The organism is Cyanobium sp. ULC082, from assembly GCF_977927535.1.
In genome coordinates, this window is sequence record NZ_OZ376398.1 from 1 (window position 1) to 216218 (window position 216218).

The following is a 216218-nucleotide window of genomic DNA, read 5'->3' on the forward strand; positions in this document are numbered from 1 at the left end:
GACACCGCGCGGTCCGCCCCCCGGGCCACGCCCCCCCCGGCCGCACCCCGCCCCCCGCCGCCCGGCGGCGCGCGGCGCCGGCGCGGCCCCGCCGGCGCCCGGGCCTCGCGGCGCCCGGGCGGCCGGGCGCGGGGGGGGAGGCGGCGGGGGCTGGCAGGACCGGCTCGACGCCGGCCGGCGGGGTGGCGGGCGCCGCAGCGGGGGGTGAAGCCTGGGGGGCGGCTTCGGTGGCGGCTGGAGCAGGCTGGGACTGGGCCAGCACCCGCTCAGGAGCGAGCAGGGCGAGCATCCCGAGCAGCGGCAGGCTCACCATCAGGCCGCGACTGCCGCGGCGAGCGAGCCGGTCAGGGAGGGAATGGCGCATCAGGGCGTTGCGGGTGCCACCCATGGTTCTCCGAGGCAACGCGGCTAAGCCGCAAATTGGCGTGACCTTACCGGTAGAGGTGGGGTTCAGGGCAAACACCTTGGACCCGTTTGAAGACCTCCCCATAGGCTTCGATCACCCCGCCGAGATCCTGGCGGAACCGATCCTTGTCCAGAATGCGGTCGGTTGGGTCCTCGATGCGGCCATCCCAGAGCCTGCAGGTGTCGGGACTGATCTCATCGGCGAGCACCAGATCACCATCAGTGGTGAAACCGAATTCCAGCTTGAAATCCACCAATTCCAGCTCCACCTGGGTGAACAACTCCCGCAGCTCGGCGTTCACCCAGCGCGCCAGCCGCTCCAGTTCACAGCGCTGTTCCGGGGTCACGAGCGCCAGTCGCTCCAGCCTGGCTTCGGTGAGCAGTGGATCGCCGAAGGCATCATGCTTGTAATAAAGATCCAGCAGCGGCGGCTCCAGAACGGTGCCTGGGGCGATCGGCAGTTGCCGGCAGAGCGAGCCGGCCGCCACGTTGCGGATCACCACTTCGAGCGGGATCACCCGGACCGGACGGACCAGCATCCAGCGATCGCCGTCGATGCCCAGGTAATGGGTGGGGATGCCCGCCAGCGCCAGCCGTTCGAGCAGCAGGGCCGAGATCCGGCAGTTGAGTGGCCCCTTGCCGGGCAGCTGGGCTTTCTTGAGGGCATTGAACGCCGTGGCGTCGTCCTTGAACTCCACCGCCAGCACGTCGTCCCGGTCTGTCTGGAACACCCGTTTGGCTTTGCCCTCGTAGAGCAGGGGACCGAGCTGATACGTCGTCATGGTGAGGGGAGGAGAGTCGGGCCATCGGCGGGGCTGGCGGCGTGCCCCCCGGCCGCCCGGGGCGAACGCAACTGCCGCTCCAGGTCATCGGCGCGGGCCGTCTGGCCGCTGTCCTGCTGGCGCAGCCGCCATTCGGCGTAGGCATCGTCGATCCGCTGACTCAGCCGCAACCGCCGCGCCGCCGCCGCCGCTCCATCTCCGCCGGCCCGCTGCTGCATGGCCCTCTGCAGATCAAGCAGTTCAGCCGCCATCCCCCAGGCGGCAGCGGCGGCGGCCTGATCCAGGGCCAGCTCCAGCAACCGATCGCGCTCCGCCTGCGGCACGGAATCCAGCAACTGGGCGGCCCGTTGCAGCCGTTCGGCGGCGACACGTCCAGGCAGCCGTCCCGCCAGCAGCAGGGCCGCGGCTTCCTCGTTCCGGCCCAGGGTCGTCAGGTGGTCCGCCAGCACGTCGAGGGCCGGGCGGGTATCGAGGCTGCCGTCCTCCCGGAGCCGCATCGGCAGAGGCATGGCCTCAAGGCTGGCCGGATTTCCTGCCGCCAGCCGCCGCAGGGCCGAAGCGGCGCGGCGGTGGTTCAGCCCGGCATTCGCCGCTCGCCACTGCTGAATCAGCCACTGCTGGCGCTGAACTCCTGGGCCGGGGCCGAAACGATCGAGCACCTCGAGAGCCGCTTCCGGTGCCAGGCAGCTGATCAGGGCATTGGCATTGGCGATCACGACGCCGAAGGGCTGGGGAGCCGGCCACAGGGCCACCAGCCGCTCCCGCAGCAGTCGCAACCGTTCGGTCCGATCAAAACGGGCTGAATCCTGACAGGCCCCTTCCAGCAGCACCAGATCAGCGGACGCCAGGCTCGCGGCGAAGACTGTCTCCTCCATGCCTGGCTCCACCAGACCCGGCTGCACCAGACCCGGCTCCACCTGACCCGACTCGATCACTGCCGGCTCGACGGGCAGGGGCAGCGGCTGGGCCAGCGAGGCCAGACCAGCGCCGAGCAGACCCGCCGGTGCCAGGGCCGACGCCCCGATCCAGGCGATCACCCGGCGCCAGGGGTCCGCTGAGTTGTAGAGAAGGAACGGCACGGCGGACGATCCAAGGGGCACAACCTAGGGAACCGCCTCCGCACTACCCGATCGATCCGATGACATCCCAGGCCTCTAGCCCGTCCTTCGCTCCATCCCGGCTGTTGGTGATCGGCTCCGGCGGCCGCGAGAATGCCCTGGCCTGGGCCCTGCGTCGCGCTCCCGCCGTCGAGCGGGTGTGGGTGGCGCCCGGGAATGGGGGAACGGCCAGCCAACCGGGCTGCGAGCCCCTGGCGATCGCCAGCAGCGATCAGGCCGGGCTGATCCGGTTCTGCCACGAGCAGGCGGTGGATCTGGTCGTGGTGGGTCCGGAGGGACCCCTGGCCGACGGCCTGGCCGACCGGCTGCGGGAGGCAGGCCTGGCGGTGTTCGGCCCCGGGGCCGACGGGGCCAGGCTGGAAGCCAGCAAGCAGTGGGCCAAGGCGTTGATGCAGGAGGCGGGAGTGCCGACGGCGGCCCACTGGGCCCCTGCAAGCCTGGAGGAAGCCCTGGCCATTCTGGCGGGTCGTTCCGAACCGCTGGTGGTCAAGCTGGATGGGCTCGCCGCCGGCAAGGGGGTCACCGTCGCCGATACGGTCGAAGCCTGCCGCAGCGCGATCGAGGCGATCTTCGCCGACCGATGCTCAAGCCAGGGCAACGACAACGACGCCAGCGCGCCCCTGGTGCTGGAGGAGCGGCTTTCAGGACCGGAGGTATCCGTCTTTGCCCTCACCGACGGGGCGACGATGGTGCTGCTGCCGCCCGCCCAGGACCACAAGCGCATCGGGGAGGGGGACACCGGACCGAACACCGGCGGGATGGGGGCCTACGCCCCGGCACCGCTGCTCGACGCCGCCGGCCTGGAGCAGGTGCGCCAACTTGTGCTTGAGCCCACGCTGCGGACACTGCAGAAGCGTGGAATCAACTACCGCGGCGTGATCTACGCCGGGTTGATGCTCACCGCCGATGGTCCCAAGGTGATCGAGTTCAACTGCCGCTTCGGGGATCCCGAATGCCAGACCCTGATGCCCCTGCTCGGCGAGGAGCTGGCGGCTGTGCTGCTGGCCTGCGCCACCGGCCAGCTCCACCAGGCTCCCGCCCTCTCGGTGGCGGCACGGTGCAGCGCCTGCGTGGTGGCCGCCGCGGCGGGCTACCCCGAGCAGCCACGGCTCGGCGATCGGATCGAGACCGAGCTTTCCTCGGAGGCCGATCGGCAGCTCTTCCATGCCGGCAGCCGGCTGGATTCCTCCGGCGTCTGCCGCACCGCCGGGGGCAGGGTGCTGGCCGTGGTGGCCCAGGCGGAGGATTTCAACGCCGCCTTCGCCGCCGCCTACGCCGGCCTGGAGCTGGTTCATTTCGAGGGAATCAACTTCCGCCGGGATATCGGCCATCAGGTCAGGAGCCTTTAGGGTGCATCCGAACGACGGTTCCGATCGTGACCGCCGCCACTCCAGCCGCTCCCCAATCCGCCGCCGGCACCGCCGTGATCCCTGAGGCGAACCCGACGACCGGAGCCCTTTCCTGGTGGCGGACGTTCCTGCTCTGGTGGGGTGAATTCAGCCTCCAGACCAAGCTGCTCGCCGTGGCCACCCTGGTGGTGAGCCTGATGATGACGGGCATCACATTCTTTGCCTTCCACAGCATCCAGCGGGATGCCCGCATGAGTGACACCCGCTTCGCCCGGGACCTCGGTCTGCTGCTTTCCGCCAACGTCACGCCGCTGGTGGCCGAAAGCAGGGACAGGGAACTGGCAGCGGTGGCCGAGCGCTTCTGGCGCTCCAGCCGCAGCCTTCGCTACATCTTTTTCGCGGATCCTGATGGGGTGATCTATCTGGGGATCCCGATCAGCGCCACCAACGGTGGCAGCGAGCTGCTGCTCAGCCGCCGCCTGGAGCTGCCCGCCGATCTGCAGCGGCGGCCCCAGAACCCCCTGATCCGTCAGCACCTCAGCCCCGATGGCCAGGTGACCGATGTGTTCGTGCCGATGGTGAGCGACGGTCGCTACCTCGGGGTGCTGGCACTCGGCATTAATCCCAATGAGGCGGTGCTGGCCAGTGCCGCCCTCACCCGCGAAGTCACGGTGGCGGTGTTCATCTCGATCTGGGTGCTGGTGATTCTCGGGGCGGTGTTCAACGCGCTGACGATCACCCGGCCGATCAAGGAGCTGCTCGAGGGGGTGCGCTCCATCGCCGGGGGCGACTTCGAGGCCCGCATTTCCCTGCCGGTGGGGGGCGAACTGGGCGAGCTGCTGCAGGGCTTCAACGACATGGCTTCCCGCCTGGAGGTGTACGACGCCGCCAACATCGAAGAACTCACCGCTGCCCAGGTGAAGCAGCAGACCCTGATCGCCACCATGGCGGATGGTGCCGCCCTGCTCGATGGGGAAGGGAACATCGTGCTGGTCAACCCCGCCGCACGCCGACTGTTTCGCTGGGAGGGCCGCAACCTGGAGGGGAACGAGCTCTGCGATGAGCTGCCCGAGATCCTGGCCATGGAGTTGCAGGAACCGCTGCACAGCCTGCTGGGTGGCGAGAGGGACACCGCCGATGTTCGCTGCAGCTTCGGGGAGCCGGCCCGCACGCTGCGGATCGTCCTGCAGAGCGTCAAGGATGTCAGCGGTGAAAGCCTCAAGGGCATTGCCATGACCGTCCAGGACCTGACCCGCGAGGTCGAGCTCAATGCGGCCCAGAGCCGGTTCATCAGCAACGTCTCCCACGAGCTGCGCACACCTCTGTTCAACATCAAGAGCTACGTGGAAACCCTCCACGACCTGCGCGATCAGCTCAGCGAGGAGGAAACCCAGGAGTTCCTGGCGATCGCCAATGCCGAAACCGATCGCCTCACCCGACTCGTCAATGACGTTCTGGATCTCTCCCGGCTGGAATCGGATCGGATCTGGAATCTGGAGCCGATCGAGTTACGGCCGGCGATCGAGCAGACCCTTCGCAACTACAGGCTCAATGCCATTGAGAAAGGAGTGTGCCTTGACCTGGAAGTGGACTCCGACCTGCCAAGGGTGATGGGCAACTGGGATCTGATCCTGCAGGTTCTCGACAACCTGGTCGGCAATGGCCTCAAGTTCACCGCCGCCGGCGGCCACCTCAAGCTCAGGGCCTACCCGTGGCCCGATGCCTGTCCGCTCGATCCGAGCACCGCCCCCTGCACAGCCCGGCCATCCTGCGACCTGTCATCGCCGATGCCCCGCCTTCGGCTGGAGATCGCCGATACCGGATCTGGAATTTCAAGGGAAGACCAGCAACGGATCTTCGAGCGGTTCTACCGGGTCGAAAATGCCGTTCACACCGAAGTGGGAACCGGGCTGGGCCTCTCGATCGTGCAGGGGATCCTTGACAAGCACGGCAGCCGGATCCGGATGGTCAGCGAACAGGGTGTCGGCACCACCTTCTGGTTCGACCTCGCCCTTGAGCATGCCGACCACGATGAACTGTGGGTCGACGGGGAGCGCCGTCAGCACGCTCTCTCAGCAGCCAGCCACTGAAGGGTTGCCAGGGAGCGCCTGCAGTGAGTCCAAACGACTGATTGAGTCAGAGCTCCTCGCCGGCGACCCCCCGCACGATCCTCGAGAGTTCGTTGCGCTCGTCGTTGGTGATGCGATGGGGAACGCCGCTGATGATCCGCTCGAAATTGGAGAAGGAATTCCGGATCTCCGGCCCGTCACTGGTGATCACGAATTCACGGATCCCCTTGTCGTGGGCCGAACCCCGCATCTTGAACACGTTGATCGCCCGGGCCATCTCGCCGCGAATCTCCACATACTGCAACAGCAGAATGGTGTCGGTGATTGTGGAGATATGGGAATCCGTGATTGAGTGGCTCCCCATGAACTCTTCCGATGTATTGGTGAAGAAACCAGCAATCTCCTCCTGCTTGGCATAGCCGGTAACGCCGATCACGAACTGGCGAAAGCTGTTGTGGCTCACCCCCCTGGAGAGGGCGGAGAGAGAGTCAATCGCCATTCTCGATGGCTTGAAATCACTGATCTGGGTTTTGATGATCTGGAGATGATCCTCAAGGCCCGTGGATTCCGGATAAGCGCAGATGATCCGCAACAATCCATCCTGCTCCATCTGCTCAAAATCCATGCCCCAGCTGGTGGCATTGCGCAGGAGCTGGGCGCGGGATTCCTCGAAGGCGAAGACGATCGCCCGCTCGTTGTTCTGGCAGGCATTCTCAACAAACTTACTGACCAGAAGCGTTTTGCCTGTTCCGGTGGCGCCGGTGGCCAGGATGATCGAATCCTTGAAGAAGCCCCCCCCACACATCTCGTCGAGCCGGGCCACCCCGGAGCTGACCCGCACATTGGATGAACGCTGGGTGAGACGCATGGCCCCCAGGGGAATGATGCTCACCCCATTCGCCCCCATCGTGAACGGGAACTCCCCTTTCATGTGGGTCGTTCCCCTCAGCTTGAGAATTTCCACTGTGCGTCTGCGGCGCTCACCCTCGAGCACATTGCGCAGAATGATCACATTGTCAGAAACGAACTCCTCAACCCCGTAGCGGGCAATCGCTCCATACTCCTCAATCCGCTCGGTTGTCATCACGGTGGTGACGCCGATCTCCTTGAGCCTGGCGATCATCCGGAAGATTTCTCGGCGCACCACCGAAAGTGCGTCGTACTGTTGAAAAACTGCCGTGATCGAATCAATCGCCACCCGGCGGGCCTTGTATTTGCGAATCGCATAATTAATTCGCTCAATTAATCCAGAAAGATCAAAATTGCCGGCCACATCCTGACCATCAGGATCCGGAGATGCATCCAGAATGAACAGTTTACCCTGGTCGATCAACGATTGAAGATCCCAACCAAAGCTGGACGCATTTCGGATCACATCTCGCGGCGACTCTTCAAAGGTGACGAAGATACCGGGCTCATCATATTTTTGAATTCCATTGTAAAGAAAATGAAGCGAAAAAATTGTTTTTCCGGTGCCAGAGGTGCCGCTGATCAGGGTTGAGCGCCCCGTCGGCAACCCACCCTGAAGAATATCGTCAAGACCCTCAACACCGGTAGGGAGTTTATGAACCTGAGCTGGAAAGTCAGGATTCGGCATGATGTTCTGCATGACAATCTCGAAAGATGAAATCCATCAAAGAAGGGGCGGCTTGGCCGTTTCTTCAGGAGAGTCCATGGAGCCATCGATCAGATCGGTCTCCGAGAGCTCGTCATAGAGAAGATCCAGGCCGATCAGCACGCGCTCACGGTCGGAGAGGTCACCGATGATCCGCCGGACGGGCGGTGGCAGAATTTTGGCCAGGGTGGGAGTGGCCAGGATTTTGTCCTCTTCGGCCAGCTGCGGATTCTTGAGGACATCAATCACCTTGAGCGCATAGACGCCTTTGAACTCCGATTCGAGGATGGTGCGCAATGTCTTGAGCGCTCGCATCGAGTTCGGAGTGTTTCCCGCAACATACAGTTTCAGAATGTAGGCCTTTGGTGGTGGCATCAACACATCTCCTGGCGAGCCGCCGTAAAACCAGAAACCGCTTCAATCTTCTCAAAAAAGGGTTCCGGAGGCAAGGACCGCCGATACATTTCACACAGATGGGCCAGCACATCCATCAAAGCAAGCCGATAATCCCTGAGGAAATCATTCTTCCGTCCCTTGAATTTCAGGAGATTCCAGAACTCATCGATCAAATCCATGTGAATCTCAACTGTCTTGGTAACCGGGATATCACTGAAGAAAACTGTGTTCACGAAACTTTCCAGGGCTTGGTTGGCTGCCGCCGGATCCCTGAAGTAGCTGATCAACAGGTCTCGGTAGGTTCGCTCCAAGGATTGCAGCAGAGTGCCACGCTCAGGAGCCGAGAGGTTCCGAAAGAAGCGGTTGGGATCTCGTTTATAGAACACACCAAGGTATCCGAGCCTTTCCTTGAGGCGGTCGGAGAACTTCCACTTCTGGGGTATTCCAGCCTCGCTGGCCGTTTCCGGCTCGGCAACCTGTCCCCGGCGCAGGAAGCGCGAAATGGCAGCGTCCAGGCTGTAGCTGAGCTGGGGGAGCTGGTCCTTGGCAAGGTGAACTTCGGCGGCATGAAAGTCAAGCTGTCCGGTCACCGGGCCGAGGATGACGGTCGGCAGCACCAGCCCCAGGCTCCAGAGGCGCCGCAGGGTTTCGCCGCTCAGCAGGCCCTGCTCGAGCAGAATGGCGTCAAAGCCATCCCATCTCTCCTCAAGAACCGCTCCCGGGTCGGCTTCTTCTCCGAGATCCATCAGCTCGTAGCGGCCTTCCCTCAGCCACTGGCCGCAGGCTTCCCTGAGCAGGGGATCCCTGAGCAGGGATGCGATGGTGAGGGCCGGCTGGACCATCTGCCACGTTCGGCTCTGAGCTGCTGACCTTAGGTGTTGACGACCGGGTGAGTGACGAGCAAGGATGGATCTTCCTTGATTTCGCTGGATGTGAGTCTGGCCTGAACAATTCCAAAGCACAGCAGGGGTGGCTTCACCCTCGATCGCTCTGGGATTTGCCTGACCACGCCACCTGTTTCCATGACCAACACCCCTGCCGGCGACGGCGTCCCGGCCAACGAGCTTCCGGCTAACGGAACTCTGGCCAACGGCATATCCCCGGCCGCACCGGGTCCCTACGCGATCGCCGAGGCTTCCGGTCAGCAGTTCTGGCTGCAGCCCAACCGTTACTACGACCTTGACCGGATCCATGCCGAGGTCGACGCCATCGTCACCCTGGATCAGATTCTCCTGGTGCGTGATTCCAGTGGCACCCGCCTGGGGCTTCCCCACGTGCCGGAAGCCACCGTCACCCTCAAGGTGATCGCCCATCGACGCGGACCCAAGATCCTCGTGTACAAGATGCGCCCCAAGAAGAAAACCCGCCGCAAAAACGGCCACCGCCAGGAACTCACCCGGGTGATGGTCGAGTCGATCACCGTGGGCGGCCAGCCCCTCAGCTGAACCCAAGGGCTCCTGCTCCTTACGTCTGTTTCCGCTCTCCTCTCTCCCTTCTCAGGTTTGATTCCATGGCCCACAAGAAAGGCACCGGCTCCACCCGCAACGGCCGGGATTCCAATTCCAAGCGCCTGGGCGTGAAGCGTTACGGCGGCGAAACCGTCAGTGCCGGCTCGATCCTGATCCGCCAGCGGGGTACCTCGGTGCTCCCCGGCCTGAATGTCGGTCGTGGATCCGATGACACCCTGTTCGCCCTGGTGGATGGCGTGGTGAACTTCGAGAGCATCAAGCGAAGCCTGCGCAACCGCAAGCGCATCAATGTGGCGGTTCCTGTCTGAGCCGATAGGCCCTGGCAGTGATCAGAAAGGGGTGGAACACCTCGAGATACCGGTCCTGGAGTGTCTGAAAAAAGCGCTCCACCAGGGCCGGTTCATCGAAATGGAAGGGATACTCCCCCTGAAACCCCTTGAAGAAATACCAGTTGAGCAGGGCTGTGGCGTCGGTCTCCATCCGTGCTGCGAATCCGAGCAACTGAGCCGCCGGGTCCGGCAGATGCTCCAGCACGTCAAGGCAGATGATCGTCTGGAACCGGTCTGGCAAGGCCGGATCGTCCAGGTCCCGGCAAACCCGTAACCGCCGGCTCAGCCCCAGCTCTTCGGCCCGCCGAGTCACAAAAGCGCGGTTGTGGGGATTGAGATCCACGAACCAGACGCACTCCACCGCCGGCAGGGCGGCTGCCGCCAAGGCGTGGCTACCGATTCCACCACCGAAATCGAGCACCTGCCCGCGGGCGAAACGGGCCTGCAGACGCAGGGTTTCGGCGATGTAGTCCGCACTGCCGAGGTGCCAGGCCGCTAACTCGAGGAGGTGTCCCGTACCGACCGTTTCCTCATAGAACGCACTGACCCGCTGCGGATCGAAATCCACCGCACCAGGATGAAGAGCCGCCAGATCGCTGCAACTGGCGGCCAGCCGCTGCTCCAACAACTCCGGAGCCAGCTCAAGAAAAGCAGCCAGTTGCTCCCTGAGGGCAAAGCCATCGAGCAGAAAGCGCTCCACTCCGATGGTGGTGGCACCCACGGCGGAGCTGGCGGATTCGGCCTGGATCAGCTCGGACACAACGGGGCAGCCACTGGCAACATCCCTCAAGTTAAGGCGAGCTGCTCTGCCCCTCCCGCTCAGGCACCCCAAGCTCCACGCCGTCGCCGGGCACTTCCAACCAGCGACGCAGCCAGGCGACCAGCAGATAGAAGGGAATGGTGTCCAGCAGGGCGGCCACGAACTTGAACAGATAGCCGCTGGCGATGAATGAGCCGAGCTGGGGCAGAACCGGCTCCTCCAGCCGCACCGGCAAGACGTGGGCGGCGTAATGGCTGATCAGCACCACCGCCGAGGTGTCCACCAGCTGGCTGACCATGGTGGAGCCGTTGTTGCGCAACCAGAGCGCCTTGCCGCCGCTGAACCGTTTCCAGAAATGAAACAGGCGGACATCGGTGAACTGAGCGGCAAGGTATGCCGCCATCGAGGCGCCCACCGCCCCGAAAGCCAGCCGCCGCACCTCGAAGAACACCGGCAAGCGTCCCCCTGTGTCGGCCAGGGGCATCCCCCCATCGCCGCCATAACCATCGAGGCCCGGCAACACTCCCCCCAGCCAGAGGATCAGCACGATCCAACCATTGAGCAGCAGGCCCACCCAGACCAGCTGGTTGGCCTTCTGCTCGCCCCAGATCTCGCTGACCAGGTCGGTGCACAGAAATGTGACCGGGTAGGGCAACGCCCCGACCGCCACGACGATCGGCCAACCACCGATGGAGCCGAGGCTGAGAAAACGGGTCAGTCCCAGGATGTTGAGCATGCCCATCGTGCCGAGAAAGAGTCCGGCCAGGACCATGAAGGCCAGATCGCGGCGGTTCTGCAGGGTCAAGGCACAACGGGGCGGGTGATCTGGCACCAGCCTGCTGGGGCGGGGCCCGGATGCAACAGTTCTCTCGTCCCTCCTCACCGCTGCGGCCCTGGACCAACTCTGCGGATTTCTGGTGCTCGACAAGCCGGCGGGACTCACCTCCCAGGCCTGTGTGGCCAAGGTGCGCCGGCGCTATGGCCTCAAGCGCGTCGGCCATGGCGGCACCCTCGATCCGGCCGTGACCGGGGTGCTGCCGATCGCCCTCGGCCCCGCCACCCGTCTGCTGCCCTACCTGCCCGGCGCCAAGACCTATCACGGCCTGGTGCAACTGGGCCTGCGCACCAGCACCGACGACCTCAGCGGCACGGTGCTGGAGAAAGGGGCGGTCCCGAACCTGGATTTCGAGCAGCTGGACAGCTGCCTTGAACACTTCCGCGGACCGATCCAGCAGCGCCCTCCCCAGGTGTCCGCCGTCCACGTCGCCGGAGAACGGGCCCATGTCCGGGTCCGCCGCGGAGAGGTCGTCGAGCTCGAAAGCCGTGCCGTGACGATTCACCGCCTGGATCTGCTCAACTGGGATCAGGGAAGCCAGCAGCTCGAGCTGGTGGTGCACTGCAGTGCCGGCACCTACATCCGGTCGCTGGCCCGGGATCTCGGCGATCAGCTCGGCTGCGGTGGCGCCCTTGCTCAGTTGCGTCGCACCGAAGCGCTTGGCTTCGACCTGGCTGGCAGCGTCAGCCTGGCGCTGCTGGAGGCCGGAGAGTTGCCGCCCCTCCAGGATCCGCTGCTGGCCCTGGCCGGGCTGCCCCGGCACCAGCTCGAAGCCAGCGACTGGACGGCCTGGCGCTGTGGCCGCAGCCTGAACACCGACCTGGATCTGGGCTTCGATCAGGCCGTGGTGGTGGTCAACCCGGATGGCAATCTGGCTGGTATGGCCCGATCGGCCCCGGACGGAAGGCTTCAGCCCCGCCTGGTGTTCGATCCTGCCGGTTGAGTTCTTCCCCCGGAGCCGATTGCGATGGCCGGCCACAGCAAGTGGTCCCAGATCAAGCGCCAGAAGGCGGTCGTTGATGCCAAACGTGGCGTCGTCTTCACCCGTCTGGGGCGTGAAATCACGGTGGCGGCCCGCAGCGGCGCCGATCCGGCCGGCAACTTCCAGTTGCGAACCGCGATCGAGAAAGCCAAGGCCGCCGGGATGCCGAACGGCAACATCGATCGGGCGATCGCCAAGGGCTCAGGCCTGGCGACCGGCGAAGCCGATCGCTTCGAGGCCGTTCGCTACGAAGGCTATGGGCCCGGCGGGGTGGCCGTGCTGGTGGAGGCCTTCACGGACAACCGCAACCGCACTGCGGCCGATCTGCGCCTGGCGTTTGGAAAAAACGGCGGCAACCTCGGCGAGACCGGCTGTGTCGGCTACCTGTTCGAACAACGGGGGGTGGTACGCATCGAGCAGACGCCACTGGCCGAGGAAACCCTCCTGGAGGACCTGCTCGAGCTGGAGGCCCTGGGATATGAGCTTGACGAGAGTGGCGCGGATGTGATCTGTGCCTTCAGCGGGCTCGAAGCCCTGCAGGACGGACTGCGGCGCCAGGGCTGGGCCGTGGCGGGCTGGGAGCACCGCTGGATCGCCAGCAGGGAGTGCCAGCTCGAAGCCGCCGATCAGCTCAGAACCTGCCTGGGCCTGCTCGACGCCCTGGACGATCTCGACGATGTGCGCAGCGTCACCTCCAACCTCGAAGCCGACGAGACCCTGCTGGAGGAGCCGCTCAGCTAGCCATCGAGCGCCGCCCGGTCCACCCACAGCTGCAGGTGCGGATGGGTCTGCAGCCAGCTGGCCGGAAGCGCAGGGTTCGCTGATTCCCGCAGCAGCCGGCGCAGGATCGGCGCCTTGCTGGAACCACTCACCACCAGCAGGATCCGCCTGGCCTGGAGGATCTCCGCCAGACCCAGGGTGATGGCCCGCGCGGGCACGGCGGCGGGATCCCCGCCGAACAAGCCGCCGTTCTGCAGGCGTGTGCTGGGGCTGAGCTCCACACAGCGGCCCATCGCCGAGGCCAGACAGGGGGGTTCGTTGAAGCCCACATGGCCGTTGTGGCCCAGGCCAAGCAATTGCAGCCCGATGCCTCCGGCGGCGGCGATCGCCTCGCGGTAACGGAGGGCTTCCGCGGCGGGATCGGCGCTCAGCCCCCTGGGCAGTTGCAGCCGCTCCGGGGGAATGGAGAGCGGATCACCCAGCTGGCGGCGCATCGTGGCGCCGAAGGAGCGGGGGTCCCCCGGAGCCAGATCCACGTATTCGTCGAGGTTGAAACTGCGCCAGTGGTCGCGGATCGTGTTCAGCTCCCCCGATGGCAGTGCCTGCAGCCGACGCACCAGGCCGGCGTGGACCGGCTCCATCGTGCGGCCGGTGGCGAGACCCAGGACCAGATCCGGATCGGCTCGCAAGGCCTTGGCCACCTCCGCCGCCACCAGTTCGCCGAGCTCGGCGGCCGCCTCGGCGACAACGATGCGGCCAGCCCAGCCGGGCAGGGCCTCAGCCAGCGGCTCGCGGGCGCTCAGGGGCGATACCGAGCCGTGAAGGTTCCTGACATCCATGGCGCTGAGCCTGGCTCGGCGGCAAGGGGGCCCGGGACCGCTTCCTGAAACGGACGCAGTTCGGCACCGCGGTAGTAGTGCCGGAGGATTTGATCGAACCGCTCGCCACGCTGGGCCAGCGCGAAGGCGCCCCACTGGCTCATCCCGACGCCATGGCCAAAGCCACGGCCGATCGCCACCAACCCGATCGGCTGCTGAGGCAGCTGGAAGCCAGGGGGCGGCGGTGGGCCGAGCAGGCCACCGAGGGGAGTGCTGAAGCGAACCGGTCCGCCTGGCTGGGCATCCCCTGCCAGGGAGAGGCCTGGCTCCCCACGGCTTTCGAAGCGGAAGGGGGCCGCCTCAAAGCGGACCATGGTGCTTCTCAGGCCCAGCCGACTGCGCAGCTGGGCTCCACTGAGCACCAGGGCACCGGAGGGCCCGATCACCCTGGCCTGGCGCACCCGACCACTGGCGGTGCTGGCGATCACATCAATCCGATTCACCCCGCCGATCTCGGCGAACGCCTCGGCGAGGAACTCGGGTGCCAGGTCTTTCTTCCATTGGCTCACCGGACCGGTCTCATCGAAGTCGCGGACACTGACCAGATAGGGGAGCTGCCGGGTCCAGAGGTCGCCGCTGTTCTCGGTGACGCCGCCGCCGCTGCTGTGAAAGACGGCGTTGATCAGACTGTTGCCGTACATCAACACCAGGCCGCGGGTTGTGGTGGTCGCCTGGCGGGTGGAAGCGGTTTCTGCCTCCAACCCCTTGTACACCTGGCTGCTGACGGTGGCTTTGAGATCGAAGGGAGCCTCGGGATTGCGCTGGCGAAGGGCATAGGTGCGTGCCGCCACCGCCTGGGCCCGCAGGGCTTCCAGAGGCCAGCTGGCGGGCATCTCGCTGCCGACGACGCTGGGGAGGTACGTTTCGACCCCGATCACATTGATGGCGCGCAGCAGGTCGTTGGCGGGGCGAACCAGGAGGCGACCGTGATATCTCCGCTGCTGGAGCTGGAAGGTCGCTGCAGCGGATCCGTGGGCGATGGGCACCAGCCACAGCTCGCCCACGGCAAGGGGCTGGGCCAGCAGCGGTGCCTGTCCTTCGCTTGCGCTGTCGACGACAACCCTTCCAGCGGAGGACCTGATGGCCACCATGCCGCCTGGCGGCAGGCGGAGCAGCTCCTTGCCGGTGCCATCCACCAGCCGCGCCCCGCCATCTCCGGCAATGCGGAAGCCGGCTGATTCCAGCAGCAGCACCCGCAGCTCCGGACTGGTTCCAGCCTTCGCCGCCTGCGCATCGGCCAGCCGGGCAGGGGATGCGGAGAGCAGCAGGGGGAAGGCCAGGGTTCCGCCCAAAACCCCGATCAGCCGCTTCAGGGTGCGACGGGAGGGCAGTGCCAGCGGTGCGGAGAAGGGCAAGGGATCAGCCACGGAAGGGCGTCGGAGCACGCCGAAAGCGAAACAATTGTGCCCAGTGCCGCTGACGACCGCCACCCCCCCCCCACCGGAGAGCAGCAGCACCGGGCAGGGGGGGCGTGGCAGCATGCCGAAAAGAAGCGGGCGGTGTGCAGGTCACCTTTCTTGGCACCAGTTCGGGGGTTCCCACCAGGGCCCGGAACGTATCGGCCGTGGCCCTGAGGCTGCCCCAGCGCGCTGAGATCTGGCTGTTCGACTGTGGCGAAGGCACCCAGCACCAATTCCTGCGCAGTGCGTTGCGGGTCTCGCAGCTTCGCCGCATCTTCGTGACCCACATGCATGGTGACCACGTGTTCGGGCTGCCGGGATTGCTGGCGAGCCTCGGCATGGCCGGCAGCTGCAGCAGTGGCATCGACCTCTACGGCCCCGACCCTCTGCCGGAGTACCTGGAGGGGGCTCTGCGCACCTCCTCCACCCGGATCGGCTATCCGCTGCGCACCCATCCCGTTGGTGAGGCGGCTCTCAAAGGCCTGGTCCTGCTCGACGACGACGACCTGCTGGTGCGTTGCGCTCCGCTGACCCATCGCATCCCCGCCTACGCCTACCGGGTGGAGCAGAAACCCCGACCCGGCCATTTCGATGTGGACAAGGCCCGCGAACTGGGCATCCAGCCCGGCCCGATCTATGCCGAGCTCAAGGCCGGTCGCAGCGTGACCCTCGCCGACGGCCGGATCATCCGCGGCGAAGCCCTTTGCGGACCCGTCCGCCCCGGTTGCAGCGTCGTGTACTGCACCGACACGGTGTTCTGCGAAGCGGCGGTCGAGCTGGCCCGAGGGGCCGACCTGCTCATCCATGAATCCACCTTCGCCCATGGGGAAGCGGCCATGGCCATCCAGCGTCAGCATTCCACCAGCACCATGGCCGCCCAGACGGCGGCCCTGGCCGGGGTGAAGCAGCTCGTGCTCACCCACCTCAGCCCGCGCTACGTGCAAGGCAATGCCTTCACCCCCGACGATCTGCTCGCCGAGGCCCGCTCGATCTTTGCCAACACCCTGGTGGCCAGGGATTTCCTCAGCCTGGATGTCAGCCCTTCGGACCCCTGAGCCAGGCCGGAGGGAAGGCGAGCCTGCAACAGTTCTTGATTCCCGCCCGGACGGCCATCCGCCCGTGATACAAGGTCTGAGGCGCGGTGCCCACCGCCAGTTCGCCGGATCCCTCCATGGTCTCCCTCCTCTTCTCCTGCCTTCGGACCCTCAGCCGAACCCTGCTGGTTCTATCCCTGGCGCTGCTCACCTGCCTGGCTCTGCCGACCCTGGCTGTTCAGGCGGCGCAATGGGACACCGAGACCCTCACGGTGGCCGGCTCACCCGATGGAACGACCGTCAGCTTCAGTGAGGCGGAGATCAAGTCGGGGCGCAAGATCTTCAACGAAAGCTGCGGCACCTGTCACGCCGGTGGGGTCACCAAGACCAACTACAACGTTGGACTCGACCTCGAAACCCTCGCCCTGGCAACCCCACCCAGGGATTCCGTGGATGCCCTGGTGGATTACATGAAGGATCCGACGTCCTATGACGGGGAATTCAGCATCTCCGACATCCATCCAAGCCTGCGCAGCAGCGATGTGTTCGTGAAGATGCGCGACCTCAGCGAGAATGATCTCCGCCTGATCGCCGGCTACATCCTGGTGGCACCGAAAGTCAGTGGAATCCAGTGGGGCGGCGGCAAAGTCTACTTCTGAAGAAGATTTACTTCTGAAGAAACGTGTACTTCTGAACAAAGATCTCCTTCTGAATCAAGCCAGCGGTGGCCTGATGTTGCAGGGATTCAGCGAAGCGGGTTGCTTGCTGTACCACCATTCCTGCAAAGGGGGGTTCAACCGCTGGGGGAACAGCGTGACCACCGTTCGGGTTGGCCTTGATCCCGGCTGAAGAATTTCCACGGCGTAGGACGGGCAGCGGCGAGAAGCGAGGTCGGCGACCAAACGCCGACCGATCCGTCGCCAGCTCGGCTCCTTGGTGCGCCAGGCCAACCTGCAGCAGGGCCAGGGCAACTCTTCGCGGTCGAACAACCGGCAACAGGGCCCCAGGATGCGATAGCTGTACTGCCCACCCAGGCTGGGATGCTCGCTGCCGGGCTCCAGAAGGGCATCGACCTGCAGGGCCATGAAAAAGCCACCCGATCGGGTGGCGGAAAGGGATCTGGAAAACAAAAATAAAACCAGGAGCAGAGCCGTGGGCTTCCGTCCTGGTTCAGGGGTTCAAAGGGTCCGGAAGCTCAGTAAAGCTCTTCTTCGGCGTGGGTGGTGATGGTCACGTCGGAGGTGGGGTAAGCCACGCAGGTGAGCACGAAACCGGCTTCGATCTGGTCGTCGTCGAGGAAGCTCTGATCGGACTGATCAACAGTTCCAGAAGTGAGTTTACCGGCGCAGGTGGAGCAGGCACCGGCACGGCAGGAATAGGGAAGATCGATTCCCTGCTCTTCAGCCGCATCAAGGATGTACTGATCGTCAGGAACCTCGATGGTCTTGTTGAGGCCCTCGCTCTCGTTGATGAGGGTGACCTTGTAGGAAGCCATGGAAGGGATTGGAGCTCACAGGCGCCTGGACAATCCGGGCCTGTAGGACCGCTCCTTCCTACATCGGACCAGGGCCATGCCGGTGCTCCCGGCGGCGGATCATCAGAAGCCCAATCAAAGGCTGGGCACAGATAAGCGTGATTTATGCGACAGCCGTCCGCTGACGGATCTCGAGCAGGCCCCAGCCACCCTGCTCAGCGAGCAGCCTCGATCGCCAGCCGGCGGCGGCCAAGGCCTTGTCAAGGCCGGGCTGCTGATCCACCAGCAGCCCGCTGAGCAGGCCCACCCCCCGGGACGAGAGCACGGATCGGAACCGGGGTGCCAGTGCCTCGATCACCGGCGCTAGGATGTTGCAGAGCAGAACGTCGGCGGGTTCCCCGGCGAGCAGGGTCGCCAGCTCCTCCACCGACCCCAGAGCCACCTGCAGCGGCCCTGCGGCATCCACACCGATCCCATTCAGGCTGGCGTTCTCCCCGGTGGCGCGAACAGCCAGGCTGTCGGTGTCCACGGCGGCGGCAGAGGTGGCTCCAAGCCGGAGGGCGGCAAGCGCCAGGATGCCGCTGCCGCAGCCCAGGTCGGCGACCCGCTGCCGGCTGAGATCCAGCGTCTCGATCGCTTCGAGGCAGAGGCGCGTCGTGGGATGGCTGCCGGTGCCGAAGGCGCTGCCGGGATCGAGGCGGATCACCAGCCGGTCGCGCAGCTCAGCGGGAGGCTCAAGCCAGGCCGGCAGGATCAGCAACCGCCGCCCGACCGGATCGGGCTGCCAATGCCGTTTCCAGCTCGAACTCCAGTCTTCGTCGTGTTGCTCGTGCCACTCCAGCGGAGGCAGCACAAGGCCGAAGGGCTCCCCCAGCCCTGACAGCGCCGCCGCCAGCCGCTGGCGCTCCTGCAGGGGCCAGTCGGCGGCCGGCAACCAGGCCACCAGGCGGGGGCACCGCGGCGTGAGGGGGGCATGCTGCAGGGCCAGCCTCGGAACACCGAGGGCTCCCAGCTTCCAGAGCAGCGATTCCTCCAGTTCGGGTGGCACGGCCAGCTCAAGCCGCCACCAGAGCGGGCTGGTGGCCGGCACACTCCCCTGCGGCGGCGGGCCTGCCATTCAGAGGGTGACGGGGTGAGCTTCCTGGATGCCGTTGATCGTGTGGATGTGGGCCAGCAGGCTGGGGGGAATCGGGTCGTCGAGGCTGAGCACCATCACCGCGTCCCCCCGCACAATCCGGCGACCGACCTGCATCGAGGCGATGTTGACGTTGTGTTCGCCAAGCAGGGAGCCCAGCTGGCCGATGATCCCGGGCATGTCGCGGTGGCGGGTGAAGAGCATGTGGCGGCTGGGCGCCACGTTGACGGGGAATTCATCGATCGTGGTGATGCGCAGCTCACCCTCAGCGAACACCGCACCGGTGACGCTGTGGCTGCCATGGGATCCCCGCGAGGTGAGCTGCAGCGATCCACCGGCGAAATCACGGCTGGCATCGTCTTTCACCTGCAGGACGTGGATGCCGCGGCTCTTCGCCTCCAGGGAAGCGTTCACATAGTTGATCCGCTCCCCGAGAGCGGCAGAGAGCAGACCCTTGAGGGCGGCCACGACAAGCGGCTGGGAGGGATGGTTGGCGAACTCGCCCTGGAGCCTCACTTCCAGCTCCTGCAACGAGCCACCAGCCATCTGACTGAGCAGCAATCCGAGGGTTTCGGCCAGCTGGAGGTGGGGCCGGAGCCTCTCCATCACCTCGGGAGTGAGTCCGGGGATGTTCACGGCGCTGCGGGCCGGCAGACCCAGCAACACATCACGGATCTGCTCGGCCACATCGATCGAAACGTTCTCCTGGGCTTCGGCCGTGGAAGCGCCGAGGTGTGGCGTGAGGATCAGACGCTCCTTGACCCCGCGCAGGGGGGAGTTCGCCTCCAGGGGCTCCTGGGCATACACATCGAGGGCGGCGCCGGCGATCGTGCCGGCGTTGAGTGCATCGGCCAGGGCCTGCTCATCGACGATGCCGCCCCGGGCACAGTTCACCAGGCGCGCCGTCGGCTTCATCGACTGGAGCAGCTCCGCGTTCACCAGATTTTCGGTTTCGGCGGTGCGGGGCAGGTGGAGGCTGATGAAATCAGCCTCGGCGAACAGGGGCTTGATCGCCAGCAGCCGCACCTGCAGCTGCTGGGCGCGTTCCGTCGAGATGAAAGGGTCGTAGGCGAGCACGTCCATGCCCATCGCCTTGGCGACCCGGGCCACGTGGGAGCCGATCTTGCCGAGGCCAACAACCCCGAGTTTCTTGTGGTAAAGCTCGTTGCCGACGTATTTCTTGCGATCCCAGCCACCGGCCATCGTGCTCTGGTGCGCCTGGGGCACGTGGCGGGAGAGGGCCAGCATCATCGCCAGAGCGTGCTCCGCGGCGGCGATCGTGTTCCCCTCCGGCGAGTTGACCACCAGAACGCCACGCTGGGTGGCGGCGGACACATCGACGTTGTCGACCCCGACCCCGGCCCGGCCGATGATCTTCAACCGTGGGGCCGCCTCGATCAAGGCTGCTGTCACCTGGGTGCCTGAGCGAATCATCAGGGCCTCGTAGTCGCCGATGATCTCGATGAGCTGCTCAGCAGAAAGGCCGGTGCGCACATCCACCTGAGCCACCTGGGAGAGGATGTCGATCCCCGTCTGATCAATCGGATCGGAAACCAGAACCTTTGTCATATCCGGGGATGAGATAGGCAGGAGCCGGAAGGGCTCAAGCGATGGCCGCCGGTGAAGTGTAGTGAGCAGTTCGCCACGCTCCCTCGCGGCAACGAGGAGAATCGGATCGATTGCGGCGTTCTGTCTTGGGTTTGTGTGTGGTGATGGTGCTGGAGGATCGCGACAAGCTTCACGGGCTGCGCGATCGGCTCAGCCAGCTCGATCCGGCACCGACCGCCCTGGTGGCGATCGGTGCCGGCGAAACGGCCATGGAATCGGTGGAACAGCTCAACCCGGGGATTGCCCGCCAGAGGCGCCAGCGGAGCATGGTGCGCTGGCTGATGCCCTTCGGCTTTTTTGCCGGCCTGATGTTCAGCCTGATCACCAACCTGGACACCTTCGCCTTCGCTGGCACCTACGGCGAACCCCTGATCGGCGGACTGCTGGGGATGGGTTCCGGCTGGATGGGCAGCTATGCCGCCGCCGCCAGCGTGAGCTCCGAGGCCGACGACCGGATCCGCAGCCTGCGCAACCGGATCGAGGAAGGCAACTGGCTGCTGCTGCTGGACGCAGCCGCCGGCACCGACATCCCCTGGAACCTGATTCAACAGTCCAGACCCAGGGCGGTGGTGCGCCTTGCCGAAAGCTGATTGTCCGCCCCGGGATGACCAACTGGTGAGCACTCCTGATTCCGGATCACGTCTTCCCCGCGAAGCCCTGCTGCTCGGCAGCCGTGATCCAGGCGCCCTCAGCCAGCTGATCCTGCTGGCTGAGCAGGCCCTGAAAACCTGGGAACCGGTCTGGAGCGACTTTCTTCCGGCCGCCGTGCTTGAGGAAGGGAGCGCCAGACTGGCGGCGCTGAGCGAACTGGAACTGGCTGCCGATTGCGGTTATCCCCAGGCCGAGCGCTGTCGCCTGCGGCTGCAACGCGTGGATCTGCCCAGCACCACAGGCGCTTTTGAAGACCATCCCCTCAGGGGCCTGCAGGTGAGCGGCAACTTTCTGTTCGACCCCGCCACACCAGCCGATTTTCGCCTTGGCCTGCAGGCCGCCGGCGCCAGCGAAGCGGATCTCGGTGACCTCTGGGTGCGCGGCGATCGGGGCGCCCAGCTGGTGATCACGCAACAGCTGGCCGACCGGTGGCACGGCCATCAGGCCCAGGTCCGCACAGTGCCGGTGGAGCTCGAAGCCATCCCCCTGCACGACCTTCAGCCACCGGCGCGTCCCCTCCCCCGCCAGTTGCAGACGGTGGAAGCCTCCCTGCGGCTGGATGCGGTGGCATCGGCCGGATTCGGCGTGTCCCGCAGCCGCATGGCCGGCTGGATCCGCCAGGGGCTGGTGCGGGTCAACTGGCGGGTGATCAGCAGCCCAAGCCGCGATCTCTCCGTTGGCGACAGGGTTCAACTCGACAATCGCGGCGAGCTCACCGTGCTGGAGGTGGAGGCCACCAAGCGCTCCCGCTGGCGCCTGACCCTGAGCAGGCATTGAAGAGCACTCCTGGGAAGCCCCATCCGAATCGCGCTGGCGTATCGCGCTGCCATATCGCGCTGGCGTAATGCGCCGTCATGTTGCGCTGCCGAATGAATCGGGAAAGGCTGGCTGCTAGGTTTCAATCCTGGGCGCCGGCCCGATCACCCGGGCGATTAGCTCAGAGGTAGAGCACTACCTTGACACGGTAGGAGTCACTGGTTCGATTCCAGTATCGCCCATAGTTCTTAGTTCACCAACCCAAGCAATGCCCTCGGCGGATCTACCTTTCACCGTCGTGATTGGCCTTGGACGCTCCGGCATCGGCGCCGCCCGTCTGCTGGCTGCGGCCGGTGAGCAGGTGCGCCTGATCGAATCCAAGGGGGGCAGTGAGCAGCAGGTGCTGGCAGCTGCGCTGGAAGCCGAAGGGATTGAGGTGCGATTGAACGCGCCCCTGGCGATCGAACAGTTCCACTGGCCGGGAGGACGGGCGGTCAAGGTGATCGTCAGCCCGGGGATCCGCTGGGATCACCCCACGCTGACAACACTGCGCCAGGACGGGATTGAGGTGATTGGCGAGATGGCCGTGGCCTGGGAGGCCCTGGGTTCGGTTCCCTGGATCGGCATCACCGGCACCAACGGCAAGACCACCGTCACCCACCTGATCAGCCATCTGCTGGAGAGCGCCGGCTTCGATGCACCGATGTGCGGCAACGTCGGCCTCTCCGCCGCCGAACTGGCCCTGCAGCGGCGCGCCCAGGGCCTGCCATTGCCCGACTGGCTGGTGGTGGAACTGAGCAGCTACCAGATCGAGGCCGCCGCCGCGATTCGTCCGCGCATCGGCGTCTGGACCACCCTCACCCCCGACCACCTGGAACGTCACGGCAGCCTCGAGGCCTACCGAGCCATCAAACACTCCCTGCTGGAGCGCTCAAAGCTGCGTCTGCTCAACGGCGATGATCCCGATCTGGCCGAGCGAGCCGCCAGCTGGGGCGATGCCAGCACCGTCCGGTGGGTCACGGCGGGGCCACGCCCAGCGGGGGCCAGGCCGATCGATCCCCAGCTCTGGATCGAGGCCGGCCAGGTCACAACCTGCGCAGGCCCGCTGTTTCCCGCCGATGCCCTGGCCATGCCCGGGGCCCACAATCGCCAGAACATGTTGCTCGCCGCCGCCGTCGGACTGGAGCTGGGGCTCGAAGCCGCGCAACTGGAGCAGGCCTTCCGCTCCTTTCACGGTGTGCCCCACCGCCTGGAACTGATCCGGAAATGGGATGGCATCGCCTACTACAACGACAGCAAGGCCACCAACTTCGATGCTGCCGCCGTAGCGGTCAGGGCCTTGGCCGAACCCGTGGTGGTGCTGGCCGGCGGCGAAGCGAAGCAGGGCGATGCCACGGGCTGGGTGAGCCAACTCAGCCGTCATGCCCCAGCCGTGGTGCTTTATGGAGCGGCAGCCGAACCCTTTGCCCAGCTGCTCGCCAGCCACGGCTATGGCGGGGAGATGGCGCTGCGTCCAGGACTCGACGACGCACTGCCCCTGGCCAGGGCGCTGGCCGAGCGGCATGGGGCTTCGGCAGTGCTGCTCTCACCGGCCTGTGCCAGCTTTGATCAGTACAGCGATTTCGAGGCCCGCGGAGAGCATTTCCGTGCTCTGGTTTCTGCCCTCGAAGCCTGAGCACCCCGATAGGATCAGCAGGTGTTGGCCTGGTCCGGCCTTGGCCTACTGGTTGATGAAGAGCGAGCCGGATGTCTACGGCATCGACCATCTGGAAGCTGAAACCACCACCCTCTGGGATGGCATTCGCAATTACCAGGCGCGCAACTTCATGCGGGCCATGCAGATCGGCGACCAGGCCTTCTTCTATCACTCCAACACCAAGCCGCCCGGCATCGTTGGGCTGATGGAGGTGATCGAAACCGGGCTCATCGACCCCAGCCAGTTCGATCCAGGCTCCAAGTACTTCGACCCTGCCGCCCGGCGCGAGGCTCCTCGCTGGGACTGCGCGCGGCTTCGGTTCGGACGAAGGTTTCCGCAGCTGCTCAGCCTCGACACCCTGCGACAGTCGTTCACTGCTGATCAGCTCCCGGTGGTGCGCAAGGGCAACCGGCTCTCGATCCTGCCGGTGCCGGAGCCCACGGCCCACCGGCTGCTTGAACTGCTGGCGGCCTGATCCGGCCAGGCCTGCTCCAGCTCGATGCTCCTAACGCAGGAACATGTTCGCCACATAGCAGCGGGTCACAGCCCGGCTCTGCACTCCGTTCTGGACAAGAAAGCCTGCCAGGGCCGCCTGAAACAGCCTGTACTGATCCCAGTTCGGATGGGCTTCGATGAAGCGGCGCATCGATCCCAGCAGGGCTTCCGGCACGTCGGCCCGCAGGCTCACCACCCCCAGGTCGCCCTGGTCGGAGCTGGGGGACGGCTGGGGGACGGAGCTGACGGCCAGCGGCTGGGCCGGGGCAGACAACTGGACTGGGACAGGCAGGGCCGGAGCTGCATCCATTCGGGGGGGGGTTCGCTGAGACACCAGTTCTCCACATCGCCGCGGTCTCGTCAAATCCGGCGGCAGTGGGCGGGGAGCGGCCATCCCAGCCTGAGACTTCCCCCACGAGGGAGCTGTGGCGCGAGCAGGCCAGAAGGCGCTCCTGATTGAATCGATTCACCGCCTTTGTCAAGGGGAGAGCCCTTCGGCGGGCGCTTCTCCACAGGCAGGAAGCGTGGAGAAGGGTCGAGCCCCTGAAGCTGTGGAAAAGCTGTGCAAAAACCGGGCTGAAGCCGGTCAGGGCCGGGGAAGGGCCAGCCGATCAGCAGTGCTGATCGCTGCCGATTCGAGCAACCAGTCTCATCCGCCGCCGAAGCTGGCCAGCGCGGTGGAAGCTCAGAGCGGCAACTGCTCCATGGCCCGCAGGCCGTGGGCGCCGGCCGCCAGCGTCCAGCTGCCCTCGATCCCCCGCTGGGAGGGACCGGTGCTGAGCACGAAGTGCAGGGCCCAAGTGGTTCGATCCCCCTCAAGACCCACCCACCAGGGTTGCCGCTCCAGTTCAAGGCTGATCAGCTCTTCGTCGAGCAGCTGGTCGGTGAGCTCGCCCCATTGCTTCACCAGATCACGGATCGCTTGCCGCAACGCAAGTGCTTCAGCCGTGGTGAGTTCCGCCGCCCAGCCGACTCCGCCGATCAGAACGGAAAAAGGCTGACGGGCCGGCTCCCAGGCCAGGCGCCATCCGTCGCCTTCCCTGGACCACGCTCCCGGATTCACCGCGGGCCGTGGTCAGCCAGGAAGAAGATCGGGCTGGTCCTGTTCGTCGCTGAGCTCGACGATCGCTCGCTGAACGGGCTTGACCATCGCATCCTCAAGCAGGCCATCGAAATCATCAAAGCGACGCTGCTTGGCCCGGAAGGCGATTTTCACAGTGGTGAGATAGCGGTTGCTGGACTCACGGATCAGGCTCTCGGCCCGATGGGCCAGTTCCTTGGGATTGACCACCGCACTGGTATACAAATCAGAATCCCAACTCTGAGAATCTTAGTCCAGCAGCCCGCCAGCCCCCCGGCCGTGGCCCTGATCCGGCAAGCTTGAGCTCCGCCGGACGCTCACCTCACCGTGGCAGCCTCGCCGTTCCAGCCCCGCCGTGATTGATGGGACCCTGGCTATCGACCTCGGCAGCAGCAACACCGTGGTGGCCTTTCAGGCAGCCGACGGAGGAGCGGTCGAGATGGTCACGGTCGCCCCGTTCAACGGCCTCCAGGCGGGCGTGATCCCCAGCCTGGTCTGGGTCGCCAGCAGCGCCTCCGAGCAGCCCCTACTCGGTCGCCAGGTGCAGGAGGCAGGCCTGGCCTGGAGTGAAAGTCCCCAGCTCTGCCGCAATTTCAAACGCTGGATCGGCTCCCCCGACTCCACGGGCTTCAGGCGGGAGTCCCTGCTCAGCCCGGAGCAGGCCGGCGCCCTCCTGCTGGAGCGCATCTGGCGCCACCTCCCCGCCGAACTGGCCCCCTCGCGGCTGGTGCTCACAGCGCCGATCGACAGCTATCGGGGCTACCGCCAGTGGTTGGAGCAGGCCAGCCAGAGCCTTGCCGTGGCGGAGCTGGCCCTGGTGGATGAACCCACCGCCGCAGCGATCGGAGCCGGCCTGCCCCCCGGCAGCCGGGTGCTGGTGGTGGATCTCGGTGGCGGCACGATCGATCTTTCGCTGGTGGCCCTGGAGGGCGGAGAGGGTCGGGCCGCACCGATCGCCCAGCTGCTTCGCTTTGCCGGCCGCGATCTGCGCGGCAGCCGTCAGGCGCTTCGCTGTGCGCGGGTGCTGGGCAAGGCAGGACTGGCTCTCGGCGGCAGGGACCTGGACCATTGGATCGCCGCCGCCCTCGCGGACACGCCACCGACAGGGGCTCTGCTGGACGCTGTGGAGCAGCTCAAGTGCACGCTGAGCACCGAGCAGGAGGCCAGGGCGGTCTGGTGCCCCCCCGGCCAGGCCAGCCGGGAACTGAGGCTGAGCCGCCGGGAACTGGAAGACCTGCTCAAGCGGCATGGGTTGCTCGATCTGCTCGACGAGCTGCTGGAGCGCGTGCTGGCCGGGGCCAGATCGGAGGGGCTGAACCTCTCGAAGATCGATGCCGTGCTCCCGGTGGGAGGCACCAGCCGCATGCCGCTGATCCGCCAGTGGCTGCGCGAGCGCTGCCCCGACATCCCGATTCTCGACCAGCGGCCGATCGAGGCGGTCGCGGTGGGGGCTCTTGCCCTGACACCTGGCGTTCAGATCAAGGATGTGCTCAGCCGGGGAGTGTCGCTGCGCCGCTGGGACCTCCGCAGCGACGGGCACCGCTGGCATCCCCTCTTCCTCCCCGGCCAGAGCTGGCCCACCGGAAATCCCCTGGAGCTGATCCTGGCCTGCAGCAGCGATGGTCAGCGCCAGCTGGATCTGGTGCTGGGTGAGCCATTGGATGAGCGGCGTGCCGAGGTGGTCTTTCGCGATGGCCTGCCAGCCCTGATCGCACCTCCCGCCGGCGAGAGGCGCGTGGAGCCCTGGGACCGGCAGCCGGCGGCCATCGACCTTGATCCCCCCGGAGCCCGCGGCGTGGACCGGCTCAAGCTGTGCTTCCGGGTCAATGATCAGGCCCAGCTGACCATGGGCAGCGAGGATCTGATCAGTGGTCGCTGCAGCGAACCGATCGCCCTTGGACCCGTCCGCTAGATCCCAGCCAGGACGTTCATAGCGGGGGGTGCTTGCATGGGAAAAGTTGATTTCGCATCCCGCTCGCCTTGGCTCTCCGTCGCCACAGGCTGCCGCGCTTCTGGTTGGCCGTCACATTGGGTCTGGTCGCCGCCGGCGTTGGTGCAGCCCACTGGTGGGAAGCGCAGCTTCCCTCACGCCTGGAGCAGGCGGCGGCCGACGGAAACTACGAGGCGTGCCTGAGCTACAGCGAACAGCTGGCCGCCCTGCGCTGGATGAGCGGGCGGGCGCCGAGGGAGCAGGGCCGCTGCCGGCGCCACCAGGCCGAAACCCTCTGGCAGGCTGAGAAATGGGCAGAGGCCCTCAAGCTGCAACTCCTGCTCAGCAACTCTCCCGCCGGCACGGTCGCCGACAGAAAACGCCTTCAGTCCTGGCAGCAGGAGCTCAAGTCCAGAGCCCTGGCTCGCTTCGAAGCGGGAGATCTGGAGGGGGCCATCACCCTGCTCAAGCCGATGGGGGAAGACCAGCATCCCGATGGCAATGCCTACGGCGACAATCTCAGGCAACTCTGGAGTCGCAACCGGCTGCAGCAGGAGCGGGCCCGCGGCCTGATCAGCCAGAAGCGCTGGTGGGAAGCCCTTGAAGCCCTGAACCGCATCGACCACCCATGGTGGAAAAGCCAGTCAGTCGGCCTGCAGCGCCAGGTGGAGAACGAGATCGCCGGCCTCAAGGCCAAGGAACAGGAGCACCACAGCCATGGTGACAACCGGTTGAGCAACGTGCCGATGGCCGATCTCGATGGCGCCGTTCAACGCAACATCGTCCTCGGACTCGACGACTGGACCGCCTTCACCACGGCCTGCCGACAGCTGGGGGGCAAGGTGGTGGAAGCAGGTCCCGAAACGGGTTGCCAGCGATGAGGACACCCCATGACAGGATTGGCGGATCCTGAGGAAACCCCATGCAGCCCGGTGAACAGGTCAGGGTCAGTCAGAGCGTCGTTGTGTTCACCCACCCCGAACATCGCGGCCAGCCCTTCGATCTCCTGGGCCAGCAAGGCGAAGTTCACCAGGTTCTCGACGACTGGAAAGGGCGGCCGATCAGTCCAACCCTGCCGGTGATCGTGGCGTTCGGACGCTTCCGTGCCCATTTCCGGGCCGATGAGCTCGAACCGATCGTCCCCACCGCCTGAGTCATTCCTTCAGCAGGAAGACACCCTCCACCCCGTCGATGTCTGCCAGGCAGAGCTGAATGCTCTCCAGACGGCTGGTGGGCACGACCCGCCCGCAGAAGTCCGGCTGGATCGGCAGCTCCCTGTGACCTCGATCGACCATCACCAGCAGGCGCACCGCCGCGGGGCGTCCCCAGGTCAGCAGCGCCTCCATCGCCGCCCGCACCGTTCGGCCCGTGAAGATCACGTCATCGACCAGCACCACCTGACGTCCTTCGATCCCGACCGGCAACCGGGTCGCCTCGACCAGCCTGGTTCCCACCCGGTCGAGATCATCACGATGGAAGGTGGGGTCGAGGCTGCCCCGATCAATCGGGTGGCCTGAATCGGCTTCGAGCTGCTGGGCCAGCACCGTGGCGAGGGCAACGCCGCGGGTGGGGATTCCCAGCAGGAGCAGCTGCCTGCTGTCGACAACACTCTCCAGCACCTGGGACGCGAGACGGTTCAGGGTGCGGCTCAGGTCCTGGGCGGAGAGGATTTCGAGTCGCCCGGCCTGATGCGGCGATGGCATGGCGTTCGCGAGTGGTGAACCAGCCTAGGAAGGCTGCCGGACGGCAAAGATGTGACCAAAAGCTGACCCGGCCGAGCAGCGGCAGCGGGAACGCCAGCAGGACGGGGTTAACTTGATTCGACATTTATCCTGCGCCGCTTCATTCGCCGGGGTGACACTGTTACTTCCATGCCGACCGGCCCCAACGCCAACCCTTCCCCTGACGTCGGTGCCTCCGCTTCTGCTGGCGGCAAAGCGCCGGTTTCCCCCGTGGTTCTGGCCATTCTCGATGGCTGGGGTTACGGCGAATCCTCAGGGACGAACGCCATCACGGAAGCCTCCACCCCGGTGATGGACGCGCTGTGGCAGGTGTACCCCCATGCCTTGATTCAGGCCAGCGGGGGCGACGTCGGATTGCCTGACGGTCAGATGGGCAATTCAGAGGTGGGCCATCTCACGATTGGCTCCGGCCGGATCATCCGCCAGGAACTGGTGCGGATCAGCAAAGCCGCCACCGATGGCAGCCTGGCGGAGAATCCAGCCCTCAACGATCTCGCCGACCATCTGCTCGCAACGGGAGGCAGCCTGCATCTGCTCGGCCTCTGCTCCAATGGCGGAGTTCACAGCCACATCGACCATCTCGGCAGCCTGTTGCAGTGGGCGGCCGACAGGGGCCTCAAGGAGGTCTTCATCCACGCGATCACCGACGGCCGTGACACCCCACCCCAGTCCGCCCTTCCCTTCCTCGACCAGATCGACGCCCAGATCGCCTCGGTCGGCGTCGGCCGGATCAGCACCCTCTGCGGCCGCTACTGGGCCATGGATCGGGACAACCGCTGGGATCGCACCGAGAAGGCCTTCCGGCTGCTCACCGAATCGGCACCGATCGCTGGCCTGACGGCCCAGCAGGCTGTCGAAGCAGCCTATGCATCAGGCATCAACGATGAATTCATTGAACCTCTGCGCCTGGACACAGGGGAGCTGGGCGATGGAGATGGGCTGATCTGCTTCAATTTCCGGCCGGATCGGGCGCGTCAGCTGCTGCGATCCCTGGCCCTCGAACGCTTCGATGGCTTTGTCCGCCAGCAGCTGCCTCGCCTTCGGCTGGTCACCTTCACCCAGTACGAGGCGGGCTTGCCGGTGGAGGTGGCCTTCCCGCCTGAATCACTCGATGGCCTGCTTGGCCAGGTGGTGTCTGAGCATGGCCTGCTCCAGTTGCGCACGGCCGAAACCGAGAAATATCCCCACGTCACCTATTTCATGAACGGAGGAATCGAGCAGCCTTTTCCTGGTGAAGACAGGCATCTTGTTCCTTCTCCACGGGTCGCCACCTACGACCAGTCACCGGAGATGTCGGCTGACGCTCTCACAGAATCCTGCATCGCCTCGATCAACAAAGGCATCTATTCCCTGATCGTGATCAACTACGCCAACCCCGACATGGTTGGCCATACCGGCATGATCGAGGCCACCAAGACCGCCATCAGCACCGTCGACCGCTGCATCGGACAACTGGTTGAGGCCACGAACCGCAAAGGCGGAACGTTGCTGATCACCGCCGACCATGGCAACGCCGAAATGATGCGCAGCAGCGATGGCAGGCCCTGGACAGCCCACACCACCAACCCCGTACCGGTGATTCTTGTGGAAGGGGAGAAGCGCAAGCTGCCTGGCCACGGAGCCCATGCCAGCCTGCGCAGCGGCGGAGGGCTGGCTGATATCGCCCCAACCCTGCTCGACATTCTCGATCTTCCCCAGCCCGCACGGATGACCGGCCGTTCCTTGATCGATTCAGCCGATGTTCGGCTGGAGCCCACTCCCGAGGCCCAGCAGACCCAGCTGTACCAGGCCCTGCAGGTGTGAGCGCCGGTTCGATAAACTGCCTGGATGCTCACTTCCGTTCTGTCCTGGATCTGGATCTCCACAGGCGTCCTGCTGATCATCAGCGTCTTGCTCCACAGCCCCAAGGGCGACGGCATGGGAGGGCTTGCCAGTAGCGGCGGCTCGATGTTCAGCAGTGCCCGCAGCGCTGAAGACACCCTGAACCGGATCAGCTGGACCCTGCTGGCCCTCTTTCTCGGTCTGGCCGTGCTCCTCAGTGCAGGCTGGTTGCGGTGAGTCCGATCCATCGCCGCAGCCTGCTGGCCGCCCTCGGTTCCCTGCTCAGCCCCTTGCTCGGCGGAACGGTTGCAGAAGCAGCCTCGAAGCCAGCTGATCCGAACTGGAAGCTGAGTGAATCGGAATGGAGAAAACGGCTCAGCCCCGAGGCCTTCCAGGTGTTGCGAAAGGAGGGCACTGAGCGCCCATTCAGCAGTCCTCTCGATCGGGAAAAGCGCAAAGGCACGTTCGTCTGTGCCGGCTGCCGCCTTCCTTTGTTCAGTTCGGCCGCAAAATTCGACAGCCGCACCGGTTGGCCCAGTTTCTGGCAGCCACTGCCGAATGCAGTGGTTACCAAGACGGATTTCAAGCTGATCGTGCCCCGCACCGAGTATCACTGCCGCCGCTGTGGAGGCCACCAGGGGCATGTGTTCAACGACGGGCCGAGACCCACCGGCAAACGCTATTGCAACAACGGCGTCGCCCTGGCCTTCGTGCCGGAGGGCTGATCGCGATCCAGCCTGGCTCTCCAGCCTCGCTTCTCCGGGCATCGTCGCAGCCGCCAAAAAAAAGCGCCCCCACAGGGGCGCTCTGAACGCAGATCGCAGGAGCGGCGATCAGTAGTCGAAGTCGCCGCCCATGCCGCCACCGCCGCCGGCGGGAGCCGCTTCCTTCTTCTCGGGAAGATCGGCCACGATGCACTCAGTGGTGAGCACCATGCCAGCGATCGAAGCGGCGTTCTGCAGCCCTGAACGGGTGACCTTGGCGGGATCCACGATGCCGGCAGCCAGCATGTCCACGTATTCGCCAGTGGCGGCGTTGTAGCCCTCGTTGAAGGGCATCCCCTTGACGTGCTCGGCCACGACAGCGCCGTTGACGCCGGCGTTCTGGGCGATCCGCATCAGCGGTGCGCTCAGGGCCGAGGCCACGATGCCAGCGCCGATCAACTCCTCACCGGAGAGGTTGGCGGCCGCCCACTCTTCCAGAGCAGGAGCCAGGTGAGCCAGGGTTGTTCCGCCACCGGGGACGATGCCTTCCTCAACGGCCGCCTTGGTGGCGTTGATGGCATCTTCCAGGCGCAGCTTCTTGTCCTTCATCTCGGTTTCGGTGGCAGCGCCCACCTTGACCACGGCGACACCGCCGGAGAGCTTGGCCAGGCGTTCCTGGAGCTTCTCCTTGTCGTAGGTGGAGTCGGTTTCGTCGATCTGCTTGCGGATCTGCTCGACCCTGGCCTTGACAGCCAGCTCGTTGCCATCGGCCACGATCGTGGTGGTGTCTTTGTTGATCGTGATGCGACGGGCGGTACCCAGCATCTCCAGCTTGGTGTTCTCCAGCTTGAGGCCAGCGTCCTCGGTGATCAGCTGACCGTTGGTGAGAACGGCGATGTCTTCGAGCATGGCCTTGCGGCGATCACCGAAGCCGGGCGCCTTGACGGCAGCCACGTTGAGCACACCGCGCAGACGGTTCACCACCAGGGTGGCGAGGGCTTCCTTCTCGATGTCCTCGGCGATGATCAGCAGGGGCTTGCCGGTGCGGGCGATCTGCTCGAGCACGGGCACCAGGTCCTGCACCAGGCCGATCTTCTTGTCGGTGAGCAGGATGTAGGGCTCCTCGAGGATGGCCTCCATCCGCTCGGTGTCGGTGGCGAAGTAGGGCGAGATGTAGCCCTTGTCGAAGCGCATGCCCTCGGTGACCTCCAGTTCGGTGGTCATCGATTTCCCTTCTTCCAGGGAGATCACGCCTTCCTTGCCCACCTTGTCCATCGCATCGGCGATCATGCGGCCCACCTCTTCGTCGTTGCCGGCGGAGATGGTGCCCACCTGGGCGATGGCGTTGGAATCGGAGATCGGCTTGGCGTGCTCCTCGATCTTCTTGACGAGGAAGTCGGAGGCCTTGTCGATGCCCTTCTTCAGGGTGATGGCATTGGCGCCGGCGGCCACGTTGCGCAGACCCGCCTTGACCATGGCATGGGCCAGGACCGTGGCGGTGGTGGTGCCGTCACCGGCGGCATCGTTGGTTTTGGAGGCGGCCTGACGGATCAGGGCGACACCGGTGTTCTCGATGTGATCTTCGAGTTCGATCTCCTTGGCGATGGTCACGCCGTCGTTGATGATCTGAGGAGCGCCGAATTTCTTCTCAAGCACCACATTGCGGCCCTTGGGTCCGAGGGTGACAGCAACGGCTTCGGCGAGGATGTCGATGCCCTTTTCGAGAGCCCTGCGGGCATTCTCGTTATAAATGATACGTTTGGCCATGGAAATCAGGTTCTAAGTGAGTGTGTGTGTGAGGGAACGATTGCCAACAAAGCAATTCGAATCAATGATTCAGTTGACGATCGCCAGAATATCCTTCTCCGAAAGCAGCACGAAATCGTTGCCGGCCAGCTTGATGTCGGTACCGGCGTACTTGCTGTAGAGAACCTGGTCACCCACGCTCACTTCAGGAGATTGGCGGGTGCCGTCGTCGTTCCGCTTGCCAGGACCGACCTGAACCACTTCACCCACCTGGGGCTTTTCCTGAGCGGTGTCGGGCAGGAGAATCCCGCCGGCGGTTTTTTCGTCGGAATCGGAAACTTTGACAAAAACGCGGTCCCCGAGCGGTTTGACCGTGGAGACGGTGAGAGAAACAGCAGCCATGGTTCGGTGCGAGAGCAACAGTCATGGCGCCGATGACGCCATGGAAACGGTCGAGTTAGCACTCGGGCCCGTCGAGTGCCAATTTATGGCAAGGGAGGGTTGTCCCGCAATCGTCGGCAGGGGCGGTTGACCGAACATCACCCCCCTTCAAGGCCCGTTCAAGGCCCCCTGACCCCGTTGCGGTGGTAAGTTGGCCGCGCTTTCGGCGGATGTGCGTCCCGCCGCGCGAACCCCTTTCTTTCCCTATGGCTGCTGCTGCTCCCGTCAACACCGGCACCAAGGGCGTGGTGCGCCAGGTGATCGGTCCCGTGCTGGATGTGGAGTTTCCGGCCGGCAAGCTGCCGCGGATCTTCAATGCACTGCGCATCGCGGGACGCAACTCCGCTGGCCAGGACATCGCCCTGACCGCCGAGGTTCAGCAACTGCTGGGCGATCACCGGGTGCGGGCGATCGCCATGAGCACCACCGATGGCCTGGTGCGGGGCATGGAAGCCCTCGACACCGGTGCCCCGATCAGCGTTCCGGTCGGAGAAGCCACGCTCGGTCGGATTTTCAACGTGCTCGGCGAGCCCGTTGATGAACTTGGCCCCGTCACCTCCAACCTCACCGCCTCGATCCACCGGGAGGCCCCCAAGCTCACGGAGCTGGAAACCAAGCCCAAGGTGTTTGAAACCGGCATCAAGGTGATCGACCTGCTCGCTCCTTACCGCCAGGGCGGCAAGGTGGGCCTGTTCGGCGGTGCCGGCGTCGGCAAAACGGTTCTGATCCAGGAGCTGATCAACAACATCGCCAAGGAGCATGGCGGCGTTTCGGTTTTCGGAGGTGTCGGAGAGCGCACCCGGGAAGGCAATGACCTCTATGAGGAGTTCAAGGAATCCGGGGTGATCAACTCCGAAGACCTCACCAAGTCGAAGGTGGCCCTCTGCTTCGGCCAGATGAACGAACCTCCCGGCGCCCGCATGCGGGTTGGCCTCTCCGCCCTCACCATGGCAGAGCACTTCCGCGATGTGAACAACCAGGATGTGCTGCTGTTCATCGACAACATCTTCCGCTTCGTGCAGGCCGGCTCGGAAGTGAGCGCCCTGCTGGGCCGGATGCCTTCGGCAGTGGGTTACCAACCAACCCTGGGCACCGATGTGGGTGAGCTGCAGGAAAGGATCACCTCCACCCTGGAGGGCTCGATCACTTCCATTCAGGCGGTTTACGTTCCCGCCGACGACCTGACCGACCCGGCACCGGCCACCACCTTCGCCCACCTCGATGCCACCACCGTGCTGAGCCGCGGCCTGGCCTCCAAGGGGATCTACCCGGCCGTGGATCCGCTCGACTCCACCAGCACCATGCTCCAGCCCGCCGTGGTCGGAGATGAGCACTACCGCACTGCCCGGGCCGTCCAGTCCACCCTCCAGCGCTACAAAGAGCTCCAGGACATCATCGCCATTCTCGGCCTGGATGAACTCTCCGAAGACGACCGCCGCACGGTCGATCGGGCCCGCAAGATTGAGAAATTCCTGTCCCAGCCTTTCTTTGTGGCCGAGATCTTCACCGGCATGTCCGGCAAATACGTGAAACTCGAGGAAACCATCAAGGGCTTCAACATGATCCTGGCAGGCGAGCTTGATGAGCTTCCCGAAGCCGCCTTCTATCTGGTCGGCTCCATTGATGAGGTCAAGGCAAAAGCCGAAAAACTCAGCGCCGAAGCCAAAGCCTGACCCCGTCCTGTTCTTTCTCGCTTTTGAGGATGCATGCCGATGACACTTACCCTGCGCGTTCTGGCCCCCGATCAGAGCGTTTTTGATGGCAGCGCCGACGAGGTGATTCTGCCGAGCACCACCGGACAGCTGGGCATCCTTCCCGGCCATGTCTCCCTGCTCACGGCCCTGGACATCGGCGTGATGCGTCTGCGCACAGGCAAGGACTGGGCTTCAATCGCACTGATGGGCGGCTTCGCCGAGGTGGAAGCCGACCAGGTCACCGTGCTGGTCAACACCGCCGAACTCGGCTCCAGCATCGAACCCGCCAAGGCCGAGCAGGCTGTCGAAGCAGCCCAGCTGGCCGCCTCAGGCTATGAGGGGCAGCCACCCAGCACTGAGAAGCTCAAGGCTCAGCAATCCCTGGCCAGGGCTCGCGCCCGTCTCCAGGCCAGTCAATCCAGCTGACTGACCTGGCCATCAGCCAAAAAAAAGCGTCCCCAGGGGACGCTTTTTTGATGGTCGGAGAAAATGCCACAGACCCTTCAGGCGGTACCGCAGAAGGTCACGTCAGGGAACTTGAGCTTGGCTTCATCCAACGACTTGCCTTTGCCTTCCTCCTGCCAATAATTGATCACCTCCGTGGCTTTGTTGAGAACCTCAACGCGTTCGTTGTCGGTGATCCAGGATTTCGCTTCCAGCTCGCCTTTCATGGTTTCCCAGGCGTCTTCGCGGGGCCAGAAGAAATAGGAGGTGAGGGGGCTCGGTCCACCCCCGACGATCTGATCGACGGCCAGGGCGACGTTATCGGGCAGCCAGAGAATCTTGAGCAGGAAGCGACCCTCGTCAGCCTTGGGGGTATGACCGGAGGGAACTCCGTCCTCATCGACGGTGGCTGTGGCCAGGGCGGCGCTGGCACCGCGGAGGGCAGGGCGACCTTTGGTGATGGGTTCGTCATCTTCCAGCGCCGCCCCAGGGACTTGGGCAGCCTGAACGGGAATGACCCTGCGGGTCAGGCCGCGGCCGGTTGATGGCGTCACTTCCGCCGAAGGACTGACCGCGAGGTCGAGTTCAGGAGCTGCGCTGTCGGTGGCCGTCATTGGGTTCGGCTTTCAAGGCATAAAATCAAGCAACAAACCTATCAGCCCCTCCAGCCCTCCCTGCTGAGCCCTCCTCCCCTCCCCAAGACCGGCCCGCTCCTGAAGGTCCCTTCGAGCCCCAGGGCCATCCTGCTCTTCGACATTGATGGCGTGATCAGGGATGTGGGTGGCAGCTATCGCCGCGCCCTTCGCGAAACAGTTGATCACTTCGGGGGCTGGCGCCCGCGCCCCGATCAGATCGATGCCCTCAAGGGCGAGGGTCGCTGGAACAACGACTGGGACGCTTCGATGGAGCTGCTGAGGCGGCGGGGACCAACCCCCCTGCCGACGTTCGACCATCTCGTGGAGGTGTTCAGCGGGTTCTATTTCGGCGGCGATCCAGACGGTGATCCAGCCAGCTGGTCTGGCTTCATCCGTGACGAACCCCTTCTGGTCGAGGCTGCTTTCTTTGACCGCCTGAGCGGTGCCGGGATCGCCTGGGGCTTCGTCAGCGGCGCCGAGCCCAGCTCGGCACGCTTTGTGCTCGGCCACCGGCTCGGCCTGATCGACCCGCCACTGATCGCCATGGGGGAGGCCCCCGAAAAGCCCGACCCCACCGGACTGATCCGACTGGCCGAAGCACTCGCCGGCATGGCCCTGGGCCCACAGGCTCCAGCGGTGGTGTACCTGGGTGACACTGTGGCGGATGTGCAGACCGTCGGCCGTGCCCGCCGTGATCGGCCCGGCCAGCAGCTGCTGAGCCTGGCGGTGGCTCCGCCCCACCTCCACGCAGCGGATCAGACGCAGCAGCGCTGCCTGTACGAAGCCGTTCTGCTGGAAGCGGGTGCGGATCGGCTGATCGGATGCACCAGGGATCTGGAGCCCGAGCTGCTGCTCAGCTGGCTGGACGACGGCTCCCCAGGCTGAATCCCGGCTCCCGGCTCCCGATCAGCGCTGGATCGCCGCCACCGACTTCTGGGCCGCGGCCGTGAGCACCTCATGGCCGCGCTCGCTGACCGCCACGTCATCTTCGATGCGGATGCCGATGCCTTTCCAGCGCTCGTCGATCGCCGGCTGGCCCTCCGGGGGTGGCAGCCGGTCGCTCACGTACAGACCAGGCTCCACGGTGAGCACCATGCCGGGCTCCAGGGGCACCGGGTGCTCACCGAGCCGATAGGCGCCGACATCGTGCACATCGAGCCCGAGCCAGTGGCCGGTGCGGTGCATGTAGAGATGGCGATAGGCCCCCTGCTCGATCAGGCCCTCCACCGCGCCCCGCAACAGGCCCAGGTCCACGAGCCCTTCCACCAGCACCCTCAGGGCAACCCCATGGACCTGCTCGGCGTCCGCGGCGGGGCGCACGGCGGCGATGGCCGCCTCCTGGGCGGCGAGCACCAGGTCGTAAAGGGCGCGCTGCTCGCCGCTGAAGCGACCGTTGACCGGGAAAGTGCGGGTGATGTCGCCGTTGTAGTAATCGCTCAGGCTGCAGCCGGCATCGATCAGCAGCAGATCGCCATCGGCGAGCGGAGCGTTGTTGCTGGTGTAATGGAGCACACAGGCGTTGTCCCCGCCGGCAACGATCGAGCCATAGGCCGGCCCCCGCGCCCCCTGTTCCATGAAGTGCTGCTCGATCACCGCCTGAACCTGGCGTTCGTTCAGGCCAGGCCGGGCCACCTGGCGGGCCAGTTCGTGGGCTTCCGCCGAGATCCGGGCGGCCAGACGCATCCGTTCGAGTTCGGCCTCGGATTTCCGCAGCCGCAGCTCGTGCAGCAGGGGACAGGGGGCCACCAGCCCAAGGGCAGCCTGGCCGTTGCGGGGGGCGCGATCGAGCTGGGCCGACCAGGCAGAGAGCACCAATGGCTCCACGGCCGGATGGCGGCCCACCCGGAAAGCGATGCCCTCGGCTCCCCTGAGGTAGTCCCCCAGCCGTCCGGCCAGGTCGGCCCGGGGGTGGGCCAGGTCGGCGCCAAACCGCTGCACCGCTCCCTCGCAGCCCCATCGGAAGCCGTTCCACACCTCGGCAGTGGGATCCTTCGGCTCCACGAACAGCACGAAGGGGTTGTCGGGTCGGTGCGGCAGGAAGAGCGCCACGGCGCCGGGCTCATCGAAACCGGTGAGGTACCAGAAATCGCTCTGCTGGCGGAAGGAGTGCTCCACATCGGCGTGGTGGGTGACCAGAGCTGCCGCAGGGATCACGGCCGCCACGCCGCCGAGCCTCTCCAGAAAGGTGGTGCGGCGACGGCTGAACTCGGCGGGAGAGATCGCCATGGAGAGATGGTCAGAACAGCGCGAAGATGGCACAACCGATGACATGAAGGGATTGGCGGTCAGAGTGGTGTGGTGGTGGATGCAGAAGCCTGCAGATTCGGCATTTCGAACATGAACGGGCTGCTTGGTCTGGCCGCGCTGGTGGTCTTCATTCTGGTCGGTTCCGCAGTCTGCTCCGGTGTCGAAGCCGCCATGCTGACGGTGAACCCGCTGCGGGTGCATGAGCTGGCCAGCCGGCCCAGGCCGGTGCGGGGTGCCCTGGCCCTGCTCTCCCTCAAGAACCGGATGGGCCGTGCCCTGGCGGTGCTCGTCATCCTCAACAACGGCTTCAACATCTTCGGCAGCCTGATGCTGGGCAGTTATGCCGGCTGGGTGTTCTCCTCCCAGGGCATCGACCGCATCGCCCTGCCGCTGTTCTCGGTCGGTCTCACCGTGCTGGTGATCTTGCTGGGCGAAATCCTGCCCAAGGCGATCGGCAGCCGCATGGCCCTGCCGATCGCCCTGGGCAGCGCCGCCACCGTCGGAATGGTGCTGAAACTGATGCTGCCGCTGGTGCTGGTGCTGGAGCGGCTGATGCCGGCGATCACCGCCGAGAGCGAGCTCACCACCGATGAGGAGGAGATTCGTCTGCTGGCCAGGCTCGGCTCCCGCACCGGCCAGATCGAGGCCGATGAGGCGGCGATGATCGGCAAGGTGTTCCAGCTCAACGACCTGACCGCCAGGGATCTGATGGTTCCGCGGGTCTCCGCGCCCACTCTCTCCGCCCAGGCCAGGCTTGAGAGCGTCAGCGACGAGCTGCTCGGCAACAGCGCTCCCTGGTGGGTGGTGCTGGGCGAGGAGGTGGATGAGGTGCTGGGGGTGGCGAGCCGGGAGAGCCTGCTCGGCGCCCTGGTCGAAGGGCGCGGCCAGGTCACCGCCCTCAGCCTGACCATTCCGGTGGAATATGTTCCGGAAATGATCCGGGCCGACCGGCTGCTCACCGCCTTCCGACGCAACAGCCATTCGGTTCGGGTCGTGGTCGATGAACACGGCGGCTTTGTCGGGGTGATCGGCGCCGATGCCGTGCTGGCCGTGCTCGCCGGCTGGTGGCGTCGTCCCCAGGCGGCTGGGGAGTCGATCCCATGAGCCGTTCCTCCAGCGTTGCCAGGCCCGACACCATCACCCGCAGCGAGCAGCTGCTGCAACGCTGGCGCTCGGAGCTGGCGATGAGCGCGCGGGAAAGGTCGGCCCTTGCCCCGGAGCTGGTCGCCCTCGACCGTCAGCTGAAGCGTCTGGTGCAGCGACGACTGCACCTGGCGGTGTTCGGCCGGGTGGGAGTGGGCAAGTCGAGCCTGCTCAACGCCCTGCTGGGCCAGCCACGCTTTGCCACCGACCTGGCCCACGGCAGCACCAGGCTCCAGCAGCATGAAGCCTGGGATCTCCCCTTCGCGGGCCTGGCCGGGGTCGATCTGATCGACACACCGGGCATCGATGAGGTGGCCGCACCAGCCCGGCACCGCCTGGCCGCCCGGGTGGCCCTGGGGGCCGATCTGGTGCTGTTCGTGGTCGAGGGCGACCTCACCTCCACCGAGCTCGAGGCACTGGAGCAGTTGTTGCGTCTTGGCAAGCCGATGCTGCTGGTCGTCAACCGGATCGACTGCTGGCCAGCCAGCGAGCGGGACGCTCTGCTGGCCAGCATCCGCAGCCGACTGCCCGCCGCAGCCCGGGACCTGGAGCTGCTGGCCGTCTCGGCGGCACCGCGACTGGCGACCCTTCTGGAGGATGGCCGTGTCCGCAGCGAAGCCGGGCCAGCAGCGATCGGCCCCCTCAAGGACCGACTGCTGGCGTTGGTGGCAAGCCATGGTCCGCTGCTGCTCGCCCTCAACAGCCTGCGGGCCGGGGATCGCTTCAGCCGACGACTCCAGGACTGGCGACTGCGCCACCATCGCCAGGCCGCCCACAGCCTGATCGGCCGCTTCGCCGCCCTCAAGGCCACCGGCGTGGCGGCCAACCCCCTGGTGCTCCTGGATCTGGCTGGCTCGATGGCCGTGGACACGGCCCTGGTGATGCAGCTTTGTCGGCTCTACGGACTGAGCCTCAACGGAGCCCAGGCCCGGCGGCTGCTGAGCCGCCTTTCCGGTCACGGTGCCCTGCTGGGTGGAGCCCAGCTCGGCATCCAGCTCCTGCTGGGAAGCCTTCGCCAGGTTCTCCTGCTCGCGGCACCGTTCAGCGGTGGCCTGTCCCTGGCCCCTGCCGCCCCCGTCGCCCTGGCCCAGGCGGCCCTGGCCGTGCACACCACGCGACGCACCGGTGAGCTGGCGGCGGCGGAACTGCAGGAAGGGGCCCGGAAGGGGCCGGGCGGCCCAGCCGGGCTGTTGCGGCGCCTGGCCGCCCAGGATCCCCAGGTGCGCCAGTGGTTGCTGCACTGGCCATGACCGAGCCTGAGAGCCAGGAACTGGCCCTGTTCGGCACCAGCGCCGACCCCCCGACCCTGGGCCATCGCGCCCTGCTGGAAGGCCTGGCCCGGCAGTATCCCCGCGTGCGCACCTGGGCCAGTGACAACCCCTTCAAGCAGCACGGGGCGTCGCTGCCCGATCGTGCCGCCCTGCTCCAGGCGCTGGTGGACGGCCTGGCCAACCCCAGGATCCAGATGGCCCAAAACCTGAGCAGCCCGCGGGCACTCGACACCCTGGAACGGGCCCGGCGGCTCTGGCCGGAAGCAACCCTGGTGTTCGCGGTCGGCAGTGATCTGCTGCCCCAGATTCACCGCTGGCATGCCGTGGAGGCCATCCTGGATCTGGCTCGGCTGGCGGTGGTGCCACGCCTGGGCTGGCCCGTACAGCCGGCCGATCTGGAAGTCCTGCGCCGGCTGGGCGGCCAGCTGGACCTCCTCCCTCTGCAGATTCCAGCCACCGCCAGCTCCGAGATCCGCCTTCAGCGCGAGCCTGAACTGGTGCCGAAGGAGCTCTGGCCCATGCTGCACAAGCGAAACCTGTACGGCTTCGACCCCCTGCCATCCCCCAGCCGCCGCCAGCCCTGATGCGTCTCGCCCTGGCCCAGACCAACCCGCTGGTCGGCGACCTTCACGGCAATGCGGCCATGCTGCTCGACTGTTGCCGGCAGGCGGCGGCGGCCGACCTGGTGATCAGTCCGGAGCTTTCCCTCTGGGGTTACCCGCCCCGGGATCTGCTGCTGCGGCCTGCCCTGCTGCTGGAGCAGGCCAGGGTTCTGGAGGAACTGGCCGCTGCGCTCCCCCCTGGCCTGGCCGTGCTGGTGGGGGTGGCCGAGCCCCTGCCCGGCGAGCAACAACCGTCGCTGCACAATGCGGTTGCCCTGCTGGAGCAGGGCACCTGGCGCATCGTTGCCCGCAAGCGGCTGCTGCCCAGCTACGACGTCTTCGATGAGCGGCGCTATTTCCGCCCCGCCGATCAACCCTGCCTCCTGGAGCTGGAGCGACGCGGCCGGTGCTGGCGGATCGGCCTCAGCATCTGCGAAGACCTCTGGGTGGAGGAGGAGGTGCTGGGACACCGTCTGGCCGGTCCGGATCCGATCGCCGCGCTGCTGCCGCATCAACCCGATCTGCTGCTGAACCTTTCCGCCTCGCCATTCGTGCAGGGGAAACCGACGCTGCGGCGCAGCCTGGCCGCCGCCGCCGCCGCGCGGCTGGGCTGTCCGGTGGTGTATGTGAATCAGGTGGGGGGAAACGACGAACTGGTCTTCGATGGCGCCAGCTTCGTCGTCGATGCCGCTGGTCAGATCCTGCTGCAGCTCCCCTGCGCCAGGGCGGGCCTGGCCTTCTGGTCGATGCCCTCCACGGCGGCCGACTGCCTTCAGCAAGCGGCCGCCGTGGCGCTGCAGGAACCGGAGCCCCTGGAGCAGTTGTTCCGGGTGCTGGTGCTGGGCCTGGGCGACTATGCCCGCAAATGCGGCTTCGAGCGGGCCCTGCTGGGACTGAGCGGTGGAATCGATTCCGCTCTGGTGGCGGTGATCGCCGCGGCGGCGCTGGGTGGGGAGCGGGTCGCGGCCCTGCTGATGCCCTCCCCCTACAGCTCGGCAGGATCCCGCCACGATGCGATCGCCCTGGCCGGCCGGCTCGGCATCCCCCATCACGTCGTGCCGATCAGCGGCCTGATGGAGAGCTTCGATCAGGCCCTGGAAAGCCCGTTCGGCAGCCCACCGGATGGCCTGACGGCCGAGAACCTCCAGTCGCGCATCCGTGGCACGTTGTTGATGGCGATGGCCAATCAGCAGGGCCAGTTGCTGCTCTCAACCGGCAACAAATCCGAGCTGGCGGTGGGGTACTGCACCCTCTACGGCGACATGAACGGCGGACTTGCCGTGATCGGAGACCTCTACAAAACCACGGTGTTCCGGCTCTGCACCTGGCTTGATTCAGAAGCATCGGCAGCCTGCCGCCGCAGCTACGGCCTGCCAGCCGCTGCCGAACTGATCGGCAGCGCCATCCGCGACAAGCCACCCAGCGCCGAACTGCGCCCCGGACAGCTCGATACGGATTCGCTGCCCGACTACAACCAGCTCGATCCACTGCTCAAGGCGTTGATCGAAGACCTGCGGGCGCCTGAGGAGCTGATTGCCGCCGGCATCGAGGCCAGCCTGGCCAGGCGTGTGCACAGAATGCTGCGCCTGGCCGAATTCAAGCGACGTCAGGCCGCCCCCCTGCTCAAGGTGAGCGGCCGCGCCTTCGGCAGTGGCTGGCGGATGCCGATCGCCTCCGGACCGATCTGAGGAAGGGATTCCAGATCAAATCCCTGCAGTTGGCCCCGATGTCCGCCAACCTGAATGCAGCTACTGAGTTGCATGGCAACCAAAGGCCCGGCGGCACCGATCGCGAGCATCGGCGTTCCGACCGAAATCAAGCGCGATGAGCAACGGGTGGCCCTCACTCCCGACGGGGTGAGGGAGCTGGTCTCGAATGGCCTGGAAGTGCTTGTCCAGGCTGGCGCGGGCACCGGGGCAGGCATCAGCGATGCGCACTACGCCACGGCCGGCGCCCGCCTGGTGAGCCGTGAGGAGGCCTGGTCCGCTCACCTGGTCGTCAAGGTGAAGGAACCGCAGCGGGAGGAGTTCGATCTGCTCCGCGACGACCTGGTGCTGTTCACCTACCTCCATCTGGCGGCCTACCCGGAGGTGGGCCGTGCCCTGCTCGAGGCCGGCACCACCGGGGTGGCCTACGAAACGGTGCAACTCGACAACGGCAACCTTCCCCTGCTCGCTCCGATGAGCGAAATCGCCGGTCGGCTGGCGGCGCAGGTGGGAGCCCATCTGCTCGAGAAACCCCATGGCGGCCGCGGGGTGCTGATCGGAGGCTGCACCGGCGTGCGTCCCGCCCGCGTCGTGGTGCTCGGAGCCGGCACGGTGGGATGGAACGCGGCCAGGCTGGCGGCGGCCATGGATGCCGAGGTGCTGCTGCTGGATCACACCCCGCAGCGACTGCGCAACCTCGAAACCGACCGCTGCGGCCGTCTGGTCAGCCTGGTGAGCAGCCGTGGCCTGATCGAGCGGCTGGTGCCGAGCGCCGATCTGCTGATCGGGGCCGTGCTCACCCCCGGCGGCCGGGCACCGACCCTGGTGGAGGAAGACCTGGTGCAGCAGATGAAGCCCGGTTCCGTGATCGTCGATGTGGCGATCGACCAGGGGGGCTGCATCGCCACCAGCCGCGAAACCACCCATACCGATCCTGTCGTCACGATCCACGGGGTGCAGCACTACGCCGTCGGCAACATGCCCGGAGCGGTGCCCTTCACCTCCACCGAAGCCCTGGTGAGCGTCACGCTTCCCTACATCGTCGGGATCGCCGGTCGGGGACTGCTGGAGGCGGTCACCGAACGACCCGAACTGCTCTCGGGGCTCAACACCGTCGACGGGGCGGTCTGCCACCCCGGCGTGGCCAAGGCCCTGGGGGTGCCGACCCGCCATCCCATGGCCTGCCTGCGCTGATGGTGCCCCCTCGCAACGTTCAACCAGCCTCCAGGGGCCGCAGGGGCACCAGGGGGCGGCTGAGCGATTCGGGCGCCAGCCCCTCCCGCAGGGCCAGCACCAGGCCGGCCGCCTCCGCGTAGCTGGCCACGGCGAGCGCCTCCAGGCCCAGGGCTTCCGCCGTGACGGACAGCAGAGAGGGATTGCCCTCAACGACGATCAGGGGGATCCCGCGCTCTGCGCAGCTGAGCACGGCCTCGCCGCCCAGGGCACCGGCCGGAGCCACCACCGCCCCGATCCGGCTGGGATGGAGAAGATCCGCCGAGTCAACCGGTGCAGCGGCGGCGGCGAAGGCTGATCCGAGCCGGATCAGGTTTGGTGCACGGCTCAGCCCCACCAGGACACAGGCCAGAAAGGTGTGGGCCAGTTCCTCAGCGGCAGCGCGTGGATCAAGCTCCGGCTCCGGGGGCAGCGGCGCCAGGGCAGGTGCGTGGGCACAGGGCAGGCCAAGCCGCCAGCCCAGCAGGTGACTGATCACCGCCTCGGCTCCCGCCAGGGCGTCCACGCCGCTCCCCTGCCGGTAAGCCTGCAGGGCCTCACTGCCGGCCTCGTCGGGGAAACGGGTGACCACCGCGATGGCTGTTGCCCCTTCCCGGCGGAGCCGCTCGGCACCGCGCAGCAACGTCTCGGGATGGCCCAGCTGTCCCCAGCTCGCCCCACTGCCCCCCCGGGTCAGAGCCACCTCAACCGGCTGATCGGTGATCACCACAGGGCCGATCGACAGGCCAAGGGTGGCCCTGCAGGCATCGGCGACCTGCAGATGGCGCAGCCGCAGGTCCGGCTCGATCCCCGCATCCAGCAGCAGACCCACCCGTTGACGACGCACCGGAGCCAGGGCCAGTTCGCCCCGGGCGAAGCGGTTGAGCGCCCAGCCTTCGACGTAGTGAAAGCGAGGGTCGCTCCAGTAGAGGGCGGCTCCGTTCAGCACGTTGGGATGGCTGATCAGGCAACCACTGGCAGCCGCCAGCAACCGGGCCGCCGGCAGCCCATCTCCGGCAAATCCACCGATGCGGCAACCGATCCCGGTCGGGATCACCAGCAGGGTGGGGAGTGGCGCCGCGGAAGCTAGGAACACAGCATGATCGCCTCGAGCCGGAGTCGCCGGCGGCCTGACTGGTGGCCGGAGCCAGCCCCTGCCGCCCCCTGCGGCTCAACGGCGGTGACGGACCAGCGCAGCGGTTCACCGTGGTGGGCCAGGGCAGCGAGAAGCTGGGGAAGCAGCGGACCCGGAGCGGCCTCCAGCCAGACCTCCAACGCTTCGAGCCTCATCGACACCGCGGAGTGACGGGCCGCCGGCTTCCAGAAACCCTGCTCACGACTGGAACTGGCCGAACTGCCGTTGATAGAGGGCATCCTCCTGACCCGCCAGCAGGTTCAGATCGCTGCGGGGATAGGACACGCACAGAAGGGCGAAACCTTCGCTCTGGAGCTCCGCCTTCACCCCCATCGCCTCTGACTGATCCACCGAGCCCGCTCGAATCCTGGCCGCGCAGGTGGTGCAGACGCCCGCACAACAGGAACTGGGCAAGGGGACGCCCGCCAGCTCGGCCGCCGCCAGCACGGTCTGATCATCACGGCAGGGGAAGGTGTGCAGGGTGCCGCCCAGCTCGGCGACGACAGTGAAGCTTTCAGGCATGGCGGGCAGATGAGAGGGGGGTCCAGTGTTCGGGGTGGGGGGCCAGGTACTCGGAAGCAGGATTCGCTCGATCCGGTCGGGCACGGGCGCAGAGGAACAGATCGAAACTGATCGACAGGCGCACGTTCTCGCCATCCTGATTGACGGTGACGGCATGGTCGGTGCTGGCCGGGAACAGAACCAGCAGCCCAGCTTCAGGGGCCACATCCAGCCAGGGGGCATTGAGGGGATGCTCTACGGCGATCGGGCCGCCATGGCCGACACCGAGACCAGGCACCAGCTCATTCACCTGTCGGGGCGCGAACAGCCGCAGCGCACCACCGAGCCCACTGCCATCACCATTGAGATAGAACACCGCACTGAGATGGGCATTGGGGTGGTGGTGCCGCCCCACCTCCAGACCCTGCTCGCTCACCACTGGCCAGGCGCGCTGGATGAACAGATCCACCTGGTTCAGCTCAAAGCCGAGAGCTTCGAGGTAATGCCAGGCCTCCGCCTCCACCCGGTGGCGCAGCCAATCAAACTCCGGCAGCAGATGGACCTGCCAGACCCCGTTGAGATCACCGGTCCAGGCACAACCGGGATCGGGATTGCTGCGGACCGAACCACGCAGCTTCAGCACCGCCTGCATCATAACGGCGGTGACAAGCGGATCTGGGCCCAGCCGGACACGACCAAGCGCCAGAGGGAACAGGGGCTGGATCTGAAGTGTCAGCTCAACCCATCGCCGAACCACCCACCACTTCCAGGATCTCCTGGGTGATGGCCGCCTGCCGAGCCTTGTTGTAATCAAGGGTGAGAGTCTTGGCGAGCTCCTTGGCGTTGTCGCTGGCGTTGTTCATCGCCGTCATCCGACTGGCCAGCTCGCTGGCCGCGGCCTCCTGGAGAGAACGGAGCAACTGGTTATCGAGGTAGAGCGGCAGCAGAGCATTGAGCAATTGATCCGGACTCTGCTCAAACACGAATTCAGGCTGGAGCGGCGGCACTTCGTTGACACCGGACGGGCCCTTCTCGACAGCAAGCTGACCTTCGCGGGTGGTGAGTCGAAAGATCTCGTCGTCCTGGGCAGCGATCCCCTGGGGATCCAGGGGGAGCAGGGTCTGGGCGACGGGAGCACTGCTGACCAGATTGACGAATTTGGTGTAGATCATCTCGACGCGGTCGGTGCTGCCTGAAAGGAATTCAGCCAGAATCTCATCACCGATCCGGCCAGCATCCTCGGCGGTTGGAACCTGCTCCAGCCCCGTGAAGGTAGCGAGGATGGGATAAGAACGGTTCTTGAAATAGGCGGTGGCCTTGCGACCGATCAGCACCATCTCAACGGTGAAGCCCTTGCCGGTGAGCTCAGCGAAACGCTGCTCGCTGCGCTTGATGATGCTGGCGTTGTAACCGCCACAGAGGCCGCGATCGGCGCTCACCACAACGAGGGTGATGTGGCGCAGGGGACGCTCCTGCTCAAGCAGGGGCGTGCCGCTCACATCTTCTAAGCGGAGCCGCGACTGGAGGTTCTCCAGCATGCGGGCGAGGCGATCGGCGAAGGGCCGTGAGCGGAGCACCTGCTCCTGGGCCCGCCTGACCTTGGCCGCAGCGACGAGGCGCATGGCCTCGGTGATCTTGCGGGTGTTCTTGACCGAACTGATCCTGTCGCGGATTTCCTTGAGGTTGGCCATGGTTCAGGTGCCTCAGGCGGTGGCGAGCAGGGTGGATTTCACTTCATTGATCGCTGCCTTGAGCAGTTCCTCGGAAGCCTCGCTCATCTGTTTGTCGGTCTGCACCTGCTCCACGAAGGCCGAAGCATTCGACTTCAGATACTCACGCAATTCACGCACGAACATGGTGCACTGATCGACGGGAATTTCATCAATCAGGCCCTTGACGCCTGCATAGACCACCGCAACCTGCTCGGCGAGGATCAGGGGGCTGAACTGGGGCTGCTTGAGCAGTTCGCGCAGGCGCTTGCCACGGCCCAGCTGCTTCTGGGTGGTGGCATCGAGGTCGGAGGCGAACTGGGAGAACGCCGCCAGTTCATCGAACTGGGCCAGTTCCAGCTTGAGGGTGCCGGCGATCTTCTTGATCGCCTTGGTCTGGGCAGCGCCGCCGACCCGGCTCACCGAGATGCCCACGTTGATCGCTGGCCGGAGGCCCGAGTTGAACAGATCCGAGGTGAGGAAGATCTGGCCGTCGGTGATCGAGATCACGTTGGTGGGGATGTAGGCCGAGACGTCACCGGCCTGGGTTTCGATGATCGGCAGGGCGGTCATGCTGCCTTTGCCCATGGCATCGGACAGCTTGGCGGCCCGCTCGAGCAGGCGGCTGTGGCAGTAGAACACGTCACCGGGATAAGCCTCGCGGCCGGGCGGGCGGCGCAGCAGCAGCGACATCTGGCGGTAGGCCTGGGCCTGCTTGGTGAGGTCGTCGTAAACGACCAGGGTGGCCTTGCCCTTGTACATGAAGTACTCGGCAATCGCGGCACCGGTGTACGGGGCGAGGTATTGAAGGGCGGCAGGCTCAGACGCACTGGCCGCCACCACCACCGTGTAATCAAGGGCGCCGCGCTCACGCAGCACGTCGACCACGTTGGCGACGGAAGCGGACTTCTGACCGATCGCCACGTAGACGCAGACCACGTCCTCCCCCTTCTGGTTGAGGATGGTGTCGATGGCGATGGCGGTTTTGCCCGTCTGCCGGTCACCGATGATCAGCTCACGCTGGCCGCGTCCGATCGGGATCATCGCGTCGATCGCGGTGATGCCGGTCTGCATCGGCTCATGGACGGACTTGCGTTGAATGATGCCGGGGGCCATCGATTCGATCAGCCTGGTTTCGGTGGTGGCGATCTCCCCCTTGCCATCCAGCGGCAGACCGAGAGGATTGATCACCCGGCCGAGCATCGCTTCGCCGACGGGCACCTCGGCGATCCGACCGGAAGCCTTGACGGTGCTGCCCTCCTGAATCCCAAGACCTTCGCCCATCAGCACGGCGCCGACGTTGTCGTCCTCGAGGTTGAGGGCAATCCCTTCCGTGCCGTCCTCGAACTCCAGCAGCTCGCCAGCCATGGCCTGCTGGAGCCCGTAAACGCGGGCGATGCCGTCACCCACCTGCAGAACGGTTCCGACGTTGCTGATCGAAACGGACTTGTCATAGTCCTCGATCTGCTGCTTGAGGATGGCGCTGATCTCGTCGGGACGGATGGAAACCATGGATTCAGATCCCCGCTCGGGGAGGCGATGGAAGAGGAGGGATGGAAGGGAAAGGGAACTGGATGGAGAACCGCAGGGCGAGATCTAGCCGGCCTTGGCCAAGGCAAGGCCGAGCCGCCTGACCTGACCGGCCAGGCTCGCATCGATCACCTGGGAACCCAGGCTGACGACGAAGCCACCGATCAGAGCAGGATCAACGCTGAGATCGAACTCGACCGATTCAGTGCCGGCCACGGCCTTCACCTTGGCTCTCAGTTTGTCCTGCTGGGCTTCGCTGAGCGGAGTGGCTGAGATGACACTGGCCAGGGAGATCCCTCTCTGCTCACGAAAGAGCTCGAGAAACCTCACCAGAACAGCATCAAGCAGGGAGATGCGCTGGCGATCTGCCATCAACTGCATGAGGTTGAGCAGGGAGGGTGTCACCTGATCGTTGAACAGGGCAACCAGAGCTCCCTTCTTGGCGTCCGGTTCGATCACCGGAGACGTCATCGTGTCGCGAAGCTCGGGAGAAGCCTGCCAGAGCTCCAGAATCTGTTTGGCCTGCTCGGCCACCAGGTCAGCTTCCTGACGTTGATCAGAGACCTGAAGCAGGGCGTCGGCGTAGGGAGAGGCGATCGAATTGAGCAACGGCATCAGCCTTTCCCCAGGGTGTTGATGGAGCGATCGATCAGCAGGGACTGACTTTTGGCATCGAGCTTGCCAGGAAGCACATCGAGAGCCCGCTCGATCGCACGGCGTGCCGCCTCCCGGCGGAGCTGTTCACTGACCCTGGCGGCTTCGGAACCGAGGTCGGCGGCAGCCGACTGCTTGAGCCTGGCCATCTCCTCGACGGTGCGCTGCTCGCTGTCCAGGCGAATGGCGTCCGCCCTGGCCTTGCCTTCGATCCGGATCTGTTCGGCCTTGGCCTGAGCAGCCGCCAGGTCCTGCTGGGCGGTGAGCAGGGCGGCATTCGCCTCCTGCAGCCGGCGTTCGACGTCTTCGAGATCGGCGAGGATGGCGCCGCGGCGGCGCTCCAGGATGGAGCCCATCACCTTGGGAAGAAACCAGACCAGGCCAGCGATGACGATGGCAAGGTTGATGATGTTGGTCTCGAACGGATCGAGGTTGAGACCGAAACCTCCTTCAACGGCCAGCCAGGTGGGCATCAGACCGGAAAGGGCAAAGGGAATGGCGATCATGTTGCGGCCAGCAGACGTTGAACGATCTGGTCACCGAGCAACTCTGCATCAGCCTTCAGTTGCCCAAGGGCCTGCTTCCGCTCACGGTCGATTTCACGCCGGGCCACCTCCCGGCTGGCATTGGCCTCAGCCTGAGCAGAGGCCAGGGCAGCGCGGTAGAGCTTGTCCATCTCCTCCTCAGCATCGACAACCAGAGACTGGGCTTTCTGCCTGGCCTCCTTGAGCTGGTTGGACAGATCAGCCTCGAGGCGCTGGGCCTGAAGCACCTTCTGCTTGGCATCAGTGCGGGTGGTGGCCAGAAAGCTCTCTCTCGCTTCCACGTTGCGTCCGACAGGTCGGAAAAACAGGGCGTTGAGAATGAACGTGAGAACCACCACCTGAATCGCCATCAGGGGAAGGGTGGCATCGAGGTCGAAAAGACCTCCTTCCGGGGCTCCGGCAGCGGCGAACAGAAACCAGCTGGTCATGGGGCAGGAACGCTGGAAAGATCAGGAAGGCTCGCCGTGGACAAATCCCCGGCGGAGTGAACAGGTGATGAAGCGGTCAACCGTTCGCCGTCAACCGGCGAACGGGTTGGCGAACAACAGCACCAAAGCCACCACCAGGCCGTAGATGGTCAGCGATTCCATGAAAGCCAGGGAGAGCAGCAGGGTGCCGCGGATCTTGCCTTCAGCCTCGGGCTGACGGGCGATGCCTTCGACGGCTCCGCCGGAAGCTGTGCCCTGGCCGATGCCAGGACCGATCGAGCCGAGGCCGACGGCCAGACCAGCAGCCACAACAGACGCAGCGGAAGTAATGGAATCCATGGTGGAACGAAGGGATGGGGGGCGCCGGTGAGCGCGGGTTGGAGCTGGCGCCGGGGACATCTCACCGGAGGGAGATGGGCCCGGAATCGACCGGACCTGCGCGCAGGTGTTTTAGCAGAGGGTGGAGCTGAGACGCTCCGATCGGAAGGCCCGTCCTGGGGCCCGTCGTCAGTGGGCCTCCTCGTGGACGGCCTCGCCGATGTAGTAGGCGGCCAGGGTGGCGAAGATCAGGGCCTGGATGGCGCTGGTGAAGAGTCCGAGGAACATCACCGGGAGTGGGACGATCAGGGGCACCAGGAAAGCCAGAACAGCCACCACAAGCTCATCGGCGAGAATGTTGCCGAACAGACGGAAGGAAAGCGACAGGGGTTTGGTGAAATCTTCGACGATCTTGAATGGGAGCATGATCGGCGTCGGCTCCACGTAATACTCGAAGTAGCGGAATCCTTTGCGGCTCAACCCGGCGTAGAAGTAGGCCAGCGAAACCAGCAGAGCAAGGGCGATCGTTGTGTTGATGTCGGCGGTGGGGGCTCCGAGCTCACCACTGGGCAGATGAATCAACTTCCAGGGAACCAGGGCGCCGCCCCAGTTGCTCACGAAGATGAACAGGAAAAGCGTGCCGATGAACGGCAGCCAGTCGCGATAGGCCTTTTCGCCGATGTACTCGCGGGCGATGTCCCGAAGGTATTCCCACAGGAACTCCAGCAGGTTCTGGGCCCCGCGGGGGTCCCGCTCCAGCTTGCGGGTGCCGGCCACCACCAGGGCGAGCAGGGCCCCGATCACCAGCCAGGAGCTCAGGAAGACCTGACCATGGATCTTGAGTCCACCGATCTGCCAGTAGAGGTGTCGTCCAACCTCGAGCTCGGCAAAGGGGAGGGGGAAAGACAACGGGACCATCGAGAGAAAGGGAGGTGCCGCGGATGCGACGGATCGTGGGGGAGGCGAAGCAACCGTGGGGAGCTAGGCCGGCAGGAAGGCCTGGATCAGGATCGCCGGCTTGTAAAGCAGAAATCCCACAAGAGCGGGAATCACTTCGGCGCCAGGAACGCGGATGGCGGCGAGAACGAGAACAACCGGAACCAGCAGCTGGGACTTGCCCACGGAACGGGAATCGGAGCCGAGCCGGGCCACACTCCGCGCCAGCATTCTCAGGTAGAGAAGACCGGCCAGGGACCCCACCAGCAGACTGATCGCCTGGGCGAAACCGAACAGAACGGCCGTCAGGGGCACGGCCACTCCGCTCAGAGCCAGGGTGGCCAGCAACAGGCGGTTCTGGAGGCGGACGTAGTCATCGAGGCCACCGGGAGATCGGGCCTGCTCGGGTTGGCTCAGGCCAGGGCTGGCCGAGCCTGCAGCTGTGGGAGCGGCTTCAAGCACCAGAACAGAGCTTTTTTCCGCCGATGCGGAGGGCTCACCGAGCAGATCGGCGGGTTGCTCCAGCAGTTCTGGAAAACCTTGGATTCCGACCGGTGAATCTCCTGGAACAGATGAACTGCCGGAGGGTCTGATACTTGCCGAAGAAGCAGCCTGCAAACGCCTAAAAGCTCGGCGAAAGGCGAGCGGAATTTATCACGCAGCCCCAGCAGGCTGCTTTCAGGCAGGCGGCGCCAGCAACAGCAGCCGTTGAATCCAGCACTGCCGGGCCACCCGCGCCAGTCGGGGCCGATCCCAGCCCAGGTTCAGATCAGCCAGCGGTGTGGTGGCACCCGCCAGCTCCAGGGCCTTGAGAAAGTCCAGCTGATCCGGCTCCAGATCAAGCGGGAGCAGATCGGGATCCAGCAGGGATGCTCCGGGCCAACCCCAGAGGCAGGGATTGCGCTGACCCGTGGCGGCGATCAACTCCTCGTCCTGGCTCCAGAGGGTCTGCAGCAGCGGGCCCTTGCTGAGGAAGAACTCGAAATGACTGATCTCCGGATCGAGGCTCTCCACCAGGCTCCATTGCTGCCGCAGCGGCAGACCCTGGGCCCGGGCCAGCAGATCCCCTTTCAACAGCCGCGACGGATCCCACTGCCGGGGATTCGAAAAGCAGACGAACTCCAGGTCGGCGCTGGCCACGAAGCGGAACAGCCTCTCGAGGTTGTAGGTCGTCTCCTGGGGATGCAGATACATGTCGGCGAAATTGGCATCCGCTGCCGTGTCGAGGGCCCAGCGTTGCTCGTGATGGAGACGCAGCCGATGGGTGGCCGGGAGATCCGCCAATAACATCCGGCCCAGCCGCAGACCCTCCTGATCGGCTCCGACCCCCAGAGCCTCAAGGGCGCGCTGAATGCGGTGGATCTCCCAGCGCCCCCCATCGGCATAAAGGAAAAGATGCAGCAGCCCGCCGGGGGCCAGCAGATCAGCCAGGGCGGCAAGCCCGGCTTCGGGTTCGCGCAGGTGATGCAGCACTCCGACCGAATTGATGTAATCGAACGGTGCTTCACCCTCCAGATCCAGCAAGCTGCGCTGTTCGATCCTCAGGCCGCCGCTCAGGGCAGCCCCCCCGGAGCGGCGCAGGCGCTCACGCGCCACATCCAGGGCGCCGGCGCTGATGTCCACGGCGAGAAGCTCGGAGCCGGGATTGAGATGGGCGAGATAGTCGGTGCTCACCCCGGTGCCGCAGCCCGCATCGAGGATGCGTGGCAATCTGCCCTTGCCGGGCAGCCGACCTGTGCAGGCACTGAACGCGGCGGCATGGCACCAGCGCCAGTTGTATCCGGGCGGCGGACCATCCTGAAGCGGATCCCCGGGGTAGGGGAAACGGTCGTAGAAGGCACTCACCACGGGGGTGGCGGCATCGGCGGGAGCCTGGGGCATGGCTGAAGGTCGTCCGGCTGTCTGGCGAGCCTTTCATGCTCCCCCACCCAGCTCGAGGAGCAGTCAGCACCGCCTGGCGGAAACGCCCTGCTGCAAACATTTGTTCATGGCCTTCGGGGCGGGCCGAAGCTGAGCCGTAACGTGATTCGGCCCGGTACACGCCCCTCCATGTCCGTGACCGCCAGCAGCGGCAGCAGCAGGGTTTCCCCTCAGCGCTACGACACCCTGCCGCTCTCCAGCGTCCGTCAGGCGGAGCAACAGGATCGTTTCCCCGAAAAGGGAGAGCTCGACACCCTGATCACTTTTTTCAACAGCGGCGTGATCCGCCTTGAGGCGGCCCGTCGCCTGTCGGCCAATGCCGATGTGATTGTGGCCAAGGCCGCCAACCGGATCTTCGCCGGCGGCACCCCGCTCTCCTATCTCGATGCTCCGCTCACGCCTGCCCTGATCAGCAGCGGTGCCACGGCACCCCTGGCAGCCGACCAGATCGCAGCGGCCTCCTCCGTCCGCACCTTCGCCCAGGGCATCGGCGGCGGCGGATTGCTCGGCCGGATCCTGGAAGGTGTCCAGGCTGACGCCGACGTGCGGGTGGTTCTGCCCAGCGGCTTCAGCCCGATCAGCGTGGCCCGTTATGGCAACGAGCGCATGCGCAAATCGCTGCGCGACATGGGCTGGTTTCTGCGCTACGTGGGCTATGCCGTGGTCGCCGGCGACCCCAGCATCCTGGCGGTGAACACCCGTGGACTTCGGGATGTGCTGGAGAAGGGCTGTTCCCTTGCCGCAACCAATGTGGCGATCCAGGAGATGCGGGCCGCCGCAGCGAACCTCTTTCGCCAGGAGCCCAAAGCCCGCGAGCTGGTGATCGCCTGCTTCAACGTGCTGCTCAAGGAGCTGGAGGTGCCCACCCCCTCCACCAGGCAACGGCTGGGCAGCCCGGAGAACCAGGGCCTGCAGTTGCCGGCCACCTATGCCCTGGCCGCCGAAACTCCCCAGCGCTTCGTGATGAAGCCGGGCCTCTCCGGCCGGGAGAAGGCCGAGGTGATCCGGGCGGCCTATCGCCAGGTGTTCGAACGGGACATCGTCAAGGGTTATTCCCAGGTGATCAGCCCGGTGGAGGCCACCCAGACGGCCCAGGGGCAACTGCCGATGCGGGAATTCATCCGCAGCCTGGGCCGCAGCAAGGAGTATCGCCAGCAGTTCTACGGACGGTTCTCAAACAGCCGGGTCGTTGAGCTCGCCTTCCGCCATTTTCTCGGCCGTGGTGTGAGCTCCATCGAGGAATTCCGCCGCTATTTCGCGATCGTCAGCGACCAGGGCCTGGCCGGTCTGGTCGATTCCCTGATCAACACCCTGGAGTACGGCCAGGTGTTCGGGGAAGAAACCGTTCCCTACCTCCGTGACCTCGGCGAAGAAGCCCAGGAGAGCGCCGGCTGGGGATCGAACCGCAAGCTGTTCCGGTTCAGTGCTCCCTTCGAAGGAGCCCCCCAGTACATCACCCTCTACGCCTCCTACCGGCAGGCCCTGCCCGATCAACACGTCTATGGCGGGGGCAATGATCCGCTCGGTCTCAACTTCGGTGCGATCTTCCCCTCCGGCACCGCTTCGGTGGCCACGCGGCCGGCGCCTTTCGGCTACGACACGCGCCGGATCCTGGTGGGCAACGGCATGGCCCAGCCCGGCCAGATGGACAGCCCGCAGTTCCGGGCCTCCGCGCCAAGACGGGTGGGCCCCAGGGTGGTCCGCCTCCAGCAGATCGCCACAGGCGGTGGCTCCGTGCCCCGCCGCGGTGGCCAGCCGAGCGTCCGCAACACCGAGGCCAGCACCCAGGGGGTGATCCGGGCCGTGTATGTCCAGATTCTCGGCACCACCGGCTATGCCGGCGAACAGCTCACCGTCGAGGAGATCAAGCTCGAAAACGGCGACATCAGCCTCAAGGAGTTCATTCGCCAGGTGGCCCGCTCCAACGCGTTCCGCAAGCGCTTCTGGTCTGGCCTCTACATCACCAAGGCCATCGAAGTGATGCATCGGCGCCTGATCGGCCGGCCCACCTTCGGGCGCTGGGAGATCAACAGCTACTTCGACACCGCGGCCCGCCAGGGTTTCTACGGCGTCATCGACGCCATGCTCGAGACCCGCGAGTACAACGACGCCTTCGGCCAGGACACCGTCCCCTATGAACGGTTCGTCACCCCGGCCGATCTGAACGCCCGTCGGATTCCCGCCCTGCGCCAGCCGCTCCAGACCGCTGGAGTGGCCGATCTGACCCCGGTGCGTCGCCCCCAGGTCGCCCCATCAACCCAGTTCACAGGCAGCGGAGATCTCACCGTCCGCAACCTGCCGGATCGGCGGCGTGAGCGCGTGGTGGGCAGCTGGCGGGCCGCGATCAGCGGCGGGGAAGCGGCGTCCGCCAACCTGAGCACCCAGCCTTCCCAGGGCCTGCGTGAGCCTCCTGCCCCCACCCGCCGCTGGAAGACCCCCCGGGGCGTCAGCGCCTTCACAACCCCAGCCTGGGCCGCTCCAGGCTCCGCCAAGGCACCTCCCCAGGCCAGCGGCTGGAGCCCCAAGCCCGGTGACTGGACAGCCAAGGCCGCTGGCAGCTTCAGCCGAATGGTCTCCGGTGATGCGATGGCCAAGGCCCTGGAAGGGGCCAGGCCCCAGGGATTCAGCCGAAGGGCTGGACTCGGGCAGCCGATCAGCTGGCGCCAGGACGCCGATGAAACGGCCCTCCAGGAAGTGATCGAAGCCAGCTACCGCCAGCTGCTCAATCGCATCCCCTTTGAAGCGGAGCGGCTCCGCGATGCCGAATCCCAGCTGCGCGACGCCCAGCTCTCTGTTTCGGAATTCGTCGGACTGATCGCAGCAGGAGATCTGTTTCAGCAACGGCTGCTGAAGATGGCCCCGCTGCGGGCAGCCGCCGCAGCCTTCCTGGCCCTGCTGGGCCGGGCCGGCCAACCCAAGGAGGTGAGCCATTTCCTGGCCACCAGGGCGAAGCAGGGCCAGCGGGCCGCCCTTGATGACATCCTCAACAGCCTTGAGTACGCGGAGAGCTTCGGCCGGGACACGGTCCCCTATCTCCGCGGCCTTGACACCGAGAACGGCATCCCGATCACCACTGTCAATCGCACAGCAGCGCTCTACGCAGGCAATGCGGGGCTGACCCCACCGATCAAGGGGGCGATCTAGCCCTCTTCACCTGAACAAGCTCAGGCACACCTGCCTGGGATGAATGTTCTGTCATGGCGGATCAATTCCTGTAAAGGGATGCTGATTCGGCATGCAATTCAACTGGAAAAAATCAACTTCAAGCCAGCATCGTCGTGGTGAAAACGTTGATTTGCCATGGGGTGGCGATGGTGGAGGAATCCGCCAGAGTCCTTGGCAGCAAAGGAGTTTCCGAGATCTGCCCGGCGTGAAGAACTGTTACCACCGTCACGCTCTGGCAGCCCCTTGGCCACAGAATCATTGAGCGATCGGCCCGTTCGGTCGTCATGTCGTGGCTTCAAGCCAAACCGCGCAGCCCCACCAAGGTTGCCGGTCAGCAGCCAGTCAGGACATTCCACCCTTACCTACCGGATCTCGGTCTCCTTATCGGCGGCCGCTTGTTTCGAGGCAGAACTGCATGAGCATCGTCTCCAACTCGATCATCAACGCGGACGCTGAAGCCCGCTATCTCAGCCCTGGCGAACTCGACCAGATCAAATCCTTCGTGGCCGGCGGACAACGCCGACTGCGGGTGGCCCAGGTCTTGAGCGAGAACCGCGAGCGGATTGTGAAGCAGGCCGGCGGCGCTCTCTTTCAAAAGCGGCCAGACGTGATCTCTCCCGGTGGCAATGCCTACGGCGAAGAGATGACGGCCACCTGTCTTCGCGACATCGACTATTATCTGCGCCTTGTGACCTACGGCATGGTGGCAGGAGATGTGACTCCCATCGAAGAGATCGGCATCATCGGTGCCCGCGAAATGTATCGAGCCCTCGGCACTCCCCTGGAGGCCATGGCCGAATCCGTGCGCGAGCTCAAGAACGCCTCCATGGGCCTGCTCACCGGAGCCGACTCTGAAGAAGCTGGCTTTTACTTCGACTACGTCATCGGCGCCCTCTCCTGAGGCTCGCCCATCCCTGCCCCCCGCCTCTTCCCAGGACCCATGCAAGACGCGATCACCAACGTCATCAACCAGTCCGACGTCCAGGGTCTTTACCTGGATGATTCCTCGATCGGACGCCTTGAGCAGTATTTCACCAGCGGAGAACTGCGGGTCAGGGCTGCGGCAACGATCGGTTCGAACGCTTCGGCGATCATCAAGGAAGCCGTCGCCAAAACCCTCCTGTACTCGGACATCACCCGTCCGGGTGGGAACATGTACACCACCCGTCGCTATGCGGCCTGCATCCGCGACCTCGACTACTACCTCCGCTACGCCACCTACGCCATGCTCGCGGGTGACACCTCGATCCTGGACGAAAGGGTGCTCAATGGACTCAAGGAGACCTACAACTCCCTGGGGGTACCGATCGGTGCAACGGTCCAGTCCATCCAGGCCATGAAGGAAACGGCCGCCTCGCTGGTCGGTCCCGACGCCGGCCGTGAGTTGGGTGTCTACCTTGATTACATCAGCTCAGGCCTCGGGAACTGATCCCCAAACGACGCCTAATCCAGCGAGGATTCATTCATGCGCCTGTTCAAGATCACGGCCTGCATCCCTTGCCCGGAGAAGGTGCGCAGCCAGAGAGAACTTCAGAACACCTTCTTCACCAAGTGGGTGCCCTATGAGAGCTGGTTCGCTGAGCAGCAGCGGATCATGAAGCAAGGGGGCAAGATTCTCAAAGTCGAGCTGGTGTCTGGGCGCCGTCAGGTCAACGTCGGCAACTGAACTTCCATTGATCGATCAGCAAGCCCGGCCATGGCCGGGCTTTTTTTTGTCCCTGCCCCCTGTCATCCAGCGCCTAGGCACGGCTGAATGGGACCGATCCTCTTTCCCTTCGCTTTGTCCGGTTCCGTGACCTCCCGCACCAGGACCCGGCCAGCCGCAAGCAGGGCCGAGCCGGCTTCCCAGCTCGGCGATGACTCCCGGCTGACCTGGGCCCAGTGGCCGGCCGAGGCACGGCTGCTGCTCGGCCTGGTGGCGATCTGGTGCCTGGCGGGGCTGCTGATCCTGACCTCCGCCAGCTGGTGGGTGGCCGCCCGGGAAATGGGCGATCCCGCTTACTACCTGAAACGACAGGCCATCTGGATGATTCCCAGCTGGGGCCTGCTGTGGCTGGCGATCTGCACACCGCTGCGGCGTTGGCTCCGCCTGGCTGGGCCGGCCGTGCTTGTGGGCGCACTGCTGATCGCCGCCACTCTCCTGGCTGGGACGACCGTGAACGGGGCCAGCCGTTGGCTGGTGATCGGACCGATCCAGATCCAGCCATCCGAACTGGTCAAACCGTTCATCGTTCTGCAGGGTGCCTCCCTGTTTGCCCACTGGAAGCGCATCGGACTCGACCAGAAAGTGCTCTGGCTGGGGATCTTCTCGGTTCTGCTGCTGTTGATCCTCAAGCAGCCCAACCTGAGCACAGCCGCCCTCACCGGCCTGCTGCTCTGGGCGCTGGCCCTGGCCGCAGGACTGCCCATGCTGCTGATGGTCGGCACAGCGGTTGCCGGTGGCCTGATCGGCACCGCAAGCATCCTGATCAACGAGTATCAGCGGATTCGGGTGGTGTCCTTTCTGAATCCCTGGCAAGACGCCCAGGGAGATGGCTATCAACTTGTCCAGAGCCTGCTGGCGATCGGCTCGGGTGGACTGCTGGGCGAAGGGTTCGGCCTCTCCACCCAGAAGCTTCAGTACCTGCCGATCCAATCAACCGATTTCATCTTTGCTGTGTTTGCCGAGGAATTCGGCTACGTGGGCTCCCTCGTGGCACTGATCTTCCTTCTGCTGTTCGGCTTTGTGGGCCTGCGGGTGGCCCTGAGCTCCCGCAGCAACCAGCAGAGGCTGGTGGCGATCGGCTGCATCAGCCTGTTGGTGGGCCAGTCGATCCTTAACATCGCCGTTGCCAGTGGCGCCATGCCCACCACAGGCCTGCCCCTGCCGATGGTCAGCTATGGCGGCAACTCCCTGCTCGCCAGCCTGATCACCGCTGGCCTGCTGATCCGCTGTTCGCTCGAATCGGCACACGGCCATGCTCCCCCCCGCAAACGGCAGCGGCGACCAGACCCCCCGCACACCGCTGGGGTGAACCCTGCCCCGATAGGCTGACTTTTCTGTCCGGCTGGCGTTGTGCCTCCCGGTTTCCGAAGACACGGATGACGAGCCCTGGGCTGTTCATTGCCGATCTGGCCCGCTGGGGGGAAGACCTCACGGCCAGTTCCCTCAACGCCCCGGGCCCCCTCACCCTGGCGATCATCTTCGGGGCAGGGCTGCTGACCAGCCTGGGACCCTGCTCCCTGTCGCTGCTGCCGATCACAGTGGCCTACATGGCGGGTTTTCCCGGCCAGAAAAGCCGTCCCTGGCAACGCAGCCTCAGTTTTGCCGGTGGGATCGTGCTGGCGCTCGTGGTGCTGGGTGGGGCCAGCGCTCTGCTGGGCAGGCTCTACGGCCAGATCCCCGGCGTGATCCCCACCCTGGTGGCTGTGCTTTCGGTGGTGATGGGACTCAACCTGCTTGGGCTGCTGCGCTTTCCCCTGCCGAGTGGGCCCGATCCGGAGCTTTGGCGCCGCCGCATGCCCGCTCCCCTGGCCCCGCTGGCAGCCGGCGCGGCTTTCGGGCTGGCGGCCAGTCCCTGCACAACGCCGGTGCTGGCGGTGTTGCTGGGCTCGATCGCACAGCATGGACAACCGCTGATGGCGATGGTGTTGCTCACCTGCTTCGGAGCCGGCCAGGTGGTGCCGCTGCTGCTGGCCGGAACGGCAGCGGCCTCAATGCAACGCCTGCTGGCCTTCAGGGCCCTGAGCCGCTGGATACCCCCGGTCAGCGGCGTGGTGCTGCTGGCCAGCGGATCCCTCACGCTCCTGGCTCGATGGCCCTGAGACTGCTCGCCTGGATTTCCGATCTTCGCCTGGCGATCGGCTTGCTGTTGATGATCGCCGTGGGCAGCAGCATCGGCACCCTGATTCCCCAGCAGGAGGCCGTCGATCGCTATCACCAGCTTTACGACAATCACCCCTGGCTGGGCCTGCTCGATGGGGACTGGATCCTGCGTCTGGAGCTGGATCATGTCTACGCAAGCAACTGGTTCCTGGCCCTGCTGGCCTGGCTGGGCCTGTCGCTGGTGTTGTGCAGCTGGCGGCGCCAGTGGCCCGCTCTGAAGGCGGCGCTGCGCTGGATCGATTACCGCACACCACGCCAGCTCAGCAAACTGAGCCTGGCGGAGACCATCTCAAGTCCTGATCCAGGCTCAGACCTGAGCAGCCTTGAGCAACTGCTCACGGCCCAGGGCTGGCAGCTGCAGCGGGGCCAGGACCGGCTGGCGGCCAGGCGTGGCCTGGCTGGCCGCGTCGGCCCCCTGCTTGTTCATGCCGGCATGGTGGTGTTGATGGTGGGCTCTGCCTGGGGCGCGCTGGGTGGCCAGCGCCTCGAACGGTTTCTCGCCCCCGGGCGAGAGCTGAGCCTGCTGGATTCAAGGGGCGTCAGCCAGCTCAACCTGGCCGTGGAGAGTTTCCGGATCGAGCGGGATCCGGCCGGCCGGCCGGAACAGTTCCGCTCCAGCCTGCTGCTCAGGAACGGCGATCAAGAACCTCTGCAAACCGCTGAGGTGAGTGTCAACCACCCCCTGCGCTTCCGGGGGATGACGGTGTATCAGGCGGACTGGGCCTTGGCGGCGATCACCGTTCAGATCGGCCGCAGCCCCCTCCTGGAACTGCCGCTGCGGAGTCTGCCGGAACTCGGTGAACAGATCTGGGGCCTGGCGCTGCCGACCCGGCCCGATGGCAGCGAACCCGTGCTGCTCACCCTGGGCAACGAACAGGGTCCGGTCGAGATCTTTGCCTCCGATGCCCAGCGGATCGGTCAGATCGTGCCCGGCGGCGAGCCCATCGAGATCGGGGGCCTGCCGCTGCGGGTGGTGAGTGTGCTGCCGGCCAGTGGCCTGCTGCTGAAGCGGGATCCCGGCGTACCACTTGTCTACGCCGGCTTCGCCATTGCCCTGGTCGGCGGTGGCCTCAGCCTGATCGCCACCCGCCAGCTCTGGGCGATCGCTGAACCTGAGCGGGGCCGGCTTCACCTGGCGGGCCTCTGCAACCGCAACCTCACCGCCCTGGCCCAGGAACTTCCCGAGCTCCTGGCCACAGTGGAGCGGAGCCGCAGCCCGGCCAGCCAGCTGGCTCAGCAGGCCTGACGGTTCCCCTGGCTCACCCTGATCACGGTGTGGACATTGCCGCGGGGATTGAAATCAGCTTCCAGCTGCATCCAGACCGGCTCGCAGGCCGCGGCGAGGTCGTCGAGGATGCGATTGGCCACTTCCTCATGGGAAATGCTGCGATCCCGCCAGCTGTTCACGTAGAGCTTGAGCGCCTTGAGCTCCAGGACCCGCGGGCCAGGCTGATAGATCAGGCGCAGCACCGCGAAATCGGGATAGCCCGAGAAGGGGCATTTGCAGGTGAACTCAGGCAGCTCGATCGCCACCTCGTAGGCGCGACCGATCCTGGGGTTGTCGAAGCAGATCAACTGGGCATCGGCAATCAGCCGTTCGCCATAGGAGGGGGTCTGGGTGATGGTCATCAGGGCTGGGTGCTCAATGGGCGTGGTCGACCTTGCCGATGCTATGAACCCAACAGATTGTGACGGATCCCGCGGCAATCGGCCAGTTCGTTCGCCATGAACATCATTAGTGCGCTAACAATGCATTAAGGATAAAACGTTGGGCATGCCCTGGGCCAAACCCGGTGCGCCTGTTGGAAGTAGCCCCACCGCGAGGCGAAGCAACGCTCCTTTGCATGAAGCGGTATCAGCTCCAAGACCTGCGATCCCTTCCCATCGAGCCTCTCAACCATGACCCCAGCCTCTCTCGTCTATCGGGGTGTTCGCCACGACGGTGACCAACCGGCGCCAACGTCCGACCACGATCCGGTTCAGCACATCTACCGGGGCATCACGTTCCAGGAGCCCCTCCAACACGAACCTGCCGTGGTGAACGAATCCATCGTTCTCCAATACCGTGGCAACCCCTACCACCAGCGCCAGCAGGCGGCGGCCCGCCAGGTTCGGGATCGCTGATCGCCGACCAGGCGAACCGGCTGTAGCAACAATGACATCGGAGCCCTGCGCACTCAGGCCTAATGGCTGGGTCGCAGGGCTTGTTCTTGGATCTCGCACTGGTCGCCACAACCGGGGGCTACCGCCTGCTGGCCCTGACGGCCAACGGCATGCTGTGGCTGCAAACCCACTTCGACGACAAGCACTGGCCCCAGCTGGCCTCCGGCCATGTCAGCGTGGAAGAGGCCTCAGCCGCCCTGATCCGTCAGGACGCCCAGGCCGCTGGCCTCGGTGTCAGCCGTCTCGGAATCCACGGCCAGATCGATGGCGTTCCCATCCGGTGAAGACCCTGATCTCTACGCACACCGCATCTCCTCACCACCTCCATGAAAAAAGTCGAAGCCATCATCCGTCCCTTCAAGCTTGAAGATGTCAAGGTGGCCCTGGTGAATGCCGGAATCATCGGCATGACCGTGAGTGAGGTGCGAGGCTTCGGCAGGCAGAAGGGCCAGGTTGAGCGTTACAGGGGTTCCGAGTTCACCGTTGAATTCCTCCAGAAGCTCAAGCTGGATGTGGTCGTCGACGATGACCGGGTCGAAACCGTTGTCAACGCGATTCAGGACGCCGCCCGCACAGGAGAGATCGGGGATGGAAAGATTTTCATCAGCCCGATCGAAACCGTGATCCGCATCCGCACCGGCGATCTCGACAGCACGGCCATCTAGGACGGCCATCTCGGTCTGCTCGATCCTGGTGTTGCTCAACCCATGCCCAGGGTGTGGGCCACCAGCTGCTCGATTCCGGCTCGATCCAGGCGAGCCGGCTGATCCGGCCGGGCCTCGATCAGCCAGAGCAGGTATTCGTGGTTCCCGGCCGGACCGGTGATCGGTGAAGCCACCAGGCCAGCGGCAGGCCAGGCCAGCTTTGAGCAGGCAGCGATCACCGCTTCGATCGCATCGGCATGGGCGCGGGGGTCCCGCACCACCCCACCTTTGCCGACCCGCTCTCTGCCCACCTCGAACTGGGGCTTGATCAGCACCACCGCCTCGGCTGGGCCAGCAGGGTGAAGCAGCCGCCGCAGCGCCGGCAGCACCAGCGGCAGGCCAATGAACGACAGATCGGCCACGGCCAGATCCGGCCAGGGATCATCGGGTCCATAGAGCTGTTCCGCGTGGAGATGCCGGAGGTTGGTGCGCTCCTTGAGCACCACCCTTGGATCGGTGCGCAGGCTCCAGGCGGTCTGGCCATACCCCACATCGATGCCATACACCCGGCCGGCACCGCGCTGGAGCAGGCAGTCGGTGAAGCCACCGGTGGAAATGCCGCCATCAAGGCAGACCCTGCCGGTGGGATCGATCGGGAACGCCTCCAGGGCCGCCAGCAACTTCTCACCGCCCCTGGAAACAAAACGAGCTCCCTGCTCCACCTCGGGGATCAGCTCCAGGCTCACCTCAAGGCCCGGCTTGTCGAGGATCTGCCCGTGGCTGCGGACCCGGCCGGCCCTGATCAGCTGCTGGGCCTGACCGCGGCTGGCCGCCAGACCCAGGCTCACCAGGTGAAGGTCGAGGCGTTGCTTACGGGCCATGGGCGCTCGGATCGGGCCAGCCGTGGACATCCTGAGGCCATCGAACCACGGCAGCGGCGCAGGATCCAGGCGGAGTGGCGTTGTGGTGGAGCCATAGATTGACTCGATTCACGCGCGGCGCCGGCCCTTGATCGAGCGTTACACCCTCCCCGAAATGGGCGAGATCTGGAGCGAGCAGGCCAAGTTCCAGACCTGGCTGGAGGTGGAGCTGGCCGTTTGCGAGGCTCGCTGCCAACTGGGCTGGGTGCCGGTGGAAGCGATGGCCGAAATCCGGGCCAGGGCCAGCTTCGAGCTGGAGCGCATCGAGGCGATCGAGGCGGAGGTCCGCCACGACGTGATCGCCTTTCTCACCAATGTCAACGAGCATGTCGGCGATGCCGGTCGCCACATCCATGTGGGCATGACCAGCTCGGATGTGCTCGACACAGGCCTGGCCCTGCAGCTCAGGGCCTCGGTTGTGGTGCTGCGCACCGAACTCGATGCCCTCGCCCAGGCGCTGCGGCAGCTGGCCCGTGCCCACAAGGACACGGTGATGATCGGTCGCTCCCACGCCATCCATGGCGAGCCGATCACCTTCGGCTTCAAGGTGGCCGGCTGGCTGGCCGAAACCCTGCGCAACCAGGAGCGGCTGGAACGACTCGAAACTGCGGTGGCCGTCGGCCAGATCAGTGGCGCCATGGGCACCTACGCCAACACCGATCCCCAGGTGGAAGCCCTGACCTGTGCGCGGCTGGGCCTGGTGCCCGACACCGCCAGCACCCAGGTGATCGGCCGTGATCGGCACGCCGACTACGTACAGACCCTCGCCCTGGTGGGCGCCTCCCTGGAGCGCTTTTCCACCGAGATCCGCAACCTGCAGCGCACGGATGTGCTGGAAGTGGAAGAGAACTTCGCCAAAGGTCAGAAGGGCAGCTCAGCCATGCCCCACAAACGCAACCCGATCCGCAGCGAGCGGATCAGCGGGCTGGCCCGGGTGTTGCGGAGCTACACCGTGGCGGCTCTGGAGAACGTGGCGCTCTGGCATGAACGGGACATCAGCCACAGCTCCGTGGAGCGAATGATGCTGCCGGACTGCTCTGCCACCCTGCAGTTCATGGTGCGCGAGATGGCGGAGGTGGTGAGAGGCCTCGGGGTCTACCCCGACAACATGCTCCGCAATCTGCACATCTATGGCGGTGTGGTGTTCAGCCAGAGGGTGCTGCTTGCCCTGGTGGAAGCGGGCATGGCGCGCGAGAAGGCCTACGCCCTCGTGCAACACCATGCCCATGCTGCCTGGAACACCGAGGGTGGCGATTTCAGGGCCAGCCTCAGGGCCGATCCGGAAGTGACCAGCCAGCTGGGCGAAGAGTTGCTGGAGAGCTGCTTCAGCAGCGACCTGCACCAGGCCCAGTTGAAGGTGATCTGGGAACGGCTGGGGATCTGATCACCAGAGGCCGCGGATCACGGGAGCGGGCTTGCGATCCGGGGTGAACGTGCAGACGGGGCCCAGGGGGCTCGCCTGAGCCACCAGGGTGGTTTGGACTGTTCTGACGGGAACGGTTGCCAAGGTCTTGGCTGGCTTAAGGCAGGCCGGCAGATCCGTGGGCTGTGCCGCCATGGCCGGATGGGCGAAGGCGAGCGCAGAGGCAGCAGCGAAAACCAGGGGTTTGATCATGACGAAAACCGAAACCAAGAAACGAATGGAGCAGACGTGGACGGATCGGGATCAGTTGGAACTGTCGTTGGTGCCGCCATTGCCACTGAAACAGCCGCCGATCGCACAGCAGATCAACCCGGCTGCGGCGATGCCGAGCAAGATCGTAACGACAGGGAACGGCGGTGGTGGCGGTGGCGCCGGTGGGATGACAGGGGGAAGAGCCGCCACCGGTGGTGCAAGCTCAAAGAAACAGGAGCTGGTGGCCAGGGGCAACACGTAGTTGCCGGTGGGCAGCAGGGCCGCCAGGGTCTGGCCTGCCTCGACGGCCCGGCTCGGGGTGATCGAGATGGAGCGGCGGTCGGGCGAGATCACAACCGCAGGAGAATCAAAACGAATCTGCTCGATTTCGGTGCCATTGCTGGAATCGCCCGAGCGGACCCGAATGGAGACGTAGTCGTCTGGGCCGAACTGTGGAAGTTCACCAGCAAAGTTGAGCACCAGGGGATCGGTGGCCGCGGCCAGCTGGCTCGGGCCACCAGCGGCGGGCGGCGTGGCCTGGCTGAGCAGCTGGGCGGAAGCAGGCGCAGCTGGGCCTGAAGGTGGAAGGCTGGCCTGGCTGAGGCCAGGCAGTGCTGTGACGCCGTCACCGGTGATGCGGATCAGATTGACCCTGGCATTCGGAAAAGCCTGGGCCGGCAAGCCAGCCGCCAGAAGGGCCGAGGCGGTGAAGCCGGCCAGCCAGCCGCTGACCCAGCCAGGGTGCTTGAGCGGTGGGTGGGGACAAAGCCCTCCCGAATGGGTTGCCGTCACTATCTGAACCATGAATTCCCGTTCGTCCAATCTAGGCCACAAACCGATAAGCCTCCCAAAACCACCTGTGGCCTCCGACACCGTTTCGGGACGGCGCCGCTCAGGGCGAGAATCCAGACAGAACCCCTGCGGCAACAGGATCCGACGGCCATCAGAACGAGAAGGTCATGCGGCCGTAGTAGCGGGCGCCGCAGGGATTGGTGGTGCACAACCCTTCGATGTAGCTCGGGGTGTTGCCGAGAAAATCGGTGGCATAAACCGAAAGAGTGAGTGGGAGTTCGCTGAAAGGGCGCGCGGAAATCCCTGCACCGATGCCATAGCCAAACCATTCGGCACCCAGGGAGACACGGCTGCCCAGATGGAGGCTGAGCGAGCCGATCGGGCCCCAGAAGCAATCGGTGCCACTCGGGAAATTGTTACTGCTGATGTTGTTCCCGGACAGGCAGTTGGTCGAACCGAGGATCCCGTTGCCGCCATAGCCGAAGAAATCGGAACCGATCCCCACGGTGGCCACGGCCACCACGGGCTCGGCCCCTGCACTGAGTGGAACCGCCTGGGAAAGCACCAGGTAGAAGTTCCGTCCCAGATCGATGCTGTCATCGAACTGAATGATCTGCTCACCACCGAAGGAAACGCCCAGGGTGGGGGTGAGGTTCACGGCGGCGCGGAAGCCGAGGCTCTGGCCCGAGAAGGCTGAGGTGCCGCCACTGCGGGAAGTCAGGCTCTGGATGTTCCAGATCAACCCGAGGCTGGCATCTTCCCCACGGATCGGCGTCAGCTCGATGTTCAGCTCAGCGTCGTCACAGCCATCGGTGCTGCCACTGCCGGCGCCGCAGGAACGGGTCCGGTTCACGGGTGTCAGGGCGGCTGAGACGGTGAAGCGCTGGTCGGCCGCGAAGCCGTTGGGCACCTGCAAGGCCGTATCGGTGTAAAGGCTGCCATTCACCGTCATGCCGCGGCTGAGCCCGCGAACCCTGGTGACCGGCGGGGAGGCGGCCGCGATCGGCTGGGGAGCGGGGAGCGACTCGGGGAATCCAGGGCCGACCGGCTCACTCGCCGGCACAACGTTCCAGGATCCAGATCCAGGCTCAGCCGACTCAACACGCCAGGGCAATGCGGCGGAGGTGGCTGGATCCTGCTGGGGAAGACGCCAGTCGAGGGGCTGGCCAACCGCATCGGCGGCCAGCAGGGCAGGGGCAACCGAGAGGAAGCGGGCCAGCGGCAGAACGATCCACACCGACAGGAAGCTTGCCGCCCTCTGTGTTGGAGCCAATCGCACCAGTCAAACCTCCGCTCAGGATCTTATCGGCAGGAATCGGATCTCCACCAGGCCGCTGCACCGCCTCCTCGACCGCCCGGCGCGCTTCTGGTGGCCGATCCGGGAGGCAGCATCAGAAGCAGCACCGGAGCGGGCTGGAGGCCCAGGCTGTTCGGGGCTGACTCCGTTACGATCGACACACGCTCAATGCTCTCCCCGGGGTCCCAGCCATGCCGATCACGATCGAAGAAGCCCGCGGCATTTTTCCCTCCACCCTGGCAGCCGACGTCGTCCCGGCCACGATCGCCAGGTTCGATCAGCTCAGTGCGGAAGATCAGCTGGCACTGATCTGGTATGCGTACCTGGAGATGGGCAAAACGATCACGATCGCGGCTCCCGGCGCCGCCCGCATGCAGTTCGCTGAACCCACGCTGAACCAGATCCGCCAGATGAGTTTCGCGGATCAGTCCCAGGTGATGTGCGATCTGGCCAACCGGGTCGATACTCCGGTTTCACGCACTTACACGGTCTGGTCCCCCAACATCAAGCTGGGTTTCTGGTACAAGCTCGGCGAATGGATGGAGGAGGGAATCGTTGCCCCGATCCCTCAGGGTTATCAGCTCTCCGCCAATGCGGCGGCGATTCTCGATGCCATCAAGCGCCTGGAGGGTGGCCAGCAGATCACGGTGCTGCGCAACGCTGTGGTGGACATGGGATTCGATGCCAACAAGATCGAGGGCAACAAGCGCGTGGCCGAACCGGTGGTGCCACCAACGGACATTGCCCAGCGCAGCGAGGTATCGATCAACAATGTGAGCAACACCACGGTGTTGTCTTATATGAACCTGCTCAATGCCAACGACTTTGATGCGCTCATCGAGCTGTTTCTGCCGGATGGGGGCCTGCAGCCTCCCTTCCAGCGGCCGATCATCGGCAAGGAGGCGGTTCTGCGGTTCTTCAAGGAAGATTGCCAGAATCTCAAACTGATTCCCGAGCAGGGCGTCACCGAGCCTGCGGACGATGGCTTCACCCAGATCAAGGTGACAGGAAAAGTGCAAACCCCCTGGTTCGGTGCCGGCGTCGGCATGAACGTGGCCTGGCGCTTTCTGCTCAATCCCCAGAACAAGATCTTCTTTGTGGCGATCGATCTGCTCGCCTCTCCCAAGGAACTGGTCAACTTCATCCGCTGATCAGACCGGGGGGTGCTGTCATGGTCGGGCCTGGGTGCAGCCTGGCCCTGCTGATCATCGGGTTGTGGTTATCCAGCCTTGTGCCACTCGGCTGGTTTGATCCCTTCACCATTTTTGGGCAACGTTCGCTTCAGACCTGGATTGCAGTGGCAGCGATCATCCTGGTCCGCACCTTTCTGCAGACTGGCTTGTTCATCGTGGCCCACGACGCCATGCATGGCAGCCTGGTTCCACGGCGTCCAGGTCTGAACACCCTTCTGGGCCAGATTTGCCTGGGGCTCTATGCCGCCATCCCCTATCGCCTCTGCCACTCCAATCACCTTCGCCATCACCGCAATCCAGGGGGTGGCGACGATCCGGATTTTCATGATGGCCGGCATAACCACCCACTGAGCTGGTACATCACATTCATGGGTGGCTACTTGTCCACCGCTCAGATTGGCTGGCTGCTGGCGATCTGGGCCTGCGCCCTTGCCGGCCTCACCTTCACCAGCAGCCATCCAGTTGCCGTGCTGGTGCTGTTCTGGGTGCTACCCCTGATCCTGAGCTCGATGCAGCTTTTTCTGTTTGGAACCTATCTGCCACACCGGGCTCAATCCGCCTCGCCGGGCAGCTGCCATCAGGTAGGCAGCAGCTCGCTTCCGCCAGCGATCTCCCTGCTTGCCTGTTATCACTTCGACTACCACTGGGAACACCATCATCACCCTGATTCGCCCTGGTACACGCTTCCTTCCCTGCGAAGATCACGGCTCAAGAAAGAGCTCGTGGAGCGCCATCCCTGCGCTCGCGTTCAACCTCAGCTGGGTGTTAGGGTCCAAACACACTGAAAACTGTTGACAGGACCGTGGAAGCAGGCCAGAAGGGCTGGAGCTCAGAGGAGCGTCACATTGCCAAGCAAGCCGTTGACCTCGCCTATGAGCGGGAAGTGGCCTCGTTGATCACCGATCTGCACAGCCGAGTGAGTTCAGTCCATTGCTCGGGTGATGTCTGGAGCCTGCACGATTACCTGAGCGCCAAGCGGCACGAGATGGATGGAAAGTTCGATCTCCGCGATTCCTCGCTGGTTTTCGTTTTTGCCACCCTGGTGAAAGATGGTCTGCTGTCGGTGCATGAACTCGACGGGCTTGACCAGGAAAAGCTCGTCAAAATTTCGGCTCTGGCCCGCATGTGAGCGGCGATTCACGCCGCAGCGCTCCAGCCACCACCTGCCATTCATGCAGCACCCAGCTGACGCAGCCGGCCTGGATCAGCGGGTCGCCAGCCAGGATCGCTTCGGCCTCGGCCCGATCCCGGGCCTCAAACAGCAGCATGCCGCCGGCTCCGGCGCCATTGAGCCCCTTGCATTCACGCCAGTAGCCGGTGCTGGGCTGGTGACCCAGCCGCTCCAGCTGGCCGATCCAGGCCAGATGGGCATGAAGATGGGCATCGAAACCGGCCCGGTCGACAACCCCTTGCTCCAGTTTCACGAACCACGGCATGGCATCCGATCTCGCCCGGCTCCCATCTTGATCCGGCACGACGCCGCATCCCGATGCTGAACTTCTCGATCGCCAACACCGTGACGGATCTGATCCAGGGCGATGTGCGCGAGCATCTGCCCCTGGCCAGCATTCCCCTCGAAGGCGATGTGCTGGGGCTCGGAACCACCACCAGCCTCGACAATGGCGAGCTGACCTTCCTCCACGACGGGAGCGAGCCCCGCACCCGCCTCTACAAGTGCGCGGCCGGGGACGGCAGCATCCGCCAGTTGCACCCGGGAGATGGCAGTGCCCATTTCCCCTACGTCTGCTTCAGTGGCGATGCCACGGCCCTGCGCCATCCGGTGGACCCCGCCTGCCTGGCAGCCAGCGAAGGACTGCCGCTGCAGCAGCGCATCGGAGCGGCGATCTCCTCCCTGAGCGAGCAGGGGCAGCTGGCCGAGGCACCGATCTACGGCCTGCGGCTGGGGCTGGAGTGGCACAGCCTGGTGATCACCGTGGCCTCCAAGCTCTGCATGGGACAGAAGCGGCGGAACCAGGCGCCGGAAGATCCGGGGGCGGCCGCCCAGGGGCTCTATGGCAGCCTCCAGCACTACCGCCTGGCTGCCGACGACCCCGGCGACGCCAATGATCCGATCCGCTTCCTGGGCCGCAGCCTCCACTGGGACTGCTGCGGCTTCTGGGACACGCAGCCGGAATCAGGGCGGGTGACCGTGCCGGTGGCCACAGCCCCGCTGCATCTGCATGGCTGCAGCCGCGATCTGCGCCATGGCGGCCACCTGCACCATGAACATCCGGGCAGCCGGTTGCGGCGGCTGGAGTGGCTGGCGATCTACCCACTCCAGCAGATCCGCATGCTGGGCTCCGACCTCGCCGTGGAGCAGCTCGGCTACAGCGATGGCCGGTTGGGTTTCCAGGTCAGCAATCGCGGCGAGCTGGATGTGAGCGATCTGGGGGTGGCGGTGGTGATCGACGATCGCTACTCCAGCCACCACTATCTGAGGCTTCCCTGGCTGGCAGCCGGCGAAACCCAGCCATTCAGCCTGCCCCTGCCGCTGCCGCCCGGACCCCATCAGCTGCTGGTGATGGCCGACCCCGAGCGCCATGTGCTGGAGCCCCTGGAATCGCAGGCGAACAATGCCGCCAGGCTCACGATCGAGCTCTGAGCCAGCCGGAAGCTAGCCGCAGCAGAGCTAGCCGCAGCAGAGCAAAAAGCCTCAAAACGGAGAGGGTGGGATTCGAACCCACGGAAGGTTTCCCTTCAAACGATTTCGAGTCGTTCGCTTTCGACCACTCAGCCACCTCTCCAGCTTCGTCCGGCGCCACCGGAGCGGCGCGCACGAAGTGGAACTTTACGGAGCCGTCAGCCGGCCGGGCTCTGCAGCGATCCACTGCCGCCGCTGGCTTGCCAGCCCTTGGGTGCGGCCGGCCAGGCGCCACTCACCCAGATCCGCCGGGGAGCGGCCGCCGCCACAGCCTGCTGCTCGTTGCGACGGGGCCGGAAGCCCAGCCAGGTACCACTCCAGGCACCGCTGGGCAGAACCGTTTCCCCGGCGGCACCGGCCCGCTGCCAGGCCGTCATCGACTGCCGATCCGGCAGCAGCAGCCAGCGGTGTCCCCCCACCGCCAGGCCATAGGCGCGGCTGTCGGCACTCAGGGGGGAGAGGGCCAGGCCAGGGCTCTCCAGGCGCTGACCTGGAGCCAGCGGCGTGCTGCCATCCGTGGCAGCCAGCACCAGCGACGCCTGGGCGCGCCAGCAGGCGGGTTCCGCCGCCGCCACCGGATCGAGCAGGGCAATCCAGTCGAAGCGGGCCAGGCCCAGTCCGGTGGCGAGCCTCGCGGCACTGGCACAGCTGAGCCCATCGGCGCGGCTGCTGACCAGGGCGCCGCGACCCTGGTGGCGGGCCAGCAGCAGATCACCGCCCCACTGGTGGATCAGCAGCAGCTGATCGCCCCCCAGCAGGGCCAGGTGCAGGGCAAGGGTGAGCCCGACCCCGGCCGCCCCCAGACGCCGCCAGCGCAGGCTGGCCACCAGCCAGGGCAGCAGCGACAGAGCGAACAGCAGCACCAGCCAGGGCTGGGGCCGCCCGATCTGCCACTGGGCCATCGGCAGGGCCGCAAAACCCCGCACCAACAGCAGCAGCAGCCCGGTGAGCAGCCCCAGCGGCCAGGCCAGCAGGGGCAGCAGCAGCGGCAGGGTCACGGCCGCCAGGGCCATCGCCATCGCCCCGAGGGTGAGCGGGGTGAGCAGGGGCGCCACCACCAGGTTGGCCGGCACCGCATAGAGCGGCACCACCCCGAAATGGAGCAGCTGCAGCGGCAGGGTCCAGAGCGAGGCCGCCAGCGGCACCGCCAGTCCCGCCCCGATCCAGCGGGCCCCCAGCCAGGCCGGCAGGCGCCGCACCAGGGCGCCCTCCAGATCCGTGGCGGTGAGGATCAGGCCGGCGGTGGCCGCCACCGAGAGCTGAAACCCCACATCCAGCAACCAGCTGGGGCGCACCAGCAGCATCAGCAGCACGCTGAGCAGCAACACCCCCAGGGGCCTGCTGCGGCCGCCGCTCTCAAGCACTGCGAAGGCCACTCCCCCCATCAGCACCGCCCGCACCACCGAGGGCTGGGGCCCAGCCAGCAGCAGAAACAGCAACATGGCGCCGACCGCCAGGGCCGCCCGGGGGGGCCGGCTCAGGTGACGCCCCAGGGCCATCACCGCCCCCAGCAGCACGGTGAGGTGGAAGCCGGAGGCGGCCAGCGCATGGGACAGTCCGGCCACCCGGAAGGCGTCGCGGACATCGCCGGGCACCGGCACCACGGCGCTGCCGAGCACCAGGGCGGCCAGCACCCCGCCCCGCTCCGGCCCGCAGGACCGCAACAGGGCAGCCGCCATCCGCCGCCTGAGCCCGGCGATCGGCGTGGCCGGACGCTCCAGCAGCTCGGCTTCGCCTTCCACCTGCAACTGGCTCCAGATCCCCTGGCGGGCCAACCGCTCGGCCGGACCGCTCAGGAGCGGATGGGGACCGGTGGCAGGTCGGCGCAGCTCACCGGCCACCGCCACTGTCCAGCCCTGCTGCAGCGCCGGACAGTGGCGGAAGAGAAGCTCGGTGCGGCCGCCGGCCTGCTCCAGCACGGCGCGGCAACCGCCCTGCTCCCCACGGGGCTGGGGATCACCGCCGAGCCGGCCCCGCAGCTGCACCGGCAGCCGAGCCAGGGGCGCGGCCGGCAGCAGCTGCACCGGATCAGCGGGGCCGGGCACCGGCTGCTGCGCCAGGCCCCAGAGCAGCAGGGCCGGCGCCAGCAGCAACAACAGCAGCCGCGGCCCCGGCGCCAGGCCATGCCGGCCCGCCTGCCACCAGGCGAGAGCGCTCAGCAGCACCAGACCAACAGCGCGGAGCGGCGCATCGAGGCCCAGCACCCCGAGGCTCAGCCCCAGCAGCGCCAGGGCCACCGTGAGCAAGGGCATGGAAAGACATGGCCGCGATAGCACTGACATCGAGCTCCGGCTCGGGACCGCACCCCTGAGGGTTCCCCGGCCGGGCCCGCTTGAACCCGGCGCTCAGAAACTCGGCAGCTTGAGCATCAGCTCACAGAGCTGGGGGCTGGGCAGCTCCTGGCCCAGCAGGGGCGCCACCAGTGCAGCGATCGGGCGCAGCCGGCAGGGCCAGATCGCCCGTTCGGTGAGGCGGCCGGCCTGGAAGGACCCTGCCAGCAGCACCACCACCAGCAGGGTGCGCTTCAAGGGGCGGGCTGCTCACCCGCGGAGGTGGCCGCCAGCAGCGGAAAGCCCAGGGCCTCCCGTTCCTGCAGCCAGCCTTCCGCCACCTGGCGGGCCAGATGGCGGATGCGGGCGATCGTGGCGGTGCGCTCGGTGACCGAAATCACGCCGCGGGCCTCGAGCAGGTTGAAGGTGTGGCTGCACTTGAGCACGTAATCGAGGGCGGGCGCTGGCAGGCGGCGCTCCACCAGATCAGTGGCCTCGGCCTCGTAGAGCGCGAACAGCTGCTGCAGCCGCTGGGGGTTGGAGGCCTCGAAGTTGTAGGTGCACTGGGCCTTCTCGAAGGGCAGCCAGATCTCGCCGTAGGAGCGCTGCTCGTTCCAGCGCAGCTCCCAGATGCTCTCCACATCCTGGAGATACATGGCGAGGCGCTCGAGGCCATAGGTGATCTCGATCGACACCGGCCGGCAGTCGAGGCCGCCGCACTGCTGGAAATAGGTGAACTGGGTGACCTCCATGCCATCGAGCCACACCTCCCAGCCCACGCCCCAGGCGCCCAGGGTGGGCGATTCCCAGTTGTCTTCCACGAAGCGGATGTCGTGGTCGGCGGCGCGGATGCCGAGCGCTTCGAGCGAAGCCAGATAGGTTTCCTGGATGCCATCCGGCGACGGCTTGATCAGCACCTGGTACTGGAAATAGTGCTGGGCGCGGTTGGGGTTGTCGCCGTAGCGGCCGTCGGTGGGGCGGCGGCAGGGTTCGGGGTAGGCCACGGCCCAGGGCTCCGGGCCGATCGCCCGCAGCACCGTGTGGGGGCTCATCGTGCCGGCGCCCTTTTCGGTGTCGTAGGGCTGCAGCAACAGGCATCCCTGCGCCGCCCAGAACCGGTTCAGGGTGGAGATGATGTCCTGGAAAAGCATCGGCCGATCCTCTCAGAGTGGGTTCAGGCCACCAGCTGGAGCAGACCCATCAGCCCTGCGGCGATCGGCCGATGCCGGACGGCCGTGAAGCCGGCATCGCGCGCCAGCCGCTCCTGTTCGGACGCGATCGGGAAGCGCTCCAGGCTCGTCTCCAGATAGGCGTACTGCTCCGGCAGCTCGAACCAGCGGGCGGCCGGCACCACCAGGCGGCGGAGGTAGAAGCGCTGGAAGCCGGCGGTCAGGGAGCCGGCCTGGGTGGAGGAATCCGGGCGGTTGAAATCCAGCACCACCGCACGGCCGCCTGGGCGCAACAGCCGCCGCAGTTCCTTCAGCCCCGCCGCCGGGTCGGCCAGGTTGCGCAGGCCGTAGGCCATCACCGCACCGTCGGCGGCTCCGGTGGCCAGGCCCGTGGCCAGGGCATCCCCCTGCTGCCAGCGCACGGGCAGCCAGGGCTGCAGCCGGCTGCGCCGACGGGCCACGGCCAGGGGAGCGGCGGCGGCATCCAGCCCCAGCACCTCCCCCCCGGGCCGGAGCCTCTCCGACAGCAGCAGGGCGAGATCGCCGGTGCCGCAGCAGAGATCCAGCAGCCGCTGGCCGGGCCTGGGGCGCAGCCAGTGGACTGCCTGCCGTTTCCAGAGGCGATGCAGACCCAGGCTGAGCAGGTCATTGAGCTGGTCGTAGCGGGGTGCGATCGCTTCGAAGAGCTCACGGACCGCTTCGGGATCTCCGGTCGTCAAGGGGCCGCCGCCGATGGCTGCTCAGGAGGATGGCAGAGCGGCGCAGCGCTCAGGCTCCACCAGACAATCGAGGGAGCGATCCCAGGGAAGGGGAGCCGAATCGGTGCTGAGCACCCCATCACCACTCAGAAAGCCCTGGCCGAGGCCGACCGCCAGCAACCGGTTGGGGCTGGCGAAGGTGAGAACCATCACCGTGGTGAGGCCGACAGCCGCGGAGCAGACCATGCAGCCGGCCAGCATCAGCGAAAATTCCTGGCGATCGTTGGCGGCCTGCATCAGCGAGAGAGCCCACGCCACCAACGCGACAACCAACACCATCGTCAAGAGGGCGACGGCGGTTGAGGCGGGGGAAACGGCAGCCGGCACGGAGAAGCGAGAGCAGTGAAACCAACGTCCAACTCCCTTAAGCAATTGTAATCTCCGCCACCGACCCCTGCGACTCCTCCAGGGGCCGGATCAGCAGCCCCCGCTCCAGCAGACCCGTCTTGATCTGCTGGATGCTGAGCACGCCATCGTGCAGCAGGGAGGCGAGCAAAGCCGCTGCCGCCTGGCCCTGCTCGAGGGCGGCGGCGATGTGGTCGATGCTGCCGGCGCCACCGGAGGCGATCACCGGCACCGCCACGGCGCTGGCCACGGCACGGGTGAGTGCCAGGTCGTAGCCGGCCTGGGTGCCATCGCCATCCATCGAGGTGAGCAGGATCTCACCGGCACCGAGCGCCACGACCCGGCGGGCCCAGGCCACCGCATCGAGACCGGTGTTCTCGCGGCCGCCCTTCACGTAGACATCCCAGCCGGAGCCGTCGGTGCGGCGGCGGGCATCGATCGCCACAACGATGCACTGACAGCCAAACAGGCGGGCCCCCTCCGCCACCAGCTCCGGCTGGCGCACCGCCGCGGAGTTGAGGCTGACCTTGTCGGCGCCGGCGCGCAGCAGCTCGGTGATCCCCTCGACGCTGCCGATGCCGCCCCCCACCGTGAACGGGATGGTCAGCGCCTCGGCGGTGTGGCGCACCAGTTCCACCAGGGTGGTGCGCCCCTGATGGCTGGCGGCGATGTCGAGGAAAACGAGTTCATCGGCGCCGGCGGCGTCGTAGCGGCAGGCCAGCTCGACCGGATCACCGGCATCGCGCAGCCCGACGAAGTTCACCCCCTTGACCACCCGACCGTCGGCCACGTCGAGGCAGGGGATCAGGCGCTTGGCGACCATGGCAGCTGGGCAGAGGAAGGAAGAGAACGGCGCTGTTAAGGTTGCCCCACTTGTCCAGCCGCGCAGGCCATGACTCAGGCTCTCACCCCAGGCTCGATCACTGTGGGCTCCAGGGTGAAGATCACCCGGGTGCGCGACCGCATCCCCGCTGATCTTGTCGAGGTGCTCAAGAAGGATGCCTCCGGCACCGTGAGCGGCTACAAGATGACCGACGGCAGCGGCATCGGCGTTGTGGTTGAACTGAGCGACGGCAGCAGCGGCTGGTTCTTTGACGACGAGATCGCGCCAGCCTGAGGGTGTCGATCATGCTGGTGACCCCCGCTTCGGTCTGTTGAGCGACGCACCCGACTCCCCCTCCAGCAGCGGCGGCGCCCGCCAGTTGCTGGGCATGAAAGGTGCCAGCGGCACCAGCAGCCTCTGGAAGCTGCGGCTGCAGCTGATGAAGCCCGTCACCTGGATTCCGCTGATCTGGGGGGTGATCTGCGGTGCCGCGGCCTCAGGGCAGTTCCACTGGAACGGCAGGGATCTGGTGGCGGCGATCGCCTGCATGGTGATGAGCGGGCCCCTGCTGGCCGGCTACACCCAGACCCTCAACGACTATTACGACCGCGAGATCGACGCGATCAATGAGCCCTACCGGCCGATCCCGTCGGGGGCGATCGGTCTGGGCCAGGTGCAGGCCCAGATCTGGGTGCTGCTGGTGGCCGGGCTGGCGGTGGCCTGGGGCCTCGACCTCTGGGCCGGCCACAGCACGCCGGTGCTGCTGCTGCTCGCCCTGGGCGGCTCCTTCGTGAGTTACATCTACTCGGCCCCGCCGCTGAAGCTCAAGCAGAACGGCTGGCTCGGCAACTACGCGCTCGGCGCCAGTTACATCGCCCTGCCCTGGTGGGCGGGCCAGGCGCTGTTCGGCCGGCTCACCTGGACCACCGCGGCGCTCACCCTGGCCTACAGCCTGGCGGGCCTGGGCATTGCCGTGGTCAATGATTTCAAGAGCGTCGAAGGCGACCGGGCCCTGGGGCTGCAGTCGTTGCCGGTGGTGTTCGGCATCGAGCGGGCCAGCTGGATCAGCGCCGTGATGATCGACCTGTTCCAGCTGGCCATGGTGGGGGTGCTGATCGCGATCGACCAGCACTTCGCGGCAGTGCTGCTCGTGCTGCTGATCATTCCCCAGATCACCTTTCAGGATCTCTGGCTGCTGCGCGATCCGGTGAGCTTTGATGTGAAGTATCAGGCCAGCGCCCAGCCTTTTCTGGTGCTCGGCATGCTGGTCACGGCTCTGGCGATCGGCCACAGCCGGCTGACGGTGGGCCTGTGAGCGCCACGGCCCGCCGGACGGAGCGGAGCCAGCTGCGCCGGAGCCGGCGCCGCCAGCTGCTGATCGCAGCCGTGCTTGCTGCCGGCGCCGGCAGCCTGCTGGCCTATGGCCAGTGGGCCCTGGTGCGGGGCATCGATGGCCTGTTGCCGGAAACGCAGCGGATCAACACCTTCAACCGGCCCGGCACGGTGACGGTGCTCTCGGCTGACGGGCAGGTGCTGCAGAAGCTCGGCCCCGCCACCCGCGAGAAGGTGTCGAGCGGCGAGATGCCCAAGCTGCTCCGCCAGGCCTTCGTGGCCGCCGAAGACCGGCGTTTCTATGAGCACGGCGGCATCGATCCGGTGGGGATCGGGCGGGCGATGCTGCGCAACATCCGCAGCGGCGCCGTGGAGGAGGGGGCCAGCACGATCACCCAGCAACTGGCCCGCACGGTGTATCTCAGCCAGGACCGCACCCTGGTGCGCAAGCTCAAGGAGGCGGCCCTGGCCGGCAAGCTCGAGCGCGAGTTCAGCAAGCAGCAGATCCTCGACCAATACCTGAACTACGTGTATCTGGGCTCCAGCGCCTACGGCGTCGCCGATGCCGCCTGGATCTACTTCTCGAAAACCCCCGCCCAGCTCACCCTGCCGGAGGCGGCCCTGATCGCCGGCCTGCCGCCGGCCCCGTCGGTGTATTCACCGCTGGTGAATCCGGATCTGGCCCTGAAACGGCGGGCGGTGGTGCTGGAGCGGATGCAGGAGGCGGGCTTCATCGACGGGGGCCAGCGGGCCGAAGCCAACGCCACGCCGCTGACGCTCAAGCCGGCCCTGCCGAAGTACTGGAACAGCCAGGCCCCCTACTTCACCAGCTGGGTGGCCCAGGAGCTGCCGAAGGTGCTCACCCCGGAGCAATTGGAGGTGGGTGGTCTGACGATCCGCAGCAGCATCAACCTGACCTGGCAGCAAGAAGCGCAGCGGGTGATCAACAGCAGCGCCTACGGGGGGCTGGAGGGGGCGCTGGTCACGATCGAACCGGGCACGGGCCTGGTGCGGGCAATGGTGGGCGGCAAGGACTATGAAGCCAGCCAGTTCAACCGGGCCACCCAGGCGCTGCGCTCCCCCGGCTCCACCTTCAAGCTGTTCGTGTACCTCACCGCCCTGAAGGAGGGCATGCGGCCGGAAACGGTCATTCTCGATTCAAAGCGCTGCTTCGCCGGCTACTGCCCCAAGAACTTCGGCGACCGCTACATCGGCCGGGTGTCGATGGCCACGGCCCTGCAGAACTCGCTGAACATCGTGGCGGTGGCCCTCGGCCAGATGGTGGGCCTCGACAAGGTGATCGCCACGGCCCAGAGCCTGGGCATCACCCGCGAGCTGGGGCGGTTCTATCCGATGGTGCTCGGCGCCTACGAGCAGACGGTGCTCGACATGACGGCGGCCTACGCCGGTGTGGTGAACAGGGGCGTGTTCGTGCCACCCACCCCGTTCGAGGAGATCAGCGGCCCGAACGGCGAGCTGCTCTGGAGCCGCCGCCTGCAGGGCGAGCGGGGCAGGCGGGCAGTGGACAGCGACATCGCCGATGCGATGGTGTGGATGCTGCAGAAGGTGGTGCGGGGGGGCACCGCCTCCTCCCTGAGCCGCCTCCCTGAGCCGGCACCATGAACCTTCAACCCGGAGCCTGCAGCACGGCGGCGTAGAAGCCGTCGCCACCGCCGGGCCGCGGCCAGAGCTGCCGCTCGGCGAGCTGGCTCCAGCCTGGCCGGCCGGCCAGGAAGGCCCGGATCAGCTCCCCGTTCTCGGCGGGATGGACGGTGCAGGTGGCATAGACCAGGCGACCGGCCGGCTTGAGCAGGGGCACCATCCCCTCCAGCAGGCGTCGTTGCAACACCACCAGCTCATCGATCGTGGCGGGTTCGATCCGCCAGCGGGCATCGGCGTGGCGGGCCAGGGTGCCCAGGCCGGAGCAGGGGGCATCGAGCAGGATCCGATCAAAGCGCTCCTCCGCCGCTGCGCCTGCCACCGGGTCCGCCGTCAGCTCGGCCGCATCGGCCTGGCGCAGCTGGATGGAGGAGAGGCCGAGCCGATCAGCGTTGGCCCGCACCCGCCGCAGCCGGCCGGCCGAACGATCGACCGCCACCACCGTGCCCTGATCGCCGATCAGCTCAGCGAGGTGGGTGCTCTTGCCGCCGGGGGCGGCGCAGGCATCGAGCAGCCGCTCACCGGGGCGGGGATCCAGCAGGGGGGCGATGGTCTGGGCGGCACGATCCTGCACGCACCAGTGCCCCTCGCTGTAGCCGGGCAGGCTGCGCAGGTCGCCGCAGCGGCCCAGCAGGGTGAGCCCCCAGGGTGTTTCCTCCAGCGGTTCGGCCAGCTGGCCGGCGGCGCTGAAGGCGGCGAGCACCGCGTCCCGGCTGGCCCGCAGGGGGTTGACGCGCAGATCGAGGGGAGGTGGCTGGTTGGCGGCGAGAGCGAAGGCCTCGGCCTGATCCGGCGGCAGCCAGCCCAGCAGCTCGGCCGCCAGCCAGTCGGGCAGGGAGTGACGCAGACCGAAGGCGGCGGCGGCGGGATCAACACCGGCTGGCAAGGGCAGGGGAAGATCAGCCTGGGGACGGCGCAGGAAGGCCCGCAGCAGGCCGTTCACCACCGGCGCCAGGCGGGCCAGGCCATCGAGCTTGGCCAGCTCCACCGTGGTGCTCACCGCCGCCGAAGCGGGCACCCGCTCGGTGGCGAGCAGCTGGTAGAGGCCGAGGTGCAGCAGCCAGCGCAACCGGGGCGGCTGGCGGTCGGCCGGCACCCGGCCAAGCTGATCGAGCCAGGCATCGAGCCGGCGGCGCTGGCGGATCGCCCCGAAGCAGAGCTCGGTGGCCAGGGCCCGATCCGGCGGCGACAGCGGCAGGCGCTGCAGCTCGCGCTCCAGGGCCAGATCGGCATAGGCGCCGGCCGCCACCGCCTGCAGCGCCCGCCAGGCCACCCGGCGCGAATCAAGCCCGACGGCCTCCGGCGCAGTGCTCATAAGGGGGGCGTGCTCATGGGGTGGGGGTGCTCAGGCGATGGCAGCGGTGCTGGGGCGGGCCAGGGCGGCCTCCACAGATAGCGCCGCAGGGGAGGCGGCCCTCGTCGTCGACGGGGATGCCTTCGTCGATCAGCAGCTCGCGCTGGATCCAGTCGCTGCCTTCACGGCTGAGGCTCATGCTGATCTGGCCGCGGGCATTGACGACCCGGTGCCAGGGGATCTCGGACGGCAGGCTGAGGCGACGCAGGGCCCAGCCCACCTGACGGGCGCAGCCGAAGGCACCGATCCGATCAGCGATCTGGCCGTAGGTGGCCAGCTGGCCGCAGGGAATCAGGGCCACAGCGGCGTAGACCCGCTGATCGAAGCCACGGGGCGAAGCCGGCTCGGCAACAGCCATGACCAGATCCAACCGCAGGCTCAGGGGGGAAGATCCTGTCACCAGCGGCGACCGATCCGGTTGAGCTGCGGGCAGGGATCAACCGTAGAACGAATTCCTGTTCTGTTTCGTTCGATGACGGCCCCCAACCCCGCAGCCCATTCGCCCAGCCGCCCGGGAAGACGCCCGATGGCCTGGATGCCCGCCGTGGGGGCCACCGGCCTGGCCCTGCTGCTCTCCAGCTGCGCCATGGTCCGCAGCCAGGAAACCGTGCGGACCCCGAGGCTGGCCGCGGCCCCGGCCGGCAGCTGCGGCGCCGGGAAGCTCAGCGCCGAGCAGGTGTTCAGTCGGGCCAGCAAGGGGGTGGCGGTCGTCTCGACGGGGAGCGGCATGGGCAGCGCCTTCGTGGTGGCGCAGCAGGACGGGCAGACCTTTCTGGTCACCAATGCCCACGTGGTGCGGGGCAGCGAAACGGTGCGGCTGAAGTGGGTGGACGGCGCCGGCGACAACGCCCGGGTGGTGGCCCGTGGCGGTGGCGACAGCCCCAGCACCGACCTGGCCCTGCTGGCGGTGGATGGCCAGCGGGGCGTGCCGCTGGCGCTGGGCGACAAGGCGGCGGCGGTGGGCCAGGAGGTGTTCGTGATCGGCGCGCCGAAGGGGCTGGAGTTCAGCCTGAGCCGGGGTGTGGTGAGCAGCCTGCGGCAGCAGAACGACATCCTGCAGATCGATGCGGCGATCAACCCGGGCAACTCGGGCGGTCCGGTGCTGGATGCGGGCAACTGCGTGGCAGGCGTGGCCACCTTCAAGCTCAACGACAGCGAGGGGCTCAATTTCGCGATTTCCAGCTCGGCGGTGCGCAACTTCCTGGCCAACCTGCCGGCGGCGGGCGTGGCGGCTGATCGGGCCAGCCAAGCTGAGCAGCCCGATCGCGCCGCCGAAGCCGAAGCTGGAGCCGGAGCCGGCGAAACGGTCTGCCTGTTCAAGCGACCGGAGAGCGAAACGGCCGAGTCGATTCCCTGCCGGCTGAGCGGCACCCGGACCGCCGGCGGGCAGACGATCTATCAGCTCGCCTGGGCCGACGGTTCGCGCAACGCCTACGCCTTCTTCCAGGGCGGCCGGGTGGCGATCCGGGCCGACGATGGAGCCGGCGGCAGCAGGACCGACCAGGGCAGCTTCCAGGTGAGCGAGGCCGGCGTGGCGGTGCGCAGCAGCGGCGATTCAGTCGCCGTGATCCCCGGCCTGGATCCGGTGCTGAACGTAGGCGCAATGCTGAACTGAGAGGCCCTCGCCGCGCCTCGATCCATGCCCCTGCTGCCGCGCCGCTTCGAGCGGCTGAAGGCCGTGCTGAACCGGCGGATGGCGGATCTCACGGTGCTGCTGGAGGCGGTGGACAAACCCCACAACCTCTCGGCGATCCTGCGCAGCTGCGATGCGGTGGGGGTGCTGGAAGCCCACGCGGTGAGCCTGGCGGGCCGCAGCCGCCGCTACAACCACACGTCGCTGGGCAGCGAGAAGTGGGTGAAGGTGCACCCGCACGCCACGGTGGAGGACGCACTGCAACGGCTGCGGCAGGAGGGCTTCCGGATCTACGGCACCCAGCTGGGCAGCGCGGCGGTGGACTACCGGCAGTTTGATTTCACCGGCCCCACCGCCTTCGTGCTGGGGGCGGAGAAATGGGGCCTGAGCGCGGCGGCGGCGGCCGGCGTGGATCAGGGGCTGTTCGTGCCGATGGGCGGCATGGTGCAGTCGCTGAACGTGTCGGTGGCGGCGGCGGTGCTGCTGTTCGAAGCGCTGCGCCAGCGGCAGGCGGCGGGGCTGCTGCCACTGGCCGGGGAGGGGGTGCCGGCGGAGCGGCGCCAGCGGTTGCTGCTGGAGTGGGCCTACCCCCAGGTGGCGGAGTGGTGCCGCCGCGAAGGCCGCCCCTACCCCGAGCTCACGGCGGAGGGGGCACTGGCGGAGGAGCTGCCGCGCACGCTGCGGCTGCGCTGCTGAGCAAAGGCCCCTGCACAAGGCAGAACCGCCTCACATTGAAGGTTCTTGCGTGGCGGGACGATGTCAACCCTGACCGTGACCAGCAAGGGGCAGGTCACCCTGCGCAAAGAGCTGCTCCGCCATCTGGGCGTCAAACCGGGCCAACGGGTGGACGTGGAGGTGCTGCTGGCTGACTACGAGACGCTCCTGGGCGGGCAGGGTTTCCACTCCCTGGCGATTACGCCGCGCCATGGCCTACGAGCAGGCAGCTACGTGGCTGACCACCGGGATCCCTTCGATCGCCTGCTGGCAGCCCAGGCGGAACTCAATCAGCTGACGCTGGTGAGCTGTGATCCCACCTTCCAGCAGTTTCCCTGCAGGGTGCTGTGGTGACCAAGCCCACTCCTACGATTCCCCCATGCCCACCACCAGCCACTGCCCCTGGCACCAGCCGCGGCCTTTTGAGCTGCCGGTGGATCTGGTGGTGATGGGCTGGGAAGAGGCCGACCGGATGGCCGGATCGCGCTGGCATGCGGTGAGCCTGGCGGCACGGGAGGGGGTGGTGCTCCATGCCACCGAGTGAGGATGCGGCCCTGCTGATGCTGAGGCCGCTGGCGGCGATGGCCCGGCAGCTGCTCAGCGATGACCTGCTGAACCTGCAGGTGTATGCGGTGGAAGCACGCTACCGGCCGGGGCCTTTCCCCCTGCCGACCAGCCGTGAGGCCCTGCGCCGGGAGATCGAGGCCTTCCAGGCGCAGGTGGGCCAACAACTGGCCGCTCAACAACGGCTGGAGCAGGACGAGACAGCCTGATTGGCCATTGGCTGGCTCGTCGCTTCAGCCAATAGCCACCCCCTATTGGTACATCGACCAATACAGCACCATTCAGCTCAGGGCCAGCCGGGACGCACCAGTAAGGAGGTAGTGGAGAGGGTCCCCTGCCCGGCGCGGCAACACATCCACGGTGCCGGCCACGATCAGCTGTTGCAGGGCCTGGGCACCCCGGGCAGCCCAGGCTTCCAACCGTTGCCAGAGGGTGCTGCCAAGCTGGTCGTGCAGCTCCAGCCTGTAGCGCTGGCGAAGCACCAGGGTGAGATCGGCAAGGCCCACCGGCCCGGCATCCTTACCTGCAACCGTGAGGCCCAGGAGGGCCGTGATGCCATCCTCCAAGGCCTTGAGCAGGACGCGCAGATCACCCCGGAACAGCTCATGCAGAGCGTCGATCACCTCGTCTTGGACGGGCGAGCGCACGGGCTGGCTGGGGTCCAGTTGCAGTGATTGGTAGCGGGCCTGCAACAGCTGGTGAACCTCATTCAGGCCGAGGGGTTCGAGCACCACCGGATCACTGAAGACGGAACGCACCTGGGTGTGACTCTGCACGAAGATCGTGTGTAAGCCATCAAGCAGGAGGACCTGGTCCCGAATACTGCGCAGGAGATCGGCGGCACGGGCTGGATCGGCCTCACTGAGGTTCTCGAGATTGTTGAGGTGCAGCACCACGCCAGTAGCGCCCTGTTCAAGGGCAAAGGCCAGCAGATCGCGCAGCATCCGCCTGGGTGTTGGTGCCACCGGCCCCAAAGCCGGCGGCCGAAACCGAGAAGCCACCACCACGCAGACGGATGGTGCGCACCAGCTGCTGCGCCGCCTCCATGGCGGCTCCACTCGCTTGGGCATTAGAGGCCAGAACGGCGTCGTAGGTGCCAGCGAGCAACAGGCCGATCAGATCATCACTGGCCAGATCGGCGGTGATTGGAATGATCTCGGCTGAGGTCCAGTAGCCGGCAGCCAGTGCGTCGGCCTTGACGGCCTGGACCAGGGTGGTTTTGCCGATGCCGGGCCGACCCGCCACCGCCTGGCGTGAGCTGCGGGAACCACCGGCTGTAGAGCCTCCACAGATTCGGGAGAGGCATCGCAGCGCTATCGCCGGGAGCAAAGCACTTCCCAATACTGGCTCCCTATTGGCAGTTTTGCCAACACTCCCGGATCAATAGGGCATCAACCCATCGCCACGCTGCGGCAGCGATTCCACCGTCTGCCGCTGGCGAGCCGAAGGCAGCCAGCAGGCCAGGCCGATACCGGCAAGCTCCAGCAAAGCGAAATGCCCGGCCAGCAAGGCAATGGCCATGAAGGCCACGGAGAGGATGTGCTCCAGCAGGCCGATCACGTCGTCGCCGTTGGCGGAGCCCAGGACCCAGAGCACCACCGAGGCGGAAAGCAACACCATGGCGAACCAGAAGGGCATGGGGCATGCAAAAAGCCAGCCTTCCATCTTCGGCGACGCGACCCCACAGGTGTGTTCAGCTGGAACCATTCGAGCGAAAGCGGCTCAAAAGGGGCAGAAATCCAGCCAAGCCTGAGAGCAGAGCAATTAGTTCGTGAGAATCTGATGAGAGCCAATCCAGAAAACGGGTATTCGTTCAGCTTCGATTCAATAAACGCACATGGAATAGGGCTGGGGCCAACAACTGCATGGGTAAGCGTGAACGGTCAAGATGCTTGGGAATACTGGGTTTTGGGCCACTTCTCACGGTGCAGAGAAGGCCGAGGCAACAGCATGGCCCCATTGCATGAGAAGGAGAAGCGATGTAAGTTGAATGATGTCACTAAGGATTCCTCCTATGAAAACAAAAACTCAGCTTCTGGCACTCAACCAGCTCAGCCAGCGCCACGCCAAAGCCACCGGCCTCGCCAAGGGGTTCACCTTGGTGGAACTGATGATCGTGGTGGCGATCGTCGGAATCCTCTCCGCCGTAGCACTGCCTCTCTACATTCAAGCCAGAAATTCAGCTGCAGCTGGTGCTGCCATCGGCGAAGCCATTGGCATAGCAAAAGAATGTGCAACGTTCGCAGCATCTGAGGTTGGAGCTGCTCCAGCTCCCGTAACACTCGGACCTGGGGTCGCAGTGACCCAAGCTTGTACAGCAGCCACCGGGGGCATCTACACGGCAACATGGACACCAGGTCCTGTTGGAATTCGCTGCCTTAACCTGACATCCGCTGCTGGAAATGGTGTTGCCACCATAACTGTCACCGGCGACGGTGTCACTACCTGCGCATTGACCTAAGAATCTACAACGTTTTTTCTCGAGCGCTTCCGCTCCAACAGAATCAACTTCATACAGGACATGCTTTCAAAGCATGTCCTTTTTTTTGGAAGCCACACTTGCCAAAAAAGAGTATCAATTCGAATAAGCCAAAAGATGCGTAGCATACCTTTCACTATTGTTCCAGCCTAATTATTCGGCTATTCTGTCTATGCCTATCCTTGTTTCAACCCCGCGCATCCAGGCAAGTCGTTAACTCGCTTACCAAGATGCCAACGGCCAGGTGGCCTAACTAAACAACTCAAGGCCAGAATAGCCAGCCGATTATCGAATAATCTTTGCGCCAGCAGGTCCACCTGATCGAATGCCTCTATGTCATGCATAAAAAATTCTTCGATGATTTCCTTCATCTTGTGCTTGAGTATAGCCAGTCCCTTAGCGAAGGTGACATAGCCCACCTAAAAGATTGGCTGAAAGACCAGCCAACACACCACTAGCAGAACTCATCTCGCCATTGAAAAACCCTCCAAAGTTACCGATAATATCCTGATTAATCAGCAGCAGTCCTGAAATATCTTCAACGATGTCCTAAGCGACGGCTCCTGCCGGATCAAGTCGAATACGCTCCCTCCAAACGGGTATTGGCCTTTCAGTTACGCAGAAGATGAATACATCCAGGCAGGCGAACGATCGTATCTTGTATCCCTCCAGACGCTCAGTCCGCCAATCCACGCTTCTCTTGGCTGCATCAGACGACGGCTAAGAGCTCAAATTTGGCCTCGCTTAACCTCAGGGTTAAGCAACTGCTCGGCAGGAAACACTGCCAAAAGAAGCTTGACCGATCCTGATGTGAGCTGGCAGCATCGCTTTGCCAATTTCTGCAGGGCCCTTGAGCAAGAGGAAGCAGGGCCTGATCAAGGCGTTCGAGGTCACCTTCGAGCTCGGCTGGAACACCCTGTGCGATCTGCTCGCCAGTGAGGGCACCACCGACCTTGTCGGCTCCCGCGGCACCATCCGCGAGGCCTTCCGGGTGGGCCTGATCACCGATGGCACCACCTGGATGGCCATGATCCAGGATCGCAACCTCACCAGCCACACTTACAACAAGGCCACGCTCCAGAACCGGCCGCACTGACGCAGCCCGTCCCAGGGCTCCCGCCTGAGGCCAGCGAGCGGTTGCTGGCGGTGCTGGGAGCCTGCGAAGCCGTGGAAACCGCCTTCGATGTGGATCTCACCCTGCGCGGCTGTCCCGCGTCAAGCCCTGCTGATGGCCTTGAGCCCTGAACAGCGGGCACGGCACGAACAACAGCCGTCGCACGATTGCGCTACATCCATTCCATGGACGTGATTAGCATCCTGCACAGCAGCAGCTGGCAGCCCAGGGTGAATTGCTTCTCACCAACAACGGTCAGCCCGTGGCCTTGATGGTTTCTGTGGATGGCAGCACCCTCGAGGAATCTCTGCAGGCCCTCCGCCTCGCCAAAGCCCAGCTGGCCCTGAGGCAGCTGGGCCGAGCAGCCCGTGGCTCCGGCGCCGCGGAACTTGGCAACGCAACCATCGACGATGAGATCCAGGCCTTGCGCCAACAGCGTCGCCAACAAGCCCCCTGCTGATGCACGTGGTCCTGGACACCAACGTAGTGGTGTCGGGCATTCTCAGCCCAACAGGTCCACCGGGAAGATTGCTGGATCTGGTGATGGACGAAACCCTGCAACTCATGGTGGAACCACGCATCCTTCAGGACAACCTGGAGGATCTTGCTATCCAGGTTCTGGCCTATCCATGGCCCCACCCCCTGCCAGACCCTGATGACGCCGTTTTTCTTGCCACCGCCAAGGCCGGCATCGCGCTGCTTGTGACTGGCAACATCGCCCACTTCCCTCCTGCACTGAGGGGCACCGTTGAGGTGCTCAAGCCCAGGGTGGTGCTCGTTGATGCAGTGATGCGTTGATGCTATGGTGCAGCTCATGCGTACCACCCTCAACATCGAAGACGATGTCCTCGCTGCGGCTAAGGAACTCGCCCGCAGTCGAGGCACATCGGCAGGGGATGTGATCTCCCAGCTGCTGCGAAACGCCCTTTCTGGCGTTTGTGGCGAAGGGGAGAAGACGGATGCTGAATCTGCGGTGGTTGCGGGATTCCGACCCTTCCAGGCAGAACGCCTGCAGCTGGTCACCAACGAACAGATCGACCAGCTGCGCGATCAGAACGGCCTTTGATGCGGGCCCTGCTCGACATCAACGTGATCATCGCCCTGTTGGATCGCGGCCATGTGATGCACAGAGCCGCCTGCCTCTGGATGGAGCAGGAGCTTCAAGACGGCTGGGCCACCTCCCCAATCATCGAAAACGGCGTGGTGCGGATCATGTCCCAGCCCGCCTATCCCAACCATCACCCAGCGCCGCAGGTGGCCGCCCGTCTGACAGAAGCGTGCAACCATCCCAGCCACCAGTTCTGGCCTGAGGAAATCAGCCTTCTGCAGAAGGGCCTGATCCGCTGGGAACGGCTGCTGGCCCCTCGTCAGATCACCGATTGCTATCTCCTGGCACTTGCCGTGACCCGCGGCGGCCGATTCGTGAGCTTCGACAAGCGCATCTCCCTGGAACTGGTACCCAGTTCAGGCGCGGCCAATCTCGCGATCATTCCGCCAGTTGCCCCATGAGCTCAGCTGCCCCTGTCCCCCTCGCCGCCGCTCACCCAGGCCTCCAGGCCCTCTCCTAAAAACGAGAGCCCCAGCACCAGCACGAACATGGCCAGGCCGGGGTAGAGGGCTGTCCACCAGATGCCGGTGGGCAGGGCCGTGAGCGCCTGCTGCAGATCGGCGCCCCATTCCGGGATCGCTTCCGGCAGCCCCAGGCCGAGGAAACCCAGCCCGCCCAGCACCAGCACCGCATCGGCGGCGTTGAGGGTGAGCAGCACCGGCACCGAGGTGATCACGTTGCGCAGCAGGTAGCGGCGCAGGATCCACAGCGGCCCCGCCCCCAGCGACTGGGCCGCCTCCACATAGAGCTCCGCCTTCACCTGGGCCGTCTGGTTGCGCACCACCCGGAAATACTGCGGGATGTACACCACACAGAGCGCCGCTGCCGCATTCGGCAGGCCCCGCCCCAGCAGAAAGGCCAGCACCACCGAGAGCAGCAGCACCGGCAGGGTGTAAAGCGTGTCCATCAGCAACACCAGGATCCGATCGAGCCAGCCGCCCAGGTAGCCGCTCAGCATCCCCAGCGGCACGCCGATCAGCAGCGCCGTGGTAACCGCCAGCAGCACCACCTGCAGGGCCACGCCACTGCCAGCCAGGGTGCGAACGCACACATCACGGCCCAGGCGGTCGGTGCCGCACCAGTGGCCCAGCGACGGGGCCGCATAGATCGGGTTCTCCAGGCCGGTGTTCGGATCCGGCAGCACCCCCAGCTGGATCAGCAGCGGCGTGACCACGGCCAGCAGGCCATAGGCCAGCACGATCAGCACCCCCCAGCGGGCCATCCGGCCCGAGAGATCCCGGGGCTGCCAGCGCCACAGCGCCCGCATCAACGCTGGTCGAGGCGTTCCTTCAACTGCTCCAGCTCCTCCTTGATGTCCATCATCTTCGCCGCCGCTTCATCCTGATCCATCGCTCTGCGCTGCCGCTCCTCCTCCTGGTAGCCACGCATCGACCGGAACATCAGGCCGCCACCGCCGCCGATCATCACCACCATCGCCATCAGGCTCCAGAGGCTGGTTTCTCGAAAGCTGAACAAGAGGCTCTGCAGCACCCCCGCACCCACCGCTGCGGCGGAGGCCCAGACCAGAAACCAGCCCGCCTTTCGATAGGTATCCGCCAGCAGGAAGGCAACACCGATGCCGAAGGGAATCATCAGCAAACCAAAGCCCCCACCCGCTCCCAGAGCGAACGTGCCACCCCAAAACGACCCAAACCCCGAGCCGCCCAACCGGCCTGAGGCCAGGCCTCGCAAACCGGAGCCCACCATCACCTGGTTGGTGAACAGGAAAATTCCTGCGGCGAACAACGACCCACCCAGCAGAAACTGGAGAAAGTCCTGGCTGGGTTGGCGGCTCACGACCCTTGAAAACCGAATTGATAGCGCTTATCCGGCCTGGAAACCGAAACGATCAACAGTTTGAAACAAGCCAACCAAGGGGAAATCCCCACGTTTTCTCAGATTTTCTTAAGCACACCAAAGCGATGCCCTCTCTAGTTTAGCTGGTTGAAGCGGATGGTCCTACTTCAACGCTTGGCTGAATTTTTGTTGTGAATGGTCCTGTCACAGGGCGCAGCCGGGGTCTGATCGTCGACGACGACTCCGAACTGCGCCGCTTCCTCGTTGCCGAGCTGGCCGTGGAAGGAGTTGATCTGGAGGAGGCCGGCTGCGGCCAGAGCGCCCTGAGCCTGATCCGGGAGAGCCCGATGCCGTTCGAGCTGGTGCTGCTCGACTGGAGCCTCCCCGATTTCAGCGGCGTGGAGATCTGCCGCCGGCTCCGCTCCAGCGGGCTCACCATGCCGGTGCTGATGCTCACCGGCCGGGATGATGTGCGCGATCGGGTGGAGGCGCTCGATTCCGGCGCCGATGATTTCATCAGCAAGCCGTTCTCGATCGAGGAACTGCTGGCCAGGATCCGCGCCAGGCTGCGGCGCACCAGCTTCCACCTCAATGGCAGCGAGGCGGAGCAGCTCAGCTTCGCCGACCTCACCATGAACACCGCCAGCCGCGAGGTGATCCGCAACGGCACCCAGGTTCACCTCACCGTGCGGGAGTACGACCTGCTGCGCTGCCTGCTGCGCAACCCCAACCGGGTGAACGAACGGGAATCCCTGCTCAAATCCGTGTGGGGCGACAACCACTACGGCGACGACAACCTCCTCGACGTCTACATCCGCTACCTGCGCAAGAAGATCGAGTGGCCAGGCCTGCCCACCCTGATCCAGACCGTGCGCGGCGTTGGCTTCATGCTGAAGGAAGGGGCTCTGAAGGGGTGAAGGGTGGAAGGCTGAGCTGGAAGTCGGCGCCACCATCCGGGCCGTCCACCACCCTCGCCTCACCCCCCATCCGCCGCATCAACAGCCGCACCACCGAGAGGCCGATGCCGCTGCCCCGCCGCGCCGCGGCCGTTCCCTGGCCCCCGCTTCCCTGCACGAAGCGCTCGAAGATGATCTCCTTCTCGGCATCGGGCACCCCGGCTCCGTGATCCCGCACGTGCACCAGCACCGGGCTGCCCGGCCCGTCGGGGCTTGCGAACAACTCGATCGGCCCATCGGCCGTGTGCTTCAAGGCGTTCTCCACCAGGTTGGTGAGGCACTGCTGCAGCCGGTCACCGTCACCGCAGGCCTCCAGCACCGGGCCATCCAGGGGCGCACGCAACCGCAGCCGCTCCCCGGCAAAGCCCGCCAGCCGCTCGTAGGCCTTCAGCAGCTCCTGCTCCACATCGAGCCGCTGGCGGCTGAGCACCAGCTGGCCGGTGTCGTCGCGGGCGATGTCGAGCAGATCACTCACCAGCCGCCCCATCCGCTCCGCCTCACCCTGGATCAGGGCCAGTGGACGGGGACTCTCAGCCGGGCCGTGGGCCGCCAGTGCCTCCTGGCGCAGCAGGCGGCGGGCATAGCCGCTGATCAGGGTGATCGGCGTGCGCAGCTCATGGGCCACCCCATCGGCGAAGGCCCGCTGCCGCTCGAAGGAGAGCGCCAGCCGCTCCAGCAGGGCATCGAAGGCAAGGGCGATCGGTTCGAGCTCCTCGGGCCGGGGCCGCTCCTCCAGCCGCTGGCGGCTGAGGCTGTCGGCCTGGATCGTGGTGATGGCGGCCACAAGCTGATCGAGCGGTTGCAGGCCCCGGCGCAGCGCCAGCCGCAGCAGGGCGCTGGTGAACAGGGCCGTGACCCCGGCAAAGGCGATCAGCAGCAGCTGGGTCTGCCGTTCCCGCTCGGCATCGATGCTGAAATCCTCCAGCACATGCAGCTCCGCCATGCCCTTGCCCAGGGCCACCGGCCGGCTGGAGCTCAGGAAGGTGCGGCCTTCGATCTCGAAACTGCTCGGGCGCACGCTGGAGTTGGCAAAGGCGCTGGCGGTGGCCAGCAGGCGCCCCATCGATCCGGGCGCCGCGCCGAAGCCCCGATCGGCCGGCTCCTGGAAGGGAATCCCGTTCGCCAGCTCCAGCCACACCAGCGCCCCCGGTCTCACCACCCGGTTGATCCGCTCCTGCAAGCCCGGCGCATCCGCTGGCACGGGCGCCAGGCTGAACTGCCGTTGCAGCTGGTCCACCCCGTCGTTGTGGAGTGCGATCCGGTTCTCGGCGTTGAGCTGGCGGTTGGCCAGCAGCAGCACCCCGTAGCCGGCCAGCACGGCCAGGAGGCTGCTGGCCTGGAGGCGGCGGCGGATGGAGCTCAACGAATCCCTGCATCCATCACCAGAGTGTCCCTCAGCGGCGGCGGCTTTCGGCCCTTGCTGATCCATCCGTTCTTTTCCCCTAACCCGCTCCCGCCACCGCCTCGCTGACGATGCGCTGGGCCGAGCCGCCGCCCGCCGTGAACTGTTGCTCCAGCCGCAGGGCCACCAGCTGGGCGCCGGGATCCAGGCAGGCCGAGAACGGCAGCCGGGCCGAACGGTTCAGGTCCACGGCGGCGGCGGCGTCTCCGGCGGCCAGCAGCGGGCGGCATCCCTGCCAGGGGGTGGCGCTGGCGGCCAGGCCGTCGATCACCACCCGGCTCTGGAAGGCCGTGCCCGCCGCCACCTGGCCATGCAGCCCGAAGGCGGGGCCACAGCGGATCAGCACCCGGCCCTGCCAGATGCCGCTCGGCGCCGCCCCCACCGAATAGGTCACCATCCCCTCCGGCGTGCTGAGCTGCAGCACCGCCGTGCGTCCGGCCAGGCCGCACACCGAGCCGTGCCGCTCCGGATCGGCCGCCACCGCCGTGGCCCGCTGCAGATCGGCCCGGATCAGGGCCAGGGCACGGTCCTGGTTGGCCCGCTCCCGCAGCAGCCGGCTGAACCGCTGGGCATTGCGCCCCTCCCCCAGCAGCGCCTGCAGCACCACACCGCAGAACAGCAGGCCCAGGCCCATCGCCAGCAGCAGCTCCAGCAGGGAGAAGCCGCCGTGGGGCTGGGATTCCCCGGCAGGGAGCCTGCGGGCACGAGCAAGACGGGCACGGATCAGAACAGTTGCCATCAAGATGAATGGGTAGAGGACGATCGGGATTCAGAGGCTGGGATCGGGCTGGCAGAGCTCGCTCTCCGGCGTGCCGTCGGCGCTGCCCCCGTAGCGGCCGAGCCGCACGATGCCAAGGGGCAGCGCCATCACCAGGCAACGGCGCAGGGCCGTGCCAGCGCTGGCCAGCACCACCGTGCCGCCATCGAGCACCAGGCCATTGCTGCTGAAGCGCAACACCTCCGGCAGGTTGTGATTCAGGGCCACCGTGGCGCTCTCCACCCCCTCAGCCAGCGCCAGCGTTGAGGCGCGGCAGGCGATCAGGCTGCCGGTCGCCGGCGGCTGCCAGCCCTGCTCAGAAAGGCTCAGGCCGCAGGGCTCACCGCGCTGGGCAGCCTCGGCCCGGCCCCGTTCGATGCCCTGGGCCAGCCGCCGGGTCGCCGCCTCCAGCCGTTGCCTGGCCAGGCTCTCACTGCCCGCCTGCATCGCCATCCCGGCCAGCAGGCCCAGCACCGCAACCGTGATCAGCACTTCCGTGAGGCTGGAGCCCTCCTGGCCCCAGCGGCCGCGGCCGGGAAGGCCAGCACGGCGCCCTTTTGGTCTCATGCCCCCACCTCGCTGTCGGTGAGGGGCGCCTCTGGTTCAGCGGCGACGGGCGGGCAGAGGCCGTGGGCCGCCGCGCTGAACAGCCGGCGCCGCTCCAGCCCCAGCGGCTCGGCCCGATAGACCAGCCAGAAGCCGTGCGCCACCGGTGCCGCCGCCGCGCTCAGCTGGCGGCTCACCCCGGCCGGCAGCGCCGGGCCGGCCACCTCCAGCTGCCGGCGCATCCTCAGGCTGGCGGCCTCGCAACCCGGCCGCTCTGCCTGCCAGGCCAGGGCCGCCTGGCGCAGGCTGTGTTCCCGCCGCAGCAGGTCGGCATCGATCAGGCGCAGGGTGTCCTGCCGCTCAGCGGTGGCCTGGGCCCAGCTGGCGCTCGCCCCCCACAGCTGCACCGAAGCATTGGCCGCCAGGGAGAACACCAGCATCGCCATCGTGATCTCGGTGAGGGTCATCGGCCCAGGCTCCGCACGCCGAGCACCTCGGCCGGCCGGGCCGGATCCAGCCGCAACCGGAACAGCCCCTGCTGGCGGCTGGCCGACGGGCCCCCGGCCTCAAGGGCGAGCCGCAGCTCACCCGCTACCGGCTGCCACGACAGCAGCCGGTAGCGGGCGCTGCCCACCGGGGCCTCCAGCAGCGGGGCGAGGCCGGCGCCTGGCCCACAGCCCGTTGCCGGCCAGCTGGCCGAGGCCGTGGCCAGCAGGCAGCCGTAGGGGCCGTTGAACTGGGCCGCCACCTGCTGGGCGGCGGAGGCCAGGGCGTCGTCGGCCTGGCGCTGGCGCAGCTCGGCCGCCAGCAGCTGGCTGCCATGCAGGGCCGCGGTCTGCACCGAGAGGCTGCTGAGCAGCAGCACCAGCCCCACCCCGAACGAAAGCGGCAGGAAGAAGCCCTCGTCCGGGGTGGATGCTGGGGCGATGGGCTTGAGCGAACTGTGGCGGGATGGCATCGGCGGCCTCCTGGGCGGATCACCGTTTCAGCGTTCCCACCCGCTGGTGGATTCATCCCGGCCCGGCGCCTGGCGGGCCACTGGGCCATATCTTGTAACAGCTTGCTGATGCTCGATCAGCGGGCCAGCCCGGCCCCCACAACCCGGGAATACGGCTTTGCGCAAAGGATTCGCAGGCGGCTTCCCCCACTCGTTTCCGGCAGGATTCCCCCCTGCTCAGTGCTGAACGGAACCACAATCCTTCTTAAGAACCTGATAGTGTATTGGAAGATACAAAAGGTGAGAGGTTTCTAAGAAATCTCTGAGATAATGCGTGCGCGGACTCTTTTCTTACTGATCAATTCCAGGCGTTCCCAGGCCAGGAATCGATCCAGCCAGGCGGGTTTTTCCCTGGCGATGGCCCTGTTCGTGATCCTCACGGTGATCCTGGGCTCGGTGGCGATGGCCAGCCGCACCACCCTCGGCAACCTCAGCGCCGCCTTCCAGGGCGAAAGCCGCGAAGCCCGCGAAGCCGCGGAAGCCGGCTTGGCCACGGTGATCAGCACCTTGAACCAGGAGCCGAACCGCAAGCTGCTCGTTTCAGCCGTGCCGCTGAACAGCTGGGCGGCCGGCGACACCAGCCTTCAGAACCCCTGTGCCGCGGACGGCACCGCTCCCACCGCCACAGCCATCAATTTCAGGAACGGCGCCGTTAACACCATCGCCGGCAACGCCAACCGCCGCTTCGTGCTGCGCAGCGTTGAAATCAAGAATTCCAATCGCAATCAGCGCTTTTTCAGCAACTCCGCCGGCGCCAGTTCCAACACCGGCAGCTACAACGACAGCCTGATCAATCTCGATAACGCCGCCAACGTCGGCTACATCGCCCTCACCATCGAAGGCCAGGTGCTCAACGCCGGCGGCCAGGTGGCCACCGCCACGGTGACGCGAGAATTTCAGGTGGTGCCGAAGTGCTGCAAGATCTCCTTCGGCACGATCACAGGTCTGCCGGCCCACGGCAATGATCCCCGCGCCTGCGACAACAGCTTCCCGCGCCTGCTGGTGGGTGCTGCCCTGGAGCAGCCCGGGGTCGGCAGCCCCCCCGTTGCCGTTCCCCCCGGCGGCGTCACCTTCGCCGACAGCGGCGCCCAGCTGCGGGTCCAGAACGAGGGCGCCACCAGCGTCAGCGCCAACAAACCACCCGACATCATCTGCCTGACCCGAGGCACCTGCCCCGGTGTCTCCGGACCCATCGATGGCAGCGTGCCGGTGCGTGGCGTGGGCGTCAGGCTTCCCGCCCTGCCCGTTTATCCCCCTTGTCCCTCCGGCCAGACCTGCCCCGGCACCAGCGATGGCATCGCCATCACCTCGAACTCGATCTGCAGCAGCGCTGGCGAAGTGGTGAACATCGTTGGGAACGGCAACTTCACATGCACGAACACCGAAGTAGCCAACTCAAGGGATTATCTCCGGGTCAATGATGCAAACACCGGGATTCAGCTCTGCAACACCACCAACACCAACCTCAATGCCCCCGGCACGAACGGAGAGCCGAATCTCTCGACAACCATCGTGAACGGCAGCTGTTCCGGCGCGATCAACAGCTTCTGTGCCCGCACCGGTAGCTCCGCCGCCGACTATGCCTACCACTGCCGGATCAGATCACTCACCGTCAGCGACGACACCCGCAATAATAACGAAACCAATCGCCGCCAGAACAACACGTTCGTGATCGATTCCTCCCGGGCGCCGATCTATCTCTATCTCAATTCCGAGTGGAATGCCGGCAACATCACCACCGTCGACAACTGGGATGATGGCCAGATCCAGCATGTCAAGTGCGCCACACCCACCAGCGGCAACACCGCCTGCGCCACCCGCGCCCTCCCCGATGATTCCAGCCGGGCAGCCATCTACAGCAACCGCGAGATCAATGTTCAGGTGGGTGACGACGGCTACATCCGCGACCTCTTCATGTACCTGCCCTACGGCACCCTCACCCTCCGCGAAGATCCCGACGCCGATGACAACCCCTTCGGCATGCCGAACTATCGCGGCTCCCTCTGGGTGAACAACCTCTCGATGGGCACCGGTGCCCGGCCCGGCTACAACACCCAGATCGCCGTGCCGCCCCTTTCCGGCTCCTTCTACGGCCTCACCAATTCCGCCGCCCAGCCCTTCCGCCTGCCCATCTTCGACTGGGTCGCCCGCAGCAGCGCCTCCACCTCACTCTTTTGATCGGGTGGTTTCGATGCTCTCCCAGCTCCGCCAGTCCCCATCCCCACCGAGCGGCGGCTTCGCGATCCTGGAGATCCTGATCGCCACCGTGCTGCTGGCGGCCACCTTTTCGATGGCGGCCATGCTCAGCATGGTGAGCAGCCGCTCGATGATCAGCAGCGAGGCCCGCAGCAACCAGCAGTCGCTGATCGACAGCGATCTCGCCGCCATCCAGGATCTGGCCGAAACCTTCACCTGGTGCTCCGGCGCCGGCGGCTTCACCACCTGCACCACCGGTGTGCCCGCCCGCAGCGAGAACTACTACTTCCCCACCACCACAGCAGGCATCACCGCCTTCGAAACCGCCTGCAACAACAACGCCAGCGACACCCTCAACCCCGTCCTGAGAACGGCGATCAACGCCAGACCGGCCCTGGCCGGGATCACCCGCACCCTGGCCACCGACGACATCGCCACCAATCGCCTGCGCATCACCTACGCCGGCGCCAATGCCAATCGCCTGGTGGTGTTCACCCCCACGGTGGCGGCCTGGTGTCCATGAGCAAGCTCCCCCCGCCACGGCTGGTCGCTTCCGGGTTCACCCTGATCGAGCTGATGGTCACCGTGGCCGTGCTCGGGATCGTTTCGGCCGTGGTGATCAACGCCACCGGCAGTGAATGGCGGCGCGAGCGGGTCAACGGCGTGGCGATCGAGCTGGCCGCCTGGCTCGAAGCCGTGCGTTCCTCCTCGCAGCGGCTGGGCGGCAACGGCTGCACCGTCACCTTCTCCTCCGGCACCCTGGCCGCCGGCGCCGAGATCGCCCGGGTGGCTCCCGCCGCCTGCGCACCCACCTCGCCTGTTTCCACCAACGACGCCAACGCCCGCGCCTTTCGCCTGCCGGCCGTCGCCGATGGCCCCGACCGCTACGGGGTTGCCCTGGCCCCCGCCAATCCCACCACCCTCAGCTTCACGCCCCGCAACTCCGTGTCCGCCACGGTCAACACCGACCTCAAGGTGCACCTGGCCGGCACCACCCAGCTGCGCTGCGTGCGCCTCACCCCCACCCTCGGCCTGATCCAGATCGGCAGCAATGGAGCTGCCGCCAGCAGCGCCGCCAACTGCACCTCCTATGCGGTGTTCTGAGCCATGAACCGTCGCACTCCACGAAACGAAGCCGGTTTCAGCCTGATCGAGCTGCTGGTTGGCCTGGTGATGGGCGGCTTTCTGATGGCCGCCGCCGCCAGCACCGTGGTGTCCCAGATCCGCAGCGGCAACCGGATGGAGGTGGCCCAGAGCCTCCGCAACGACATGGGCCGACTCTCCAGCTTCCTCGAGGCCGAAATCGGTGAAGGGGACACCATCCGCTACGGGGTGGCAATCACGGGTGCCGGCGGCTGCACCGGCGCCAGCGGCAACTCCCTGTTCACCATCGATGTGCCCAACCTCGGCGCCACCGGTGCCACCCTTGTCACCACCCCGATTCACTACTACCTGACCGGCTCAGGCAACACCGCTGCCCTCAACCGCTGCGGCCCGCCGATCAACGCCAACGGTTCCCTGAACTTCGCCGGCACCCGCATCGCCACCCTGGTGAGCCCCAACACCACCCTCGCTCTCAACAATGCGATCGATGCCAAGGCGGTGCATTACAACCTCACCATCCGGGACGCCAACGCAACCAACCCGATGACCCGCACCACCATCTCCACCAAAACCCGCGTCACCCTGATCAACTGATCGGCAGCGGGGTTTGCGGGTCCAGGTCCTGCCATCCAGCAAGCGGAGCCGGTCTTCAAGCGCTTCCGGCGGAGGTGGTTGCAGCTCATCCTTGCCGGACACTTCGGCCCAGATCCGAGTGAGAGTGTGCCCTCAGACCTGTTGTCCCAGGGCCATGTTCAAGGCTTTGAGAGATTTCTCAGTTGCCTGACGGGCGGCAAAGCAGGCCCATTCAGCCAGTCTGCCCTGCTGATTCAGGAGGTGGCCTGAGGCAGGGGATTGGCCAGATCAGGGAAAGCTCTCAGCACAGCGCGGTCCGCCGTGATCAGCGGTATGCCCAACTGTTGAGCAGCGACCACGAATTCACAGTCATAAGCGCTGCAGCCACTGGTGGCCGCCAGCCGGAGCACAGCGTCAGAACACACCGGTTCCTCATGGCGAATCACCAGGTCTTCTGCCTGCTGCTGCAGGCTGAGCACTTGATCGAGGCTCAGGTCGCCTCGCCGCAGGTATCCGCTCAGCACGTTGCGCCATTCACTGCGCCACAACGGCGGAGCCGCCCAGTTGGGTTGATCGATCAGCAAGGCTTCCGCCAGCGCTGTCTGCGGGCCGGGAAGCAGCAGATAGGCCACCACGTTGGTGTCCACAGCGATCACGGGCGGCCCTCACGCTTGAACGCGTCGCTGTCGGCGGGGGCAAAACCATTGCGCGGCAGGGTCTCGCGAAGTGCACGAATAGCCGTCAGGCGTTCCTCCGCCCCAGCTGGTGCCAGCGTCAGTCCAGCTTCGAGGCACACGATCGCCTCGCTGTTGAGGCTGCGGCGATGCTGCCTGGCCGCAGCGCTCAGACGGGCGTGGAGTGCGTCCGGCAGGTTCTTGAGGGTGAGGCTCTTGGCCATGGCAGCCACCAGTTCATCAACGCTGCAACCATTATGCAACCGTTTTGGTTGCAGCGGGCTTCGCTGGCGCATGCGCGGGTGCCACGGAATCGCAACAACGTTGCTATGGATAGTCGGTAGCAATCCCAAAAGCGCCATGGCGCAGCTTTTGATCCGGCAGCTGGATAATCAGGTGGTGGCCGCGCTCAGGGCCCGTGCCCGGGCTCAGGGCCTCTCCCTGGAGCAGAGCCTGCGAGATCTGCTCACCACCACGGCCCAGCAGGACGAATCCCTTCGCGGTGAGCTGGCTCGCCTGCTCAACGCTGGACCCTGCGGCTGGCACCAGATCTGGCGCTGGTGGAACTGCTGAACGCGGGTTGGAAAAGTCTGCGGCTGGGGGCGATCACCTCCGAACAGTTCCAGGTGTTGGCGAACCGCGCCGCCGAACCGTTCAGCCGCCTGATCCCCTCCAGCACACTGTTGGCCCGAGCCGGATAGTAGTGCCTGGAACTCGATCATCCCTCCCACGACTGCCTCTACGTGGCCCTGGCCGAACAGGAACGGGCCTTCCTGCAGCCCTCGATCTGGCCTGCCTCACTGATTCAGCTTCAATACCGCCATGAAAGCCTCCTGGGGCACTTCCACCCGGCCCATCGCCTTCATCCGTTTCTTGCCCTTGGCCTGTTTCTGCAGCAGCTTCTTCTTGCGGGAGATGTCGCCGCCATAGCACTTGGCCAGCACATCCTTGCGAATCGCACTGATGCTTTCACTGGCGATGATCCGGCTGCCGATTGAGGCCTGGATCGGAATCTTGAACTGCTGCCTGGGGATCAGCTCCTTGAGTTTCTCCACCAGCCCCTTGCCCACGTTGTAGGCCTTGTCGCGGTGCACGATCGTGGTGAGCGGATCCGCCTTCTCGGCATTGATCAGCACATCGAGGCGCACCAGTTCATTCTTGCGATAGCCGATCAGGCTGTATTCCATCGAGGCATAACCCTTGGTGCGGCTCTTCATCTGGTCGAAGAAATCCGTTACCACCTCGGCCAGGGGCATCTCGTAGTGCAGCGTCACCCGGTCGGTGGTGATGTACTTCATGTCGATGAATTCTCCCCGCCGCTCCTGACACAGCTCCATCAATGTGCCGTTGTAGATGTTGGGGGTATAGATCTCCAGCTTCACATAGGGCTCCTCGATCGATTCGCGTTTCTGCGGATCGGGCAGGGTGGCCGGATTGTCCACCATCATCAGCGAGCCGTCGATCAGGGTCACCTGATAGATCACCGATGGCGCCGTCACGATCAGATCGAGGTTGTACTCCCGCTCCAGCCGCTCCTGCACAATCTCCATGTGCAACAGCCCCAGAAAGCCGCAGCGGAAGCCGAAACCCATGGCACTGCTGGTTTCCGGCTCGTATTTCAGCGCCGCATCGGAGAGCTGCAGCTTGTCGAGCGCCTCCCGCAGATCCGGGTACTGATCGGCGTCGGTGGGGAAGAGGCCGCAGAACACCATCGGCTTGGCCTCGGCGTAGCCGGGCAAGGGTGCGGAGGCCGGATCGGCCAGCAGGGTGATCGTGTCGCCGACGCGGGCATCGGCCACAGCCTTGATCGATGCCGCCAGATAGCCCACCTCGCCGGCATGCAGGCTCTCCACCTGGCGCTGATCGGGCGCCATCACCCCCACCTCATCGAGTTCGTAGCTGGTTTTGCTGGCCATCAGCAGCACCTTGTCCTTGCGAGCGATCCGTCCGCTGATCACCCGGAAATAAACGATCACACCCCGGTAGGCGTCGTAATAGGAGTCGAAGATCAGGGCGCGCAGCGGCTCACTCACCCGGTCCGGTGGCGGCGGCACCCGGTCGACCACCGCCTGGAGGATGGCCGACACCCCCAGGCCGGTCTTGGCCGAGCAGGCGATCGCGCCGCTGGTGTCGAGGCCGATGATCGATTCGATCTCCTCGCTGATCCGGGCCGGATCGGCGCCGGGCAGGTCGATCTTGTTCAGCACCGGAATGATCTCCAGCTCGTTCTCCAGGGCCAGGTAGACGTTGGCGAGCGTCTGGGCCTCCACCCCCTGGCTGGCATCGACCACCAGCAGCGCCCCTTCACAGGCCTGCAGGCTGCGGCTCACCTCGTAGGAGAAATCCACGTGGCCGGGGGTGTCGATCAGGTTGAGGATGTACAGCTCCCCATCGGCTGCCCGGAACTCCATGCGGGCGGCCTGGAGCTTGATCGTGATCCCCCGCTCCCGCTCCAGCTCCATGTTGTCGAGGAACTGGGCCTGCATGTCCCGTGCCGCCACCGTGCCGGTTTCCTGCAGCAGGCGATCGGCCAGGGTCGATTTGCCGTGGTCGATGTGGGCAATGATGCAGAAGTTGCGGATCCGTGAAACGGGAACGTCGGTCATGCGCGTCGAGAAAGCCCGTTCAGGGAAGCCAGTGGATCAATCCTAGGAATGAGGGGGCCGGAGCCCAGCGCCGGAGCCACCAGGGCTGGCGGTTGGTGCTCCACGTCCGCTCCGGGATGAGCTGGCCTCGATTCTCCAGAAGCCGATCACCACCAACGCGCAACCTGCGGCTGTGGACCGACGGTGACGGACCTGAATCGACAGAGTCACCAAATCCCCAGTCCAACGCACAGTAAGGCGTACAGGAAACCCAGGTTTGACATGGATGCGATGTCTTACACAGCCGTCAGGGCAAACCTGGCTCAGACCATGCGACAGGTCTGCGACGACCATGAGCCGCTGATCATCACGCGTCGTGGAGCGCCCGCCGTGGTGATGCTGTCTCTCGATGATTGCAAAGCCATGGAAGAGACCGCCCACCTGCTGCGCTCCCCGGCCAATGGCCGGCAACTGCTGGAATCCATTGCCGCCCTGGGCACCGGCACCGGCGAGGTCCACGAACTCCTCCCGTGCGACTGATCGTTGCTCCCAAGGCTTGGCAGGACTATCTCCACTGGCAGGAGCATGACCGCAAGATGCAACAACGCATCAACCATCTGATCGAAGCGATCCGCCGTGAGCCCTTCAGCGGCATTGGCAAACCCGAGCCGCTGAAGCACGCCCTGGCGGGCTGGTGGTAGCGGCGAATCGATGGCGAATCAATGGCGAACACCGGATCGTCTACCGCATCGAAGCGCGGGATCTTCTGATCGCTCAGCTGCGCTACCGCTACTCAAACCAGACGCCTGCCAGGACACCTCTCTAAAGTCAGATCATCTCCACAAGACCCCATGAGCACCGAAACCGTCAATGACCCCCGCGCCCTCACCGTCGAGAACGTCGAGCGGGTGCTCGATGAGCTGCGCCCCTACCTGATGGCCGATGGCGGCAACGTCGAGATCGTCGAAATCGACGGGCCGATCGTGAAAGTGCGGCTGCAGGGCGCCTGCGGCTCCTGCCCCAGCAGCACCATGACCCTGAAGATGGGCATCGAGCGCAAGCTGCGCGAATCGATCCCCGAGGTGAGTGAAGTGGTGCAGGTGCTCTGAACCTGGGCCCGCAGAAGAGCTGACAACACTCAGTCTTAGGCTGCCGCTCACTTGCCGGTTGGGCCGTGCTGGATCAGCGCCTGGTGCGCGACACCCCTGAGCGGATCGTCGACCAGCTCTCTCGCCGTGGCCTGAAGCTCGATCTCACCGCCCTGCAGATGATCGCGCGCCAGGAGCGCGATCTCCAGCAGCAGCGCAGTGAGCTTCAGGCGGAGGGCAACCGGGTGGGCCGCCAGGTGGGCGAACTGATCCGCGCCGGCGAGCCGCCCCACAGCCCCGCCGTTCAAGTGCTGCGCGACCAGGGCAACCGGCTCAAGCAGCAGGTTGGCGTGCTCGAAGAGGAGGAGAAATCCCTCGAAGCCCGTCTGCACGACCAGCTGCTCTCCTTCCCCAACCTGCCCTCGCCGCTTTGCCCGGAAGGCCGCAGCGAGGCGGACAACGTTGTGGTGAGGAGCTGGGGCCAGCCCCGCCGGATCACCAACGGTGCCGCACCGCTGCAGGAGCACTGGCAGATCGCCGAGCGGCTGGGCCTGATCGATACGGAGCGATCCGTGCGGATCGCTCAGAGCCGCTTCGTGACGCTGCTGGGCCAGGGGGCCCGGCTCGAGCGGGCCCTGATCAGCTTCATGCTCGACCTGCACGGCCGCCGCGGCTACCGCGAAGTGATGCCGCCGATCCTGGTGAACTCCGCCAGCCTCACCGGCTCCGGTCAGCTGCCCAAATTCGCCGAGGAAAGCTTCCGCTGCGCCGACGACGACCTCTGGCTCACCCCCACCGCCGAGGTGCCGATCACCTCCCTGCACCGCGATGAACTGATCCCCGCCGAACAGCTGCCGCTCAAGTACGCCGCCTACACCCCCTGCTTCCGCCGCGAGGCCGGCTCCTACGGCCGCGATACCCGCGGCCTGATCCGCCTCCACCAGTTCAACAAGGTCGAGCTCTACTGGTTCTGCCACCCCGACGAATCCGAAGCGGGCCACGCCAGCCTCACCGCCGACGCCGAAGCCGTGCTCCAGGCCCTCGCTCTCCCCTACCGGGTGCTCGACCTCTGCACCGGCGACCTCGGCTTCTCCGCCGCCCGCACCTTTGATCTGGAAGTGTGGCTGCCCGGCGCCGGCGTCTACCGCGAAATCTCCAGCTGCAGCACCTGCGGCGATTTCCAGGCGCGCCGCTCGGCGATCCGTTTCAAGGATGGCAAGAAGACCCGCCTGCTCCACACCCTCAACGGCAGCGGCCTGGCGGTGGGTCGCACCATGGCCGCCCTGCTCGAAACCGGCCAGCAAGAGGATGGCAGCGTCGTGTTGCCACCGGTGCTGGTGCCTTATTTCGGCACCGACCGGATCGGCCCGGAGCCCTGAGCCCAGCGGCGGCTGCGCGGCTGCGCGGCTGCGCCGCGACGCCGCCTCCGGGCTCAGGGCTCCGGGCCGCGGGGGTGGGCAAAGGAAGGGGTGGCGGCTGGGGGAAAGGAAGCGGTGGCAGGGGAAGAGCAAGCGGCGGTGGCGACGGGCGTGGAAGTGGTGAGACGGCAGGATTACCTGGGCGGGCGCGGGAGACGCATTCCCCCGCTCCCGGAGCCGCCGGAAACACCCCCGCTCCCCCAGCCCCCTCACCCCTGCCCCAGCCTCGCGATACCGCCCCCTCAACACACCCCAACCTGCCTCTCAACCTGCGGATCCCGCCCCCAACGCGACGTTGCGGCGCCGCAGCGCTCCCGCAGGCCGTGTCGCCGCGCCGCGGCGCAACGGCCGAAGGGAGCACTGCGGCGCCGCAACCCCCAGAATGGGAAGGTCTTCATCAAGGCTGAATGGGCGTTCTCTCAGCACTGGCGATCCTGGCCGCTCTGATCGTGGTGCATGAGGCCGGCCACTTCTTCGCTGCCACCTGGCAGGGCATCCGCGTCAGCGGCTTTTCGATCGGCTTCGGCCCGGTGCTGATCGAGCGCCAGCGGCGCGGCGTTCAGTTCGCCCTCCGGGCCATCCCCCTGGGTGGCTTCGTGGCCTTCCCCGATGACGATGCCGAAGACAGCGGCATCCCCGCCGACGATCCCGATCTGCTGCGCAACCGTCCCCTGATCCAGCGGGCGCTCGTGATCGCCGCCGGGGTGCTCGCCAACCTGCTGCTGGCCTGGGCGGTGCTGCTGGCCCAGGGTGCTCTGGTGGGCATCCCGGCCGGCTTCAGTGCCAGCCCCGGGGTGGTGGTGGCGGTGGTGCAACCCGGCCAGCCTGCTGCCCGGGCCGGCCTGCTCGCCGGCGACCGGATCCTCAGCCTCGGCGGGGTGCCGCTGGCCGGCGGCCAGGCAGCCGTGGCTGATCTGGTGGCCGACATCAAGGCCGCCCCCAGCCGGGCCCTGGCCCTGGAAGCCGCCCGTGGCGAGCAGCGGCTGAGCTTCCGCCTCACCCCCGACGACAACGACGGCATCGGCCGGATCGGTGCCCAGCTGCAACCCAATGGCAACGAAGCCTTCCGCCCCGCCCGGGGGCCCCTGGAGGTGATCGGCGAAGCCAACCGCGTCTTCGTGCAGCTCACCCGCCGCACCGTGGATGGCTTCGTTGCCCTGGTCACCCGCTTCAGCGAAACGGCCCCGCAGATGTCCGGGCCGGTCAAGATCGTCGAGATGGGGGCTTCCCTGGCCAGGAGCGGTGGCGGCAGCCTCTATCTGTTCACGGCGCTGATCTCGATCAACCTGGCCGTGATCAACGCCCTGCCGCTGCCCCTGCTCGATGGCGGCCAGTTCCTGCTGCTGCTGATCGAAGGCCTGCGGGGCCGGCCCCTGCCCCAGCGGCTGCAGCTGGTCTTCATGCAGTCGGGCTTCCTGCTGCTGGTCGGGCTCAGTGCTGTGCTGATCGTCAAGGACACCAGCCAGCTCTCGGTGGTGCAGCAACTGCTCGGCCGCTGAGATGGCGGCGGCTCCCGGACCGCGGCCGCGCCGGCCCCGCTTTCCATCGGCGCGCCGACGGGCCCCGCTGATCCTCGAGCGGCTCGGCCAGCTCTACCCAGACGCCACCTGCTCGCTCGACTGGCGCAATCCCTGGGAGCTGCTGGTCGCCACCATGCTCTCGGCCCAGTGCACCGACGAACGGGTCAACCGGGTCACGCCCGCCCTGTTCGAGCGCTTCCCCGATGCCGCCGCCGCCGCCGCGGTCGACAGCGACGCGGTTGAGCCCTACGTGAAATCCACCGGCTTCTTCCGCAACAAGGCGAAAAACATCGTGGCCAGCTCGCGCCTGTTGCTCGAACGCCATGGCGGCGCCGTTCCCAGCTCGATGGCGGAGTTGCTGGAGTTGCCCGGCGTGGCCAGAAAAACAGCCAATGTGGTCCTGGCCCATGCCTTCGGCATCAACGCCGGGGTCACCGTCGACACCCATGTGCGACGGCTGAGCAACCGGCTCGGGCTCAGCAAGCAGCGCGAACCCGGCCGGATCGAACCGGAGCTGATGAAACTGCTGCCACAGCCGGAATGGGAAAACTTCTCGATCCGGATCATCTTCCACGGCCGGGCCGTCTGCAACGCCCGCAAACCCGCCTGCAGCGGCTGCCCCCTCGCCGATCTGTGCCCCAGCCACCCGGACCATGGCCCGGCCGGACGGTAAGGTGAACGATCACTGCACCAACACAGCAGCCGCATGGCGAAGAAGTCGATGATCGCGCGCGACGTCAAGCGCAAAAAAATCGTGGCTCGCTTTGCCGTCAAGCGCGCTGCTTTGATGGCCGCCTTCGAGGCCGCTCCCGGTCCGATGGAGCGCCTTGAGGTGCACCGCAAGATTCAGGGCCTGCCCCGCAACAGCGCCGCCAACCGCGTGCGCAACCGCTGCTGGGCCACCGGCAAGCCCCGCGGCTACTACCGGGATTTCGGCCTCTGCCGCAACCAGCTGCGCGAGATGGCCCACAAGGGTCTGTTGCCAGGCGTCACCAAGTCGAGCTGGTAGAGATTCAGGCCGGCCGGTGCTGCCCTTGGCACTCCGTTCCCAGCTTTCGCACCCGGGTGGCCATGGCCACCCTTTTTTTTGCCGAACCGCCTGGCCTGGCTGCAGAGCACAGGGCTGGCGGCGGTCGCGCAAGCCAAAGTGCGAGAATGGATACCGACAACAAAACGGACATAAGCAGAAGTGCCAGGAAAAACTCAGTCGGTCTCCTTCGATGGTCGGGAGATCCGGCTGACCACAGGGTTGTTCGCCCCCCAGGCGGGCGGTGCGGTGTTGGTGGAATGCGGTGAAACCTCCGTGCTGGTCACGGCCACCCGCGCCAAGGGCCGCGAAGGAATCGATTTCCTTCCGCTCACCTGCGATTACGAAGAACGTCTCTACGCCGCCGGCCGCATTCCGGGCAGCTTCTTCCGCCGGGAAGGGCGCCCTCCCGAGCGGGCCATCCTCACCACCAGGCTGATCGATCGGCCGATGCGGCCCCTCTTCCCCGCCTGGCTTCGCGACGACCTCCAGGTGGTCGCCACCACCCTCTCGCTCGATGAGCGGGTGCCGCCCGACGTGCTGGCGGTCACCGGGGCCTCGATTGCCGCCCTGCTGGCCAGGCTTCCCTTCTATGGCCCGATGGCGGCCGTGAGGGTGGGCCTGCTCGGCGACGACTTCGTGCTCAATCCGAGCTACCGGGAGATCGAGCGCAGTGAGCTTGATCTGGTGGTGGCCGGTACCCCGGCCGGCGTGGTGATGGTGGAAGCGGGCGCCAACCAGCTGCCCGAACAGGACGTGATCGAGGCGATCGACTTCGGCTACGAAGCCGTCGGCGAGCTGATCAAGGCCCAGCAACAGCTGCTCGCCGAGCTCGGCATCGAGCAGGTGATCCCCGAAGCCCCCAGCGAAGACCCGACCCTCGCCGACTTCCTCGCCCAGGAATGCTCCAGCGGCATCGGCGAGGTGCTGAAGCAGTTCACCCAGACCAAAGGCGAGCGCGACGAAAAGCTCGATGCCCTCAAGGCCGAGGTGGCCACCAAGATCGCCAGCCTCACCGAAGCCGATCCGATCCGTCTGGCCAGCACCGGCAAGGCGCTTGGCAACAGCTACAAGGCCCTCACCAAGAAGCTGATGCGGGCCCAGATCCTCACCGAGGGCAAGCGGGTCGATGGCCGCAACCTCGATGAGGTGCGGCCGATCACCGCCGCCGTCGGCGTACTGCCCAAGCGGGTCCATGGCTCCGGCCTCTTCCAGCGGGGCCTCACCCAGGTGCTGTCCTGCGCCACCCTCGGCACCCCCAGCGACGCCCAGGAGATGGACGACCTCAACCCGTTGAGCGAGAAAACCTACCTCCACCACTACAACTTCCCTCCCTATTCCGTCGGCGAAACCCGTCCGATGCGTTCCCCGGGCCGCCGCGAAGTCGGCCACGGCGCCCTGGCCGAACGGGCCCTGATCCCGGTGCTTCCCGCCAAGGAAGGCTTCCCCTACGTGATGCGGGTGGTTTCGGAGTGCCTCAGCTCGAACGGCTCCACCTCGATGGGCTCGGTCTGCGGCAGCACCCTGGCGCTGATGGATGCCGGCGTGCCGCTCAAGGCGCCGGTGAGTGGCGCCGCCATGGGCCTGATCAAGGAGGGCGATGAGGTGCGCATCCTCACCGACATCCAGGGCATCGAGGATTTCCTCGGTGACATGGACTTCAAGGTGGCCGGCACCGAGAAGGGCATCACCGCCCTGCAGATGGACATGAAGATCGCCGGACTGGCGGTGAGCACCATCGCCGAGGCCGTCAACCAGGCGCGGCCGGCCCGGCTGCACATCCTCGAGAAGATGCTCGAAGCGATCGAGAAGCCCCGTGACACCCTCTCCCCCCATGCCCCCCGCCTGCTCAGCTTCCGGATCGACCCGGAACTGATCGGCACCGTGATCGGCCCCGGCGGCCGCACGATCAAGGGCATCACCGAGCGCACCAACACCAAGATCGACATCGAAGACGGCGGCATCGTCACGATCGCCAGCCACGACGGCGCCGCCGCCGATGAAGCCCAGCGGATCATCGAGGGCCTCACCCGTCGCATCAGCGAAGGGGAGCAGTTCAGCGGAACCGTCACCCGGGTGATCCCGATCGGTGCCTTCGTCGAGATCCTGCCCGGCAAGGAGGGGATGATCCACATCTCCCAGCTCTCCGAAGCCCGGGTCGAGAAGGTCGAAGACGTGGTCAAGGTGGGGGATCCCGTTACGGTGCGGGTCCGCGAGATCGATAATCGCGGCCGCATCAACCTCACCCTGCGCGGTGTCTCCCAGGAACCCGCTGCCGTCTGAGCCCGCCGCCGGGGTGCTCTATCTGGTGGGCACCCCGATCGGCAACCGGGCCGATCTCTCCCCTCGCGCCCGCTCGGTGCTCAGCGGCGTCGACCGGATCGCCTGTGAGGACACCCGTCACAGTGGCCAGCTGCTGGCAGGGTTCGAGCTGCGGGGCCGGCTGGTCAGCTTCCACCAGCACAACCAGCAGGCCCGGGTGCCCGAACTGCTGGCGGCGCTGGTGGCCGGCGAAAGCCTGGCGGTGATCAGCGACGCGGGCCTGCCGGGCATCTCCGATCCCGGCGAGCTGCTGGTGGCCGCCGCCCGGTCGGCCGGCCTGCCGGTGGTCTGCATTCCCGGCCCCTGTGCCGTCACCACCGCCCTGGTGAGCAGCGGCCTGCCCAGCGGCCGCTTCTGCTTCGAGGGCTTCCTGCCCGCCAGGGCAACTCAGCGGCGCGCCGCGTTGCAGCAGCTGGCCGCCGAGCCGCGCACCCTGGTGCTGTTCGAAGCGCCGCACCGGCTGGTGGAGCTGCTCGAAGACATCCTCCAGCTGCTCGGCGATCGCCCGCTCCAGGTGGCCCGGGAGCTCACCAAACGCCATGAGCAGCAGATCGGACCCAGCGTCAGCGCTGCCCTGGCCCACTTCCGCCAGGTGCCGCCCCGCGGCGAATGCACCCTGGTGCTGGGCGGTGCTCCCGCGCCCGAGCTGCCCTGCTGGAGCGATGCCACCCTCAAGGCGAAGCTGACTGAACGGGTGGCGGCGGGCCTCAGCAGCCGTGATGCGGCCCGGCAACTGGCCGAGGAAACCGGACTGTCGCGCCGCGACCTCTACGCCCTGCTGCACCAGGCCGATGAGCCCGAAAGCCCCTGAGCGGCAGGCCCATCGTCACGCCACCGGTCAGACTCTGCTCAATGCGATGTGCGGGTCCGTGCTGCTGCGTCTGCGTCTGCTGATCACCAGCCTCGGCGGTGGCCTGGTCTTGCTGTTGATCCTTTGCCTCGGCGCCCAGAACCTCAGCGACAGGGCCAGCCTCCGGCTGGGCTTCGCCCGCAGCGTGCCCCTTCCCACCGGCTTCCTGGTGGGCCTTGCCCTGGTGGTGGGCGTGATCAGCGGCGGCAGCACCGCCGCCCTGCTGATGCCCGGCTCCGATCAGGATCCCGGCAGGGAGTAAAGCGCCCCTTCCAGCACCAGCCGGGTGATGCCCTGGCCCAGCAGATAGGAAGCGGTGCGATGAATCACCTGGCTGTCGGGCAGCTTGATGACGCGCTGGGTGCGGCCGCAGTGCCGTTTGGCCTGGCGGGGATTGGCAAACACCACCAGGGCCTGACGTTGCTGCTCCCCATCGGGCAGCCGCCCCAGCTCCGGGAAATCGCTGAGGGGGCGGGCCTGCAGTTCCACCGTCTTGTCCACCAGCATGTAAAGGCAGGCAGGCAGCAGAGCAACCTCCAGGGGCTGGCAGGTGGTGGCCGGACGATCCTCCAGAGCCGCTCCCACCGCCACGGTCACGAAGATGTTCGCTTCCCGATCACGGTCTTCAAGGCTGGTGTCCGTGTCCTCCTCAAGGCCCTCATCAGCATCGTCGTCAACGAAATCGTCGGCGTCGTCGATCGCCAGCAGCCCGGGGGTGTCGTCGTTTTCGCTGTCGTCACTTTCGCTGTCGCCACGTTCGTTGGTATCACGATCGTTCGCATCACTTTCGCTGGCCACGCGGAGCGTGGCCGCGCTGAAATGGGCTGAGCTGAAATGCTCTGCGCTGAGGGGGCCGGGGAGGGTGCCGGGGATATCGATCCCCTGCCGCTCAACTGTCACGGGATCCGCTGGCTCGGGATCCGGCAAGGCGTGGGGGGTGAGCGGGAGCACGGCCTGCTCAGCAGCGGGCGGGAGTGCCGCCCCCCGGGAGGCCCTCTGCCGCTTGAGCCGCTCGTAGAGCTCCTCTCCAAGCACCCCCTTGACCAGACGGATCACGGTGTTGGGGCTGCAGCCAAAGCCACTCGCCAGTGCCTGGGTCGACTCACCCTGGCGGTAGCGTTCCACCAGCTGGTGTTTCTGCTCGTCGCTGAGCCGGATGGCCGCCATGGAACAAGGTTGCGCAGCCGCTCACCTTAGGCTGCGCCAGTGGGCCGTTAGCTCAGCCGGATAGAGCATGCGACTTCTAATCGCACGGTCGCTGGTTCGAATCCAGCACGGCCCGTTTCCCGATCCTCTCCACCCCGGGCAGCCTGGCGATCAGCCAAAAGCCTGGCCAGGGAACCCTGACGCCAGAACAGTTCAGTAGCAAACAATTCGTTGATTGACGGCTTCTGTCACCAGTCTTGATGAATTGCTTGATCTGCCGTTCCCATGGCCCAGTCCCGTCAGGTGGAGATTGTTCAGCTTGAGCGCGTCAGCGCCGGCCGCACCACCTTCTGCCAGGCCCAGTCCAGCCACGAAACCCTGATCGCCGAGCTGGCCCCCCAGCAGCCCTGGGAGCTGTTCTGCCATCGCCACCAGACCGACCAGCTGATCCTGTTGAGGGGTTCGCTCGATCTGGTGGTGCTGCAGAACGCCCGGCTCGAGCGGATCACCCTGAGGGAGGACGAACCTGTGCTGGTGCGCATCCCCCCGGGAGTTCCCCATGGGGCGATCAACAACGGACGACGCTCGGCCATGGTTGTCAATGCCGTGATCCGGCATGGCCCCAGCGATCCGCGCGACTTCAGATCCCGGCCGGTTCCGGCGGCCCTGCGCCCCCAGTGGGAGGCACTCACCGGTGGGCCTGCCTAAGCAGCCTCCAGATTGGTCGTATAACGCCATGGGTTTGATCAAGCAACAGCCTGTCTTGCAGGTCATAGCCTTGGCTCATCGACGCTTAGGAGTTCGCTGAAAAACCCGGCGGGATCTGCGAAAACTGGGCAACCACTCAGTTGTCAATGCGAGATCAGCAGGAGCGCAGCGGTTCACTGTTCTCCTACGTCTCGATCGAGGCTCTGATCCCGGCCAACCATCCGCTCAGGCGGATTCGAAAGCTGGCGGATCAATCAGTCCCTCGATCGGCTGATCCCCACCTTCTGCGCTCTGTATGCCTTGGAAGGCCGCCCATCGGTTCCACCGGAGCAACTGTGCTGCTGGCCTCGCTGCTGCAGGCCTTCTACGGCATCCGCTCGGAGAGGCTGCTGCAGGATCAGCTCCACTACAACCTGCTGTTCCGCTGCTACGGGTTCACCGGGCCTGCGGTCACGTCGGCCTGAGCCCTAACGATCCGATCTGGTATCTGAACAGGTATGGCCTCCGGCAGACTGCGTCTACACCAAAAACCGCGAGCGCCTCCTCAACGAGGACTTCATTGGCAAGTTCCTCGAGAAGCTGAAAGATGCTCCCGAAGTCAAACCACTGCTCGCTAGCGAACACTTCTACGTGGTCGACACGCTGTTGCAGGCCTGGGCGTCACACGCTTTCCAGGAGCGGATCGATGGGCAGGAGGATCCTCCGCCTCCGCCCTCAGGTTCTGGCGAGGGATTCGGTGCGCCCAAGAAAGCTAAGAAGCGGGCAAAAGAGGACTTTCGCGGCATCAAGCTCAGCAACGAGACCCATCACTCCAGCACCGATCCAGAGGCCCTGCTGGCCCGGAAATCGAACGCTCATCCAGCGCAGCTGAGCTACCGCGGTCACGTGCTTATGGAGAACCGCCACGACCTGGCGGTGGATTGCCAGGTGACGCTGGCCGTAGCCGCAGGCTTCCGCGGAGCGGTTGGCTACGGCGAGCGGGATGCGGCCCAAGAGATGGCTGCAGATTGCCCTGGTGCCCGCCAGAAGACGATCGGTGCCGACACGAACTACGACACGAAGGGGGTCGTGGCCGAGATGCGACGGCTGGGCGTGACTCCGAACGTGCCGCAGAACACCGCACGCAGCGGTGGCTCAGCGATCGATGCGATGGCCGCACCACCCGGCATGAGGGCTACGCCAAATCGATCAATGCCCGCCGCGGCATCGAGAAGGTGTTTGGCTGGATCAAACAGTTCGGCGGCCAGCGCCAGTTCAAGCTGCGGGGGCGGGACAACGTCAGCGCCGTATAATCCCACAGAGGAGCTTTAGGCTACGGACTGCAGGTGATCGCCTACAACTTGGTCCGGCAGGGCAACATCCTCAAGCCCGTCATGGAGGCGGCATGAACAGCCAGTTGCCCAAGGGTGTGATCAATGGGCCCCAAAAGGGCTCAGAACTGAACAAAACTGGCCAGATCAAGCCGTCTTCGGGCCGAAATGGCAGCGCGATCAGCCGCTTTCAGCAGGAAATCAGCTCGCCGCCAGGGAAACTCGCCCTCCAAGAGGGTTTTTCTGCAAACTCTTAGGGGTTAGTGACCCATTGAGATCCCCGGCCCCGAACACAGAGAATGGACCGTGCTGTCCTTCCACCTATTCATGGTTAGCCTGAGTTGACCTAATCAGAAGCGACTCTCTTTCTCAGGTCGAGGATGACAAGATCGCGGTGTTGATCAACCAGCTCTGCAGAGACAGCCGAGTGATGGCAGCACCCACTTGGAGCACACGCTCATTGGCGGCGGCCAACGGAATATCAAAAACTTCCGTGCACCGCTGGTAGCAAACCTCTTCCGTGTAGCCTCACCGCCAGAAGTCGTTCAAGCAAAGAACGGATCCGTTCTTTGCCCTGAAGTTTAGATGGATCGTAAATTTCTATCTCAATCCGCCCGAAAAGGCTGTGATGCTCTGCGTCAACGAACGATTCAGGGTCTTAACCGCACCCATCCCCTGCAACCCATAGACTTGAACTTCGTGAAAGAGTCACGCACGACGAAATTTACTACGTCACCACAATCCTAATTTACGCCACTGATGTGGCTACTTAAGGCTCAATCTTGGAGATGTTCCAGAAACTTAGTTCACAAATCTGCGGAACGGCACACTAAAAAACAGCTTCTGCTTTTGAATTCTTTGGCCCACTAGACGAACACGGAACCGGCATCGTCACCGTTCCATCCCAGTTCACTAGAGTCAAGGCATCGCGGTAAAAACGGGGAGTGGAGAGCATCAGCCGCCAAGCCTGACCCGGACCCATCAGTTGGAAGCGATCGGGATAGTGAAGCAACAGCAATTCGCGCACGAGAGGATAGTAGTTGCTGTTAAAACCTGGAAAGACATGATGCTCTGAATGGTGGGAAAAGTTGCAGTGAAGCAGATCGACCCAGGCAGGCATCCGAAGGGAGAGTGAACTCACCAAGGGATCATTATCCTCAGTCAGAGGTGAAAGCATGTGATTAGTATAGATATAAATCATCGCAATCGCATAGCCTATCCACAGGGGCAAGAAGTATCCCAGCAGTAGTGGAACCGGCCGAAGACCGATCCAGCTGATCACCCCAGCATGGAGGGCAACCACAACCAACAGCTCAAGGGCGATGGCCTGGCGCTCAACCTTGCTCACCAGAAAGGCGGCCGGAGTGAAACGGGTATTAGCAGTGTTGAAGAGGAGCACCGAACAGGTGGTGCGGAAGTGGTGCAAAGGCCAGGCACTGGTCATGCCGAGGGCCAGGATCAACGGATGCACTTCGCTGGAGGGTGCGATCCAGCGGAACAGGCGTTTGCCCCAGCTGCTGGGTTGACTCTCGAGATAGCTCCGATCAGGATCAACTAGGCCATTGGTGTGGCCATGATGTTCGCGGTTATGCACCGCCTGCCAGAGGGTTGGGGTCATCCACGACACGCTGAATGCCACCAGCCCGACCAGCCGCCGCAGCGACCGCTGCCGAGGCAAACTGCCGTGCATCAGGTCATGGGCCAACAGCCCAAGGACGAAAACGCTGTTACCCATCACCACCGCAAGGGGTAGCCATAGCAGCAGCGCGGCCAGGGGAAGACGGTCCAGATGGGAAGCGAGTTGCCATCCGAGCACCAGGATCGCCAGGTTGATCGGAATCAGGCCCAGCCGGGCCGGGTTGGTCGCAAACGCCTCAACAGGAAGCAAGGGACGCAGACGACGGGCGACAGCCTTGGGCTCAAACGCTGAGCCAGCAAAGACATAGCCAGAAGCTTCGGCGGGCGCTGAGGGACTAGTGATATCAGACAAGGAGACTCGGAACGGGCCCGCAAGGGCAGAGTCCAACGCGCCTGCACAGGGTCGAAGGGGTAATGAATATCATGGCAGTTGCCCTAGTGCAATTGGGCTCCGGGCATCATGAGCGCTGTTCCCAACACAAAGACGCTCCAGCAGGGCGGATCAATGTGTATGAGCGGCTGGCCCGGGGTTGTTTAGGGCCTTGGTGGAGAACCGCCTCCGTCGCCAACACGGCCGAGCCGTTGCCCAGATCAAAGTACTTCAAGGTTCCCAATAGATGCACATCGATCATCTCGCAGAACCCAAGCTCCCTCTCTTTATCCATCGAAAAGGATCTTAGCAACGGAGGTCCAGGCCACTCAGAACGGGATGATGGGTGGGCACCTGATTTGCTGCGATGTACACCGACTGGACAGCCGTGATCCTGCTGCTGCTCACCGCAGCGCCACTCGCCGTGGTGGTGGCCACAGCGGTGTTCTTCATCTGGAGCCGGAAGAGACGGCCTCAGGGCTGAGGCCGTCGGCACTGGGTTGAATGGCCTGATCCTCCTGCCGCTGGATCAGGGCCTGCAGGCTCGGCTGGGGCTCGAAAACCGGCAGGTGACCCTGCCCGAGGCAATCCAGACAGGTGCGGAAGCGCTGATCGCTCATCCGCAGAACACCGCTGCCACCGCAGGAGGGGCAGCTGATCTTGAGCGCTGCCGTCGAAGCCGCCCCGGGGGGCGATGCGTTCGTCATGAATTGAACACCGTTTGCGTGTTTTCAGTGTGCCGCTTCATGGGGGCCTCCATTCGGGAACCTTTCTTAAGAGTTCCCGGCCGACGGCGATTCCGGCCGTTGCCCGCTGCTCAGCGCCTGCCGCAACGCCGCCTCGGAGAGCTGTTGCCGCAGTTCCTGGGCGCTGAGGCGGCTGCCGGCCGGCACCAGTTCGAGGCTGGACGCCAGTCGCCCGATCACCGCCGCCGCGTCCAGCCCCTGGTCCCGCAGAGCCTGCAGCCCCTCGGAGCCGTCGCGCTTGGAGAGCCGCCGCCCCCCCTCCTGCCGCCAGAGCGGCACATGCCAGTAATCGGGTGGAGGGAAGGGGCCGAGGCCAGCCATCACGGCCACCTGGGGGGCGCTGGAGTGCCAGAGATCGGCACCACGCAGCACGGTGCTGATTCCCAGCGTCAGTTCATCCACCGCCGTGGCCAGGTGGTACGCCACAAAACCATCGGCGCGCCTCAGCACCACATCGCCCACAGCCGTGGCCGCGTCGAGAACGCCCTCCGCCGCCAGCCGCTCCGGCCAGCGCAGATCACCCTGGCTCAGCCGCAGCCGCCAGCTGGGATGGCGGCTGCGGCGGGGTGCCCAGTCGGGGGGCAGCTGGCGGCAGGTGCCTGGATAGATGGGCCAGGCGCCGTGGGGGGCTGACACATCCCCCAGCACACGGCGGCTGCAATGGCAGGGGTAGAGCCGGCCCTGCTGGCGCAGCAATTCCAGCGCCTCGAGGTACAGGCCCTGGCGCTCGCTCTGACGGATCGGTGGGCCGTCCCAGCCGAGACCGAGCCAGCTCAGATCCGCCTGGATCGCCTCTTCGGCGCCGCTGCGGTTGCGGGGTGTGTCGAGATCGTCGAAGCGGAGCAGCCACTCGCCCTGGCTGAGCCTGGCCTGCAGCCAGCTCAGCAGGGCGGTGCGCAGATTTCCCGCATGCAGCAGCCCGGAGGGGGATGGGGCGAATCGGCCGCGACGCTTGCTACGGCGCAGCCGCTCACCCTGCTCCAGAGCCTGAAGCAGGGTGCCGGAGAGGTTGGCCGCCGCCGGGATCAGCCCTGAACCTGGTCCTTGAACTGCTTGCCTGCGGTGAAGGCCGGCACGCGCTTGGCAGGGATGGCGATCTTTTCACCGGTCTTGGGGTTCAGTCCCTGACGGGCCGAGCGCTCCCGCGCTTCGAAGGATCCGAAGCCAAGAATCGAGACCTTCTTGCCCTCCACGACCGAGTCGATGATCGTGGCGATGGCGGCATCGACCACCTGGGAGACATCGGTCTTGGTGAGTTCGGTGCGGGCCGAAACGAGATTGACGAGATCAGCTTTGTTCATCGGAAACGGGAAACCTTCAGAAAGAGCGGGAGCTGGGCGGAGCGGAACGTCCCTCCCGCCAGGCGGTGGAGCGCGCTAATCGTATGGGGGAAGAGCTGATCGGGCAACTGAAATCGCCCGCTCGGCAACGGTTTTGCCCGGATTCAGCCAAAAAAAAGGCAAATCAGGCCTCCCCAGGCGACGCCCAGGCCCCATCGGCCCACTCGCATCGAGACTGCCACGCGGCCGATGGGCCCACCCCTCCTAACTTGATGGCGCACTCTGGTTGGCGCACTCCGGCCGTGCCCTTGAACCCGATCCAGCTCGGACATCCCTGGCCCCTGGGGGCGAGTCTCACGGCCCGGGGGGTGAACTTCTCGGTGGTGGCCCCCCTGGCCTCACGGGTGGAACTGCTGCTGTTCCGCGATGGGGCGGACGCGGAGCCCTATCGGGTGCTGAATCTCGATGCCGCCCACCGGTCCGGCGACCACTGGCATGGCGAAGTGACCGGCATCGGCATCGGCTGCTGTTACGGCTACCGGGTCTATGGGCCACGCCAGCCGGGATGGCATGGCTTCAATCCGGCCAAGGTGCTGCTTGATCCCTGTGCGCGGGCGATCACCGGCTGGGAGGTGTATCAGCGCCAGGAGGCCACCGGCACCGGACCCAACACCGCCTCCTGCCTGAAGGGGGTGGTGACAGAGCGGGATCGCTTCGACTTCGACGCCGCCCCGCGGCCGCGCCACCGCTGGCAGCGGAGCGTGATCTACGAACTCCATGTGGCCGGCTTCAGTCAGGGTGAGGGCAGTCCGACCCCGCCGGAGCGCCAGGGCACCCTGCTGGGGCTGATCGACACCATTCCCTATCTCAGAAGCCTCGGGGTCACAACCCTGGAGCTGCTGCCGGTGATGGCTTTCGACCCCCAGGATGCCCCCACCGGCCGCCAGAACTACTGGGGTTACAGCCCCCTGAGCTGGATGGCCCCCCATCAGGGCTACCTGGTCGGCCACGACCCGCTGGAGGCAAGGCAGCAGGTGCGCGCCCTGGTCACCGCCTGCCATCAGGCCGGCCTGGAGGTGCTGCTCGATGTGGTCTTCAACCACACCAGCGAAGGCAACCAGGAAGGCCCCACCCTCAGCTGGCGTGGCTTCGGAGATTCCCTCTACTACCACCAGACCCCGGAAGGCGATTACCTCGACGTGACCGGCTGCGGCAACACGATCGCGGCCAACCGCCCCCTGGTGAGGCGTCTGATGCTGGAGTCCCTCCGCTGCTGGGCCCTCGAGCTCGGCATCGACGGTTTCCGCTTCGACCTGGGCATCGCCCTCTCCCGGGGGGAGGCGCTGGCTCCCCTGGATCAACCGCCCCTGTTCGAGGAGATCGAGGCCGATCCGGAACTGAGCGATCTCAAGCTGGTGAGCGAACCCTGGGACTGCGGCGGTCTCTACCGGCTCAGCGACTTCCCGGCCCGGCGGATCGGCACCTGGAACGGTCGCTTCCGCGACGATCTGCGCCGCTTCTGGAAAGGCGACGACGACTGCAGCTGGTTGATGGCGGAGCGCCTGGCGGGCAGCCCTGATCTCTACGGCGGCCGGCCGCCGGCGGTCGGCCGCAGCATCACCTTCATCACCGCCCACGACGGTTTCACCCTGGCCGATCTGGTCAGCTACAACGGCAAGCACAACCTGGCCAACGGCGAAGCCAACCGCGACGGCGACAACCACAACAACAGCTGGAACCACGGCGTCGAGGGACCCAGCAGCGACCACGCCATCACCGCCCTGCGCAATCGCCAGCAGCGCAACCTGCTGGCCACCCTGCTGCTGGCACCGGGAGTGCCGATGCTGCTGATGGGCGACGAGGTGCGCCGCAGCCAGGGCGGCAACAACAACACGTGGTGCCAGAACAATCCGCTCGGCTGGATGCACTGGCGGCCCGATTCAGAGGATCTGGGCCTGCTGCAGTTCCTGAAACGGCTGGTGCTGCTGCGTCGTCAGCTCGCCAGCCTGCTCAACCCCGCCCAGCCCCACCCCGAGGGCAAACCGGGCCGCCCCAGCGACACCGCCAACCTCTGGCGGGAATGGCACGGGGTCGAGTTGCACCGTCCGGACTGGGGGAGCTGGTCCCACACCCTGGCCTGGAGCCTGCACAGCGCCGATCGCGGCGCCCTGCTCTGGTGCGGCCTGAACGCCTTCAGCAAGGCGATTCACTTCGACCTGCCCCCCCCCGCCAATGGCTGGATGCGGGTGATCGACACCGCCCTGCCCAACGGCGAGGACATTCCCAGCCACCCCGAGTTCTGGAGTCCGAAAGGGGTGCCCCTGGAGAGCCGCAGCCTGGTGCTGATGGTGGCCCCAAGCCTGTTGCGCTCGGAATTCAGCGAAGCGGGTGGCGGGAATCGAACCCGCATCATCAGCTTGGAAGGCTGAGGACACCTATCGAAAAGCTTCTCAACCTCCGAGACCGTGGCGGAGCACCTGCTTGCCGCCCCTATTAAAGGCAAGCCTGCTTTCCTTTAATAAGCTTCGGTTGTGTTCAAGGTTCGTCGAGGGGCGTTCCCATGCGGCGCGAGTCCACAGGTCGCTACGAAATCAGCACCACCACAGGAGAATCCGTGCGGGCCTTCGTGCCGGCGTCGCTTCCTCCTCATCCACCGATCACTCTTGAAGGGCCGCTTCAGGCCCTGCACGAGAGAGCCCTGTTGGCTTGCGGACGTCTGGACGGAGTCTCGGCGCTGCTGCCGGATCCAGAGCTGTTCGTCTACACCTACGTGCGGCGCGAGGCACTGCTCTCCTGCCAGATCGAGGGCACCCAGTCGTCCCTCTCCGATCTGCTGCTCTTTGAGCTGGAAGAGGCGCCCGGTGTTCCCTTTGATGACGTGGTGGAGGTTTCCAGCTACGTGGCCGGCCTGGAGCATGGTCTGGCGCGGCTGCGGGAAGGATTCCCTCTGTCCTCCCGCCTGCTGCGGGAGATCCACGCCAAGCTGCTGGCCCGGGGCCGCGGAGCCGATCGGCTTCCTGGTGACTTTCGCCGCAGCCAGAACTGGATCGGCGGCACCCGGCCCGGCAATGCAAGCTTCGTGCCGCCGCCGCCGGGCCTGGTGGAGGACTGCATGGCGCAGCTGGAGCGCTTCATCCATGGAACCGCCCAAAACGAGCACGAGCTGCCGGTGCTGGTGCGTGCCGCCCTGGCCCACGTGCAGTTCGAGACGATCCACCCTTTCCTCGACGGCAATGGTCGCCTGGGCAGGCTTCTGATCGTGCTGGTGCTGATCGATGCCGGCGTTCTGCAGCAGCCCTTGCTCTACCTCAGCTTGTTTTTCAAGCAGCACCGCAGCCGCTACTACGAGCTGCTGGAAGAGGTTCGCCGCCAGGGCGACTGGGAGGCCTGGATCGATTTCTTCCTGGAGGGAATCGTGACCACCGCGAGTTCAGCGGTCGCCACCGCACACCGTCTGCTGGCGCTTTTCAGCAGCGACGAGGCCCGGCTCACGGGTCTGGGGCGCTCTGGTCCGAGCGTGCGCCGGATCTTCCAAGCCCTGCGCCAGCGCCCACTCACCAGCATCGGCCAGATCAGAGCGATGAGCGGCCTGAGCTTTCCCACCATCAGCAAAGCCATCGAGACCCTGGTCGAGCTCGGGATCGCCCGCGAGATCACCGGTGGGCGGCGCAATCGCCTGTTCGCCTACGACGCCTATCTGGCCATCCTCAGCGAGGGCACTGAACCGCTCTGAGCCATCAAGGCCCAAAAGCAGGCGCAGGAAGGCGAGAACGGCGGCGGCATGGCCTTCCAGCCGTCAGCACAGCCACTGTCTTCCGCCCCGATGCCGCAGGACCGCCGGTGGGGGCGGCAGCTCCAAAGCTGGGTGCTGCAGATCTGATTGCCATGGTGCAGCAAAGCATTGCCCAGTTCGAGAGGCGCAGCTCCGTTCTCACTGAGAGTTCGGCTGATCGCCCCCATGCCGCCAGCTGCGCCTGCGGGGGGTGCTGCAACCCCCGGCAAGCACTACCGCCGCTGGGGCTGCACACGAGGCCGAGGGCCGCTGCAGTGGCAGATCAAGAAGGTTGAGGCCACCATCACGGACTGGAGCCGCAGGCATCTGCGCTTCTGATGCCTCATCCGCCTGACTGCAGAGGCGAAAGGACACCGAGGGAGATGAACAAACGCTCCGGCCGTCCAGGCAAAGGCCAGAACCCCATCGAGGCGTAGAAGCGCTGAAGGCGGGCGTGGTCCGCTTTCCCTCTCTCAGCGGCAACGTCGAGAAGCATCAACCGCACACCCAGGATCTGCCGCACCCGTAGGCACTGCTGCAGCGCATCCACCAGCAGGCGAGCCTCCCGCGCCGAAATCGCCTCCTCGAAGAACACCCACCCATGCCCCCCCTCCCCTGGAACGGGAGATCTCCAAGGCCGCCGGCACGGCCAGTTCCCGGCAGGAACGCAGCACGGCGCGAGCGTCGTCACGCCAGTCCTGTTCATCGAAGTCAACCGCCAGCACATAGCAGGTGTCGTCCTCCAGCAGCGGGTAAAGGCCGAGCCTGTGTTCACCGGCCAGATGGCCATAGATCGCCACGTCCGTGAGGGGCCGCAGCCGCCGGTGGCCGCAGTCGCGGCAGGCCACCGGCGGCTTTTCGCAGATGCCAGGCTGCCACTCATTGGCGCAGGCCGGTGCGTAGCCCGATCGTCCGCTTCTGCTGCTCTGCCAGCGAAGGGCATAGACATCGTCACGACCGTGGAACAGACGACGAAAGATCGTCACTTTCTCCTGCGCTGAAACGGGACCAATGGCAGGGGGCCGGACCGATGCCGTCGCGGGTTTCCAGGAGGGCCTCAGCGCTGGTCAGCCTTTCTGTAGGCAGCATTGCGCTCCCGCTTGCCCACCGCCACGACAAGCACCAGCAACTCTTGATCCCGCACCTCGTAGACCAGGCGAAATCCAGCAGCCCGCAGCTTGATCTTGTAGCGATCGGTTGATCCCCGCAGCTTGCTGGCCGGCATCCTGGGCTCGATCAGCCGTTCTGCCAGCTTCTTCTTGAACTGTTCCCGGATGCCCGCTGTCAACTTGTGCCACTCCCGCAGAGCCTCGGGGTGAAAAGCCAGCTCAAAGGGCATCGAGGCGGACCCGCACCGGCTCCTGGCCGTCCGCCAGTCGGGCATCGGCGATGCGACCCAGTTCCAGGTCGTCCACCAGATCCATCAATTCCTCATAGGCCTTGGCAGGCACGCAGTAGAAGGCCGGCTCGTTGCGATTGAGCACGGCCACAGGCATGCCTTCCCCGGCAGCCACGGTGGCCATGGGGTTCTTCTTGAGTTCCGAGATGCTCACGGTGGTCTCGGTCAGCACGCGATGCGCCATGAACAGCCCAAACCAACTCAAGCACCAATCTTAGGTCGCTGAAAAGGTCTTGGAAAAGGTCTCGCCTACTGACTAGAGCAGTTGGCCTTGAAATCCTGATGGGTTACTCAGGAAGCCAGAAGCCGCCGGCTCCACCTTGGCAAAGGCGTCCACCACCTTTTTTTGGAGGCAGATCGCCGTTCACGGGGGGCCGGTGGGCCTAGTCAGGCCGGCAGGAGCAGGGAACGAGCTTCCCGCCCCAGGCCTCTTGCTCACGGCGCAGCTCCTTCCAGAGGGGAGGGTTCGTCGGGGCAGGGCCCGCAACACCCGTGGCCGGGTCTTGCCACGGGCGGCGACCTTTTCGTACGCACGTGATCACGGGGATTCAGAACGGTCCAGCCCCTCCGGCACCCCACTTGAGACAGCGCTTGAGGCATTGCGTGAGACTCCACGGCACTGATCGCAACTTCCCAATCACGAGCCGCCGGCAGGTGAGATGTCTGGGGAGATGCTTCGCCTCATAGCCTTGCACCGAAAATCATCCACCGGCGGCCGCAGGCAAGCCGAAAGCCAGTTGCAGCACTTGTTGAGGGCCGAAAATCCCAAACGCGAAAAGAAGCGGGTGGCGGGAATCGAACCCGCATCATCAGCTTGGAAGGCTGAGGTTTTACCACTAAACTACACCCGCGCTGATACACATGTACCAGCCGACGGCCCTGGTGGCACGGGTGCGTTCCACGGTCCATCCGGCTGAAGCATTATGGCCTGCGTGCGGCACCGGCCCGTTGAGAATCGCTCCTGAACCGGACGCCCCCTCGCCCCTCGCTCCCCTCGACCGGCAGCCGGGCGTGAACGATGCCATCGATGCTTCGGCGCCCGCCAGACGGCGCCTGCTGGTGGCCTATGGCCTCGGCGATGCCGGCACCGGCATGGCGGCGTCGCTGATCGGCTTCTACCTGTTCATCTTCTACACCGCAGCGGCCGGCCTGCCCGCCTGGATGGCAGGGCTCGTGCTGATGCTGGCCCGCCTCTGGGATGCGATCAACGATCCGCTGGTGGGCTGGCTCAGCGACAAGACCCGCAGCCCCTGGGGTCCGCGGCTTCCCTGGATCCTCTGGAGCGCCATCCCGCTCGGCATCGCCATGGCGATGATGTGGTGGCTCCCGCCCGGGAGCCTCTGGGTGAAGTTCACCTTCTTCGTGGCCATCTCGGTGGTGGCCAACAGCCTTTACACCTGCGTCAACCTGCCCTATGCGGCCCTGGCGGCTGAACTCACCACGGACACCAGCCTGCGCACCCAGCTGAACACGGCCCGTTTCACCGGCTCGATCATCGCCGGTCTGGTGGGGATCGTGCTCGGCGGCCTGCTGCTCACCAACCACGCCGATCCCACCAGCTTCCTGAAGGTGGGCGTGCTCTCCGGCAGCATCATCGCGGTGTTCACCCTGCTCTGCGCCTGGGGCATCGCGCCGGCGGCCCGTCACTGCCAGAAGCCCAGCAGCCAGCGCGGATCCACCCGGCGGCTGTTGCGGCGCGTGGGCCGCAACAGCCGCTTTCTCAAAGTGCTCGGCCTCTACCTGATGCTCTGGTGCGCCCTGCAGATCATGCAGACCGCGGCGCTGATCTACCTCCCGGTGGTGATGCGGCTGCCGGTGAACTGGAGCAACTGGATCCTCCTGCCGTTTCAGATCAGCACGCTGGTGGGGCTGCAGATCTGGAACCGTTTTTCCCACCATCAGGGCCGCATCAAGGCGCTGCATCGGGGAACGGCGCTCTGGATCGGCGGCTGCCTGCTCGCCATGGTGCTGATCCCCCTCGATGCCGGCCTCTCGCCGCTGGGTTCGGTCGCCAACGGCCTACGGCTGGCGGCGCTTGTCTTCGTGATCATGCTGGTGGGTGTGGGGGCTTCCACCGCCTACCTGATTCCCTGGGCCCTGCTGCCGGACGCCATCGACGCCGACCCCGAAAAACCTGCCGGGCTCTACAGCGCCTGGATGGTCTTCACCCAGAAGATCTGCATCAGCCTGGCCCTGTTTTCCTTCGGCAACCTGATGAGCCTGAGCGGCTACGTGGCCGCCAACGGCATCCTCCAGCCCGGCGCCGCCCTGATCGCGATCCGTCTGTGCATGGGCCTGATCCCGGCCACCCTGGTGGTGCTGGGCCTGCTGGTGATGCGCCGCTGGCCGGAAAGAGGGCTCCATCTCCAGCAGGCAACACGATGAAACCACCGCGCTGGCTCAACCGTCTCGGCGCCAGCTGTCTGATCGGCGGCCAGACGATCACGGCCATCGCCCGGGGCCGCGTCAACCTCAACGACCTCTCGGAGCAGATGCTGGAAGCGGGGCCGGGCACGTTTCTGATCGTGGCGATCACCGCCTTGGCCGCCGGCACGGTGTTCAACATCCAGGTGGCGGCGGAACTGACCAAGCAGGGCGCCGGTGTCGCCGTTGGGGGAATCCTTTCGGTAGGCCTGGCACGGGAAATCGCCCCCCTGCTCTCGGCCACCCTGCTCACAGGCAAGGTGGCCACGGCCTACGCCGCCCAGCTGGGCACCATGAAGGTGACCGAGCAGATCGACGCGATCACGATGCTGCGCACCGATCCGGTCGAGTATCTGGTGGTGCCCCGCGTGCTGGCCCTGGTGGTGATGGCACCGGTGCAGTGCATGGTGTTCTTTGCGGTCGGGGTCTGGTCGGGGCAGGTGAGCAGCACCCTGCTGTTCTCGATTCCACCCACCGTCTTCTGGAACTCCGTCCGTATCTGGCTGGAGCCGAGCGACCTGCCCTCGATGCTGATCAAGGCGGTGGTGTTCGGCCTGCAGATCGCCGTGATCTCCTGCGGCTGGGGCCTCACCACGAGGGGCGGTCCCAAGGAGGTGGGCACCAGCACCACCGGTGCCGTGGTGATGATCCTGGTCACGGTGAGCCTGATGGACGTGCTGCTCACCAAACTGCTCTTCGGCGAGTGAGCGGCCCAACCCCCAGCATTGGACCAGCCATGAGCCATCCCCGGCTGAAACCACCGGGGTGATCCTCGCCCCCCGTGCCTGGGTGCCCCTCGGGGTGCTGCTGCTGGCCGGCGCCAGCCTGCTGCTGCCCCGATGGGGCGGCAGCGTCTGGCTGGCCGGCGGTGTTGGTGTGCTCGGCCTCTTCCTGCTGCTGCAGACCGCCCTGCTGCGGCTTCAGTTCGGCGAGGAGGACCTGCTGGTCTGGCGGGGCAGCAGCCTGCTGCGCCGCTTCCCTTACCAGGAGTGGCTGGGCTGGACCCTGTTCTGGTGGCCCCTGCCGGTGCTGTTCTATTTCCGTGAACAGCGCAGCATTCATCTGCTGCCGGTGTTGTTTGATGCCACCGCCCTGCGCCAGCAGCTCGACCTGCACCTCAGCGCCCCGAGATGACCGACGCCTCCCCCCCCCCCCACCCCGAACCAGCACCGACCGCCTGGCAGGAGCTGGCTCTGCAGGAGCTGCTTCAGCAGCGCCAGACGCTCGAAGCGGAGATTCGCGGCCTGGAAAGCCGCCGCGATGAGCTCCAGAAGGAACTCACCAGCAGCTTCGCCGGCCAGTCGGACGCGATCGCCCGGCGGCTGAAGGGCTTCCAGGACTACCTCGTGGTGGCCCTGCAGGACCTGGCCAGCCAGGCGGAGCAGATCGAGCTGGTGGTGCCGCCTCTGCTGGTGCAGCCCTCCCCCCTCGATCAGGCCGCAGCCGCTCCGGCCGCAGCCGAACCCGCCGTGGAGGTGGTGGCATCGGCGGGCCAGTTCAGCCAGGACGAAACCCTGATCCGCAGCCAGCTGCAGGGCTTCCTGGGCCAGCCCGACTTCTACGCCGACCCCTGGAAGCTGCGTCGCAGCCTCGAGGCGCCTGCCGCCGCCTTGCTCGAAGACTGGTTCCTCAGCCAGGGCGGACGGGGAGCCCAGGCGAGCTGCGGCAGTCGCAACCGCAACGCCCTGGTGGTGGCCGCTGCCATCGCCATCCTCGGTGAGCTCTACGGAGAACGCTTCCAGACCCTGGTTCTGGCCGGCCGGCCGGAGCGCCTCGGCGAATGGCGCCGGGGTCTGCAGGACTGCCTGGGGCTGGCCAGGGAGGACTTCGGACCGAACAGCGGCATCGTCCTGTTCGAGCGGCCCGATGCCCTGATCGAGCGGGCCGACCGGCTCGAGGAAAGGGGCGAACTGCCGTTCATCGTTGTCGATGGCGGCGAAGAGGTGGTGGATATTCCGATCCTGCAGTTCCCGCTCTGGCTGGCCTTCGCCGCCTCTCTGCAGGAACTGGCCCTCGACGAGGACCAGCCTTGAGCACCGTGATCGCCCTGCTGACGGGCTACCTGCTCGGCTCGATCCCCTTCGGCTGGCTGGCCGGCAAATGGCTGGCCGGTGTGGACCTCCGGGAGCTGGGCTCCGGCTCCACCGGTGCCACCAACGTGCTGCGCCAGGTGGGCAAGGGCCCAGCTCTGGTGGTGTTCCTGCTCGATGTTCTCAAGGGCAGCGCCGCCGTGCTGCTGGCGCGGATCCTGCTGCAACCGCTGCTCGCCAGCGCCAGCGGCGACTGGTGGGTGGTGGGGGCCGGCCTGGCCGCCCTGGCCGGCCACAGCTGGCCGATCTGGCTGGGTGGCAAGGGCGGCAAAGCCGTGGCCACCGGCCTGGGGATGCTGCTCGGCCTGGTGCCTGCGGTGGGGCTGGCCTGCTTCGGCCTGTTTCTGGCCACGCTGGCACTGAGCCGGATCGTGTCGTTGTCGAGCGTGGTTGCCGCCCTCAGCCTGCCGCTGCTGATGCTGGCCGATTTCGCCGCGGCCGGAACCGGACTGCGGCCGGCCTACCTGACCCTGGCCATCCTCACCACGCTGCTGGTGGTCTGGCGGCATCGCGCCAATCTGAGCCGTCTGGTTGCCGGCACGGAGCCAAGGCTGGGGGCGCCCCGAACGGAGAGCTGAAGCAAATCAGTCTGAAGACGGATCAATATGAAACGGATCTATCTGAAATCGGATCAGCCTGGAACCGGATCAGTGTGAACCCGGATCAGCCGTTCGCCAGGGCCCTGCTGCGCTCGGCGGCGGCCAGCACCGCCTCGATCAGGGCCGAGCGCACGCCGCCTTGCTCCAGCCGGCGCAGGGCGGCGATCGTGGTGCCCGCCGGGCTTGCCACCATGTCCTTGAGCTGGGCTGGGTGGAGATCCCGCTGCTGCAGCAGATCCACCGATCCGGCCAGCATCGCCAGCGCCAGCTCCTGGGCCAGCGCTCTGGACAATCCCGCCGCCACTCCTCCATCGGCCAACGCTTCGATCAGCAGAGCCGCCATCGCCGGCCCGGAGGAGGCGAGGGCAAGGAAAGCATCCAGCTGGCCTTCCGGCAGCTCGAACACCTGGCCGAGCACCCTGAACCAGCGGCAGACCTGATCACGCTGCTCCTGCTCCACCGTGGCGCCCCAGGCCAGGCCGGTGATCCCGGCTCGCACCAGGCAAGGGGTGTTCGGCACGGCCCGGACCAGCCGGCCATGGGGAAAGCACTGCTGCAGGCGTTTCAGGCTGACCCCGGCCAGCAGCGACACCAGCAGCGGTGGCCGGGCCGGATCAAATGGCGGCGCCAGGTCGACCACCTGCTGCAGCTGCTGGGGCTTGATGGCGAGCAGGATGACGGGCTGCTCCCAGGCCGGGGCCGCATCGGTGGAGACAGCCACCCCCAACTCCGCATGGAGCCGCTGGGCTGAAGCGTCGCTGGCCACCACGGCGCGCACCCCTTCCGGCTGGATCACCCCCTCTTCGATCAGAGGGATCAGCAGGGCCCGGGCCATGCGGCCCAGGCCGATCACGCCCAGACGAAGCGGAGAGGCCAAGCCGATCAGCCGTGGCCGGAACTGATGTCGGTGCGGCCCCAGGCCGGGCTGGGAGCGGCCTCCGTGTCAGCGCCCAGATCGCGCGAAGGCACGATCGTGGGGGAGGAAGGCTCCTCGCCGGAGGCGGTGGTGACCGTGACGCAGCTGGGGGCGAACAGGAAAATGCTCTCGCCGACGCGTTCCTGGTGACCATCGATGGCGTAGGTGCCACCGGCCACGAAATCCACGGCCCGCTGGGCCTGATCCGGCTCCATCATCGTGAGGTTGATGATCACCGTCTTGCGATCACGCAGAGCCTGGATGGCCCGGGGCATCTCATCGAAACTGCGGGGCTCCATCAGGGTGACTTCCGCCGCCGAAGAGGAAAGACCCGGCATTCCGACCACCTTGCTGCCGCCGAACGGATCCTGGCTCAGGAAATCGGAGGAGAGGGCCAGGCCGCTGCCACTGTCCAGCTGGCCGGCGGCGGTGCCACGGCTGCTGCCCGGCGGCCGGGTGGCCTCACCGGCGTCGTAATCCAGCTCGTCCTCGTAGTCGCTCTCCAGGTAATCGTCACCGGAGACGACGGCACGCAGGCGGGAGAACAACGACACCTTGAATTCCTTCGTGTTGAGCTTGTCCTGAATAGCGTCCCACGTCAGCGCTGGCAACCGGCCCGGTCGCTGAAAATCCTGTTCCGACACACCGTTTCGACACACTCTCCCGCCCAACCGGCCGGCCAGGCGGAGTCAGAGCGCCCGGGCTCCGAACAGGGCCGAGCCGATCCGGACCCAGGTGCTTCCCGCCGCCGCCGCTTCCCGCCAATCCCCGCTCATACCCATCGAGAGCTCCTTCAGACCGAGGCGACCGGCGAGGGCGGCACACTCGCGGAACAGCACCGGGCGTTCGCCCGGCGGCAGATCAAGGGGCGCGATCGCCATCAACCCTTCCAGCCGCAGGGGAGCGAGGCTGCTGAACACCGGCCGCAATCGCTCCAGCTCGGCCGGCTCGAAACCGGTCTTGCCAGGATCGGGGCGCAGCTTCACCTGCAGGAACACCGCCGGACTGAGGCCTTCCTCCCTGGCGATCCGTTGCACCCGCTCGACCAGTTCCAGGCTGTCGAGGGAGTGAATGGTTCCGAAATGACGCAGCACACCCCGCACCTTGTTGGCCTGCAGCCTGCCGATGAAGTGCCAGTCCAGGGGTTCGAGATCACCCAGCTCGGCCTGCTTCGCCACCGCCTCCTGGAGGCGGCTCTCGCCGAAGCTCCATTGGCCCAGCGCCACGGCCCGCCTGATCCGATCCGCCGGCTGACCCTTGCTCACCGCCAGCAGCCGGCTGCCCTCGGGCAGCTCAGCCCACAGCGACTCCAGGCGCTGCCGGAGGCCGTCATCGGCGGAAGCGGCCACGCTCAGATGAAGGTCTGGTCGAAGAGCTGGCGCCAGCGGGGCAGCATGGAGCTGCCATCGCGGCGGGCCCGCGCCAGGTTCTGCTCGGCGTAATGACGGGCATCCATCAGCGGAATCACCTCGAAGTGGGCGTTCCTGGACTGCATCGTGACCAGAAAGAACATGCGCTGCGCATACAGCGTGGCGAACAGATCACGCCCCTCTCCGGCCGGCGCCACCTGGTAAAGCAGTCCGAAGGTGGGGTGGTTGAGGTATCGCTCGGTACTCGCCTCTGCGGTCACAGATGGTTCTGTCAGCTACCAATCACAGCGCACCGTACTGCCAGCGCAGTCCAAGCAAGCCGATCAGTGCCAGGCCGGCCACCCAGTTGAGCTTTCTCGCCACCCGCAACGCCAGGCGCAGCTGGCGAGGGGACGACCAGCGGCCGCCACGGGCCATCAGGGCGTCGGCACCCTGCTCGGCCCGCAGCAGCAGATTGGCGAGCAGCCGCTCCGCCACCGCCAGACCCAGGCCGAGGCTGGCCTTCCAGCCAAGCCTGCGCAGGTTCACGGCGCGGGTGGCGATCGATCGCAGCAGGTTCTGGAACTCCTCCTGGACCAGCGGCAGGAAGCGAAGGGCCAGCAACAGGGTGAAGCCGAGCCGCTCGACCGGCAGGCCAAGCGCCTTGAGCGGCGTGATCGCCCAGCTCAGGGCCCAGACCAGCTCCTCCGGCGGTGTGCAGACCAGCAGCAGGTTGGCGCTGTGAATCAGGGTGAACAGCAGGCTGGCGCTGTTCAGCCCCAGCTCCGCTGAACGCCGGTTCACCACCAGGGGACCGATCGGCAGGGGCCCGAGCCGGACAGGCCCCCAGCGCAGCACTTCCCAGGCTTCTCCGGATCGCTCCGGCGGGGGCTGAGCCGGCGGGGTGGGGGCCAGGATCAGCTCGGCGGGGGAACGGCTGAGGCTGGCCGCCGGAACCGCTCCAGCCGGCACAAGGGCCGAGAGCAATCCCACCAGCAGGCTCAGGGCCAGCAGGGCGGGGAGGCTGAGCCGCCACAGCCGCCAGGGCAAACCGCTGCAGGCGGTGATCAGGATCAGGAGCGCCACAAGAGCAAGGCGCCAGTGGGGGCCGGCCAGGATCGGCGTCACCAGGAAGGCGACGGTCCAACCGAGCTTGAGCCGGGGGTCGAGGCGGCGCAGCCAGCTGGAATCCCCATCGACGAACTGGCCGATCGGGAGTTGCCTGAGCCAGTCCATCAGGGCGCCGCCTTCCGATCGGAGGGGTCAGCTCGTTGCGGCGGGTCGCTCAGGGCGCGTCTCGGCATGCTCCTCACTGGGGTCTTCGCTGTGTTCGCCGCCATGCATCCCGCTGTGGGCTTTGGAGCGGGCCTGCTGGCGGGCCAGTTCCTTGTCGGCATCGCGCTCCTGTTTGCCACGCCAGAACAGCTTGATCGGTGAGCCATCGAAGCCGAGGCCCTGGCGGATCTGGCGCTCGACATAGCGGCGGTAGGTGTCACCGAACAGTTTGGGGTCATTGACGAACAGGGTGAAGCTGGGCGGACGGGTCGCCACCTGGGTGCCGTAGTACAGACGGCCCTGGCGGCCGCCGCGGCTGGTGGGCGGCGAGCGCCAGCTCAGGGCCTCCTGCAGCACTTCGTTCACCACCGAGGTGCTCACCCGGCGGCGATGCTGCTCCACGGCCAGGAAAGCCAGGGCAAAGATGCTCTCCACCCGCTGGCCGGTGAGCGCTGAGGTGAACAGCATCGGCGCCCAGTCGAGGAAGTAGAGCTTGGCGCGCAACTCCTTCTCCATCGCCGGCATGGTGTGGCTGTCCTTTTCGATCGCGTCCCACTTGTTGACCACCACCACGCAGGCCCGACCCTCCTCCTCGATGCGTCCGGCCACCCGCTGATCCTGTTCGGTCACCCCGTCGAGGGCGTCGATCACCAGCACGCAGACATCACTGCGCTCCACCGCCTTGAAGCTGCGGGTGATGCCGAAATACTCCGGGCCGTAGCTGACGCTGCGACGGCGGCGGATGCCGGCGGTGTCGAGCAGCTTCCAGGTTTTGCCTTCCCGCTCGATCGTCGTGTCGATCGTGTCGCGGGTGGTACCGCGGATCGGGCTGACGATGGCCCGCGGCTCGCCGCAGATCGCATTGAGCAGGCTGGATTTGCCCACATTCGGGCGGCCGATGATCGCCAGCTGGATCGGCTCTTCCGTGTCAACATCCTCCGCCTTGGGCAGGAAGCCGATCACCTGATCAAGCAGATCGCCGGTGCCGGCACCGTGGATCGCCGAGATCGGATGGGGTTCACCCAGGCCAAGCCCCCAGAAATCGGCGGCCATCGCCAGGCCCTGATCCGGCGACTCGCACTTGTTCACCGCGAGCAGCACCGGGCAGGCATGGCTGCGCAGCCACTCGGCGATCGCCTCATCGGCCGCCGTGACCCCCTGCTGGCCATCGACGATCACCACCGCCACGGACGCCTCGGCCATGGCCAGGTTGGTCTGCTGCCGGATTTCAGGCAGGAATTCACTGTCGTCATCAAAGACAAGCCCGCCAGTGTCCACCACCAGGAAGGTGCGATCACCCCAGAACCCTTCCTGGTAGGTGCGGTCGCGGGTGACGCCGGGCTGATCGTGCACGATCGCTTCGCGGCTCTTGCACAGCCTGTTCACCAGGGTGGACTTGCCCACATTGGGGCGGCCGATAATGGCGACGACGGGTAACGCCAAACAAACTTATTTCAACCAAACATTGTTCTGCTTTGACCCTACAGAGGGATGTGCTACTCGGGCAGCGGATCCCCACGCTGAGCCAGCCAGGCCAGCAGCCAGCTCACGGCAGTGGCGCGGCGGGTCAGGCGGGGCCTGAGTTCATCGATCCGGTAGCCGCCGAAACCGAGTTGCTCCTTGAGCAACTGCTTGTGGACAGCCGGGATCGAGCGGGTGAGCCTGACGCTGGCCGGGCGCTCGCCGATCAGCTCGGGGGCTTCGGGATAGGCGGCGGCCCAGTCCGGAGGGGTTTCACTTCCGGCCGTCCAGACCCCGCCCTCCAGGCCAGGCACCGCCGGCTGGTAGCCGAGCCGTTGCCAGACCAGTTCGCAGACAAGCCGATCACTGATCCGGTCGGCAAGGATCCGATCCAGCAGGTCGCGGCTGAGCGGGACGACAGAGGGGGCCATCGCGGCAGCAAGCTGGGATCTCCATGCTGACCTCTCCCCTGCACTGGCTGGGGCGCGGCGTTCCTCGACAGCTCGACTGCCGCGTGCTCCAGTCCCCCCTGGCCGGCGTGAGCGACCGGATTTTCCGCTCCCTGGTGCGCCGCTGGGCCCCGGACGCCCTGCTGTTCACCGAGATGGTTCATGCCACCAGCCTCGAGCACGGTCACGGCGGCGAGAAGTTCGAGGATCTGGCCGGCGAAACCGGACCGATCGCCGTGCAGCTCTTCGATCACCGGCCTGCGGCGATGGCCGAGGCGGCGCGGCGGGCCGAAGCGGCCGGCGCCTTCCTGATCGACATCAACATGGGCTGCCCGGTTCGCAAGATCGCCCGCAAGGGCGGCGGCAGTGGCCTGCTGCGCAACCCGGATCTGGCCATGCGGATCGTCGAGGCGGTGAGCGGCGCGGTGCGGATTCCCGTCACCGTCAAGACACGGCTGGGCTGGTGTGGCGGCAGCGCTGATCCGCTGGGCTTCGCCCTGGCGCTGCAGAACGCCGGCGCCCAGTCCCTCACCCTGCATGGCCGGACCCGGGAGCAGGGATTCTCCGGCCTGGCCGACTGGCGGGCGATCGCCGCGGTGAAGCGGGCCCTGGCCATCCCCGTCATCGCCAACGGCGATGTGACCAGTCCGGAAACGGCGCTCGCCTGCCTGGCGATCACCGGCGCCGATGGCGTGATGGTGGGCCGCGGCAGCCTGGGCCATCCCTGGCTGGTGGGCCGCATCGATGCGGCCCTGCGCGGGCGGGCGGTGCCGCCGGAGCCGTCGACCGGCGAGCGACTGGCCCTGGCGGCCGAGCAGCTCAGGGAGCTGGTGAGCGCCCGGGGCGAAAAGGGTCTGCTGATTGCCCGCAAGCATCTGGGCTGGACCTGCCAGGACTTCGCCGGAGCGGCCCAGCTGCGTCGTCAGCTGATGGGGGCGGCCACCGCTTCCGCCGCACTGGCCCTGCTCAGGGAGGCGGAAGCGGGGCTCAGCAGGGCCTGAGCCGGAGGGGGGCAGGTGCGCGTTTCGAAGTTGCAGCCGTAGATCGTCGGCTTCTGCCAGCTCAGCGGAATCTCCAGCAGATCACGGCTGCCGGTGATCGCCTGGACCGCCAGCAGCACGGCCACCAGCACATTGGCGCTCACATGGAGCCGTTTCATGCGCAGTGACCGGAAGATCTCCGGCTTCGCCGCCATCGAGAACAGCATCAAACCGGTGAGCAGCACCCCGCTCCAGTAGTGGGAGCTCCAGAAAGCGGCGCTGAAGGGGTTGTCACTGAGCCGCCAGATCTCCGGCTGACTGCCGAGCCCCAGCAGGCCGGCCCAGGTGAGCAGGGCAAAGCTGGCCCGCAGGCCGGCCCGCTTCACCCACCAGAGCGCCAGCAGGCTCACGAAGGTGCCGGCGGCCACCAGCATCAGCAGCGCCAGTCTTGAGGCACCACCCGAGAAGGGGGGCTCAGGAGCGACGGCCTTGCTGAGGAAGGAGTAGGTCAGGGCGATCAGCACCGCCACCACCACACCAGCGCTGAGCCAGCGGCCGTGGTCGGCGTGCTCCACCCCCACGGTCGGCGGGAGGGGATGAATCTTCAGGCGCCGTTCCCTGGCCAGGATGCCCAGCCGGATCGTGGCCCCGACAACGGGATAGACGAACAGAATCACCAGCACCGGATGGAGCAGGGAGAACCAGTCGATCGGGGTCATAGGAGGCAGGGCGACGCTGTGAGATAAGCACCGGACCCCCGTTCAGGGAAGCAGTGAGGGCTCGCCGAGCCGAAGCAGCAGCAAGGAGAAATAGGGCTGCTCGGCGGCCGGCACCTGCAGGGCCGGGGCGAGCAGCTGGTCGGGCCAGCCGACCCGCTGGGCCAGCAGTGCCTGGCCCAGCAACCGGCGTCGCTCCAGCAACGGTCGCACCCAGTTCCAGCGACGGCCCAGCTTGAGCAGGGCCAGGTTGGCCCTCTGCCGCTCCGGCTCCTGCAGCAACTGATCCAGCAGCGCTTCGAGCGCTTCGGGCTGGTCCGGGGTCGTGCGCAGCAGCAGCCCCTGCTGCTGCAGGGCCAGGGGCCAGCGAGCCGCTGCCGCCGCCGCCGCCACCGAAGTGATGCCGGGAATCAGTCGCACCGGGCATTCGGGATGGCGCTCGGCCACCGCCAGCAGGCCATAGGACGCACTGGCGAACAGGGACACATCCCCTTCGCAGAGCAGCACCGTCCGGCGGCCGGCCGCCACCTCCTGCGCCAGGCGATCGGCCGCCTCATGCCAGGCCGCCCGCCGCGGCTCTTCCTCCAGCACCATCGGGAACACCAGGGGCAACCTCCCCTGATCGGCTCTCAGCCAGGGGGCCGCGATCGCGGCGGCCATGCCCTCCCCCCCCGGCCGCGCCACCGGATACGCCACCACATCCGCTGCCTGGATCACGCGCACCGCCGCCACGGTGAGCAGCTCCGGATCACCCGGACCCACCCCCACCAGGCTCAGGCCGGGCGGACCGGGCGGGGTGGCACCGATCAGCTCGAAGGTTTCGCTCAACGGGATTCCACGCAGATTTCTAGGCTGCCTGATCATTCCGCCGCCCCCGCCACCTTGAGCCGCCTGACGATCTACACCGCCGCGACCGCCACGCCGCAGCTGGAGAGCACCGACGGGGAGCAGATCGCCGCCGAGCTGGGCAGCCGGGGCATCGGCTTCGAGCGCTGGGCAGCCCGGGCCACCCTGGCGGCTGACGCCGATCCCGCCACGGTGCTGGCCGCCTACGCCGATGAGGTGGCCCGGGTGCAGAGCCAGGGTCCCTACCCCACGGTGGATGCGATCCGGCTACGCCCCGATCACCCCGCCAGGCAGGAGCTGCGCCAGACGTTTCTGGCCGAGCACACCCATGCCGAAGACGAGGTGCGCTTCTTCGTGGAGGGCAGCGGGCTGTTCTGCCTGCATCTCGGCACGGAGGTGCTGCAGGTGCTGTGTGAACGCAACGACCTGATCCGCGTGCCGGCCGGGACCCGCCACTGGTTCGACATGGGCAGCGCCCCACGGTTCACCGCCATCCGCTTCTTCGACAATCCCGAAGGTTGGGTGGCCCGCTTCACCGAGGATCCGATCGCCGCGCGCTTCCCCCTGCTCCCCTGACTCCCCGGTGGGCGGGCTCAGCTGTGCAATCGGGGCTGGGGGTGCAGAACAGCAAGCAGCTCCGCCTCCGCGGCGGCGAGCTCCTCCAGTCGCGCGATCAGCTCAGCCCGCGGCCAGCGGCGCTCGCAGAGCACCCAGTAGAGGCCGAAATGGCGGGCCTCGCTCACCAGCAGCCCGGCGTAGAGGCCCGCCAGCTCAGGGTCGGACCAACGGCCGGCCAGCAGGGCGAGGCGCTCGTGGCTGCGGGCTTCGATCAGCCCGGCCACCAGAAAGCTGTCGAGCTGGCGGCCAGGCTCCTGGCGGCGAATCAACTTGGCCAGGCCGGCGCCATAGGGGGGCGCGGCCAGGGGCCGCAGCTGGATGCCGCGGCGCTGCAACAGGGCGAGAAGCTGCTCGAAATGCTCGAGTTCCTCCCGGGCCAGGGGGCTGAGCACCGAGGCGAGATCGGGATCGGAGGGGTAGCGGAACATCAGCTGCAAGGCCACGCCGGCCGCCTTGCGTTCGCAATGGGCATGGTCGATCAGCACCTCCAGGGGGTGGGCCAGGGCCTGCTCCAGCCAGGCCTCACTGCTGGGCGCGGCCAGCCAGCGCACCCGGGCCGAGGTCATGCTCCCTCCCGCAGATGCGCCACCAGCCCCTCAAGGGCAAGCCGGTAGCTGGTGGGGCCGAAGCCGCAGATCACACCCACCGCCTTGTCGGCCAGGGTGGAGCCGTGGCGGAAGGACTCGCGGGCGTGGGTATTGCTGAGGTGCAGCTCCACGAAGGGCAGGGCCACCGCCAGCAGGGCGTCGCGCAGGGCGATCGAGGTGTGGGTGAAAGCGCCGGCATTGATGAGGATCCCGTTGCTGTCCCCGGCGGCCAGCTGGATCCGGTCGACCAGGGCACCCTCATGGTTGCTCTGAAAGCAACTGAGGCTCGCGCCCAGCTCAGTTGCCCGCAGCTGGAGGCCCGCGTTGATCTGATCCAGGCTGGTGGTGCCATAGAGGCCGGGCTCGCGGAGACCCAGAAGATTCAGGTTGGGGCCGTGCAGCACGAGCAAATGCATGGGGGAGGTTGGCTGGTAAGTTGTCGAGGTGTGGTGCGGGTCGGTGCCCGAGTGGTTAATGGGGGCGGACTGTAAATCCGCTGGCTTCGCCTACGTTGGTTCAAATCCAACCCGGCCCACCTTCCACATGCCCTTGTAGCTCAGCGGTAGAGCACTCCCTTGGTAAGGGAGAGGTCACGAGTTCAAGTCTCGTCAAGGGCTTTCTCGTCCAGAGTTGTTCTTGATTGGATCGGCCTGATTCTGGAGCAACGTTATGTCGTCCGGGTTTTTGTTGTTCTGCCTGGATCGGTTACTTGGCTCGCAACATGATTCTTCTCAACAGGGTTGCTGCCTGATTGCCTAGCTGATCGTTTCTCTCAGCACTTCACCCCGAGCACGTCCCCGAAGGTCGGCCATTCGAAGCGGTGAACAGCAAACCCTCGGTGCTGCCTGGATCGCTTTGATCCAGCAAGCCTGCCGCTGACAGTGGGCCTGATGGTTGCGCCAGACTTGATTCTCCAGGAGGGATCCAGCCGCCGATGACTGTCGTCACCATTCCGCTGCCGGGCATCGAGAACCTGCGCGAGTCCGTCCGCAGCGGCAGGAGTGCCCCCCTGGCCTGGCGCCTTCAGCAGCTCGAGCGGATCGACAACCTGCTGAGCGAAAACGAACCCGCCATCCTCGATGCCCTGGCGGCCGATCTCGGCAAGCCGCCGGTGGAGGCCTACTTCGAGGTGGTGGCCGTCCGGCAGGAACTCAGGCTGGCCCAGCGCCAGCTGAAAAGCTGGATGGCGCCCCGTCCGGTCGTCGTGCCGCTGTCCCAACGGCCAGGCCAGGCCCAGCTGATCGCCGAACCCCTCGGCTGCGTGCTGATCATCGGCCCCTGGAACTATCCGTTCTCGCTCACTCTCCAGCCGCTGGTGAGCGCCCTGGCAGCCGGCAACACCGCCGTGCTCAAGCCCTCCGAGCAGGCGCCGCGCACGTCCGCCCTGATCGCCGAACTGGTTGAACGTCATCTCGATCCCGCCGTGGTGGCCGTGGTCGAAGGCGACGGCGACACCGCCCGGGTGCTGCTGGAGCAACCGTTCGACCACATTTTCTTCACCGGCGGCGGCCGGGTGGGGCGCCTGGTGATGGAGGCGGCCGCCCGCCACCTCACCCCGGTCACCCTGGAGCTGGGCGGCAAGAGCCCGGCTGTGGTGCTGGCCGATGCCGACCTGGCCGTGACGGCAAGGCGGATCGCCTGGGGGAAAGGGCTCAATGCCGGCCAGACCTGCATCGCCCCCGACCATCTGCTGGTGGAGGAAGCGGTGCGGCCCGCCCTGGTCGCGGCTCTCCAGGCGGAATTCCTGCGGGCCTATGGCCCCGATCCTCTCCGGTCTGCCGATCTGGCCAGGATCATCAACCGTGCCCAGTTTGATCGCCTCTCGGCCCTGCTGGAGGGAGCACGCCGGCGGGGCCAGGTGATCGCCGGTGGTCAGAGCGATTCCACCTCCCTGCGCATCGCCCCGACCCTGCTGGCGGTGGAGGAGCCGGACGACCCCCTGATGAACGATGAGCTGTTCGGCCCCCTGCTGCCTGTGCTCAGCGTCGGATCGTTGCAGGAGGCGATGCGTCGGATCAACCTCGGCCCCAAGCCCCTGGCCCTCTACCTGTTCAGCCGCAGCCGGGCCGCCCAGCAGGCGATCCTGGCCGGCACCAGTTCCGGCGGGGTCTGCTTCAACGATGTGGTGATGCAGGTGGGCGTGCCGGAGCTCCCCTTCGGCGGCGTCGGTGGAAGCGGCATGGGCACCTACCACGGCAAAGCCGGCTTCGACACCTTCTCACACCAGCGCAGCGTTTTTCGACGTCCGTTCTGGCTCGATCTTCCCTTTCGCTATCCGCCCTACGGCGATCGGCTCGGACTGGTCAAAAGGCTGTTGGGTTGAGCCGCTCCGGGGGACTGGCGCATCTGGCTGTTCTCCTTATGGTTCAGATACTCCGTCCAGCAGCATTCATGCGCCGTCCCCTCGCAGCCCTGGCCCTGGCCCTGCTCCTGCCCTTACCACTTCCAGGCCACTCCGCCGAGCAGTACGTGGTGAAACCCGGCGAAACCCTCTCCGAGATCGCCGAGCGCCATGGCATCTCCACCTCCCGGCTGATGCAGCTCAATGGCATCAAGAACGCTGATCTGGTGGAATCAGGCTCCAGACTGCGACTGCCCGGTTCCCAGCCTTCAGCCGAGGCCCTCACAGGCCGGGGGAACTACACCGTCAAACCGGGCGAAACGCTCTCGGAAATCGCCGATAGCCGTGGCATCTCCCTCAAGCGGCTGATGGACCTCAACGGCATTCAGCAGGCCGATCGGATCGAAGCAGGCAGCCGCCTGATCGTGCCGGGCGGATCCGGCGGCGCCGCGCCGGCCACCCCGGCCAGGCCTGCGGCCCTGAACCGGAACGCCCGCGACCATGTGGTCCAGCCGGGGGAAACCCTCTCCGGCATCGCCGATCGGTATGGCATCCCGATGAGCCGGCTGGTGAGCATCAACGCGATCACCACTCCGAGCCACGTGGAAGCGGGCACACGCCTGGCCCTGCGCACCAGTGCCGCCACCAAACCAGCTGCAGCCAAACCAGTAGCAGCCAAACCAGCTGCAGCCAAACCAGTTGCCAAACCAGCCCCTCAGGCTGCAACCACAACGGCGCCCAGGCCAGCTGCCAGGCCGGCAAACCAGACCGCCGCCAGGCCCGCCCAGGGCGGCGCTCCCGACTGGCGCACCTACGGTCCCCTTCAGATTGATTTCGCCAACTGGCAACCCCTGGGCGGCAGCCAGGTGGCCCCTGCCCTCAACGGTGGCGGCCAGGAGATCTTCCTGGCGGTGAACTGCACGGCCCGGAAACTGAACACCACCGGTGAAACCGGCACCTGGAAGAGCTGGGATCAGCCCCAGAGCGACTTTGAGGAGCGGCTGATCGTCGATGCCTGCCAGGCCAAGGCCCAGACCACATGAGCTGAGCGAGCTTCACGCCGCCCAGCGCAACGGCCAGGGCTGCCGCAGGTAGCGCCGTCCAGCCGAGCGCAGCCAGAGCCGCTGGCTGCCGTCATCGCTTTCGCTGATCAGTTCCTCCTGCACGAGCCGTCGAGCCAGCCAACCCCAGCGATCCCCCTCGCCGGCGCCCTGCTCCGACAGTTCATCGGCCAACCGCCTCACCTCCAGGCCGCTGCGTTCCTCCAGAACCGCCAGCACCACGGAGGCCCGCTCCGACCAGTCGACGGGTTGGCTGAGGCCGGTGCAGATGTCGCAGCGGCGACAGGGCGCCACCAGCTCCCCGACACTGAGGAGAAGGGCCTGCTCCCGGCAGACCGTGCCTTCGGCAACCGCCTCCATGCGGCGGAGTTGCTGCTGGGCCTGCTCCAGTCGATGGCGTTCCTGCTCCTGCACCGCGGCGGGCAACTGCCGCACCGAAGCGCGCATCGCCCAGCCCAGCGCGGTGCGATCGGCTGGATCGAACAGCACCAGACAGTGGGCCGGCAAGCCATCCCGCCCGGCCCGGCCTGATTCCTGCAGGTAGCCCTCCGCACTGGCCGGCAGGTCGAGGTGAAGCACAAGCCCCACATCGGCGCGATCCACCCCCATGCCGAATGCCACCGTGGCGACAAGCACCGGCCTGGGGTGCTGCTGGAAGTGCTCCAGGGCCAGCAGGCGGCTTTCCGGGTCCATGCCGGCGTGATAAGCGATCGCCGCCACGCCCGCGCTCGTGAGCCGAGCCGCCCAGCCCTCCACGGAGCGGCGGGTTCGCGCATAGATCAGCACCGCTCCACGGGCCGAGCGCACCGTTTCCAGTACCAGGGGCAGGGGTTCCTGCGGACGCCGTCGCATCACATAGGAGAGGTTGCGACGCTGCGCGGAGCGCACCTGAATCAACGGACGCCGCAGGCGCAGCAGGCGAATGATGTCGGCACGGACCCGCGGGGCGGCCGTGGCACTGAGCGCCACCAGCGGAACGCCCGGGCATTGGCTGCGCAGTTCACCGAGTCGGCGGTAGTCCGGCCGGAAGTCATGGCCCCAGGCACTGATGCAGTGGGCTTCATCCACCGCCAGGGCCACCAGACGTCCCTGCTCGAGCACGTCATCAAGCAGCTGGCGGGTGGCCTCGGCCTTGAGCCGCTCCGGGGCCAGGTAAAGGAGCCGCAGCCGGTTCTCGCCCAGGCGTCGCGACAGCTGGTACCTGGATTGGCTGTCGAGACCGCCGTGCAGACAGGCCGCCGGGATGCCACGGCGCTGCAACTGGCTCACCTGATCCTGCATCAGGGCCACCAGGGGCGAGACCACCAGCACCAGGCCATCGCGAACCATCGCCGGCAACTGATAGCAGAGGGATTTCCCCCCGCCGGTGGGCAGCACCGCCAGGCAGTCCTGACCGGCCAGCAACGCCTCCACCACCGGCCGCTGTCCGGGCCGGAAGCCAGACCAGCCGAAATGGGCCTGCAGGGCAACCTCGAGCGGTTCCGGCCTCAAATGCGCCACAGCCCTGGAGTCCAGCGACCCTAATGCCACCAGATCTGGTGCTCAGGGCAAGGGCGGGGCCTCCAGCTGATCGGCGCTCTCCTCCACCAGCTGAAGCCGCACCCGCTTGCCACCGGCCAGCTCCCCAAGCGAAACCCGCAGGGTGCTGCCGCTCAGGCTCTGGAGCACCGTGAGCAGATCACGCAGATGGGGCGTGCTGCTGCCGCTCTCCACCCAGAGCCGCTCCTGGAGACCTCCCAGCCGCCTCCAGCCGGTATGCAGCTTGAGCACGGCACTCTCGATCTGCTGCGCCTGCCCGACGGCATCGGCCAGCAAGCCGAGGGCATCGAGGCGCTGGGCTTCCTGCAGAGCTTTCTCCAGGTTGAGTTCGCCCTGCTGAAAGGCGCGCACCGCCGCTCCCGCCTCGGCGGCCTTGCTCAGCCAGCGGGCCGTATGGGTCACATCCTTGACCCGCTCCAGCTCCGGCTCCTCCCGCAGGACCCGGCGCAGATCGTCCTGCTGCCCTTCGGGAAGCTTGGCCAGCTCCCTGACCAGCGGCGCCACGACCCGCGGCGGCAGCAGGTTGTCCTGGGTGCGCTGGCGGATCTCCTCCGGCAGCAGGGGACTGGTGGCGGCGGTGAATTCATCGGTAAGCCGACGCACCTGTTTGCGGGTGATCTGCTGACCGTCATTGGCGGCCTCGCTGATCATCAGCTGCACCTCCAGATCGGCCTGGGCCGTTTCCAGGAAGGCCCGCTTCGAGAAGTTGTTCACACTGGTGGGCTCCAGCAGTCCTTCCCCCACAAGGTTCTGCGCCGACTCGGCCAGCTGGATCAGCCCGTAGGCACGGGTCTTGCTGATCTCCCGCTCCCGCAGCCACTGCAGAAACCCCGTACCGCGCCCCTCCCCTCCCCGTTTCTCCCGATCCCGCACGGAAGCGAGGATCCGGCCGCGCCAGATCTCCGTCTGCAGGTCAAAGCGGTCACAGACCGCCCAGGCCTCTTCCAGCCGGGCCAGAAACTCGACGTTGCTGATGTCGTCGCGCTCGGGATCCGGCAGGTCCAGGCTGAGGGCGGGTGCCTGCATCGATGGCCATGGGCAAGGAAGGCGATCGTCCCACGCGGCGGCGGCGGCGACGATTCATGACATGCCTGCGCCTGCCGGGTCTTGCCGCGGGTATCTTCCAAATCGAAGTCACCCCTCATCAGCGCAGCGATGGCCATTTCCCGCGGCGACAAGGTGCGCATCAAGCGGCCTGAGTCCTACTGGTTCAATGACGTGGGCACTGTGGCCTCCGTCGACACGTCCGGCATCCGGTATCCGGTGGTGGTGCGCTTCGAAAAAGTGAACTACACCGGTTTCAGCGGCACCGATGGTGGCATCAACACCAACAACTTCGCTGAGATCGAGCTCGACAAGGCCTGAAGCCGATTCCCCCCGGCAAAGGCAGCTCCCGGTGACGCCTGAGCTGTTGCCTCGGGTCCGTCGTGCCTGAGCTTCCGGAGGTCGAAACCGTCCGCCGTGGCCTGGAGCAACAGCTCAGCCACTTCCGGATTGAGCGGGTGGAGGTGCTGCGGGATCGGGCCATTGCCTTCCCGCCGGACCCCACCGCTTTCTGTGACGCCCTCGTCGGCTGTGCCGTGGGGGGATGGGAGCGGCGGGGGAAATATCTGCTGGGCTCACTGAGCCGTGAGCCCGGGAGTGCGGCCGGGGTCTGGGGCGTGCATCTGCGGATGACCGGCCAGTTCCGCTGGCTGAATGAGCCCTGCCCACCCTGCCCTCACACCAGGGTGCGGCTCTGGAATGCCAGCGGTCAGGAGTTGCGCTTCGTCGACATCCGCAGCTTCGGCCAGATGTGGTGGGTGCCGCCGGACCTGGCCACGGAGGCCGTGATCACGGGGCTGGCTCGGCTGGGCCCCGAGCCGTTCAGCCCCGAGTTCAACGCCACCTACCTGCAGGCACGGTTGCAAGGCTCGATGCGCCCGATCAAGAATGCCCTGCTCGACCAGGGATTGCTGGCGGGTGTCGGCAACATCTATGCCGATGAAGCCCTCTTCGCGGCAGGGATCATCCCCCATCAGCCCAGCGGCAGACTGTCCTTGCTGCAGCTCGAAGCGCTTCAGCGGGCCATCGTTGCGGTGCTGGAGCTGAGCATCGGCGCCGGCGGCACCACCTTCAGCGATTTCCGGGACCTGACCGGAACCAACGGCAACTACGGCGGACTCGCCTGGGTCTACCGCCGCGGCGGCGATCCCTGCCGGCGCTGTGGAACAACGATCCGCCGAGATCGCCTGGCCGGGAGGAGTACGCACTGGTGCCCGGGCTGCCAGCATTGAACCCTCGCAAGACGGCGATGACCCTCCCAGGCGACAGGGACCCGACGATCAAGGAGCGACTGGGCCCAGCCCTGATCGCGGTGATGGCAGGGGTCCACGCCCGCGGCTGGTGCGATGGCACCGGTGGCAACTTCAGCTGCGTGTTGCGCACGGATCCGCTTGAGCTGCTGATGGCGCCAAGCGGGGTCGACAAAGGATCGATCCAGCCGGAACAGCTGATCGTGGTGGATGCCCAGGGAGCCGTGATCGATGGCACCGGCAGGGCAAGCGCCGAAACCCCGCTGCATCAGGAGATCGTGCGGTGCTGTGCTGCAGGAGCCGTGCTGCACACCCATTCCCAGGCCGCCACCCTGCTCTCAGCCAGTGCGATCAGAGCCCAAGGAGACGGCACGCTGACGCCTGGCCAGGTCGCCCACCTGGAGATCGAAGGGCTGGAGATGCTGAAGGGGCTGAACCATGTGACAACCCATGAAACAAGGATTTCGATTCCCGTGCTTGCCAACGACCAGGATCTCGGCAGGCTGAGCGCAGCAGCCTCCAGTCACCTCTCTGAAGCCCCTCAGGGTCTGCTGATCGCTGGCCATGGCCTCTATGCCTGGGGGAGCGATCTGTTCAGCGCCAAGCGCCATCTGGAAGTGCTTGAGTTCCTGCTGGAGCAGCGCTGGCGGATCAGGCAGATGGAGATGCTGACCATGCTGACCAGAAGCGCGGCCATGCCAAGCGCGGCCATACAAAGCGCGGCCAGCCAAATCGATGGCTGAATCGATCACCCACGTCCTGCTGGACATCGAAGGCACAACCTGCCCCGTCGCCTTTGTGGCCGACACGCTGTTTCCTGATGCCACCAGCCACCTGAAGGCCTACCTGATCAGCCACGCCGAGGCTGGCTCTGTCCAAAGCCTGCTGCGAGAAGTTCAGGAGTCATGGCGCAACGATCAGGCTGCAAGTGAGACACTCGCTGACGGCACAGCCGACGCGGCAGGGGGAGATCTGAATCACAACATACTGGGCGAATATCTGATCGAACTGATCAACCAGGACCGCAAGCTGCCTGCCCTCAAGGAGTTGCAGGGGATGATCTGGGCGGAGGGCTACCGCGAAGGTCGTATCAAGGCCGCCCTTTTCCCCGAGGTGGCGATGACGCTCCAGCAGTGGCATCGCAATGGCCTGGTGCTGGGGGTGTATTCATCGGGTTCTGTTTCAGCACAGCAACTGCTGTATGCCAACACAACCGATGGAGATCTGCAGACCTTGTTCAGCGCCTGGTTCGACACCCGCACCGGAGCGAAGCAGGCCGCTACCAGCTACAGAAGCATTGCAGATGTATGGGGAACGCAGCCGGGCTCCATTCTGTTCGTCAGTGATTCGATTGAAGAAGTGAATGCCGCTCAGGCTGCAGGCATGCAGGTGGCGTTCAGCGATCGTGAAGGCAACCCCCGCCGTGATGCTGGAAGCCACCTACGGGTGTCCAGCCTTGAGCAGCTGTCTCCCCTGCTGATCAACTGAGCAACAATCAGCAGCCAGCCGGGAAATGCCAACAAAAAAGCCACCCATAAGGGTGGCTTCTGTCTTGCCGTTCACTGAATCAACAGTGAATGGCTGGTCATGGATCAAGAGTTTTATCCTGGCATTGAGCTATTTTTGCAGGAAGCTTCCCTCCAACTATCGTCGCCGCTACTGCGTTTCACAACCGAGTTCGAGATGGATCGGAGTGGGGCCACAGTGCCATGAACACCAGGAAATAATCTCTTCTCCTCAGGTGAGCCCTGAGAACTGCATAGATAATGGATCAGCTTTTCACTGGTCTGTCTGAATACAAGCACGCCATGCTTCATTGAGCAAAGCCAAGTGTTGGTCAAGCCCTCGGTCTATTAGTACTCCTCCGCTTCACGCATTGCTGCGCTTCCACGTAGAGCCTATCAACGGGTGTTCTTCCCGTGACCTTACTGGCTTCAGCCATGAGAACACTCATCTTGAGGTGGGCTTCCCACTTAGATGCTTTCAGCGGTTATCCTCTCCGCACATGGCTACCCAGCGTTTACCGTTGGCACGATAACTGGTACACCAGAGGTGCGTTCCTCCCGGTCCTCTCGTACTAGGGAGAACTCCTCTCAATGTTCTTACGCATGCACCGGATATGGACCGAACTGTCTCACGACGTTCTGAACCCAGCTCGCGTACCGCTTTAATGGGCGAACAGCCCAACCCTTGGGACCGACTTCAGCCCCAGGTTGCGATGAGCCGACATCGAGGTGCCAAACCTCCCCGTCGATGTGAACTCTTGGGGGAGATCAGCCTGTTATCCCTAGAGTAACTTTTATCCGTTGAGCGACGGCCCTTCCACTCAGAACCGTCGGATCACTAAAGCCGACTTTCGTCCCTGTTCGACTTGTTGGTCTCACAGTCAAGCTTGCTTCTGCTTTTACACTCGTCGGCTGATTTCCAACCAGCCTGAGCAAACCTTTGCGCGCCTCCGTTACCTTTTAGGAGGCGACCGCCCCAGTCAAACTGCCCACCTGATACTGTCCAGCCCCCGGATAACGGGTGGCTGTTAGAACCCTAGCTCGCAAAGAGTGGTATCTCACCGTTGGCTCACCATCACCCACAAGCAATGGATCAATGCCTCCCACCTATCCTGCGCATTGCGAGCCCGGGCACAATACCAAGCTACAGTAAAGCTTCATAGGGTCTTTCTGTCCGGGTGCACGTAGTCCGCATCTTCACAGACAATTCTATTTCGCCGAGCCTCTCTCCGAGACAGCGCCCAGATCGTTACGCCTTTCGTGCGGGTCGGAACTTACCCGACAAGGAATTTCGCTACCTTAGGACCGTTATAGTTACGGCCGCCGTTCACCGGGGCTTCAGTCGCCAGCTTCGCTTTCGCTGACCAGCTTCCTTAACCTTCCGGCACTGGGCAGGCGTCAGCCCCCATACATCGTCTTGCGACTTAGCGGAGACCTGTGTTTTTGGTAAACAGTCGCCTGGGCCTCTTCACTGCGACCACCTTGCGGTGGCACCCCTTCTCCCGAAGTTACGGGGCCATTTTGCCGAGTTCCTTAGAGAGAGTTATCTCGCGCCCCTCGGTATTCTCTACCACCCCACCTGTGTCGGTTTCGGGTACAGGCCGTCATGCCTTAACGGGTATAGGGCTTTTCTTGGAAGCTTGACATCACCCACTTCGCTGCCGTAGCAGCTCGTGCTCACGCCTCAGCTCAGAGCGTTTTCTCCGCTCCTCAACGCCTTGAACGCTTGAACCAGTAACCAACATCTGGCTGGGCTAGCCTTCTCCGTCCCCCTTCCCAAAACATGACAGGTACAGGAATGTTGACCTGTTGTCCATCGACTACGCCTTTCGGCCTCGCCTTAGGTCCTGACTAACCCTCCGCGGACGAGCCTGCCGGAGGAACCCTTAGGGTTTCGGGGCATGGGATTCTCACCCATGTTTTCGCTACTCAAGCCGACATTCTCACTTCCATGCAGTCCACGCCCGCTTACGCTAACGCTTCACCCCACATGGAACGCTCCCCTACCATTCGAATGTTCCTAAGAACAATTAAATCCGCAGCTTCGGTACAATGCTTAGCCCCGTTCATTTTCGGCGCAGGATCGCTCGACCAGTGAGCTATTACGCACTCCTTTGAGGATGGCTGCTTCTAGGCAAACCTCCTGGTTGTCTGGGCAATCCCACCTCCTTTATCACTCAGCATTGATTTGGGGACCTTAGCTGGCGGTCTGGGCTGTTTCCCTTTCGACCATGGAGCTTATCCCCCACAGTCTGACTGCCTAGTTTCACACAGGGTATTCAGAGTTCGTATCGATTTGGTACCGCTCTCGCAGCCCGCACCGAAACGGTGGCTTTACCCCCCTGCTATAGCACTAGACGCTACGCCTCAACGTATTTCGGGGAGAACCAGCTAGCTCCGGGTTCGATTGGCATTTCACCCCTAACCACAGCTCATCCGCTGATTTTTCAACATCAGTCGGTTCGGACCTCCACTTGGTATCACCCAAGCTTCATCCTGGCCATGGTTAGATCACCCGGGTTCGGGTCTATAAACACTGACGATCGCCCTATTCAGACTCGCTTTCGCTATGGCTCCACCATTACCGGTTTAACCTGCCAGTGCCTATAAGTCGCCGGCTCATTCTTCAACAGGCACACGGTCACCCGATCAGTCGGGCTCCCATTGCTTGTAAGCTCACGGTTTCATGTTCTATTTCACTCCCCTCCCGGGGTTCTTTTCACCTTTCCCTCGCGGTACTGTTGCGCTATCGGTCACACAGGAGTACTTAGCCTTACGAGGTGGTCCTCGCAGATTCATACGGAATTTCACGTGCTCCGTACTACTCGGGATACAGCTAGGCCAGTTTCGTTTTCGAGTACGGGGCTTTCACCCTCTCTGGCGCGCCATTCAAACGCTTCCTCTAACGTCCCTGGTCCACATTGCTGTCCCACAACCCCGATGGCCTAAGCCATCGGTTTAGGCTCTTCCCCGTTCGCTCGCCGCTACTCAGGGAGTCGTTTTTACTTTCCTTTCCTCCAGCTACTAAGATGTTTCAGTTCGCTGGGTTGGCTCGAGCCAGCCTATGGATTCAGCTGGCCGTTCTAGGGGTTGCCCCATTCGGAAATTCCCGGATCAAAGCGTGTTTCCAGCTCCCCGAGACTTATCGCAGGTAACTACGTCCTTCATCGCCTCTGTGTGCCAAGGTATCCACCGTGAGCCCTTTGTAGCTTGACCAATGTTTCTCTCCATGCCATTGCTGCGGTTGTACGCAGATTCTCTTGCTTTCCATCGGCCTATCCTGCTCTCCTGGCCTAAACCAGGCTGATTACAACCTCCCAACTTTCACCATCCAACCAGTGGATGACTCCAGCAGCAGATTTCATCGTGAGCTATCAAGCCCATCAAAAACAAAATCAAACCCGACTGCTTCGGCAGCAGCCAGGAAGCATGCAGAGCTCGGCTTTACTTCTAGAATCTCTCAATTCATTCTCATCACAAAATCCTCAAGACTGATACCTGCTTTCGCAGATACAGCCTATCAGTTAAAATGATTTCGTTTGAATTGAGCATCCATGAGATGCTTTATATTCAGACTTATCTATGCAGTTGTCAAGGTTCTGCTGTGCACTCTCAGCCTGGTTCCAGTAACCAGGCTGATCAGAGCCCAGCGTCTTTTCGTTCGTTCTGTTGATCTCCTGATCACACAAAACTTGAAAGGAAGCTGGGGTCCATTCGCAGCTGACGATCTAGTCTTAGTCCTGAGCAGTGTTTCCTGTCGCCTTCGCGTTCCGGCTGGTTTGGTCAGTGGAGGTTAGCGGACTCGAACCGCTGACATCCTGCTTGCAAAGCAGGCGCTCTACCAACTGAGCTAAACCCCCAAACACGAATGGGCCATCCTGGACTTGAACCAGGGACCTCACCCTTATCAGGGGTGCGCTCTAACCACCTGAGCTAATGGCCCAGGAAAACCCTTGTGAGGTAAGACCTAGACAAAGTTTAGGAACTGAAAAAATGAATCCAACACAGATCTTTATCCCCACCATCGCTGGTAAGTACTTCCTTCTTGCTGGTTCATCCCTTGAGGTACCGATCGACCTTCGAGATGACAGGACTCTGGCCTCACCACAAAATTGGGTCAGACATCAAAGTCAGTTTTGTCTCCCTGTTAGGAGGTGATCCAGCCGCACCTTCCGGTACGGCTACCTTGTTACGACTTCACCCCAGTCATCAGCCCCACCTTCGGCGTCCTCCTCCCTTACGGGTTGGAGTAACGACTTCGGGCATGGCCAACTTCCATGGTGTGACGGGCGGTGTGTACAAGGCCCGGGAACGTATTCACCGCAGTATGCTGACCTGCGATTACTAGCGATTCCTCCTTCACGTAGGCGAGTTGCAGCCTACGATCTGAACTGAGCCACGGTTTATGGGATTTGCTAGCTCTCGCGAGTTTGCTGCCCTTTGTCCGTAGCATTGTAGTACGTGTGTAGCCCAGGACGTAAGGGGCATGATGACTTGACGTCATCCACACCTTCCTCCGGTTTATCACCGGCGGTCTCTCTAGAGTGCCCAACTGAATGCTGGCAACTAAAGACGTGGGTTGCGCTCGTTGCGGGACTTAACCCAACATCTCACGACACGAGCTGACGACAGCCATGCACCACCTGTCACTGCGTTCCCGAAGGCACCCCCCGATCTCTCAGGGGTTCGCAGGATGTCAAGCCCTGGTAAGGTTCTTCGCGTTGCATCGAATTAAACCACATACTCCACCGCTTGTGCGGGCCCCCGTCAATTCCTTTGAGTTTCACACTTGCGTGCGTACTCCCCAGGCGGAACACTTAACGCGTTGGCTACGACACCGAGGGGGTCGATTCCCCCGACACCTAGTGTTCATCGTTTACGGCCAGGACTACAGGGGTATCTAATCCCTTTCGCTCCCCTGGCTTTCGTCCATGAGCGTCAGTTATGGCCCAGCAGAGCGCCTTCGCCACTGGTGTTCTTCCCGATATCTACGCATTTCACCGCTACACCGGGAATTCCCTCTGCCCCTACCACACTCTAGCCCAGTAGTTTCCATTGCCTGGATGGAGTTGAGCTCCACTTTTTAACAACAGACTTTCTGGGCCGCCTGCGGACGCTTTACGCCCAATAATTCCGGATAACGCTTGCCACTCCCGTATTACCGCGGCTGCTGGCACGGAATTAGCCGTGGCTTATTCCTCAAGTACCGTCATGTCTTCTTCCTTGAGAAAAGAGGTTTACAGCCCAGAGGCCTTCGTCCCTCACGCGGCGTTGCTCCGTCAGGCTTGCGCCCATTGCGGAAAATTCCCCACTGCTGCCTCCCGTAGGAGTCTGGGCCGTGTCTCAGTCCCAGTGTGGCTGATCATCCTCTCAGACCAGCTACTGATCGATGCCTTGGTGAGCCTTTACCACACCAACTAGCTAATCAGACGCGGGCTCATCCTCAGGCGAATTTCATTTCACCTCTCGGCATATGGGGTATTAGCAGCCGTTTCCAGCTGTTGTCCCCCTCCTGAGGGCAGATTCCCACGCGTTACTCACCCGTCCGCCACTAACCCGAAGGTCCGTTCGACTTGCATGTGTTAAGCACGCCGCCAGCGTTCATCCTGAGCCAGGATCAAACTCTCCGTTGTAGTCACTGATCCTTTAAACTTATTCGCTTTGCCTTAAACTCGCGCTCAATTCAAAACAAACTCGTCGCAATCAATGCCGCCTTCCAGACTAAATACTTGCCTCGCAGCAAGCTTGTCCTTCTTGGCCTCCTTCCGGTGGAAGGGTTCGAGAGTGCGTTCCTCATCTCTCTGCTCACCTCGCGGCTCACACAGACATGGCAACGACTTTCCAAATCACTCAGATCCGGTCGCAGTCTTGATGATCATGGAACTTTTCATCGAAGTCGTGACCCGTGACAGCCTCTCCTTCAACATTCCATCCATCAATCTGCTTTGTTCTTTTTGACGGGACCTCACACCTCTGCTGCTATCTCGTCATCCATTCGCTGCAAACAGACTTCCAGGTTGATCAACCAAGCTCGCGCCTGATTTCACAATCCTCTCGCCTCGCTCGCAACCAGGATGACGCAGCAAAAGCGTCAGTTCCTAAACTTTTCTTTTGTCCAGGTGCGCCATACTCACCCCCTCTCAGGGGCTTCTGGCTCGGCGGCCTCTCAGCCGCTTCTGAAACTTACAGCATCGGGGGCTTCCGCTTCCCTCTGCCCTAAGCCCTGCAGCGCTTTGCCTTCCGGCTCACGCGCAGTCCAATAACCTATCACATCAGCTCTCGTCTACAAGTGCTTCTGCCCAGGGGAGGAAGATCTCGAGGGTCGCGGGGTCGCGGGCCGCCAGAACGGGAAAATCGGCATGGGCCTGGTCCTCGCCCGGCTGGAGGCGGGCTGGATTGGTCACCAGCCACCGCAGCGGACAGCCCAGCTCCGAGAGCACCAGCCAGGCCGCAGCCAGATCCCAGATCTTCGGGGTGGCTTCGAGCGCCGCCACTGTCTGGCCCATCGCCACGCTGACCAGATTGAGGCTGGCCACCCCGAGCAATCTGATCTTTCCGGGAAAACGCCGGTCGGGCAGCCTCTGAAGGACGCCGATCGATCGGCTGCACAGCGAGGCGCAGCCGATCGCCTGGCCCTGGGATGTGGGAGCAGGCAGAGGCTTGCCATTCCGCCAGGCCCCCTGCCCCCGCACCGCCACGATCCGTTGCCGGAGGGGAGGAATATCGAGGATCGCCAAGACCGGAACGCCGTGCTCGAAACGGGCCAGGGAAATCGCCCAGTACGGAATGCCGGCGGCAAAGTTCGTGGTGCCATCGAGGGGATCCACCACCCAGTAGGCGGAGGTCCGGGGGATCCGTTTCTCTCCCTCCTCACTGAGTACCCCTTCGCCGGGATAGAGCTGGCCCAGGCCGTGCACCAGGGTCGCGTCGCTCCAGCGGTCACAGGCCGTGATCAGGCTGCCATCGGCCTTGGACTCCGCGGCCATGTGACCGAAGTCGAGGCGCTGCCGGGTGGCCACCTGATCGAGCAGGCCATCAAGCGGCAGGGCGCCCAGCGGAAGGTGGCTCATGGCAGACGCGCTCATCCGAGTTCCAGCGAGAGGACGCGGCTGAGGCTGCGGCTGGTGTCCTCACGGAACTGGCGCAGGTTCAGCGCCGAGAGCAGCCACAACGCCGCAAAGGCGACCAGAGCCTCGATCGACAGCACCAGGGCAAAGGGGAAAAAGCTCGAGCCATCCGGCCCGATGGCCCGCCCCAGATCGAGCAGACCTCCCCCCAGCAACTTGCCGACGGCCCTTGAAAATGCCTGGGCCAGGCCCCAGACCCCGACAAAGGTTCCAGCCGCCTCCGGCAGGGTGAGGTCAAGCATCAGGCAGAGAGTGCTGTTGGTGCCGATCCCCGAGGCCAGGCCGAACACCAGCATCACCGTCTTGAGCACGGCCACCTGGGCTGTGAGCCCAGCCAGAAGAAGCAGAAGCATCGAAGCGGCGATCAGCTGGCAGCCCAGCCGCGCCGTGGCCAGCGGTCCAAGCCTGGGAACGATCCACCAGCCCGCAGCCACCAGGCCGATCAGGGTCCCCGATCCCCAGAGAGCGTTGAGACCGGCGGTGGCAGCGATCGGCATGCCGAACACTTCGGCGCCATAGCTCTCCAGAACAGGATCCTGAAGGAACAGGGCAAGGGTGAAGAGGACGAGAAAAAGAAAGAAGATGGCCACCTGCCGGCTGGAGGTGATCAGCTGCCAGGCCCGCCTCAGGGTGATCGCATCCTCCCGTTCGGCGCTCTGACTCAGATCGGTCTGGGCCGGTTCCATCCCCAAAACAGCCAGGAGGGTCAGCGCGAAGACAACCAGGGCGGAGCGCACCATGAATGGCCCCAGGACCGCTTCGAGTACGGCGGGATCCTTCACCCCATCGAGATTCCGAAGACTGAGGGAAATCGCCACCGCTCCAGCAACGATGCCGACAGTGAGCATGCACCAGATGATCCCGACCGCCCTGGGGCGATCCTTCTCGCCGGTGCGATCAATCACCAGAGCGAGATACGGGGTGCTGGCCATCGACACAGCCAGCCCGTAACAGGCGAACAATCCGCAGAGCAAGGCTCCCCCCAGCAGGCTCGCCTGGGAATCCTGCGCCTGGAACGCCCTCGCCAGCCTGAAGATCACCGGCACCACCAGCACGGCCAGGCCGCAGAAGCCGGCAGCACCCACAAGGATGTATGGGGTGCGATGCCGTCCTGCCCAGGCATAGCGATCGGAGATCTGGCCGAACAGCACCCGGGAGGGAGCAACGAACTGCTCGAAGGCCAGGGCGCCGCCCACCAGAAGGCCTGGGAACCCCAGCTCACTGACCATCACCCGATTGAGCAGCCCGGCAAAAACAACAGCCAGAAAGCCGAGACAGGCCTGGAAAAGGCCAAGCCTCAGGGTGCCGGGGATGGAGAGCCCTGGGCCCGATGAAGCATCCGGGTTCATCGGGGCGGCAGCTTAAAGCGATGTGACCTTATCAAGGACATTCTGGAATCCAGCTGGCCTGGCCCAAGCTGGCTCACAGGCTTGAGTCGAGCTGGCAGGCCGGCTGCAGAGGCAGGGGTTCGATCGGGATCTGGGTGGCTGGGTCCTGAGCTGGCTTGCTTCCCGGCAGGGCAGGAGGCTTGCAGAGCGCCACCTGATCAAGACCGGTGCGGCGGCGCAGCTCAGCCAGACGCTTGTTGTAGTCGGTGACGGCGCGAGCGTAACGAACCTCGGCCTGGGTGAGATCGCGCTGTGTATCGACAACTTCCCGCTGGGTCGTGACGCCGGCCTGGAATCGAAGCCGCGCCAAGCGGAGGGTCTCCCGCGCCGAGATCACTTCCCGGGTCGTGGTGGCGATGTCGCGATTGTTCTTGAGCAGCTCATAGAAGCTCGATTCCACTTCCTGGCGAATCGAATCGCGACGACTGGCGAAACGGAACCGATTTTCCTCAGCGACCTGCTTCTGCTGGCGGTACTGGGCGGCGGCTCGACCGCCATCAAACAATGACCAGCTCAAGTTGAGCCCGATTGTGTTATCGAAGCCGTAGGTAAGCGTATCGGTATTGCTGGTGTTGATCGCTCTGGAGGTGGTCTCACCACTGAAGCGGTTCCAGCCGAAGTTATTCACAATGCTGAGAAAGGGCTGCACCGCTCCGATCGAGGCATTGGCATTGCTGTTTGCAATCGAGATGTCAAGAATGATCTGATCGAGTTCCTCGCGGAAGGCATAGGCGGCCACGATGCTCTCCTGCAGAGAGGGCAACCAGGAGGCCAGCACCCGCGCCGGTTCCCTGGCCGTGGGGGTGACGTTCATGGGCAGATCAAGAAAGGCGGCCAGGCTGCGGCGGGCCACGGATTGATCAGCCAGGGCTGTGGTGAGCAACTGCTGGTCGCGGGCAAGCTGGGTTTCTGCCTGCAGAACGTCGAGCTTGGTGGATACACCGGCCTGGAAACGAGCCCTCGCATCCCTGAGACTCACCAGAGAAGCGCGCACCGATTCCTGGCCGATTCTCACATTTTCGTCGGCAAGTTGCAGATCGAAGTAGGCCTGGGCCACCTGAAGCCGCAGATCCCGCAAGGCGATCAGATACTGATTCTGGGCCTGCTCATACTGATCGCGGGCGGCGGCGATCTGAGGGACCCGTTGGGGATTGATCAGATCCCAGTTGATGCCGATGCTCATCTGCCCGCCATACCTCAGATTGGAGGTCGTGGTGGTGTTGGAGGTGGGGTTGAAGGGTGTGCTGCGGCTCGGGAAATTTGTATCACTCCGAAAACTATTGTTCAAACCTGGAAAACTGTTTGACGTGTTGAGGTTGATGTTGGGATACCAGGCGGAGATCTGGGCCCTCAGGTTGGACTTGGCCTGATCCACCTGGGAGGCCACAGCCTTCAGATTGGGGTTGTTGACTTCGGCAATGGTTTCCACCTCACGCAGGCCAAGGGGCCTGAGTTCCTGGATCCTCACCTGGGTGGGCTTGGTCGGCAGGGCCAGCGAGGGTGGGCCACTGAGCCCTTCCAGGCCGGGCTCGAGCTGCTTGGCTGCCGGAGCCAGCACGGAGGGATCCGACCTGGGACGGTTTCCCAGGACCTCAGGGGCCAGGGGCAGCTCGCTGCCCACGGGCTGGGCGGGCTGCACCGAAGCCGGCTGAGCCACGGCAGGGAGACAGGCCATCCCGGCGAGTGCCGACAGGACAAGGATGGAAGGCCGCACGCCAGAGAGGTCGGTGTTCAGGCAGAGCTTAAGGAACAAAGGCCAGCTCGCCGATGCAGGCAGCCACGAAATCATCCGCCCCATCCACCAGGCGAATCGGCACCGGGCAACGGGCTCTGAACGCGTCGAGGCTGAGGTCGTCCAGAAAGACAGGCATTCCCTGGCGCAGGACCACCGAGGGGAGAAGAAGCTGATCGCCCAGATCCAGGCCAGCCAGCCCCGTCAGCAGGTCGGATCCGGTCAGCAGGCCCGTGACCACCTGATCCTGGCCCCAGTAGGGGCTGGGCAGACCATGCAGGATCACCTCCAACCCATCAACGCGGTTGAGGCGATCCACCACCGGCTGGAGGGCCTCGGCCACCAGCCGCCCCACCACCCAGCTGATCCGGCGGGGAGCCGCCAGGCGCTCCGGCAAGGGTTCGGTGGCCCGCTCCAGGGATTCAAGGAAGGCCCGGATGCTGCCGACGCCGTTCTCCTGCTGGGGGAGGTCTTCGTAGGCGGAGCGGGGAGGCAGAGGCAGGCCGGCGATCAGATACCACTCATCCGAGAGCCAGGCGAAGCGGCTGCCCAATCTCGAGAGGAAGTGCTCCTGGATCGGCTCCACCTGGGCAATCACGGTGCGTGCACAGTCCCGATCGACCGGCACCAGACCATCCTGCTGGGGCCGGAAGCGGGTCAGCCCGACAGGCACCACCGCCGCGGAAAGCACCGCCGGCCAGGGTTCGGCAGCGAAGCTGGCCAGGTCATGGAGGCTGCGCTCCAGGGCCGCACCATCGTTCAGACCCGGACAGACCACCACCTGGGCGTGGATCTGCAGGCGCCGCTCCGCGAACCAGGCCAGCTGCTCCATCAGCAGCCCAGCCCGCTGATTGACCAGAAGGCGTTGCCGCAGCTCCGGATCCGTGGCATGGACCGAAACGAACAGCGGCGAAAGCCGCTGATCTTCGATCCGCCCCCAGTCGGCCGGGGTGAGGTTGGTGAGGGTGAGATAGGAGCCGTAGAGGAAGCTGAGCCGGAAGTCGTCGTCCTTGACGTAGAGGCTTTCGCGCTGACCGGGGGGCTGCTGATCAATGAAGCAGAACGCGCAGTGGTTGTTGCATTGCCGCAGCCCGTCGAACAACGCTTCTGTGAAGCCCAGCCCCAAACCGTCGTCGGCATCCTTCTCGATCTCCAGCCGGTGCAGAACACCCTCCGGGTCCTCCACCTCGAGCACCAGGTCTTCCTCACCGACCAGCACCTGCAGATCGATCAGGTCCCTGGGCCTGAGGCCATTGATGCTGAGCAACCGATCGCCGGGTTGAAAGCCGAGCTCCTCACCGATCGAACCGGGCGCCACGGTGGACACAACCGCCGGCTGGGGGAGGCGATCGACGGCGCCGACATCCAGCGAGACGCCGGCGGAAGGCTCATTCCACACGGGATCAGCGGTTCCACAGACCCTTCAGTCTGAACGACGATCAGCTCAGCCGGCAGCACCCCCCGACCGGGCCACCCAGGCCAGCAGGAACACCCCGAAACCGAGCCGGTAGGCCACGAACACCCAGGTGCTGTTGTTCTGAAGAAAACGCAGCAACCAGGCGATCGCCAGCCAGGAGACCACCGCCGCCGCCGCGATCCCGACCAGCATCGGCACAGGCCCCAGGGCCGCGTCGGCGGCAAAGGCCGTCTTCAGCTCGACAAGGCCGGCCAGGGTGATGGCGGGGATACCCAACAGAAAGGAAAAACGGGCCGCCGCCGATCGCTCCCAGCCATCGAAAAGCGAGGCCGTCAGGGTGCTGCCGGAGCGCGACACTCCTGGAATCAGGGCCAGGGCCTGGGCCAGCCCGACCCAGACCCCATCGATCGGACGGACCTGGGGCAGCGACCGGCGCCTGGCGCCAAGCGTTTCCGCCAGGGCCAGAACCAACGCCATCACGATCGAAACAATTCCGATCGAAGCGATCCCACGCAAGGCGGATGTTTCGTAGCCCGGCCAGAACACCTTGATAGCCAGACCGGCGAGCACGATCGGCACGGTGCCGATCACCATCGCCAGCCCCAGCCGCGCCGAGGGGTCCTTCCATTGACCCAGGCGAAAGGCGCGGCTGATGCCACGGATCACAGCGGCCAGGTCGTCACGGAAATAAAGAATCACCGCCCCGATGCTGCCGAGCTGGATCACCGCCGTGACCGCGACGCCAGGATCCCCCCAGCCCAGCAACACCGGCACCACCTTGAGATGGGCCGTGCTGCTGATCGGCAGAAACTCGGTGAGCCCCTGAACGACCCCAAGCACCAGGGCGTGCCAGCAGGCCTCGAAAAGCCCCAGCGCCGGAGGCTGGATGGCGGCGGGCATCGGGGGCATCAAAAATGGGAAGTTCCGACCCTATGGCCTGGAGGCGAAACGCACCAGGACCCAGCCCCCCTTAAGGTTGAAAACCTTTTGTTACACGTGCCGGTGCCTGGGGCCATTGCCACCCTCTCTCCCCCCGCTCCAGCCAGCCTGCAGCTTCGGATTCCCTCCCCTTCGGCGCGAGGGCGACAGGCAGGGTTGCCTCTTCCGGCGATGGCAGCTCTGCTGGTTGTGTTGCCCGTTTTCCTCCAGGCACCCTGGGTAAGGCTCCATCCCTTCAGTGCATCGCTGTTCACCGCTGGCCTGCTGGCGATGGGCCTGCTGCTCGATCGCCTGAACGGGGGCCGCTGGGCCAGCCTTGGTCAGCTGCTGGTCGGCTTCGCCGGCAGCTGGCTGGGGGGATGCCTGTTCTGGGGATGGTTTCGGCTTCACCCAGCCCTTCACCTGCCGATCGAGGCCTTTGCCCTTCCGCTGGCTCTTGCCGGCCTGAACGGACGCTGGAGCAACGGTTGTGCCTTCTACCTCGCATCCCTGGTCGGAACGGCCTGCACCGACGCCACCATGGCCCTGGCCGGAGTGATGCCTTACTGGCCCCTGGTCCTGAACGCCCCTCTCAGCGACGCTCCAGGACTGCTCAACCTGGCGGGCCGCCAGCTTGCCCACCCCGAGGCCCTGCTCCCCGTCGCCCTGGCCGCCATCGCCCTGCTCTGGGCCGCCGGTCAGCTCTGGCGAGCCGGAGCCCCAGGGAAGATCGCTGCCGCCGTCCTGCGAACCACCCTGGTGGTGGATGGTCTCTTTCTGGCGGCTGCCCTGCTCTGCCCCCGGCTGAGTGGCCTGATCTGAGCGGCCGAGCCGGTTGGTATTGAAGAACTGCGAATGCTCAAGCAGGCGAGCCTGGAATCACCGGAGCGCGCCTGTAGCCTTTGGCTGGATCCCGTCCGGCGATCAACTCGAGGAGATTTTCGATGAAACGGCTGGTTGCCTGGCTGATGAGCGGTGTGCTTGTTGCCGGTCTGCTTCTCACCCTGTTCCTTCCCGCCGCCGCCCAGGCGGAAGAGCGTCGGAACGTTGCCGACGACAAGATTGCCGCTTCCGAAGGGAAGGTGGACCTGAACAACTCTCCAGTCAGAAGCTTTCAGCAGTTTCCAGGCATGTATCCCACCCTGGCGGGCAAGATCGTGCTGGGGGGGCCCTACGAGGCCATCGATGATGTGCTGAACCTTGATCTCACCGAGCGGCAGAAGGAACTCTTCCAGAAGTACCGCGACAACTTCACGATCACTCCATCTTCCATTGCCCTGAATGAAGGGTTCGATCGGATCAACAACGGGGTTTACCGCTGAGCAGACAGGTCCTGCTCCTGGCTCAAGCCGTCGGCAGTGATCCGGCGGCTTTTTTGTTGGCTCCTTGACGGGCCCCATGGCTGCTGACGCCGCCCTCCCAGCGCCGCTGGCCAGGCGATGGGATGTCGTCGTCGTCGGCGGTGGCGCCGCCGGACTGATGGCCTGCCTGGAGCTGCCTGCGGATTTTCGGGTCCTGCTGATCAGCAAGGAAAAAGCACCCCGCTCGGCCAGCCGCTGGGCCCAGGGAGGCATTGCCGCGGTGACCGGGCCCGAAGACAGCTTCGAGAGCCACCGAAACGACACTCTCAAAGCCGGCGCCGGTCTCTGCGATGTCGGGGCGGTGGAGTTGCTGGTCCATCAGGCCCCCGGCTGCGTCAGGCGATTGCTCGAGCTCGGCATGGCCTTCGATCGGGTGGAAGGGGGACTGAGCGCCACCCTGGAGGCAGCCCACAGCCACCGCAGGGTCCTGCATGCCCAGGACCGGACCGGGGGCGCGCTGGTGGAGGCCCTGGAACGGGAGGCGAGCCGCAGGCCGCAGCTGCAGCAGGGCAAGGGACTGCTGGCCCTCAGGCTCTGGGTCGAGCAGGGACGGTGCCTCGGTCTGCAGGTGCTGGAAGGGAGTCGGGTGCGGTGGCTGAGGGCTGGAGCGGTGGTGCTGGCCAGCGGTGGCGGCGGTCATCTCTTCGAGAAAACCACCAACCCGGCCCAGGCCACCGGTGACGGTGTGGCGATGGCCTGGCGGGCCGGTGCCCAGGTTCGCGACCTCGAATTCGTCCAATTCCATCCCACCGCCCTGATGCTGCCGGGGGCTCCCCATTTCCTGATCTCCGAGGCGGTCCGGGGGGAAGGGGCCCGGCTGATCGATGACCAGGGCCTCAGCCCGGTGGCCCAGCTGGCCGGCGGCGACCTGGCCCCGCGTGATCAGGTGAGTCGCGCCCTGGTGCGGACCATGCAGGAGCAGGGGGTTGATCGGCTCTGGCTCGACCTGAGACCGGTGGGAACCGAGCTCCTGGAGCGGCAGTTCCCCACCATCCTCGGGCGCTGCCGCGAGCTGGGGCTTGAGCCCACCACCACGCCGATTCCGATTGCTCCGGCCGCCCACTACTGGATGGGGGGAGTGAGCACCGACCTGACGGCGGCCACCAGCCTGCCTGGGCTCTACGCCATCGGTGAAGTGGCCAGTACGGGGGTGCACGGCGCCAACCGTCTGGCCAGCAACTCGCTGATGGAATGCCTGGTGTTCGCCCGCCAGCTGGGTGATCTGCAGCTGGCGCCAAACGATTGGCCCCAGCACGATGACGCCCAGGCGGAACCCTGGGTGGCAGCGGATGAGGCTGCCGGCCAGGATCTCGATGGCCCCGGCATCACGGCCAGGATCGACGCCCTGCGAAGGCGTTGCTGGCGCGTGGCGGGAGTGGAGCGCCGTGGCACCGCGCTGAGCCGGGCCCTGCTGATCACCCAGGCGGAACGCCTGGAGCTGGATCACCAGCCGCTGGCACGGCAACTGGATCGACTGGCCCCTGGCGGGCAATTGCAACTCACTCCCCTGCAGCAGAGTCGGCTTCGCCCCCTTCAGGATCTCAGGCAGATGCTGATCCTGGCTGAGCTGCTGATCGCCGCGGCCCTGTTTCGCCAGGAAAGCCGCGGCGGCCACTACCGCACCGACGCTCCCGCACCGCAACCGTTCTGGCAGCGGCACACCATTCAGGAACGGGGCAGGCCGATCGGCACGGATCCGCTCAGCGAACCGCCCAGCCGCCTGGGCTGAGCCTGGAGCTCACTTCAGGGTGCGACCGGGCCCTTGAACCCACTCCATTCCGCCAGCCTGGCGAGGGGCTTGACCCCCGATTCCATCCGTCCGTTGATCTCCCAGCTGGGGAACCCCTCGATCTTCTTCGCCTCACACAGGGCCCTCTGGTTGTTCACCCCATCGGGGGCACATTCGACCACTGTGAGTTTCGCGGCTGCCTCCTTGCCGAACAGTTCCTTCTGTTCATGACAATGGGGGCACCAATAGGCGGAATACATCACGGCGCCCTGGGCCTTGAGGTGCTCCGCCAGGGCGATGGTGGCCGGGGTGCTGGCCCTGACGACGGGAGGCGGTGTGCCCTTGGTGGTGAGGGCAGCCGGCCTGTCGACGGACGCCGCCCAGCCGAGCCCGGCCAGGCCCACCACGAGGGCAACGATCACACCACGGAAAACGAGCTGGCCACGGTCTTCCCAGTCGCCGCCGAACAGGCTCAGGACGAAGAGCAACAGGCTGAGCACCGCCGAGAGCACGCAGAAGAAGCAGAACGCCTGGATCTTGAAGATCAGCAGGCCCATCAGCAGCAGGCTGAACACCAGCATGCCGCCGGTGAGCAGGAACAGCCCCCACCAGCTGCGCTCCGAGAGGCTGGTGCGCAGCTCACCCCGCAGGACCAACGGCAGCAGGGCGAGCAGCAGCACCGCGGTGTAGGCCAGGAAGCCGAACAGGGAGAGGGGTTGGCCGAAGAAACTGCCCCAGACGCTGTTGAGCACCTTGTCGCAGCCTTCAGCTCCCCCTGGGCAGGTGAGCTGGCCGATCACACCCCAGCGCTTGAGGGTGATCGTGCCGGTGTCGATCATGCCGATGGTGGCCAGCACGGCCATCACCACGCGTATCCAGCGATGATTGGGTTCACTGCGGCGACGGCTGCTCAGGCGACTGCTCAGGCGGGTGGTGCTCACGGCGGATGTTGCCAGTTGGGCGATTGTGGCAGCACCCGCCTGAGGGCGGTCACCCGTTGCCGGTCCACAGCACCGCTCACCACTCCATCCTGCTTGAGGGCGGTGCCGGCGATCACCCCGTTGCAGCAGGAGGCCAACTGGCCCATCAGCGCCGGGGTGGCTCCACTGCCGATCAGCACCGGTGCCCCCCTGGCCGCGGCCATCGCCTGCTCCAGGTCGCGCCGGACGGTGGGCTGGCCGGTGCCGGCCCCGGAGACGATCACCCCGTCCGCCCCGCCGCGCTGGAGAACATCAGCCACAGCTTCGGCCATGCCGAGCGGCGCCAGTGGCGCGCCGTGCTTGACCAGAACATCGGCAAGAATCAGGATGGATTCAGCCCCCAGCAGGCGGCGGCGGCGCAGCAGCTCGGCCGCCTGACCCTCGATCACACCCTGATCGGTGACGGTGGCACCGCTCAGCACGTTGACCCGCAGGAACCTGGCTCCGCTCACCTGGGCGATCGCCAGAGCCGCCAGGGCATCATTGCGAAGCACGTTGATTCCAACCGGCAGGCAGGTTTCGGCCACCAGCTCGGTGGCCAGGCGGGTCATGGCCGCCACGGTTTCCGGCGGCACGGTCCCGCCCCAGAAGGGCACATCACCGAAGTTCTCCACGATCAGGCCATCGGCGCCGCCATCGCGATAGGCGCGGACATCGGCAAGCGCCGCAGCCAGCACCGCGCCGAAATCCCCCTGCCAGCCGGGTGAACCCGGCAAGGGCCTGAGATGAATCACCCCGATCAACGGGCAGGGCTGAGCAAACAGGCCCTGCCAGCGATCCGGAATCAGGAAGCCGCTCGGGGGAGTGTCGCGGTTGTGCATCTCATAGGGTGTCAAGACCGGCCTGGGACCCGAACCTCCGATGAGCCAAGCCGCCAGCAAACCCACTGTGGCCTTTGCCCACCTGGGCTGCGAGAAGAACAGGGTGGATACCGAGCACATGCTCGGCCTGCTGGCCCAGGCTGGCTATGGCATCAGTGCCGATGAAAGCGAAGCGGCCGTGGTGGTGGTGAACACCTGCAGCTTCATTCAGGACGCCCGCACCGAATCGGTTCGCACCCTGGTGGGACTGGCTGAACAGGGCAAGCAGATCATCATCGCCGGATGCCTGGCACAACACTTCCAGGAAGAGCTGCTCGAATCGCTGCCGGAAGCCCGGGCGATCGTCGGCACCGGCGACTACCAGCACATCGTTGAGGTGCTGCAGCGAGTTGAGCAGGGCGAACGGGTGAACCGGGTGAGCGCCACCCCATCCTTTGTCGGAGACGAACACCTGCCCCGCTACCGCACCACTTCCGAAGCGGTGGCCTACCTGAAGGTGGCCGAGGGCTGCGACTATCGCTGCGCCTTCTGCATCATCCCCAGGCTGCGCGGTGATCAGCGCTCCCGTCCGATCGAATCGATCCTGGCCGAGGCTCACCAACTGGCGGCTGAGGGGGTGAAGGAGCTGGTTCTGATCAGCCAGATCACCACCAACTACGGCCTGGATCTCTACGGCAAACCACGGCTGGCCGAGCTGCTGCGGGCGCTCGGAGAAGTGGAGATTCCCTGGATCCGGGTCCACTACGCCTACCCCACCGGCCTCACCCCGGAGGTGCTTGCCGCCTACCGGGAGGTGCCCAACGTGCTGCCCTATCTGGATCTGCCGCTCCAGCACAGCCACCCCGACGTGCTGCGGGCGATGAACCGCCCCTGGCAGGCCGATGTGAACGGTGCCCTGCTCGAGCGCATCCGCTCCCAGTTGCCTGATGCCGTGCTGCGCACCACCTTCATCGTCGGCTTCCCGGGGGAAACGGAGCAACAGTTCCAGCATCTGCTGAACTTCGTGGAGGAGCAGCGCTTCGACCACGTCGGCGTGTTCACATTCTCATCGGAAGAAGGAACGGCCGCCGCCGACCTGCCGCAACCGGTTCCGCCTGAGATCGCCATGCAGCGAAGGGATCGGCTGATGGCCCTGCAGCAACCGATCGCCGCCGCCCGCAACGCCACCTGGGTGGGCCGCATCGTCGATGTGCTGATCGAGCAGGAGAACCCGGCCAGCGGAGCCATGCTCGGCCGCTGTGCCCGCTTCGCCCCCGACGTGGACGGCGAAGTGCGGGTTCACCCCGGTGAGGGTGGGCTCTGCGCCGCACCCGGGACCCTGGTGCCGGTGCGGATCACAGCAGCGGACACCTACGACCTGATCGGAGAGGTGGTGGGGACCAGGGCGATGGTGGAGGACGCCGTGGCCGCCCTGGGGGCTGGTGCGTGAGGGGCTGGATCCTTCGGAACCAGCGCACCACCTTTCTGATCGCCTCGGGGCTCAGCACCGCCGGCTCCTTCGCGGGGATCACGGCCAAGGGCTGGATCCTGATGCACGACACGGCCAACCCCCTGCTGCTGGCACTGCACTTCGCCGCCCTGGCGATGCCCAGCCTGCTGGTGAGTGGTCGCGCCGGAGAACTCACCGACCGTCTGGGCTGCGAGAAAGTGCTGATCCGCTCCCAGTGGGGGCTGCTGAGCGGCGCCTCGCTCGGGGCAATCGCCATTCCCCTGCTGTCGGGAACCTCCCAGATTGTCCTGCTGTTGCTGAGCACCCTGGTGGTTGGGCTCTCGAGCGCCTTCGAACTCACGGCCCGCAACAAATACTGCTCCCTGCTGGTGGATGAGCCCCAGCAGCTGGCGCCCTATCTGACCAGCTTCTCGGTGGTGTTCAACGTCGGCAAACTGATCGGTCCACCGATCGGCGGCGTGCTGCTCGCCCTCAGTGGCCCGACGGCGGCCCTGAGCATCGATGCGGCCAGCTACCTCCTGCCGATTGCCACGGTGGTCTGGCTGCTCAAGCCCAACCGAGCGGCCGAACAACGCAGCCAGCAGGGCAAAGCCGGCTCGCTCGCCACGGCCTGGAGGGAATGCGGCGCTCCCCTTCGCCACGTGCTGGTGTTCACGGCCCTGGCCTGCCTGGCCGTGTTCTTCCACCCCGGCCTCGCCCCCCTGATCGCCCGGCAGGTGCTCGGGCCCAGCCCCCAGGCGCTCGGCCTGTTCACCAGTGTGCTGGCGGCAGGAAGCATCAGCGGTGGGCTTCTGCTGCAGCGCAACAGCCACTGGCTCAGCAGGCGACCATCCCTGTTGCTGGGGGGATGCACCCTGCTGACCAGCCTGGCCCAACTGGGCATGGCCCTCCCCGCCGGCAGTGGATTCAAGCTGGCGATGAGCTTCGCGATCGGCGCCGGCACCGCCGGTCTGCTGGCCGGCAGCAACCTGATCACCCAGGTGGCCGCCGCACCCGTGCTGCGGGGACGGATGGCCGGCCTGGGTCAGATCGCCTTCCTGGGCGGCGGTGGTCTGAGCGGACTGTTGGCCGCCTTTCTGAGCCTGCGCCTGGGGTTGTCCGCCACCTTCGCTCTGATGGGAGGGGTCGGACTGGTTCTCGCTCTCTGGGAGCTGACCCTCCGGCCCCGGACCCTGCTGGAGGTGCTGGAGAACCCCGGGGTCAGATCAACTTGATGCCACGCAGGACCGTGGACAGCAGGAAGGCCGTGACCAGGCCAGCCCCGACAAGACCCAGATAAAGCACGACGCCCATGGTGACCGAAGGCACACAGCCTCGTCATTAGAGCAGAGCGTGGCCTGATCGTTTCGGAAGCGCCTAGGGTGGCAGCCAATCATCACGGGATCCAACCGCCCTGGCGGAACAAAGGTCTGCGTGGAATCCATCGATACCCGGAACGGCATGCGCGCCCTGCTCATCTACCCGGAATTTCCCAAGACGTTCTGGAGTTACGAGAAGATCCTCGAGCTGGTCAATCGCAAGGTGCTGCTGCCCCCGCTGGGCATGGTCACCGTTGCGGCACTGCTTCCCCAGCACTGGGAGTTCAAGCTGGCCGACCGCAACGTGCGCGAGGTGACGGAAGAGGAGTGGACGTGGGCCGAGCTGGTGATCATCTCCGGGATGATCGTGCAGAAGGCCGACATGGCCGCCCAGATCGCCAAGGCCAAGCAACGGGGCCTGCCCGTGGCGGTCGGAGGCCCGTTCGCCAGCTCGACGCCGGATGCGCCGGAGCTTGATCTCGCCGATTTCAAGGTGCTCGATGAAGGGGAAATCACCCTGCCGATGTTCATCGAAGCGATCGAGCGGGGAGAAAGCCAGGGGCGCTTTTCCTCCAATGGCGAAAAGCCCGATGTCACGGGTACGCCCATCCCACGTTTCGACCTTCTCGAGCTTGATGCTTACGACTCGATGTCGGTTCAGTTTTCCAGGGGTTGCCCGTTCCAGTGCGAATTCTGCGACATCATCGTTCTGTACGGGCGCAAGCCACGCACCAAATCACCTGAACAGTTGGTAGCTGAGTTGCAGCGCCTCTTTGATCTCGGCTGGCGGCGTTCGATCTTTCTGGTTGACGACAATTTCATCGGCAACAAGCGCAACGCCAAGCTGTTGCTTCCCGCCATCAAGGAGTGGCAGATTGAGCATGGCTATCCCTTCAGCTTTGCCACTGAAGCCTCCGTGGATCTGGCCTCCGATGAGGAGATGATGCAGATGATGGCTGAAAGCCGATTCGACAGTGTTTTCCTCGGCATCGAGACACCCGACGAAGCCAGCCTGGAAACAGCCAAGAAACTCCAGAACATGCGCAGTTCCCTGGAAGAATCCGTGGACCGGATCACCTCCTATGGCATCCGCGTGATGGCTGGATTCATCATTGGCTTCGATGGCGAAAAAACCGGTGCTGGCCAGCGCATTGTTGAGTTCGTCTCCCGCACCGGCATACCCGCCGCCATGATGGGAATGCTGCAGGCGCTTCCCAATACGGGGCTCTGGTATCGCCTTGAGAAGGAGGGCAGGCTTGTGCAGGACAAGGCCGCCGCCAAAGGAGTGAATCAGACGAATCTGCTCAACTTCGTACCAACCAGACCGATCCGCGAAATCGCCACCGAATACGTTGACGCCTTCTGCGCCCTCTACGAGCCCAATGCCTACATGGACCGGGTTTACCACTATTACCTGAAAGTGGGATCGCCGCGTTGGAAGCCCTTCGTCAAGCCTGCCGATGCCACCGCCAAGCTGCCCAGCTGGACAGATGTTCGGGCCCTGGCGATCGTGGTGTGGCGACAGGGAATCAAGCGCGATACCCGTGGGCGCTTCTGGCGTTACATGCTTGGCATTGCCCGTCAGAACCCAGCCCAGCTCGAACAGTTTCTCGTCGTGCTGGCCCACAACGAACACTTCATGGAGTACCGGAGTGTGGTCACCCACGAAATCGAAGATCAGCTCAAGACCCTGCCTCCCGAGCTGCCGCCGGCCTCGGCCGTGATCAAGGAGTTGCAGCCGGCCTGATCCACATCCCGGCTGGTTCCAGCCTCCTAATCCTGGATGTAGGGCTTGCCTTCCCTGAGGCAGGCCTCCGCTTTCTGGAGCTCCCGCCCGAGGTAAAGCGCATGGTCGAGGCGACTGAGCGGTGAATCTTCGGCCGCTTCAGTGAGCTCGATCCCCAGTTCCTTGGCGGTTCTGCCGCGATAAATCCTGGCCGGAAGGCGTGGGTCGCCGCCGCGGCAGCTGAGCACAGCGCCGGTTTCGGGATCGGTGGCCAGCCCCTGGGCGTTGATGTCGTTGCGGTAGTGCTCGGCGATCAGCAGGCCCGCCTCCAGATCGAGCTTGATCAACAGATAGCCGGCCGGATCGAGGTTGATGAAGCGATCGGACAGCTGCTCATCGAGGCCATCCAGTGTCTCCAGGGCCTCCGGTGACAACGTCTGTGTCATGCCCGTTCCTGCCTCAATCCACCGCCAACCCTAGGCGGCATCCAGGGGGAGCTCGCGGCGGCTGAAGGGAAGCTCGGCATTGACCGCCTCCAGCTCCTCAAGCAACTGGGCATTGGCGGCCGGCAACCAACTGCGCAGCAACCGATCGAACTGTGGCTCGTACCAGCGATGCAGGCTGGCCCGGGGCTGAGCAACGAATCCACGGCGACGCTTGTGGCTGCCACCGGCGCCGGGGTCGAAGCGGCGGAGACCCTGGCTGATCGCCCAGGCAATCGGGGCGTAGTAACAAACCTCGAAGTGAAGATTCTCGATCTCCTCGTTGCTGCCCCAGTAGCGCCCCCACAACGAATCTGCCGAGTGAACGCAGAGAGACATCGCAACCGGATCACCGGGGTCACCGCGATGGGCACTGAACAGAACAATGGACTGGCGCAACTCGGCGGCGGCAAAGCTGAAGAATGCTTCGGTGAGGTACTTGCTGCCCCAGGCTCCCCAGCGATCACAATGCTGGGCATAAAACCGGTGCATGCGGATCACCATCGCCTCCGAGAGATCCTCACCGGCCAGCGCCGTCACGGTGAGGCCCGCCTCGGCGATCGAGCGGCGCTCCCGGCGGATGTTGCGGCGCTGGTTGGCATTGAAACTGGCCAGATAGTCATCGAAACTGCTGAAGCCAGCGTTGCTCCAGAGGCTCTGCTGGTTCAACCAGGTGGCGCAACCGGCTTGCTCCCCCAGAACCTGCCAGCTGGGATCGACATAGAGAAAGTTGCAGCTGAGGATGCCCTGCTCGCGGCAGAAGGCGTCGATCAGCTCCAGCATCACTGCTGTGAGGGCAGGAGCCTGCTCACCGGCGGCGAAATGGAAGCGATAGCCCTCGACCGGGCTGAGCGGACTCATGCCCAGCAGCTTGGGGTAGTACCGCAGACCGAGTTGGCCAGCCAGCTGGGCGAAGGACTGATCGAAGACGAACTCGCCATAGCTGTGCCCTTTGAGATAGAGCGGTGCGAGGGCAACCAGGGTCTGGTCGCGCCAGAGGCCGAGGTGACAGGGCTGCCAACCCTGGCGGGGAGCGACGCTGCCGGATTGCTCCAGACCATGCAGCCAGCGCCAGTCGTAGAAGGGCAGGCCGGACGCAGCGGTGAGAGCCTGCCACTGGTGCTCAGGAATCCCGTCGATCGACCGGTGCCAGCGGGCCTGCAGTTCAGCCATGGGCCAAGGCGATCCGACCGGACGACGGCTGCGCAAAACTAACGGGATGACCCGACCATCTGAGCGCCCAGCCCCAGGCCCGACCCGCTGGCGGCGGGGCGCATTCGGTGCGGCGATGCTCGCTGCCCTGGTTGAAGCGATGGTGGCTGGCCCGCCGGCGCAAGCCAGCCTGCTTGGACCGGTGCTGCAGTGGATGCGGCCCCAGCTGGAGCAGCGCCTCACCCAGCTCTGCCTGAATGTGGCGGCAGGAGGACAGAGCGGGCTGGAACGCAGCCTGCGGGAACCGTGCCGCCAGCTGGCTGGACCAGCCAGTCACTGCCTGATCAAGGAGGCCGAAACCAGTGGCCGCAGCTTCGGAGTGATCACCGAACTGGTGGCCGGACGCTTCGGCGATGACAGCGAGGTGGTGGTGAAGCGTTGCGCCGCCAGGCTGCTGGGCCTCCCTCCCGACACCCTCAAGGAGGTGCCGATGCGGGAGCTGAAGCAACGTTTCGGCCTTCCGCCGGGATGAGCGCAGCTCTCCGGTAGCGCAGCAGCAGTTCGCTTTCGCCCAGGGAGCGATGTTCCACCAGCTCCCAGCTCTGGCCCCACGGCAGCGCCGTGGCTGGACACCAGCCATGGGGACCACCCAGCAGCACTGGGCAGAGCGTGAGCTGGATCTCATCCACCCAGTGGCCCTGCAGCAGGCCGGCAGCCAGCTGGGCACCGCCCAGCAGCACCAATCGCTCCAGCCCCAGGCGCCTGAGCTCAGGCAGGGCGCTTGACCAGCTCTCCACGGGCAGCTGGCGATCGAACCCCGGCGGCAGCGGCTCCAGGCCAGGCCGGTGGGCCGGAACTCCAGTGCCCCCCTGGAGCAGCCAGCGTTCCAGGGGCTGGGAAAAGAAGGGCAGGCTGGCCTCAAAAGCGGCGCTGCGGCTTGCCACCAGGGCGATCGGCTGGGGTGAACGACCCGCCTGCCGCCGCTCCTGGAGCAACTGGGGCCGGTGGATGAGGCAGGTGCTTCGGTGCAGCCGCAGGCTGCGGGCGCCGATCAGACAGCCATCCGCCCAGGCCAGGGACTCCTCCAGCACACGGCGATCACCACGTCCACCCAGCTGGGCAGCTCCGCCAGCCGGAGGGGCCAACCGTCCGTCAAGGCTGACGGCCAGCACCAGACGAAGCAGGGGCCTCGCCGGGGCCACAGGTTCAGACAGCGGCGAGGGCCTCGAGGGCAGCCGGCCGCATGTCGAGCAGAGGCGTTTCAGCGAAGACTTCGGCCGCATTGTTGGGGCTCTCCTGCAAGCGCACCTTGTGCAGACGCGCCCCGGTGGCTGCGACCGGGGCGGCGAGCAGATCGACGATGTGGAGCGCGATGTTCTCGGCGGTGGGCACGCAACTGGCGAAGTGGACCACGTCCTTGTTGAGGAAGGTGTGATCGAAGGGCTCCACCACCAGATCGTTGACGATCTGCTGGAGTTCGGCCAGATCGCAGACCATGCCGGTACGGGGATCGATCGTGCCCCTCACCGTGACATCGAGCAGATAGTTGTGGCCGTGGCCGTGGGGGCGGGCGCACTTGCCGTAGATCCGCTCGTTTTCGGCCTGGGAGAGCTCCTGGCGGGCCAGCCGATGGGCGGCGGCGAAATGGGTGCGAATCGAGAGGAAGGCTTCCATGGTGTCGTCGAGCAGGTCGGCCCAGAGGGTGGGTTGTTCGTAGAGGCGCAGGCCGATCAGGGGCAGATGGGGCGCCAGGCGCTGCCAGATCGCCTGGCAGAGGGCCTCGGTGGTGGGCAGCCGGCCCGCAGGGCCCCGCAGATCGAACTCCGGCCAGCAGTCGTTGAGGAAGCGGAAATCAAGCTGCTCGGTGACTTCGCGGCGGATGGCGTGCTTGACATCGGAGAGATTCAGCACCATGCCGTCCTGGTTGAGGCCACCAGCCATCGCCACGATCAGTTCGTAGTTGTGACCATGGCCGGGGGCCAGGCTGCAACGGCCGAAACGGGCCAGGTTCTCGGCATCACTGAGCTCGGGCAATCGGTAGAGATGGCTGGAGCTGAAGGTGGCGCGGCGGGTGATCACGCAGCCACGGCCCTCGCCATGGCCGGAGAACCGCTCAACGGATCTCGGCTCCGCAGGCGGCTTGCCTTTGGTGATCAAGCCCTGGGCCGACATCGAAACAATTCTGGCGCTGCTGCATCCTAGGGAGGGCCATGGATGGGTAGCCGGTGGCCATGGCTCGCCGCGTTTTTTGATGTCCTCCCCAGATCCCTGCTCCACTGATCGACCGCTGGCAGAGCGCCTCGGCGGCATCAATCTCTATCTGGTGGGAATGATGGGTGCAGGCAAGAGTGCCGTCGGCAGGCCCCTGGCCGACGGCCTGGGCTATCGCTTCATCGATGCCGACCGGGTGTTGGAGCAGACCGCCGCGCAGACGATCCCGGAGCTGTTCGAGACCGAGGGGGAGCAGGGCTTCCGGGATCTGGAGTCAGCCGTTCTGGCCCGGATCGCCAGCTGGCATTCGCTGGTCGTGGCCACCGGTGGGGGGGTGGTGTTGCGGAGCGAGAACTGGGGCCGTCTCCAGCAGGGTCTGGTGGTCTGGCTCGATGCACCGGAGTCGGTGCTGCTGGAGCGTCTGCGCTCCGATCCCACACCCAGACCCCTGATCAGCGGTCCTGATCCGGCCGAGCGCCTGCGGGTCCTGCTCGAGCAGCGGCGTCCGCTCTATGGCCTGGCGGATCTGCAGATCCAGCAGGATGGGCGCCCGCCGGCGGACGTGGCCAAGCAGGTGCTGATGGCCCTGCCCGGGGTGCTCAACGGGCGTTAGCGGCGGGGCGGCTCCAGCCGCACCGCAAACCATTGCACCGTCAGGCCGGGCTCCAGCTCAAGCTCACAGGCCGTGTCGAGCAACCGTTCGGCCCGGGCTCGATCGTTGGGGAAGTCAGCCAGGTCAGCCGGTGGCTCGGCCAGCTCCGCCAGCCGTTCGGCCAGCCAGTCGACGGTTTCGAGCGCTGTGAGGGTGCGTTCGCCGAACCGGGGCTCCAGAACCACGTAGTGATCGCATTCGCGCAGAAGCGGATCGGACATGGCAGGGGCAAAGCGAACACCATCCTGGCCCTGCCCCTGGAGCCGCTGATCAATCCAGCGGACTGGTCGGGTCGATCAGCTCAGCAACCCTGCCCACCGTGAGATAGAGCTGATCCCGCCAGTCGAACAACGGCAGCAGCAGGGGATGATCGGCCAGACCAGGAACCCCCAGGCCCGCCAGGGGCGCTCCGGCGCTGGCGGGGAAGCGAAGCAGATAGAGCTGGGCCGCGACGGCCAGATCGGCGAGCGACAACTGATCGCCGGCCAGGAACGGCTGGCTGCCGACCAGCGCAGCCAGTTGCTCCAGGCTGGCCTGCAATTGCTGACGGCCATCGCGGCCGATCACCTCGCCGAGGCCGCTGAGCAATTCCCCCGGCAGTGCCCCGAGCAGAGAACGCAGAGGACCCGGCGTGGCCTCCGGCAGCAGGGCTCCACGCAGGACACCGTCCTGGCTGGCGGCCTGCAGCAGAGCCAGACGAACCCCGGCAGCCAGGGTGGTGTCGGCCCAGTCTTCAAGCAGCAGCACCCGGGCCCGCTCGGCTGGAGCCGCGGAAATCAGCGGCGGTGCCTCCCCCTGAGCATCGAGGTAGACGGCGATGGCCGAGGAATCGGCGATCACCTCCACCCCATCGCGGATCACCGGAACCTGCCGCTGCCCCGAGAGCCGGAACAACTCCAGCTGACCGAAGCCGGGGGTGACCTCCACAACGCTGTAGGGCAGCCGGCGAGCGGCCAGAATCAACCTGACCTTCTCGCAGAAGGCGGAATGCCTGAACTGGTAAAGCTCCAACTTCGTCGCTGCGAACCCCGTGGCGGCAGAGTAGCTCTCATTCCGTAAACCCTCGCCAGGGGGCACCGCCACGCACCGCGAGCCATGAAGGAATTTTTTCTCAACGTGACGCGCTACCCGCGCTACCTGGTGGCCTTCAGCCTGGGGGTGTTCAATTCGGTGCTCGAACCACTGGCCCGCCGAGGCAGCAACCCCGTCACCGCCGTGGCGTTGATCGGGGCCCTGCTCAGTGGCCTGCTCAGCCTGGCTCTCGTGCTGCGTGCGATGGTGAACCCCGCACCGCTGGCATAGGCATGGCACAGGGCCGACGGGTGGAGCGGGTCGCGGCGCTGATCCGGCGTGAAGTGAGCGAACTGCTTGTCCACGGCATCAAGGACGAGCGGGTGGGACTCGGCATGGTGAGTGTCACCGAGGTGGAGGTGGCCGGTGATCTGCAGCACTGCAAAGTCTTCGTGAGCATCTACGGCAGCGAGGACGACCGCCAGGCCGCCCTGGCGGGCCTCAGCTCCGCCACACCCTTCGTGAAGGGGGAACTGGGCCGCCGGCTGAAGCTGCGGCGCACGCCCGAGCTGATCTTCCAGCTCGATCGCGGCATCGAGAAAGGCACAACCGTGCTCGGTCTGCTCAACGAACTCGGGCGGCAGCGTCAGGAGAAAGGGGAGGTCCCACCCGGCCGTGATGATCTCGACGCCTGACTGGCGCCAGCTGTCCCTGCCGCAGCAGGTGGCCCGGCTGCTGGTGGTGCGCCGCAGCGGCCATCTGGGCGATGGCCAGCGCCGCTACCCCCGCTGGGAGCTGCCCAACGCCGAGCTGAAACGATTGCTGGGCCAGGGGGTGGGCGGGGTGATCCTGCTGGGCGGCAGCGCCAGCGAACTGCGCCTTCGCACCGACCAGCTCCAGCGCTGGGCCGGCCGCTCCCTGCTGCTCTGCGCCGATGTGGAGGAAGGCGTGGGCCAGCGCTTCGAGGGGGCCAGCTGGCTGCCCCCTCCCCTGGCCCTCGGCCTGCTCCACGCCAGCGAACCGGCCAGGGCGATCGCCCTGGCCACCGCCTATGGCCACTGCACCGGTCGCCAGGCCCGCCTGCTGGGCCTGAACTGGGTGCTGGCGCCGGTCTGCGATGTGAACAACAACCCGGCCAATCCAGTGATCAATGTGCGGGCCTGGGGGGAGGATCCCAGCACGGCTGGGCGGCTGGGGGCCGCCTTCATCGCCGGCGCCCAGGCCGAAGGGGTGCTGGCCTGCGCCAAGCATTTCCCCGGCCACGGCGACACCGACACCGACTCCCACCTGGAGCTGCCTCGGCTGCCCCACCGTCGCAGCCGGCTGGAGGCGGTGGAGCTGCCCCCGTTTCGCGCCGCGATCGAAGCGGGCGTGGCCACGGTGATGACAGCCCACCTGCTTCTGCCGGAGCTGGATCCAGATCGCCCCGCCACCCTCTCACCCCTGGTGCTGGAGCAGCTGCTGCGCCGGGAGCTGGGCTTCAACGGGCTGGTGGTCACCGATGCCCTGGTGATGGAGGCGATCACCGCCCGGTGGGGCGCCGGAGAAGCGGCGCTGCTGGCCTTCGAGGCCGGGGCCGATCTGCTGCTGATGCCCGCCGATGCCGACGCCGCGATCACTGCCCTGCTGGAGGCGCTCGCCAGCGGCCGGATCAGCCGAGGGCGCCTGGAGCAGAGCCTGGAACGGCGCGAGCGGGCCCTCGCTCTGGCAACCGCAGCGCCAACCGATCCAGCCACCCCTGAAGCCCTGGAGGGAGTTGAAACCGGCGCGGAACTGGCCCTGGCCAGGGAGCTGGTGACCGTCAGCCTGCAGAGCCAGGGCCGCGAGGAACTGCCGCCGGGTCCGGGCCTGAACCTGATCCGGCTCGACAGTGTCCTGGCCAATCCCTTCCTGCCGTTGATGGCACCGGCGCTGCAGCGACCTGCCCGCAACGGCTACGCCGCCTGCCTGATCGATGGCCGCAGCCCAAGCCCCTGGAGCGGCGAGCCGACGGCACCGCTGGCCCTCGATCGCCTGCCACCGGGTCCGGTGCTGCTGCAGCTGTTCGTGCGGGGCAACCCCTTCCGCGGCAGCGCCGGCGGCGAGGAACCCTGGCCCGCGGTGGTGCGTCAACTGCTGGGGGCCGGCAGGCTGGCGGGGCTGGCCATCTACGGCAGCCCCTACCTGTGGCAGGCGCTCCGACCGCTGCTGCCGCAGGAGCTGCCGGCGGCCTACTGCCCCGGGCAGATGCCCCTGGCCCAGGCCCTGCTCCTCGATCGCCTGGGGCTGGCGGGTGGCGGCCTGGAGGGCGGCTTCACAGACTGAATCGCATGGCCCACCAAGTCCAATCCCGGCGCAGGGCCAGCCTGGCGACCAGCCTGGCGAGCGCCGTGGCCTTGCTTCTCACCGGCCCGATGGGGCGCGCTGCACCGGTTGCCGCTGATCCTGTTGTCGCTCAACAGCCACAGGGTAAGCAGTGTCAACGGCTGAACCAATCCGGCAGACCCGATATCCAGCCCGCAGCGATTGACTGGCTGGAGCGTTGCCTCCTCGGACTCCCCACAACGAAGAGCACATACTTCAACGAAAGTGGTTATTCAGCCAAACGCCAGAAACTCCACGACGAGATCATCCGAGCAGCCCTCTCAGGGAAGCCTTGCGTAGCGATGGGAGCGCCGGTTGCCATTCTCACCGGAGGTCCACCGGGCGCCGGCAAAACCACCTGGCTGCGGCGCCACATCAGCGGCTCGCTTCTGCAGAGCAGCTACCGGATCGATGCTGATGAAGTTCGCGAAGCATTACCGGAGTATCACGGCTGGAATGCCAGTTCCACACAAGCTGAGGTCCGCGACATCGTTGCCATGCAGATTGAAGCCATCACCAGGCCATGCCGATTGAACGTGATCTACGATGGAACAATGACCCAGGCTGATCGCTATGAGCAGCTGATTGGATCCTTGAAACAGAACGGTTATCAGGTTTTTCTGGTGCAGATTCTGATCCCTGAGCCCCTCAGCCTGCAACGGGTGCTGGAGCGCTATCAGTCCAGCGGCCGTTATGTGCCGCGCTTGATTGTGAAGGCCTTTTATCAGCGCGGTATTTCCGTGTTCAGGCAGCTGGCCCCCAGGGCGAACGGCTCCGTCCAGGTGGATGGCCTCACCGGCAGGGTTCTCTGGAGCCAGGGCGATCCCCTCCCCGGCAGGGAAGTGAAGCCGATCAATCCAAACCACCCGCCCATGGGTAACCAACAAAGGCAGCCGGTGATCTTTGGGCAGAGTGGCGCACCGGAACAACGCTGAGCCCCTGATCCTGCTGGGCTATGGGCTTGTTTCCGGGCTGCGCAGCACGGTGCTGAAGGGATTGCAAGGATTCGGTGCCAGCCATCCAGTCGGCGGCGAGAATCCGATCAGCTTCTGCAATGTCTTCTTCATCGCCCAGTCGATGGTGGGACTTGCGCTGCTGAGCGCCGAGCCCAGGATCGTCTGGAGGGAGATCCGCACAATCAGCCCGGCGGCCTCAAGAGCCGTGGCCGCCGATTCCTTCCTGGGTTGCTTCCTCGCTCCACTGGCCTTCTACCACTCACTGGATCAGCTCTCGGTGATCACCCAGACGCTGCTGTTCTCGCTGACCCTGCCCGCTTCTGGCTTCCTGGCCCTGTTCTGGCTGAAGGAGAAACTGCCCGAGCGCTTCGCTCTGAGCCTGATGCTGATTTTCGGCGGCTTGCTGATCGGAATCCTGTTCGGTGCAACCGGGGGAATGATGAGCATGGACAACTGGATGGGCCTGGCCTGGGGCCTGGTTTCGGTGTTGGCCACCTCGCTTCGCAACTGCATCCGACGCAAGATTGCCACCTACCAGCTATCCCGTGGCCTCACCGTCGGGGTATCCAATCTGGCTGGAGCACTTGTTTTTGCCATCATCGCGTATCTGCAATACGGCCCCGATCATTTTCTGCTGCTTCAAACCTGGTGGGTCTTCTGGGTGATTGTTGTCTACGGAATCACCCTCAGTCTTGGCACCGAAGTGCTGCGCCAGGCCAGCGGCCGCCTGTTCAGCGTCAGCCAGGTGGCCCTCGCCGGCAGTGGCAGCATCCTCGTGACCGTGGTGAGCGCAGCCGTGGTTCTGGGGGAACCGTTCACGGCGGTGACCGCCCTGAGCCTCGGACTGATCCTGGCCGGGGTGACGCAGCGATTCATCCAGCCCAGGCTCGCCAGCGGCTGAGCCAGCGGTTCCAGGGCGCGGCGAAAACCGCCTTTAGGCTCTGCTGACCCAACCAGGCCGCCGATGCTCAGCCTCTCGATGATCGTGCGGGATGAGGCCGAGCGGCTTGGGTCCTGCCTGGCGTCGGTGGCGGGTTTCGTCGATGAGCTGGTGGTGGTGGACACCGGCTCGCAGGATGACAGCGTGGAGATCGCCAGGCGCCACGGCGCCACGGTGCACCAGATCGCCTGGCCGGGGGATTTCGCACCAGCCCGCAACCTGGCCCTGGAATCGGTGAGCGGCGATTGGGTGCTGGTGCTCGATGCCGATGAGCAGCTCCTGCCGGAAGCCAGAGCCCCGCTGCGGGCCCTGATGGCCCTCCCCGACGTGCTGCTGATCAACCTGCTGCGGCTGGAGCGCGGCGCCGAGCAATCTCCCTATTCCAGCGTGAGCAGGCTGTTTCGCCGCCACCCGGCGATCCACTGGAGCCGGCCATATCACGCGATGGTGGATGACAGCGTGGCGGCGCTGATCGCGCGCGAACCCGGTTGGCGCGTCGCTGAATGCCCCCTGCCCGCCCTGGTGCATGACGGCTACCGACCGGAGCTGCTGGCGGCCGGGGACAAGGCCGAACGCCTACGCCTGGCCATGGAGCAGGACCTGCGCGACAACCCCTCTGATCCCTATGCGAGCGCCAAGCTGGGAGGCCTGGAGATCAGCGAAGGACGCCATCGGCAGGCCATCAGCCGCCTGGAAGCAGGGCTGGCCCACTGCCCCGAGCAGGCCCACCCGCAACGCTACGAACTTCTCTTTCACCTGGCGATCGCCACGGCGGCTCTGGATTCCGAGCGGGCCATCGACCTTTACCGCCAGGCCCTGGCCATTCCGTTGAACCCTCGCCTCAGCCTGGGGGCGCAGCTGAATCTGGCGGCGCTGCTGCTGCGTCAGGGAAACGCCCAAGCCGCCCTGGCCCTGGCGGAAACCGCCACCCGGCGGGCGCCGGAAGTGGCGCTCGGCTGGGGGAACCTCGGGCTGATCCGCCGCCGCCTCGGCGACATCGCCGGCGCGATCGAGGCCTACGGCCAGTCCTTGCGCCTGAACCCCAGCCAGGCCGAAACCCACCAGAACCTGGCGGCAGCCCAACTGCTGGGGGGCAACATCGATGGGGCCCGCAGCCATTTCAGCCAGGCGATCCGCCTGCTGCGCCGCCAGGGACGCGCCCTGGACGCCGACCAGTTGCTGCGCCAGGCCGGTGCGATGGTGAGGCTCGATGCCTGAACCGATGCCAGAAGCCAGCAGTGAGGCGAGGGGCGCCGGATCAGCGGGGCCACCGCTGCTGGGGCGCTCGATCGTGGTGACCCGGGCCGAGCAACAGCTGGGTGAGGCGCGGCAACGGTTCGAGCAGGCCGGGGCCCGGGTGCTTGATCTGCCCGCCCTGGTGATCGGGCCTCCCGATGCCTGGGGACCGCTTGATGATGCCCTCGCTGAACTGGACGACTTCCACTGGCTGGTCTTCTCCAGCGGCAACGGCGTCGATGCCGTCGAGCAGCGCCTGGAGCGGATCGGCACCAACCTCGCCGGCCGGCCCCGTTCCCTGAAGATCGCCGCGGTGGGTCGCAAAACAGCCGCACGGCTGGAATCCCTTCGGGCCCCGGCCGACTTCATCCCCCCTGCCTTCGTGGCCGAGAGCCTGATCGAGCATTTTCCCGTTTCAGGCTGGGGTCTGCGCCTGCTGCTGCCGAGGGTGCAGAGCGGCGGTCGCACCCTGCTGGGTGAAGCCTTTGGCGAAGCCGGTGCCCGGGTGGTCGAGGTGGCCGCCTATGAGTCGCGCTGCCCGCAGCAGATGCCGGCCGCCACCGCCACCGCCCTGGCGGAGCAGAGGATCGATGCGATCACCTTCAGCAGCGGCAAGACCGTGCTGCACAGCTGCCAGTTGTTCGAGCGGCAGTTTGGTGACGATTGGCGCCGGCAACTGGAGGCCGTGGCGCTGATCACGATCGGCCCCCAGACCAGCCGCACCTGCCTGGAGTTGCTCGGCCGCATCGACGGACAAGCTGATCCCCACGATCTGGACGGCCTGGTTCAGGCCTGCATCCATACCCTGGCGAACCGCCCCCAGCTCAGAGCAGCGCCGGGTTGAGTCTGGCGCTGACGGTCCGCTGCCCCTGGCGAAGCAGGAGGTGGCCGGATTGGGCATCGATCGAGGCCACACTCCAGCCGATCGGCAGCAGGGGGGTGGTGCGCCCCCCCTGGTCACCCCTGGAGAGGCTGCCACTCTCGTTGCGGTAGGTGACCAGCGCCTGGGGAACCCCCCCGACGCTGACCACACCGTTGAACTGAAAGCCAGCCGGCAGGGTGATCGGCGGCTGAACGGCCAGGGATCCAGGCCGACCTGTTGCGGCGGCTGCTGGGGCTGCGGTGCGGGGCCGGGCCAGCGGGGCGAACGGATCGAGGCGCCGCTCCGGGGTGGTGGCCAGCACCTGCTCACGACTGGGCAGTGGCGTGAAGCCCTGGGTGGCCGGCGAGGCGACCGCTGGCCTGGAAGCGCCAGCAACCTTGGCGGGCTGCGGTGCAGCCGGCGCTGGAGCAGGCGGTGGCAGCAGCGCCTCGGGGCCGGGCGGTGGCGCACTGGCGCAGCCGACCAGGGCGGCCAGGGCGGCGATAGCCAGAGCCAGGTGTCCCATTCCCCGCAAATCAGTCGATCGGATGTCCACGTTCCACGAGATCCCTGAAGCGATCCAGATTGGCCTGGAGTTCCCGGGTGACGATTCCACCCAGGATGGCGGGTTCCATCAACGGCGCAAGCACACCCGGCAACTCGTAACTGACGGTGAGACGAACCGCCGTGAGGGATTCGCTCTGGGGGTAAAACCGCACGGCACCCTTGGTGGGCAATCCTCCCACCGATTCCCAGTGCAGCTGCTGGGCCTCGACTCGCTTGGAGATCCGCGCCTTCCAGTGGAAACGAAAGCCCTGGGCGGAGAGGGTCCAGTCGGTGAGATCAGGATCGTCGAGGGTCTTGACCGATTCGATCCAACGCATCCAGCGCGGCATCGCCTCCAGATCGCTCCACACCTCCCAGACCCGCTCCACCGGAGCGGTGATTTCGGTGGTGACGCTGTGCTCCAGCCAACGACCCATGGCTTCAGGCCACCGCGGCGCAACGGGTCAGGCGGGCCGGCTGCTCAAGGATGGCGGCAGCGGCCAGACGGCCACTCATGGTGGCGCCCTCCATGGAATCGATGTAGTCCTGGCGGGTGTAGCTGCCGGCCAGGAAGAAATTGCTCACCGGCGTGCGCTGCTGAGGACGGAACGGCTCCATGCCCGGTGCCTCCCGATAGAGCGACTGGGCCAATTTCACCACATTGCTCCAGATCAAGGTGAGCGGCTGGGCGGAAGGGAACAATTGCCGAACCTGGCCATCCACCGCCGCGGCGATCGCCGCGTTGCCCTTGGCGATCCAGGGATCGCCGGGGGTGAGCACGCACTGCAGCAGAGATCCCTGGCCGGGGCGGCGATAGTCGTCGGGGCTGGCCAGGGCCAGATCGGCGAAACAACTGAAATCGGCGTCGGCGGTGTAAAGCAGGTTGTTGAGACCGGCGGGGCGCTCAAGGTTGCGGCGGGCGGCTTGATTGGCCTCCGAATCGCCCAGTTCGGTCACCCAGCCGTCATAACGCAGCTGCACGGTTGCCACAGGCACCGCCTCGAGCCTGTAGATGTCATCGAACTGCTGAAAACGGCGCCAGGCCGGCGGCAGCAGCCGCTGGATGCCTGGCACGTCACAGGCGGCCAGATAAACATCGGCCTCCACGCTGATCTCGCCATCGGGTGTGCCCAGCAGCAGGTCGGTGATCCGGGGGGAGTCGGTGCCGTTCTCCTCGAAGCGCACCTCACTGACGCGATGCCGCAGATGCAGATGGGCGCCACGGGCTTCGATGTAATCGAGGATCGGCTGATGCAGCCAACGGTGGGGGGAACCCTTCAGCAGGTTGAGCTGGGAGGCCTCGGTGCGGGTGGCGAACATCAGGAAGATGGTCAGCATGCAGCGGGCCGAGATCGTGGCGCAATCGATGAAGCCGAGCGCATAGGCGATCGGGTCCCACATCCGCTCGATGCTGCGCTCACTGCCGCCGTGGCCGACGAACCAGGCCTTGAAACTGAGGCGATCCAGGTCGCGGATCACCGCCATGGCTCCGTCGTAATCCACCAGGCCACGCACGATCGGGCTGGTGCCGAGAGCCAGGGCGTTGCGCAGCTTGTCGATCCAGTCGAGCTGGGGGGTGGTGAAAAAGGCCTTGAGGCCATTGAAGGGGGCGCCGATCGGGAAGCGAAAATCCAGCTCCCGCAGATCCCCCCCCTTGTTGACGAACAGGTGAGTGTGGTCCTTGGGCAGCAGGTTCTCGAAGGCTCCCACCTTGCGCATCAGGGCAAAGAGGTTGGCGTAGTTGAAGAAGAAAACGTGCAGCCCCATCTCGATGTGGTTGCCGTCGCCATCCACCCAGCTGCCCACCTTGCCGCCCACGAACGGACGCGCCTCGTAGAGGTCGACCTGGTGGCCGGCATCACAGAGGTCGACGGCCGCTGACAAGCCCGCCAGACCCGCACCCACGATGGCGACCCGCACCCCATCACTCCCGCTTTCTCCGACTCTATGGAGCCGACCGTCGCGGCGGCGGTTGTTCAGAAGCCGGGAAGCCTCCATAGAGTGGATGCAGCGAATTCCTCAAGACCCCACAGGCGCCCCCATGAGCAGCTCGATCGCAACGGTGACGGCAGACCAGGCTCCGGCCACCCACACCGGCAAGGACGGCAAGGGAATCCTGATCACCGACCCCGCCATGAAGCAACTGGCCGGCCTCACCCAGCAACAGGGTGAGGAGAAGCTGCTGCGGGTGGGTGTGCGCTCCGGTGGCTGCAGCGGCATGAGCTACACGATGGATTTCGTGGCCGCTGATGCGATCCAGGCCGATGACGAGGTGTACGTGTATGAACCGGCGGGGGCCGCCAGCTTCCGGGTGGTGTGTGACCCCAAAAGCCTGCTTTACATCTACGGCATGCAACTGGATTTCAGCTCCGCGCTGATCGGCGGCGGCTTCAACTTCACCAACCCGAACGCCAGCCAGACCTGTGGCTGCGGCAGTTCCTTCGCCGTCTGAGCCGGCAGCGTGGGAACCTGAGCCCATCCCTTTCGACCACCGCCGCTGCCGATGACGGCCACCAGTTCTTCTGCGGAATCCCAGTTCGATCAGGCGATCGACCGCTACCGGCAGGGCGCTCCAGCCGCCGAGCTGATCGACGAATTTCTGGCGATCACGGCCCAGGCTCCGCGCCTGGCCGCTGCCTGGACCTGCCTGGCCTGGTTGCAACTGCTGGAGGATCAGCCGGAGCAGGCGCTGCGATCGGCCCGGACGGCGGTGAAACTCAACCCCCAGGACCCGCAGTCGCGGGTGAATCTCAGCCTGGCGATGCTCGATACCGGCGCCAAAGGGGTGCGCGAACACATCGACCTGGTTCTGCGGGTCACGGCCCTCGCGCCTGAGCTGGCCACCGAACTGCAGGGTTCGATCAGCGATGGCCTGAGCCGCAAGCCCGGCTGGACCTCCCTGGAGAAGGTGCGGAACTGGCTGCAGGGTTGAGCGGCAGGTCTTCTGGAGGGGCCAGCCCCATGCAGCGCGTTCTCCTGCTCAGCAACGGCCACGGCGAGGATCTGAGCGGCAGCCTGATCGGCGCTCGGCTCCAGGCCGGCGGGGTGATCGTGCAGGCCCTGCCGCTGGTGGGGCATGGCGCGGCCTACCGACAGGCGGGCATCGAGGTGCTGGGAGCCACCCGCGAATTCAGCACCGGCGGTCTCGGCTACACGAGCCTGGGCGGCCGGCTGACCGAACTGTTTCAAGGTCAGCTGGCCTACCTGCTCGGCCGGCTGGGCCTGTTCCTGCGCCAGAGCCGAACGGCCGATCTGGTGGTGGTGGTCGGCGATGTGATCCCGGTGCTGGCCGCCTGGTGGAGCCGCCGGCCGGTGGTGACCTATCTCGTGGCCTACTCCAGCCACTACGAGGGCAGGCTGCGACTGCCGTGGCCGTGCGGTCTCTGCCTGAAGCAGCGGCGGTTTCGCCGCCTGTTCAGCCGCGATGCCTTGACGGCCAGTGATCTCACCGCCCAGCTGGGGCGGGCGGTGGACTTTCTCGGCAACCCCTTTCTCGATCCCGCACTGACGGACGCTCCACAGCCAGACGGCCGTGAACCATCCACAGAATCAGAGCCACGCTCAGTCTGTCTGCTGCCGGGAAGCCGGCTGCCGGAAGCGGAGCGGAACCTGGAATCGATGCTTGCGGTGCTCGAAGCGCTTCCAGCCGATCTGCAGCAACCGGCTTGCCTTGGCCTGGACGCGGCCCTGGTCAAAGCGTTCACACCGGAGCGGATCGCAGCGGTGGCGGCCCGGCTGAACTGGAGGCTGGAGAACCGCAGCCTGCGGCAGGGTCCACTGGAGCTGCGGCTGCACTGGGGGCGCTTCCCCGCCGTCCTGCAACAGGCCAGCCTTGTGCTCTCAATGACCGGCACCGCCGCTGAACAGGCGGTCGGGCTGGGGAAACCGGTGATCCAGCTGGCCGGGTTCGGACCGCAGTTCACCCCTGCCTTTGCCGAAGCCCAGCGGCGGCTGCTCGGACCCTCGGTGGTCTGCAGCGCCGGGGAACCGGGAACCGCCCTGAGCCTGGCCGGCACCGCCCGGCTGCTGCAGGAGCAGCTCGAAGCCCTCGGCGCCGGCACCAGCCTGGCGAACCGCTGCCGAGCCAATGGGCTGGAGCGGATCGGCGGCCCGGGCGGTTCAGCGAGAATGGCGGAGCAGATCCTGGCCTTGCTGGATGACTGAACCGGCTTTGCCTTCCCTGAGCATGCGTCTGAAGGGTTGGCTCGACAACCTGCTGGTGCTGAATGTGTTCGTGGTGATCAGTGGAGCACTCTGGTTCGCCCTGGCGATCGGGCTGCACAGCCAGAAGGTGGAGGCACCGCTTGTCCTGTTTCAACGGCTCTGGACCCCGCTGTTCACCCCGGCCATCGGCGTGCTGATGGCCGCATCGGTGCTCAGCGGCGTGCTGGGCTGGTGGCAGCGGCGAGGGCCGCGGCAAGTTCCGGGTAGCGGAAGTTGAAGCCCTGATCCAGCAGACGCTGCGGCACCACCTCCTGGCCCTGAAGCACCACCTGGGCCCCGTCACCCAGCAGGAGTTGCAGCATGGGGCCGGGCACCGGCAGCAGGCTGGGCCGGCCCAGCACCCTGCCGAGGGCAGCGGCAAACCCCGCCATCGAAACCGGCTTCGGCGCCACAGCGTTGTAGACGCCCCGGTAGCCGGGATCCTCCAGCGCCTGGGCGATCAGGCTGCAGAGGTCATCGCGATGGATCCAGCTCATCCACTGGCCGCCCGAGCCGATCGGGCCACCCAGCCCGGCACGGAACACCGGCAGCATCTTGCCCAGGGCGCCGCCATCGGCACCGAGCACGATGCCGATCCGCAGCTTCACAACCCGGGCGAAGGCCGCCGCCCCATCCGCCGCCGCCTCCCACTGGCTGCAGAGCCGGCCGAGAACATCGTCAGCGGCAGGGCTCGCCTCGCTGAACCGCCGCTCCAGGCTGCTGCCGTAGTACCCCACGGCCGAGCCGCTGACCAGCACCGCCGGCCCGGACTGGAGCGCCGCCATCGCCTCCACCAGCAGCCGGGTGGGCTGCAGGCGGCTGTCGAACAGCAGGCGCACCTGCTCGGCCGTCCAGCGCTTCTCGGCGATCGGCTCCCCGGCCAGGTTCACCACCCCTTCGGCCGCGGCCAGGGCCTCGCCCAGCTCGGGCCGCTGCCAGCTGGCCGCCAGGGCGGGATCGGCCACGAGCCGTTGGAGCCCGGAGTGCTCCAGGCCCGCAAGGCTGCCGGAACGGCGGCTCACCACGCTGCAGGAATGGCCCCGCTCCAGCAGCAGGGGCACCAGGGCACGCCCGATGAACCCGGTGCATCCCAGCAGAAGCAGGCGCATGACTGTGATCCGGCGGCAGGGGAACAGGCTAGGAGCCAGGGCTCGCCAGGGCCGGTGGGGGGTCGGTGAGGCCGAGGCGGCGCGCCAGTGGCACCAGGGCGAAGCCCTGACCCAGCAGGCCCAGCAACACGACCCCGAGCGCCAGGGGCGGCATCAGGTGCCCCCAGGACACCCCACTGGCGGCGGCCTGGATCGCCATCGCGATCGGCACGGCGCCGCGCAGCCCGGCCATTCCCACAAACAGCTTTTCGGCCTGGTTGTAGCCGCTCCGCACCAGCAGTCCCTGCACCATCAGCCAGCGCGCCAGCAGCATGGCCAGGAACAACACCACCGCCCAGCCAAAGGTCTGAACCACCTCCCGGGGGTCCACCACAAGCCCCATGCAGAGGAACAGCAGCAGCTCCGCCAGCTTGGTGAAGCCGGCATGGGCCTCCTCCAGGGCCGGCTGATCTCCATCGGGGCTGTTGCCCAGCACCAGGCCGGCGATGAAGGCCGCCAGCAGGCCACTGCCACCAAGCAGCTCGGTGGCTCCCACCAGCAGCATCAGTTCCGCCAGGCTCATCACCGCCAGCAGGGAGGGGCTGGCCTTACTGCGGTGCTTCGCGAGCAGGAACTGGGCGATGCTGCCGCCCATGAAACCCAACAGACCACCCAAGAGGAACTGGCGCACCACGTCGATCACCAGCCCTGAAGGCGCCGTGACGGCCCCCCCTGCCATGGCGAGGGCGAGGCCGGAGAACACAACAGCCACCGGATCGTTCACCGCCGATTCCACCTCGATCAAGGCGAGCAGCCGCAGGGGCAGCAGGCCTGAGAGGGGGCGCAGCATCGCCAGCACCGCCGAGGCATCGGTGCTGCAGACCATCGCTCCGACGAACAGTGCCAGCGGCAGGCTGGCGGGGATCTCGCCGCCGGGGAGGTACTGCAAACCCAGCACCACAGCCATCACCAGCAGGGCGGTGATCAGGGAGCCGGCTGTGGCCAGGCGGGTGGCCGGGCGGATCACGGAGCGGACCCGGCGCCAGTTGGTGGTGAGCCCTCCGAAGAAGAGCACCAGCACCAAGGCAACCTGGGCCACCAATTCGGCCCTGGGGAGGCTGAGCAGCGGCAGGGGTTCGCCGGGCAGGGCTTCAAGGTTGTTATCGGTGAGCAAACCGAGCACAAGCACCAGCAGAATTCCCGGCACACGGACCTTGATGGCCAGCGAATCGAGCAGAACAGCGGCCAGCAGCAGGGCGCCGAACACAGCCAGCGCCATGGCCAGGTTCGTTCCCAACAGAAGACCAATCCAGTGGGAGTGGTTATAGCCTGATCGGGCCGCCTTTTCGCCTGATGGCCGAAACTCCCACCGCCGCGATCAAGAAGGGCTCCCTGGTGAAGGTGAATGCGGCCGCCTATGCCGGCAGCCTCGAAGCAGCGGCCAGCGACCCCACACCGCCTGCTTATCTGTTCGAAGGGCCCGGCGAAGTGCTGGCGATCAAGGGCGATTACGCCCAGCTGCACTGGAGCCTGCCGGTACCCGACATCTGGCTCCGGCTGAATCAGCTCGAAACCTTCTGAGCCGGATCCCCGCGCCTCAGAGTTCCAGCCGGCGGCGCTCCTGATGCAGAAGGCTGCGGCGGTGCTTGGCTTCACGCAGCATTTCGCGGCCATCCCTGAGGTAGCTGTCCACATAACCCATGGTGTAGCGCTCCAGTTCAGCCAGGGCATCCTGCACCTGGCTGAGGCAGTGGTAGAGGCTGAGGCCGAATCCCTTGGCGGCGGCAGGGCAGGCCAGGGAACGGAACAGGGCCTCCACCTTCTCAAGTTTGGCTTTGCTCTGGGCCAGAAAAACGCAGAAGGCCTCCATCAGGGCGTCGTCGTAGGGATCGGCCGAGAGGGCCCGCAACTGGGCGGGGAAGGGGTTGATCACCTGGGCGAGCAGACGATCGATCGGGCCGTAGACCTGCTGCAGCCAGGCAACCAGTTCGCTGTCCCTGGAGCGCCCGCGCTGACGCATTGGCACGGCGGGAATAGCGGCCACGAAGCCGGCACGCTCGGCGTCGTAGTGGCGGCGCTGCTCCGCATCGCCCAGCACCGCCCAGGCCTCGTTGAGGGCCAGGATCACGGTGGCATCACCGCCGGCATCGGGGTGATGCCGTTTGACCAGGGCGCGATAGGCCGCCTTGATCGCGGCGGCACTGGAGCCGGGCGCCACCCCCAGAACGGCGTAGAGCTCTGGTTTGGTGGAAGGCACCAGCGATGCACCGAACAGACACACCATCATCGCCACGGGCCGGGCCGGAAGGCAGTGATCAGCCAGCAAAAAACCCCCGTTGCCGGGGGTTGCTGGTGTGTGAGGAGCTTGGGGCCGTGAATCAGAACCGGAAGGTGGTCTGAACCAGGCCGCCGAACACATTGAAGGTGTCGTCGCTGCCGGTGTTCTGGCCCAGGGGACGGCTCAGGTAGAAGATCGCCGGGGTGACCGAGATGTTGTCGGAAACCCGGAAGCGATACCACCATTCCCAGACGTAGTTGCCATCGTCGGGGGTGGTGTTGGCGTTGTCGTTGGTGCCACGAGACAACTGAGTGGCGAAGGTGCCCTGACCAACGGCCATGCCGGCGGCATTGCCCTTGGCAAACACATCACTCCACTGCAGACCGGCGAACCAGCTCTGAGACTGAGTGACGTAGGGCTGTACGAACTCAGCGCCGGTGGTCCTGGTGTCGTTGCCCGAAAGGGTGTTGATACCCCAACCCACACTCAGAGATGGAACGAAGCCGGGCTTCTTGGGTTGCCAGTAGGCGTTGACGGCGAAGTTGTTGGAATCACCGTTGGCCAGGAAGGAGCTGTTCGAGGCGGCAAAGCCAGTGCTGCGCCGGAAGTTGGTGGCGGCCTGACCGTAGCGATAAGCCAGGGAGATGTTCCACTGGGGAGCCGTGTAGTTCAGCTGGGCCAGGAAGTTGCCGCGGGAGCAATCAGCACCGATGCCGCCTTCGCCACCGGAGCAGGCAAACGGATTGCCTTCATAAACGGTGCCCACGTTGCCCGTCTGAGCCACGTAACTGGCACCGAAACTGAAGGCACCTTGCCCCTTCTTGACGTTCTGCTTCCAGATGCCTGCCAGCAGGGAACCGGTGGCCTTGTTGTAGACACCAGGCGCACCGTGGACGGAGAAGTAATCAAGGATATTGGCGTTGTAAACCGAGGGGTTCACTGCCAGCGACTCAGTGTTCCGGGCCTTGGGACCAACAATGAAGCTGAACTCCTTACCAACGGGGAAGCGGTAGTAGAGACGATCGATGCCAACCCCATCGGAGCCGCCAAAGCCGTTGCTGGACTTGTCGAGGTTGGTCAGGTTAACCGGATCACCACTGCCTGCACCGAATGCATTGGCGAAGTTGCCGGAACGCAGCCGGGTGTAAAGCAGGTCCTTGCCGGTGAAGCTAGTCAGCAGGTTGAGGCGGACGTCGTAGCTGAAGGTGGTGGCGCCATTCGCCTGGTTATACAGGTCTGACGTGTTCCTGCCCAAACCAGTGGGCACGCCAGCGATAGGACCGTTGCGATCACCGCCGGCGCTGAGGGCACCAAGCACGAAGTTGGCTTCACCCTGGAGTTTGGTGGTGGTGGAGAACTGGCTGGCTTCGAGTTCACCCACCTTGGCCTCAAGGCCATCGACCCGGCCCTTGAGCACGGCGAGTTCGGCCTCGAACTCCTTCATCAACCGCCGCAATTCGTCGGTTACCTCGGTGATCCGATCGAGGCAGGCGTTGAGCAGAGCAGCGGCTTCCCAGCGGCTCAGCGGCTGCTTGCCGCGGAAGGTGCCATCGGGATATCCCGCCACGCAACCATATTGCTCAACCAGGTTGGAGAGCGCCTGATAGGCCCACTCGGTGGGTTGAACATCGGAGAACTGGCTGATGCTGGTGACCTGGTTCTGGCTTTTAGCCGAAGCAGGCCGGGCATACTTGTTGATGCCATCAAGATTGAGATCTGCGGCGGAAGCGGCCAGGGGACTGAACATCCCAAGGGCCACAGGCGCCAGCAGGAGCTGCTGGAACGGTTTCATTGGATCCTCACACCAATTGAGGGGGCTTCCATTGGAAGCTGCGCAAAGTGTATCGGATGCGGCCTCTTGAAACCATCAAAATAGAACTGGATGATGTATCGCAGGATACGCCAACTTGCCGCAGCCAGGTTGCGCCATCAAGGACCAATCCAGGGCGAGGCAGGCCAATCAACACACACAAAAAAGCCGCAACAAAAAGCTGCGGCCAAGGAAACAAGGATGAAACAATTTAGGCTCAAATGAGCTTGAAGAAAAGAAACCAGGCTGATGGATGTGAGGGATCAGCCAGGTTTCATGTTGGTTGCTGAGATATCAGAACTTGAAGGTAGTCTTGAGCAGGCCGCCAAAGTTGTTGAAATCCTCGACAGCACCACCAGGGCCTCTCTGAAGCTGGCCCAGAGGAGCACTGAGGTAGTAGATCGCAGGGGTAACGCTGATGTTGTCAGTGACTTGGAACTTGTACCACCACTCCCAGGCATATTGCCCGTCGTTGGCGTCAAAGGTGGAATTGTCGCCGGTCTGGGTCAGGAAAGTGGGTTGACCCACAGCCATGCCAGCGGCGTTGCCTTTGATGAAGACGTCGGTCCACTGAAGGCCAACATACCAGGACTGGCTTGTGGAGCCACCGAATTGCTCTCCAAGTTCACCAGTGCCTCCATCGTTATAAGAGTAGGTGTTGATGCCCCAGCCCCCACTGATTGAGGGAATCCAGCCAGAGTTCGAGGGCTGCCAGTAACCACTGATGCCGACAGAGTTGACTGAGTTAGCACCAAGGAAAGCTGTCACTGCAAGAGGAGTGCCGTTACCGCCGTAGAGGCCAGCCACGCCATTGGGAGTGGAATAGGTGTAAGCCACAGCCAAGCCGTAGTTGGCACCCGTGTAGGCGATCTGGGCGGTTCCGGTCTGCTGGGAGCAGTCGTTACCGATACCACCGCCGTTACCACCACCATTACCGCATTCAGTTCCGTTGTTGCTACTGGGGTTACCTACGTTGCCGTTGGCGGCCACGTAGTTAAGGCTGGCACTGAAGCCGCCACTCTTCCACCACAGACCAGCACCAGCGCCGAGGTTGAGGCTGTAGGTGCCGGGTGCGCCGGCGTAGGTGAAGATGTCGAGAACGGTGTCAGCTGGATACACGCTGGGCCAGACAGCCAACATGTCGTCCTGACGGACCCGGGGACCGGCGGTGACGGTGAAAGAACTGCCGAGGGGGAACTGGTAGAAGAGCCGGTTGATCATGACGGAGTCAGGACCGGGAGGGCCCTCGAAGCCCACTTCCAGAGCGTTGAGGCCGACAATGGGTTGGCCGAAGGGGCTGTCACCGAAGTTGCCGGCGCGCAGGCGGGTGCGAAGCAGGTCTTTCCCGGTGAAGCTGGTGTCCAGGTCGATCCGCAGGTCGTAGTTGAACGCGGTTGCTCCCTGGGCGGCGCGCACGGAGTCGGTGAAGTTGTTGTCGCTTGGGCCGTAGGCGTTGGCGCCGATCACGAAGGTGGCCTGACCTTTCAGCTTGGTGGTGGTGGAGAACTGATTGGCCTCCAGCTCACCCACTTTGGCTTCGAGGCCATCGACGCGGCCCTTGAGCACGGCCAGCTCGGTTTCGAACTCCTTCATCAGGCGACGGAGTTCGTCGGTCACCTCAGTGATCCGGTCGAGGCAGGCGTTGAGAAGGGCGGCAGCTTCCCAGCGGCTCAGCGGCTTCTTGCCACGGAAGGTGCCATCGGGATAACCAGCCACGCAGCCGTAACGCTCCACCAGGTTGGAGAGCGCCTGGTAGGCCCACTCGGTGGGCTGCACATCGGAGAACTGGGTGATGCTGGTGACCTGCTCTTCAGAGCCGGCGTACTTGTTGACGCCGTCAATGTTGAGCTCGGAGGCCGAAACGGCCATGGGGGCGAGCAGACCGAGGGCTGCCGGCGCCAGCAGCAGTTGCTGGAAAAGTTTCATGGATTCCTCACACACGAGATGGCGCAAAGCGCACAACACCAGAGTCACTCCAGCGGGGCTGGATGGCCAAGGGGGTTGTGACAGAAGGCACAACGGCCCAGGGTGCGGATCGGTGCTCCGCACTCCGCCGGGCGGTCAGAGTGTCGGGGCCTCGCCCCAGGCCCCTGGCCGGTCTTCGGTTTCGCTCGCTTCGGCTCCCGGCTGCAACCACCTGGTGCTGGTGGCTGGCACTCGGCCTGATCTGGCTTGCCTGCACCGCTGCCGACCGGCTCTGGCTTCAGCTCGATCAGCGGCTGCCGGCCTGGGATCAGGCCGAATACCTCAACAGTGCCGTCGACCATGGCCGCGCCCTGGGCCTGCTCCCCGGCGGCGGCTGGGGCGGATGGGGCGCCCTGCTCGATCTCTCCCCCAAGATCCCGCCCCTGGCCAGCCTGGTGAACGGCACGGTGATGGGGATGGCCGGCGACAGTCCTGATCAGGCCAGCTGGGCCCTTTCCCTCTGGCAGGCCTTGCTGCTCACCGTGGTGGCCTGCTGGGGCCGGCAGCTGGTCGGGCCGGGATTCGGCCTGCTGAGCGCGGCTCTGGTCGGCCTCACCCCTGCCCTGGCCGCCCTGCGGGTGGACTTCACCCTGGATCTCCCGCTCACCGCCGCCGCCACGCTGGCGCTCTGGCTGCTGGGCCGCTGGTGCGCACCCGCCCCCAGCGGGGGCCGCTGGGGGCAGTCCCTCGCGGCAGCGGCGGCGATCGCGGCGGCCGTGCTGGTGAAGCAGAGCGCCCTGCTGGTGCTGGCGCTCCCCTGCCTCTGGGCGATCGGCACTGGCCTGCGCCAGCGGCCGCGGCGCCTGCAGGTGCTGGCAGCCCTCGCCCTGGTGCTGGCGGCCGTCCTGCCCTGGCTGCATCACAACTGGATCACCACCCTCGGTGGCACCAACCGGGCCGTGATCGAATCGGGGACGCGGGAGGGGGATCCGGGCCCGTTCAGCCTCGCCAGCCTGCTCTGGTACACGAGGCTCGGGCCCGAGCAACTCGGAATGCCCCTTTTGGCTATCGGAGGGCTGGGGGGCCTGCTCGCCTGGCTGCGGCGGCTGCGGCGGCGAAGTGGGCCCAGCGGCGGCCTGATCGGCTGGGGCTCAGGCTGGGGCTGGCTGCTCGGCTGCGCCCTGGCCGGCTGGCTCTGCACGAGTCTGAGCCCGAACAAGGATCCGCGGTACATCGCCCCGGTGCTGCCCCTGCTGGTGCTGCTGCTGGCGCGGGGCTGGTGGAGCCTGCTGCACGGGATCCAGGCGAATGGGATCCAGACGCGCTGGAGGGGTGCGGCAGCGGCGGCCCTGCTCGGCATCGGCCTTGCAGGCACGGCGGCCACAACAGCAGTGGCCCGGATTGAGCAGATCGAGGCCCAGCCCGGTTCACCCCTAGTGAGCGTGATCGCGGCGCTGAGGCAACAGGTGGCCAACCAGCCGGTCACCGTTGTAGTGATTCCCACCACAGCCTCGCTCAACCAGCACAACGTCAGCAGCTTCGGCCGCCTCAACGGCGGCCAGATCCTCGGCCGCGAAATCGGCAAGCGAAAGGAGGAGCACCCCCTCGTGCTCGAGCAGGCCGAGTGGCTGCTGCTCGCCAGTGGCGACCAGGGCACCGAACGGAAAGCGTCGCGGCGCCTGAGCCGGGAGGTGCGGCGGGATGGCCGGTTCAGGCGGGTCGGCAGCTGGCCGTGGGACCGCGGCAGGGAGATCGAACTGTGGCGCCGGCGCGCCGACGCTCCGCCGGCCGGGCGGTTCGACCAGCGCTTCATCGCCCTGGCCAGAGGGATCAAGCAGGGGCCGGCCGGGCTTGGGGCGGTGTTCGCCGCGATCGGCCCCCAGCACCAGCTCGATGGCCACTTTCTCTATCAGCGCCGGGTGAACGCCTGGGCCTGGGCCCGACTGGAGCGGAATCCATCCGATCCCGATGCCCTCTGGAGCCTGGGGCTGCTGGCCGTGCTGCGCAACCGGCCCAGCGAAGCGGATGGCTGGTTCAGCCGCCTGGAGCGGCTCGCTCCCACCAATCCGTGGCCGAGTGCCTACCGGGCTGTGGTGCTGCTGGCCGACTGGCAGGCCGGCCAGGCCGCCGCCGTGGCGCAGGGCGCCTCCGGACGGTTCGAGCAGCCCGTGCTCAAGGCCCTGGCCGATCTAGCCGGGGTGTTGAGCGGCGATCTGCGCCGGATTCAGCCGGCCAGACAGTCGCTGCCCCGTGCCATCCGGATGGTGCAGGCGGAGCTGGAGGGCGAGCCGGAAAGCGAGACGGAGAGCCCCCAGTAACCTCCTGCCCACTACCCCCTCAACGATGCCCGCCGCTGATCCCGCACCGCCCGGGCGGGGCGCCGCCGGCCTCCCCCTCGGGCTTCCCCTGCTGACGGGGCTCGCCCTCCGGCTGGTTCAGATCCAGGCACCGATCCTGGGGGTCCACAGCTGGCGTCAGGCCGACACGGCCGCGATGGCCCGCAATTTCGCCGAGCAGGGGATGCATGTCCTGCTGCCCCAGATCGACTGGGCCGGAGCGGGCAGCGGCGTGGTGGAAGCGGAGTTTCCGCTCTATCCCTACGCGGTGGCATTGCTCTATCGCCTCTTCGGGGTGCGGGAGTGGCTGGCCCGGGGGGTTTCGGTGGCCCTGAGCGTGCTGACGATCTGGCTGCTGATCCGGATCGGGCGGCGGCTCGTGGGCGCCAGGGCGGGCTGGTGGGGAGGGATGGCGGCGGCCGTGCTGCCGATCCCGGTGTTCTATGGCCGCACCGTGCAGCCGGAAGCCACCCTGCTCTTCCTGGCCGCCCTCTGCCTGGAGGGGTTCCTGGCCTGGCTGGAGCGGGATGATCCACTTCCGTTGCTTCTGAGCTGGCTCGCCTTCACTGCTGCCTGCCTGATCAAGGTGTTGCCCTTCCTCTGGCTGGGGGTGCCGCTGCTGTGGCTGTGGGGCTCCCGGCGGAGCTGGCGCGTGCTGCGGCAGCCCGGCACCTGGCTGTTTCCCCTGGCCGCCGCCGCCGTGACGGCCCTCTGGTACTGGCACGCCCATCGACTGGGCCAGGCCAGTGGCCTCAGCTTCGGCTTCTGGGGCGGGGAAGCCAACCGCTACAGCTGGCGCGACCTGCTCGGGCCCGGCTACTGGCTGGGTCTGGCCATCAGGATCACGGTCCGGAACCTGGCGGTGCTGGGGCTGCCCCTGCTGGTGCTGGGGCTGCTGGGCCTGGGCCGCATCCCGGACCGCGAGCAGCGAACCCAGGCCCTGGTGCTGCCGATCGGGCTCGGGGCCGTCCTGGCCGCCGGAGCCCTGGCACCTGAGAGCAGTGCCGTGCACGAGTACTACCAGTTGCCGCTCACCCTGTTCGCCGCCCCCCTGATCGGCCTCGGCTGGGTGCGACTCCAGCAGGGAGCCCTGCCCTGGCTGCGCGGCAGGGGCTGGATCCTGCTGATCCTGCTGCCCCTGGTCAGCCTTACCGTGCTGACGATCGACTACTGGAGCCGCGAAAACACGGCCGGATCGCCGACCCTGGCCCTTGCCGAGCGGATCCGAAAGGCCACGCCCCCTGAAGCCAGGGTCGTGGTGGCCAGCGGTTCGGATCCCACCGTTCTCTATCTGGCCCACCGCAAAGGCTGGCTGGTCTCCCCGGCAGGCCTGATCAAACGCAGCCCAGAGGAATGGCGGCAACGCGGTGCCGCGGCCCTGGCCGGCAGCTTCCAGCAGATCGAAAGCTTCAGACCCTTCGAGAACGGCCCAGCCAAAACCAGGCTGCGCAGCTGGGTCTGCGCCCATGCCGGAGACTGTGGAGCGGATTCGAGCTTTCTGATCCCGCTGGGCCCGATCGAGCCCGCCCGCCGCTGAATCCGATGGAAGCGATCAGCCCCGGCCCTCGCCCCCCCACCGTCCCCTGGCGCGGCCTGCTGCTGCTCTGGGCCGTCGCCCTGATCCTGGCCGGCACAGGGCTGGGCAACCTGCCGCTGCGCGACTGGGACGAGGGCATCGTGGCCCGCGTGAGCCTCGAAATCGCCGATCGGGGGCTTCCCCGGGGCCTGTTGCCGACCCTCTGGGGGGATCCCTACCTCAACAAGCCCCCCGGGCTGCATCTGCTGATCGCCGAAACGATCTCGCTCTGGCGCCAGGCCAGCTCCGCCGCCGCCGCCGGGTTGCCGCCGGAGTGGGTGATGCGGCTGGCGCCGGCGCTGCTCTCGACCCTGGTGGTACCCCTGGTGGGCCTGGTTCAGTGTCAGCTGCGGCCAGGACAGCGGGGCGCGGCCCTGGCCACGGCAGCCGTGATGCTGACCCTTCTGCCGGTGGCGCGCCATGGCCGCCTGGCGATGCTTGACGGCCCCCAGCTCTCAGCCATGGCCATGCTCTGGTGGGCCCTGCTGCGCAGCCGCTCGTCCGGCCACTCCGCACTCCGGGAGGGGGGCATGGCCGGGCTGGCCGGAAGCGCCTTGCTGCTGCTGAAGGCCCCGGTCCTGCTGCCGGCCCTGGCGGCTGGGCTGATCGGACTGGCCGCCGACCCCAGCCCCGGCAGGCGGCGCTGGGGTCAACTGCTGATCGGACTGGTCCTGGGTCTGGGGCCGGGTCTGGCCTGGCATCTCTGGCATGGGTGGAGCCGCGGCGGGGCTGCGCTCTGGCTCTGGGGCGGAGACGGGGTCACCAGGGTGCTGCTGGATGCCGGCGAAGGCAGTGAGCTCGGTTGGCGGGTGCCTCTGATCGAGCTGCTGGAAGGAGGCTGGCCCTGGCTGCCGCTCTGGCCGATGGCCCTGGTCATCGCCTGGCGGCAGCGCTCGATGCCCTGGGGTCGCTGGTGCCTTGTGCTTCAGCTGGTGCTGGCGGCATCCATCCTGCCGCTGCGCACCCAGCTGCCCTGGTACAGCCATCCCCTCTGGTTGCCGTTCGCCCTGCTCTGCGGACCGCTGCTGGCGCGGCTGCTGCAACCCCGGCAGGACCGCCCCCCCCTGCGGTTCGTGCCGATCCTCTGGTCTGTGCTGGGCGGCGGCCTGGTCGTGCTCGCCCTGCTGGCCGCAACAGGCCGGACCGGGCTGCCTGGCGAGGCCAGCCGCCTCGTTCTGCCGGCAGGCCTTGGACTGCTGGTGGGCGGCCTGATGCTGCTGCGCCCCACGGCACGGCAGCGCCGCAGCGGACTGGCCCTGCTGCTGGCGGGCTGGTGCTTCTCCCTGCTGCTGCTCTTCCAGAGTTCGCTCTGGAACTGGGAGTTGAACGAGCAGGACGACGTACGGCCGCTGGCCAGCCTGGCCAGGGCTGCCGAGACAGGGGCCGACACAGGCCTGCTGCCGATCTATGTGGCAGGACAATCAGGGCGGCGGCCCAGCCTCAACTGGTATGCCCAGCGGCCAATCGATCCGTTGCCTTCCAGGGCGAGCTCCGGCACGCCCACCCCGTTCCTGTTGCTTGCCAAAGCCTCCACTCCGCCTCCTCCCCTGCTTCTGGAGCCTGGTTCCCACTGCCGCCTGAGCAGGCTGGGCGACCAGGACTGGCAACTCTGGCGATGCACCGTTGTGCCCCTCTCCGATGAACCACTCCGCTGATCGCCGGTCCTGGAGCGGCGTTGTCCTGGCTGCCGCCGTGGTGTTCGCCGTCGTGGGCCTGGTCCTGCAGTGGTGGCGCCTGCAGGTTCTCACCGCTTCCTACGACCAGGGCATCTTTCTGCAGGTGCTCTGGAACAGCCTGCGGGGCCATCCATTCGAGAGCACCCTCTCCTCCCAGCTTTCCGCCAGCGTTGTCCACGACGGACTACTGCCCGCCCTGGGTTATCACCGGCTGGGACAGCACTTCACCCCGGCGCTGCTGCTCTGGGCCCCCCTGGTGGGCCTGCTGGGCGCAGGAGCCCTGCCCCTGGTGCAGGTGGGCCTGATGACGGCCGCCGGACTGGTTCTGCATCGCTTCGCCCTCCAGACCCTTGGAAGCAACAACGATCGACTGGCGGCCCTGCTCACCTGTTCCTTCTTCGCAGCCAATGCCGTGATCGGCCCCACCTGGGGAAACTTCACGGATCTCTGCCAGTTGCCCCTGGCCTTCTTTCTGCTGGTCTGGGGTTGGCAGCGGCGGAGCTGGTGGCTGGTGGCCCTCTGCACGGTTTTGATCCCATTGATCCGCGAGGACACGGGCGTGCTGCTGGCCGGGGTGAGTCTCTGGATCCTGGTGCGCCGCAAGCAACAGTGGCCGGCAGCACTGCTGATCGGCGGGGTGGGAATCAGCTGGGTCGTGATCGTCACCACTGTGTTGATGCCCCTGTTCAGCGATGACAATTCGCGCCGCTTCATGGTGGAGAATTTCGGCCATTTCATCGGCGATCAGGATCGTGCCAGCAGCCTGGATGTGGCGGGGAAGATCCTTTCAACCCCCATCGGACTGATCCGGGAGCTTGTCAACGAACCTGGAGACACGCTCCGCTACCTGTTTGCCCAGGGTCTGCCGCTTCTGTTCATTCCGCTGATCTCCCTGGACAGCTGGTTGCTGATGGGACTGCCGTTTCTGGGATTGCTGCTGGCGGATGGGAAACCACCGCCACTGGCCATCAACGTGCGCTACGCGCTGCTGGTGGTGCCCGGCCTGTTCGCGGGGGCGGTGCTCTGGTGGCAGCAGCATCAGGGCAGCTTCCAGCGGCCCAGGCTTCGGGCCGTCTGGATCGGAGCGATTGGGTTGTCGATTCTGCTCACGATCAGCAGCAATCCCAACCGCGCCCTCTCCTTCCTGATTCCCGACAGCGTGAGTCCGTGGATCTACACCAACCCCGCCCAGCTCTGGAAGCATGGCCAGACAGCCCGGCGTGTTCTCCAGCAGATCCCGCCAACGGCCTCCGTGGCAGCCACCACCCCCCTGGTTCCGCTGCTCGCCGAGCGGGAAGTGCTGGTGCGCTTCCCGCGCAGCTGGCGCTACGCAGACAGAGCTGGTGCCCCCCGCGAGGTGGAGTGGATCGCAGCGGACCTGGCGATGCTGAGCAGAAATCTGAGCGTGTCGGATGGTGACCGCAGAGAAATCGCCCGCATCATCGAGCTGATCCCCGAGCTCTCACCTGGCTATGGAGTGGTGGATGTGGAGGGGGGGGTCGTGTTGCTGGCGCGGGGAATGGCAGATCGTGCCGACGCCCAGGAGCGGCTGGCCGAACTGGTGAAGACTTTCGAGCTGGAGCCAAAGGACGAACGCTGATCGGCCGATCGGCTCACGAGGACCGTTTGAGCATGGCCGGTTCGTCATGGCCGGTTCACCATGGCCGGTTCACCATGAATGGTTCACCATGAACGATGCCCCCGCTCCCACCAGAGGGTGGAAACGGGGGCTCTCGCCGGGTCCGCTCTGGCGCGGAACCGATTGAACTCAGAGGCTGCTGCCTGAAATCAGACGGCGTTCTCCGCGATCAGCAGACCCTTGCACATGGAACTGTGACTCACAGACACCTCCTCCCCTGGGGGAAAAAACGCCAGCCGGTGACGCCTTCGGAGTGAATCCTGGAGCAGGCTCCGGGACAACACTCCACGACACTGCTGACAGAACGAAGCCAGTTTAGAAGAAAAGCCGGGGAAACGGATCACAGCGAGTTCCGTTGCCAACAAAAAAGGCGCCCGATCGGGCGCCCCTATTGACTTCACTGCCAAACAGAATGAAGGCGCTCAGAAATCAGAGAGCGTTACCACGGGGCAGGACCTCCTCAGGGAAGACGAAGTTTTCATGCGGCTGGTCAGCCGGTGCCATCCAGGCACGCAGACCTTCATTCAGAAGAATGTTCTTCGTGTAGAAGGTTTCGAATTCAGGATCCTCAGCGGCGCGGATTTCCTGGCTCACGAAGTCGTAGGCACGCAGGTTCAGCGCCAGGCCGATGATGCCGATGCTGCTGGTCCACAGACCCATCACCGGCACGAACAGCATGAAGAAGTGCAGCCAGCGCTTGTTGGAGAAGGCGATCCCGAAGATCTGGCTCCAGAAGCGGTTGGCGGTGACCATCGAGTAGGTCTCCTCTTCCTGGGTGGGCTCGAACGCCTTGAAGGTGTTCGCCTGCTCGGAATCCTCAAACAGCGTGTTCTCCACTGTGGCGCCGTGGATGGCACACAGCAGCGCACCGCCGAGGATGCCGGCCACGCCCATCATGTGGAACGGGTTCAGCGTCCAGTTGTGGAAGCCCTGCAGGAACAGCAGGAAGCGGAAGATCGCCGCCACCCCGAAGGATGGTGCGAAGAACCAGCTGCTCTGACCCAGCGGGTACATCAGGAACACACTCACGAACACCGCGATCGGGCCGGAGAAGGCGATCGCGTTGTAGGGGCGGATGCCCACCAGCCGGGCAATCTCGAACTGACGCAGCATGAAGCCGATCAGGGAGAAGGCGCCGTGCAGCGCCACGAACGGCCAGAGGCCACCGAGCTGCACCCAGCGCACGAAATCACCTTGAGCTTCCGGACCCCAGAGCAACAGCAGGCTGTGGCCCATGGCGTCGGCAGGGGTGCTGACGGCAGCGGTGAGGAAGTTGCAGCCCTCCAGGTAGGAGCTGGCAATGCCGTGGGTGTACCAGGAGGTGGCGAAGGTGGTGCCGGTGAGCCAGCCGCCCAGTGCCAGGTAGGCGGTGGGGAACAGCAGCAGACCGGACCAGCCGACAAAAACGAAGCGGTCACGCTTGAGCCAGTCGTCGAGGACATCGAACCATCCCCGTGTGGCAGGCGCGCGCCCTAGGGCAATCGTCATGGGTGCTTCATGAAGCTTTACATCACCAGGTTAGGTGGATGGATGCGGTCACTGCGGCCCGGCAGCTTCCTCCCGCCGAACCGGACCCGCCTCGGCGCGCTGCCCCGCCATTCGCCAGAGTGAACCCTGGCCTTTCCCTTCAAGCTGTGTACGTCGTCGAGCTCTCTCTCAAGCTCAGCCCCATGCCCGTTTCGGTGCAGCGCAAGGAGCTGGGCGACGCCCAGGCCCTCTACGACCGGATCAAGAACGCCCTGGAGAGCGGCCAACCCCGGGTGATCGAGCTCACCTGTGAGAAGGCCGAGGAAAAACGGGTCAGCCTGCTGAGCAGTGAACTGGTGGCCCTGCAGATCTACGAAAAATCGGCGGCCGGTGGTGGAGGCAGCAAGCGGCCTGGCTTTTCCTTCGATACCTGACCCTTGACCAGCCCTTTGGTGGTGGAGCAACTCGGCTTCACCTGGCCCTCCGGCAGCCTGGCCCTTGATCAGTGCAGCTTCCGCCTGCCGGAGCCAGGGCTGTGGATGCTGGTGGGCGGCAACGGCAGCGGCAAAAGCACTCTGCTGCGGCTTATCGCCGGCCTGCTTGAGCCGCAGCGGGGCCGGATCGACTGCTTGCACAGAACCGCTCTGGTGTTCCAGAACCCCGACCACCAACTCCTGCTGCCCAGCTGCGGCACCGATCTTCAGCTCTCCCTTCCCGAAGGACTCGATCGGGCCCAGCGGCAGGCCAGGGTTGAGGCGGCCCTCATTCAGGTGGGGCTCGGTGGCTTCGAGCAACGCCCGATCCACACCCTCAGCGGTGGCCAGAAACAGCGGCTGGCGATTGCCGGTGCCCTGGCCAGCGAGGCCGGCCTGCTGCTGCTGGATGAGCCCACCGCCCTGCTGGATCCCATCAGCCAGCAGGAGGTGCTCGGCCTGATCAGGCAGCTCTGCAGCCGCCGTGAGAGCCCCCTGGCCGCGCTCTGGATCACCCACCGGCTCGAAGAGCTCGACAGCTGCCACGCTGCCGCCCAGATGGAGAGGGGAGGCCTGGGACCCTGGCAAGAGGGGAGGCGATTGCGGGAGCACCTGGAGCGGAGCCTTCCCCCCCTTGCCGGGCGGCAAGGCTGAGGGGTAGGTTCACGAAGCCACAATCCTCGGTAGCTCAGTGGTAGAGCGATCGGCTGTTAACCGATTGGTCGCAGGTTCGAATCCCGCCCGGGGAGTTTTCCGCTCAAGCCCATCGCCGCTGTAACTGGGGTTCCACGCCCCCTGAAACGCCTCCAAGCCTGGTCCTGACAGGGGCCGAAAGAAAAGGAAGACTTAAGATTTCAGGGTTCACGTTCCGGCTGTCTCCGCCGTTGCTCCGGGCCCTGGCCTGGGGCACTCCTGGCCTGCCCAGGCGGCTCGGAGCTGGCCACGAGCTGGCTCAGAGCTGGCTCAGAGCTGGCTCAGCAGTACGGAACCCATTGGGCGATGACAGTGTCAATCCCGGTGCCCAGGCAAGCTGCCACGAAGCCCTGCATCCTCCTGATCGAGGACGACACGGACATGCGGGAGCTGGTGGCGGGTCACCTAGAGCACGGCGGCTTCCGGGTCGAGTGCGCCGACGACGGCATCAAGGGCCAGGCCCTGGCCATGCAGGCCAATCCGGATCTGATCCTGCTCGACCTGATGCTGCCCAAAGTGGACGGGATCACCTTGTGTCAGCGGCTGCGGCGGGATGAACGCAGTGCCGGCATCCCGATCCTGATGATCACGGCCCTGGGAGGAACCAAGGACAAGGTGAGCGGCTTCAACTCCGGCGCCGACGACTACCTCACCAAACCCTTCGATCTCGAGGAGCTGCTCGCCAGGGTCAAGGCCCTGCTTCGCCGCAGTGATCGTGCCTCTCTCGCCACCAAACCAGGGGAGATTTTCAGCTTTGGCCCCCTGACCCTGGTGCGGGAACGGTTCGAAGCGATCTGGTTCGACACGGCCGTGCGGCTGACCCATCTGGAATTCGAGCTGTTGCATTGCCTGCTCCAGCGCCATGGACAGACGGTGGCACCGCCGCTGATCCTCAAGGAAGTCTGGGGTTATGAACCCGACGACGACATCGAGACGATCCGGGTGCACGTCCGCCATCTGCGCACGAAACTGGAACCGGATCCCCGCAAACCCCGCTTCATCAAGACGGTTTACGGAGCCGGCTACTGCCTGGAACTTCCTGCCGGAACGCACCTGGAGCAGGCCGGAGCCCAGCAGGCTGGCTGAGCTCCAGCAAGGCCACCTCCCAGGCCAGCCGGGGTTGAACAAAGCCCTTCAACTGTCCGCGCAACCGCTCGATCCGGGCTTGATCCCAGGGCCGCAGAGTGCTGCGCCAGAGCTGCCACTGCCACCAGTCGAGCAACCAGAGTTGCTGCTCAAGGTCGAGGGCTTCACAGAGATCGCGGGCCAGGGCGAGCGCCTCGATCGGCAGGCGGTCGCCGGCAAGCAGCCGCCCGGCCAGCTCCTCGGGCAGCGCCCGCCACTGCTGACGATGAAGCAACAGGGCGCCCGGGGATCCTGCCGCCAGCTCCAGCAAGGCAGCCGGGTCTGTTGAGGCTGGAACGGCCGCCGCTTCAACGCCAGGATCCAACCGGCTCAGCACCTGGACCATCGCCCCGGCATCCAGCCGGCCGAAGGGGATCAGCTGGCAGCGGGAGCGAATCGTGCTCAACAGCCTCTCCGGCGCGGACGTGAGCAGGATCAGCAGCCCATCACCCGGCTCCTCCAGGGTCTTGAGCAGGGCGTTGGCCGCCCCTTCAGCCATCGCCTCCACAGCCTCGATCACCACCAGGCAGCGGCCGGCCTCGAGGGGACGACGGGCCAGGAAGCGGCTGACGGCACGCACCTGCTCCAGGCGCAACTGGGGCAGCGCCCGCTTCGTGACGCCGAGCTCGTCGGCCTGGGAGGCCGTGAGCAGCTGACCCTGATGCAGGTGAGTGGGCTCCAACCAGAGCAGATCGGGGTGGTTTCCCTCCAGCAGTCGCCGCCGCACGGCGGGCGATCCCTCCAGCCCGACCAGCACACCCTCAAGGAAACGCAACGCGGCCAGACGCCGACCGACCCCATCCGGGCCGGCGAACAGATAGGCAGGAGCCAGCCGCTGGAGCACGAGGCTGGCCTGAAGCAGGCCCACGGCCCGGGGTTGGCCAATCAGGTCGACGAACAGCTCAGCCATCGCCGGGGTCCCCGAGCCAGCGGCGGATGGCGGAGCGAATCGACAGGGCCACCGCTGACGAGGGCGGCGCGGCATCGATCCGCTCCCAGCCGCGCTCACGGGCAAGCGTGGCAAAGCCATCGCGAACCCGCTCCAGCAGGGCGCCTCCACCGGCCTCGATCCGATCGGCGGGTCGATCGCCACGCCGCTGCAGCGAAAGCTCCAGGGGTAGATCGAGCCACAGGGTGAGATCGGCCTCCAGGCCAGCTGTGGCAATCGATTCCAAGCCGGCGATCAGCTCCAGATCGAGGCCGCGGCCGTAGCCCTGATAGGCGACGGTCGAACCGCAGAACCGGTCGCTCACCACCCAGTCACCCGCGGCGAGGGCGGGCTGGAGGATCTCCTGCACATGCTGGGCCCGATCCGCCGCGTAGAGGAGCAACTCAGCGGTGGGGCAGGGTGCGGAGTGGGGCGGCGGATCGAGCAGCAGCGCCCGCAGGGCCAGGCCGAGGGCCGTGCCCCCGGGCTCACGGCTGATCACCAGCCTGGCTCCTTCAGGCATCAGGCCACTGGCTGGGAGCCAGCGGCGCAGCTGCTGCAGCTGGGTGGTCTTGCCACAGCCATCGATGCCTTCCAGCACAAGGAACCTGCCTGGAGCTGAACCGGGGTCAGGGGCGGCCATGCAGCGAAAGCGCATTCACCACCACGGTGATCGAGCTGGCTGCCATCAGCAGGGCGGCCAGAGGAGGGGACAGCAGCAGGCCGAAGCCCGGCAGCAGCAGGCCCGCCGCGACCGGCAGCATCACCAGGTTGTAACCGAAGGCCCAGGCCAGGTTCTGTCGCACCTTGGCCATGGTGCGACGGGCCAGAAGCAGGGCCTCCGCCACGGCCTCAAGGCGATCGCCGAGGATGACCAGGTCGGCCGTGTCCTGGGCAATCTGGGTGCCCGTCCCGATCGCGATTCCGAGGTCGGCCGCCGCCAGGGCAGGGGCGTCATTGATGCCATCGCCCACCATGGCCACCGGCCCCTGTTGGCGCTGGTGCAGGATCTGCGCCAGTTTCTGCTCCGGACGAAGCTCCCAGGCCAGGGATCCAGGCTCCAGTCCCAGCTCCGCGCCGAGGCGCAGCACCGCCTGGCGCCGATCACCGCTCAGGACACCCAGGCTGAGGCCGTTCCGTTTCAGGGTCTCCAGTGCTTTGGAGGCATCGGGGCGGGGTTGGTCCTGCACCGCTACCAGGCCAAGCAGGGCGTCACCGGCGGCCACCGCCATCACCGTTGCGCCATCGGCTTCCAGCGCCGCCAGCCTGGCCGCCAGTGCCTGGCCTGCCTGCAGACCGAGCTGGGCCAGCCAGTCGGGCCGGCCCACCCTGCAGACCCCCAGCTCACCGGCCACCTCCCCCTCAACGCCAGCGCCGGCGAAGGTGGTGCTGTTGGCCACTTCCAGCAACGAAAGCTCGCGGAGCTGGGCCTCCTGAAGCAGGGCATGGCCGAGCGGATGGCGCGTCTGCTGCTCAAGGGTGGCGGCCACACGGATCAGCCGCTCAGTGCCGCCCACCTCGACCGGCTCGATCGCCGTCACCAGGGGACGTCCCAGGGTGAGGGTGCCGGTCTTGTCGAACAAAACGGCCCTGAGGCTGGCGGCCATCTCGATCGCATCGCCGCCACGGAACAGCAGACCGGAGCGTGCCGCCAGGCCCGAGCCCACCGTGATGGCGGTGGGGGTGGCCAGGCCCAACGCGCAGGGACAGGCCACCACCAGCACGGAGATCGCCAGTTGCAAAGCCAGGGAAAACGGCGTGCCTGTGGCTGCGCCCAGCACACCTTGCAGACCGCCGTGGCCGGCCATCGCGCCGTGGCGATCGCTTGCGGCCAGCAGCACCTGGGGCCAGAGCAGCGTTCCCCACTGCCACCAGAACAGGAACGTGCCAAGAGCCAGGACCAGAACAGCCAGACAGAAACGGCCGGCGATCCGATCGGCCAGGCCCTGGATCGGCGCCTTGCGGGCCTGGGCCTGCTCGACCAGATCGATGATGCGGGCCAGCGCGGTCGCCGCGCCGGCCCGGCGCACCTCCAGCACCAGGGGGGCCTGCAGGTTCAGCATGCCGGCCTCCAGCTCGGTGCCGGGCCCGGCTTCCAACGGCAGGGATTCGCCGCTGAAGCTCGAAACGTCCACAGCAGAGCAGCCCTCAAGCACAACCCCATCGACGGGAATGCGATCACCGGGCAGCAGGCGCAGCCTGTCACCCGGCCGCAAGCCGCCGATCCTCACCTGGCGAGGCGGGTCATCTCCCAGCAGCAACAGGGCCGTATCCGGTTGCAGTTCGGCGAGCTGCTCAAGCGCCCGCCCCGTTCGGTTGCGGGCCCGCTCCTCCAGGAAGCGCCCCAGCAGCACGAACCCGAGCAGCATCACAGGCTCGTTGAAAAAACAGGGCCAGCCCGAACGGGGCCAGAGGAAAGCCACCAGACTGGCCAGATAGGCACTGCCCATCCCCAGACCCACCAGGGTGTCCATGCCGGGAACCCCATGCCAGGCCTGGCTGGCGCCGCGCACCAGGATCGAACGGCCTGGGCCTAGCAGTGCCACGGTGGCCAGCAGGGCATGGAAGCCGAGGGCACCCAGGGGCGAAGGGGGCAGGCTGCCGGCCATGGTGAGATGGCCGAGCACCGAAACCAGCAGCAGGACCAGGGCCACCACCAGCTGGCGCCAGTCCTGCCACCAGCGGTGGTCGTCCTGTCGCTCGTAGCGGCTGCGAGGCGGGATGCCTGGGTCGCGGGGCTGGGCACCGAATCCGAGCGACTGGAGGCTGGCGATCAGGTCCGGCACGGGATCGCCGGCCTGATCAGCCTCCAGCTCCACCCAGGCGGTGCGGGTGAGCAGGTTGACGCTGGCCTGCCGGACGCCGGGCTGCTCCAGGAGCCGTTGCTCCACGGCCCGTACGCAGCCGCCGCATTTCAGTCCCTCCAGATCGAGCAGCAGAGGTTCCAACAGGAGCGTGCTCTGCGGGGATGGGGCAGGAGGAGAGATCACAGCCGGCGCCGAAGGGTCCAAGGCTAGGCAGTCGAGCCGGACAGGCCCCCGACGGCGGGCAACCGTCAGGATGGGATCACCGAGCCGCCGTCCGCCACCGTGCCCCGCAGCCAACGCAACGACAACTTCATCGACAAGAGCTTCACGGTGATGGCCGACCTGATCCTCAAGGTGTTGCCCACGAATCGACGCTCCAAGGAGGCCTTCGCCTACTACCGCGACGGCATGAGCGCCCAGGGAGACGGGGAGTACGCCGAGGCGCTGGAGAACTACGAAGAGGCGCTCAGGCTTGAGGACGACCCCAACGACCGCGCTTTCATCCTCTACAACATGGCTCTGGTGTTCACCAGCAATGGCGATCACCAGAAGGCCCTGGAGTTCTATGACCAGGTTCTCGAACTCAATGGCAACATGCCCCAGGCCCTCAACAACATGGCCGTGATCCATCACCATCTCGGCTCCCTGGCTGAGGAGCGGGGCGACACCGATGAATCGGATCGTTGCTTCTCCCGCGCTGCCGAATTCTGGGGCCGGGCGATCCGGATGGCTCCCAACAACTACATCGAGGCCCAGAACTGGCTCAAGACCAGCGGCCGCGGTTCTGTCGACGTGTACTTCTGAGCCCAGAGCCGGCGGCTGGGGCTTTCAGTCGGCGGCCGGATCGACCCCCAGGGCCGCCACCAGGGCCTCGGCCACGCTGGCGGCCTCGATCACCTCAAGATCGAGATCCGCCGCCAGGGGGCTCAGGCCGCTGGCCCGGGGAACCACCGCACGACGGAAACCAAGCCTGGCGGCCTCCTGCAGGCGTAACTCCAGCTGGCCCACCGGACGCAGCTGCCCCCCCAGCCCCAGTTCCCCCACCAGCACCGTGCCCGCCGGCACGGTGAGGTCGCGGTAGCTGGCCACCACCGCCGTCGCCACGCCCAGGTCGGCGGCCGGTTCCTCCACATCGAGCCCACCGGCCACGGCGATGTAGCAATCGAAGCGGGAGAGCGGCAGGCCCATGTGCTTCTCCAGCACCGCCAGGATCTGGTGGAGGCGGTTGATGCCGATGCCGGTGGCCGTGCGGCGTGGGCTGGCATAGCTGGTGCTGCTCACCAGCGATTGCAGCTCCACCAGCAGGGGGCGGGTGCCTTCGCAGGCCACGATCGTGGCCGTGCCGGCGGCGGGGCCATCGCTGCCCAGGAAAAGCTCGCTGGGGTTGCTGACCTCGATGAGGCCCCGATCCCGCATCTCGAACACACCGAGCTCATGGGTGGCGCCGAAGCGGTTCTTGACCGCTCGCAGCAGCCGGTGGCTGGCAAAACGGTCTCCTTCGAAGGTGAGAACGGCATCCACCAGATGTTCGAGCACCTTCGGCCCGGCCAGCATTCCCTCCTTCGTGACATGCCCCACCAGCAGCAGGGCCGTGTCCTGGCGCTTGGCCAGGCGCTGCAGGGCGGCGGCGCAATCACGCACCTGGGCCACCGAGCCTGGCGCGCTGGTGAGTTCCGCATCGTGGAGAGCCTGGATGCTGTCGATGATCGCCACCGCCGGCCGCAGCGACTCCAGTTCCTGAAGCACCAGGTCGAGATCGGTTTCAGCCAGGAGTTGCAGGCAGACGGGCTCAGGGCCCTGGCCGGCGTCAGGCCCCAGCCGGCGCCAGCGCAGCTTCACCTGCTGGGCCGATTCCTCGGCGCTCACATAGAGCACCGAGCAGCTGCGGGCCATCACCTGGGCGGCCTGAAGCAGCAGCGTTGACTTGCCGATGCCGGGGTCACCTCCGACCAGCACCAGCGACCCGGGCACCAGCCCACCCCCCAGGACCCGATCCAGTTCCTCGAAGCCGCTGGCCAGCCGCGCCAGGGGACGCTCTCCCACCGCCTGGATCGGCTGGGAGCGCCGCGGCCGGGGCTCCCCAGGCAGGGGAGCGGCGGCCAGGGAACCCGCCGACCGGCGGCGGCGACCTTCGGTGGCAGGGCTGAGCTGCTCGACCAGGGTGTTCCAGCCACCACAGCCGGGGCAACGGCCCAGGAACTGGCGCGCCTGGGCTCCGCAGCTCTGGCAGACGTAGGAAACGGGGGAGCGTGCCAAAGCGGTGTATGAAGAATGGTGGCGTTCGATGAACCCTTGGCACTCAGGCCTTTTCAGTGGTCGGATCTGTTGTAATCCTGCCCGCCGCGATGACGGCTTCCACCCCCGCCAAGGAAACCATCCTGGTCGTCGATGACGAGGCCAGCATTCGTCGGATTCTGGAAACACGGCTCTCGATGATCGGTTACCACGTGGTCACCGCCTCCGACGGCCTTGAGGCCCTCGAAGCGTTCCGGCTCTCCAGTCCCGATCTCGTCGTGCTCGACGTGATGATGCCGAAGCTCGACGGCTACGGCGTCTGTCAGGAGCTGCGCAAGGAGTCGGACGTGCCGATCGTGATGCTCACCGCCCTCGGCGATGTGGCCGACCGCATCACCGGCCTGGAGCTCGGCGCCGATGACTACGTCGTCAAACCGTTCAGCCCCAAGGAACTGGAGGCCCGGATCCGCTGCGTGCTGCGCCGCGTCGACAAGGAGCAGGTGGCGGGCATTCCCAACTCCGGCGTGATCCAGGTGAGCGATCTGCGCATCGACACCAACAAGCGGCAGGTGTACCGCGGCGATGAACGCATCCGCCTCACCGGCATGGAGTTCAGCCTGCTGGAACTGCTGGTCAGCCGTTCCGGCGAGCCGTTCAGCCGTGGCGAGATCCTCAAGGAGGTCTGGGGATACACACCGGAACGTCATGTGGACACCCGGGTGGTGGACGTCCACATCTCCCGGCTGCGCTCCAAACTGGAAGATGATCCCGCCAACCCCGAGCTGATTCTCACGGCCCGGGGCACGGGATATCTGTTCCAGCGCATCGTGGAAGCCGTTGGCAGCGAAGGACTCTGAATTCGACCCCCGCCAGCGGCGGGCCAAACCCAGTCGGGCGATCCGCCGGCTGGTGATCTGGTATCGACGCAACGCCGCCGTCACCAGCCTGGTGGACACCGCCACCTTTTCAGCCAGCACCGCCGCTTCCGCCGCCGGCTCGATGGCCGGGAGCATGGCCTCCACCGCCGGCTCGGTGTTGCAGCCCCTGATGATCCAGCCGCTGCGACGGCTGCAGCAGGGAGGAGTGCCGATCGTGGCGCCGATCCGCGATGCCGATCGTCGCTGGGTGGCGGTGGATGGCATGGGGGGTGACTACGCCCCGGGCCCCATCCTGGCCGGCTGCCTGGATGCGGTGCGGGTGCTGCCGCTGCGGATCCGCTTCGTCGCCGAGGCCGAGGCCGTCCGCCAGGCCGTGGCCGCGCTGAATCTGGAGGATGAGCTCAACGAGGCCATCGCCGCCGGTCTGTTGCAGCTGATCGGCAGTGGCCCTTCGGTGGGAATGCACGAGGAAGCCACGGTGGTGCGCCGCAAGCGCGATGCCAGCATCAACCTGGCCATGGATCAGGTCAGGGAAGGGAAAGCCGTGGCGGTCTATTCCGCCGGCAATTCCGGAGCCGTGATGGCCGCGGCCATTTTCCGCCTGGGCCGCTTGAAAGGCATCGAGCGACCGGCGATCGGAGCCCTGTTCCCCACCAAGGATCCCGCTGAGCAGGTGCTGGTGCTGGACGTGGGAGCCAACATGGATTGCAAACCCAGTTACCTGCTTCAGTTCGCCCTGCTGGGCAGCATCTACAGCCGGGATGTGATGGGGGTGACCCGCCCGCGTATCGGCCTGCTGAACATCGGGGAGGAGGCCTGCAAGGGCAATGACCTCACGATCAAGACGTTTCCTCTGCTCCAGGGGGAGCCCAGGCTCCGTTTCGTCGGCAACTGCGAAGGCCGTGATGTGCTCTCGGGCCAGTTCGACGTGGTGGTCTGCGATGGCTACACCGGCAACGTGGTGCTCAAGTTCCTGGAATCGGTCGGCAGCGTGCTCCTCGATGTGCTGCGGGCCGAGTTGCCCCGCGGCCGCCGCGGCAAGGTGGGTTCTGCCTTCCTGCGCAGCAACCTGGTACGGATCAAGAAGCGCCTTGACCACGCCGAGCACGGCGGCGCCCTGTTGCTTGGGGTGGATGGGATCTGCGTGATCGGCCACGGCAGCAGCAAGGCCCTCTCGGTCGTGAGTGCCCTGCGCCTGGCCCATCGGGCCGCCAGCCACGGCGTGATGGACGATCTGCACCAGCTGAGCACCGAGGTGGAGGCGGCGCAGGCCTGTGGTTGACTGTGCCCAACGGTGGTCACGCAGGTGTCGCTCGGTCAGTTGGGCAGGGGGATGGCCCTGGTGGGATGCGGCAGTGAGCTGCCCCTTCTCAGCGTCAGCAATGAACAACTGAGCCAGCGGGTGGACACCAGCGACGCCTGGATCCGCAGCCGCACCGGCATCGCCTCGCGTCGGGTCGCCGGTCCTGAGGAAACACTCACCACACTGGCGACCGGAGCCGCCCGCAAGGCCCTGGAGCACGCCGGCTGGAGTCCGGAGGATCTGGATCTGATCCTGCTGGCCACCTCCAGCCCCGATGACCTGTTCGGCACCGCCCCCCGCATCCAGGGAGCGCTGGGGGCCCACCGGGCGGTGGCCTTCGATCTCACCGCCGCCTGCAGCGGCTTCCTGTTCGCCCTGATCACGGCCGGTCATTACATCCGCAGCGGCAGCATGCGGCGGGCCCTAGTGATCGGCGCCGATCAACTGAGCCGCTGGGTCGACTGGAACGACCGCGGCACCTGTGTGCTGTTCGGTGATGGGGCCGCCGCCGTGGCGATCGAAGCCTGTCCGGGCGAACGGGATGGACTGATGGGCTTCCGCATGCACTCCGATGGTCGCCGCGCCGCCTGCCTTTCCCTGGAGCAGAGCCTGGAACGTCAGCCCCTGGTGAACGGCCACTCCGCCCAGCGCGGGGGCTTCCTGCCCATCCACATGAACGGGCAGGAGGTCTACAAATTCGCCGTGCGGGAGGTTCCTTCCGTGCTGGAGGCGTTGCTGGAAGACACCGCCACCAAGGCCGACCAGATCGACTGGTTGCTCCTGCATCAGGCCAACCAGCGCATCCTCGATGCCGTGGCCACACGCCTCGATATTCCCGCCGAACGGGTGCTCAGCAACCTGGCCCGTTATGGCAACACCTCAGCGGCCACGATCCCGCTGATGCTGGATGAAGCCGTCCGGGACGGCCGCATCCGCCCGGGTCAGCTGATCGCCACCAGTGGCTTCGGCGCCGGTCTGAGCTGGGGGGCCGCCCTGCTGCGCTGGCAGGGGCCGATGGCGGCCAGCACCTAATCTCCTGCCGGTTCACGAAAACGTCACCATGGGGATTGCCTGGGTTTTTCCCGGCCAGGGATCACAGAAACTCGGCATGGCCGAGGGACTTCTGAATCTCCCCGATGCCAGGCGGCGTTTTGACGAAGCCTCACAGCGGCTGGGCCGCGATCTGCTGGGGATCTGCGCCGGATCCGGCCAGCATCCAGTCGGGGATCCCAGTGATCTCAACGACACCCGCAACACCCAGCCAGCCCTGTTCGTGGTTGAAAGCCTGCTGGTGGATGGCCTCAAGGCCCAGGGGCGCACAGCCCAGCTCGTGGCCGGCCACAGCCTGGGGGAACTGGTGGCTCTCTATGCGGCCGATGTGTTCGACTTCGCCACCGGTCTGCAGCTGATCCAACGACGCAGTGAACTGATGGCAGCGGCCGGGGGTGGAGCGATGACCGCCGTGATCGGCTTCGATCGAGACGAACTGGAGAAGCTGGTGGCGGCCGTCGAGGGGGTGGTGATCGCCAACGACAACAGCCGCTCCCAGGTGGTGCTCTCCGGTCAGCCGGCGGCGGTGGCCGAAGTGACCAGCGCCCTGCGCTGCAAGCGGGCCGTTCCCCTCGCCGTTTCGGGGGCGTTCCATTCACCCTGGATGCAGGAGGCGGCCACCGCCTTCGCAGCGGTACTGGAGCCGATTGCCTTCGCAAACGCCACCATTCCTGTGCTCAGCAATGCCGATCCCAGGCCCGAAACCGCCGGCGAGGTTCTCAAGGCCAGGCTTGCCCGGCAGATGGTGAGCGGCGTGCGTTGGCGCGACACCATGGCCCAGTTCCCGATCCAGCAGATCGACACCGTGGTGGAGATCGGGCCCGGCAACGTGCTCAGTGGTCTGATCAAGCGGGACCTCGACGCGATCGTCACGGCGCGGATCGCCAGTGCCGAGGATCTGGGATCTTGAGTGGTCCCGCCTCGCCGGATGGGAATCCTCTGCCGCCAGCCCTGCTGACGCCCCGGCCCAGCTTCACCTACCGACTGGTCAGCTATCTGCTGGTCTTTCCGATCTACCGACTGCTTTTCCGTGGTCGAACCGCCAGCAACGCCCAGGTGCCGATGGAGGGGGCGCTGGTGGTGGTGGCCAACCATGGCTCCCATCTGGATCCACCGCTGCTGGGCCACGCCCTCGGTCGTCCGGTGGCCTTCATGGCCAAGGCGGAGCTGTTTCGGGTTCCGCTGCTGGGCGCGATCATCCGGGCGTGCGGGGCTTACCCGGTTGCCCGCGGCGCCAGCGACCGTGAGGCCATCCGCGTCGCCATGGCCCGCCTGGCCGAAGGCTGGGCCACAGGCGTATTCCTTGATGGCACCCGCCAGGGGGATGGCCGGGTGAACGATCCCCAGCAGGGAGCCGCCTTTCTGGCAGCCAGGGCGGGGATCCCCCTGCTGCCGGTCGCGATCGTCAACAGCCACCGGGCACTCGGCACCGGTCGGCTCTGGCCGCGGCTGGTGCCGATTCACATCCGCATCGGCCAGCCGATTCCACCGCCGGCTTCGCGGCGCCGCAGCGATCTGGAGGCCACCACCCTCGCCTGCCAGGCACAGATCAATGGGTTGCTGGACCAGGGTCTGCTGCCACCGGGCAAGGTCATCTCCCTGCTACCGCCCACTGGGCCGGATCACGGCCGCTGATCACCCAGACCAACGCCCTGAAGCCATCACGCCAGACCTTGCTGCGGCGTTCCGGCAGGCAGCGGGGCCCACAGGGCACGGTCACCGGGGTCAGCTGGATGCCCCGACTGCCGGCGATGATGCGGCCCACCAGCAGGGCTCTCTCCATGTGGTCGCTGCTGGTGACCAGCAGAACGTGGCGGATGCCGGAGCCTTTCAGATCGTCCACCACCGTGGTGAAGTTGGTGACGGTGTCGCGGGCCCGGTAATCGAGCTGGTACTGGTGGGGGCCGAGCCCCTCCTGGTGGAACAACCACTGGGCGTACTCCGGATTGCTGCCACCACTCACCACCACAGGCAACCGATAGCGCTGAGCCAACTGGCCTGCCCGTCGTTCCCTGGCCACATCGCCGCCCAGCACCAGGATCAGCTGGGGTTGTGCAGCCGGCGAAAGAGCGAACGAGGGAACCGGCAGCGGTCCGGGCCTCGTCAACTGGACCAGCCCGACCAGGGCCAGTCCGAGCAGGGCCCCGGGGAGGAGTCGCCGCATCAGGCGGGCAGCACAGGGCTGGTGGGATAGATCGGCAGAACGGGCTGCCAGGGTGCCGGCCGGCCGGCAGCCGCCGCGGCCTGACTCAGCAGCAGCAACTGGCTCAGATCGGCGGCTGGGTCGAGCCTGGCCTCGAAGCAGGGAGCCCCCGAGAGGGCACTCAAGGACGGGAACAGCCGTGGCAGCTCCATCTCCGCCAGCCCGCCCAACGCCGCTGAATCGGCCTGGTAGCGGCCCGCCACCACGCCTCGACGCGGCAGCACCTGGGTCACCCAGAAAGGGCTGTGCCGACTGCCGCTCTCCCCAGCCAGCCAGAGGCAGCGGGCGCACAACAGGAAGCTGCTGAACCCATCGAGGGGGCAGCCGAGCTGCTGGGCGAGGGTGCGGGCCAGCACCACGCTGAGCCGGGTTCCCGTGAAGCCCCCGGGTCCGGTGGCCACCGCCAGGCGGCCCAGTTCGCTCCAGCGGCTGGCGGGAAGCTGCCTCTCCACGCAGACCAGCAGTTCGTTCCCCAGGCTGCGGCCGAGGGGATGGGAGGCCACGGTCGCCAGGCCGCCACCGAGGGGCTGGAGGCCCACCGCGAGGGTGTCGGTGCTGCTGTGCAGGGCCAGCAACAGGGGGATCCGCTCGCTCATCCGGGTTGGGGCTCCCCGGGCCTGAGCCGAAGCCAGCGACCTGGATCGGCCTGGTAGCTCCGGCAGGCCCGCACGTCCCACTCCACCCCCACCTTGGCGTCTGGCAGATCGATCACCTGCACGTGGATGCGCGGCTCGAGCGGCTGAAAATCAGGGCTGGCGCTCAGGTGGCAGACACCATGCTGCCGCTCCACCGCGTGATAGGCCTGGCATCGCTCGACCCAGAGACAGTCCACGCAGATGCACATCCCCCGGCGGGCCACGGACCCCACCATTCTGGGGTGGAGCGACCAGGGCTCCGCTGGGCTGGCCGAGGCGGCCGCCATGCTGCGCCGGGCCCTGCGGATCGAGGCCTGGCCCCTGCCCCTGGCGGAGCTCCCCGCCGGCGCGGCGCTGGTGGGCGGCGCCGTGCGGGATGGACTGCTGCAGCGCCTGGGGGCCAGACCCGATCTCGACCTGGTGGTTCCAGGCGATGCGATCAGCCTCTGCCGGGAACTCAGCCGCCGCCACGGCGGCAGTGCCGTGGTTCTGGACGGCAAGCGCTCGATCGCCCGCCTGGTGCTGAAGGGCTGGTGCCTGGATCTGGCTCGCCAGGTGGGCAGCAGCCTGGAGGAGGACCTCTGGCGGCGCGATTTCCGCCTCAACGCCCTCGCTCTGCCCCTGGGCTCCCAGGCCCCCCTGCTCGATCCCACCGGAGGCCTGCGGGATCTGG

237 protein-coding genes, 9 tRNA genes, 3 rRNA genes and 6 pseudogenes (1 of these 255 running past the window's edge) are annotated in these 216218 nt (G+C 65.9%); 130 read left to right on the top strand and 125 right to left on the bottom strand.

From position 1 onward, the window contains the following. The 3 genes and pseudogenes from ACXMDY_RS09240 to ACXMDY_RS09250 form a co-directional block, all read right to left on the bottom strand. Nucleotides 1-388 (bottom strand): annotated as a pseudogene (locus ACXMDY_RS09240) (hypothetical protein); the annotation flags it as partial. 43 nt (nucleotides 389-431) lie between these two features. Next, nucleotides 432-1187 carry a phosphoribosylaminoimidazolesuccinocarboxamide synthase gene (purC, locus tag ACXMDY_RS09245; RefSeq protein ID WP_259702099.1) on the bottom strand — a complete coding sequence of 252 codons (756 nt, stop codon included), beginning with the start codon at nucleotides 1185-1187 and terminating at the stop codon, nucleotides 432-434. Continuing rightward, complete coding sequence (locus tag ACXMDY_RS09250; protein ID WP_259702098.1) at nucleotides 1184-2266, bottom strand: hypothetical protein; 1083 nt, start codon at nucleotides 2264-2266, stop codon at nucleotides 1184-1186. The genes purC and ACXMDY_RS09250 overlap by 4 nt, the downstream gene beginning before the upstream one ends. Before the next feature lie 59 nt (nucleotides 2267-2325). Between ACXMDY_RS09250 and purD the strand changes: the two genes are divergently transcribed. Both purD and ACXMDY_RS09260 read left to right on the top strand, forming a co-directional pair. Then, complete coding sequence (gene purD, locus ACXMDY_RS09255; RefSeq protein WP_259702097.1) at nucleotides 2326-3654, top strand: phosphoribosylamine--glycine ligase; 1329 nt, start codon at nucleotides 2326-2328, stop codon at nucleotides 3652-3654. Nucleotides 3655-3728: 74 nt separating this feature from the next. Next, the gene (locus tag ACXMDY_RS09260; protein ID WP_259702197.1) at nucleotides 3729-5744 is read left to right on the top strand and encodes a cell wall metabolism sensor histidine kinase WalK; all 2016 of its coding nucleotides are present in this window, start codon (nucleotides 3729-3731) and stop codon (nucleotides 5742-5744) included. A gap of 46 nt (nucleotides 5745-5790) precedes the next feature. On the opposite strand, the gene kaiC is transcribed toward ACXMDY_RS09260, so the two are convergent. The 3 genes from kaiC to ACXMDY_RS09275 are packed head-to-tail and all read right to left on the bottom strand — an operon-like array spanning nucleotide 5791 to nucleotide 8576. Continuing rightward, nucleotides 5791-7332 carry a circadian clock protein KaiC gene (kaiC, locus tag ACXMDY_RS09265; protein WP_259702096.1) on the bottom strand — a complete coding sequence of 514 codons (1542 nt, stop codon included), beginning with the start codon at nucleotides 7330-7332 and terminating at the stop codon, nucleotides 5791-5793. Nucleotides 7333-7356: 24 nt separating this feature from the next. Beyond that, nucleotides 7357-7713, bottom strand: a complete 357-nt coding sequence (gene kaiB / locus ACXMDY_RS09270) for a circadian clock protein KaiB (protein WP_259702095.1) — start codon at nucleotides 7711-7713, stop codon at nucleotides 7357-7359. After that, a complete protein-coding gene (locus ACXMDY_RS09275) occupies nucleotides 7713-8576 on the bottom strand; it encodes a circadian clock protein KaiA (protein ID WP_259702094.1) in 864 nt (287 codons plus the stop codon). The genes kaiB and ACXMDY_RS09275 overlap by 1 nt, the downstream gene beginning before the upstream one ends. A gap of 180 nt (nucleotides 8577-8756) precedes the next feature. On the opposite strand from ACXMDY_RS09275, the gene rplU reads away from it, so the two are divergent. Beyond that, nucleotides 8757-9179, top strand: a complete 423-nt coding sequence (gene rplU / locus ACXMDY_RS09280) for a 50S ribosomal protein L21 (protein ID WP_259702093.1) — start codon at nucleotides 8757-8759, stop codon at nucleotides 9177-9179. Between the two features lie 65 nt (nucleotides 9180-9244). Next, entirely contained in the window at nucleotides 9245-9511 is a 267-nt protein-coding gene (gene rpmA / locus ACXMDY_RS09285) for a 50S ribosomal protein L27 (protein ID WP_259702092.1), read from the top strand. Here rpmA and ACXMDY_RS09290 read toward each other — a convergent pair. Both ACXMDY_RS09290 and ACXMDY_RS09295 read right to left on the bottom strand, forming a co-directional pair. Next, a complete protein-coding gene (locus tag ACXMDY_RS09290) occupies nucleotides 9489-10292 on the bottom strand; it encodes a class I SAM-dependent methyltransferase (protein ID WP_399244040.1) in 804 nt (267 codons plus the stop codon). The two genes, rpmA and ACXMDY_RS09290, sit on opposite strands and share 23 nt — an antisense overlap. 31 nt (nucleotides 10293-10323) lie before the next feature. Continuing rightward, nucleotides 10324-11097 (bottom strand): queuosine precursor transporter, encoded by a 774-nt coding sequence (locus tag ACXMDY_RS09295; protein ID WP_259702091.1) that lies wholly within the window; start codon nucleotides 11095-11097, stop codon nucleotides 10324-10326. 112 nt (nucleotides 11098-11209) lie between these two features. Between ACXMDY_RS09295 and truB the strand changes: the two genes are divergently transcribed. Together truB and ACXMDY_RS09305 are read left to right on the top strand one after the other, a co-directional pair. Then, entirely contained in the window at nucleotides 11210-12070 is an 861-nt protein-coding gene (gene truB / locus ACXMDY_RS09300) for a tRNA pseudouridine(55) synthase TruB (protein ID WP_311133767.1), read from the top strand. A 24-nt stretch (nucleotides 12071-12094) separates the two neighbouring features. Then, entirely contained in the window at nucleotides 12095-12850 is a 756-nt protein-coding gene (locus ACXMDY_RS09305; RefSeq protein ID WP_259702090.1) for a YebC/PmpR family DNA-binding transcriptional regulator, read from the top strand. Here the strand turns inward: ACXMDY_RS09305 and ACXMDY_RS09310 are convergent. Then, nucleotides 12847-13668, bottom strand: a complete 822-nt coding sequence (locus tag ACXMDY_RS09310; RefSeq protein ID WP_259702089.1) for a glucosamine-6-phosphate deaminase — start codon at nucleotides 13666-13668, stop codon at nucleotides 12847-12849. The genes ACXMDY_RS09305 and ACXMDY_RS09310 overlap by 4 nt on opposite strands. Continuing rightward, nucleotides 13629-15188, bottom strand: a complete 1560-nt coding sequence (locus ACXMDY_RS09315) for a SpoIID/LytB domain-containing protein (protein ID WP_259702088.1) — start codon at nucleotides 15186-15188, stop codon at nucleotides 13629-13631. The genes ACXMDY_RS09310 and ACXMDY_RS09315 overlap by 40 nt, the downstream gene beginning before the upstream one ends. Nucleotides 15189-15208: 20 nt before the next feature. Here ACXMDY_RS09315 and rnz point away from each other — a divergent pair, with 20 nt between their 5' ends. Both rnz and psbV read left to right on the top strand, forming a co-directional pair. Next, a complete protein-coding gene (gene rnz / locus ACXMDY_RS09320) occupies nucleotides 15209-16162 on the top strand; it encodes a ribonuclease Z (protein ID WP_259702194.1) in 954 nt (317 codons plus the stop codon). A gap of 116 nt (nucleotides 16163-16278) precedes the next feature. Beyond that, nucleotides 16279-16800 (top strand): photosystem II cytochrome c-550, encoded by a 522-nt coding sequence (gene psbV / locus ACXMDY_RS09325; protein WP_259702087.1) that lies wholly within the window; start codon nucleotides 16279-16281, stop codon nucleotides 16798-16800. A gap of 54 nt (nucleotides 16801-16854) precedes the next feature. Here psbV and ACXMDY_RS09330 read toward each other — a convergent pair whose 3' ends face one another. The 4 genes from ACXMDY_RS09330 to serA all read right to left on the bottom strand — a co-directional run bounded on the left by ACXMDY_RS09330 (nucleotide 16855) and on the right by serA (nucleotide 20319). Further along, nucleotides 16855-17226, bottom strand: a complete 372-nt coding sequence (locus ACXMDY_RS09330) for a hypothetical protein (RefSeq protein ID WP_259702086.1) — start codon at nucleotides 17224-17226, stop codon at nucleotides 16855-16857. A gap of 110 nt (nucleotides 17227-17336) precedes the next feature. Next, nucleotides 17337-17636, bottom strand: a complete 300-nt coding sequence (locus tag ACXMDY_RS09335; protein WP_094512700.1) for a ferredoxin — start codon at nucleotides 17634-17636, stop codon at nucleotides 17337-17339. A 142-nt stretch (nucleotides 17637-17778) separates the two neighbouring features. After that, nucleotides 17779-18732, bottom strand: a complete 954-nt coding sequence (gene prmA / locus ACXMDY_RS09340) for a 50S ribosomal protein L11 methyltransferase (protein WP_259702085.1) — start codon at nucleotides 18730-18732, stop codon at nucleotides 17779-17781. Then, on the bottom strand, nucleotides 18733-20319 hold the full coding sequence (serA, locus tag ACXMDY_RS09345; protein WP_259702084.1) for a phosphoglycerate dehydrogenase: 1587 nt from the start codon (nucleotides 20317-20319) through the stop codon (nucleotides 18733-18735). It lies immediately after the preceding gene. A 125-nt stretch (nucleotides 20320-20444) separates the two neighbouring features. Between serA and ACXMDY_RS09350 the strand changes: the two genes are divergently transcribed. The 5 genes from ACXMDY_RS09350 (at nucleotide 20445) to ACXMDY_RS09370 (ending at nucleotide 23936) form a co-directional block, all read left to right on the top strand. Beyond that, complete coding sequence (locus ACXMDY_RS09350; RefSeq protein ID WP_259702083.1) at nucleotides 20445-20948, top strand: hypothetical protein; 504 nt, start codon at nucleotides 20445-20447, stop codon at nucleotides 20946-20948. A 25-nt stretch (nucleotides 20949-20973) separates the two neighbouring features. Then, complete coding sequence (locus ACXMDY_RS09355; protein ID WP_259702082.1) at nucleotides 20974-21786, top strand: photosystem II S4 domain protein; 813 nt, start codon at nucleotides 20974-20976, stop codon at nucleotides 21784-21786. A gap of 149 nt (nucleotides 21787-21935) precedes the next feature. Beyond that, nucleotides 21936-22007: transfer RNA gene (locus tag ACXMDY_RS09360), tRNA-Val, on the top strand. A 26-nt stretch (nucleotides 22008-22033) separates the two neighbouring features. Then, the gene (murD, locus tag ACXMDY_RS09365; protein ID WP_259702081.1) at nucleotides 22034-23440 is read left to right on the top strand and encodes a UDP-N-acetylmuramoyl-L-alanine--D-glutamate ligase; all 1407 of its coding nucleotides are present in this window, start codon (nucleotides 22034-22036) and stop codon (nucleotides 23438-23440) included. 40 nt (nucleotides 23441-23480) lie between these two features. After that, on the top strand, nucleotides 23481-23936 hold the full coding sequence (locus ACXMDY_RS09370; RefSeq protein ID WP_259702080.1) for an EVE domain-containing protein: 456 nt from the start codon (nucleotides 23481-23483) through the stop codon (nucleotides 23934-23936). Nucleotides 23937-23966: 30 nt separating this feature from the next. Here the strand turns inward: ACXMDY_RS09370 and ACXMDY_RS09375 are convergent, their stop codons facing one another. The 3 genes from ACXMDY_RS09375 to ACXMDY_RS09385 all read right to left on the bottom strand — a co-directional run bounded on the left by ACXMDY_RS09375 (nucleotide 23967) and on the right by ACXMDY_RS09385 (nucleotide 25247). After that, nucleotides 23967-24266 carry a DUF2811 domain-containing protein gene (locus tag ACXMDY_RS09375; RefSeq protein ID WP_259702079.1) on the bottom strand — a complete coding sequence of 100 codons (300 nt, stop codon included), beginning with the start codon at nucleotides 24264-24266 and terminating at the stop codon, nucleotides 23967-23969. A gap of 375 nt (nucleotides 24267-24641) precedes the next feature. Next, the gene (locus ACXMDY_RS09380) at nucleotides 24642-25019 is read right to left on the bottom strand and encodes a DUF1818 family protein (protein WP_259702078.1); all 378 of its coding nucleotides are present in this window, start codon (nucleotides 25017-25019) and stop codon (nucleotides 24642-24644) included. Between the two features lie 12 nt (nucleotides 25020-25031). Beyond that, nucleotides 25032-25247: a DNA-directed RNA polymerase subunit omega gene (locus ACXMDY_RS09385; RefSeq protein WP_399236175.1), complete on the bottom strand. Its 216-nt coding sequence runs from the start codon at nucleotides 25245-25247 to the stop codon at nucleotides 25032-25034. A gap of 145 nt (nucleotides 25248-25392) precedes the next feature. Between ACXMDY_RS09385 and ACXMDY_RS09390 the strand changes: the two genes are divergently transcribed. From ACXMDY_RS09390 to ACXMDY_RS09400, 3 genes are all read left to right on the top strand, one after another. Next, nucleotides 25393-26949, top strand: a complete 1557-nt coding sequence (locus ACXMDY_RS09390; protein ID WP_399242340.1) for an Hsp70 family protein — start codon at nucleotides 25393-25395, stop codon at nucleotides 26947-26949. A 68-nt stretch (nucleotides 26950-27017) separates the two neighbouring features. Continuing rightward, complete coding sequence (locus ACXMDY_RS09395) at nucleotides 27018-27848, top strand: hypothetical protein (protein WP_259702076.1); 831 nt, start codon at nucleotides 27018-27020, stop codon at nucleotides 27846-27848. 41 nt (nucleotides 27849-27889) lie between these two features. Continuing rightward, nucleotides 27890-28120 carry a ferredoxin-thioredoxin reductase variable chain gene (locus tag ACXMDY_RS09400; protein ID WP_259702075.1) on the top strand — a complete coding sequence of 77 codons (231 nt, stop codon included), beginning with the start codon at nucleotides 27890-27892 and terminating at the stop codon, nucleotides 28118-28120. Nucleotide 28121: 1 nt separating this feature from the next. Here ACXMDY_RS09400 and pyrR read toward each other — a convergent pair whose 3' ends face one another. Beyond that, on the bottom strand, nucleotides 28122-28670 hold the full coding sequence (gene pyrR, locus ACXMDY_RS09405) for a bifunctional pyr operon transcriptional regulator/uracil phosphoribosyltransferase PyrR (protein WP_259702074.1): 549 nt from the start codon (nucleotides 28668-28670) through the stop codon (nucleotides 28122-28124). A gap of 168 nt (nucleotides 28671-28838) precedes the next feature. Between pyrR and gpmI the strand changes: the two genes are divergently transcribed. Genes gpmI through msrB form a run of 3 tightly spaced genes read left to right on the top strand, consistent with a single transcriptional unit; the run spans nucleotide 28839 to nucleotide 31255 of the window. Then, entirely contained in the window at nucleotides 28839-30512 is a 1674-nt protein-coding gene (gpmI, locus tag ACXMDY_RS09410) for a 2,3-bisphosphoglycerate-independent phosphoglycerate mutase (protein WP_399244033.1), read from the top strand. A 24-nt stretch (nucleotides 30513-30536) separates the two neighbouring features. Beyond that, a complete protein-coding gene (gene secG / locus ACXMDY_RS09415) occupies nucleotides 30537-30767 on the top strand; it encodes a preprotein translocase subunit SecG (RefSeq protein WP_259702073.1) in 231 nt (76 codons plus the stop codon). Nucleotides 30768-30772: 5 nt separating this feature from the next. Then, a complete protein-coding gene (msrB, locus tag ACXMDY_RS09420; RefSeq protein ID WP_259702191.1) occupies nucleotides 30773-31255 on the top strand; it encodes a peptide-methionine (R)-S-oxide reductase MsrB in 483 nt (160 codons plus the stop codon). A 108-nt stretch (nucleotides 31256-31363) separates the two neighbouring features. Here msrB and groL read toward each other — a convergent pair whose 3' ends face one another. Further along, on the bottom strand, nucleotides 31364-33001 hold the full coding sequence (gene groL / locus ACXMDY_RS09425; RefSeq protein WP_259702072.1) for a chaperonin GroEL: 1638 nt from the start codon (nucleotides 32999-33001) through the stop codon (nucleotides 31364-31366). Between the two features lie 69 nt (nucleotides 33002-33070). Continuing rightward, complete coding sequence (groES, locus tag ACXMDY_RS09430; RefSeq protein ID WP_259702071.1) at nucleotides 33071-33382, bottom strand: co-chaperone GroES; 312 nt, start codon at nucleotides 33380-33382, stop codon at nucleotides 33071-33073. Nucleotides 33383-33627: 245 nt separating this feature from the next. On the opposite strand from groES, the gene atpD reads away from it, so the two are divergent. Further along, nucleotides 33628-35094, top strand: a complete 1467-nt coding sequence (gene atpD / locus ACXMDY_RS09435; protein ID WP_259702070.1) for a F0F1 ATP synthase subunit beta — start codon at nucleotides 33628-33630, stop codon at nucleotides 35092-35094. Nucleotides 35095-35133: 39 nt separating this feature from the next. After that, a complete protein-coding gene (atpC, locus tag ACXMDY_RS09440) occupies nucleotides 35134-35541 on the top strand; it encodes an ATP synthase F1 subunit epsilon (RefSeq protein WP_259702069.1) in 408 nt (135 codons plus the stop codon). A 77-nt stretch (nucleotides 35542-35618) separates the two neighbouring features. Here atpC and ACXMDY_RS09445 read toward each other — a convergent pair whose 3' ends face one another. Continuing rightward, nucleotides 35619-36173: a 30S ribosomal protein PSRP-3 gene (locus tag ACXMDY_RS09445; protein ID WP_259702068.1), complete on the bottom strand. Its 555-nt coding sequence runs from the start codon at nucleotides 36171-36173 to the stop codon at nucleotides 35619-35621. A 126-nt stretch (nucleotides 36174-36299) separates the two neighbouring features. Between ACXMDY_RS09445 and ACXMDY_RS09450 the strand changes: the two genes are divergently transcribed. Continuing rightward, on the top strand, nucleotides 36300-37079 hold the full coding sequence (locus ACXMDY_RS09450; RefSeq protein WP_259702190.1) for a TIGR01548 family HAD-type hydrolase: 780 nt from the start codon (nucleotides 36300-36302) through the stop codon (nucleotides 37077-37079). A 21-nt stretch (nucleotides 37080-37100) separates the two neighbouring features. Here ACXMDY_RS09450 and ACXMDY_RS09455 read toward each other — a convergent pair whose 3' ends face one another. Beyond that, nucleotides 37101-38420, bottom strand: a complete 1320-nt coding sequence (locus ACXMDY_RS09455; protein WP_259702067.1) for an aminopeptidase P N-terminal domain-containing protein — start codon at nucleotides 38418-38420, stop codon at nucleotides 37101-37103. 111 nt (nucleotides 38421-38531) lie between these two features. Here ACXMDY_RS09455 and ACXMDY_RS09460 point away from each other — a divergent pair, with 111 nt between their 5' ends. The 5 genes from ACXMDY_RS09460 (at nucleotide 38532) to ald (ending at nucleotide 44357) form a co-directional block, all read left to right on the top strand. Next, nucleotides 38532-39545 carry a CNNM domain-containing protein gene (locus tag ACXMDY_RS09460; RefSeq protein ID WP_259702066.1) on the top strand — a complete coding sequence of 338 codons (1014 nt, stop codon included), beginning with the start codon at nucleotides 38532-38534 and terminating at the stop codon, nucleotides 39543-39545. Then, a complete protein-coding gene (locus ACXMDY_RS09465) occupies nucleotides 39542-40834 on the top strand; it encodes a GTP-binding protein (RefSeq protein WP_259702065.1) in 1293 nt (430 codons plus the stop codon). The genes ACXMDY_RS09460 and ACXMDY_RS09465 overlap by 4 nt, the downstream gene beginning before the upstream one ends. Beyond that, nucleotides 40831-41439 carry a nicotinate-nucleotide adenylyltransferase gene (locus ACXMDY_RS09470; protein ID WP_259702064.1) on the top strand — a complete coding sequence of 203 codons (609 nt, stop codon included), beginning with the start codon at nucleotides 40831-40833 and terminating at the stop codon, nucleotides 41437-41439. The genes ACXMDY_RS09465 and ACXMDY_RS09470 overlap by 4 nt, the downstream gene beginning before the upstream one ends. Next, nucleotides 41439-43145, top strand: coding sequence for an NAD+ synthase (locus ACXMDY_RS09475; RefSeq protein ID WP_259702063.1), 1707 nt, complete (start codon nucleotides 41439-41441; stop codon nucleotides 43143-43145). The genes ACXMDY_RS09470 and ACXMDY_RS09475 overlap by 1 nt, the downstream gene beginning before the upstream one ends. A gap of 72 nt (nucleotides 43146-43217) precedes the next feature. Continuing rightward, nucleotides 43218-44357 carry an alanine dehydrogenase gene (gene ald / locus ACXMDY_RS09480; protein WP_259702062.1) on the top strand — a complete coding sequence of 380 codons (1140 nt, stop codon included), beginning with the start codon at nucleotides 43218-43220 and terminating at the stop codon, nucleotides 44355-44357. Nucleotides 44358-44376: 19 nt separating this feature from the next. Here the strand turns inward: ald and ACXMDY_RS09485 are convergent, their stop codons facing one another. The 13 genes from ACXMDY_RS09485 to ACXMDY_RS09545 form a co-directional block, all read right to left on the bottom strand. Then, the gene (locus tag ACXMDY_RS09485; protein ID WP_259702061.1) at nucleotides 44377-45471 is read right to left on the bottom strand and encodes a DUF3326 domain-containing protein; all 1095 of its coding nucleotides are present in this window, start codon (nucleotides 45469-45471) and stop codon (nucleotides 44377-44379) included. Next, entirely contained in the window at nucleotides 45462-45749 is a 288-nt protein-coding gene (locus ACXMDY_RS09490) for a hypothetical protein (RefSeq protein ID WP_457767593.1), read from the bottom strand. Before ACXMDY_RS09490 ends, ACXMDY_RS09485 begins: the two co-directional genes overlap by 10 nt. Next, complete coding sequence (locus tag ACXMDY_RS09495; protein ID WP_259702059.1) at nucleotides 45709-46032, bottom strand: 2Fe-2S iron-sulfur cluster-binding protein; 324 nt, start codon at nucleotides 46030-46032, stop codon at nucleotides 45709-45711. Before ACXMDY_RS09495 ends, ACXMDY_RS09490 begins: the two co-directional genes overlap by 41 nt. Then, nucleotides 46025-46654, bottom strand: coding sequence for a TIGR02466 family protein (locus tag ACXMDY_RS09500; RefSeq protein ID WP_399244027.1), 630 nt, complete (start codon nucleotides 46652-46654; stop codon nucleotides 46025-46027). The genes ACXMDY_RS09495 and ACXMDY_RS09500 overlap by 8 nt, the downstream gene beginning before the upstream one ends. 94 nt (nucleotides 46655-46748) lie before the next feature. After that, entirely contained in the window at nucleotides 46749-47702 is a 954-nt protein-coding gene (locus ACXMDY_RS09505; protein ID WP_259702057.1) for a F0F1 ATP synthase subunit gamma, read from the bottom strand. Between the two features lie 12 nt (nucleotides 47703-47714). After that, nucleotides 47715-49232, bottom strand: a complete 1518-nt coding sequence (gene atpA, locus ACXMDY_RS09510) for a F0F1 ATP synthase subunit alpha (RefSeq protein WP_259702056.1) — start codon at nucleotides 49230-49232, stop codon at nucleotides 47715-47717. An 84-nt stretch (nucleotides 49233-49316) separates the two neighbouring features. Beyond that, nucleotides 49317-49865: an ATP synthase F1 subunit delta gene (gene atpH / locus ACXMDY_RS09515; protein ID WP_259702055.1), complete on the bottom strand. Its 549-nt coding sequence runs from the start codon at nucleotides 49863-49865 to the stop codon at nucleotides 49317-49319. After that, on the bottom strand, nucleotides 49865-50410 hold the full coding sequence (locus ACXMDY_RS09520; RefSeq protein ID WP_259702054.1) for a F0F1 ATP synthase subunit B: 546 nt from the start codon (nucleotides 50408-50410) through the stop codon (nucleotides 49865-49867). The genes atpH and ACXMDY_RS09520 overlap by 1 nt, the downstream gene beginning before the upstream one ends. Continuing rightward, entirely contained in the window at nucleotides 50407-50877 is a 471-nt protein-coding gene (locus tag ACXMDY_RS09525) for a F0F1 ATP synthase subunit B' (protein ID WP_259702053.1), read from the bottom strand. The genes ACXMDY_RS09520 and ACXMDY_RS09525 overlap by 4 nt, the downstream gene beginning before the upstream one ends. A gap of 90 nt (nucleotides 50878-50967) precedes the next feature. Beyond that, nucleotides 50968-51216: an ATP synthase F0 subunit C gene (atpE, locus tag ACXMDY_RS09530; RefSeq protein ID WP_071801201.1), complete on the bottom strand. Its 249-nt coding sequence runs from the start codon at nucleotides 51214-51216 to the stop codon at nucleotides 50968-50970. 168 nt (nucleotides 51217-51384) lie between these two features. After that, entirely contained in the window at nucleotides 51385-52113 is a 729-nt protein-coding gene (atpB, locus tag ACXMDY_RS09535; RefSeq protein ID WP_259702052.1) for a F0F1 ATP synthase subunit A, read from the bottom strand. Nucleotides 52114-52176: 63 nt separating this feature from the next. Further along, the gene (locus tag ACXMDY_RS09540) at nucleotides 52177-52593 is read right to left on the bottom strand and encodes a hypothetical protein (protein ID WP_259702051.1); all 417 of its coding nucleotides are present in this window, start codon (nucleotides 52591-52593) and stop codon (nucleotides 52177-52179) included. Nucleotides 52594-52809: 216 nt separating this feature from the next. After that, on the bottom strand, nucleotides 52810-54012 hold the full coding sequence (locus ACXMDY_RS09545) for a class I SAM-dependent methyltransferase (RefSeq protein ID WP_259702050.1): 1203 nt from the start codon (nucleotides 54010-54012) through the stop codon (nucleotides 52810-52812). 168 nt (nucleotides 54013-54180) lie between these two features. On the opposite strand from ACXMDY_RS09545, the gene ACXMDY_RS09550 reads away from it, so the two are divergent. After that, the gene (locus tag ACXMDY_RS09550) at nucleotides 54181-57195 is read left to right on the top strand and encodes a phycobilisome rod-core linker polypeptide (RefSeq protein WP_259702049.1); all 3015 of its coding nucleotides are present in this window, start codon (nucleotides 54181-54183) and stop codon (nucleotides 57193-57195) included. A 98-nt stretch (nucleotides 57196-57293) separates the two neighbouring features. Here ACXMDY_RS09550 and ACXMDY_RS09555 read toward each other — a convergent pair whose 3' ends face one another. Further along, nucleotides 57294-57572, bottom strand: a complete 279-nt coding sequence (locus tag ACXMDY_RS09555) for a hypothetical protein (RefSeq protein ID WP_457767594.1) — start codon at nucleotides 57570-57572, stop codon at nucleotides 57294-57296. 59 nt (nucleotides 57573-57631) lie between these two features. Here ACXMDY_RS09555 and ACXMDY_RS09560 point away from each other — a divergent pair, with 59 nt between their 5' ends. The 6 genes from ACXMDY_RS09560 to ACXMDY_RS09585 all read left to right on the top strand — a co-directional run bounded on the left by ACXMDY_RS09560 (nucleotide 57632) and on the right by ACXMDY_RS09585 (nucleotide 62327). Further along, nucleotides 57632-58117, top strand: a complete 486-nt coding sequence (locus tag ACXMDY_RS09560) for a globin family protein (RefSeq protein WP_259702048.1) — start codon at nucleotides 57632-57634, stop codon at nucleotides 58115-58117. Between the two features lie 39 nt (nucleotides 58118-58156). Further along, nucleotides 58157-58645, top strand: a complete 489-nt coding sequence (gene apcB, locus ACXMDY_RS09565; protein WP_255087355.1) for an allophycocyanin subunit beta — start codon at nucleotides 58157-58159, stop codon at nucleotides 58643-58645. A 36-nt stretch (nucleotides 58646-58681) separates the two neighbouring features. Next, nucleotides 58682-58882, top strand: coding sequence for a phycobilisome linker polypeptide (locus ACXMDY_RS09570; RefSeq protein WP_255087356.1), 201 nt, complete (start codon nucleotides 58682-58684; stop codon nucleotides 58880-58882). 201 nt (nucleotides 58883-59083) lie between these two features. Further along, entirely contained in the window at nucleotides 59084-60250 is a 1167-nt protein-coding gene (locus tag ACXMDY_RS09575) for an FtsW/RodA/SpoVE family cell cycle protein (RefSeq protein ID WP_259702189.1), read from the top strand. A gap of 47 nt (nucleotides 60251-60297) precedes the next feature. Next, nucleotides 60298-61020: a cytochrome c biogenesis CcdA family protein gene (locus tag ACXMDY_RS09580; RefSeq protein WP_259702047.1), complete on the top strand. Its 723-nt coding sequence runs from the start codon at nucleotides 60298-60300 to the stop codon at nucleotides 61018-61020. Beyond that, nucleotides 61011-62327, top strand: a complete 1317-nt coding sequence (locus tag ACXMDY_RS09585) for a cytochrome c biogenesis protein ResB (protein ID WP_259702046.1) — start codon at nucleotides 61011-61013, stop codon at nucleotides 62325-62327. The genes ACXMDY_RS09580 and ACXMDY_RS09585 overlap by 10 nt, the downstream gene beginning before the upstream one ends. Here the strand turns inward: ACXMDY_RS09585 and queF are convergent. Beyond that, nucleotides 62315-62704 carry a preQ(1) synthase gene (gene queF / locus ACXMDY_RS09590; RefSeq protein WP_259702188.1) on the bottom strand — a complete coding sequence of 130 codons (390 nt, stop codon included), beginning with the start codon at nucleotides 62702-62704 and terminating at the stop codon, nucleotides 62315-62317. The genes ACXMDY_RS09585 and queF overlap by 13 nt on opposite strands. 276 nt (nucleotides 62705-62980) lie before the next feature. Between queF and ACXMDY_RS09595 the strand changes: the two genes are divergently transcribed. The 3 genes from ACXMDY_RS09595 (at nucleotide 62981) to ACXMDY_RS09605 (ending at nucleotide 63909) form a co-directional block, all read left to right on the top strand. Next, nucleotides 62981-63205 carry a DUF4278 domain-containing protein gene (locus ACXMDY_RS09595; protein ID WP_259702045.1) on the top strand — a complete coding sequence of 75 codons (225 nt, stop codon included), beginning with the start codon at nucleotides 62981-62983 and terminating at the stop codon, nucleotides 63203-63205. Between the two features lie 86 nt (nucleotides 63206-63291). Further along, nucleotides 63292-63528, top strand: coding sequence for a hypothetical protein (locus ACXMDY_RS09600; RefSeq protein WP_259702044.1), 237 nt, complete (start codon nucleotides 63292-63294; stop codon nucleotides 63526-63528). Between the two features lie 42 nt (nucleotides 63529-63570). Continuing rightward, nucleotides 63571-63909, top strand: a complete 339-nt coding sequence (locus tag ACXMDY_RS09605; protein WP_259702043.1) for a P-II family nitrogen regulator — start codon at nucleotides 63571-63573, stop codon at nucleotides 63907-63909. A gap of 35 nt (nucleotides 63910-63944) precedes the next feature. On the opposite strand, the gene ACXMDY_RS09610 is transcribed toward ACXMDY_RS09605, so the two are convergent. Further along, a complete protein-coding gene (locus ACXMDY_RS09610; RefSeq protein ID WP_259702042.1) occupies nucleotides 63945-64769 on the bottom strand; it encodes a TlyA family RNA methyltransferase in 825 nt (274 codons plus the stop codon). 127 nt (nucleotides 64770-64896) lie between these two features. Between ACXMDY_RS09610 and purB the strand changes: the two genes are divergently transcribed. After that, entirely contained in the window at nucleotides 64897-66192 is a 1296-nt protein-coding gene (gene purB / locus ACXMDY_RS09615; RefSeq protein ID WP_259702041.1) for an adenylosuccinate lyase, read from the top strand. Here the strand turns inward: purB and ACXMDY_RS09620 are convergent, their stop codons facing one another. The 3 genes from ACXMDY_RS09620 to ACXMDY_RS09630 all read right to left on the bottom strand — a co-directional run bounded on the left by ACXMDY_RS09620 (nucleotide 66193) and on the right by ACXMDY_RS09630 (nucleotide 68452). Continuing rightward, a complete protein-coding gene (locus ACXMDY_RS09620; RefSeq protein ID WP_259702040.1) occupies nucleotides 66193-66423 on the bottom strand; it encodes a hypothetical protein in 231 nt (76 codons plus the stop codon). It lies immediately after the preceding gene. A gap of 51 nt (nucleotides 66424-66474) precedes the next feature. Next, nucleotides 66475-67215: a hypothetical protein gene (locus ACXMDY_RS09625; protein WP_259702039.1), complete on the bottom strand. Its 741-nt coding sequence runs from the start codon at nucleotides 67213-67215 to the stop codon at nucleotides 66475-66477. 151 nt (nucleotides 67216-67366) lie between these two features. Next, on the bottom strand, nucleotides 67367-68452 hold the full coding sequence (locus tag ACXMDY_RS09630; RefSeq protein WP_259702038.1) for a hypothetical protein: 1086 nt from the start codon (nucleotides 68450-68452) through the stop codon (nucleotides 67367-67369). Between the two features lie 251 nt (nucleotides 68453-68703). On the opposite strand from ACXMDY_RS09630, the gene ACXMDY_RS09635 reads away from it, so the two are divergent. Genes ACXMDY_RS09635 through ACXMDY_RS09645 form a run of 3 tightly spaced genes read left to right on the top strand, consistent with a single transcriptional unit; the run spans nucleotide 68704 to nucleotide 70834 of the window. Beyond that, nucleotides 68704-69663, top strand: coding sequence for an orange carotenoid-binding protein (locus ACXMDY_RS09635; protein ID WP_259702037.1), 960 nt, complete (start codon nucleotides 68704-68706; stop codon nucleotides 69661-69663). 20 nt (nucleotides 69664-69683) lie between these two features. Further along, a complete protein-coding gene (locus ACXMDY_RS09640; protein ID WP_259702036.1) occupies nucleotides 69684-70490 on the top strand; it encodes a fatty acid desaturase in 807 nt (268 codons plus the stop codon). 17 nt (nucleotides 70491-70507) lie between these two features. Further along, complete coding sequence (locus ACXMDY_RS09645; RefSeq protein ID WP_259702035.1) at nucleotides 70508-70834, top strand: hypothetical protein; 327 nt, start codon at nucleotides 70508-70510, stop codon at nucleotides 70832-70834. Here the strand turns inward: ACXMDY_RS09645 and ACXMDY_RS09650 are convergent. After that, the gene (locus ACXMDY_RS09650) at nucleotides 70806-71141 is read right to left on the bottom strand and encodes a YciI family protein (RefSeq protein ID WP_259702034.1); all 336 of its coding nucleotides are present in this window, start codon (nucleotides 71139-71141) and stop codon (nucleotides 70806-70808) included. The genes ACXMDY_RS09645 and ACXMDY_RS09650 overlap by 29 nt on opposite strands. Nucleotides 71142-71194: 53 nt before the next feature. Between ACXMDY_RS09650 and ACXMDY_RS09655 the strand changes: the two genes are divergently transcribed. Next, nucleotides 71195-72307, top strand: coding sequence for a CARDB domain-containing protein (locus tag ACXMDY_RS09655; protein ID WP_259702033.1), 1113 nt, complete (start codon nucleotides 71195-71197; stop codon nucleotides 72305-72307). A 57-nt stretch (nucleotides 72308-72364) separates the two neighbouring features. Here ACXMDY_RS09655 and ACXMDY_RS09660 read toward each other — a convergent pair. The 7 genes from ACXMDY_RS09660 to hisF form a co-directional block, all read right to left on the bottom strand. Further along, nucleotides 72365-72449, bottom strand: a tRNA-Ser gene (locus tag ACXMDY_RS09660). Between the two features lie 55 nt (nucleotides 72450-72504). Continuing rightward, nucleotides 72505-74598, bottom strand: coding sequence for a ComEC/Rec2 family competence protein (locus ACXMDY_RS09665; protein WP_259702032.1), 2094 nt, complete (start codon nucleotides 74596-74598; stop codon nucleotides 72505-72507). Between the two features lie 93 nt (nucleotides 74599-74691). After that, entirely contained in the window at nucleotides 74692-74874 is a 183-nt protein-coding gene (locus tag ACXMDY_RS09670; RefSeq protein WP_259702031.1) for a hypothetical protein, read from the bottom strand. Next, nucleotides 74871-75767 carry a glycine--tRNA ligase subunit alpha gene (gene glyQ, locus ACXMDY_RS09675; RefSeq protein WP_259702030.1) on the bottom strand — a complete coding sequence of 299 codons (897 nt, stop codon included), beginning with the start codon at nucleotides 75765-75767 and terminating at the stop codon, nucleotides 74871-74873. The genes ACXMDY_RS09670 and glyQ overlap by 4 nt, the downstream gene beginning before the upstream one ends. A 23-nt stretch (nucleotides 75768-75790) precedes the next feature. Beyond that, nucleotides 75791-76504: a bifunctional demethylmenaquinone methyltransferase/2-methoxy-6-polyprenyl-1,4-benzoquinol methylase UbiE gene (gene ubiE, locus ACXMDY_RS09680; protein WP_259702029.1), complete on the bottom strand. Its 714-nt coding sequence runs from the start codon at nucleotides 76502-76504 to the stop codon at nucleotides 75791-75793. A 21-nt stretch (nucleotides 76505-76525) separates the two neighbouring features. After that, nucleotides 76526-76822 (bottom strand): hypothetical protein, encoded by a 297-nt coding sequence (locus ACXMDY_RS09685; protein ID WP_259702028.1) that lies wholly within the window; start codon nucleotides 76820-76822, stop codon nucleotides 76526-76528. An 85-nt stretch (nucleotides 76823-76907) separates the two neighbouring features. Then, entirely contained in the window at nucleotides 76908-77711 is an 804-nt protein-coding gene (gene hisF, locus ACXMDY_RS09690; RefSeq protein WP_259702027.1) for an imidazole glycerol phosphate synthase subunit HisF, read from the bottom strand. 69 nt (nucleotides 77712-77780) lie between these two features. Between hisF and petP the strand changes: the two genes are divergently transcribed. From petP to ACXMDY_RS09705, 3 genes and pseudogenes are all read left to right on the top strand, one after another. After that, a complete protein-coding gene (gene petP / locus ACXMDY_RS09695) occupies nucleotides 77781-78005 on the top strand; it encodes a cytochrome b6f subunit PetP (RefSeq protein WP_259702026.1) in 225 nt (74 codons plus the stop codon). Nucleotides 78006-78042: 37 nt separating this feature from the next. Continuing rightward, nucleotides 78043-79026, top strand: coding sequence for a chlorophyll synthase ChlG (chlG, locus tag ACXMDY_RS09700; RefSeq protein ID WP_259702025.1), 984 nt, complete (start codon nucleotides 78043-78045; stop codon nucleotides 79024-79026). Nucleotides 79027-79058: 32 nt separating this feature from the next. Then, nucleotides 79059-80627: pseudogene (locus ACXMDY_RS09705) on the top strand (transglycosylase domain-containing protein); the annotation flags it as partial. Between the two features lie 43 nt (nucleotides 80628-80670). Here ACXMDY_RS09705 and ACXMDY_RS09710 read toward each other — a convergent pair. Continuing rightward, complete coding sequence (locus ACXMDY_RS09710; RefSeq protein WP_259702024.1) at nucleotides 80671-82017, bottom strand: 16S rRNA (cytosine(967)-C(5))-methyltransferase; 1347 nt, start codon at nucleotides 82015-82017, stop codon at nucleotides 80671-80673. After that, nucleotides 82014-82414 (bottom strand): annotated as a pseudogene (locus ACXMDY_RS09715) (MGMT family protein). The gene ACXMDY_RS09710 and the pseudogene ACXMDY_RS09715 overlap by 4 nt, the downstream one beginning before the upstream one ends. Before the next feature lie 168 nt (nucleotides 82415-82582). On the opposite strand from ACXMDY_RS09715, the gene ACXMDY_RS09720 reads away from it, so the two are divergent. From ACXMDY_RS09720 to ACXMDY_RS09740, 5 genes are read left to right on the top strand one after another with little or no spacing between them, the layout of a single operon-like run. Then, on the top strand, nucleotides 82583-83671 hold the full coding sequence (locus ACXMDY_RS09720) for a S1C family serine protease (RefSeq protein ID WP_259702023.1): 1089 nt from the start codon (nucleotides 82583-82585) through the stop codon (nucleotides 83669-83671). Nucleotides 83672-83695: 24 nt separating this feature from the next. Next, nucleotides 83696-84385: a tRNA (guanosine(18)-2'-O)-methyltransferase TrmH gene (gene trmH, locus ACXMDY_RS09725; RefSeq protein ID WP_259702022.1), complete on the top strand. Its 690-nt coding sequence runs from the start codon at nucleotides 83696-83698 to the stop codon at nucleotides 84383-84385. A 60-nt stretch (nucleotides 84386-84445) separates the two neighbouring features. Further along, nucleotides 84446-84757: a PIN domain-containing protein gene (locus ACXMDY_RS09730; RefSeq protein ID WP_259702021.1), complete on the top strand. Its 312-nt coding sequence runs from the start codon at nucleotides 84446-84448 to the stop codon at nucleotides 84755-84757. A gap of 25 nt (nucleotides 84758-84782) precedes the next feature. Then, a complete protein-coding gene (locus ACXMDY_RS09735) occupies nucleotides 84783-84947 on the top strand; it encodes a hypothetical protein (protein ID WP_259702020.1) in 165 nt (54 codons plus the stop codon). Continuing rightward, nucleotides 84934-85176 (top strand): hypothetical protein, encoded by a 243-nt coding sequence (locus ACXMDY_RS09740; protein WP_259702019.1) that lies wholly within the window; start codon nucleotides 84934-84936, stop codon nucleotides 85174-85176. The genes ACXMDY_RS09735 and ACXMDY_RS09740 overlap by 14 nt, the downstream gene beginning before the upstream one ends. A 72-nt stretch (nucleotides 85177-85248) precedes the next feature. Here the strand turns inward: ACXMDY_RS09740 and ACXMDY_RS09745 are convergent, their stop codons facing one another. The 3 genes from ACXMDY_RS09745 to ACXMDY_RS09755 all read right to left on the bottom strand — a co-directional run bounded on the left by ACXMDY_RS09745 (nucleotide 85249) and on the right by ACXMDY_RS09755 (nucleotide 86605). Then, on the bottom strand, nucleotides 85249-85911 hold the full coding sequence (locus tag ACXMDY_RS09745) for a hypothetical protein (protein ID WP_259702018.1): 663 nt from the start codon (nucleotides 85909-85911) through the stop codon (nucleotides 85249-85251). After that, nucleotides 85880-86212 carry an AAA family ATPase gene (locus ACXMDY_RS09750; protein ID WP_259702017.1) on the bottom strand — a complete coding sequence of 111 codons (333 nt, stop codon included), beginning with the start codon at nucleotides 86210-86212 and terminating at the stop codon, nucleotides 85880-85882. Before ACXMDY_RS09750 ends, ACXMDY_RS09745 begins: the two co-directional genes overlap by 32 nt. Before the next feature lie 135 nt (nucleotides 86213-86347). After that, nucleotides 86348-86605 (bottom strand): hypothetical protein, encoded by a 258-nt coding sequence (locus ACXMDY_RS09755; RefSeq protein WP_259702016.1) that lies wholly within the window; start codon nucleotides 86603-86605, stop codon nucleotides 86348-86350. Nucleotides 86606-86981: 376 nt separating this feature from the next. Here ACXMDY_RS09755 and ACXMDY_RS09760 point away from each other — a divergent pair, with 376 nt between their 5' ends. Further along, the gene (locus tag ACXMDY_RS09760; protein ID WP_311133940.1) at nucleotides 86982-87428 is read left to right on the top strand and encodes a type IV pilin protein; all 447 of its coding nucleotides are present in this window, start codon (nucleotides 86982-86984) and stop codon (nucleotides 87426-87428) included. Nucleotides 87429-87622: 194 nt separating this feature from the next. Here ACXMDY_RS09760 and ACXMDY_RS09765 read toward each other — a convergent pair whose 3' ends face one another. Continuing rightward, nucleotides 87623-87865 carry a hypothetical protein gene (locus tag ACXMDY_RS09765; RefSeq protein ID WP_457767595.1) on the bottom strand — a complete coding sequence of 81 codons (243 nt, stop codon included), beginning with the start codon at nucleotides 87863-87865 and terminating at the stop codon, nucleotides 87623-87625. A 431-nt stretch (nucleotides 87866-88296) separates the two neighbouring features. On the opposite strand from ACXMDY_RS09765, the gene ACXMDY_RS09770 reads away from it, so the two are divergent. From ACXMDY_RS09770 to ACXMDY_RS09790, 5 genes are all read left to right on the top strand, one after another. Then, on the top strand, nucleotides 88297-88542 hold the full coding sequence (locus tag ACXMDY_RS09770) for a nucleotidyltransferase substrate binding protein (protein WP_259702015.1): 246 nt from the start codon (nucleotides 88297-88299) through the stop codon (nucleotides 88540-88542). A 289-nt stretch (nucleotides 88543-88831) separates the two neighbouring features. After that, on the top strand, nucleotides 88832-89020 hold the full coding sequence (locus ACXMDY_RS09775; protein ID WP_457767596.1) for a hypothetical protein: 189 nt from the start codon (nucleotides 88832-88834) through the stop codon (nucleotides 89018-89020). After that, entirely contained in the window at nucleotides 89020-89358 is a 339-nt protein-coding gene (locus tag ACXMDY_RS09780; protein ID WP_259702013.1) for a putative toxin-antitoxin system toxin component, PIN family, read from the top strand. The genes ACXMDY_RS09775 and ACXMDY_RS09780 overlap by 1 nt, the downstream gene beginning before the upstream one ends. A 16-nt stretch (nucleotides 89359-89374) precedes the next feature. Then, nucleotides 89375-89626 (top strand): ribbon-helix-helix domain-containing protein, encoded by a 252-nt coding sequence (locus ACXMDY_RS09785; RefSeq protein WP_259702012.1) that lies wholly within the window; start codon nucleotides 89375-89377, stop codon nucleotides 89624-89626. After that, on the top strand, nucleotides 89626-90069 hold the full coding sequence (locus ACXMDY_RS09790) for a TA system VapC family ribonuclease toxin (RefSeq protein WP_259702011.1): 444 nt from the start codon (nucleotides 89626-89628) through the stop codon (nucleotides 90067-90069). The genes ACXMDY_RS09785 and ACXMDY_RS09790 overlap by 1 nt, the downstream gene beginning before the upstream one ends. A gap of 2 nt (nucleotides 90070-90071) precedes the next feature. Here ACXMDY_RS09790 and ACXMDY_RS09795 read toward each other — a convergent pair whose 3' ends face one another. After that, nucleotides 90072-90935: an ABC transporter permease gene (locus tag ACXMDY_RS09795; protein ID WP_259702010.1), complete on the bottom strand. Its 864-nt coding sequence runs from the start codon at nucleotides 90933-90935 to the stop codon at nucleotides 90072-90074. Then, nucleotides 90935-91465 carry a hypothetical protein gene (locus ACXMDY_RS09800; RefSeq protein ID WP_259702009.1) on the bottom strand — a complete coding sequence of 177 codons (531 nt, stop codon included), beginning with the start codon at nucleotides 91463-91465 and terminating at the stop codon, nucleotides 90935-90937. Before ACXMDY_RS09800 ends, ACXMDY_RS09795 begins: the two co-directional genes overlap by 1 nt. Before the next feature lie 191 nt (nucleotides 91466-91656). On the opposite strand from ACXMDY_RS09800, the gene ACXMDY_RS09805 reads away from it, so the two are divergent. Next, nucleotides 91657-92382: a response regulator transcription factor gene (locus ACXMDY_RS09805; RefSeq protein WP_457767597.1), complete on the top strand. Its 726-nt coding sequence runs from the start codon at nucleotides 91657-91659 to the stop codon at nucleotides 92380-92382. On the opposite strand, the gene ACXMDY_RS09810 is transcribed toward ACXMDY_RS09805, so the two are convergent. The 5 genes from ACXMDY_RS09810 to ACXMDY_RS09830 all read right to left on the bottom strand — a co-directional run bounded on the left by ACXMDY_RS09810 (nucleotide 92351) and on the right by ACXMDY_RS09830 (nucleotide 96084). Continuing rightward, nucleotides 92351-93784 (bottom strand): sensor histidine kinase, encoded by a 1434-nt coding sequence (locus tag ACXMDY_RS09810; protein ID WP_259702008.1) that lies wholly within the window; start codon nucleotides 93782-93784, stop codon nucleotides 92351-92353. The genes ACXMDY_RS09805 and ACXMDY_RS09810 overlap by 32 nt on opposite strands. A 79-nt stretch (nucleotides 93785-93863) precedes the next feature. Next, a complete protein-coding gene (locus tag ACXMDY_RS09815; protein WP_259702007.1) occupies nucleotides 93864-94562 on the bottom strand; it encodes a prepilin-type cleavage/methylation domain-containing protein in 699 nt (232 codons plus the stop codon). A 30-nt stretch (nucleotides 94563-94592) separates the two neighbouring features. Beyond that, on the bottom strand, nucleotides 94593-95147 hold the full coding sequence (locus ACXMDY_RS09820; RefSeq protein WP_259702006.1) for a GspH/FimT family pseudopilin: 555 nt from the start codon (nucleotides 95145-95147) through the stop codon (nucleotides 94593-94595). Then, nucleotides 95144-95593, bottom strand: coding sequence for a hypothetical protein (locus tag ACXMDY_RS09825; protein WP_259702005.1), 450 nt, complete (start codon nucleotides 95591-95593; stop codon nucleotides 95144-95146). Before ACXMDY_RS09825 ends, ACXMDY_RS09820 begins: the two co-directional genes overlap by 4 nt. Further along, nucleotides 95590-96084 carry a hypothetical protein gene (locus ACXMDY_RS09830; protein WP_259702004.1) on the bottom strand — a complete coding sequence of 165 codons (495 nt, stop codon included), beginning with the start codon at nucleotides 96082-96084 and terminating at the stop codon, nucleotides 95590-95592. The genes ACXMDY_RS09825 and ACXMDY_RS09830 overlap by 4 nt, the downstream gene beginning before the upstream one ends. Before the next feature lie 396 nt (nucleotides 96085-96480). Between ACXMDY_RS09830 and ACXMDY_RS09835 the strand changes: the two genes are divergently transcribed. From ACXMDY_RS09835 to ACXMDY_RS09850, 4 genes are read left to right on the top strand one after another with little or no spacing between them, the layout of a single operon-like run. Then, the gene (locus ACXMDY_RS09835; protein ID WP_259702003.1) at nucleotides 96481-98301 is read left to right on the top strand and encodes a hypothetical protein; all 1821 of its coding nucleotides are present in this window, start codon (nucleotides 96481-96483) and stop codon (nucleotides 98299-98301) included. Nucleotides 98302-98314: 13 nt separating this feature from the next. Next, on the top strand, nucleotides 98315-98842 hold the full coding sequence (locus tag ACXMDY_RS09840; protein ID WP_259702002.1) for a hypothetical protein: 528 nt from the start codon (nucleotides 98315-98317) through the stop codon (nucleotides 98840-98842). Then, a complete protein-coding gene (locus tag ACXMDY_RS09845) occupies nucleotides 98839-99423 on the top strand; it encodes a prepilin-type N-terminal cleavage/methylation domain-containing protein (RefSeq protein WP_259702001.1) in 585 nt (194 codons plus the stop codon). Before ACXMDY_RS09840 ends, ACXMDY_RS09845 begins: the two co-directional genes overlap by 4 nt. 3 nt (nucleotides 99424-99426) lie before the next feature. Then, nucleotides 99427-100017: a prepilin-type N-terminal cleavage/methylation domain-containing protein gene (locus ACXMDY_RS09850; protein WP_259702000.1), complete on the top strand. Its 591-nt coding sequence runs from the start codon at nucleotides 99427-99429 to the stop codon at nucleotides 100015-100017. 132 nt (nucleotides 100018-100149) lie between these two features. On the opposite strand, the gene ACXMDY_RS09855 is transcribed toward ACXMDY_RS09850, so the two are convergent. Genes ACXMDY_RS09855 through ACXMDY_RS09865 form a run of 3 tightly spaced genes read right to left on the bottom strand, consistent with a single transcriptional unit; the run spans nucleotide 100150 to nucleotide 101032 of the window. Next, entirely contained in the window at nucleotides 100150-100254 is a 105-nt protein-coding gene (locus tag ACXMDY_RS09855; protein WP_457767662.1) for a HEPN domain-containing protein, read from the bottom strand. Next, the gene (locus tag ACXMDY_RS09860; protein WP_259701999.1) at nucleotides 100251-100652 is read right to left on the bottom strand and encodes a type II toxin-antitoxin system VapC family toxin; all 402 of its coding nucleotides are present in this window, start codon (nucleotides 100650-100652) and stop codon (nucleotides 100251-100253) included. Before ACXMDY_RS09860 ends, ACXMDY_RS09855 begins: the two co-directional genes overlap by 4 nt. Next, nucleotides 100649-101032, bottom strand: coding sequence for a FitA-like ribbon-helix-helix domain-containing protein (locus ACXMDY_RS09865; protein ID WP_457767598.1), 384 nt, complete (start codon nucleotides 101030-101032; stop codon nucleotides 100649-100651). Before ACXMDY_RS09865 ends, ACXMDY_RS09860 begins: the two co-directional genes overlap by 4 nt. Here ACXMDY_RS09865 and ACXMDY_RS09870 point away from each other — a divergent pair. Both ACXMDY_RS09870 and ACXMDY_RS09875 read left to right on the top strand, forming a co-directional pair. Continuing rightward, nucleotides 101031-101243 carry a FitA-like ribbon-helix-helix domain-containing protein gene (locus tag ACXMDY_RS09870; RefSeq protein ID WP_259701997.1) on the top strand — a complete coding sequence of 71 codons (213 nt, stop codon included), beginning with the start codon at nucleotides 101031-101033 and terminating at the stop codon, nucleotides 101241-101243. The two genes, ACXMDY_RS09865 and ACXMDY_RS09870, sit on opposite strands and share 2 nt — an antisense overlap. Next, nucleotides 101231-101371 (top strand): hypothetical protein, encoded by a 141-nt coding sequence (locus tag ACXMDY_RS09875; RefSeq protein WP_259701996.1) that lies wholly within the window; start codon nucleotides 101231-101233, stop codon nucleotides 101369-101371. Before ACXMDY_RS09870 ends, ACXMDY_RS09875 begins: the two co-directional genes overlap by 13 nt. 96 nt (nucleotides 101372-101467) lie before the next feature. Here ACXMDY_RS09875 and lepA read toward each other — a convergent pair whose 3' ends face one another. Beyond that, nucleotides 101468-103276 (bottom strand): translation elongation factor 4, encoded by a 1809-nt coding sequence (gene lepA, locus ACXMDY_RS09880; RefSeq protein WP_259701995.1) that lies wholly within the window; start codon nucleotides 103274-103276, stop codon nucleotides 101468-101470. Nucleotides 103277-103546: 270 nt separating this feature from the next. Here lepA and ACXMDY_RS09885 point away from each other — a divergent pair, with 270 nt between their 5' ends. From ACXMDY_RS09885 to serS, 4 genes are all read left to right on the top strand, one after another. After that, on the top strand, nucleotides 103547-103795 hold the full coding sequence (locus ACXMDY_RS09885) for a type II toxin-antitoxin system prevent-host-death family antitoxin (RefSeq protein WP_259701994.1): 249 nt from the start codon (nucleotides 103547-103549) through the stop codon (nucleotides 103793-103795). Then, nucleotides 103786-103956 (top strand): Txe/YoeB family addiction module toxin, encoded by a 171-nt coding sequence (locus ACXMDY_RS09890; RefSeq protein WP_259701993.1) that lies wholly within the window; start codon nucleotides 103786-103788, stop codon nucleotides 103954-103956. Before ACXMDY_RS09885 ends, ACXMDY_RS09890 begins: the two co-directional genes overlap by 10 nt. Before the next feature lie 150 nt (nucleotides 103957-104106). Beyond that, nucleotides 104107-104364, top strand: a complete 258-nt coding sequence (locus ACXMDY_RS09895; protein WP_259701991.1) for a NifU family protein — start codon at nucleotides 104107-104109, stop codon at nucleotides 104362-104364. Nucleotides 104365-104429: 65 nt separating this feature from the next. Continuing rightward, nucleotides 104430-105722 (top strand): serine--tRNA ligase, encoded by a 1293-nt coding sequence (gene serS, locus ACXMDY_RS09900; protein ID WP_259701990.1) that lies wholly within the window; start codon nucleotides 104430-104432, stop codon nucleotides 105720-105722. 281 nt (nucleotides 105723-106003) lie between these two features. On the opposite strand, the gene ACXMDY_RS09905 is transcribed toward serS, so the two are convergent. Further along, nucleotides 106004-106159: a hypothetical protein gene (locus tag ACXMDY_RS09905; RefSeq protein ID WP_457767599.1), complete on the bottom strand. Its 156-nt coding sequence runs from the start codon at nucleotides 106157-106159 to the stop codon at nucleotides 106004-106006. 9 nt (nucleotides 106160-106168) lie between these two features. Between ACXMDY_RS09905 and rseP the strand changes: the two genes are divergently transcribed. The 6 genes from rseP to ACXMDY_RS09935 all read left to right on the top strand — a co-directional run bounded on the left by rseP (nucleotide 106169) and on the right by ACXMDY_RS09935 (nucleotide 111742). Continuing rightward, nucleotides 106169-107260: an RIP metalloprotease RseP gene (gene rseP / locus ACXMDY_RS09910; RefSeq protein ID WP_259701989.1), complete on the top strand. Its 1092-nt coding sequence runs from the start codon at nucleotides 106169-106171 to the stop codon at nucleotides 107258-107260. Nucleotide 107261: 1 nt separating this feature from the next. After that, nucleotides 107262-107954, top strand: a complete 693-nt coding sequence (nth, locus tag ACXMDY_RS09915; RefSeq protein ID WP_259701988.1) for an endonuclease III — start codon at nucleotides 107262-107264, stop codon at nucleotides 107952-107954. A gap of 33 nt (nucleotides 107955-107987) precedes the next feature. Further along, on the top strand, nucleotides 107988-108290 hold the full coding sequence (gene rpsN / locus ACXMDY_RS09920) for a 30S ribosomal protein S14 (protein ID WP_071800145.1): 303 nt from the start codon (nucleotides 107988-107990) through the stop codon (nucleotides 108288-108290). Between the two features lie 180 nt (nucleotides 108291-108470). Beyond that, nucleotides 108471-110591, top strand: coding sequence for a polyribonucleotide nucleotidyltransferase (locus ACXMDY_RS09925; RefSeq protein WP_259701987.1), 2121 nt, complete (start codon nucleotides 108471-108473; stop codon nucleotides 110589-110591). Continuing rightward, nucleotides 110563-111441: a 16S rRNA (cytidine(1402)-2'-O)-methyltransferase gene (gene rsmI, locus ACXMDY_RS09930; RefSeq protein ID WP_259701986.1), complete on the top strand. Its 879-nt coding sequence runs from the start codon at nucleotides 110563-110565 to the stop codon at nucleotides 111439-111441. Before ACXMDY_RS09925 ends, rsmI begins: the two co-directional genes overlap by 29 nt. A 58-nt stretch (nucleotides 111442-111499) precedes the next feature. Then, entirely contained in the window at nucleotides 111500-111742 is a 243-nt protein-coding gene (locus ACXMDY_RS09935) for a hypothetical protein (protein ID WP_259702184.1), read from the top strand. On the opposite strand, the gene ACXMDY_RS09940 is transcribed toward ACXMDY_RS09935, so the two are convergent. Further along, complete coding sequence (locus tag ACXMDY_RS09940) at nucleotides 111721-112647, bottom strand: transposase family protein (protein WP_259701985.1); 927 nt, start codon at nucleotides 112645-112647, stop codon at nucleotides 111721-111723. The genes ACXMDY_RS09935 and ACXMDY_RS09940 overlap by 22 nt on opposite strands. A gap of 41 nt (nucleotides 112648-112688) precedes the next feature. Here ACXMDY_RS09940 and ACXMDY_RS09945 point away from each other — a divergent pair. From ACXMDY_RS09945 to ACXMDY_RS09960, 4 genes and pseudogenes are all read left to right on the top strand, one after another. Then, a tRNA-Arg gene (locus tag ACXMDY_RS09945) sits at nucleotides 112689-112762 on the top strand. Between the two features lie 149 nt (nucleotides 112763-112911). After that, nucleotides 112912-113334, top strand: a complete 423-nt coding sequence (locus tag ACXMDY_RS09950; RefSeq protein ID WP_259701984.1) for a cupin domain-containing protein — start codon at nucleotides 112912-112914, stop codon at nucleotides 113332-113334. Nucleotides 113335-113480: 146 nt separating this feature from the next. Beyond that, a pseudogene (locus tag ACXMDY_RS09955) lies at nucleotides 113481-114722 on the top strand (transposase). Then, the gene (locus tag ACXMDY_RS09960; protein WP_259701983.1) at nucleotides 114719-114901 is read left to right on the top strand and encodes a hypothetical protein; all 183 of its coding nucleotides are present in this window, start codon (nucleotides 114719-114721) and stop codon (nucleotides 114899-114901) included. Before ACXMDY_RS09955 ends, ACXMDY_RS09960 begins: the two are co-directional and overlap by 4 nt. A gap of 572 nt (nucleotides 114902-115473) precedes the next feature. Here ACXMDY_RS09960 and ACXMDY_RS09965 read toward each other — a convergent pair. From ACXMDY_RS09965 to ACXMDY_RS09985, 5 genes are all read right to left on the bottom strand, one after another. Beyond that, nucleotides 115474-116634, bottom strand: a complete 1161-nt coding sequence (locus tag ACXMDY_RS09965; RefSeq protein WP_259701982.1) for a fatty acid desaturase family protein — start codon at nucleotides 116632-116634, stop codon at nucleotides 115474-115476. Between the two features lie 324 nt (nucleotides 116635-116958). Beyond that, the gene (locus ACXMDY_RS09970) at nucleotides 116959-117105 is read right to left on the bottom strand and encodes a hypothetical protein (RefSeq protein ID WP_259701981.1); all 147 of its coding nucleotides are present in this window, start codon (nucleotides 117103-117105) and stop codon (nucleotides 116959-116961) included. Continuing rightward, nucleotides 117102-117359 carry a hypothetical protein gene (locus ACXMDY_RS09975; protein ID WP_259701980.1) on the bottom strand — a complete coding sequence of 86 codons (258 nt, stop codon included), beginning with the start codon at nucleotides 117357-117359 and terminating at the stop codon, nucleotides 117102-117104. The genes ACXMDY_RS09970 and ACXMDY_RS09975 overlap by 4 nt, the downstream gene beginning before the upstream one ends. Before the next feature lie 66 nt (nucleotides 117360-117425). After that, nucleotides 117426-118424 (bottom strand): tRNA glutamyl-Q(34) synthetase GluQRS, encoded by a 999-nt coding sequence (gene gluQRS / locus ACXMDY_RS09980; protein WP_399244080.1) that lies wholly within the window; start codon nucleotides 118422-118424, stop codon nucleotides 117426-117428. Then, complete coding sequence (locus ACXMDY_RS09985; RefSeq protein ID WP_255087774.1) at nucleotides 118424-118699, bottom strand: HU family DNA-binding protein; 276 nt, start codon at nucleotides 118697-118699, stop codon at nucleotides 118424-118426. Before ACXMDY_RS09985 ends, gluQRS begins: the two co-directional genes overlap by 1 nt. 287 nt (nucleotides 118700-118986) lie before the next feature. Between ACXMDY_RS09985 and ACXMDY_RS09990 the strand changes: the two genes are divergently transcribed. The 3 genes from ACXMDY_RS09990 (at nucleotide 118987) to ACXMDY_RS10000 (ending at nucleotide 122789) form a co-directional block, all read left to right on the top strand. Next, nucleotides 118987-121107, top strand: a complete 2121-nt coding sequence (locus tag ACXMDY_RS09990) for a glycogen debranching protein (RefSeq protein WP_259701979.1) — start codon at nucleotides 118987-118989, stop codon at nucleotides 121105-121107. A 131-nt stretch (nucleotides 121108-121238) separates the two neighbouring features. Further along, entirely contained in the window at nucleotides 121239-122411 is a 1173-nt protein-coding gene (locus ACXMDY_RS09995; protein WP_259701978.1) for a Fic family protein, read from the top strand. A 225-nt stretch (nucleotides 122412-122636) separates the two neighbouring features. After that, on the top strand, nucleotides 122637-122789 hold the full coding sequence (locus tag ACXMDY_RS10000; protein ID WP_259701977.1) for a hypothetical protein: 153 nt from the start codon (nucleotides 122637-122639) through the stop codon (nucleotides 122787-122789). Nucleotides 122790-122923: 134 nt separating this feature from the next. Here ACXMDY_RS10000 and ACXMDY_RS10005 read toward each other — a convergent pair whose 3' ends face one another. The 4 genes from ACXMDY_RS10005 to ACXMDY_RS10020 all read right to left on the bottom strand — a co-directional run bounded on the left by ACXMDY_RS10005 (nucleotide 122924) and on the right by ACXMDY_RS10020 (nucleotide 124700). Continuing rightward, nucleotides 122924-123436, bottom strand: coding sequence for a TOTE conflict system archaeo-eukaryotic primase domain-containing protein (locus ACXMDY_RS10005; RefSeq protein ID WP_259701976.1), 513 nt, complete (start codon nucleotides 123434-123436; stop codon nucleotides 122924-122926). A gap of 71 nt (nucleotides 123437-123507) precedes the next feature. Then, nucleotides 123508-123789, bottom strand: coding sequence for a type II toxin-antitoxin system RelE family toxin (locus ACXMDY_RS10010; RefSeq protein WP_255005692.1), 282 nt, complete (start codon nucleotides 123787-123789; stop codon nucleotides 123508-123510). After that, a complete protein-coding gene (locus tag ACXMDY_RS10015) occupies nucleotides 123779-124033 on the bottom strand; it encodes a type II toxin-antitoxin system Phd/YefM family antitoxin (RefSeq protein ID WP_259701975.1) in 255 nt (84 codons plus the stop codon). Before ACXMDY_RS10015 ends, ACXMDY_RS10010 begins: the two co-directional genes overlap by 11 nt. 596 nt (nucleotides 124034-124629) lie before the next feature. After that, a tRNA-Gly gene (locus tag ACXMDY_RS10020) sits at nucleotides 124630-124700 on the bottom strand. A 97-nt stretch (nucleotides 124701-124797) separates the two neighbouring features. Between ACXMDY_RS10020 and ACXMDY_RS10025 the strand changes: the two genes are divergently transcribed. Genes ACXMDY_RS10025 through plsY form a run of 5 tightly spaced genes read left to right on the top strand, consistent with a single transcriptional unit; the run spans nucleotide 124798 to nucleotide 128941 of the window. After that, nucleotides 124798-126234, top strand: a complete 1437-nt coding sequence (locus ACXMDY_RS10025) for an MFS transporter (RefSeq protein WP_311133743.1) — start codon at nucleotides 124798-124800, stop codon at nucleotides 126232-126234. Further along, on the top strand, nucleotides 126231-126980 hold the full coding sequence (locus ACXMDY_RS10030; protein WP_259701974.1) for an MlaE family ABC transporter permease: 750 nt from the start codon (nucleotides 126231-126233) through the stop codon (nucleotides 126978-126980). The genes ACXMDY_RS10025 and ACXMDY_RS10030 overlap by 4 nt, the downstream gene beginning before the upstream one ends. A 58-nt stretch (nucleotides 126981-127038) precedes the next feature. Continuing rightward, nucleotides 127039-127407, top strand: coding sequence for a DUF3119 family protein (locus tag ACXMDY_RS10035; RefSeq protein ID WP_457767600.1), 369 nt, complete (start codon nucleotides 127039-127041; stop codon nucleotides 127405-127407). Then, on the top strand, nucleotides 127404-128306 hold the full coding sequence (locus tag ACXMDY_RS10040; RefSeq protein ID WP_457767601.1) for a DUF3086 domain-containing protein: 903 nt from the start codon (nucleotides 127404-127406) through the stop codon (nucleotides 128304-128306). The genes ACXMDY_RS10035 and ACXMDY_RS10040 overlap by 4 nt, the downstream gene beginning before the upstream one ends. After that, a complete protein-coding gene (gene plsY / locus ACXMDY_RS10045; protein ID WP_259701971.1) occupies nucleotides 128303-128941 on the top strand; it encodes a glycerol-3-phosphate 1-O-acyltransferase PlsY in 639 nt (212 codons plus the stop codon). Before ACXMDY_RS10040 ends, plsY begins: the two co-directional genes overlap by 4 nt. Nucleotides 128942-129026: 85 nt before the next feature. On the opposite strand, the gene proC is transcribed toward plsY, so the two are convergent. From proC to ACXMDY_RS10080, 7 genes and pseudogenes are all read right to left on the bottom strand, one after another. Further along, nucleotides 129027-129797, bottom strand: coding sequence for a pyrroline-5-carboxylate reductase (proC, locus tag ACXMDY_RS10050; RefSeq protein WP_399244077.1), 771 nt, complete (start codon nucleotides 129795-129797; stop codon nucleotides 129027-129029). Nucleotides 129798-129844: 47 nt separating this feature from the next. Beyond that, the gene (locus ACXMDY_RS10055) at nucleotides 129845-130432 is read right to left on the bottom strand and encodes a cell division protein SepF (RefSeq protein ID WP_259702181.1); all 588 of its coding nucleotides are present in this window, start codon (nucleotides 130430-130432) and stop codon (nucleotides 129845-129847) included. Nucleotides 130433-130567: 135 nt separating this feature from the next. After that, nucleotides 130568-131233, bottom strand: a complete 666-nt coding sequence (locus ACXMDY_RS10060) for a YggS family pyridoxal phosphate-dependent enzyme (protein WP_259702180.1) — start codon at nucleotides 131231-131233, stop codon at nucleotides 130568-130570. Further along, nucleotides 131230-131508, bottom strand: coding sequence for a PipX family protein (locus tag ACXMDY_RS10065; protein WP_259701969.1), 279 nt, complete (start codon nucleotides 131506-131508; stop codon nucleotides 131230-131232). Before ACXMDY_RS10065 ends, ACXMDY_RS10060 begins: the two co-directional genes overlap by 4 nt. A gap of 22 nt (nucleotides 131509-131530) precedes the next feature. Then, complete coding sequence (locus tag ACXMDY_RS10070) at nucleotides 131531-132463, bottom strand: CbiQ family ECF transporter T component (protein ID WP_259701968.1); 933 nt, start codon at nucleotides 132461-132463, stop codon at nucleotides 131531-131533. A gap of 126 nt (nucleotides 132464-132589) precedes the next feature. After that, a pseudogene (gene der, locus ACXMDY_RS10075) lies at nucleotides 132590-133945 on the bottom strand (ribosome biogenesis GTPase Der); the annotation flags it as partial. Nucleotides 133946-134001: 56 nt separating this feature from the next. Then, a pseudogene (locus ACXMDY_RS10080) lies at nucleotides 134002-134394 on the bottom strand (DUF1823 family protein); the annotation flags it as partial. 23 nt (nucleotides 134395-134417) lie between these two features. Here ACXMDY_RS10080 and dusB point away from each other — a divergent pair. Then, on the top strand, nucleotides 134418-135413 hold the full coding sequence (gene dusB, locus ACXMDY_RS10085; RefSeq protein ID WP_259701966.1) for a tRNA dihydrouridine synthase DusB: 996 nt from the start codon (nucleotides 134418-134420) through the stop codon (nucleotides 135411-135413). Here the strand turns inward: dusB and ACXMDY_RS10090 are convergent. Both ACXMDY_RS10090 and ACXMDY_RS10095 read right to left on the bottom strand, forming a co-directional pair. Further along, entirely contained in the window at nucleotides 135335-136111 is a 777-nt protein-coding gene (locus tag ACXMDY_RS10090) for a DUF4079 domain-containing protein (RefSeq protein WP_259701965.1), read from the bottom strand. The genes dusB and ACXMDY_RS10090 overlap by 79 nt on opposite strands. 42 nt (nucleotides 136112-136153) lie before the next feature. Continuing rightward, complete coding sequence (locus ACXMDY_RS10095) at nucleotides 136154-136876, bottom strand: precorrin-2 C(20)-methyltransferase (protein WP_259702179.1); 723 nt, start codon at nucleotides 136874-136876, stop codon at nucleotides 136154-136156. Nucleotides 136877-136990: 114 nt separating this feature from the next. Here ACXMDY_RS10095 and ACXMDY_RS10100 point away from each other — a divergent pair, with 114 nt between their 5' ends. Beyond that, nucleotides 136991-137530, top strand: a complete 540-nt coding sequence (locus tag ACXMDY_RS10100) for a 1,2-dihydroxy-3-keto-5-methylthiopentene dioxygenase (protein WP_259701964.1) — start codon at nucleotides 136991-136993, stop codon at nucleotides 137528-137530. A 17-nt stretch (nucleotides 137531-137547) separates the two neighbouring features. On the opposite strand, the gene miaE is transcribed toward ACXMDY_RS10100, so the two are convergent. Next, complete coding sequence (miaE, locus tag ACXMDY_RS10105; protein WP_259701963.1) at nucleotides 137548-138138, bottom strand: tRNA-(ms[2]io[6]A)-hydroxylase; 591 nt, start codon at nucleotides 138136-138138, stop codon at nucleotides 137548-137550. Continuing rightward, nucleotides 138135-138575, bottom strand: a complete 441-nt coding sequence (aroQ, locus tag ACXMDY_RS10110) for a type II 3-dehydroquinate dehydratase (protein ID WP_259701962.1) — start codon at nucleotides 138573-138575, stop codon at nucleotides 138135-138137. The genes miaE and aroQ overlap by 4 nt, the downstream gene beginning before the upstream one ends. Nucleotides 138576-138612: 37 nt before the next feature. Here aroQ and ACXMDY_RS10115 point away from each other — a divergent pair. The 4 genes from ACXMDY_RS10115 (at nucleotide 138613) to ACXMDY_RS10130 (ending at nucleotide 141543) form a co-directional block, all read left to right on the top strand. Beyond that, nucleotides 138613-138694, top strand: a tRNA-Tyr gene (locus ACXMDY_RS10115). A 10-nt stretch (nucleotides 138695-138704) separates the two neighbouring features. After that, a tRNA-Thr gene (locus ACXMDY_RS10120) sits at nucleotides 138705-138776 on the top strand. Between the two features lie 317 nt (nucleotides 138777-139093). Then, nucleotides 139094-140482, top strand: coding sequence for an aldehyde dehydrogenase family protein (locus ACXMDY_RS10125; protein ID WP_259701961.1), 1389 nt, complete (start codon nucleotides 139094-139096; stop codon nucleotides 140480-140482). 68 nt (nucleotides 140483-140550) lie between these two features. Then, nucleotides 140551-141543, top strand: a complete 993-nt coding sequence (locus tag ACXMDY_RS10130) for a LysM peptidoglycan-binding domain-containing protein (protein ID WP_259701960.1) — start codon at nucleotides 140551-140553, stop codon at nucleotides 141541-141543. 12 nt (nucleotides 141544-141555) lie between these two features. Here the strand turns inward: ACXMDY_RS10130 and ACXMDY_RS10135 are convergent, their stop codons facing one another. Both ACXMDY_RS10135 and ACXMDY_RS10140 read right to left on the bottom strand, forming a co-directional pair. Further along, on the bottom strand, nucleotides 141556-143052 hold the full coding sequence (locus tag ACXMDY_RS10135; protein WP_259702178.1) for a RecQ family ATP-dependent DNA helicase: 1497 nt from the start codon (nucleotides 143050-143052) through the stop codon (nucleotides 141556-141558). 51 nt (nucleotides 143053-143103) lie between these two features. Further along, nucleotides 143104-144126: a hypothetical protein gene (locus tag ACXMDY_RS10140; RefSeq protein WP_259701959.1), complete on the bottom strand. Its 1023-nt coding sequence runs from the start codon at nucleotides 144124-144126 to the stop codon at nucleotides 143104-143106. A 129-nt stretch (nucleotides 144127-144255) separates the two neighbouring features. Here ACXMDY_RS10140 and ACXMDY_RS10145 point away from each other — a divergent pair, with 129 nt between their 5' ends. The 4 genes from ACXMDY_RS10145 to mtnC all read left to right on the top strand — a co-directional run bounded on the left by ACXMDY_RS10145 (nucleotide 144256) and on the right by mtnC (nucleotide 146882). Beyond that, complete coding sequence (locus ACXMDY_RS10145; protein WP_259701958.1) at nucleotides 144256-144465, top strand: photosystem I reaction center subunit IV; 210 nt, start codon at nucleotides 144256-144258, stop codon at nucleotides 144463-144465. A 62-nt stretch (nucleotides 144466-144527) separates the two neighbouring features. Further along, entirely contained in the window at nucleotides 144528-145376 is an 849-nt protein-coding gene (locus tag ACXMDY_RS10150; RefSeq protein ID WP_259701957.1) for a DNA-formamidopyrimidine glycosylase, read from the top strand. 17 nt (nucleotides 145377-145393) lie between these two features. Then, nucleotides 145394-146137: a methylthioribulose 1-phosphate dehydratase gene (gene mtnB, locus ACXMDY_RS10155; RefSeq protein WP_259701956.1), complete on the top strand. Its 744-nt coding sequence runs from the start codon at nucleotides 145394-145396 to the stop codon at nucleotides 146135-146137. After that, nucleotides 146130-146882: an acireductone synthase gene (gene mtnC, locus ACXMDY_RS10160; protein WP_259701955.1), complete on the top strand. Its 753-nt coding sequence runs from the start codon at nucleotides 146130-146132 to the stop codon at nucleotides 146880-146882. Before mtnB ends, mtnC begins: the two co-directional genes overlap by 8 nt. Before the next feature lie 116 nt (nucleotides 146883-146998). On the opposite strand, the gene rrf is transcribed toward mtnC, so the two are convergent. The 10 genes from rrf to ACXMDY_RS10210 all read right to left on the bottom strand — a co-directional run bounded on the left by rrf (nucleotide 146999) and on the right by ACXMDY_RS10210 (nucleotide 159463). Continuing rightward, nucleotides 146999-147115 (bottom strand): 5S ribosomal RNA (rrf, locus tag ACXMDY_RS10165). A 112-nt stretch (nucleotides 147116-147227) separates the two neighbouring features. Beyond that, nucleotides 147228-150115: ribosomal RNA gene (locus ACXMDY_RS10170) — 23S ribosomal RNA — on the bottom strand. A 571-nt stretch (nucleotides 150116-150686) separates the two neighbouring features. Next, nucleotides 150687-150759 (bottom strand) — tRNA-Ala (locus ACXMDY_RS10175). A 9-nt stretch (nucleotides 150760-150768) separates the two neighbouring features. Then, nucleotides 150769-150842 (bottom strand) — tRNA-Ile (locus tag ACXMDY_RS10180). 204 nt (nucleotides 150843-151046) lie between these two features. Then, nucleotides 151047-152532: ribosomal RNA gene (locus ACXMDY_RS10185) — 16S ribosomal RNA — on the bottom strand. Together the 16S, 23S and 5S rRNA genes with 2 tRNA genes alongside form the textbook arrangement of a ribosomal RNA operon. Nucleotides 152533-153171: 639 nt before the next feature. Continuing rightward, a complete protein-coding gene (locus tag ACXMDY_RS10190) occupies nucleotides 153172-153969 on the bottom strand; it encodes an inositol monophosphatase family protein (RefSeq protein ID WP_399235657.1) in 798 nt (265 codons plus the stop codon). 11 nt (nucleotides 153970-153980) lie between these two features. Next, a complete protein-coding gene (locus tag ACXMDY_RS10195) occupies nucleotides 153981-155375 on the bottom strand; it encodes a BCD family MFS transporter (RefSeq protein WP_259701949.1) in 1395 nt (464 codons plus the stop codon). Between the two features lie 73 nt (nucleotides 155376-155448). Then, nucleotides 155449-157089 (bottom strand): TolC family protein, encoded by a 1641-nt coding sequence (locus ACXMDY_RS10200; protein ID WP_259701948.1) that lies wholly within the window; start codon nucleotides 157087-157089, stop codon nucleotides 155449-155451. A 67-nt stretch (nucleotides 157090-157156) separates the two neighbouring features. Then, complete coding sequence (locus ACXMDY_RS10205; RefSeq protein ID WP_259701947.1) at nucleotides 157157-158545, bottom strand: TIGR03279 family radical SAM protein; 1389 nt, start codon at nucleotides 158543-158545, stop codon at nucleotides 157157-157159. A gap of 45 nt (nucleotides 158546-158590) precedes the next feature. Continuing rightward, the gene (locus tag ACXMDY_RS10210) at nucleotides 158591-159463 is read right to left on the bottom strand and encodes an undecaprenyl-diphosphate phosphatase (protein WP_259701953.1); all 873 of its coding nucleotides are present in this window, start codon (nucleotides 159461-159463) and stop codon (nucleotides 158591-158593) included. 210 nt (nucleotides 159464-159673) lie between these two features. Here ACXMDY_RS10210 and ACXMDY_RS10215 point away from each other — a divergent pair, with 210 nt between their 5' ends. From ACXMDY_RS10215 to nadB, 3 genes are all read left to right on the top strand, one after another. Then, entirely contained in the window at nucleotides 159674-160303 is a 630-nt protein-coding gene (locus tag ACXMDY_RS10215) for a DUF3120 domain-containing protein (RefSeq protein WP_259701946.1), read from the top strand. 122 nt (nucleotides 160304-160425) lie between these two features. Then, nucleotides 160426-160803: a photosystem II complex extrinsic protein PsbU gene (gene psbU, locus ACXMDY_RS10220; RefSeq protein ID WP_259701945.1), complete on the top strand. Its 378-nt coding sequence runs from the start codon at nucleotides 160426-160428 to the stop codon at nucleotides 160801-160803. Nucleotides 160804-160879: 76 nt separating this feature from the next. Then, the gene (gene nadB, locus ACXMDY_RS10225; RefSeq protein ID WP_259701944.1) at nucleotides 160880-162571 is read left to right on the top strand and encodes an L-aspartate oxidase; all 1692 of its coding nucleotides are present in this window, start codon (nucleotides 160880-160882) and stop codon (nucleotides 162569-162571) included. 14 nt (nucleotides 162572-162585) lie between these two features. Here the strand turns inward: nadB and ACXMDY_RS10230 are convergent, their stop codons facing one another. Continuing rightward, a complete protein-coding gene (locus ACXMDY_RS10230; protein ID WP_259701943.1) occupies nucleotides 162586-163512 on the bottom strand; it encodes a vitamin K epoxide reductase family protein in 927 nt (308 codons plus the stop codon). Beyond that, a complete protein-coding gene (locus ACXMDY_RS10235) occupies nucleotides 163509-164387 on the bottom strand; it encodes a BtpA/SgcQ family protein (RefSeq protein WP_259701942.1) in 879 nt (292 codons plus the stop codon). The genes ACXMDY_RS10230 and ACXMDY_RS10235 overlap by 4 nt, the downstream gene beginning before the upstream one ends. Nucleotides 164388-164412: 25 nt before the next feature. Here ACXMDY_RS10235 and rimO point away from each other — a divergent pair, with 25 nt between their 5' ends. Continuing rightward, a complete protein-coding gene (rimO, locus tag ACXMDY_RS10240) occupies nucleotides 164413-165801 on the top strand; it encodes a 30S ribosomal protein S12 methylthiotransferase RimO (RefSeq protein ID WP_259701941.1) in 1389 nt (462 codons plus the stop codon). Then, nucleotides 165798-167036, top strand: coding sequence for an MFS transporter (locus tag ACXMDY_RS10245; RefSeq protein WP_259701940.1), 1239 nt, complete (start codon nucleotides 165798-165800; stop codon nucleotides 167034-167036). Before rimO ends, ACXMDY_RS10245 begins: the two co-directional genes overlap by 4 nt. Here ACXMDY_RS10245 and petL read toward each other — a convergent pair. Next, a complete protein-coding gene (petL, locus tag ACXMDY_RS10250) occupies nucleotides 167023-167115 on the bottom strand; it encodes a cytochrome b6-f complex subunit PetL (RefSeq protein ID WP_071800208.1) in 93 nt (30 codons plus the stop codon). The genes ACXMDY_RS10245 and petL overlap by 14 nt on opposite strands. A gap of 147 nt (nucleotides 167116-167262) precedes the next feature. Between petL and ACXMDY_RS10255 the strand changes: the two genes are divergently transcribed. Continuing rightward, nucleotides 167263-168867, top strand: a complete 1605-nt coding sequence (locus tag ACXMDY_RS10255; RefSeq protein WP_259701939.1) for a B12-binding domain-containing radical SAM protein — start codon at nucleotides 167263-167265, stop codon at nucleotides 168865-168867. A 26-nt stretch (nucleotides 168868-168893) separates the two neighbouring features. Here the strand turns inward: ACXMDY_RS10255 and ACXMDY_RS10260 are convergent, their stop codons facing one another. Both ACXMDY_RS10260 and ACXMDY_RS10265 read right to left on the bottom strand, forming a co-directional pair. After that, nucleotides 168894-169292, bottom strand: coding sequence for a DUF4346 domain-containing protein (locus ACXMDY_RS10260; protein ID WP_259701938.1), 399 nt, complete (start codon nucleotides 169290-169292; stop codon nucleotides 168894-168896). Between the two features lie 30 nt (nucleotides 169293-169322). Next, the gene (locus ACXMDY_RS10265; RefSeq protein ID WP_259701937.1) at nucleotides 169323-170501 is read right to left on the bottom strand and encodes a GNAT family N-acetyltransferase; all 1179 of its coding nucleotides are present in this window, start codon (nucleotides 170499-170501) and stop codon (nucleotides 169323-169325) included. Nucleotides 170502-170547: 46 nt separating this feature from the next. On the opposite strand from ACXMDY_RS10265, the gene ACXMDY_RS10270 reads away from it, so the two are divergent. Next, complete coding sequence (locus ACXMDY_RS10270; RefSeq protein WP_259701936.1) at nucleotides 170548-171012, top strand: hypothetical protein; 465 nt, start codon at nucleotides 170548-170550, stop codon at nucleotides 171010-171012. Here ACXMDY_RS10270 and ACXMDY_RS10275 read toward each other — a convergent pair. After that, entirely contained in the window at nucleotides 170957-171682 is a 726-nt protein-coding gene (locus ACXMDY_RS10275; protein ID WP_259701935.1) for a RibD family protein, read from the bottom strand. The two genes, ACXMDY_RS10270 and ACXMDY_RS10275, sit on opposite strands and share 56 nt — an antisense overlap. A gap of 4 nt (nucleotides 171683-171686) precedes the next feature. Next, nucleotides 171687-172652 (bottom strand): 6-carboxytetrahydropterin synthase, encoded by a 966-nt coding sequence (locus ACXMDY_RS10280; protein WP_259701934.1) that lies wholly within the window; start codon nucleotides 172650-172652, stop codon nucleotides 171687-171689. 79 nt (nucleotides 172653-172731) lie between these two features. Between ACXMDY_RS10280 and ACXMDY_RS10285 the strand changes: the two genes are divergently transcribed. Then, nucleotides 172732-173304, top strand: a complete 573-nt coding sequence (locus ACXMDY_RS10285; protein WP_259701933.1) for a shikimate kinase — start codon at nucleotides 172732-172734, stop codon at nucleotides 173302-173304. Here the strand turns inward: ACXMDY_RS10285 and ACXMDY_RS10290 are convergent. Continuing rightward, complete coding sequence (locus ACXMDY_RS10290; RefSeq protein WP_259701932.1) at nucleotides 173301-173564, bottom strand: chlororespiratory reduction protein 7; 264 nt, start codon at nucleotides 173562-173564, stop codon at nucleotides 173301-173303. The genes ACXMDY_RS10285 and ACXMDY_RS10290 overlap by 4 nt on opposite strands. A 49-nt stretch (nucleotides 173565-173613) precedes the next feature. Beyond that, nucleotides 173614-174354: a glutathione S-transferase family protein gene (locus tag ACXMDY_RS10295; RefSeq protein WP_259701931.1), complete on the bottom strand. Its 741-nt coding sequence runs from the start codon at nucleotides 174352-174354 to the stop codon at nucleotides 173614-173616. Between the two features lie 84 nt (nucleotides 174355-174438). Here ACXMDY_RS10295 and ACXMDY_RS10300 point away from each other — a divergent pair, with 84 nt between their 5' ends. The 7 genes from ACXMDY_RS10300 (at nucleotide 174439) to ACXMDY_RS10330 (ending at nucleotide 180673) form a co-directional block, all read left to right on the top strand. Next, nucleotides 174439-174645, top strand: coding sequence for a DUF751 family protein (locus ACXMDY_RS10300; protein ID WP_259701930.1), 207 nt, complete (start codon nucleotides 174439-174441; stop codon nucleotides 174643-174645). Nucleotides 174646-174647: 2 nt separating this feature from the next. Then, on the top strand, nucleotides 174648-175049 hold the full coding sequence (gene rbfA, locus ACXMDY_RS10305) for a 30S ribosome-binding factor RbfA (protein WP_259701929.1): 402 nt from the start codon (nucleotides 174648-174650) through the stop codon (nucleotides 175047-175049). Then, complete coding sequence (locus tag ACXMDY_RS10310) at nucleotides 175033-176658, top strand: glycoside hydrolase family 3 N-terminal domain-containing protein (protein ID WP_457767603.1); 1626 nt, start codon at nucleotides 175033-175035, stop codon at nucleotides 176656-176658. The genes rbfA and ACXMDY_RS10310 overlap by 17 nt, the downstream gene beginning before the upstream one ends. 89 nt (nucleotides 176659-176747) lie before the next feature. After that, the gene (locus ACXMDY_RS10315; RefSeq protein ID WP_259701952.1) at nucleotides 176748-177632 is read left to right on the top strand and encodes a zeta toxin family protein; all 885 of its coding nucleotides are present in this window, start codon (nucleotides 176748-176750) and stop codon (nucleotides 177630-177632) included. Continuing rightward, entirely contained in the window at nucleotides 177610-178554 is a 945-nt protein-coding gene (locus ACXMDY_RS10320; protein WP_259701927.1) for a DMT family transporter, read from the top strand. The genes ACXMDY_RS10315 and ACXMDY_RS10320 overlap by 23 nt, the downstream gene beginning before the upstream one ends. 63 nt (nucleotides 178555-178617) lie before the next feature. Next, a complete protein-coding gene (locus tag ACXMDY_RS10325) occupies nucleotides 178618-179811 on the top strand; it encodes a glycosyltransferase (protein ID WP_259701926.1) in 1194 nt (397 codons plus the stop codon). A 4-nt stretch (nucleotides 179812-179815) separates the two neighbouring features. Then, nucleotides 179816-180673 (top strand): uroporphyrinogen-III synthase, encoded by an 858-nt coding sequence (locus ACXMDY_RS10330; RefSeq protein ID WP_259701925.1) that lies wholly within the window; start codon nucleotides 179816-179818, stop codon nucleotides 180671-180673. Here the strand turns inward: ACXMDY_RS10330 and ACXMDY_RS10335 are convergent. Genes ACXMDY_RS10335 through zds form a run of 3 tightly spaced genes read right to left on the bottom strand, consistent with a single transcriptional unit; the run spans nucleotide 180654 to nucleotide 183157 of the window. Continuing rightward, the gene (locus ACXMDY_RS10335; RefSeq protein ID WP_259701924.1) at nucleotides 180654-181217 is read right to left on the bottom strand and encodes a hypothetical protein; all 564 of its coding nucleotides are present in this window, start codon (nucleotides 181215-181217) and stop codon (nucleotides 180654-180656) included. The genes ACXMDY_RS10330 and ACXMDY_RS10335 overlap by 20 nt on opposite strands. A 10-nt stretch (nucleotides 181218-181227) precedes the next feature. Next, nucleotides 181228-181674, bottom strand: a complete 447-nt coding sequence (locus ACXMDY_RS10340; RefSeq protein ID WP_259701923.1) for an SRPBCC family protein — start codon at nucleotides 181672-181674, stop codon at nucleotides 181228-181230. 4 nt (nucleotides 181675-181678) lie between these two features. Further along, nucleotides 181679-183157, bottom strand: coding sequence for a 9,9'-di-cis-zeta-carotene desaturase (zds, locus tag ACXMDY_RS10345; protein WP_259701951.1), 1479 nt, complete (start codon nucleotides 183155-183157; stop codon nucleotides 181679-181681). Between the two features lie 121 nt (nucleotides 183158-183278). Here zds and ACXMDY_RS10350 point away from each other — a divergent pair, with 121 nt between their 5' ends. From ACXMDY_RS10350 to ACXMDY_RS10365, 4 genes are read left to right on the top strand one after another with little or no spacing between them, the layout of a single operon-like run. Next, nucleotides 183279-183689, top strand: a complete 411-nt coding sequence (locus ACXMDY_RS10350) for a HesB/IscA family protein (RefSeq protein WP_259701922.1) — start codon at nucleotides 183279-183281, stop codon at nucleotides 183687-183689. 51 nt (nucleotides 183690-183740) lie between these two features. Continuing rightward, nucleotides 183741-184169, top strand: a complete 429-nt coding sequence (locus ACXMDY_RS10355; RefSeq protein ID WP_259701921.1) for a hypothetical protein — start codon at nucleotides 183741-183743, stop codon at nucleotides 184167-184169. Nucleotides 184170-184198: 29 nt separating this feature from the next. Beyond that, nucleotides 184199-185401, top strand: coding sequence for a lipid-A-disaccharide synthase-related protein (locus ACXMDY_RS10360; RefSeq protein ID WP_259701920.1), 1203 nt, complete (start codon nucleotides 184199-184201; stop codon nucleotides 185399-185401). Next, nucleotides 185394-185678 carry a hypothetical protein gene (locus tag ACXMDY_RS10365; RefSeq protein ID WP_457767604.1) on the top strand — a complete coding sequence of 95 codons (285 nt, stop codon included), beginning with the start codon at nucleotides 185394-185396 and terminating at the stop codon, nucleotides 185676-185678. Before ACXMDY_RS10360 ends, ACXMDY_RS10365 begins: the two co-directional genes overlap by 8 nt. Here ACXMDY_RS10365 and ACXMDY_RS10370 read toward each other — a convergent pair. Further along, nucleotides 185614-186549, bottom strand: coding sequence for a TIGR01777 family oxidoreductase (locus tag ACXMDY_RS10370; protein ID WP_259701918.1), 936 nt, complete (start codon nucleotides 186547-186549; stop codon nucleotides 185614-185616). The genes ACXMDY_RS10365 and ACXMDY_RS10370 overlap by 65 nt on opposite strands. A gap of 28 nt (nucleotides 186550-186577) precedes the next feature. Beyond that, a complete protein-coding gene (locus tag ACXMDY_RS10375) occupies nucleotides 186578-187825 on the bottom strand; it encodes a cation:proton antiporter domain-containing protein (protein ID WP_259701917.1) in 1248 nt (415 codons plus the stop codon). Between the two features lie 56 nt (nucleotides 187826-187881). Between ACXMDY_RS10375 and ndhO the strand changes: the two genes are divergently transcribed. Continuing rightward, nucleotides 187882-188109, top strand: a complete 228-nt coding sequence (ndhO, locus tag ACXMDY_RS10380) for an NAD(P)H-quinone oxidoreductase subunit O (protein WP_259701916.1) — start codon at nucleotides 187882-187884, stop codon at nucleotides 188107-188109. Between the two features lie 16 nt (nucleotides 188110-188125). Here the strand turns inward: ndhO and ACXMDY_RS10385 are convergent, their stop codons facing one another. From ACXMDY_RS10385 to ACXMDY_RS10395, 3 genes are all read right to left on the bottom strand, one after another. Further along, a complete protein-coding gene (locus tag ACXMDY_RS10385) occupies nucleotides 188126-188815 on the bottom strand; it encodes a J domain-containing protein (RefSeq protein WP_259701915.1) in 690 nt (229 codons plus the stop codon). A 91-nt stretch (nucleotides 188816-188906) separates the two neighbouring features. Continuing rightward, the gene (locus ACXMDY_RS10390) at nucleotides 188907-190598 is read right to left on the bottom strand and encodes an iron uptake porin (RefSeq protein ID WP_259701914.1); all 1692 of its coding nucleotides are present in this window, start codon (nucleotides 190596-190598) and stop codon (nucleotides 188907-188909) included. A 312-nt stretch (nucleotides 190599-190910) separates the two neighbouring features. After that, nucleotides 190911-192542, bottom strand: a complete 1632-nt coding sequence (locus tag ACXMDY_RS10395) for an iron uptake porin (protein ID WP_259701913.1) — start codon at nucleotides 192540-192542, stop codon at nucleotides 190911-190913. A gap of 140 nt (nucleotides 192543-192682) precedes the next feature. Between ACXMDY_RS10395 and ACXMDY_RS10400 the strand changes: the two genes are divergently transcribed. From ACXMDY_RS10400 to ACXMDY_RS10415, 4 genes are read left to right on the top strand one after another with little or no spacing between them, the layout of a single operon-like run. Beyond that, nucleotides 192683-194839 (top strand): glycosyltransferase family 39 protein, encoded by a 2157-nt coding sequence (locus tag ACXMDY_RS10400; RefSeq protein WP_259701912.1) that lies wholly within the window; start codon nucleotides 192683-192685, stop codon nucleotides 194837-194839. Nucleotides 194840-194864: 25 nt separating this feature from the next. Next, on the top strand, nucleotides 194865-196394 hold the full coding sequence (locus tag ACXMDY_RS10405; RefSeq protein ID WP_457767605.1) for an ArnT family glycosyltransferase: 1530 nt from the start codon (nucleotides 194865-194867) through the stop codon (nucleotides 196392-196394). 5 nt (nucleotides 196395-196399) lie between these two features. Continuing rightward, nucleotides 196400-198088 carry a phospholipid carrier-dependent glycosyltransferase gene (locus ACXMDY_RS10410; RefSeq protein ID WP_259701910.1) on the top strand — a complete coding sequence of 563 codons (1689 nt, stop codon included), beginning with the start codon at nucleotides 196400-196402 and terminating at the stop codon, nucleotides 198086-198088. After that, the gene (locus ACXMDY_RS10415) at nucleotides 198072-199709 is read left to right on the top strand and encodes a DUF2079 domain-containing protein (protein WP_259701909.1); all 1638 of its coding nucleotides are present in this window, start codon (nucleotides 198072-198074) and stop codon (nucleotides 199707-199709) included. The genes ACXMDY_RS10410 and ACXMDY_RS10415 overlap by 17 nt, the downstream gene beginning before the upstream one ends. Before the next feature lie 468 nt (nucleotides 199710-200177). On the opposite strand, the gene psbD is transcribed toward ACXMDY_RS10415, so the two are convergent. Further along, on the bottom strand, nucleotides 200178-201236 hold the full coding sequence (gene psbD, locus ACXMDY_RS10420; protein WP_259731627.1) for a photosystem II D2 protein (photosystem q(a) protein): 1059 nt from the start codon (nucleotides 201234-201236) through the stop codon (nucleotides 200178-200180). A 146-nt stretch (nucleotides 201237-201382) separates the two neighbouring features. Here psbD and ACXMDY_RS10425 point away from each other — a divergent pair, with 146 nt between their 5' ends. From ACXMDY_RS10425 to ACXMDY_RS10440, 4 genes are all read left to right on the top strand, one after another. After that, the gene (locus ACXMDY_RS10425; RefSeq protein ID WP_259701149.1) at nucleotides 201383-201649 is read left to right on the top strand and encodes a hypothetical protein; all 267 of its coding nucleotides are present in this window, start codon (nucleotides 201383-201385) and stop codon (nucleotides 201647-201649) included. A 3-nt stretch (nucleotides 201650-201652) separates the two neighbouring features. Next, nucleotides 201653-202342: an ABC transporter ATP-binding protein gene (locus tag ACXMDY_RS10430; RefSeq protein ID WP_259701150.1), complete on the top strand. Its 690-nt coding sequence runs from the start codon at nucleotides 201653-201655 to the stop codon at nucleotides 202340-202342. 23 nt (nucleotides 202343-202365) lie between these two features. Continuing rightward, nucleotides 202366-202437: transfer RNA gene (locus ACXMDY_RS10435), tRNA-Asn, on the top strand. Between the two features lie 250 nt (nucleotides 202438-202687). Continuing rightward, nucleotides 202688-203467, top strand: a complete 780-nt coding sequence (locus tag ACXMDY_RS10440) for a response regulator transcription factor (protein ID WP_457767606.1) — start codon at nucleotides 202688-202690, stop codon at nucleotides 203465-203467. On the opposite strand, the gene ACXMDY_RS10445 is transcribed toward ACXMDY_RS10440, so the two are convergent. Genes ACXMDY_RS10445 through ACXMDY_RS10455 form a run of 3 tightly spaced genes read right to left on the bottom strand, consistent with a single transcriptional unit; the run spans nucleotide 203382 to nucleotide 207382 of the window. Continuing rightward, a complete protein-coding gene (locus ACXMDY_RS10445) occupies nucleotides 203382-204416 on the bottom strand; it encodes a DNA polymerase III subunit delta' (protein ID WP_259701152.1) in 1035 nt (344 codons plus the stop codon). The two genes, ACXMDY_RS10440 and ACXMDY_RS10445, sit on opposite strands and share 86 nt — an antisense overlap. Beyond that, on the bottom strand, nucleotides 204409-205077 hold the full coding sequence (gene tmk, locus ACXMDY_RS10450; RefSeq protein ID WP_259701153.1) for a dTMP kinase: 669 nt from the start codon (nucleotides 205075-205077) through the stop codon (nucleotides 204409-204411). Before tmk ends, ACXMDY_RS10445 begins: the two co-directional genes overlap by 8 nt. Then, entirely contained in the window at nucleotides 205064-207382 is a 2319-nt protein-coding gene (locus tag ACXMDY_RS10455; protein WP_259701154.1) for a heavy metal translocating P-type ATPase, read from the bottom strand. The genes tmk and ACXMDY_RS10455 overlap by 14 nt, the downstream gene beginning before the upstream one ends. Before the next feature lie 141 nt (nucleotides 207383-207523). On the opposite strand from ACXMDY_RS10455, the gene ACXMDY_RS10460 reads away from it, so the two are divergent. Continuing rightward, nucleotides 207524-208045, top strand: a complete 522-nt coding sequence (locus tag ACXMDY_RS10460; protein ID WP_259701155.1) for a photosystem I assembly protein Ycf3 — start codon at nucleotides 207524-207526, stop codon at nucleotides 208043-208045. Between the two features lie 24 nt (nucleotides 208046-208069). Here ACXMDY_RS10460 and radA read toward each other — a convergent pair whose 3' ends face one another. Beyond that, on the bottom strand, nucleotides 208070-209497 hold the full coding sequence (gene radA, locus ACXMDY_RS10465; protein WP_259701156.1) for a DNA repair protein RadA: 1428 nt from the start codon (nucleotides 209495-209497) through the stop codon (nucleotides 208070-208072). Nucleotides 209498-209586: 89 nt separating this feature from the next. Here radA and rpaB point away from each other — a divergent pair, with 89 nt between their 5' ends. Genes rpaB through ACXMDY_RS10490 form a run of 5 tightly spaced genes read left to right on the top strand, consistent with a single transcriptional unit; the run spans nucleotide 209587 to nucleotide 214342 of the window. Beyond that, complete coding sequence (rpaB, locus tag ACXMDY_RS10470) at nucleotides 209587-210333, top strand: response regulator transcription factor RpaB (protein WP_259701157.1); 747 nt, start codon at nucleotides 209587-209589, stop codon at nucleotides 210331-210333. Continuing rightward, nucleotides 210314-211636 carry a phosphate acyltransferase PlsX gene (plsX, locus tag ACXMDY_RS10475; RefSeq protein ID WP_259701158.1) on the top strand — a complete coding sequence of 441 codons (1323 nt, stop codon included), beginning with the start codon at nucleotides 210314-210316 and terminating at the stop codon, nucleotides 211634-211636. Before rpaB ends, plsX begins: the two co-directional genes overlap by 20 nt. A 51-nt stretch (nucleotides 211637-211687) precedes the next feature. Then, entirely contained in the window at nucleotides 211688-212689 is a 1002-nt protein-coding gene (locus ACXMDY_RS10480; protein ID WP_259701218.1) for a beta-ketoacyl-ACP synthase III, read from the top strand. A 28-nt stretch (nucleotides 212690-212717) separates the two neighbouring features. Further along, a complete protein-coding gene (gene fabD / locus ACXMDY_RS10485) occupies nucleotides 212718-213617 on the top strand; it encodes an ACP S-malonyltransferase (protein ID WP_259701159.1) in 900 nt (299 codons plus the stop codon). Next, nucleotides 213614-214342, top strand: a complete 729-nt coding sequence (locus ACXMDY_RS10490) for a lysophospholipid acyltransferase family protein (RefSeq protein WP_259701160.1) — start codon at nucleotides 213614-213616, stop codon at nucleotides 214340-214342. The genes fabD and ACXMDY_RS10490 overlap by 4 nt, the downstream gene beginning before the upstream one ends. Here ACXMDY_RS10490 and ACXMDY_RS10495 read toward each other — a convergent pair. From ACXMDY_RS10495 to ACXMDY_RS10505, 3 genes are read right to left on the bottom strand one after another with little or no spacing between them, the layout of a single operon-like run. Continuing rightward, a complete protein-coding gene (locus ACXMDY_RS10495) occupies nucleotides 214299-214871 on the bottom strand; it encodes a YdcF family protein (RefSeq protein ID WP_259701161.1) in 573 nt (190 codons plus the stop codon). The two genes, ACXMDY_RS10490 and ACXMDY_RS10495, sit on opposite strands and share 44 nt — an antisense overlap. After that, entirely contained in the window at nucleotides 214871-215506 is a 636-nt protein-coding gene (gene tsaB, locus ACXMDY_RS10500) for a tRNA (adenosine(37)-N6)-threonylcarbamoyltransferase complex dimerization subunit type 1 TsaB (protein ID WP_259701162.1), read from the bottom strand. The genes ACXMDY_RS10495 and tsaB overlap by 1 nt, the downstream gene beginning before the upstream one ends. Then, nucleotides 215503-215754 (bottom strand): Ycf34 family protein, encoded by a 252-nt coding sequence (locus ACXMDY_RS10505; RefSeq protein ID WP_259701163.1) that lies wholly within the window; start codon nucleotides 215752-215754, stop codon nucleotides 215503-215505. Before ACXMDY_RS10505 ends, tsaB begins: the two co-directional genes overlap by 4 nt. On the opposite strand from ACXMDY_RS10505, the gene ACXMDY_RS10510 reads away from it, so the two are divergent. Then, nucleotides 215747-216218: the beginning of a CCA tRNA nucleotidyltransferase gene (locus ACXMDY_RS10510; RefSeq protein ID WP_259701164.1), read on the top strand. The gene runs 854 nt beyond the window's last position; 472 of the gene's 1326 nt are visible here — the first part of the coding sequence; it begins with the start codon at nucleotides 215747-215749; its stop codon lies beyond the right edge, outside the window. The genes ACXMDY_RS10505 and ACXMDY_RS10510 overlap by 8 nt on opposite strands.

Bases quoted from the DNA above. Each gene is read 5' to 3' on its own strand.
- pyrR (WP_259702074.1), bottom strand. From the start codon at position 28,670: ATGCCATCGCCGCATCAGGCCGGGCGACTCGAAATCCTCTCCGCCCAG.
- petL (WP_071800208.1), bottom strand. From the start codon at position 167,115: ATGGGCGTCGTGCTTTATCTGGGTCTTGTCGGGGCTGGCCTGGTCACG.
- ACXMDY_RS10260 (WP_259701938.1), bottom strand. From the start codon at position 169,292: ATGACACAGACGTTGTCACCGGAGGCCCTGGAGACACTGGATGGCCTC.
- rplU (WP_259702093.1), top strand. From the start codon at position 8,757: ATGACCAACACCCCTGCCGGCGACGGCGTCCCGGCCAACGAGCTTCCG.
- atpB (WP_259702052.1), bottom strand. From the start codon at position 52,113: ATGGTCCCGTTGTCTTTCCCCCTCCCCTTTGCCGAGCTCGAGGTTGGA.
- ACXMDY_RS10140 (WP_259701959.1), bottom strand. From the start codon at position 144,126: ATGCAGGCACCCGCCCTCAGCCTGGACCTGCCGGATCCCGAGCGCGAC.
- tsaB (WP_259701162.1), bottom strand. From the start codon at position 215,506: ATGAGCGAGCGGATCCCCCTGTTGCTGGCCCTGCACAGCAGCACCGAC.
- ACXMDY_RS10145 (WP_259701958.1), top strand. From the start codon at position 144,256: ATGGCCATTTCCCGCGGCGACAAGGTGCGCATCAAGCGGCCTGAGTCC.
- ACXMDY_RS10415 (WP_259701909.1), top strand. From the start codon at position 198,072: ATGAACCACTCCGCTGATCGCCGGTCCTGGAGCGGCGTTGTCCTGGCT.
- purC (WP_259702099.1), bottom strand. From the start codon at position 1,187: ATGACGACGTATCAGCTCGGTCCCCTGCTCTACGAGGGCAAAGCCAAA.
- ACXMDY_RS09495 (WP_259702059.1), bottom strand. From the start codon at position 46,032: ATGCCTGAAAGCTTCACTGTCGTCGCCGAGCTGGGCGGCACCCTGCAC.
- ACXMDY_RS10290 (WP_259701932.1), bottom strand. From the start codon at position 173,564: ATGTCCGATCCGCTTCTGCGCGAATGCGATCACTACGTGGTTCTGGAG.
- ACXMDY_RS09620 (WP_259702040.1), bottom strand. From the start codon at position 66,423: ATGATCAAACCCCTGGTTTTCGCTGCTGCCTCTGCGCTCGCCTTCGCC.
- ACXMDY_RS09550 (WP_259702049.1), top strand. From the start codon at position 54,181: ATGTCCGTGACCGCCAGCAGCGGCAGCAGCAGGGTTTCCCCTCAGCGC.
- atpH (WP_259702055.1), bottom strand. From the start codon at position 49,865: ATGCCGTTGCTCAATTCGATCGCCTCTCCCTACGCCGACGCCCTGCTT.
- ACXMDY_RS10030 (WP_259701974.1), top strand. From the start codon at position 126,231: ATGAAACCACCGCGCTGGCTCAACCGTCTCGGCGCCAGCTGTCTGATC.
- kaiC (WP_259702096.1), bottom strand. From the start codon at position 7,332: ATGCAGAACATCATGCCGAATCCTGACTTTCCAGCTCAGGTTCATAAA.
- ACXMDY_RS10410 (WP_259701910.1), top strand. From the start codon at position 196,400: ATGGAAGCGATCAGCCCCGGCCCTCGCCCCCCCACCGTCCCCTGGCGC.
- ACXMDY_RS09780 (WP_259702013.1), top strand. From the start codon at position 89,020: ATGCACGTGGTCCTGGACACCAACGTAGTGGTGTCGGGCATTCTCAGC.
- proC (WP_399244077.1), bottom strand. From the start codon at position 129,797: ATGGCCCGGGCCCTGCTGATCCCTCTGATCGAAGAGGGGGTGATCCAG.
- ACXMDY_RS09400 (WP_259702075.1), top strand. From the start codon at position 27,890: ATGCAGCCCGGTGAACAGGTCAGGGTCAGTCAGAGCGTCGTTGTGTTC.
- rbfA (WP_259701929.1), top strand. From the start codon at position 174,648: ATGGCACAGGGCCGACGGGTGGAGCGGGTCGCGGCGCTGATCCGGCGT.
- ACXMDY_RS09525 (WP_259702053.1), bottom strand. From the start codon at position 50,877: ATGACCAGCTGGTTTCTGTTCGCCGCTGCCGGAGCCCCGGAAGGAGGT.
- ACXMDY_RS09865 (WP_457767598.1), bottom strand. From the start codon at position 101,032: ATGGCGCTTTTGGGATTGCTACCGACTATCCATAGCAACGTTGTTGCG.
- rpmA (WP_259702092.1), top strand. From the start codon at position 9,245: ATGGCCCACAAGAAAGGCACCGGCTCCACCCGCAACGGCCGGGATTCC.
- ACXMDY_RS10370 (WP_259701918.1), bottom strand. From the start codon at position 186,549: ATGCGCCTGCTTCTGCTGGGATGCACCGGGTTCATCGGGCGTGCCCTG.
- ACXMDY_RS09520 (WP_259702054.1), bottom strand. From the start codon at position 50,410: ATGATCGCCATTCCCTTTGCCCTTTCCGGTCTGATGCCCACCTGGCTG.
- ACXMDY_RS09760 (WP_311133940.1), top strand. From the start codon at position 86,982: ATGAAAACAAAAACTCAGCTTCTGGCACTCAACCAGCTCAGCCAGCGC.
- mtnB (WP_259701956.1), top strand. From the start codon at position 145,394: ATGACCCTCCCAGGCGACAGGGACCCGACGATCAAGGAGCGACTGGGC.
- psbV (WP_259702087.1), top strand. From the start codon at position 16,279: ATGGTCTCCCTCCTCTTCTCCTGCCTTCGGACCCTCAGCCGAACCCTG.
- ACXMDY_RS09885 (WP_259701994.1), top strand. From the start codon at position 103,547: ATGTCTTACACAGCCGTCAGGGCAAACCTGGCTCAGACCATGCGACAG.
- ACXMDY_RS09975 (WP_259701980.1), bottom strand. From the start codon at position 117,359: ATGACGAACGCATCGCCCCCCGGGGCGGCTTCGACGGCAGCGCTCAAG.
- ACXMDY_RS09570 (WP_255087356.1), top strand. From the start codon at position 58,682: ATGCGCCTGTTCAAGATCACGGCCTGCATCCCTTGCCCGGAGAAGGTG.
- ACXMDY_RS09995 (WP_259701978.1), top strand. From the start codon at position 121,239: ATGCGGCGCGAGTCCACAGGTCGCTACGAAATCAGCACCACCACAGGA.
- ACXMDY_RS09710 (WP_259702024.1), bottom strand. From the start codon at position 82,017: ATGAGCACTGCGCCGGAGGCCGTCGGGCTTGATTCGCGCCGGGTGGCC.
- ACXMDY_RS10365 (WP_457767604.1), top strand. From the start codon at position 185,394: ATGACTGAACCGGCTTTGCCTTCCCTGAGCATGCGTCTGAAGGGTTGG.
- ACXMDY_RS10405 (WP_457767605.1), top strand. From the start codon at position 194,865: ATGCCCGCCGCTGATCCCGCACCGCCCGGGCGGGGCGCCGCCGGCCTC.
- ACXMDY_RS10325 (WP_259701926.1), top strand. From the start codon at position 178,618: ATGCTCAGCCTCTCGATGATCGTGCGGGATGAGGCCGAGCGGCTTGGG.
- ACXMDY_RS09870 (WP_259701997.1), top strand. From the start codon at position 101,031: ATGGCGCAGCTTTTGATCCGGCAGCTGGATAATCAGGTGGTGGCCGCG.
- ACXMDY_RS09730 (WP_259702021.1), top strand. From the start codon at position 84,446: ATGTCAACCCTGACCGTGACCAGCAAGGGGCAGGTCACCCTGCGCAAA.
- miaE (WP_259701963.1), bottom strand. From the start codon at position 138,138: ATGACCTCGGCCCGGGTGCGCTGGCTGGCCGCGCCCAGCAGTGAGGCC.
- ACXMDY_RS09740 (WP_259702019.1), top strand. From the start codon at position 84,934: ATGCCACCGAGTGAGGATGCGGCCCTGCTGATGCTGAGGCCGCTGGCG.
- atpE (WP_071801201.1), bottom strand. From the start codon at position 51,216: ATGGATTCCATTACTTCCGCTGCGTCTGTTGTGGCTGCTGGTCTGGCC.
- ACXMDY_RS09795 (WP_259702010.1), bottom strand. From the start codon at position 90,935: ATGCGGGCGCTGTGGCGCTGGCAGCCCCGGGATCTCTCGGGCCGGATG.
- ACXMDY_RS09305 (WP_259702090.1), top strand. From the start codon at position 12,095: ATGGCCGGCCACAGCAAGTGGTCCCAGATCAAGCGCCAGAAGGCGGTC.
- ndhO (WP_259701916.1), top strand. From the start codon at position 187,882: ATGGCCGAAACTCCCACCGCCGCGATCAAGAAGGGCTCCCTGGTGAAG.
- ACXMDY_RS10190 (WP_399235657.1), bottom strand. From the start codon at position 153,969: ATGAGCCACCTTCCGCTGGGCGCCCTGCCGCTTGATGGCCTGCTCGAT.
- ACXMDY_RS09585 (WP_259702046.1), top strand. From the start codon at position 61,011: ATGGCCCTGAGACTGCTCGCCTGGATTTCCGATCTTCGCCTGGCGATC.
- rimO (WP_259701941.1), top strand. From the start codon at position 164,413: ATGAGCCAAGCCGCCAGCAAACCCACTGTGGCCTTTGCCCACCTGGGC.
- ACXMDY_RS09685 (WP_259702028.1), bottom strand. From the start codon at position 76,822: ATGGTGTTGGTTGTCGCGTTGGTGGCGTGGGCTCTCTCGCTGATGCAG.
- ACXMDY_RS10505 (WP_259701163.1), bottom strand. From the start codon at position 215,754: ATGTGCATCTGCGTGGACTGTCTCTGGGTCGAGCGATGCCAGGCCTAT.
- ACXMDY_RS10300 (WP_259701930.1), top strand. From the start codon at position 174,439: ATGAAGGAATTTTTTCTCAACGTGACGCGCTACCCGCGCTACCTGGTG.
- ACXMDY_RS09720 (WP_259702023.1), top strand. From the start codon at position 82,583: ATGGCCTGGATGCCCGCCGTGGGGGCCACCGGCCTGGCCCTGCTGCTC.
- ACXMDY_RS10270 (WP_259701936.1), top strand. From the start codon at position 170,548: ATGACCCGACCATCTGAGCGCCCAGCCCCAGGCCCGACCCGCTGGCGG.
- serA (WP_259702084.1), bottom strand. From the start codon at position 20,319: ATGACAAAGGTTCTGGTTTCCGATCCGATTGATCAGACGGGGATCGAC.
- ACXMDY_RS10015 (WP_259701975.1), bottom strand. From the start codon at position 124,033: ATGGCGCATCGCGTGCTGACCGAGACCACCGTGAGCATCTCGGAACTC.
- ACXMDY_RS09985 (WP_255087774.1), bottom strand. From the start codon at position 118,699: ATGAACAAAGCTGATCTCGTCAATCTCGTTTCGGCCCGCACCGAACTC.
- groES (WP_259702071.1), bottom strand. From the start codon at position 33,382: ATGGCTGCTGTTTCTCTCACCGTCTCCACGGTCAAACCGCTCGGGGAC.
- secG (WP_259702073.1), top strand. From the start codon at position 30,537: ATGCTCACTTCCGTTCTGTCCTGGATCTGGATCTCCACAGGCGTCCTG.
- ACXMDY_RS10480 (WP_259701218.1), top strand. From the start codon at position 211,688: ATGGCCCTGGTGGGATGCGGCAGTGAGCTGCCCCTTCTCAGCGTCAGC.
- ACXMDY_RS09950 (WP_259701984.1), top strand. From the start codon at position 112,912: ATGGCCCAGTCCCGTCAGGTGGAGATTGTTCAGCTTGAGCGCGTCAGC.
- ACXMDY_RS09840 (WP_259702002.1), top strand. From the start codon at position 98,315: ATGCTCTCCCAGCTCCGCCAGTCCCCATCCCCACCGAGCGGCGGCTTC.
- ACXMDY_RS10395 (WP_259701913.1), bottom strand. From the start codon at position 192,542: ATGAAACTTTTCCAGCAACTGCTGCTGGCGCCGGCAGCCCTCGGTCTG.
- ACXMDY_RS10445 (WP_259701152.1), bottom strand. From the start codon at position 204,416: ATGGCTGAGCTGTTCGTCGACCTGATTGGCCAACCCCGGGCCGTGGGC.
- groL (WP_259702072.1), bottom strand. From the start codon at position 33,001: ATGGCCAAACGTATCATTTATAACGAGAATGCCCGCAGGGCTCTCGAA.
- ACXMDY_RS09665 (WP_259702032.1), bottom strand. From the start codon at position 74,598: ATGCCCTTGCTCACGGTGGCCCTGGCGCTGCTGGGGCTGAGCCTCGGG.
- rpsN (WP_071800145.1), top strand. From the start codon at position 107,988: ATGGCGAAGAAGTCGATGATCGCGCGCGACGTCAAGCGCAAAAAAATC.
- ACXMDY_RS09960 (WP_259701983.1), top strand. From the start codon at position 114,719: ATGAACAGCCAGTTGCCCAAGGGTGTGATCAATGGGCCCCAAAAGGGC.
- ACXMDY_RS10195 (WP_259701949.1), bottom strand. From the start codon at position 155,375: ATGAACCCGGATGCTTCATCGGGCCCAGGGCTCTCCATCCCCGGCACC.
- gpmI (WP_399244033.1), top strand. From the start codon at position 28,839: ATGCCGACCGGCCCCAACGCCAACCCTTCCCCTGACGTCGGTGCCTCC.
- ACXMDY_RS09775 (WP_457767596.1), top strand. From the start codon at position 88,832: ATGGTTTCTGTGGATGGCAGCACCCTCGAGGAATCTCTGCAGGCCCTC.
- ACXMDY_RS09655 (WP_259702033.1), top strand. From the start codon at position 71,195: ATGCTGAACTTCTCGATCGCCAACACCGTGACGGATCTGATCCAGGGC.
- ACXMDY_RS09595 (WP_259702045.1), top strand. From the start codon at position 62,981: ATGACCCCAGCCTCTCTCGTCTATCGGGGTGTTCGCCACGACGGTGAC.
- ACXMDY_RS10255 (WP_259701939.1), top strand. From the start codon at position 167,263: ATGCGCGCCCTGCTCATCTACCCGGAATTTCCCAAGACGTTCTGGAGT.
- ACXMDY_RS10070 (WP_259701968.1), bottom strand. From the start codon at position 132,463: ATGGACTGGCTCAGGCAACTCCCGATCGGCCAGTTCGTCGATGGGGAT.
- ACXMDY_RS10355 (WP_259701921.1), top strand. From the start codon at position 183,741: ATGACGGCCACCAGTTCTTCTGCGGAATCCCAGTTCGATCAGGCGATC.
- ACXMDY_RS10210 (WP_259701953.1), bottom strand. From the start codon at position 159,463: ATGCCCGCCGCCATCCAGCCTCCGGCGCTGGGGCTTTTCGAGGCCTGC.
- ACXMDY_RS09970 (WP_259701981.1), bottom strand. From the start codon at position 117,105: ATGAAGAACACCGCTGTGGCCACCACCACGGCGAGTGGCGCTGCGGTG.
- mtnC (WP_259701955.1), top strand. From the start codon at position 146,130: ATGGCTGAATCGATCACCCACGTCCTGCTGGACATCGAAGGCACAACC.
- purD (WP_259702097.1), top strand. From the start codon at position 2,326: ATGACATCCCAGGCCTCTAGCCCGTCCTTCGCTCCATCCCGGCTGTTG.
- ACXMDY_RS10130 (WP_259701960.1), top strand. From the start codon at position 140,551: ATGCGCCGTCCCCTCGCAGCCCTGGCCCTGGCCCTGCTCCTGCCCTTA.
- ACXMDY_RS09650 (WP_259702034.1), bottom strand. From the start codon at position 71,141: ATGCCGTGGTTCGTGAAACTGGAGCAAGGGGTTGTCGACCGGGCCGGT.
- ACXMDY_RS09460 (WP_259702066.1), top strand. From the start codon at position 38,532: ATGAACGGGCTGCTTGGTCTGGCCGCGCTGGTGGTCTTCATTCTGGTC.
- ACXMDY_RS09895 (WP_259701991.1), top strand. From the start codon at position 104,107: ATGAGCACCGAAACCGTCAATGACCCCCGCGCCCTCACCGTCGAGAAC.
- murD (WP_259702081.1), top strand. From the start codon at position 22,034: ATGCCCTCGGCGGATCTACCTTTCACCGTCGTGATTGGCCTTGGACGC.
- ACXMDY_RS09815 (WP_259702007.1), bottom strand. From the start codon at position 94,562: ATGGCAACTGTTCTGATCCGTGCCCGTCTTGCTCGTGCCCGCAGGCTC.
- ACXMDY_RS10330 (WP_259701925.1), top strand. From the start codon at position 179,816: ATGCCAGAAGCCAGCAGTGAGGCGAGGGGCGCCGGATCAGCGGGGCCA.
- ACXMDY_RS09745 (WP_259702018.1), bottom strand. From the start codon at position 85,911: ATGCTGCGCGATCTGCTGGCCTTTGCCCTTGAACAGGGCGCTACTGGC.
- ACXMDY_RS09315 (WP_259702088.1), bottom strand. From the start codon at position 15,188: ATGCTGCCACGCCCCCCCTGCCCGGTGCTGCTGCTCTCCGGTGGGGGG.
- lepA (WP_259701995.1), bottom strand. From the start codon at position 103,276: ATGACCGACGTTCCCGTTTCACGGATCCGCAACTTCTGCATCATTGCC.
- ACXMDY_RS09790 (WP_259702011.1), top strand. From the start codon at position 89,626: ATGCGGGCCCTGCTCGACATCAACGTGATCATCGCCCTGTTGGATCGC.
- ACXMDY_RS10285 (WP_259701933.1), top strand. From the start codon at position 172,732: ATGTCCTCCCCAGATCCCTGCTCCACTGATCGACCGCTGGCAGAGCGC.
- ACXMDY_RS09905 (WP_457767599.1), bottom strand. From the start codon at position 106,159: ATGAAGACCTTCCCATTCTGGGGGTTGCGGCGCCGCAGTGCTCCCTTC.
- nth (WP_259701988.1), top strand. From the start codon at position 107,262: ATGGCGGCGGCTCCCGGACCGCGGCCGCGCCGGCCCCGCTTTCCATCG.
- ACXMDY_RS10010 (WP_255005692.1), bottom strand. From the start codon at position 123,789: ATGCCCTTTGAGCTGGCTTTTCACCCCGAGGCTCTGCGGGAGTGGCAC.
- psbD (WP_259731627.1), bottom strand. From the start codon at position 201,236: ATGACGATTGCCCTAGGGCGCGCGCCTGCCACACGGGGATGGTTCGAT.
- ACXMDY_RS10315 (WP_259701952.1), top strand. From the start codon at position 176,748: ATGGGGCGCGCTGCACCGGTTGCCGCTGATCCTGTTGTCGCTCAACAG.
- atpD (WP_259702070.1), top strand. From the start codon at position 33,628: ATGGCTGCTGCTGCTCCCGTCAACACCGGCACCAAGGGCGTGGTGCGC.
- ACXMDY_RS10390 (WP_259701914.1), bottom strand. From the start codon at position 190,598: ATGAAACCGTTCCAGCAGCTCCTGCTGGCGCCTGTGGCCCTTGGGATG.
- psbU (WP_259701945.1), top strand. From the start codon at position 160,426: ATGAAACGGCTGGTTGCCTGGCTGATGAGCGGTGTGCTTGTTGCCGGT.
- fabD (WP_259701159.1), top strand. From the start codon at position 212,718: ATGGGGATTGCCTGGGTTTTTCCCGGCCAGGGATCACAGAAACTCGGC.
- ACXMDY_RS10125 (WP_259701961.1), top strand. From the start codon at position 139,094: ATGACTGTCGTCACCATTCCGCTGCCGGGCATCGAGAACCTGCGCGAG.
- ald (WP_259702062.1), top strand. From the start codon at position 43,218: ATGGCAACCAAAGGCCCGGCGGCACCGATCGCGAGCATCGGCGTTCCG.
- ACXMDY_RS09825 (WP_259702005.1), bottom strand. From the start codon at position 95,593: ATGACCCTCACCGAGATCACGATGGCGATGCTGGTGTTCTCCCTGGCG.
- ACXMDY_RS09335 (WP_094512700.1), bottom strand. From the start codon at position 17,636: ATGGCTTCCTACAAGGTCACCCTCATCAACGAGAGCGAGGGCCTCAAC.
- ACXMDY_RS09310 (WP_259702089.1), bottom strand. From the start codon at position 13,668: ATGGATGTCAGGAACCTTCACGGCTCGGTATCGCCCCTGAGCGCCCGC.
- ACXMDY_RS09735 (WP_259702020.1), top strand. From the start codon at position 84,783: ATGCCCACCACCAGCCACTGCCCCTGGCACCAGCCGCGGCCTTTTGAG.
- ACXMDY_RS09640 (WP_259702036.1), top strand. From the start codon at position 69,684: ATGGTCGGGCCTGGGTGCAGCCTGGCCCTGCTGATCATCGGGTTGTGG.
- ACXMDY_RS10440 (WP_457767606.1), top strand. From the start codon at position 202,688: ATGACAGTGTCAATCCCGGTGCCCAGGCAAGCTGCCACGAAGCCCTGC.
- ACXMDY_RS09275 (WP_259702094.1), bottom strand. From the start codon at position 8,576: ATGGTCCAGCCGGCCCTCACCATCGCATCCCTGCTCAGGGATCCCCTG.
- ACXMDY_RS09330 (WP_259702086.1), bottom strand. From the start codon at position 17,226: ATGGCCCTGCAGGTCGATGCCCTTCTGGAGCCCGGCAGCGAGCATCCC.
- ACXMDY_RS09830 (WP_259702004.1), bottom strand. From the start codon at position 96,084: ATGCCATCCCGCCACAGTTCGCTCAAGCCCATCGCCCCAGCATCCACC.
- ACXMDY_RS10385 (WP_259701915.1), bottom strand. From the start codon at position 188,815: ATGATGGTGTGTCTGTTCGGTGCATCGCTGGTGCCTTCCACCAAACCA.
- ACXMDY_RS09470 (WP_259702064.1), top strand. From the start codon at position 40,831: ATGACCGAGCCTGAGAGCCAGGAACTGGCCCTGTTCGGCACCAGCGCC.
- ACXMDY_RS09605 (WP_259702043.1), top strand. From the start codon at position 63,571: ATGAAAAAAGTCGAAGCCATCATCCGTCCCTTCAAGCTTGAAGATGTC.
- ACXMDY_RS10000 (WP_259701977.1), top strand. From the start codon at position 122,637: ATGCCGCCAGCTGCGCCTGCGGGGGGTGCTGCAACCCCCGGCAAGCAC.
- rpaB (WP_259701157.1), top strand. From the start codon at position 209,587: ATGACGGCTTCCACCCCCGCCAAGGAAACCATCCTGGTCGTCGATGAC.
- hisF (WP_259702027.1), bottom strand. From the start codon at position 77,711: ATGGTCGCCAAGCGCCTGATCCCCTGCCTCGACGTGGCCGACGGTCGG.
- ACXMDY_RS10090 (WP_259701965.1), bottom strand. From the start codon at position 136,111: ATGACCCCGATCGACTGGTTCTCCCTGCTCCATCCGGTGCTGGTGATT.
- tmk (WP_259701153.1), bottom strand. From the start codon at position 205,077: ATGGCCGCCCCTGACCCCGGTTCAGCTCCAGGCAGGTTCCTTGTGCTG.
- ACXMDY_RS10265 (WP_259701937.1), bottom strand. From the start codon at position 170,501: ATGGCTGAACTGCAGGCCCGCTGGCACCGGTCGATCGACGGGATTCCT.
- ACXMDY_RS09820 (WP_259702006.1), bottom strand. From the start codon at position 95,147: ATGAGACCAAAAGGGCGCCGTGCTGGCCTTCCCGGCCGCGGCCGCTGG.
- ACXMDY_RS09475 (WP_259702063.1), top strand. From the start codon at position 41,439: ATGCGTCTCGCCCTGGCCCAGACCAACCCGCTGGTCGGCGACCTTCAC.
- ACXMDY_RS09580 (WP_259702047.1), top strand. From the start codon at position 60,298: ATGACGAGCCCTGGGCTGTTCATTGCCGATCTGGCCCGCTGGGGGGAA.
- petP (WP_259702026.1), top strand. From the start codon at position 77,781: ATGACTCAGGCTCTCACCCCAGGCTCGATCACTGTGGGCTCCAGGGTG.
- ACXMDY_RS09635 (WP_259702037.1), top strand. From the start codon at position 68,704: ATGCCGATCACGATCGAAGAAGCCCGCGGCATTTTTCCCTCCACCCTG.
- trmH (WP_259702022.1), top strand. From the start codon at position 83,696: ATGCCCCTGCTGCCGCGCCGCTTCGAGCGGCTGAAGGCCGTGCTGAAC.
- ACXMDY_RS09940 (WP_259701985.1), bottom strand. From the start codon at position 112,647: ATGGCGGCCATCCGGCTCAGCGACGAGCAGAAACACCAGCTGGTGGAA.
- prmA (WP_259702085.1), bottom strand. From the start codon at position 18,732: ATGGCAGGCCCGCCGCCGCAGGGGAGTGTGCCGGCCACCAGCCCGCTC.
- dusB (WP_259701966.1), top strand. From the start codon at position 134,418: ATGCTGACCTCTCCCCTGCACTGGCTGGGGCGCGGCGTTCCTCGACAG.
- ACXMDY_RS09850 (WP_259702000.1), top strand. From the start codon at position 99,427: ATGAACCGTCGCACTCCACGAAACGAAGCCGGTTTCAGCCTGATCGAG.
- aroQ (WP_259701962.1), bottom strand. From the start codon at position 138,575: ATGCATTTGCTCGTGCTGCACGGCCCCAACCTGAATCTTCTGGGTCTC.
- atpA (WP_259702056.1), bottom strand. From the start codon at position 49,232: ATGGTTTCCATCCGTCCCGACGAGATCAGCGCCATCCTCAAGCAGCAG.
- ACXMDY_RS09785 (WP_259702012.1), top strand. From the start codon at position 89,375: ATGCGTACCACCCTCAACATCGAAGACGATGTCCTCGCTGCGGCTAAG.
- ACXMDY_RS10335 (WP_259701924.1), bottom strand. From the start codon at position 181,217: ATGGGACACCTGGCTCTGGCTATCGCCGCCCTGGCCGCCCTGGTCGGC.
- ACXMDY_RS09835 (WP_259702003.1), top strand. From the start codon at position 96,481: ATGGCCCTGTTCGTGATCCTCACGGTGATCCTGGGCTCGGTGGCGATG.
- glyQ (WP_259702030.1), bottom strand. From the start codon at position 75,767: ATGCTTTTCCAGGACATCATCTCCACCCTGAACCGGTTCTGGGCGGCG.
- ACXMDY_RS10340 (WP_259701923.1), bottom strand. From the start codon at position 181,674: ATGGGTCGTTGGCTGGAGCACAGCGTCACCACCGAAATCACCGCTCCG.
- atpC (WP_259702069.1), top strand. From the start codon at position 35,134: ATGACACTTACCCTGCGCGTTCTGGCCCCCGATCAGAGCGTTTTTGAT.
- ACXMDY_RS10350 (WP_259701922.1), top strand. From the start codon at position 183,279: ATGAGCAGCTCGATCGCAACGGTGACGGCAGACCAGGCTCCGGCCACC.
- ACXMDY_RS09560 (WP_259702048.1), top strand. From the start codon at position 57,632: ATGAGCATCGTCTCCAACTCGATCATCAACGCGGACGCTGAAGCCCGC.
- ACXMDY_RS09610 (WP_259702042.1), bottom strand. From the start codon at position 64,769: ATGGCCCGTAAGCAACGCCTCGACCTTCACCTGGTGAGCCTGGGTCTG.
- ACXMDY_RS10360 (WP_259701920.1), top strand. From the start codon at position 184,199: ATGCAGCGCGTTCTCCTGCTCAGCAACGGCCACGGCGAGGATCTGAGC.
- ACXMDY_RS09445 (WP_259702068.1), bottom strand. From the start codon at position 36,173: ATGACGGCCACCGACAGCGCAGCTCCTGAACTCGACCTCGCGGTCAGT.
- ACXMDY_RS10040 (WP_457767601.1), top strand. From the start codon at position 127,404: ATGACCGACGCCTCCCCCCCCCCCCACCCCGAACCAGCACCGACCGCC.
- ACXMDY_RS09455 (WP_259702067.1), bottom strand. From the start codon at position 38,420: ATGGCGATCTCTCCCGCCGAGTTCAGCCGTCGCCGCACCACCTTTCTG.
- ACXMDY_RS09375 (WP_259702079.1), bottom strand. From the start codon at position 24,266: ATGGATGCAGCTCCGGCCCTGCCTGTCCCAGTCCAGTTGTCTGCCCCG.
- kaiB (WP_259702095.1), bottom strand. From the start codon at position 7,713: ATGCCACCACCAAAGGCCTACATTCTGAAACTGTATGTTGCGGGAAAC.
- ACXMDY_RS09490 (WP_457767593.1), bottom strand. From the start codon at position 45,749: ATGCCCTCTATCAACGGCAGTTCGGCCAGTTCCAGTCGTGAGCAGGGT.
- ACXMDY_RS09465 (WP_259702065.1), top strand. From the start codon at position 39,542: ATGAGCCGTTCCTCCAGCGTTGCCAGGCCCGACACCATCACCCGCAGC.
- ACXMDY_RS10200 (WP_259701948.1), bottom strand. From the start codon at position 157,089: ATGGCCTGTCTCCCTGCCGTGGCTCAGCCGGCTTCGGTGCAGCCCGCC.
- ACXMDY_RS09505 (WP_259702057.1), bottom strand. From the start codon at position 47,702: ATGGCCAACCTCAAGGAAATCCGCGACAGGATCAGTTCGGTCAAGAAC.
- nadB (WP_259701944.1), top strand. From the start codon at position 160,880: ATGGCTGCTGACGCCGCCCTCCCAGCGCCGCTGGCCAGGCGATGGGAT.
- ACXMDY_RS09755 (WP_259702016.1), bottom strand. From the start codon at position 86,605: ATGCCCTTCTGGTTCGCCATGGTGTTGCTTTCCGCCTCGGTGGTGCTC.
- apcB (WP_255087355.1), top strand. From the start codon at position 58,157: ATGCAAGACGCGATCACCAACGTCATCAACCAGTCCGACGTCCAGGGT.
- ACXMDY_RS10495 (WP_259701161.1), bottom strand. From the start codon at position 214,871: ATGCGGCGACTCCTCCCCGGGGCCCTGCTCGGACTGGCCCTGGTCGGG.
- ACXMDY_RS10280 (WP_259701934.1), bottom strand. From the start codon at position 172,652: ATGTCGGCCCAGGGCTTGATCACCAAAGGCAAGCCGCCTGCGGAGCCG.
- rseP (WP_259701989.1), top strand. From the start codon at position 106,169: ATGGGCGTTCTCTCAGCACTGGCGATCCTGGCCGCTCTGATCGTGGTG.
- ACXMDY_RS10215 (WP_259701946.1), top strand. From the start codon at position 159,674: ATGGCAGCTCTGCTGGTTGTGTTGCCCGTTTTCCTCCAGGCACCCTGG.
- ACXMDY_RS10310 (WP_457767603.1), top strand. From the start codon at position 175,033: ATGATCTCGACGCCTGACTGGCGCCAGCTGTCCCTGCCGCAGCAGGTG.
- ACXMDY_RS09845 (WP_259702001.1), top strand. From the start codon at position 98,839: ATGAGCAAGCTCCCCCCGCCACGGCTGGTCGCTTCCGGGTTCACCCTG.
- ACXMDY_RS09545 (WP_259702050.1), bottom strand. From the start codon at position 54,012: ATGCCCCAGGCTCCCGCCGATGCCGCCACCCCCGTGGTGAGTGCCTTC.